This window comes from Hufsiella ginkgonis (assembly GCF_009834915.1).
In the GTDB taxonomy this organism is placed as follows: Bacteria; Bacteroidota; Bacteroidia; order Sphingobacteriales; family Sphingobacteriaceae; genus Hufsiella; species Hufsiella ginkgonis.
In genome coordinates, this window is the sequence record NZ_WVHS01000005.1 from 230,687 (window position 1) to 424,468 (window position 193,782).

The 193,782-nt window shown below is 51.1% G+C and carries 151 protein-coding genes (1 of these 151 running past the window's edge); 59 read left to right on the top strand and 92 right to left on the bottom strand.

Annotated features, from left to right (window positions below; translation table 11 throughout):
* The 3 genes in view from GS398_RS19810 to GS398_RS19820 are tightly spaced (each overlapping or abutting the next) and all read right to left on the bottom strand, a layout consistent with a single transcriptional unit that may run on beyond the window.
* Positions 1-631, bottom strand: partial view of an SGNH/GDSL hydrolase family protein gene (locus GS398_RS19810; protein ID WP_160908555.1) — the 5' portion only. Its footprint begins 86 nt before the window's first position; only the first 631 of its 717 coding nucleotides appear in the window; the start codon lies at positions 629-631; its stop codon lies beyond the left edge, outside the window.
* Positions 594-1,343: a lipoyl(octanoyl) transferase LipB gene (lipB, locus tag GS398_RS19815; protein ID WP_160908556.1), complete on the bottom strand. Its 750-nt coding sequence runs from the start codon at positions 1,341-1,343 to the stop codon at positions 594-596. The genes GS398_RS19810 and lipB overlap by 38 nt, the downstream gene beginning before the upstream one ends.
* On the bottom strand, positions 1,330-1,968 hold the full coding sequence (locus GS398_RS19820) for a 4'-phosphopantetheinyl transferase family protein (protein WP_160908557.1): 639 nt from the start codon (positions 1,966-1,968) through the stop codon (positions 1,330-1,332). Before GS398_RS19820 ends, lipB begins: the two co-directional genes overlap by 14 nt.
* Before the next feature lie 258 nt (positions 1,969-2,226).
* Between GS398_RS19820 and dcd the strand changes: the two genes are divergently transcribed.
* Genes dcd through GS398_RS19845 form a run of 5 tightly spaced genes read left to right on the top strand, consistent with a single transcriptional unit; the run spans position 2,227 to position 7,564 of the window.
* Positions 2,227-2,763 (top strand): dCTP deaminase, encoded by a 537-nt coding sequence (dcd, locus tag GS398_RS19825; protein WP_160908558.1) that lies wholly within the window; start codon positions 2,227-2,229, stop codon positions 2,761-2,763.
* A gap of 59 nt (positions 2,764-2,822) precedes the next feature.
* Positions 2,823-5,540, top strand: a complete 2,718-nt coding sequence (locus GS398_RS19830) for a carboxypeptidase regulatory-like domain-containing protein (protein WP_237488261.1) — start codon at positions 2,823-2,825, stop codon at positions 5,538-5,540.
* 8 nt (positions 5,541-5,548) lie between these two features.
* Entirely contained in the window at positions 5,549-6,322 is a 774-nt protein-coding gene (locus GS398_RS19835) for an enoyl-CoA hydratase/isomerase family protein (protein ID WP_160908559.1), read from the top strand.
* Positions 6,323-6,339: 17 nt separating this feature from the next.
* Entirely contained in the window at positions 6,340-7,215 is an 876-nt protein-coding gene (locus GS398_RS19840; RefSeq protein ID WP_160908560.1) for an SDR family oxidoreductase, read from the top strand.
* Between the two features lie 52 nt (positions 7,216-7,267).
* Positions 7,268-7,564, top strand: coding sequence for an ATP-dependent Clp protease adaptor ClpS (locus tag GS398_RS19845; RefSeq protein WP_160908561.1), 297 nt, complete (start codon positions 7,268-7,270; stop codon positions 7,562-7,564).
* Positions 7,565-7,603: 39 nt separating this feature from the next.
* Here the strand turns inward: GS398_RS19845 and ypfJ are convergent, their stop codons facing one another.
* The 8 genes from ypfJ to GS398_RS19885 all read right to left on the bottom strand — a co-directional run bounded on the left by ypfJ (position 7,604) and on the right by GS398_RS19885 (position 18,900).
* On the bottom strand, positions 7,604-8,431 hold the full coding sequence (ypfJ, locus tag GS398_RS19850; protein ID WP_160908562.1) for a KPN_02809 family neutral zinc metallopeptidase: 828 nt from the start codon (positions 8,429-8,431) through the stop codon (positions 7,604-7,606).
* Positions 8,432-8,582: 151 nt separating this feature from the next.
* Positions 8,583-9,989 carry a glucuronate isomerase gene (gene uxaC / locus GS398_RS19855; protein ID WP_160908563.1) on the bottom strand — a complete coding sequence of 469 codons (1,407 nt, stop codon included), beginning with the start codon at positions 9,987-9,989 and terminating at the stop codon, positions 8,583-8,585.
* Between the two features lie 61 nt (positions 9,990-10,050).
* Positions 10,051-11,703, bottom strand: a complete 1,653-nt coding sequence (locus tag GS398_RS19860) for a UxaA family hydrolase (RefSeq protein WP_160908564.1) — start codon at positions 11,701-11,703, stop codon at positions 10,051-10,053.
* A gap of 143 nt (positions 11,704-11,846) precedes the next feature.
* Entirely contained in the window at positions 11,847-13,358 is a 1,512-nt protein-coding gene (locus GS398_RS19865; RefSeq protein WP_160908565.1) for a tagaturonate reductase, read from the bottom strand.
* Between the two features lie 9 nt (positions 13,359-13,367).
* Positions 13,368-15,281, bottom strand: coding sequence for a glycoside hydrolase family 88/105 protein (locus GS398_RS19870; protein WP_160908566.1), 1,914 nt, complete (start codon positions 15,279-15,281; stop codon positions 13,368-13,370).
* Between the two features lie 20 nt (positions 15,282-15,301).
* Positions 15,302-16,981, bottom strand: a complete 1,680-nt coding sequence (locus GS398_RS19875) for a glycoside hydrolase family 28 protein (protein WP_160908567.1) — start codon at positions 16,979-16,981, stop codon at positions 15,302-15,304.
* Positions 16,982-17,271: 290 nt separating this feature from the next.
* A complete protein-coding gene (gene kduI, locus GS398_RS19880; RefSeq protein WP_202406147.1) occupies positions 17,272-18,102 on the bottom strand; it encodes a 5-dehydro-4-deoxy-D-glucuronate isomerase in 831 nt (276 codons plus the stop codon).
* Positions 18,103-18,132: 30 nt separating this feature from the next.
* Positions 18,133-18,900 (bottom strand): SDR family NAD(P)-dependent oxidoreductase, encoded by a 768-nt coding sequence (locus GS398_RS19885; RefSeq protein WP_160908569.1) that lies wholly within the window; start codon positions 18,898-18,900, stop codon positions 18,133-18,135.
* A 269-nt stretch (positions 18,901-19,169) separates the two neighbouring features.
* On the opposite strand from GS398_RS19885, the gene GS398_RS19890 reads away from it, so the two are divergent.
* From GS398_RS19890 to porN, 8 genes are all read left to right on the top strand, one after another.
* Positions 19,170-19,340 carry a hypothetical protein gene (locus tag GS398_RS19890; RefSeq protein ID WP_160908570.1) on the top strand — a complete coding sequence of 57 codons (171 nt, stop codon included), beginning with the start codon at positions 19,170-19,172 and terminating at the stop codon, positions 19,338-19,340.
* A gap of 433 nt (positions 19,341-19,773) precedes the next feature.
* On the top strand, positions 19,774-22,797 hold the full coding sequence (locus tag GS398_RS19895; RefSeq protein WP_160908571.1) for a glycosyltransferase family 117 protein: 3,024 nt from the start codon (positions 19,774-19,776) through the stop codon (positions 22,795-22,797).
* Between the two features lie 5 nt (positions 22,798-22,802).
* Positions 22,803-23,810 carry a DUF4271 domain-containing protein gene (locus tag GS398_RS19900; protein WP_160908572.1) on the top strand — a complete coding sequence of 336 codons (1,008 nt, stop codon included), beginning with the start codon at positions 22,803-22,805 and terminating at the stop codon, positions 23,808-23,810.
* 13 nt (positions 23,811-23,823) lie between these two features.
* On the top strand, positions 23,824-24,594 hold the full coding sequence (locus GS398_RS19905; protein WP_160908573.1) for a uroporphyrinogen-III synthase: 771 nt from the start codon (positions 23,824-23,826) through the stop codon (positions 24,592-24,594).
* Positions 24,595-24,935: 341 nt separating this feature from the next.
* Positions 24,936-26,261 (top strand): T9SS ring complex lipoprotein PorK/GldK, encoded by a 1,326-nt coding sequence (gene porK / locus GS398_RS19910; RefSeq protein WP_160908574.1) that lies wholly within the window; start codon positions 24,936-24,938, stop codon positions 26,259-26,261.
* A 45-nt stretch (positions 26,262-26,306) separates the two neighbouring features.
* Positions 26,307-27,113 carry a type IX secretion system motor protein PorL/GldL gene (porL, locus tag GS398_RS19915; protein WP_160908575.1) on the top strand — a complete coding sequence of 269 codons (807 nt, stop codon included), beginning with the start codon at positions 26,307-26,309 and terminating at the stop codon, positions 27,111-27,113.
* A gap of 43 nt (positions 27,114-27,156) precedes the next feature.
* Complete coding sequence (gene porM / locus GS398_RS19920) at positions 27,157-28,689, top strand: type IX secretion system motor protein PorM/GldM (RefSeq protein ID WP_160908576.1); 1,533 nt, start codon at positions 27,157-27,159, stop codon at positions 28,687-28,689.
* 9 nt (positions 28,690-28,698) lie between these two features.
* Positions 28,699-29,568, top strand: coding sequence for a type IX secretion system ring subunit PorN/GldN (gene porN / locus GS398_RS19925; protein WP_160908577.1), 870 nt, complete (start codon positions 28,699-28,701; stop codon positions 29,566-29,568).
* Here porN and uvrC read toward each other — a convergent pair.
* The 3 genes from uvrC to porW are packed head-to-tail and all read right to left on the bottom strand — an operon-like array spanning position 29,565 to position 36,564.
* A complete protein-coding gene (uvrC, locus tag GS398_RS19930; RefSeq protein ID WP_160908578.1) occupies positions 29,565-31,400 on the bottom strand; it encodes an excinuclease ABC subunit UvrC in 1,836 nt (611 codons plus the stop codon). The genes porN and uvrC overlap by 4 nt on opposite strands.
* A gap of 32 nt (positions 31,401-31,432) precedes the next feature.
* Positions 31,433-33,691 (bottom strand): transglycosylase domain-containing protein, encoded by a 2,259-nt coding sequence (locus tag GS398_RS19935; protein ID WP_160908579.1) that lies wholly within the window; start codon positions 33,689-33,691, stop codon positions 31,433-31,435.
* 5 nt (positions 33,692-33,696) lie between these two features.
* Positions 33,697-36,564: a type IX secretion system periplasmic lipoprotein PorW/SprE gene (porW, locus tag GS398_RS19940; protein ID WP_160908580.1), complete on the bottom strand. Its 2,868-nt coding sequence runs from the start codon at positions 36,562-36,564 to the stop codon at positions 33,697-33,699.
* 240 nt (positions 36,565-36,804) lie between these two features.
* On the opposite strand from porW, the gene GS398_RS19945 reads away from it, so the two are divergent.
* The 8 genes from GS398_RS19945 to atpG all read left to right on the top strand — a co-directional run bounded on the left by GS398_RS19945 (position 36,805) and on the right by atpG (position 42,719).
* Positions 36,805-37,032 carry an AtpZ/AtpI family protein gene (locus tag GS398_RS19945; protein ID WP_160908581.1) on the top strand — a complete coding sequence of 76 codons (228 nt, stop codon included), beginning with the start codon at positions 36,805-36,807 and terminating at the stop codon, positions 37,030-37,032.
* Entirely contained in the window at positions 37,029-37,412 is a 384-nt protein-coding gene (locus GS398_RS19950) for a hypothetical protein (protein ID WP_160908582.1), read from the top strand. Before GS398_RS19945 ends, GS398_RS19950 begins: the two co-directional genes overlap by 4 nt.
* Before the next feature lie 14 nt (positions 37,413-37,426).
* Positions 37,427-38,569: a F0F1 ATP synthase subunit A gene (gene atpB, locus GS398_RS19955; RefSeq protein WP_160908583.1), complete on the top strand. Its 1,143-nt coding sequence runs from the start codon at positions 37,427-37,429 to the stop codon at positions 38,567-38,569.
* Positions 38,570-38,615: 46 nt separating this feature from the next.
* Positions 38,616-38,834 carry an ATP synthase F0 subunit C gene (gene atpE / locus GS398_RS19960; protein ID WP_160908721.1) on the top strand — a complete coding sequence of 73 codons (219 nt, stop codon included), beginning with the start codon at positions 38,616-38,618 and terminating at the stop codon, positions 38,832-38,834.
* 69 nt (positions 38,835-38,903) lie between these two features.
* Positions 38,904-39,413 (top strand): F0F1 ATP synthase subunit B, encoded by a 510-nt coding sequence (locus tag GS398_RS19965; protein WP_160908584.1) that lies wholly within the window; start codon positions 38,904-38,906, stop codon positions 39,411-39,413.
* Between the two features lie 90 nt (positions 39,414-39,503).
* Complete coding sequence (gene atpH / locus GS398_RS19970) at positions 39,504-40,043, top strand: ATP synthase F1 subunit delta (protein ID WP_160908585.1); 540 nt, start codon at positions 39,504-39,506, stop codon at positions 40,041-40,043.
* 134 nt (positions 40,044-40,177) lie between these two features.
* Positions 40,178-41,752, top strand: coding sequence for a F0F1 ATP synthase subunit alpha (gene atpA, locus GS398_RS19975; protein ID WP_160908586.1), 1,575 nt, complete (start codon positions 40,178-40,180; stop codon positions 41,750-41,752).
* An 85-nt stretch (positions 41,753-41,837) separates the two neighbouring features.
* Complete coding sequence (gene atpG / locus GS398_RS19980) at positions 41,838-42,719, top strand: ATP synthase F1 subunit gamma (RefSeq protein ID WP_160908587.1); 882 nt, start codon at positions 41,838-41,840, stop codon at positions 42,717-42,719.
* Between the two features lie 48 nt (positions 42,720-42,767).
* Here the strand turns inward: atpG and GS398_RS19985 are convergent, their stop codons facing one another.
* Complete coding sequence (locus GS398_RS19985) at positions 42,768-43,412, bottom strand: hypothetical protein (protein WP_160908588.1); 645 nt, start codon at positions 43,410-43,412, stop codon at positions 42,768-42,770.
* A gap of 56 nt (positions 43,413-43,468) precedes the next feature.
* On the opposite strand from GS398_RS19985, the gene GS398_RS19990 reads away from it, so the two are divergent.
* From GS398_RS19990 to GS398_RS20000, 3 genes are all read left to right on the top strand, one after another.
* A complete protein-coding gene (locus tag GS398_RS19990; protein WP_160908589.1) occupies positions 43,469-44,323 on the top strand; it encodes a phosphodiester glycosidase family protein in 855 nt (284 codons plus the stop codon).
* 6 nt (positions 44,324-44,329) lie between these two features.
* Positions 44,330-45,115, top strand: a complete 786-nt coding sequence (locus GS398_RS19995) for a 5'-nucleotidase, lipoprotein e(P4) family (RefSeq protein WP_237488262.1) — start codon at positions 44,330-44,332, stop codon at positions 45,113-45,115.
* 130 nt (positions 45,116-45,245) lie between these two features.
* On the top strand, positions 45,246-45,452 hold the full coding sequence (locus tag GS398_RS20000; RefSeq protein ID WP_160908590.1) for a hypothetical protein: 207 nt from the start codon (positions 45,246-45,248) through the stop codon (positions 45,450-45,452).
* Between the two features lie 48 nt (positions 45,453-45,500).
* On the opposite strand, the gene GS398_RS20005 is transcribed toward GS398_RS20000, so the two are convergent.
* Positions 45,501-46,283: a patatin-like phospholipase family protein gene (locus GS398_RS20005; protein WP_160908591.1), complete on the bottom strand. Its 783-nt coding sequence runs from the start codon at positions 46,281-46,283 to the stop codon at positions 45,501-45,503.
* 85 nt (positions 46,284-46,368) lie between these two features.
* Entirely contained in the window at positions 46,369-47,394 is a 1,026-nt protein-coding gene (gene gldB / locus GS398_RS20010) for a gliding motility lipoprotein GldB (protein WP_160908592.1), read from the bottom strand.
* 26 nt (positions 47,395-47,420) lie between these two features.
* Here gldB and GS398_RS20015 point away from each other — a divergent pair, with 26 nt between their 5' ends.
* The 8 genes from GS398_RS20015 (at position 47,421) to GS398_RS20050 (ending at position 56,839) form a co-directional block, all read left to right on the top strand.
* Positions 47,421-48,086 carry a porin family protein gene (locus tag GS398_RS20015; protein ID WP_160908593.1) on the top strand — a complete coding sequence of 222 codons (666 nt, stop codon included), beginning with the start codon at positions 47,421-47,423 and terminating at the stop codon, positions 48,084-48,086.
* 48 nt (positions 48,087-48,134) lie between these two features.
* Positions 48,135-49,775, top strand: coding sequence for an NAD+ synthase (locus GS398_RS20020; RefSeq protein ID WP_160908594.1), 1,641 nt, complete (start codon positions 48,135-48,137; stop codon positions 49,773-49,775).
* The gene (gene hemW / locus GS398_RS20025; protein WP_202406149.1) at positions 49,756-50,913 is read left to right on the top strand and encodes a radical SAM family heme chaperone HemW; all 1,158 of its coding nucleotides are present in this window, start codon (positions 49,756-49,758) and stop codon (positions 50,911-50,913) included. Before GS398_RS20020 ends, hemW begins: the two co-directional genes overlap by 20 nt.
* 9 nt (positions 50,914-50,922) lie before the next feature.
* Positions 50,923-51,807: a carbohydrate kinase family protein gene (locus GS398_RS20030; RefSeq protein WP_160908595.1), complete on the top strand. Its 885-nt coding sequence runs from the start codon at positions 50,923-50,925 to the stop codon at positions 51,805-51,807.
* A gap of 98 nt (positions 51,808-51,905) precedes the next feature.
* On the top strand, positions 51,906-53,003 hold the full coding sequence (locus tag GS398_RS20035; protein ID WP_160908596.1) for a vWA domain-containing protein: 1,098 nt from the start codon (positions 51,906-51,908) through the stop codon (positions 53,001-53,003).
* A 148-nt stretch (positions 53,004-53,151) separates the two neighbouring features.
* Positions 53,152-54,642 (top strand): sigma 54-interacting transcriptional regulator, encoded by a 1,491-nt coding sequence (locus GS398_RS20040; RefSeq protein ID WP_160908597.1) that lies wholly within the window; start codon positions 53,152-53,154, stop codon positions 54,640-54,642.
* A gap of 23 nt (positions 54,643-54,665) precedes the next feature.
* Positions 54,666-55,922, top strand: coding sequence for a metallophosphoesterase (locus GS398_RS20045; RefSeq protein ID WP_160908598.1), 1,257 nt, complete (start codon positions 54,666-54,668; stop codon positions 55,920-55,922).
* A gap of 29 nt (positions 55,923-55,951) precedes the next feature.
* A complete protein-coding gene (locus GS398_RS20050) occupies positions 55,952-56,839 on the top strand; it encodes a UbiA prenyltransferase family protein (protein WP_160908599.1) in 888 nt (295 codons plus the stop codon).
* A 16-nt stretch (positions 56,840-56,855) separates the two neighbouring features.
* Here the strand turns inward: GS398_RS20050 and GS398_RS20055 are convergent, their stop codons facing one another.
* The 3 genes from GS398_RS20055 to GS398_RS20065 form a co-directional block, all read right to left on the bottom strand.
* Positions 56,856-57,545: a response regulator transcription factor gene (locus GS398_RS20055; RefSeq protein ID WP_160908600.1), complete on the bottom strand. Its 690-nt coding sequence runs from the start codon at positions 57,543-57,545 to the stop codon at positions 56,856-56,858.
* A 94-nt stretch (positions 57,546-57,639) separates the two neighbouring features.
* A complete protein-coding gene (locus GS398_RS20060; RefSeq protein ID WP_160908601.1) occupies positions 57,640-59,310 on the bottom strand; it encodes a sensor histidine kinase in 1,671 nt (556 codons plus the stop codon).
* 1 nt (position 59,311) lies between these two features.
* On the bottom strand, positions 59,312-61,201 hold the full coding sequence (locus GS398_RS20065) for a S9 family peptidase (RefSeq protein WP_160908602.1): 1,890 nt from the start codon (positions 61,199-61,201) through the stop codon (positions 59,312-59,314).
* 193 nt (positions 61,202-61,394) lie between these two features.
* On the opposite strand from GS398_RS20065, the gene GS398_RS20070 reads away from it, so the two are divergent.
* The 3 genes from GS398_RS20070 to rfbC are packed head-to-tail and all read left to right on the top strand — an operon-like array spanning position 61,395 to position 64,136.
* Positions 61,395-63,236 (top strand): tetratricopeptide repeat protein, encoded by a 1,842-nt coding sequence (locus GS398_RS20070; protein ID WP_160908603.1) that lies wholly within the window; start codon positions 61,395-61,397, stop codon positions 63,234-63,236.
* A gap of 47 nt (positions 63,237-63,283) precedes the next feature.
* On the top strand, positions 63,284-63,586 hold the full coding sequence (locus GS398_RS20075; protein WP_160908604.1) for a DUF4286 family protein: 303 nt from the start codon (positions 63,284-63,286) through the stop codon (positions 63,584-63,586).
* A 1-nt stretch (position 63,587) separates the two neighbouring features.
* Positions 63,588-64,136: a dTDP-4-dehydrorhamnose 3,5-epimerase gene (gene rfbC, locus GS398_RS20080; protein ID WP_160908605.1), complete on the top strand. Its 549-nt coding sequence runs from the start codon at positions 63,588-63,590 to the stop codon at positions 64,134-64,136.
* Here rfbC and GS398_RS20085 read toward each other — a convergent pair whose 3' ends face one another.
* The 20 genes from GS398_RS20085 to GS398_RS20180 form a co-directional block, all read right to left on the bottom strand.
* On the bottom strand, positions 64,137-64,973 hold the full coding sequence (locus tag GS398_RS20085; RefSeq protein ID WP_160908606.1) for an OmpA/MotB family protein: 837 nt from the start codon (positions 64,971-64,973) through the stop codon (positions 64,137-64,139).
* Positions 64,974-65,007: 34 nt separating this feature from the next.
* Complete coding sequence (locus GS398_RS20090) at positions 65,008-65,670, bottom strand: DUF2461 domain-containing protein (RefSeq protein ID WP_160908607.1); 663 nt, start codon at positions 65,668-65,670, stop codon at positions 65,008-65,010.
* Positions 65,667-66,062, bottom strand: a complete 396-nt coding sequence (locus GS398_RS20095) for a DUF983 domain-containing protein (RefSeq protein ID WP_160908608.1) — start codon at positions 66,060-66,062, stop codon at positions 65,667-65,669. The genes GS398_RS20090 and GS398_RS20095 overlap by 4 nt, the downstream gene beginning before the upstream one ends.
* A gap of 27 nt (positions 66,063-66,089) precedes the next feature.
* Complete coding sequence (locus GS398_RS20100) at positions 66,090-66,362, bottom strand: hypothetical protein (protein ID WP_160908609.1); 273 nt, start codon at positions 66,360-66,362, stop codon at positions 66,090-66,092.
* A gap of 7 nt (positions 66,363-66,369) precedes the next feature.
* The gene (locus GS398_RS20105; protein WP_160908610.1) at positions 66,370-66,942 is read right to left on the bottom strand and encodes a DUF420 domain-containing protein; all 573 of its coding nucleotides are present in this window, start codon (positions 66,940-66,942) and stop codon (positions 66,370-66,372) included.
* A gap of 23 nt (positions 66,943-66,965) precedes the next feature.
* A complete protein-coding gene (locus GS398_RS20110) occupies positions 66,966-67,670 on the bottom strand; it encodes an SCO family protein (RefSeq protein ID WP_160908611.1) in 705 nt (234 codons plus the stop codon).
* Positions 67,670-68,023 (bottom strand): cytochrome C oxidase subunit IV family protein, encoded by a 354-nt coding sequence (locus GS398_RS20115; protein WP_202406150.1) that lies wholly within the window; start codon positions 68,021-68,023, stop codon positions 67,670-67,672. The genes GS398_RS20110 and GS398_RS20115 overlap by 1 nt, the downstream gene beginning before the upstream one ends.
* Before the next feature lie 12 nt (positions 68,024-68,035).
* Positions 68,036-68,737 carry a cytochrome c oxidase subunit 3 gene (locus tag GS398_RS20120; protein ID WP_160908612.1) on the bottom strand — a complete coding sequence of 234 codons (702 nt, stop codon included), beginning with the start codon at positions 68,735-68,737 and terminating at the stop codon, positions 68,036-68,038.
* Positions 68,738-68,747: 10 nt separating this feature from the next.
* Complete coding sequence (locus GS398_RS20125; protein ID WP_160908613.1) at positions 68,748-69,329, bottom strand: cytochrome c oxidase subunit 3; 582 nt, start codon at positions 69,327-69,329, stop codon at positions 68,748-68,750.
* Positions 69,330-69,331: 2 nt separating this feature from the next.
* Positions 69,332-70,201, bottom strand: coding sequence for a heme o synthase (gene cyoE / locus GS398_RS20130; RefSeq protein WP_160908614.1), 870 nt, complete (start codon positions 70,199-70,201; stop codon positions 69,332-69,334).
* 6 nt (positions 70,202-70,207) lie between these two features.
* On the bottom strand, positions 70,208-71,284 hold the full coding sequence (locus tag GS398_RS20135) for a COX15/CtaA family protein (RefSeq protein WP_160908615.1): 1,077 nt from the start codon (positions 71,282-71,284) through the stop codon (positions 70,208-70,210).
* Positions 71,285-71,363: 79 nt separating this feature from the next.
* Positions 71,364-73,244 (bottom strand): cytochrome c oxidase subunit I, encoded by a 1,881-nt coding sequence (locus tag GS398_RS20140; protein ID WP_160908616.1) that lies wholly within the window; start codon positions 73,242-73,244, stop codon positions 71,364-71,366.
* 16 nt (positions 73,245-73,260) lie between these two features.
* Positions 73,261-74,586, bottom strand: coding sequence for a cytochrome c oxidase subunit II (locus GS398_RS20145; RefSeq protein ID WP_160908617.1), 1,326 nt, complete (start codon positions 74,584-74,586; stop codon positions 73,261-73,263).
* A gap of 44 nt (positions 74,587-74,630) precedes the next feature.
* Positions 74,631-75,902 carry a quinol:cytochrome C oxidoreductase gene (locus GS398_RS20150; RefSeq protein ID WP_160908618.1) on the bottom strand — a complete coding sequence of 424 codons (1,272 nt, stop codon included), beginning with the start codon at positions 75,900-75,902 and terminating at the stop codon, positions 74,631-74,633.
* A 17-nt stretch (positions 75,903-75,919) separates the two neighbouring features.
* Positions 75,920-76,507, bottom strand: a complete 588-nt coding sequence (locus GS398_RS20155; RefSeq protein WP_369410281.1) for a c-type cytochrome — start codon at positions 76,505-76,507, stop codon at positions 75,920-75,922.
* Entirely contained in the window at positions 76,500-77,036 is a 537-nt protein-coding gene (locus tag GS398_RS20160) for a DUF3341 domain-containing protein (protein WP_160908620.1), read from the bottom strand. Before GS398_RS20160 ends, GS398_RS20155 begins: the two co-directional genes overlap by 8 nt.
* 10 nt (positions 77,037-77,046) lie before the next feature.
* Entirely contained in the window at positions 77,047-78,513 is a 1,467-nt protein-coding gene (gene nrfD / locus GS398_RS20165; protein ID WP_160908621.1) for an NrfD/PsrC family molybdoenzyme membrane anchor subunit, read from the bottom strand.
* A 30-nt stretch (positions 78,514-78,543) separates the two neighbouring features.
* Complete coding sequence (locus tag GS398_RS20170; protein ID WP_160908622.1) at positions 78,544-81,591, bottom strand: TAT-variant-translocated molybdopterin oxidoreductase; 3,048 nt, start codon at positions 81,589-81,591, stop codon at positions 78,544-78,546.
* A gap of 43 nt (positions 81,592-81,634) precedes the next feature.
* Positions 81,635-82,888: a c-type cytochrome gene (locus GS398_RS20175; RefSeq protein ID WP_160908623.1), complete on the bottom strand. Its 1,254-nt coding sequence runs from the start codon at positions 82,886-82,888 to the stop codon at positions 81,635-81,637.
* 404 nt (positions 82,889-83,292) lie between these two features.
* Positions 83,293-84,270, bottom strand: a complete 978-nt coding sequence (locus tag GS398_RS20180; RefSeq protein ID WP_160908624.1) for a deoxyhypusine synthase family protein — start codon at positions 84,268-84,270, stop codon at positions 83,293-83,295.
* Positions 84,271-84,397: 127 nt separating this feature from the next.
* Between GS398_RS20180 and GS398_RS20185 the strand changes: the two genes are divergently transcribed.
* Both GS398_RS20185 and GS398_RS20190 read left to right on the top strand, forming a co-directional pair.
* On the top strand, positions 84,398-85,543 hold the full coding sequence (locus GS398_RS20185; RefSeq protein ID WP_160908625.1) for a BamA/TamA family outer membrane protein: 1,146 nt from the start codon (positions 84,398-84,400) through the stop codon (positions 85,541-85,543).
* A gap of 262 nt (positions 85,544-85,805) precedes the next feature.
* Positions 85,806-86,537, top strand: coding sequence for an FkbM family methyltransferase (locus GS398_RS20190; protein WP_160908626.1), 732 nt, complete (start codon positions 85,806-85,808; stop codon positions 86,535-86,537).
* Positions 86,538-86,587: 50 nt separating this feature from the next.
* On the opposite strand, the gene GS398_RS20195 is transcribed toward GS398_RS20190, so the two are convergent.
* On the bottom strand, positions 86,588-87,367 hold the full coding sequence (locus GS398_RS20195; RefSeq protein ID WP_160908627.1) for an O-methyltransferase: 780 nt from the start codon (positions 87,365-87,367) through the stop codon (positions 86,588-86,590).
* Between the two features lie 90 nt (positions 87,368-87,457).
* On the opposite strand from GS398_RS20195, the gene GS398_RS20200 reads away from it, so the two are divergent.
* Positions 87,458-88,324, top strand: coding sequence for a transglutaminase-like domain-containing protein (locus tag GS398_RS20200; protein ID WP_160908628.1), 867 nt, complete (start codon positions 87,458-87,460; stop codon positions 88,322-88,324).
* Between the two features lie 118 nt (positions 88,325-88,442).
* Here GS398_RS20200 and GS398_RS20205 read toward each other — a convergent pair whose 3' ends face one another.
* The 3 genes from GS398_RS20205 to GS398_RS20215 all read right to left on the bottom strand — a co-directional run bounded on the left by GS398_RS20205 (position 88,443) and on the right by GS398_RS20215 (position 93,176).
* Complete coding sequence (locus tag GS398_RS20205) at positions 88,443-90,116, bottom strand: sodium:solute symporter family transporter (RefSeq protein ID WP_160908629.1); 1,674 nt, start codon at positions 90,114-90,116, stop codon at positions 88,443-88,445.
* Positions 90,117-90,321: 205 nt separating this feature from the next.
* Positions 90,322-91,650: a xylose isomerase gene (gene xylA / locus GS398_RS20210; protein ID WP_160908630.1), complete on the bottom strand. Its 1,329-nt coding sequence runs from the start codon at positions 91,648-91,650 to the stop codon at positions 90,322-90,324.
* Between the two features lie 41 nt (positions 91,651-91,691).
* Positions 91,692-93,176: a xylulokinase gene (locus GS398_RS20215; protein WP_160908631.1), complete on the bottom strand. Its 1,485-nt coding sequence runs from the start codon at positions 93,174-93,176 to the stop codon at positions 91,692-91,694.
* Positions 93,177-93,384: 208 nt separating this feature from the next.
* On the opposite strand from GS398_RS20215, the gene GS398_RS20220 reads away from it, so the two are divergent.
* Positions 93,385-94,410, top strand: a complete 1,026-nt coding sequence (locus tag GS398_RS20220; protein ID WP_160908632.1) for a LacI family DNA-binding transcriptional regulator — start codon at positions 93,385-93,387, stop codon at positions 94,408-94,410.
* A 12-nt stretch (positions 94,411-94,422) separates the two neighbouring features.
* Here GS398_RS20220 and GS398_RS20225 read toward each other — a convergent pair whose 3' ends face one another.
* The 31 genes from GS398_RS20225 to GS398_RS20375 form a co-directional block, all read right to left on the bottom strand.
* Complete coding sequence (locus GS398_RS20225; RefSeq protein WP_160908633.1) at positions 94,423-95,316, bottom strand: SMP-30/gluconolactonase/LRE family protein; 894 nt, start codon at positions 95,314-95,316, stop codon at positions 94,423-94,425.
* A 50-nt stretch (positions 95,317-95,366) separates the two neighbouring features.
* Complete coding sequence (locus tag GS398_RS20230) at positions 95,367-96,740, bottom strand: putative oxidoreductase C-terminal domain-containing protein (protein WP_160908634.1); 1,374 nt, start codon at positions 96,738-96,740, stop codon at positions 95,367-95,369.
* Between the two features lie 20 nt (positions 96,741-96,760).
* Positions 96,761-97,693 (bottom strand): glycoside hydrolase family 43 protein, encoded by a 933-nt coding sequence (locus GS398_RS20235; protein ID WP_160908635.1) that lies wholly within the window; start codon positions 97,691-97,693, stop codon positions 96,761-96,763.
* A 326-nt stretch (positions 97,694-98,019) separates the two neighbouring features.
* Positions 98,020-98,508, bottom strand: a complete 489-nt coding sequence (locus GS398_RS20240) for a CHRD domain-containing protein (protein ID WP_160908636.1) — start codon at positions 98,506-98,508, stop codon at positions 98,020-98,022.
* A 78-nt stretch (positions 98,509-98,586) separates the two neighbouring features.
* Complete coding sequence (locus GS398_RS20245; protein ID WP_160908637.1) at positions 98,587-101,550, bottom strand: glycosyl hydrolase family 95 catalytic domain-containing protein; 2,964 nt, start codon at positions 101,548-101,550, stop codon at positions 98,587-98,589.
* Positions 101,551-101,681: 131 nt separating this feature from the next.
* Positions 101,682-104,000: a sialate O-acetylesterase gene (locus GS398_RS20250; protein ID WP_160908638.1), complete on the bottom strand. Its 2,319-nt coding sequence runs from the start codon at positions 103,998-104,000 to the stop codon at positions 101,682-101,684.
* 9 nt (positions 104,001-104,009) lie between these two features.
* Positions 104,010-105,296, bottom strand: coding sequence for a glycoside hydrolase family 99 protein (locus GS398_RS20255; RefSeq protein ID WP_160908639.1), 1,287 nt, complete (start codon positions 105,294-105,296; stop codon positions 104,010-104,012).
* A gap of 26 nt (positions 105,297-105,322) precedes the next feature.
* On the bottom strand, positions 105,323-106,579 hold the full coding sequence (locus GS398_RS20260; protein WP_160908640.1) for a glycoside hydrolase family 99 protein: 1,257 nt from the start codon (positions 106,577-106,579) through the stop codon (positions 105,323-105,325).
* A 149-nt stretch (positions 106,580-106,728) separates the two neighbouring features.
* On the bottom strand, positions 106,729-108,084 hold the full coding sequence (locus GS398_RS20265) for an alpha-L-fucosidase (RefSeq protein WP_160908641.1): 1,356 nt from the start codon (positions 108,082-108,084) through the stop codon (positions 106,729-106,731).
* A 225-nt stretch (positions 108,085-108,309) separates the two neighbouring features.
* Entirely contained in the window at positions 108,310-109,587 is a 1,278-nt protein-coding gene (locus tag GS398_RS20270) for an MFS transporter (protein WP_160908642.1), read from the bottom strand.
* 77 nt (positions 109,588-109,664) lie between these two features.
* Complete coding sequence (locus GS398_RS20275; RefSeq protein WP_202406151.1) at positions 109,665-111,884, bottom strand: DUF7133 domain-containing protein; 2,220 nt, start codon at positions 111,882-111,884, stop codon at positions 109,665-109,667.
* A gap of 20 nt (positions 111,885-111,904) precedes the next feature.
* Positions 111,905-112,663 (bottom strand): ThuA domain-containing protein, encoded by a 759-nt coding sequence (locus tag GS398_RS20280; protein WP_160908643.1) that lies wholly within the window; start codon positions 112,661-112,663, stop codon positions 111,905-111,907.
* A 135-nt stretch (positions 112,664-112,798) separates the two neighbouring features.
* On the bottom strand, positions 112,799-113,191 hold the full coding sequence (locus tag GS398_RS20285) for a c-type cytochrome (RefSeq protein ID WP_237488263.1): 393 nt from the start codon (positions 113,189-113,191) through the stop codon (positions 112,799-112,801).
* A 187-nt stretch (positions 113,192-113,378) separates the two neighbouring features.
* A complete protein-coding gene (locus GS398_RS20290) occupies positions 113,379-115,742 on the bottom strand; it encodes a DUF7133 domain-containing protein (protein WP_160908644.1) in 2,364 nt (787 codons plus the stop codon).
* A complete protein-coding gene (locus GS398_RS20295; RefSeq protein WP_160908645.1) occupies positions 115,739-117,049 on the bottom strand; it encodes an MFS transporter in 1,311 nt (436 codons plus the stop codon). The genes GS398_RS20290 and GS398_RS20295 overlap by 4 nt, the downstream gene beginning before the upstream one ends.
* Before the next feature lie 83 nt (positions 117,050-117,132).
* Positions 117,133-118,314 carry a Gfo/Idh/MocA family protein gene (locus GS398_RS20300; RefSeq protein WP_160908646.1) on the bottom strand — a complete coding sequence of 394 codons (1,182 nt, stop codon included), beginning with the start codon at positions 118,312-118,314 and terminating at the stop codon, positions 117,133-117,135.
* Positions 118,315-118,345: 31 nt separating this feature from the next.
* Positions 118,346-119,176, bottom strand: a complete 831-nt coding sequence (locus GS398_RS20305; protein WP_160908647.1) for a sugar phosphate isomerase/epimerase family protein — start codon at positions 119,174-119,176, stop codon at positions 118,346-118,348.
* Positions 119,177-119,220: 44 nt separating this feature from the next.
* Positions 119,221-120,717 (bottom strand): hypothetical protein, encoded by a 1,497-nt coding sequence (locus GS398_RS20310; RefSeq protein WP_160908648.1) that lies wholly within the window; start codon positions 120,715-120,717, stop codon positions 119,221-119,223.
* A gap of 17 nt (positions 120,718-120,734) precedes the next feature.
* The gene (locus GS398_RS20315; protein WP_160908649.1) at positions 120,735-122,408 is read right to left on the bottom strand and encodes a RagB/SusD family nutrient uptake outer membrane protein; all 1,674 of its coding nucleotides are present in this window, start codon (positions 122,406-122,408) and stop codon (positions 120,735-120,737) included.
* 34 nt (positions 122,409-122,442) lie between these two features.
* Entirely contained in the window at positions 122,443-125,553 is a 3,111-nt protein-coding gene (locus tag GS398_RS20320) for a SusC/RagA family TonB-linked outer membrane protein (RefSeq protein WP_160908650.1), read from the bottom strand.
* A gap of 19 nt (positions 125,554-125,572) precedes the next feature.
* The gene (locus tag GS398_RS20325) at positions 125,573-127,102 is read right to left on the bottom strand and encodes a fasciclin domain-containing protein (RefSeq protein WP_160908651.1); all 1,530 of its coding nucleotides are present in this window, start codon (positions 127,100-127,102) and stop codon (positions 125,573-125,575) included.
* A gap of 137 nt (positions 127,103-127,239) precedes the next feature.
* On the bottom strand, positions 127,240-128,859 hold the full coding sequence (locus GS398_RS20330; protein WP_160908652.1) for a fasciclin domain-containing protein: 1,620 nt from the start codon (positions 128,857-128,859) through the stop codon (positions 127,240-127,242).
* A 58-nt stretch (positions 128,860-128,917) separates the two neighbouring features.
* Positions 128,918-130,486 (bottom strand): RagB/SusD family nutrient uptake outer membrane protein, encoded by a 1,569-nt coding sequence (locus GS398_RS20335; protein ID WP_160908653.1) that lies wholly within the window; start codon positions 130,484-130,486, stop codon positions 128,918-128,920.
* Positions 130,487-130,596: 110 nt separating this feature from the next.
* On the bottom strand, positions 130,597-133,812 hold the full coding sequence (locus GS398_RS20340) for a SusC/RagA family TonB-linked outer membrane protein (RefSeq protein WP_160908654.1): 3,216 nt from the start codon (positions 133,810-133,812) through the stop codon (positions 130,597-130,599).
* A 44-nt stretch (positions 133,813-133,856) separates the two neighbouring features.
* On the bottom strand, positions 133,857-135,965 hold the full coding sequence (locus GS398_RS20345; protein WP_160908655.1) for a fasciclin domain-containing protein: 2,109 nt from the start codon (positions 135,963-135,965) through the stop codon (positions 133,857-133,859).
* Between the two features lie 368 nt (positions 135,966-136,333).
* Positions 136,334-138,598, bottom strand: a complete 2,265-nt coding sequence (locus GS398_RS20350; RefSeq protein WP_160908656.1) for a GH92 family glycosyl hydrolase — start codon at positions 138,596-138,598, stop codon at positions 136,334-136,336.
* A gap of 114 nt (positions 138,599-138,712) precedes the next feature.
* Positions 138,713-140,761, bottom strand: a complete 2,049-nt coding sequence (locus GS398_RS20355; RefSeq protein WP_160908657.1) for an alginate lyase family protein — start codon at positions 140,759-140,761, stop codon at positions 138,713-138,715.
* Between the two features lie 57 nt (positions 140,762-140,818).
* The gene (locus GS398_RS20360; protein WP_160908658.1) at positions 140,819-143,611 is read right to left on the bottom strand and encodes a carboxypeptidase-like regulatory domain-containing protein; all 2,793 of its coding nucleotides are present in this window, start codon (positions 143,609-143,611) and stop codon (positions 140,819-140,821) included.
* A 94-nt stretch (positions 143,612-143,705) separates the two neighbouring features.
* Entirely contained in the window at positions 143,706-145,115 is a 1,410-nt protein-coding gene (locus GS398_RS20365) for a GDSL-type esterase/lipase family protein (protein WP_160908659.1), read from the bottom strand.
* A gap of 12 nt (positions 145,116-145,127) precedes the next feature.
* A complete protein-coding gene (locus GS398_RS20370) occupies positions 145,128-147,794 on the bottom strand; it encodes a Kelch repeat-containing protein (RefSeq protein ID WP_160908660.1) in 2,667 nt (888 codons plus the stop codon).
* Positions 147,795-147,980: 186 nt separating this feature from the next.
* On the bottom strand, positions 147,981-148,874 hold the full coding sequence (locus GS398_RS20375; RefSeq protein WP_160908661.1) for an ROK family protein: 894 nt from the start codon (positions 148,872-148,874) through the stop codon (positions 147,981-147,983).
* Positions 148,875-149,021: 147 nt separating this feature from the next.
* Here GS398_RS20375 and GS398_RS20380 point away from each other — a divergent pair, with 147 nt between their 5' ends.
* Both GS398_RS20380 and GS398_RS20385 read left to right on the top strand, forming a co-directional pair.
* A complete protein-coding gene (locus tag GS398_RS20380) occupies positions 149,022-150,206 on the top strand; it encodes a DUF418 domain-containing protein (protein ID WP_160908662.1) in 1,185 nt (394 codons plus the stop codon).
* A gap of 565 nt (positions 150,207-150,771) precedes the next feature.
* Entirely contained in the window at positions 150,772-151,845 is a 1,074-nt protein-coding gene (locus GS398_RS20385) for a branched-chain amino acid aminotransferase (RefSeq protein ID WP_160908663.1), read from the top strand.
* Here GS398_RS20385 and GS398_RS20390 read toward each other — a convergent pair.
* The 3 genes from GS398_RS20390 to GS398_RS20400 form a co-directional block, all read right to left on the bottom strand.
* Positions 151,842-152,804 (bottom strand): M28 family peptidase, encoded by a 963-nt coding sequence (locus GS398_RS20390; protein WP_160908664.1) that lies wholly within the window; start codon positions 152,802-152,804, stop codon positions 151,842-151,844. The two genes, GS398_RS20385 and GS398_RS20390, sit on opposite strands and share 4 nt — an antisense overlap.
* 96 nt (positions 152,805-152,900) lie before the next feature.
* Entirely contained in the window at positions 152,901-153,230 is a 330-nt protein-coding gene (locus tag GS398_RS20395; RefSeq protein ID WP_160908665.1) for a hypothetical protein, read from the bottom strand.
* Between the two features lie 134 nt (positions 153,231-153,364).
* Positions 153,365-154,597, bottom strand: coding sequence for a DUF2264 domain-containing protein (locus GS398_RS20400; protein WP_160908666.1), 1,233 nt, complete (start codon positions 154,595-154,597; stop codon positions 153,365-153,367).
* A gap of 104 nt (positions 154,598-154,701) precedes the next feature.
* On the opposite strand from GS398_RS20400, the gene GS398_RS20405 reads away from it, so the two are divergent.
* Together GS398_RS20405 and GS398_RS20410 are read left to right on the top strand one after the other, a co-directional pair.
* Positions 154,702-155,517 (top strand): SDR family oxidoreductase, encoded by an 816-nt coding sequence (locus tag GS398_RS20405; protein WP_160908667.1) that lies wholly within the window; start codon positions 154,702-154,704, stop codon positions 155,515-155,517.
* 13 nt (positions 155,518-155,530) lie between these two features.
* Positions 155,531-156,229 carry a class I SAM-dependent methyltransferase gene (locus GS398_RS20410; RefSeq protein WP_160908668.1) on the top strand — a complete coding sequence of 233 codons (699 nt, stop codon included), beginning with the start codon at positions 155,531-155,533 and terminating at the stop codon, positions 156,227-156,229.
* A gap of 3 nt (positions 156,230-156,232) precedes the next feature.
* Here GS398_RS20410 and GS398_RS20415 read toward each other — a convergent pair whose 3' ends face one another.
* The 5 genes from GS398_RS20415 to GS398_RS20435 all read right to left on the bottom strand — a co-directional run bounded on the left by GS398_RS20415 (position 156,233) and on the right by GS398_RS20435 (position 161,232).
* Positions 156,233-156,817 (bottom strand): carboxymuconolactone decarboxylase family protein, encoded by a 585-nt coding sequence (locus tag GS398_RS20415; RefSeq protein WP_160908669.1) that lies wholly within the window; start codon positions 156,815-156,817, stop codon positions 156,233-156,235.
* A gap of 156 nt (positions 156,818-156,973) precedes the next feature.
* Complete coding sequence (locus GS398_RS20420; protein ID WP_160908670.1) at positions 156,974-157,519, bottom strand: peroxiredoxin; 546 nt, start codon at positions 157,517-157,519, stop codon at positions 156,974-156,976.
* A 229-nt stretch (positions 157,520-157,748) separates the two neighbouring features.
* Positions 157,749-160,214, bottom strand: coding sequence for a S9 family peptidase (locus tag GS398_RS20425; protein WP_160908671.1), 2,466 nt, complete (start codon positions 160,212-160,214; stop codon positions 157,749-157,751).
* A 37-nt stretch (positions 160,215-160,251) separates the two neighbouring features.
* Positions 160,252-160,821 carry a DNA-3-methyladenine glycosylase I gene (locus GS398_RS20430; RefSeq protein WP_160908672.1) on the bottom strand — a complete coding sequence of 190 codons (570 nt, stop codon included), beginning with the start codon at positions 160,819-160,821 and terminating at the stop codon, positions 160,252-160,254.
* Between the two features lie 81 nt (positions 160,822-160,902).
* Positions 160,903-161,232 carry a cobalamin B12-binding domain-containing protein gene (locus GS398_RS20435; RefSeq protein ID WP_160908673.1) on the bottom strand — a complete coding sequence of 110 codons (330 nt, stop codon included), beginning with the start codon at positions 161,230-161,232 and terminating at the stop codon, positions 160,903-160,905.
* 76 nt (positions 161,233-161,308) lie between these two features.
* Between GS398_RS20435 and GS398_RS20440 the strand changes: the two genes are divergently transcribed.
* A complete protein-coding gene (locus tag GS398_RS20440) occupies positions 161,309-162,175 on the top strand; it encodes a class I SAM-dependent methyltransferase (protein ID WP_160908674.1) in 867 nt (288 codons plus the stop codon).
* Positions 162,176-162,254: 79 nt separating this feature from the next.
* Here the strand turns inward: GS398_RS20440 and GS398_RS20445 are convergent, their stop codons facing one another.
* A complete protein-coding gene (locus GS398_RS20445; protein WP_160908675.1) occupies positions 162,255-165,083 on the bottom strand; it encodes an alpha-L-rhamnosidase in 2,829 nt (942 codons plus the stop codon).
* Positions 165,084-165,161: 78 nt separating this feature from the next.
* On the opposite strand from GS398_RS20445, the gene GS398_RS22900 reads away from it, so the two are divergent.
* Positions 165,162-167,036, top strand: a complete 1,875-nt coding sequence (locus GS398_RS22900) for a heparinase II/III domain-containing protein (RefSeq protein WP_160908676.1) — start codon at positions 165,162-165,164, stop codon at positions 167,034-167,036.
* Between the two features lie 66 nt (positions 167,037-167,102).
* On the opposite strand, the gene GS398_RS20455 is transcribed toward GS398_RS22900, so the two are convergent.
* Entirely contained in the window at positions 167,103-167,987 is an 885-nt protein-coding gene (locus GS398_RS20455) for a glycerophosphodiester phosphodiesterase family protein (RefSeq protein ID WP_160908677.1), read from the bottom strand.
* 241 nt (positions 167,988-168,228) lie between these two features.
* Positions 168,229-168,492: a hypothetical protein gene (locus tag GS398_RS20460; protein ID WP_160908678.1), complete on the bottom strand. Its 264-nt coding sequence runs from the start codon at positions 168,490-168,492 to the stop codon at positions 168,229-168,231.
* A 134-nt stretch (positions 168,493-168,626) separates the two neighbouring features.
* On the opposite strand from GS398_RS20460, the gene GS398_RS20465 reads away from it, so the two are divergent.
* The 4 genes from GS398_RS20465 (at position 168,627) to GS398_RS20480 (ending at position 175,270) form a co-directional block, all read left to right on the top strand.
* Positions 168,627-169,226 (top strand): TetR/AcrR family transcriptional regulator, encoded by a 600-nt coding sequence (locus GS398_RS20465; protein WP_160908679.1) that lies wholly within the window; start codon positions 168,627-168,629, stop codon positions 169,224-169,226.
* A gap of 101 nt (positions 169,227-169,327) precedes the next feature.
* On the top strand, positions 169,328-170,512 hold the full coding sequence (locus GS398_RS20470; protein ID WP_160908680.1) for an efflux RND transporter periplasmic adaptor subunit: 1,185 nt from the start codon (positions 169,328-169,330) through the stop codon (positions 170,510-170,512).
* A gap of 74 nt (positions 170,513-170,586) precedes the next feature.
* Positions 170,587-173,742: an efflux RND transporter permease subunit gene (locus tag GS398_RS20475; RefSeq protein WP_160908681.1), complete on the top strand. Its 3,156-nt coding sequence runs from the start codon at positions 170,587-170,589 to the stop codon at positions 173,740-173,742.
* A 112-nt stretch (positions 173,743-173,854) separates the two neighbouring features.
* Positions 173,855-175,270, top strand: coding sequence for an efflux transporter outer membrane subunit (locus GS398_RS20480; RefSeq protein WP_160908682.1), 1,416 nt, complete (start codon positions 173,855-173,857; stop codon positions 175,268-175,270).
* A gap of 3 nt (positions 175,271-175,273) precedes the next feature.
* On the opposite strand, the gene GS398_RS20485 is transcribed toward GS398_RS20480, so the two are convergent.
* Together GS398_RS20485 and GS398_RS20490 are read right to left on the bottom strand one after the other, a co-directional pair.
* Positions 175,274-175,726: a hypothetical protein gene (locus GS398_RS20485; protein WP_160908683.1), complete on the bottom strand. Its 453-nt coding sequence runs from the start codon at positions 175,724-175,726 to the stop codon at positions 175,274-175,276.
* 135 nt (positions 175,727-175,861) lie between these two features.
* A complete protein-coding gene (locus GS398_RS20490; RefSeq protein ID WP_160908684.1) occupies positions 175,862-176,629 on the bottom strand; it encodes a PI-PLC domain-containing protein in 768 nt (255 codons plus the stop codon).
* A gap of 247 nt (positions 176,630-176,876) precedes the next feature.
* Between GS398_RS20490 and GS398_RS20495 the strand changes: the two genes are divergently transcribed.
* Positions 176,877-177,437, top strand: coding sequence for a hypothetical protein (locus tag GS398_RS20495; protein ID WP_160908685.1), 561 nt, complete (start codon positions 176,877-176,879; stop codon positions 177,435-177,437).
* A 76-nt stretch (positions 177,438-177,513) separates the two neighbouring features.
* Positions 177,514-178,908, top strand: a complete 1,395-nt coding sequence (locus GS398_RS20500; RefSeq protein WP_160908686.1) for a Gfo/Idh/MocA family protein — start codon at positions 177,514-177,516, stop codon at positions 178,906-178,908.
* Between the two features lie 5 nt (positions 178,909-178,913).
* Here GS398_RS20500 and GS398_RS20505 read toward each other — a convergent pair whose 3' ends face one another.
* Positions 178,914-179,258 carry a hypothetical protein gene (locus tag GS398_RS20505; protein WP_160908687.1) on the bottom strand — a complete coding sequence of 115 codons (345 nt, stop codon included), beginning with the start codon at positions 179,256-179,258 and terminating at the stop codon, positions 178,914-178,916.
* A gap of 188 nt (positions 179,259-179,446) precedes the next feature.
* On the opposite strand from GS398_RS20505, the gene GS398_RS22905 reads away from it, so the two are divergent.
* Both GS398_RS22905 and GS398_RS20515 read left to right on the top strand, forming a co-directional pair.
* Positions 179,447-180,262, top strand: coding sequence for a phosphatidylinositol-specific phospholipase C/glycerophosphodiester phosphodiesterase family protein (locus tag GS398_RS22905; protein WP_202406153.1), 816 nt, complete (start codon positions 179,447-179,449; stop codon positions 180,260-180,262).
* A 71-nt stretch (positions 180,263-180,333) separates the two neighbouring features.
* Positions 180,334-181,710, top strand: coding sequence for an aspartate kinase (locus tag GS398_RS20515; RefSeq protein WP_160908688.1), 1,377 nt, complete (start codon positions 180,334-180,336; stop codon positions 181,708-181,710).
* 40 nt (positions 181,711-181,750) lie between these two features.
* Here the strand turns inward: GS398_RS20515 and GS398_RS20520 are convergent, their stop codons facing one another.
* Complete coding sequence (locus tag GS398_RS20520) at positions 181,751-182,935, bottom strand: DUF3095 family protein (RefSeq protein WP_160908689.1); 1,185 nt, start codon at positions 182,933-182,935, stop codon at positions 181,751-181,753.
* A 195-nt stretch (positions 182,936-183,130) separates the two neighbouring features.
* Here GS398_RS20520 and GS398_RS20525 point away from each other — a divergent pair, with 195 nt between their 5' ends.
* From GS398_RS20525 to GS398_RS20540, 4 genes are all read left to right on the top strand, one after another.
* Positions 183,131-183,481, top strand: coding sequence for a hypothetical protein (locus GS398_RS20525; protein WP_160908690.1), 351 nt, complete (start codon positions 183,131-183,133; stop codon positions 183,479-183,481).
* A 643-nt stretch (positions 183,482-184,124) separates the two neighbouring features.
* On the top strand, positions 184,125-184,466 hold the full coding sequence (locus tag GS398_RS20530; protein WP_160908691.1) for a hypothetical protein: 342 nt from the start codon (positions 184,125-184,127) through the stop codon (positions 184,464-184,466).
* 164 nt (positions 184,467-184,630) lie between these two features.
* A complete protein-coding gene (locus tag GS398_RS20535) occupies positions 184,631-185,062 on the top strand; it encodes a nuclear transport factor 2 family protein (RefSeq protein ID WP_160908692.1) in 432 nt (143 codons plus the stop codon).
* 120 nt (positions 185,063-185,182) lie between these two features.
* The gene (locus GS398_RS20540; protein ID WP_160908693.1) at positions 185,183-185,800 is read left to right on the top strand and encodes a DUF2652 domain-containing protein; all 618 of its coding nucleotides are present in this window, start codon (positions 185,183-185,185) and stop codon (positions 185,798-185,800) included.
* Here GS398_RS20540 and GS398_RS20545 read toward each other — a convergent pair.
* Positions 185,797-187,005, bottom strand: coding sequence for a Pycsar system effector family protein (locus tag GS398_RS20545; protein ID WP_160908694.1), 1,209 nt, complete (start codon positions 187,003-187,005; stop codon positions 185,797-185,799). The genes GS398_RS20540 and GS398_RS20545 overlap by 4 nt on opposite strands.
* Before the next feature lie 200 nt (positions 187,006-187,205).
* Between GS398_RS20545 and GS398_RS20550 the strand changes: the two genes are divergently transcribed.
* Entirely contained in the window at positions 187,206-188,117 is a 912-nt protein-coding gene (locus GS398_RS20550) for an SdiA-regulated domain-containing protein (RefSeq protein ID WP_160908695.1), read from the top strand.
* A complete protein-coding gene (locus tag GS398_RS20555) occupies positions 188,107-191,862 on the top strand; it encodes a BamA/TamA family outer membrane protein (protein WP_160908696.1) in 3,756 nt (1,251 codons plus the stop codon). Before GS398_RS20550 ends, GS398_RS20555 begins: the two co-directional genes overlap by 11 nt.
* A 113-nt stretch (positions 191,863-191,975) precedes the next feature.
* Here the strand turns inward: GS398_RS20555 and GS398_RS20560 are convergent, their stop codons facing one another.
* On the bottom strand, positions 191,976-193,598 hold the full coding sequence (locus GS398_RS20560) for a S8 family peptidase (RefSeq protein ID WP_160908697.1): 1,623 nt from the start codon (positions 193,596-193,598) through the stop codon (positions 191,976-191,978).
* Positions 193,599-193,782: the final 184 nt, after the last annotated feature.

Here is a 193,782-nt window from a genome sequence, read left to right on the forward strand (position 1 = left end):
CCAGGGTAAGGTCCGTTAAGGCTTGTTTCGATAAAAGAGTGATATCGGTATAACTGACGCCCGCCTTGAGCGTTTCCTCTTTGTTGATGGCGTTAAAAGCATCGATCTCCGCGCCGATCTTGGCCCTGTCGCGCCCTTCAGCGAAAGGCATGACGCCCCAGTCAGGGATAGAAAGCACAAACACATGTGCTTTGCTGCCATTCGCGAAACGGATGGCCGTGGCCAGCAGGTCCCTAAACTCTTCACGATAGGTTACCTGGCTGTAGCCCCGGTATTGGTTGTTCACGCCGATCAGCAGGGTCACGACGTCGAAAGTGCCGGTCTTAGCAGAACGGATGGCTGCCTGCAGTTCGTCGGTGGTCCAGCCCGTGCGCGCAATCACCTGGATATTTCCCACGGGCTTGCCTTGCTGCTTCAGGCCATCGGCCAGCTGGGCCGGGAATGCCTGCGCCGAAGGCACCGACTCACCAACGGTGTATGAATCGCCCAGTGCCAGGTAAGATAGCCCGCCGGCGGGATCGCTGGTGTTTACAGGGGACTGGTTGATCAATGTTGTCATATCCTTGTTCTTCCCGGAGCAACCGGCAAGTGTTTCAGCTGCCAGGAAGAAGATGAGCCATAGTTTCGTCATTGGGCAATACATTAACAGGTTGCATGTTAAACAATACGAAAATATGCTGCAGCAAGATTTCTTTCACCTTGTTTATACCGGGATCATGGCCCAGCTCGCGTGCCATCGACGTTACATCCTTATCATCGATCCCGCAGGGCACGATGTGTTTGAAGTAGCCGAGATCGGTGTTTACGTTAAAGGCAAACCCGTGCATGGTCACCCAGCGGCTGCAGCGCACGCCCATGGCACAGATCTTTCTTGCAGACGGTTTATCGGCATCTATCCATACGCCCGTATAACCCGGGTACCGGCCCGCCGTAATGCCAAAATCGGCGAGCGTGCGGATGATCGCCTCTTCGAGCGTACGCAGGTAGCGGTGAATATCGGTAAAAAAATTATCCAGGTCGAGAATAGGATAGCCCACTACCTGGCCAGGGCCATGGTAAGTGATATCGCCCCCCCGGTTAATCTTGTAGTAAGAAGCCCTTTTTTCGGCCAGCGCTTCCGGGGTAAGCAGTAAATTTCCCGGCTTCCCGCTTTTCCCGAGCGTATACACATGCGGATGCTCCGCAAAAACCAGGTAATTACTGGTAGGCAGGGCAATCGGCGCCGCCCGGTTGGCGATCTTTTGCTGCACCACCGCATCGAACAGCGCTTCCTGGCGATCCCATGCGGCCGCGTAATCAACCAGCCCCCAATCCGCTACCGTTACTTCCTTATTCTGTAACATAACCGATCATATAATCATGAAAACGCTCGTAGTGGATCACATAACGGCTGGCAGATCCCGGTAACACCAGCGAGGCGTTAAATGAGCCCGCATCACTGCTGGTAAAGGGATCGAGCCTGATATCTTTCAAAAACGAGATCCCGCTTTTTCCGTGTAATTTATAGATGGCTTCCTTGGCGCACCAGCAGATGTACAAATGTTCCACCTGCTTGCCGGGCTCTATAAAGGAGAGCTCCCTGCGTGTGAGGAACTTGCCCGCTACCCGCGTGATCTTGGTCTTTACCAGCTCTATATCGATCCCCACGCCCTTGTTCTCGCTGATCATCACCGCCGCATAGTCATACGAATGGCTCAGCGAGATCTGGTGCGGGAAATTAACCAGGTAAGGCTTGCCGTGCTCATCGGCCTGGCAATCGATGTACTGGCTGGTGCTCAGCATCTTGCGGAGCAGCACACGGGTACTTAGCCAATGCAGGTTACGCTTCCCGTTATTGAGCGTTTCCAGGTAGGCTTGTTCATGCGCTTTTAGCTGCAGCTGCTGATACAGTTCTTCGGCCGTCTCTTCAATTTTCCATACGGCAAATGCCGTCTTTTCATCCAGCTGCTTACGATACACCAATGCCATGCTCTCTGTTAAATGCCTGCAAAATTATCGTAAATTATTCTACTTTTAGCATGAGGGCCGGACGTTAGACGTTTTACGTTTTACGTACTTGCATAACGGCTATTATCGCCGGGTAAAAGAGCAACCGCCCAGTCTTAAAAATATTAAATTAATAACCACGTATTCATCAGTAAGCGAAAAAACAGGTATCTTACTACAACCCGTCAATTCTTCTGCCGTATGAAACGTACTACGTACAACGCCTAACGACCTATTGAAATGATCCTTTCCGACAAACGCATTCTCGAAGAAATTGATAAGGGTACCATTATCATCGAGCCGTTTAACCGCGAGTGCCTTGGCACCAACTCCTATGATGTACACCTCGGCAAATACCTGGCCACTTATAAAAGCCGCGTGCTGGATGCCAAAGCACATAACGAGATCGACCATTTCGAGATCCCCAAAGAAGGGTTCGTGCTGCAGCCCGGCACACTCTATCTCGGCGTAACACGCGAATACACCGAAACACATGCCCACGTGCCGTTCCTGGAAGGGAAATCGAGCACCGGCAGGCTAGGTATAGACATCCACGCCACGGCCGGCAAGGGCGATGTAGGGTTCTGCAACACCTGGACACTGGAGATCTCCGTTGCACAATGTGTGCGTGTGTATGCCGGCATGCCAATCGGTCAGCTGATCTATTTCGCCGTAGATGGCGAAGTGGAGGTAATGTACAATACTAAAGGCAACGCCAAGTACAGCAATAAAACCACGCGGCCCGTAGAAAGCATGATGTGGAAGAACATTTTCTAGGGGTTTCTGCGTTATAACATTGAACTATTCCTTCTTTTAAGAAGACCATATTATTTATTATGATGAAGCTAAAATATACCCTCGTGGCAGTGGTGTCGCTCTCGCTGCTTACGCTCGGGTTCGCCCTGCGCGAAGACGAGCCGCTGAAGACGCTGCTTTCCAGGCTCGAGAAATTCCGGGTAGACTTCCCGCAGGAGAAAGTGCACCTGCACCTCGATAAGCCTTACTATTCCATCGGCGACACGATCTGGTTCAAGGCCTACGTGGTTGATGCGGAAAAGAACCACATCACCGGGCTCAGCAAGATCCTCTACGTCGACCTGATCAATGATAAAGACTCGATCAAGCAGTCGCTGCGGCTGCCGCTCATAGCGGGCGGCCTGGGTTGGGGAGATTTCAGCCTCTCCGACAGCCTGCGCGAAGGCAGCTACCGCATTCGTGCATATACCACCTGGATGCGTAACTTCGGGGAAGAGTACTATTTCGACAAGACGATAAGCATTGGCAACGTGTTCTCGAACACGATTCTCACAAAGGCGGACTATACTTTCACCAAAATTGGTAACAATGAAAAAGTAGACGCTACCATCAATTATACCGACCTGGGAGGTAAGCCGGTAGCGAATAAAATCGTAACCTACGAGGTAGAGCTCGATCTCCGCAGTATTTCCCGCGGCACGGGCACCACCGATGCCAACGGCGACCTGAAAGTATCGTTCGTAAACAACCAGCCGTTCCTCCTAAAAGCCGGCAAGATCAATACTCACCTGAAAATGGACGAAAAGAACCTCGTTAATAAAACGGTACAGGTAAAGTCCACCTCTGATAAAGCGGATGTACAATTCTTCCCCGAAGGGGGACAGCTGGTGGACAGCGTGCGCTCGCGGGTTGGCTTTAAAGCGGCGGGGCCCGACGGGTTAGGCATCGTGATCGGCGGGACGATCACCGACAAAAACAACGAAACCGTGGCCGAGATCAAAACCGAACATGCCGGTATGGGGGTTTTTACACTTACCCCGGTAGCCGGTAATACCTATACCGCCAATGTCAGGTTCCCGGACGGCTCGGAAAAAAAGGTCCCCCTGCCGCGGGCCGTAAGTGAAGGATACGTGCTTAGTGTGAACACGATCGACCCCGAAAACCTGGGCGTACGCATCTCGGCCAGCCGCAGTAAGCTGGCGGAAAAAGAAGTGACGCTCGTAGCCCAAAGCAACGGCGTAGTAAAATATGTATCGAAATCCATGCTGAGTACACCGGTGCTTACCGCGAAGATCCCGAAGAGCCGGTTCCAGGCGGGGATCGTTCAGTTCACCCTGTTCTCTGCCGCCAACCTGCCGCTGGCAGAACGACTCGTATTTATCCGTGGCAACGACCAGCTCAGCATCGGCCTTGCCGCTAATAAACCCGCTTATGCACGCCGGGAAAAAGTGACCATGGACCTCGACGTAAAAGGGCCCGACGGCAAGCCCGTGATCAGCAGCTTTTCGGTGGCGGTAACCAATGCTACCCGTGTACCGGTGGAAGAGGCCAAAGAAAACACCATCTTCTCCGACCTGCTGCTTACCTCCGACATCCGCGGGTACGTCGAAGAACCCAACTATTACTTTATGGAACCGGTAGCCGAAAAAGACAAGCACCTCGATAACCTGATGCTGATCCAGGGATGGCGCCGCTTTACCTGGAAGAACATCCTGGCGAACGTGTATCCCAACATCACTTTTATGCCCGAACAGGGGATCAGCATTAGCGGCCGGGTAACCTCCACCAACGGCAAACCGCTTGCAGGCGGAAAAGTGACGGTATTCAGTACCTCCGGCGATGGCATGCTGCTGGATACCTTAACTGATGCCGAAGGAAAGTTCCACTTCAAAGACCTTGCCTTTACCGGTAAAACCAACTTCGTGATCCAGGCGCGCGACGCGAAGAACCGCAAAAATGTAGACATCGACCTCGACAGGATCCCGCCGCAGCTGGTTACTAAAAATAAAAACGCCGCTGATATCCAGGTAAATGTAACGCCGCTGATGCTCACCTACCTGAAAAGCCGGAACGATGAGTTTGCCGAAATGCGTAAAAACGGGATGCTGCGGCGCTCCATCGTGTTAAACGAGGTAAAGGTATCTGAAAAGAAAAAGCCGGTAACAAATTCCAGCAACCTCAATGGCGCGGGCAACGCCGATGCCATTATTAAAGCCGAACAGCTGCAGACCTGCCAGACGCTTGCGCAATGCCTGCAGGGACGGGTAGCGGGGCTGATCATCCAGAACGGTATCGCCTACCTTACCCGGGCGATGAACAGCTCGTTCCAGGGCCCGGTGCCTATGCAGCTGATAGTAGATGGCATATACCAGCAGCCTGATATGCTTTCGATCATCAACCCGAATGATGTGGAAACCATCGAGGTACTAAAAAGCGCGGGCAACACCGCCATTTATGGGATAAACGGCGGCGGGGGCGTACTCATTATCACTACCAAACGCGGCGGCTCAAACCTCGACTATACCAAGTTCGCACCGGGTATTACCAGCTATTCGCCGCTCGGCTATTACCTGGGCCGCGCGTTTTACTCGCCCAATTATGAGAACCCGGAGACGAACACCCGCCTTCCGGATGTGCGGTCCACCATCTATTGGAACCCGCATGTAGTGACCAACGAGGGCAAAGCGAAACTTGAATTTTACACCTCCGACGGAGCCGGCACCTATCGCACGGTAGTGGAAGGGTTAAGCCAGGATGGTAAGCTGGGCCGCAAAGTGCTCTATTACACCGTAAAATAAGCATCGCAATGAACACCATCCGGGTAACACAGCGCGACAAGGTTGCGATAGTAACATTAGACCGCGGCCGCTCCAACGCCCTAAACGCCGAAATGTGCAGCGAGCTTAACACCATCTTCAGGGCCATCGAACAGGACGACCAGGTGCTGGGCGTGATTCTCACGGGCAAAGAGAACTTCTTTTCCGCCGGGCTCGACCTGATCGAGCTTTACGATTATAACGAAGTACAGATTAAAGACTTCTGGAGCAGTTTCCTGGAGCTTACCCGCATGCTGGTTATGTTCAGGAAGCCCTTTGTAGCGGCCATTAACGGGCACGCGCCAGCCGGCGGATGTGTGCTGGCTATTTGCAGTGACTACCGCATCATGGTGGATGGCAAGTATATTATCGGGCTTAATGAAGTGCCCGTGGGGATTATCGTCCCGGAAAGCATTTTCCAGCTATATGCGTTCTGGATCGGTTCGGGGCGCGCTTCACGTTTCCTGCTCGAAGGCAAGCTGATGAAGCCGGAGGAAGCGCTGCAGGCCGGCCTCGTAGATGAGCTGGTGCCCGAAGGCACGATCCTCACTTCCGCCGAACGGCAAATGAAAAAATATATCCAGCTCAATGCCGTCACCTGGCAGCAAAGCAAAATAAATATCCGGCGGGAACTGGTCGAAAAGATCTCCGCCGATCAGTCGGCCATGCTCGATATCATGCTCAGGCAATGGTGGTCGCCTAATACCCGGTCAATCCTGCAAACCATTATCGGGAACCTTCGCCAGAAGGCGCCCGGAAGCTAACTGATAAACCACACGTTATGGAACCCATTACAGGTATGCTGCGCGACAACGCTTTGCAGGGAAGAACGATCATTATTACCGGCGGCGGCACAGGTCTCGGCAGGTCGATGGGCACTTATTTCCTTGAGTTGGGCGCCAATCTGGTGATCACCAGCCGAAAACTCGACGTGCTCGTAAAAGCGGCCGCCGAAATGGAGCAGGCAACCGGCGGAAAAGTACTTCCCCTTGCCTGTGATGTACGGGATTATGATCAGGTACAACAGGTAATCGCCAAAACGCTCGAACAATTCGGCACCATACACGCCCTGGTAAACAACGCGGCAGGTAACTTTATATCGCCTACGGAGCGGCTGTCGGCCAATGCCTTCGGCGCCATTATCGATATCGTGCTGAAAGGCACCGCCAACTGTACGCTCGCCACCGGCAAACATTGGATAGCGGCTAAACAGCCCGGGACTATCCTGAACATTATCACTACCTACGCTTTTACCGGGTCGGGGTATGTGGTACCTTCGGCCTGCGCCAAAGGCGGCGTATTGGCGTTAACCAGGTCGCTGGCCGTTGAATGGGGCAAATACGGCATCCGCACCAATGCCATCGCACCCGGCCCCTTTCCCACTAAAGGCGCATGGGAACGGCTGCTGCCCGGCGATATGGCAAAACAGTTCGACTTTAAACACCGGGTACCTCTTAAACGCACCGGCGAGCACCAGGAACTGGCCAACCTGGCGGCTTTCCTGGTATCCGACTTTTCCGGTTACGTGAACGGGGAAGTGATCACCATCGACGGTGGTGAATGGCTGCAGGGCGCAGGCCAGTTCAACGGGCTGGAAGCGATCCCCGACGAACTATGGGACGGATTGGAAAAGATGACAAGAGCCGCGAAAAGTTAACCTTTACTTTATCAACACTTTACTTTCCTGTTATTTCCCTTATTTTTGTGTTATGAACACCCGCTTTGCCGATACCCAGGTAGAAGAACAAACATTAACTATAGAAGAGATTCTTTCGGCGTTAAAAACCACCCATCGCCTTATTTTATGGAACGATGACGTGAATACTTTCGATCATGTGATCTATTGTATGGTCAAATACCTCGACTACAGCGAGAGCCAGGGTGAAAAGATCGCCTGGAAAGTACATAACGAAGGAAAGTGCGATATCCTCGAGGGATCATTTACCGAGCTGGAAGTGTACCGGAAAATCCTCCAGCAAGAGGGATTAACGGTATCGGTGGACTAACATGCCGGCATGCTAAACTGCCTGTTTTACACCCACGCGCTATTCCCTGAACGTATCCCCTTGCTTAATGTCGCCAGTTTCAAACCCCTTCCTGAACCAGTAGACGCGTTGTGCGGAAGTACCATGGGTAAACGAGTCCGGGGTTACCTGCCCGCCGGATTGTTTTTGCAGGCGATCGTCGCCGATGGCATTAGCCGCATTCAGCGCTTCTTCGATATCGCCGGCTTCGAGAATGTTCCACTTTTGCTGCGCATGATGCGCCCACACGCCGGCATAAAAATCAGCCTGCAGCTCGAGTTTCACCGAAAGCTTGTTGTACTCAGTTTCGCTTAATCGACTGCGCAGGGCGTCGACCTTGTCCGTGGTACCCATCAGGTGCTGCACGTGGTGACCCACTTCATGTGCGATCACATACGCATTGGCGAAATCGCCGCCGGCGCCAAAACGTTCAGATAGTTCGTTAAAAAAAGAATAATCGAGGTACACCTTCGAATCGGCGGGGCAATAGAACGGGCCGGTAGCGGAGCTGGCAAACCCGCAGGCCGCCTGGGTAGAATTGCGGAACAGTACCACCGTCGGCTTTTCGTACGCCGAGCCATTTTCACGGAAGATCTCTGTCCATACCTCTTCCGTGTAACCAAGCACCTGCGACACGAACTGGTATTCCTTGTCTATTACTGGGGCGCTTGCTTCAGCCTGTTCGGTGCCGGAGCCCTGTATCTGCTCCATGATCTGGCCGGGATCTTTTCCAAAGATCAATCCAAGAATGAGGGCGATCACGGCAGCGCCGCCGCCCAATGCAAATTTACCGCCCCCACCGCTCCTGCGGTCTTCAATATTGCCACTGCCGTTTCCTAACCAACGCATAGTTTACTGGTTTTATGGTGGTTCAACAGGGGAAAAGGAAACTTGTTTGGGGCGCCCAGTTATGAGTGATCAGTAATCAGTTCCTATCCCTAGTTAGCAGCGCTTACAAGGTGATAGGAACTGACTACCGGATACTGACTACTGACAACTGCTACTTCCCAAACCCAAAATAATCCTTAGCGTTATTATAGCAGATATCTTCGATGATCTTGCCAAGCCATGCGATATCTCCGGGCAATTCGCCGTTCTCTACATCCCTTCCAAAAAGATTACAAAGGATGCGGCGGAAATATTCATGCCGCGGGAAAGACAGGAAGCTCCTTGAATCCGTAAGCATCCCTACCATCCGGCTTACCAGGCCCATGTTCGAAAGTACGTTCAGCTGGCTCTCCATGCCGTCTTTCTGATCGAGGAACCACCAACCGGAGCCATACTGGATCTTGCCGGCCACGGAGCCGTCGTTGAAGTTGCCGATCATGGTAGCCATCAGCTCATTATCAGCCGGGTTGAGGTTGTATATGATGGTTTTTGCCAGCTGGTCGCTATTGTCAAGCCGGTTCAGGAATTTCGAAAGCTGGCGTGCCTGGCTAAAGTCGCCGATAGAGTCCCAGCCGGTATCAGGACCCAGCGTACGCAGCATCCTTGCATTATTGTTGCGCAGCGCACCGAGGTGATATTGCTGAACCCAGCCTTTTTCATGGTCCCAGGTAGCGAAATGGATCAGCATAGCCGACTTGAACTTCAGCACTTCGGTATATGACAGGGACTGGCCATTGCGGATCTTTGCAAAGATCTCCCGTACTTCTTCATCGGTGTAGTCTTCCGCGTAGATTTGCTCCAGCCCGTGATCGGATACTTTACAACCATTCCTGGCGAAGTAATCGTGACGCAATTTAAGCGCGTCCAGGTAGCTGTCGATGTCGGTGATGGTTACGCCGGTCACTTCGCTCACCTTATCGATATATACGTTAAGCCCGGGGAGGTCGTCTGCGTTCATCGCCTTATCGGGACGAAACGCCGGAAGTACCAGGATGTCACAGTTATCGGCCGCCACGGCCTGGTGATGTTCCAGCGTGTCGATGGGATCGTCGGTCGTACAAACGGCCTCTACGTTCATCTTGCGGAGCAGGCCGCGCACAGAATAATCGCGGGTATGCAGCCGCGACGAACACTCGTCGTACACCGCCTTTGCGTTTCTTCCCGAAAGGATATCGTTTACCCCGAAATAACGCCTCAGCTCGAGGTGCGTCCAGTGGTACAGCGGGTTACGCATGGTATAGGGAACCGTCTCCGCCCATTTCTGGAACTTCTCGAAATCGGTTTTCGAACCGGTAATATAGGCTTCGTCTACACCGTTCGTGCGCATGGCGCGCCACTTATAGTGATCGCCGGCAAGCCAAACCTGGCTCATATTTTCGAAATTGATGTCTTTTGCAATCTGCTCCGGGATCAGGTGGTTGTGGTAATCAATGATAGGCATCGACTTGGCAAAATAATGGTAAAGCCTTTCTGCTGTCGCGTTTTGCAGCAAAAAATTGTCATCTAGGAATGCTTTCATGTAATACTTTTCTTTTAATGCTGGTTGGAAGTTGGAGGTTCGAAGCCCGAATAACGTTCTGCTATAGTGAGACGCCGCGTTTCCAGGGGATAAAATCGTCCTGTCCGTGCCGTACCGAAGCCACCTGTATTTCGCCGCTGGCAACACCTATCACATAATCCAGGATCCGTTCCCCGGCCTGTTCGATGGTCTCATCGCCTTCAATGATCGATCCCGTATCCAGGTCGATGATATCGTTCATCTTGTTATATAATTTCGTATTGCTCGACAGTTTTACCACCGGTGTGATCGGGTTGCCGGTGGGTGTGCCGAGACCCGTAGTGAACAGCACCACGTTTGCGCCCGAGGCTACCTCTGCGGTAGTCGATTCCACGTCGTTCCCGGGTGTACACAACAGGTTCAAACCGGGTTTGGTTACTTTTTCGGGGTAGTCGAGGATAGCCGTTACGGGGGAGGTTCCCCCCTTTTTAGCGGCGCCGGCCGATTTAATGGCATCGGTGATCAGCCCGTCCTTGATATTTCCCGGTGAGGGGTTCATATCAAAACCCGAACCTACCGCCATTGCGCGCTCATTATACGTTTTCATGAGATACCTGAACCGGTCGGCGCTTTCGGTATCCACACAGCGGTCGCTCAGGTTTTGTTCTACGCCGCAAAGCTCGGGGAACTCGGCCAGGATCACCGATCCGCCAAGGGCGATGAGCAGATCGGACGTGTACCCGATCGCCGGGTTGGCAGAGATCCCGGAGAACCCGTCGGACCCGCCGCATTCCAGCCCGATACAGATCTTGCTCAGCGGGGCAGGTTTACGTGTATTTTCATTTGCCCGGATCAAGCCGGCAAAGGTTTGTTTAATGGCCTGGGAAAGCAGCTCGGCTTCCGTTCCTGTCTTCTGCTGATCGAGAATGTACAGCGGTTTGCTGAAAGCCGGGTCGCGTTTAGCGATCTCTTCTTCGAGTATAGATACCTGCGCGTTCTGGCAGCCAAGGCTCAGCACGGTAGCGCCCGCCACATTGGGATGCGTGATATATCCTGCCAAAAGCCCGCATAATGCCTGCGCGTCCTGGCGTGTACCGCCGCATCCGCCGGCATGGGTAAGGAACTTAATGCCATCGATATTCGGGAAAAGCCGGTCTTTGGCCGGAATGGTATCCGGGGAATCGATCTCGGTATACAGGATCTCTTCTATGCCGCTTCCTGATTTGTACATATCGATAAGCGCGCGTGCCTGGTTTTCGTATTTCTTGTTGCGGCCATAACCAAGTTGGGTCACCAGGGCTTCCTGGAGCACCTGCAGGTTACGGTTCTCACAAAACACCATCGGTATCACCAGCCAGTAATTGCCGGTCCCCACGGATCCGTCGGCACGGTGGTAGCCGTTAAAGGTGCGCCCCGCCCATTTCGATACATCGGGCATCTGCCAGCTGGTATGGCGCTCACCCGTGATAAAATCGCTGGCGGCGTGTTTGACGTTCCTGATGGATAACAAGCCACCTTCGGCGATATCCGTTTCGGATTTCCCCACCAATACGCCGTACATGATGATCTCGGTACCAGCGGGTAAGGGAACCGCCGCAAACTTATGTTTCGCTTCAACAAATTCGGGGAGAATGTATTGTTTCCCCTCGTAGCTCACTTGCTCACCTGCCTCAAGGTTAGTTAAGGCAACTATCACATTATCGTCCTTATGAACTTTTAACACTTTCTGCTTCATCTCCTTGGTTTTACTAGGCGCTTTAGGTTGGACGTTTAAAGCCTGGATGCTTACCCGTGGCACAGCTAAGCCCGCGGACTTACAACATAGAACGCCGGACGTCCCACCCTAACCAGCGCTAAATATACTGCATTCCTCACCTATTATGCTACAACCGATTTAAGGTCATTTAGCACTGATATTATCCCTTTAGTCATCATAGTTAGCATTTTACGGGTTACAGACGCTTCAAAGCCCGGCAACAACGTAAGATCGGTATCCCATAAAGCCCGGTCCGACAATACTTTCGCGGCGATCTCCCCGGGGCCGGCATGCTTCCAGGCTTGTGATAGCACGGCCGCCTGGTCGTCGGTAATGCGGTACTCCCGGCCGTTGGCCGAACCGAAGTACTGGTCGCCGTTTTCCTGTTCCGATTTCATGAACAACAGGTACGCAGCGAAGCCTGCGGCAATATGTTCGGGCACTTCTTCCGAGTGCTTGTAATGGTTAAGTAATACCGGCAGCACCCGCATTTTCAATTTTGCCGAAAACTGGGCGGTAATGGCCAGCCACAGGTGTTCGATATGGGGGTTCCTGAACCGGTCGAGCACCTTTGCGGCAAAACCCTTCGCCTCCTGTTCGTTCACCTGGTAAGGAATAGCAGGTGCGATCTCCTGCAGCATCAGGCTGGAAACGAAAGCAGCCATCGCCTCATTGTCCATGGCATTTTTCACGGTATCGAATCCCGCGAGGAAAGCGATACCACAGCTGAGGGTATGTGTGCCGTTCAGCATGCGCAGCTTCAGCTCCCGGAAGATCTCGATATCCGGCGCGATCACCACACCGGGATCGGCCTGGGAGAAGGCGAGCGTTTCGCGTACTTTTTCACCGCCTTCTATCGCCCATAGGCGATATGCCTCGGAAACGATCACGAGGTCGTCGCGGTAACCCAGCTCCCTTTCCAGCGTATCGATGGTAGCCCCGTCGGGCTTACCCGGTACGATCCTGTCTACTAAGGAATTACAAAAAACAATGTGTTTATCTAGCCATTGCATGAATCCGTCGGGGAGTCCGTTCAGTACGGCCAGCCTGGTCACAATGTCTTTCAGCTTTTTCCCGTTATCGATGATGAGCTCGGTCGGCACGATCACCATGCCGCTTTCCTCACTTCCGTGGAAGGCCTCGTAACGGGCCGCGAGGAAGGCGAGCAGCTTACCCGGGAATGAGCGCGGCGGCTGGTCACCAACGCGGTCGGTATCCAGCAACTGGATGCCTACTTCGGTGGTATTGGAGATCACCACTTTCATTTCCGGGTTTTTCGCGCAGGCCAGGATCGCTTGCCAGTCGCCCGATGCGGCAAGCACCCGGCTGATGGACGCGTTGATCATGATCTCGTCTACCTTCTCGTTGTTCTCGATACCCTTAATGGCGTGTGTAAAAAGGCCGTCCTGGTCGTCAAACCCGGACGCGCCACCGGTACCGGTCGACTTAACCACCACGATCCGGCCATTAAAGATCCCCTGGCGGTTAGCTTTATCGATAAAATAATCAGGCAAGCCTCTTAATAAAACTCCGGTGCCAAACTGCAGCACTTTTTCAGGCAGCTGGAATAACGATTCTTGCGGGACTAAATGCTGTGTTTTTACCCGTCCCAGGGACTCACGTGAAAGGATCATCTATCTCTGTTATTTTGTTTTCGGCGCCACCTGCTTCACCAGCCATTTGGCGAAGTCGTTTGCTGCCTTATAATTTTCGAAGCTTGCCGGCAGTTTCCGGCCGTCTACATATTCGTTATAGAACCAGGGATCACCGACGGCGATTACCGTACCTTTGCCATATTTTGCGGTAGCGGCAACCACATCGCCTTTATGGGTAAGCGCTGCTTTGGCGGTGCCGCTTAAGCGGAGGGAGGAAAATTCCTTGATGTACACTTTCCTGGCGGAGGTAAAGACCGGGTTACCGGCCGGGATAGCGATCGCGCCCATTTCGAACTCGCTGCCGGTCACTTTATTCTTGCTGTCTTCATTAAAGTGAATGCCGAAGGTTTCGGCCAGCTGGTTAAAATGGGTAAATTCTGCGTTGCCCGCATCATTGCCAAGCAGTACGAGCACTCCCCCTGCATTTACCCAATCGGCGATCGCTTTTGTATGTGCAGGCTCAACGAAGTTCGGCTTTGGCGATTCTTTTTCCGTGTCGGGGTCTACAATGAGGTAGATGTCGGTCCATTTCAGGTTGGCTGCATCAGGCGCATTGTGGCGGGTGAACAAGGAGGCACCTGTTTGGGTGAACGCTTGCGCCAGGAAATCATATCCATTGTTATCACGTTCTTCCCACAGGTAATGGAAAGGCTCGGAATTGCCCGTAGCCGGCTCCTTGTGTACTTCGTTGTTAAAATAAGAGTCGAGCGCTACCCGAACGCCTTTTCCTGTTTTTGGCGTGGCGGCCAGCTCCATCTCGTTGGAGGCAAGGATCAGTGCGCCCACGCCTTTTGGATCGTTGGTGATCACCTTCTCCCTCATGTAATATTCGTAGCTTCCGTCGCGGTAAGGGTTCCCGCCAAGGCCCGAAACGCTTACGGTACCTTTCAGGTTCACCTTACCGGGGCCGCGTACTTCGATAAACTCTTTGTTGATGCCCGCATATCCTTTTTGTGCGATGGGAAATGCCGATGCCGGCAGGTAGCCTTTGCGTACGCCCTTGGAAACGGTGTATACGAACATGCAGGCAGCCGACGCTTCATGGTAGTTTCCTTTGCCGGTGGGTTTATCCAGCACGTCGTACCAAAGGCCGCTTTTTACCTCCTGCACACTTTTAATGGCGGCGGTTAAACGGGTCAATATGTCGATAAGGTCTTTTCTTTTCGGATGCTCAGCGGGGAAGTAGTCGAGCACATCCACCAGCGCCATGCCGTACCAGCCCATGGCCCTGCCCCAGAAGTTGGGCGAGTTACCGGTCGTTTTATCCGCCCATTGCTGTGCTTTCGATTCATCCCAGCCATGGTACAGCAGGCCTGTTTTCGGATCGCGGGCATGCTTTTCCATGTAGATGAACTGGTTGGCGATGTCGTCAAATACGAAATCGTTTTTTGTCAGCGCGGCGTATTCCGCGTAAAAGGGCTCGCCCATATACAGGCCGTCGAGCCACATCTGGTAAGGATAGACCTTTTTATGCCAGAACCCGCCCTCGTTGGTGCGCGGCTGCTTTTTCAGTTGTTCCCAAAGGGTGTTTGCCGCTTTCAGGTACTTCTCCTGGCCGGTTACTTTATAAAGCGTGATCAGCGAGCGGCCGTTCTTTACGTTGTCGATGTTAAAATCTTCCTGTTTATAACTTGCGATATTTCCCTCTTTATCCACATAATGATCCATAGAGTGCTGGATATAACGGAAATACTCCGGGTTGGCAGTGCGTTTCCAGATGCCGTCGATCCCTTCCAGGATCACTCCCTGGTCGTACGACCATTTGACGGTTTTGCCGGGCGTAAATACCAAGGAGTCCTTCCAGATATCCATCACGGTAGCCGCCATCTTTTCCGAGAGGGATTGGGCATAAGAAAACCCGCTGCCCGTTACCAGGAGCGCGAGTGTTAATAATCTTTTCATCGGTTGGTTAATTATGGTCATTACAGGTTACCTGATTTCGCGGTGGCGCCGGAAGTATAGGTGATCTTCGATTTCGCCTGCCCGGTATCCGTGTTAATCACTTTAATATTGTCGCTTTTTTCTCCCTTCACGCTAAAAAGCAGTGCGGCGCCTTGCGGGTAACTCAGGCCGTCGATGGTAACGGTATTCGAATTAAGCAGGCTTACCACCGGCTCGGTCTCCGTAGGCGCCACCTTTACATTTTTAAGGAAAATACCTTTTGCTTCCTGGATATCGATGCCTGTTTTCGACTGGATGGTTATGTTATCGAGGTAGATATCGGAGATGCTCATTTCAGGCAGACCGCGTACAAAGATCGCTTTCTCTGCGCCGTTGCATACCACGTTACTGATGTGGAAATCCCTGAACACCGGGGTGGCCTCCGTTACCGGGAAGAGCTGCACCTTAGGAGCGTCGCGTTTTTCGCCGTTGAGGGCAACCGGGTCCTGCGCCATGTAATACATATCGAACAGGATGGCCTCTGCCGGAATGTCCCTCATGGTGATGTCTTTAATGTGAATTTTTTCCACTATCCCGCCCCTGCCGCGCGTGGTTTTAAAACGAAGGCCGATGTCTGTCCCGATAAACGCGCAGTTTGAAACAAAGATGTTCCGAGCGCCGCCCGACATTTCGCTGCCGATCACAAATCCGCCATGCGCATGGTAAACGGTACAATTACGAACGATCACATTTTCAGTAGGCATGGCACGTTTACGACCTTCTTCGTCGCGCCCGGATTTAATACAGATCCCGTCGTCGCCCACATCAAAAGAACTTCCTTCTATCAATACGTTTTTGCACGATTCCAGGTCGATCCCGTCTCCATTCTGCGCATACCATGGATTGCGAACAGTGAGGTTCCGTACGGTGAGGTCTTCGCACATGAGCGGATGCAGGCACCAGGCGGGCGAATTCTGGAAAGTCACTCCCTCGAGCAACACCTTTTTGCAGCTGGTAAGCAGCAGGAGGTTGGGACGGAGAAAATCTTTTATTGAATTGTAGAACTCCGGTGTTTTTTCCGGGGAGATCGCACCGGGATTCTTCATTTGCGAGCCCTGGAACGACTTCTGTGACGGGTACCAGGTACGCTGATCGGCGCTTACCAGGCCTCCCGAAGCTACCAGCGTTTTCCATTGCGATTCGGTAAGCTTGTCTTTCTTCACCTGCCGCCAGGCGTCACCGTTCCCGTCGATGATCCCTTTGCCGGTGATGGCGATGTTGGTTTGCCCCGTGGCCGATATGGGCGATTGATTACGCATCTGCGGCAATCCTTCCCAGTTGGCGGCCACGATAGGGTACTGATCGAAGTCTTTTGTAAACTGGAGCAAAGCGCCTTCCTTCAGGTGAAGGTTCACGTTGCTTTTGAGTACGATGGGGCCGGTAAGCCACAACCCCCGGGGAAGCACCACCACACCGCCGCCTTTTTTACTGCAATCGCTGATCGCGGAATTAATGGCGCCCGTATTGAGCGTGATCCCGTCGGCCTTTGCCCCGTATTTCAGGATGCTGAGGGTATCCTTCCTGAACAGTGTCGTTTTTACCACCGGAAGCGCTTTAAACGAATAAGTTTTAGACGCCGCAGGCTGTGCGGACACATAAAACCCGGCGCCTGTAGTACCTGTTAATAAAAATAAAATGATTGTTGTTATCCTGGATTTCATTGCCGGCAGATTATTAGAACTTAGATCAATATTGAACGTTGCGGCACGGTTAAAAGTGTCGGAATAAGCTTGTCAGCCTCGTTTGGTTAGCCATCCTGACTGGCAATTTTAAACAGTTTACGCTTAAAAAAACCGTTTTGACCCAAAAATATTCACGCAATCGTTCCCGGAAAACCTTAGCGATCCATACAGCACAAAGCGGAGAGCCGAAAGCAAAGCGACTGTTAACTTGTGTTGGCAGTCGCTTTGTGCTTTCGGCTCTCCGCTTAAACGCTTGTACCTTTTACCGGTTACCTTAAATCTTTGATCGCTACCGGGTCCATGTCAGCGTATACGAGGTTTTCCCCGCACATCGACCAGATGAAACCGTAGTTGGAAGTTCCGCCGCCGGAATGGATAGACCATGGCGGTGAGATGATCGCCTGGTTATTTTGCACCACCAGGTGGCGTGTTTCCTGCGGTTGCCCCATAAAATGGAATACCACCTGGCCCTCAGGTACATCAAAATAAAAATAAGCTTCCATGCGGCGATCGTGCACGTGCGAAGGCATGGTGTTCCAAACGCTTCCCTTACTTAAAATGGTGAGTCCCATTACCAGCTGGCAGCTTTTTGCACCCTCCAGGTGAATGTACTTGTAAATGGTACGCTCGTTAGCGGTATCGCCGCTGCCGATGGTGACAGGCAATGCCGCTTCCTTTTTGATCAGCTGATGCGGGAATTCCTTATGTGCCGGCACGGAATAGAGGTAAAACCTGGCAGGCTCACTTGCAGACACACTTTTAAAGGTAACTTTCCTGGATCCTTTCCCTGCATATACGGCATCCAGCTTATTCACTTCGTAAGTGGTGCCATCTATATTTATGGCGCCGGCGCCGCCTACGTTGATGATGCCGAGCTCGCGGCGCTCGAGGAAATACTCGGCGCGCAGGTTCTCGTAATTAGGCAATTCGAGCTCCCCAGCTACCGGCACCACACTGCCCACAATGGCGCGGTCGTAATGCGAGTACGTAAAATTGAACTGGTCATCCTGCATCAGGTCCTCGAGCAGGAAATTCGCGCGGAGATCGGCGGTATTTAGGCCACTCACCTCTTTCGGGCTCTGGGCGTAGCGTTGGTTCATTATCATATCTTTTTTGTTTTACGTGATGATCTATCTTCCCATCCACCCACCGTCTACAGTAACGATGGTGCCATTTACATAATCGGAGGCTTTAGAGGCCAGGAAAACGGTCACTCCTTTAAAGTCTTCGGGTTCGCCCCAGCGGTTTGCGGGGATGCGATCGAGGATCGACCGGCTTCTTACGGGATCGTTACGCAAGGCCTCGGTGTTATCCGTGGCGATATAACCCGGTGCGATCCCGTTCACGTTTACTCCTTTTGATGCCCATTCATTCGAAAATGCCTTGATGAGGCTGCCAATGGCGCCTTTGCTCGCGGCGTACCCAGGCACGTTGATCCCGCCCTGGAAGGTAAGCAGCGACGCCGTGAAGATGATCTTGCCGGATCCATGTTCCAGCATCCTGCCGCCAATTTCGCGGGTGATGATAAACTGGCTGTTCAGGTTGATGCCGATCACCTTATCCCAATATTCATCGCTATGTTCGGCGGCCGGCGCACGCATAATGGTACCGGCATTGTTCACCAGGATATCTATCCGCGGATTTTCGGCGAGCACCTTACCGGTAAAAGCGTTCACGGAACTCCGGTCTTCGAAATCGCATTGGTAAGCGGCAAATTTCCGTCCGGTGGCGGCTACTTCCTGTTCGGTATCACTGCCGGCGGTTAATGACGACGAAACACCTATAATGTCGGCACCCGCTTCCGCCAGGGCGATCGCCATTGCTTTGCCGATGCCCCTGCTGCACCCGGTTACCAGGGCAGTTTTACCGGTCAGATCAAATAAAGAGTTCAGGCTCATAATTACTTCGACTTTTTTGCGTGGCAAATTACAGCTTAATCCCATAAGATTAAACAGCGCAGGCGATTTAATCTATCCGGGTTTCATGACATTAAGACGACCGATATGTATACAAAAGCAGACAGATCAATTTAAGAGAAACCCGGCAAAAAAACCGAACAAGTTCAAAATCAGCCATTTTAGATACATTTTAACCAGGTCATGGCAATCGGTACAAAAATCGCAATACCGTTAACACAACAACGATATTAAACGCTAAACATACCGTCATGAAAATCACCAACGAAACTATCAGCCATACTGTTCTCAATAAATTTGATAAAGAGTTAAAAGCGATCCTGCTTCATGACCTTAAACAGTTCCGCAAATCGCAGGGCCAGTTCCTACGCAACACCAGCAGCAGCAAACAAGTTCCTGATCAGAACTTGATGGTTGCCTGATCAATCATATATATACCTTTTACAACAAGAAAAAGCCTCGTTTCCTTTGGGAGACGGGGCTTTTTTATGAGGGGAGTCGTTCTGGGATCTGATAATAAGGAATCTCCCTGAACTTTATGGATCAAGCTTAGTTTCCGGGGAGTAGATTTGGCTGTCAGCTATCAGCATTCAGCCCGTAAGTATACCTTGTAAGATAAGTAATTGACGTTGAGCTCTTCCTGAGTAGTATTCCAGGTTTGACAGTGTAATTAAAGCTGATCGCTGATAGCTGAAAGCTAATAGCTCCCAAACTTTTAAGCCTGATCCAACTTTATCTCCCGCTGGAGGGAATCCCAGAAGGGGAGGGAGTAATGGAGATCAAGCGACAAATCCGGAAAGCATTATAGGAAACTTCGTCCGCAATTTACGATCTTAGCCGTTCAAAGGCATTCGCATGAAATCTTACAATCGTTTCAACAACATCACCGGCTGGTCTGTGTTTGCACTGGCTGCTTTCGTATACCTGCGGACCATGGAGCCCACCGTCAGTTTTTGGGATTGCGGGGAGTTTATCGCTTCCGCGTTCGGGCTGCAGGCGGGGCATCAGCCGGGAGCGCCGTTATTTATGATGACCGGGAAACTATTCTCGCTGGCCGCTTCCACGCCAGAGCGGGTCGCCTTTTGGGTAAATGCCAGCTCGGCACTGGCCAGCGCGGCCACTATCCTGTTCCTGTTCTGGACCATCACGGCATTTGCCTGTAAATTACTGGTAAAGCCTGGCGAAATTCTCAGCCGTGTACAGATGATCAGCGTACTGGGTGCCGGGGCCACCGGTGCGCTTGCCTATACGTTCTCCGATTCGTTCTGGTTCTCTGCGGTAGAGGCAGAGGTATACGCTTTGTCGTCGCTCTGTACCGCCGTTGCGTTCTGGGGCATTTTAAAATGGGATGCCCGCGCAGATCAGCCGGGGGCCGACAAATGGCTTATTTTTATCGCGTACATCACCGGTCTTTCTATCGGGGTGCACCTGCTTAACCTGCTGGTGATCCCTACCATTGCACTGGTTTACTACTTCCGCAAAACAAAACGGGTCACTTTTAAGGGAACCGTCCTTGCGCTGTTTGCCGGGTTCGGCATATTTGCCTTCGTATTATATGGGGTGATCCAGTACCTGATCTGGTTCGCCTTCCGTGCCGACCTGTTCTCGGTGAATACCCTTGGCCTCGGTTTTAACGGCGGCGCGTTCTTTTTCGCCCTCGTAGTGATCTCGGCGCTTACCTGGGCCATTTTTTATTCGGTCCGGGCAAAGAAGGTGCAGCTTAACCTAGCCCTGCTCGGGATGGCTTTCCTGCTCGTAGGATATTCTTCTTACGCCATGATCGCTATCCGCTCGAATGCCAAAACAGCCATTAACATCAGTAACCCCGACAATGCCTTTTCACTGTTCGAGTACCTTGCCCGTGAGCAATACGGCCAGAACCCGCTTGTTTACGGCAATTATTTCGATTCCGAAGTTTCCGGCGTAAAAGAAGGCGGCGAGCTTTACCGGAAGGGGAAATCCCGTTACGAGTCGGCCGGTAAGAAATTTGATTATACCTACGACCGCAATACCCTGCTGCCCAGGATGTACAGCCAGAAACCCGAGCACGTGAAGTTCTACAAGAATTGGATGAACATCGGCGAAGACCGGAAAGCCAATTTTGCCGATAACGTCGGGTTCCTCGGCTCCTACCAGCTGGGGTACATGTACCTACGCTATTTCCTCTGGAACTTTTCCGGCAAACAAAACGACCTGCAGGGCCAGGGCGAGCGCGAAAATGGCAACTGGATCTCGGGCGTTAAATCGCTGGATGCCCTGCGCCTGGGAAACCAGGACAAACTTTCGCCCGCCCAAACCGCCAACCAGGGCTATAACCGTTTCTTTGCGCTTCCGCTGATGCTGGGGCTGGCAGGCGTGTTCTACCAGTTCCGCAAAAGCAGGAAAGATATCGGCGTGCTTGGCATGCTGTTCTTTTCTACCGGCATACTGATCGTGCTTTGTATCAACCAGGACCCGCTGCAGGTGCGTGAACGTGATTATGTTTACTCAGGCTCATTCTATGTCTTCGCTATCTGGATCGGGTTAGGTGTACTGGCCGTGAGAGACCTGCTTAACCGCGTAACACCTGCCATGGTGAGCACCGGCCTGGCACTCGTGATCTGTATTGCGGCGGCTCCCGCCATTATGGGAATCGGGGGCTGGGACGATCACGACCGCTCCAGCCGCTATACCGCCCGCGACCTCGCAGCCAACTACCTCAATTCCTGCGCACCAAACGCCATCCTGTTTACCAATGCCGACAATGATACCTATCCTTTATGGTATGTGCAGCAGGTGGAAGGTATACGAAAAGATGTCCGCGTAGTATGTATCCAGCTGCTGTACAACGACTCGTACATCAACCAGATGAAAAAACAACTGTTCAGCTCGGCACCTCTTCCCATCACCATGCCGGAGGAAAAATACGCGCGCGGCACCCGCGATTACCTGCCGTTTGTGGATTATGGCCTCACGGATTCCGTAGAGCTTAAAGATATGCTCGAGGTGATGCTTTCTGAAAATGATGCCGATAAGGTGGAAATGCGCGACGGCTCGAAAGAAAACTTCCTGCCCTCCAAGAAGATGAAGATCTCCGTAGATGCACAGGAGGTGATCGCCTCCAAAACCATCGACCCGGCCAGGCACGCAGGTATCGCCAAAAAGATCGAATGGAACTATAACAAGAATTTTGTGACCCGCGCCGACCTGGCCGTGCTCGATATCCTGGCCAACAACCATTGGAAGCGGCCGATCTACTTCGCGGGAAGTTCCAGCAGCGACACTTATATGGGTCTCGACCGTTATTTATACTCGGAAGGTTATGCCTATCGTCTCCTGCCTATCGAACGCGCGGCAGCGGATAACCGCGATAAAACAGATATGACCAACACCGGGGCGATGTACGAGAACATGATGCACAAATTCCGGTACTCGTTTAACCAGGCCAGTTACCTCGATCCCGAGTCGCGCCGGGTAGCCAACGGCACATGGGACGCGATGAATATCCTCGCTTCGAACCTTTACAGCGAAGGCAGGATCGCCGATTCCAAACGGGTAATGGACAAAGCCATGTCATCGCTTCCCATGAAAAATTACGGATTCGTTGATTCGGTGAATAAGTACCAGGCGGCCGCCAACCTGTACCGGCTAAAAGAGACCGGCAAGGCCAACCAACTGATGAACAGCGTAAACGAATACATTTCGGGTGAGCTGAACTACTATGCAAGCCTTGACGGCGAGGCACAACGCAGTTCGGTGGGCGAGCTGAGCCGATTGGTTTCGCTGCTCGAAGCCTGCAAAGCCCTCGCTGCCGGGCATCGGCAGCCGCAGTTGCTGAAGGATATCGACAGGGTATATAAAAAAGCGCAGGAAGGAATGGTGTTTTCCCTGCAAGTTTAATTTGAATGATAAAACGCTTTCTTCTTTTTCTCTGTATCTGTGCATGGACATTCACGGCCCGTCCGCAAACCCCGGACGCCCAGGGCGGTATCGCCGACAGCACCCGGGCGAAAAGGACCTATGCGTTCCGCGATTCGGCCTCGCTGGCGCGATGGATGGCCCGCAGGGATTCGGTAAGGGAAGCGCGGGACTCGATTAAAGCGATCAGCGATTCGCTGTCGCGGGTATGGATCGGGCGCCCGGATCCGAACCGGCCCAACCAGTTCGTAGACAGCCTGGTGGAACTGTACACGGTAAAGGACCTCGACTTCCAGGCCTGGGCGAGGAAGTTCCCGCATAAAGTGAACCGGTACGACCAGGGAAAATCTCGTCCCAAAGGAGAGCCCTGGGTGATCGGGTACATCATCCTCCTGCTGTTATTCTTCGCCATCCTTAAAAAAGCCGCGGCAAAAGAGATGGTTATTATCCTGCAATCCTTTTTCAGCAACCGCATTCTCAGCCAGATCAGTAAAGAAGCCAACCTGTTCAGCTCGTGGCCGTTCATCCTCCTTTACATCCTGTTCGGTTTCACCATCGGTATGCTGCTTTACCTTTCGGGGAGATATTTCCAGCTCGCTTATGCTTACAGCGGGATCCAGCTGCTTATCCTGCTGTCGCTATCGGTGATCGGGTTGTTTACCCTCAAGATCCTGCTGTCGCTCGTGCTCGGTTACCTCTTCGATGTGCAGCGGCTGGCGCGCGAATATGTGTCGATCCTGTACCTCACCTACTTCAACGCGGCGATTCTTTACCTGCCGCTCATCCTGGCATTCAGCCTTACGCCGGGCAGGTTCGCCCAGCTTTATATCTATATAGCTATCGCACTGCTGGTGCTGATCTTTATCTTTCAATTTCTTCGCGCAGGGATAAACATTTTATCAAATTACCGATTTCCAAAAATGTATTTATTTATCTATCTTTGCGCCCTCGAAGTTTGCCCGTTATTAATTCTAATTAAAGCACTTAGGTTTTAGGCCTCGGAATCATATGCAAGCAGTACCAGACGCAAGGAAAAGGAAAGTAAAGAGTATTTTGGTCACACTGCCCAAACCCGACACTGATAAGTCGCCGTATTTTGAGCTGGCTAAAAAGTATAACCTGAAGGTTGATTTCCGGTCGTTCATTCATGTGGAAGGCGTTTCGGCCAAGGATTTCCGGAAAGAGAAGATCAACCTGCCGGAATTTACCGCTGTGATCTTTACCAGCCGCAACGCCGTAGACCATTTTTTCAGGATCTGCGAAGAGATGCGTTTCGAAGTGCCCGCAGAGATGAAGTATTTCTGTATTTCAGAAACCATCGCGCTTTATCTCCAGAAATACATCCAGTACCGCAAACGCAAGATCTTTTTCGGCAAGCAAACCGCTTCAGACCTGGCGGAAGTGTTAAAGAAACATGCCGCCGAAAAGTTCCTCTACCCCTGCTCTGACGTAGCCGCGGAAGAAACCCAGAAATTCCTCCAGGACAACGGTTACAACTTTAAACCGGCCATCCTGTTCCGCACGGTCTGCAGCGACCTTTCCGACCTGGCGGACGTATTCTACGACATCATCGCTTTTTTCAGCCCGTCGAGCATTCAATCGCTCTATAAGAACTTCCCCGGTTTCAGCCAGAACAATACACGGATCGCCGCCTTTGGCGCCAGTACCCATAAAGCACTGGTTGAACGTGGTTTGATACTCGATATCCCAGCTCCAACGCCCATAGCACCCAGCATGACGATGGCGATCGAGCAATATATTAAACAAGCAAATAAATAATTTCACGCGCCCACAATTATCCGTTGGCTACTCACGTTATTTACCAGTCTTAACAAACTTTTTACTTAGTTTATACGTATAGTTTTAAGTACTGACAGACATAACGCGACTCGTTTAATAGCCTTATGGATAGCATGATAGGCTGTAAGCACAATTGGACGGCACAATTTATAGCCGTTCGATTCTTTTGTTTATATTCGAAAAAAATTTGATTAGTATATATTACCGGAACTTTCAGAATAAACGGATTGCCCTAATGAAACCCCGATAAGCCATTACTCACCATACATAGAATAATGGTTCATCGACGCTTCGTTGCCTTTAAAGAACAAATTATCCCAATGAAAAAATTTTACTTTATCGCTCTTTTATCTTGTGCAGCAGTATGGAGTAGCTGTGGCAGCAATGCTGGTGGGGAACTGGTAGGAGTACGCAGTAAAAAATTTAACAACCAACGTGTACCTTACGGGATGGTTTATATACCCGGCGGCTCCTTCATCATGGGACAGACCGACCAGGATATCACCTTTGCACAGATCGCACAGAACAAACAAGTAACCGTTCAGGCTTTTTATATGGATGAAACCGAGATCACCAATGCCGAATACCGGCAATTTGTGAACTGGGTACGCGATTCCATCGCATTAACAGATTACTTACAGGACCAGAACTACTATATCCAGCCGAGGAGAGGCTCCGCGGCTTCTGCTACCGGCCAGAAATACATCGACTGGAAAAAGGTGGGCAACGGCTCGAAGCTTTGGGCCGGGACGAGAGGCACTGCGGCGGCAACCTCACAGAAGCTCCAGGCGATGTACTACCAGGGCGATGACCGGATCTTCGACCGCAACGAGATCGATGTGCGCCTGCTCAAATACCAGTTCGCCATGATGCAGTATCGCCTGGCATCTAACGGCCGCTTCAATAAAGACCTTAAACGCGCCGACTTTATCCTGAGAGATACCGTAAGCGTTTACCCCGATACCCTCGTATGGCTGAACGATTTCACCTACGCACAGAACGACCCGATGGTGCAGGGCTACTTTTCACACCCGTCGTTTGACAATTACCCGGTGGTAGGTGTTGACTGGAGACAAGCCCGCGCTTTTACCGTATGGCGCACCCGCTGGTACGAAGGTTACGCACATTCGCGCAAAATGCCGGCAAACGGACGTCTTCCTTACGAATTACCCAGCGAAGCAGAATTTGAATACGCCGCAAGAGGCGGAAGGATCGGCGATGCCTACCCATGGGGCGGTCCCTATATCCGCAATGCGAAAGGCTGCTTAATGGCCAACTTTAAACCAGGAAGAGGAAACTACGTGGACGACGGCGGTGCATTTACCGTGAACGTGCGTTCCTATTTCCCCAATGATTTCGGGCTTTACAACATGGCGGGGAACGTAGCCGAATGGACGTCCTCGGCTTACGACGAGTCGTCTCCTCAATTTGTACACGACCTCAACCCCTCCTACTCATACGAAGCAAAAGCCTCTGACCCGGCTGTGCTTAAACGTAAAACCGTGAAGGGCGGATCCTGGAAAGATATCGGTTATTTCCTCCAGAATTCGGCCAGCACCTACGAATACCAGGATACCTCCAAATCGTATATCGGTTTCAGGTGCGTAACCAAATTCCCCGGCAGAGATATCCGGGATAAGAACTAATCTTTCTATTAATCAACATTTATATCTACGAACAGGACAGACGCTATGGCTGCTAAGAAAAAATTTAATGCACTGCATACCGCAATTTCATGGGGAGCGAGTATCGTAATTATCGGAGCACTTTTTAAGATCCTTCACTTAGGGGGCGTTTACAGTAACTGGGCCATCGGTATCGGGCTTGGAGTTGAAGCATTATTATTCTTTATCACCGGTTTCAATCCGCCGGCGGAAGACGTAGAGTGGGCACGCGTTTATCCTGAGCTTGACCCCAGCTTCAGCGGCGAGCTTCCTAAGGCTACGGTTCGCCAGCAGGTAAGCAGCGGGCCGTCGATCACCGCAGGTCTCGATAAGATGATGGAAGACGCCAAGATCGGCCCTGAACTGATCCAGAGCCTCGGTACCGGCCTGCGTACGTTCGGCGACAAGGTAACGGCCATCTCCAACGTGGCCGATACTTCTTGGGCAACCACCGAGTTTACCGCGAAACTTAAAACGGCTTCCGGCAGCTATGATCAGCTGAATACCGCATTCCAGAAAGCCACCGCCAACCTGACCGAAATGGCCGGCAGCGCCGGAGATACCAAAGCATACCACGAACAGGTAAACAACCTGGCAAAGAATCTCTCCGCACTCAACGCCGTATACGAGCTGGAACTGCAGGATTCGAGCGCACACCTTAAATCGATGAATAAATTCTACCAGAATCTTTCCCTCACGATGCAGAACTTTAACGAGTCGCTCGAAGATTCGAAACAATTTAAGGACGAGATCGCACGCCTGTCGAAAAACCTGTCTTCACTGAACGCGATCTATGGCAATATGCTTACCGCGATGAACCAGCCAAGAGGTTAGTTATTCTTTAAACAGACAATTACACAACTACTTAAGGTAAAACATGGCTGGAGGAAAAGAAACAACGAGGCAGAAGATGATCAACATCATGTACCTGGTATTGCTTGCAATGCTGGCACTGAATGTCTCGGATACTATTTTAAATGCCTTTAAAAGCTTAAACGATAGTTTGGATACCTCCAAAACTAACGTGAGCTCGAGTTTGAACTCACTTTTTGACTCATTCGAAAACACCAAGCTGAAAAACGAGCCAGGCAAGGCACGTCCCCTGTGGGAAAAAGCCAACAAGGCAAAGGCGATCGGCGAAGACCTGAATAACTACGTAGAAAACCTCAAAAAGGAGTTCGTAAAAGAGGGCCAGGGATACAGCGAAGAAACCGGCGACCTCGTTGAACGTGCCAACCTGGATATCTCGAGCACGGTAATGATCAACCGGAAAGAAGGCGAAAAACTGAAAAGCAAGATCAACTCAACCCGCGAACAGCTGCTTGCATTGCTTAACCCGGAACAAAGAAGCGGCCTAACCTTCTCGCTTGAAGCGAAAGACCCGGCTAAGTCCGTCGAAGGCAAGAAAAAATGGGAAGAGATTAATTTTGGTGAAGGTATTCCGCTAACGGCAGCGATGACCGCCCTGACCAAGATCCAGGCAGACGTAAAAAATGCGGAATCGGACGTAGTAAAAAGGATCTTTGGTGAAATGGATAAAGCGGTGGTGAACCTGGATAAATTCAGTGCGGTTGCCGTGGCGCCGACTTCCTACCTCATCGTAGGACAGCCTTACACGGCCGAGGTATTTTTAACCGCTTATGACTCCCGTTCGAACCCCGCCATCACCGTTAACGGGTCTTCCCTCACCGTCAAAGATGGTAAAGGAACTTATTCCGTAAGCACGGTAAAGGAAGGGATGTTTAGCTGGAAAGGTACCGTAAGGGTAAGACAAACCGACGGAACGTTTAAAACTTACGAAACTCCTGAGCAGAAATACCAGGTAGCGCGTCCTTCAGCCGTGGTATCTCCTGATGCGATGAACGTATTTTATGTTGGCGTACCTAACCCGGTATCAGTATCGGCGCCCGGGATCCCCAAGGAAAGCTTATCTGTGAATATCTCCGCCGGCGACATTAAAGGGTCCTCGGGTAAATATTCGGTAAACGTTACCAGCCCCGGCTCTAAAGTGAGCGTGATCGTTTCCGCCAATATCGGCGGGAAAGTACAGCAAATCGGCAGCTCGGAGTTCCGCGTAAAAAGAATTCCCGACCCCATTGCAAAATGGGCCGGCAAAACCGGCGGCGCAATGGCTGCCGCGGCCATCAGGTCACAAAGCAAGCTGTTCGCCGTATTGGAGAACTTCGATTTTGCCGCCAGCTTTAACGTAACCCGGTTCACCATGCTGGTAATCCCTACCCGGGGTGACGTAGTAAAGGAAACAACCAGCGGTAACACGCTTAACCCTAAAATGCAGGCAGCTCTCGCAAAAGTAACACCTGGTTTCAGGGTAATATTCGACGACATTGTGGCGGTCGGACCTGATGGTTCGCAGCGCCTGCTGAATGGCGTAATTTTAAATGCTAATTAATAAGGGCTTATGAAGAAGATCATTTTATTGGTATTTGCCGGCTTGCTAAGCACCGTTGCGCTTGCACAACAGGCAAACCTTAGCAATTCCACCAAACCGATCTTAGACACCGTTCCCCTGGATGGGGTATACCGTAAAGGCAACCTCCTCGATGCAAAGGTCACCCCTTACGCCAATATCCGGGAAGCCGATGTAATTTACCGCAAGCGGATCTGGCGCCAGATCGATCTTCGCCAGAAGATGAACCGCCCGTACGCGTCTCCAAAATCAAGACTGATCGACGTGATCATGAACGCGGTGATGAGCGGGGAGCTGACAGCCTATGCCAACCTGGACGGAAAAGATTCATTGGGAAGGGACCTCGCATTTACCCAGATCCTGACCGCAACAGAAGCTAAGGCCAAATTTGCCGATAGCGTGGTAATCCCTGAGATCGACAGCACCGGTCAGCAAATAGGCTCGCACATGGCTGCCGGTGAGTTTAACCCTGATAGTATCCTGCGTTTCCAGATTAAGGAAGACTGGCTGTTCGACAAACAGCGTTCCGTTTGGGAAAGACGCATCATCTCCATCGCCCCGATGGTGACCATCAGAGCCGCAGGACAAGACCTCGGGGAGATCGCCGCTTTCCAGATCTATTTCCCCGAAGCACGACACATCTTCGTGACCAAGGAGGTAGTGAATGCGCATAACGATGCCATCGGCCTGAGTTACGACGATATATTTGTGAAAGGGCTCTTTGACAGTTATATTGTCAAGCAGTCCAACAACGATGATCTGCGAATTAAGGATTACGCGATTGGTATCGACCGGCTTTACGAATCAGAACGGATCAAGAAAGAGCTGATGGACTGGGAGCATGACCTCTGGTCATACTAACTTGACGGCAGATCTATTGCCGGATCCGTTTTGTGCGCTGCAAAATATTCCAGCAGGGTTTTCGTCTGCCTGGTATTCAGCACCTGCATCAATTCCGGTTCCGAGGCTTCCCGGATCCGCTTTACGGATTTAAAATGCCTGAGCAGCTTTTCCGCGGAGGTCTTGCCAATACCGGCGATGCTTTCCAGCTCGGTTACCAGGGTTCCTTTATTTCTTTTCTTGCGGTGGAAAGTGATCCCGAACCGGTGCGCTTCATCCCGCAACTGCTGGATGATCTTTAATGTTTCTGATTTCTTGTCGAGGTACATGGGGTACTGGTCGCCCGGGTAAAAGATCTCTTCCAGGCGCTTGGCGATACCGATCATGGTCACCTGTGTTTCTATGCCAAGCAGCCGGAGGCTTTTTTGAGCCGAAGAGAGCTGTCCCTTTCCACCGTCTATTACGATCAGCTGCGGCAGCGGTTCGCCTTCTTCGAGCAGCCGCCGGTACCGGCGGTGGACCGCCTCTTCCATGGTGGCGAAATCGTTCGGACCTTCCACCGTTTTCACGTTGAAATGACGATAATCCTTTTTTGAGGGCCTTGCGTCCTTAAATACCACGATGGCCGACACCGGGTATTTGCCCTGGAAGTTAGAGTTATCAAAACACTCGATATGCCGCGGCAATTCCGTCATGCGCAGGTCCTTCATCATCTGTGCAAGGAGGCGCTCGGTGCGCAACTCCGGGTTCAGTTTCTCGTACTGGTCGAGCTTATCCCGCTTGAAAAAGACCACGTTCTTTTGAGAAAGTTCCAGTAATTTCTTCTTTTCTCCCTGTTTAGGTACAGTGAACCTGATTCCCGGGTCGTCGAGCTCCAGCTCAAACGGCACGATGATCTCCTTGGAGGAGCTGTTAAACCGGGTGCGGAATTCGGAGATGGCGATGGTTAACAGCTCCTCATCGGTTTCGTCCAGGCGTTTTTTGATCTCCAGTGTTTGCGTCTGGATCACGGTACCGTTCATCACCTTCAGGAAATTCACAAAGGCATAACGCTCTTCGGAGGCGATGCTGAACACATCGATGTCGGAGATGGAAGAATTCACGATGGTGGACTTGCTCTGGTAACGGTCGAGCAGGTCGTACTGCCGTTTTAAGCGGTGGGCCAGTTCAAAATTCAGTTCGGAAGAAGCCTTCTCAAGGTCGCCGCGGAGATTGCGGATCACCCCGCTGATCTTCCCGTTCAGGATATCTTTAATGTCCTCGATACTCCGGTTATAGTCGTCCTCCGGCTGGAATGCCTGGCAGGGACCCTTACAGTTCCCGATCTGGTATTCGAGGCAAACCTTGAACTTGCCGGCCGCGATATTTTCCGGCGTAAGCGGCAGGTTACAAGTACGCAGCGGGTAGATCTCCTTTACCATATCCAGGATGGTGTGCATCATGCTTATGGAGGCATACGGACCGAAATACTTCGACCCGTCTTTAATGATCTTACGCGTCCAGTAAATCCTCGGATAGCGCTCATTTTTGATCACGATCCAGGGATAGGTCTTATCATCCTTCAGCATCACGTTGTAACGTGGCTGGTGCTTTTTTATCAGGCTGTTTTCGAGCAACCAGGCATCGATCTCGGTGTCGACGATGGTAAACGTGATCTTGTTGATCTTGCTCACCAATACACGCGTTTTGGCATTTACGCGGTAGTTGTCCTTAATAAAATAACTGGTTACCCGGTTGCGAAGGTTTTTGGCTTTGCCGATATAGATCAGTTCGCCGGCGTTATCCCAATACTGGTATACACCCGGTTTATGAGGAATATTCTTAATAACAGCACGATAATCAAACTTTTCCATACCTGGCAGAAGGGCGGGAGAAAACGACGAAGTTAAAACCTTATTTTGGGATCTGCAGCTTTTACCGAATCAGCGCCACCATAGGCATCGCAGTTAAGCTCAATATTCACGCCCCCGGCAGGCGGCTCGAAATCGGTTTTAGGGATATTTAGTTTAGGATCGGCGTATACCCGCTTCATATAGCGTGCGAACACCGGCAGCGCCGATTTAGCGCCTTCTCCCTGGTCGGTAGAGGCAAAATGCACGGTACGTTCCTCGAAACCTGTCCATACGCCGGTAACCAACCTCGGGGTAATGCCGATGAACCAGCCGTCGGAGTTTTCCTGGGTAGTGCCCGTTTTTCCCCCAATGGGATTGGTCAAGCCATATTCATACTGGATCCTGCGCCCGGTACCTCTTTGTACCACGCCTTTCAGCATATCGGTCATTACATAGGCCGTAGACGGATCGAGCACCATTTTTTGCTGCGGATGCTTGCCGGTATAGATCACGTTACCTTTGCGGTCTTCTATCTTCAGCAGGTAGGTAGGCGCTGTCCAGATGCCGTGATTTACGAAAGCCGAATAAGCGCCTACCATATCGTACACGCTGGCGTCGAACACCCCGAGGCAGATCGGGTTCACTGGTTCCACGCGGCTGGTAATACCCATCTTTTCGATCAGCGTTTTAACGGCAGTGGGGCCAACCATCTTCATCATGTAAGCCGTCACATAGTTCTGGGAAAATGCCAGCGCCGTTTTAAGAGTGATAGCGCCCGGCAGCGGTTTGTATGCCTTTGGATGCCACTCCTCGCCATAACCATTGTCGAGTGTAACAGGCTCGTTCAGCACCTGGTAACAGGGCGAATAACCGTTGCTCCCGATCGCTACAGCGTACGTAAAAGGCTTAGCGGTAGAGCCAACCTGGCGGGTACCGACTTTTACCTGGTCGTACTTGAAATACTCGAAATTATTCCCGCCGACCCAGGCTTTAATGTGCCCGTTGACCGGGTCCATAGACATCAGCGAATTGCGCAGCACCAGTTTATAGTACTTGACGGAGTCCATAGGGCGCATCACGGTATCGATGTCTCCCTTCCAGCTAAAGATCTTCATCTTAACCGGCTTCCGGAATTCGGCGAAGATCGCTTCATCAGACAAGCCGGATTCCTGCAGCTCCGCATAACGTCCCGAATTGCGCACGGCCTTGAACAACATTTTCTCAAACGCGGGGTTGGTTTTAAACGGATCGCGTCCGTGCCATTGCTGGTTAAACTGCACCTGCAGGATCTTGAGGTATTCCTTCTGGGAGGTTTCCGCATACCGCTGCATATCTGCGTTGATGGTCGTGTAGATCTTCAACCCGTCGCGATCGAGGTCATAAGGCGTACCATCTGCTTTATAGATAGATTGCTCTTCGAAGATCTTCTGGATCTCCGATTTAAGTACCGCCCTGAAATAAGGCGCCAGGCCCAGGTTGGTAGTGAGCGGGCTTACTTTTACGCCCAGCGGCATCGCTTTGTATTCTGCGGCTTCGGTTTCACCGAGATAGCCTTTTTCTACCATGCGGTTCAGCACCAGGTTTCGCCTGCGGGTGGTATTCTCCGGGTACCTGACCGGCGAGAACTTGCCCGGTCCGTTCACCATCCCTACCAGTAAGGCCGCCTGGTCTGGCTTCAACTTGGAAGGCGGGACCCTGAAATAGGTCAGCGATGCCGAGTTTATCCCGAAAGTGCTGTAGGCGCCCCAGTCAACCGTGTTCAGGTACATGGTAATGATCTCTTCCTTGGTATAGGAACGCTCCAGCTTCACCGCAAGGATCCATTCCTGCAGCTTCTGGACGATGCGTTTGATCTTGCTTCCTTTTGCGCGGCCTTCTTTGGAGAACATATTAAGCGCCAGCTGCTGGGTAATGGTACTCCCCCCCTGCTGCCTGCCGATAAGCGTATAGAAAACAGACGCGAGTGTACGGCTGAAATCTATGCCCGAGTGCTCATAGAAACGTTTATCTTCCGTGGCCACTAGGGCATTGATCACGTTGGGAGAGATCTCATCGTAGGTGACCGGCGTACGGTTCTGGATATAATAAGTGCCCAGGGTTTCCCCGTCTTCCGAGATCACGGAGGAGGCGAGATTACTTTTCGGGTTTTCGAGCACGCTGGTGGATGGAAGCGCCCCGAACAGGCCCAGCCCCACACTAAAAAGCAGGATGATCCCGAACGCGACACAACCGACCACGATCTTCCAGAATCGTATGGTATAGCGCCTGATCTCTTGTTTCGTTAATTGGTTATGATGATGCCTTTGCTGCATTGCCATTATAGCTTCCTGTAAAAATCGTAGTAAGAATTGATCTCATTGCGGTTCATCAGCTTGTCGAGCTCCGCCTTGCTAATCACAAAGGTATTGTATTTTTCCGCCGGAACTTTCATGATATCCCCGATCATGGGTAAGATGCGTCGTTCATACGCCTTAACGGCCGAAAGCGTGGAGAACTTGCCAACCAATACCAGCTGGTTCTCTTTGTTCACCGGCTTAAGGTCATGCCGGACGGGCAGCGACGCGAAGTTCGACCGGTTAAACTGCCCGATCCCAAAGCGGGAAGGGCTCAGGTTCACCCGCGGGTCGGCCACGCTGATCACGAAATAATACTCGGCAGTATCCGGGAGGCTGTACAAAGGGGGAGCTGCAGGGGGCCCGGAAACAGGCGGATTATTTACCGGCGGAGCAGTGACCGGCTGCGTGATCACAGGCTGTGCGGTTATTGATGGTGTGGTTACAGGCTGCGTAACGGTTGGCTGCATGGTTGCCGGTTGTGTAGCCGGCGCCTTCTCCACAGGGTTTGCCGGCGCTTCTTTTTTCGGTTCCGCCACCGGCTCTTTACGGGGACTGGTTACAGCTACGGCGCCCACTTGTTGCGGCGCCGGTTCCGCTTTGGGCTCTATGGCAAAAACAGAGGCCGGATCGAAATCCACCAGGGCCACCGGTCGCTGCTCCAGCATCGTGCGGTTAGCGGCAATAAACTCAAGCTGCTGCTTCACCAGCGGAGTGACCATCTTATCGTCGGGGTACGTATCGGCCAGTTTCCTGAGCGAAGCCTCGAACGGATCGATCTTTTGGGTTCTGCCCGTACCCAGCGCAGCGAGATAAGCAAACTGGGAAGATAAATTTGAGCGCCCGTACCGGTCTTCCGTTTTTCCCGCAAAGTCGATAACGCCCGGGTAATTCTTTCCAAGGTACAGGTTGTAGGCGTCGGTATAGGCCTGGTTCAATGCCAGCGCGCGCTCGTCGGCTTTTTTCGAATAATCCGGGTCCAGGATGATCCTGGAATATACGCTCCCGGGAAATTTCGTAAGCAGCAGTTCCTTGTACTCCGCCGATCTTGGAGGATTAGCCGTGCTGTATAAGCGGTAAAGGTTGTAATACACCGCAGCGTTAAAGGCGTTACCCGGAAATCGTTTAGCCAGCAACTCGTATGTTTCGATGGCTGCGGCTTCGTCTTTAAGCTCGTCCTTATAAAAACCGGCGATATCATAATAGGAATTGATGATCTTCTGGTTCGACTGCTCAAGCTGTACGCCGGTAAGCGGCAGGTTATCGGTGTAGGTTTTGGTAAGTGCGGTTTCGTTGCCGGAAGCTATCTCCTCCGGCATGGCGCTCCCAGGTGTATTGGCGTCGGGATTGGTGTTCATGGCCACCGCATCTGCCGCCGTACCGCTCCCGCGGCGCCAGTTATCTTCCAGCTTGCGGTTGCCCCACCTGCGCTTAAAGTCCGAAAGGCCCTGGCTCAGCGCCATGGTATTGTTAAAATAGAACTTACTCCCGGCTGCGGCTGCTTTTCCCTGTATCTCGATGCCGTTACTTCCTCCGCCTGTATTCCCTGCCCCGGTCGGGGCTTGTTCAGCCGACCTGCTTACCTGTGCGCGAACCAGCTCGGCAATGCGCTTTTCACGTGCCTCGCCGGGCAGCTTCACCAGCATCTGCAGGGTATCCTGCACGGCGATCTCGCGAAAGCGGCCTGCCAGGAGATCGAGGTTGGCAGACTTGATCCTGATCGTCTCGTAACCCGGGTAGGTTTGCGGCAGCGCGTTCAGGGTACTGTCGTAATACGCTTTGGCATCTACGTAATCCGCGTTCCTGAAATTGAGCTCCGCCAGCCTGAGGTAGGTCAGTCCCTTTTGATTCTGGTTAGTGGTGAGCGCCCGAAGTGCGGCGTTGTATTCTTTCAGCGCATCCTCCTCGCGCCCGTTCGCCTGCAGTACGCCGGCCACCTGGTAATGGACCTGGTCTGCAAATTCTTTGTTCTTGCTGTCTTTCAGGAGTGCCCGAAGGCGGCTTACCTGCTGATCGACATTCGCGGCCTCGCCGTTCTCTACCCGTATGCGGCTCAGGCTTGCATTAAAGGCCATGTCAAAAGCGACATTGCTTTTCACAACCGCCGAGTAGTGCTCAAATGCTTCCTTTAGCCTGCCATTTCTTTCTTCGAGCTGGGCAAGCACAAACGTCCAGCGGAGCTTGTTCCTTTTACTTTTAGTAAGCCTGATCGCCTTTTGCAGGGTATCGATAGCCGTCTGCGCGTTCCCGCTCCTGATATTGAACTGGGCTTCGGTTGCATATACGTCGGCCGCGAACTTTTTCGCCCTGCCAACATACTTCAGCGCCGTATCCAGTACACCGGCAGCGGTGGTAAGGTCGTTTAACCGCATCAGCGAACGGGCTTTCCAGATCAGCGCCTGCTGGCGTATCTCCTTTTCGTCGGGATAGTTCTTGTATACATAATCAAAATACTCCACCGCGTTGAAGAAGCTTGTGCGCAGGTAGTTCACCTTCCCGGTAAGAAGCCAGGCATCATCCACGTAATTACTCCTGGTTTTTTCGCTGATGATCTTGTTCGTTTTCTGGAGAATGGAGTCGAGCAGCTTTGCTTCGGCGCGGGCGCTTTCTTCCTGGGGTTCCCGGTACACGGTAAGTACCTGGGCATAGTCGTCGGGCGTGGCGCCAAGGATGGCTGTTTCGCTTTCCTTATACAGCTCACCCGCGTTGTACAGTATATTAAAGTGCGCGGTAAGGTTCTGCATATTGGTGCTTCCGCCGGCGGCGTCTTTACGCGAACTGCAGGCCTGCAGCAACGATACGCCTGCGCAGAAAATGAGGGAATATCTTAAAATTATCGTGGTGCTTTTCAAAACTCGGTCAATCGGCTTTTACCAATAACAGCAATGCGGCTAAATTATTTTGCCTGTGCTTAAATAGTGGAGTAAATATAAGGAACATGCTGAAAGTACGTCGCAGGAGCAACGTTTTCATGTAATATGTTTTTAGCTTTGCGTACGAAAACCGGTTCGGGGGAAGTTTAAGATCGGAAGCTTCATTAAGCCCATAATCTTACGTCCCGGACCTTAAACCGCTAACCCAGAGGCCTGAACATGAACTCCGAACCCAACAACCTGGATGATGAAAAAGCATCGATGAAAAACTACGCCAGGTATTCGTCGATCGCTTTCCAGTTAGTAGCCATTATCGGCGTATTCGCCTTTGCGGGATACAAGATAGACCAGCATTACCAGCATAAGGTACAATGGGTTACGGCGATTTTCTGCGTAGCGGGTGTATGCCTGTCTATTTACCAAACCGTGAGACAACTGAGATCATGAGCACTCAGCGCTTTTTTATCCTGTTCCTTGTATTTAACCTGGTATTGGCAATTCTCCCGGCAACGGCGGGAAAATATTCCGAGTTCAGGCTTATTCCCGGCTTTTGGGGCCTCTTCGTGGTATTTGATATCCTCACGCTCAATATCTGCCTCATCGCCCGGTGGCGGATGCAGATCGGCCATAAGGCCTCGGGGCAGGTACTGCTTGGAACGATCACGGCGCGGTTCCTTTTTTGCATGGTCCTGGTGCTCATTTACGTGGTCAAAATACCCGTAAAACCGGTTCCATTTTTAGCCTGCTTCTTTTACCTCTATTTCTTTCATTTCATCTTTGAAGTTTACTGTTTGTTGCGTAACTTGCGCAACCAAAAAATTACGTAATTTCTTCGAATTAGATGGATTTGAGCCATATTTTCAATTTAAAAAAAATAGCGATCACTGCATTTTGCGCCGTTTTTCTTGTTGCCGCCCACGCGCAGGAACATGAAAATACGGATTCCGCCAGCGTTGAGCCGGTAGAAACAGAAACAGGGCACGCAGATAAAGAGGCGCCAATTTCTGAAACGATCCTGCACCACATCGCCGATTCGCACGAGTGGCATTTCTGGGGAGAAGGCGAGCATAAAGTGGCCATCCCGCTTCCCGTGATCCTTGTCACTAAAAACGGCATCGTAACATTCCTTTCGAATAAACACGACCAGGACGAGCACGGCAAAGAAGTGTTCGAAGAAAAAGGACAGCAGCTGGTAAATTTCCACGGAGGTTATTACTACCCTACGGCGGCGGCAAACCACGAAGGTGAATACGTAGTGCTTGATCAATACAAAGTTCCAACCAATGAAAAACCCCTGGACCTTTCGATCACCAAGAACGTCGCGTCCATGCTGATCTCGGTGGTGGTGATCCTTTTTGTGTTCATCAGCATTGCAAACGCATACAAAAAACGGGTGGGGAAAGCGCCGAAAGGTATGCAGTCCCTGTTCGAGCCGATCATTATTTTCGTCCGCGACGATATCGCAAAGCCACAGCTTGGTCACCGTTATAAAGGGTTTATGCCTTATTTATTAACGGTTTTCTTTTTTGTGTGGATCAACAACCTGATGGGCATTATCCCTTTCTTTCCAGGGGGCGCTAACCTTACCGGCAACATTTCGGTGACGGCGATGCTGGCGCTTTGCACCTTCATCCTTACCAACGTAAACGGTAAAAAGAACTACTGGGGCCACGTTTTCACTCCTCATGTGCCGTGGTGGCTGTACCCGCTGATGATCCCGGTAGAGATCATCGGTTTGTTTACCAAGCCAATCGCATTAATGATCCGTTTATTTGCAAACATCACCGCAGGTCACATCCTCATCCTGAGCTTATTGTCTCTAATTTTCATCCTGAAATCTGTTGCCGCGGCAGGCGTGGCAGTGCCTTTCGTATTGTTTATCAGTGTAATAGAGCTGGTAGTAGGTTTTATCCAGGCGTTCATCTTCACTATTTTATCGGCGCTGTTCATCGGGATGGCGGTTGAAGAGCATGCTGAGCATTAAGAGAATTTTTTTTGTTTAATATATATTTTTTAAAAGTCAAATTATGATCGTTGGAAGTATCGCTGGAATTGGTGCCGGATTAGCTGCAATCGGAGCTGGTATCGGTATCGGACAAATTGGTGGAAAAGCCATGGAAGGTATGGCTCGTCAGCCAGAAGCAGCCTCTAAAATCCAGACAGCTATGTTGATCGCAGCAGCATTCGTTGAAGCGGTAGCACTGTTCGGTGTGGTTGTAGCGTTCCTTGGAACAGGAAACGTAGGGTAAAATCGGAACCGGCTGCTGCGATTGGCAGCAGCCATTCCTTTTTTTGACTTAGTACAAAAAAACTAAAACATGTTATTAGCATTAAATCCATTAGTTAAACCGGATCCGGGATTATTTATCTGGGCTACCGTAGCGTTCCTGCTCCTTTTCATCCTTTTAAGAGCATTTGCCTGGAAACCGATCGTTGCAGCATTAGACGAGCGTGAGCGTAATATTGAAGACGCCCTGTCGAAAGCCGAAATGGCAAAACAGGAAATGGCAAAACTGACCAGCGAGAACGAGCAGCTGTTAAAACAGGCGCGTGCCGAGCGTGATGCCATTTTAAAAGAAGCAAAAGAGCTGAAAGACCAGATCGTAAGCGATGCCAAGAAATCCGCACAGACCGAAGGCAACAAGCTGATCGAAAAAGCGAAGCTCGAGATCAACGCACAGAAAGCGGCGGCCATGGCCGAAGTAAAAAGCCAGGTGGTTTCGTTATCGCTCGAAATTGCGGAGAAAGTACTGCGCAAGCAGTTCGAAGACCAGGGCAAGCAACAGGCACTGGTGAATGATCTTTTGAAGGAAGTAAAATTGAACTAGCTATCAGCTGTCAGCTATCAGTCCTCAGCGCCGTTAACGCGCCGGAAAGAGCTGATAGCCGACAGCTGGTAACTGATAGCTAAACAAACAATGTCAGAAATACAAGTAGCCAGCCGTTACGCCAAATCCCTGATCGATCTCGCCCAGGAGGAAAACGCTTTAGAGGCGGTACGCGGCGACATCGAGCTGTTTTTGAAGGTTTGCCGCTCGAACCGCGAGCTGCAGGCGGTGTTGAAGAACCCGATCATCAGCCCTTCAAAAAAGATCGTTATCCTGGAAGAGCTTTTCGGAAATACGGTGCATAAAGTGGTGCTCTCTTTCTTCCGTATCGTTACCTCGAAAATGCGCTCGGGAATCCTGTTCGCTACCGCGAAGGAGTTCATTAACGAGTACAACAAGCGCAAAGGCATCGTAAAGGCGTCGGTTATTTCGGCCGTTCCGCTGAGCGAAGAAAACAAACAGCAGATAACCGATACGATAAAGGCAGCCATGAACGGCGAAGTATTGCTGGAAGCGAAAGTTGACCCGAACCTGATTGGCGGATTTATCCTCAAAGTGGGCGATCGCCAGTTCGACGCCAGCATTGCCAGTAACCTGAGGAAACTGAAGAAGGAATTTGCGGAGGGGTGATCAGTTGCCTGGAAAGGCAGGAAATACTACAAGATCACAGACAGATGACCAAAGGAATGAAAGCAGTTGGAACTGATCACTCACAACCGACTACTGATAACTAAAAAGATTTAACACTATAACAACAAACTATAATGGTAGAAGTAAGACCAGATGAAGTTTCGGCAATTTTGAGACAACAATTGTCGGGCTTTAAATCAGAGGCCGAACTGGAAGAAGTAGGAACGGTGCTGCAGGTAGGCGACGGTATTGCCCGTGTTTATGGCTTAACCAAAGTTCAGTCAGGCGAACTGGTTGAATTTGCAAACGGGCTGCAGGGCATCGTATTGAACCTTGAAGAGGACAACGTGGGTGTGGTATTGCTGGGTGCTTTCGATGAGATCAAAGAGGGCGATACGGTAAAACGTACCAACAAGATCGGATCGATCAAAGTCGGCGACGGGATGCTGGGCCGCGTAGTAAACACGCTTGGTCAGCCGATCGACGGCAAAGGTCCTATCACCGGTACTACTTACGAAATGCCTTTGGAGCGTAAAGCCCCGGGTGTAATTTACCGCCAGCCGGTAAACGAGCCGCTTCAAACCGGTATCAAGGCCATCGACGCCATGATCCCCATCGGCCGCGGACAGCGCGAGCTGGTGATCGGTGACCGCCAGACTGGCAAAACCGCGGTTTGTATCGACACCATTATCAACCAGAAAGAATTTTATGAAGCAGGCCAGCCGGTGTATTGTATCTATGTAGCTATCGGTCAGAAAAACTCTACCGTAGCGAACATCGTGCGTACGCTCGAAGAGAATGGTGCGATGCCTTACTCGGTAGTTGTTGCCGCTTCCGCGGCAGATCCTGCACCTATGCAGTTCTTTGCTCCTTTCGCAGGTGCAGCTATCGGTGAGTTCTTCCGCGATACCGGTCGTCCTGCGCTGATCATTTATGATGACCTGTCGAAACAGGCGGTTGCTTACCGTGAGGTGTCCCTGCTCCTTCGTCGCCCGCCAGGCCGCGAAGCTTATCCCGGTGACGTATTCTACCTGCACAGCCGTTTGCTCGAAAGAGCTGCAAAGATCAACTCAAATGACGACATCGCGCAGGCGATGAATGACCTTCCAGATTCGATCAGGCATATCGTAAAAGGCGGCGGTTCGTTAACCGCACTTCCGATCATTGAAACACAGGCCGGTGACGTCTCTGCCTACATCCCAACCAACGTGATCTCGATCACCGATGGCCAGATCTTCCTCGAATCGAACCTGTTTAACGCAGGTGTTCGTCCCGCTATCAACGTTGGTATCTCCGTATCGCGTGTAGGTGGTAACGCGCAGATCAAGTCTATGAAGAAAGTAGCGGGTACGCTTAAGCTCGACCAGGCACAGTACCGTGAGCTTGAGGCGTTCTCGAAGTTCGGTTCAGACCTGGACGCAGCGACCAAATCGGTATTGGACAAAGGCGTTCGTAACGTAGAGATCCTTAAACAAGGACAGTTCTCGCCGGTAGCTGTTGAGAAACAGGTAGCGATCATCTACGCCGGAACTAAAGGGTTGCTGCGCAGCGTTCCGATCAACAAAGTGAAAGAATTCGAAACAGAATATATCCAGCAGCTGGAAGCCCGTTATCCCGAGGTATTGCCAGGCCTTAAAGCCGGTAAACTCGACGACACGATCACCGGCGCACTGGAAACGGTAGCGAAAGAGTTAGCAGGAAAGTATTAAGTAATCAGCTGTCAGCTCTCAGCCCTCAGCTCCTGTTAAGGCGCTTTAAGGAAGCTGATGGCTGATGGCTGACAGCTAAAAAAAAATGGCAAATTTAAAAGAAGTAAGAAACCGGATCTCATCGGTAACCTCCACACAGCAGATCACCAAAGCCATGAAAATGGTTTCGGCGGCAAAGCTCAAGAGGGCTACTAATGCGATCGTTCAATTACGTCCGTATGCTGATAAGCTGAAAAGCATTCTTGCGAATCTTTCGGCCAGCCTGGAAGAATCCAACTCCCCATTTATCGTGGAGCGGGAGCCGGTAAGGGTGCTGATCGTTGCTGTGTCTTCAAACCGCGGGCTGGCGGGCGCGTTCAACATGAACGTGATCAAGGCCACTAACGTGCTTATTTCTGAGAAGTACGCAGAGCAGCATAAAAAAGGTAACGTAAGTATCGTAGCCATCGGTAAGAAAACACAGGATTTTTACGAAAAACGCAAATACAAAGTAGTTGGTAACAACAATGAGCTATACAGTGCATTAGACTTCGAAAACACATCGAAGATCACTGAACAGATCATGAAAGGTTTCGCTGACGGCGATTACGACCGCGTAGAACTGGTGTACAACGAGTTTAAAAACGCGGCGGTACAGATCCTCAAAACAGAACAGCTGCTTCCGGTGCCCCGTGCACCTAAAGTAGCAGAAACCGCCGGTAAAACAGATTATATCCTCGAGCCTTCGCAGGAAGAGATCGTGGAGCTGCTGATCCCTAAGTCGATCAAGACGCAGTTGTACAAGGCGGTGCTCGATTCGCATGCTTCTGAACACGGCGCGCGTATGACGGCCATGGATAAAGCTACCGAGAACGCGGGCGACCTGCTTAAAGCGCTGAAACTTTCGTACAACCAGGCACGCCAGGCAGCCATTACCACGGAGCTTACAGAAATCGTGAGCGGTGCGGCAGCATTGTCGAACGGGTAAAAACGCTTAAAAACCTAATAAGAAGCCCGGCAATTTTGCCGGGTTTTTTTATTTTACGGTCGCCATCTCGCTGATGATCTTTGCCACGTGTATCCTGGGATACTCCCCGTAATGAGCATAATAACTCCCGTCTGGCTTTATAACCACAAAGCTTCCGCAGGGGAAATGATAGTTAAAGAAGAGTTTTTTTACCAGCTGTTCAGTATCAGGGTAATAGGTTTTGACCTTACGTAAGTACTTTAAGCCGTCAAATGATTCGCATATATTGAACCGCGATACGTTTTTATAACCTTTCACCAACATCTGATAGTAGTTTTCATCCCTGATGACAAAATCTTTCATACGACCAGGTTCCTCAAAATGCTTATTGCAAGGATCTACACCCGGGTAATACTCGATCAGCAGCACTTCATCCGATGGAATAACTGTTTTTGAAATCAGTTGCAAGTAATTTCTTAACATCACCAGGCTATCGGCCGGCTTAACTCCCCTGCCACTGCTGCCAAATACACGGTATTCTTTCCTGCCGTTTGCCGCCAGGTAACCTTCTATCATACCCGGCTTTCTCGCGGCAATTAAAAATTCCCCTTTCGAAACCTGCTTCCCATCCACTTCATAATATTCCGTCTCCTGCGAAAAGGCAGCACAGACCCCCGTTAACATAAAAAACATTATCACCAGCAGATTTTTCATTTTGACATTTTCAGGTAAATTACGCAATCCGTTGATTTTTTCTCTATCATTATAACATGAAACGGTTACTCGTTCTCCAGCTATGGCTGTCGTTATCGGCTTCCGTTGTTTTTGCGCAACACGATTCGCTGGCGGTAAGGAAAGCTAAATGGGAAAAGGCAAAGATCGCGCGCGGCGTTACCCTGAAACAGCATAGTTTCGCAGGAAACCTGTTCGCTTCTACCCAGTATATTTCGATCCTCGAGATAAAAAAACGTAGACATCATACATTTCAGCTTGCGTATAAACCCACCAAACTGGTAGTTACCAGCCAGTTTGGAAAGGAGGCTAACGCACTGGCGGCTTTGAACGGTTCATTCTTTGACGTAAAGAACGGAGGCTCGGTAGACTACCTCCGTGCCGGCGGCGTAATCATCAGCGAAAACCGGCCGGACAAGGACAGCACCCGGGCACACCACCAAAAAGCCGCGTTCGTACTCACGAAGGGGAAACTCAGCATCGCGGTATGGGACGGCACCCCGGATTGGGAGAAACACCTTACCGGCGACGACGTACTGCTAACCGGCCCTTTGCTGATCCGCCATAACCGGTATGCGGAATTGGATACCGCGGCATTTAACAGGCTGCGTCACCCGCGCACCGCCATCGCGTTCATCAAAAACAAGATCTTCCTGGTAGCCGTGGACGGAAGGAGCGATAATGCCGCAGGGATGAGCCTCTTCGAGCTCGCAAACGTTTTTAAATGGCTGGGCGCCTATGAGGCGATCAATCTCGACGGAGGCGGCTCGACCACTTTATGGGTGGATGGCAAAAAGCGGAAAGGGGTAGTAAATCACCCATCCGATAATAAAAAATGGGACCACGAAGGTGAAAGAAAAGTAGCCAATGCGTTACTCCTGCTAAAACGTTGATCGCTTATGATGAAAGCAGCTAAACTCATCGCGGCAGTATTGCTGCTAAGTCCTTACACATTGCAGGCCCAGGAAAAGCCCGCTTACACCCGCGACAATGTGAACGCGGTGCTCTGGCAGCAGCATTCCGGTGAATACCGTGCATTGGCATACCAGGCTTATACGCTGGCGCGCTACCGGCTCGACGAAATACTAAAGGTAAGGTCGGCAAAACCCCGTTGTGTGATCGTGGATATCGACGAAACGGTGCTCGATAACGCACCTTTCCAGGGACACGAGCTGCAAAAAGGCGTCTCTTACGATCAGAACGACTGGCTGGAATGGACCGCCAAGGCCTCGGCAGATACCGTACCCGGCGCCCTCAGCTTCCTGAAATACGCCGCCAAAAAAAATGTACAGGTATTTTATGTCACTAACCGGTTAAAAACCGAATTCGATGCTACGCTAAAGAATCTTAAGGCCCTTAACTTTCCTTTCGCCGACGAAAAACACTTACTAGTAAAAGACGCTACCTCCGATAAAGAGCCCCGCAGGAAGCTGATCGCGGAGAAATACAACATCGTGCTTCTTTGCGGCGATAACCTGAACGACTTCTCCGACCTCTTTTACCTAAAAAGCGATACCGACCGTTCTTCCGCAGTAGACCAGGCCCGCGCATGGTTCGGCAAACGTTTCATCGTCCTCCCCAACCCCATGTATGGCGATTGGGAAGCGCCTTTGTACGATTATAAAAAGGGGCTTACGGAGGATGAAAAAGCGGGGAAGAGAATAGAAGCGCTAAAGGGGTATTAAAAATTGGACGTAGCGCGTAACACGTTTAGCGCCGCTAGCTTCCACTTATGGACTTTATCCTTTGAATTTGATGGCCATACTTGGTATCTCCGGTGAAGATTAGTAATTTAGCGCACCAAATAAGATCAACATGGCAGAATACGATAACACCGAAAGCTTAAAAAATGCGAACACGACCAAACATTACGTGCTGATCACCATCGCTGTGATCGTTGGCATGGTTGGCGTTTTGCTCCGTTTTGTGAACGATTCTACGGTGATCAATTACGCATCAAACATTATCCTGGTAATCGGGGTAGTGCTTGCATTAAAAGCGGTAAAAGACATTTTAGGGTAGTTATCCCTTTATAGAAAAACGCCGTCAGTACTTAATTGGCGGCGTTTTTTATTGCGTAAGTTTTGAGGCGATCAGCTGTTTAAGGGCGGGATCATTCTTTACCTTTTTAATGGCCGCGTTATAACCGAGCCAGAAAACTTCTTCCGCCTTCTTTACATCGAAATCGCTCGTAGAGCCCAGTCCTTCCGGCTCGATCATTACGTCGCATTCCATGGCTTTTAATTTTACGTCGGCATTGGTCGTCATTACCGCCGCCCGCTCGAGCAACTTCCTGAAGTTTACGATCTTGTCTACCACCGGTAAATGATTGCAGGACGATCCAATAATAAAGTCGCAATTCTTTTGCAGGGGCTTAATGGGGAAATTATCGAATAAGCCGCCATCAACATACATCTGCCCATCCATCATTACCGGTTTAAAAACACCCGGGATGGCGCTCGATGCCTGGATAACCGGGATCAGCTTCCCCGAAGAAATATACACCAGCTTCCCCTCGCTGAAATTGGTGACCGCCACACTCAGCCTGATATTCAGCTCCTCGAATGAGTTATGCGGGATATATTCGAGAAAAAGCTTTCCGGTGTTGGTTAGCGACATTAAACCTGTTGCGCCCGGCCACGGAAGAATAAATTTAAAAAGCTTTGTTTTAAGAAATACGTCGAGGATCGTTTGCGGGCTGTTGCCGGCAGCAAACAGCGCTCCCACGATAGAGCCCGCACTGGTGCCGCTAATCATGTGAAACGTTATTCCTGCTTCCGTTAATGCCTGCAGCACGCCCAGGTGAGCTATTCCCCGGATACCTCCGCCTGAGAGGACGATGCCTGTTTTCATTTTTATTGCTTTGATTGAACGTCGTATGTTCCTATCCCCTGGTTATTAAGCGCAGCTAAGCTACGGCCACGTCCAACGTCACCTCCTACGGTTTATACTTCGATCTCCTCATGATCGACTGGTAATCAGGATCTTTCATAAGCTCCTGGATGGTCACGCCCGGGTTCTTCTCCATATACTTTTTGATGATCTGCCATCCTGTCCATACGGCGAGTTTAGGCGCTGATTCGTTATGCTCGCCGATACCGGGTGTAAAGGGCGCATCGGTAAGGTATTTCTGGATCTTCATATAATCGCTTTCGTATAAAAGCTCCGAATCGATAAAATACGCCCAAATATTCGATTCGTTTTCTTTTGCCCAATTTACCTGGCTCGCGGTGTAGCTGATCTTCAGCGAATCCTGCACATCGGGCATCACCGCATCCATCAGGTAAAGGATCTTGCCGTTATAGACCATCCGGGCAAGCAACGTCTGATCTTCGGTACGTTCAGGAAACAGGTCCTCGCGAATGAAGGTCTCCATCACCCGGGGTGTGATATTTTCCGGCGTATAGCGTCGCGACATATACGCAGGAATACTCTGGCGCAGCGCCGGGTAGAATTTCGAGTTCGCGCCGAGGAACATGTCGAGGCCGATGCCGAGGTAATCATTTCCCACCACCGTCTGTGTATAGAACCCGGAGAAAAAAGAAATCAACCGCGGGATCTTTTGCGCCGGGTAATAATAGCGGATATGTTTGAAGGCATCCGTCAGCTCCGCCTCGCGCGAAGAAAGATCCGGGTATATGCGCGCAACTTCTTCCTTTAGCGCAAAAAAGTCTTTACTGGTGAGGACCTGGCGGAGGGTTTGATAATAACCGGTGTCGGCAGTACTTCCTGCACCTAACATTTTAGTCACAAGGTCGTCGTAGAAATCGCCATACCGGGCTTTAATGGACGGAGCCGCAGCAGCAAGGGTGGCTGGCGAAAGGTTGCCCATCACCACATCGAAGCGCTCGATCTTCACCGAAAGGTCGATATGACTTACGTCTATTCTTTTACGATCGCCGCAGCCGGAGAGTAAGAAGCTTATAAAAAAAAACAGGTAAATTTGCTTGCGACTAAAAAACATGTCCCCACTTAATAATGAACGAAAATATGAATCCTATACGGAATTACCGCTTATGTCCCGCCGCGAAAAATTGTTTGATACTTGTTTTCCTGCTGCTGCCCTTACTGACGTTGGCGCAGAGGTCCCGTTCCCGCGGCAATTTCAACCTGGGGTTTACCGTTTCTCCTAACCTCGGTTGGATCAAGTTCGACGAAAATAATGGTAGTTATACAGGAAATGGCGCCGCAGTGGGCTATTCATACGGCATCCTGGGCGATTTTGGCTTTACCGACAATTACTTTTTCGGAACAGGTTTCACCATCACGACGATGGCGGCCGACGCCGATGTAGTACCGACGTCCGGGGGTGCGGCAATGCCCGCCGAAAGCATCAACTACAAATTCAAATACATCGAGATCCCTCTCACCCTGAAGCTTAAGACATCGCCGGATGGTGATGCGCGTTTCTACGGCCAGTTCGGACCAGACCTTGGGATTAAAGTATCGTCAAAACATACCGTTACCCGGTACAATATTGAGGATGATGCCAGCCTTGTAAGATTCGGTTTGCTGATCGGCGCGGGCGCCGAATGGAAATTAAAAAACTCAACGGTACTTACCGGGTTATCTTTTAATAACCCGATCAACAAGGTATTTACAGATCCTGGTGCCAGGAACTATGTGATAGCCTTAAATCTCGGGGTGTTTTTTTAATAAGATACCGCCCTGCACAACCATGCAGGATGCCTTAAATTCCTTTCTATGAAGATCGCATTGGCGCAGTTAAATTACCACATCGGTAATTTCGAATCAAATACCTCAAAAATTATCGCTGCCATTGGCAAAGCGAAAGAAATGGGCGCTGATCTCGTCGTTTTCGCCGAGCTTGCCGTTTGTGGTTATCCCCCGCGGGATTTCCTTGAGTTTTCGGAGTTTATCGAAATGTGCGGCCAGGCGGCTAAACAGATCGCGGTAGCCTGCCAGGATATCGCCTGTATTATCGGCATTCCAACGGTAAACCCCGGCCCAAAGGGCAAAGATCTTTTTAATTCTGCCCATTTTATAGAAAACGGGGAGATTAAACAAACTGTCAATAAGGCTTTGCTTCCCACTTACGACGTATTTGACGAGTACCGGTATTTTGAACCTGCCACTTCTTTTAAATGTATCGAGTTCCAGGGACATACCATCGCGCTCACTATTTGTGAGGACCTTTGGAATATTAAAGATAACCCGCTGTATGTGTCGAGCCCCATGGATATTCTCATTAATGAGGCCCCGGAGCTGATGATCAACATCGCGGCCTCCCCCTTCTCGTATAACCACGATGAAGAGCGGGTAGTGGTATTAAGTGATAACTGCCGGACCTACCAGTTGCCGATGCTTTATGTAAACCAGGTAGGATCGCAAACCGAGATCTGTTTCGATGGCGGATCGCTGGTATTCGACGCCAGCGGGGAGCTGCTGGACGAGATGAACTATTTTAGCGAAGACCTGCGTGTTTACGATTTCAGCGACGGCGCCATCCAAGGGCTTTCCCCAATCCGGCACAACGCGCAAAACGACATCGAGCAGATCCATGATGCGCTGGTATTAGGCATCCGCGATTATTTCTACAAATCCGGTTTTACCAAGGCGGTGCTCGGGCTTTCGGGAGGTATCGATTCCGCGCTGGTATGCGCCCTGGCCGCGGAAGCGCTAGGCCCGGAAAATGTGACCGGTATCCTGATGCCTTCCATGTTTTCAACCGGGCATTCCGTGGACGACGCCGTGGCCCTGGCCAGCAATATCGGGTGTAAATATGAGATCATTCCCATTAAGGAAGCCGCCGTGGCCTTCGAAAAAATGATGGCGCCGGTATTTAAGAACCTTCCTTTTAACATTGCCGAGGAGAACATCCAGGCCAGGAGCCGTGCCATCGTGGTAATGGCCTATTCCAACAAGTTTGGAAATATCCTGCTTAATACTTCTAACAAAAGTGAATGCGCGGTAGGTTATGGGACACTTTACGGGGATATGGCCGGCGCGATCGGTGTACTTGGCGACGTTTATAAAACGCAGGTTTACCAGCTTTGCGTATATATTAATCGAAATGGCGAAGTGATCCCGCAAAATACGATCAGCAAACCGCCCTCCGCAGAACTGCGCCCCGACCAAAAGGACTCCGACTCCCTGCCGGACTATGATACCCTTGATAAGATCCTCTACCAATACATCGAACTGCGGAAGAGCTCGCGCGAGATCATCGCCGCCGGCTTCGACGAGCAAACCGTTCGCCGGATCTTAAAAATGGTGAACGTAGCCGAGTTTAAGCGATACCAGACGCCCCCGATACTGCGGGTCTCTCCAAAGGCCTTTGGAATGGGCCGCAGGATGCCGATCGTTGGCAAGTACCTGTCATAATATCGACCCGGTGGCCGGTATCTATATTCATATTCCTTTCTGCAAAAAAGCCTGTCACTACTGTGATTTCCACTTCAGTACGTCGCTGACCTATAAAGCCGGGATGCTTGATGCCATCCGTAAAGAGATCGTACTGCGCAAAAGCTATCTGCGGGGCGAGGCGGTAGAGACCATCTATTTAGGTGGCGGTACTCCCTCGCTGCTCTACGCCGGTGAGCTTACACAGATCATTGACACCATCGGCAATACACATACCGTTTCGCCAACGGCCGAGATCACGATAGAAGCTAACCCCGACGACCTCGATCCCGCCCGGGTCCGGGCGCTCCGGGCAACCGACGTTAACCGGTTCAGTATCGGGATCCAGTCGTTTTTTGAAGAGGACCTGCGCTGGATGAATCGCGCCCATACTGCGCAGGAAGGGGAAGATGCCCTTAAAAGGGTGCTCGATGCGGGGTTTACCAACATTACTACCGACCTTATTTATGGTTTCCCACAATTGTCCCCGGAGAAGTGGACAGCCAACATGGAGAAAACCATCGGGTTCGGCATCCCCCACATTTCCGCTTATGCGATGACGGTGGAACCTAAAACCCCGCTGGCCTCTTTTATCACCAGGGGAAAAGAAGCGCCCATGAACGATCTACAAAGCGCCAGGCAATTCACGGAGCTAATGAACGTGCTCAGGTCGGCTGGCTTTGAGCATTACGAGATCTCTAATTTCGCGTTGCCTGGCAAACGCTCTAAACACAACTCCAATTACTGGAATGGTGTACCATACCTGGGCATCGGTCCGTCCGCTCATTCGTACAATGGCGATAGCCGGCAGTGGAACGTAGCGAACAATGCGAAGTACATGTCCTCGATCGCCGAAGGGGCGATACCCCGCGAGATCGAAGTATTAACCGTCAGCAACCGCATCAATGAATACCTGATGACGGCCCTCCGGAAAATAGAAGGCATTGATCTTGACCATGTTTCGGCCGCCTTCGGTACCCCTTACAGCAGGTTGATCGAGGCAGATCTCCGCCAGTTCACCGGTAACAATTGGATAATAAAGTCGGGGATGCGCTTTACCCTCACAGACGAGGGTAAATTATTTGCCGATCATATTGCTTCGGAGATCATGGTTGAGTAATTTACCCGGATGAACGCAATCACCTGCTTCGGCGAAATCCTTTGGGATTGTTTTGAAAACCAGGAAATACCTGGCGGCGCACCCATGAATGTGGCCCTGCACCTGCTCCGGCAGGGGAATAAAAGCACCATGATCAGCGCCGTGGGAAACGACCAGGCGGGTGAGTTATTACTCCGTTATCTTTTTGAGCAGGGCCTGTCGATCGATCACATCCAGGTGCACCCGGGAAAACCCACCGGCAAGGTAACGGTAGTGATCGATGAGCGGAAACAAGCCTCTTATACCATTCACCAGCCGGTAGCCTGGGATGAGATCCAACCGCCGGGAGACGATCTTCCACCCATGGACGCCCTGGTATTCGGTTCACTGGCGTGCAGGTCGGGGGTTTCAAGATCGACCTTATCCGGGTTGCTTCAACAACCCGGGTTAAAGGTTTTCGACATGAATATTCGTCCCCCGTACGTATCCGCCGACCTGATCGACGCCTTATTAGTGGCTTCAAATATACTGAAGATCAACGAGCACGAGCTTGCCTATTTAGAGGAGCATTACAGGCTGAAGGGATCTTCTGATAAAGAAAAACTGCAGGACCTGCAAAACAGGTTCAGTTTACAACTGATCTGTGTAACCCTTGGCGAAAAAGGTGCAGTAGTTTTATCCGGCAACGAACTTTTCAGTCACCCGGGCTATCCTGTTGAAGTAGCCGATACGGTGGGTGCAGGCGACTCCTTCCTTGCCGCGTTTATAACCGGTTTACTTAACCATGATCCTATCGGCCAGGCACTTGAGCGGGCATGCGCTACCGGCGCCTTGGTCGCTTCGCGGCATGGCGCCAACCCGGATTATACGTTGCGGGACATTGATCGGATCATTGCGGGACCAGGCAACGCCTGATACCCGACTTTATGACACTTCGTCGACCATTACTCCGCCACAACATACGCTAACACTCCCTACAAACTTTTAACTTCGAATATTCGTTAGTAAAGAGCATGAGAGGATATACTTTTTCAAATTTCAACCCAAACCACGTGCCGAAAGGCGGCTTCGAAGAGTTGTTAAAGCTTTTCCTGGAGTTGTTAAACTATACCTCCGGCGATGCGAACGAAGCCCTGGCATGGATGAACGAACTGGATAAACAGTACAAATTCACCACGAATGAATATGGAATGGGTAATTTCATCGAGGACCTGAAAAAACAAGGGTATATTGATGACAACCAGGGAGGCGGCGATTTTAAGATCACCGCCAAGACCGAGCAGGGCATCCGGCAATCGGCGCTGGAAGAGATCTTCGGCAAGCTGAAGAAATCGGGAAAGGGCAGTCACAATACCAATACTTCCGGCCTGGGAGAAGAGAAAAACGCCGACCGCCGCGAGTACCAATTTGGCGACGCTTCCGACCAGATAGACATGACGGCCTCGATCCATAATGCGCAGATCAATCACGGGATCGGCGATTTTACGATGACCGAGCGCGACCTCGAGGTGGAGGAGAAAGACTTTAAGACCCTCACCTCTACGGTACTGATGATCGACATCTCGCATTCCATGATCCTTTACGGCGAGGACCGTATCACGCCGGCAAAAAAGGTGGCCATGGCCCTTGCCGAAATGATCCGCACAAAGTATCCGAAAGACACCCTCGATATCGTGGTATTTGGCAATGATGCCTGGCCGATCTCCCTCAAAGACCTTGCCTACCTGCAGGTAGGTCCCTATCATACCAATACATACGCAGGACTCGAACTGGCCACCGACCTGCTCCGCCGCCGTAAAACAACCAACAAGCAGATCTTTATGATCACCGACGGTAAGCCCACCTGCTTAAAAGAAAACGGTAAATATTACAAAAACAGCATCGGCCTCGACCGCAAGGTGGTGAACAAAACACTAAACATGGCCGCGCAATGCAAGCGGCTTAATATCCCGATCACTACGTTCATGATCGCTAAAGACCCTTACCTCCAGCAGTTCGTGCGCCAGTTTACGGAGATAAACGGGGGGAAAGCGTTTTACAGCTCGTTAAAAGGATTGGGAGAATACATTTTTGAGGATTATATCAGGAACAGGCGGAGAACGGTGAGGTAGGATAATAGCCGACGGCTGATAGCTGACAGCTGAAGCTTGCAACGTACAATAAATCATGATTAAGACATAACGGGTTGATAAAACTGAAACAAGCTAATGGCCAATAGCCATCAGCTCTCAGCCATCGGCCGATGCTAATAGCTAAGGAATGATACTAACACTAGGTGAATTAAAAAAATCAGGTTATAAACCGAGGTCCGTAAAAGAGGAGCTTCGGGAGAACCTGATCTCTCAGTTAAAAAATAAAGAAGCGGGTTTCGAAGGGATCATAGGGTATGAAGAAACCGTGATCCCGGACCTCCAGACAGCCATTCTCTCGCGTCACAATATCCTGTTACTTGGCTTACGCGGTCAAGCAAAAACCCGGATCGCGAGGCTGATGATCAACCTGCTCGACGAATATGTGCCCTATGTTTCCGGATCGGAGCTGTTTGACGACCCGATGAACCCGATCTCCTGGTTTGCCCGGACCCGCATTGCGGAGCAGGGCGACGATACCCCGATCTCCTGGCTGCATCGCTCTGAACGGTATACCGAAAAGCTGGCCACGCCGGACGTAACCGTAGCCGACCTGATCGGTGACGTCGACCCCATCAAAGCAGCCACGCTCAAGCTTACTTACTCTGACGAACGGGTGCTGCATTTCGGGCTTATTCCACGCGCGCATCGCGGCATTTTCGTCATCAACGAACTTCCTGATCTCCAGGCGAGGATCCAGGTGGCATTATTTAATATCCTGCAGGAAAAAGACATCCAGATCAGGGGATTTAAGCTGAGACTACCGCTGGACCTGCAGTTCGTGTTTACCGCGAACCCCGAAGATTATACCAACCGCGGGTCTATCGTAACGCCGCTGAAAGACCGGATCGAAAGCCAGATCCTCACCCATTACCCGCGAACTACCGAGATCTCGCTCAAGATCACGCAGCAGGAAGCCTCACTGGCCAAATCACAGCGGGAAACCGTTGAAGCCGACGGCCTGGTAAAAGACCTGGTAGAACAGATCGCCTTTGAAGCGCGCGATTCCGAATATGTGGATAAGAAATCCGGCGTTTCGGCGCGTCTTACCATCTCGGCTTATGAAAATCTCGTGAGTAACGCCGAACGGCGGATGCTGATCAACAACGAAAAACGGACATTCGTAAGGATCTCCGATTTCCTGGGCGTGATCCCCGCCATCACCGGTAAGATCGAGCTGGTATACGAAGGTGAGCTGGAAGGTCCTGCGAAGGTGGCCAACATCCTGATCGGGAAAGCGGTAAAGAACCTGATGCTCCGTTACTTCCCGGATCCCGAGAAGTTGAAAAAATCGAAAGGTGTAAATCCCTACAGCGAAATTATTAACTGGTTCGGGGCGGGCAATACCATCGACCTGCTTGATGGGCTCACCCAGCCGGCGTATTCTGCTGCCCTGCAGTCTGTTCCGGGCTTAAAGCATGTGGTGAAGCAGTTCCATCCCCGCCTGACGGAAAACCAGCAACTGCTGCTGATGGAGTTCCTGCTGCATGGGCTGGCCGAGTTTTCACAGCTCAGCAAGTCGTACCTCGACAACGGCTTTGCGTTCAAAGACATGTTTAACAGCCTCTTTAATGCGGAGTTCGATGAAGACGACGATTACGATGACAAAGGGCGCTATTAGCCGCACTGCCTCATAATAATTAAATGGTTAACCGCCTTTACCTGCTGATAGGCATCAGCATCGCATCCCTCCTGGTAGACGTGTACCTAAGCAACGCAGTACGTACCCTGCGGCCCTCCTGGAGCGGCAGGTACCGCACATTATTCACGGCGGCGTGGTGGGGAACTTCCGCGGCCCTGGTTATAGCGGTCGGAGTGGCCTTCTTCATGAACCTGAGGCTGGGCGCCCGGTCTATCTCGCTGGTGGCTTTTTTTATCACGTTCGTAGCGAAGATCGCTTTAACCATCTTTGTACTGCTCGACGACATCCGCCGTGCGGTAATTTATCTAAAAAGAAACAGGTCGTTAAAGAAAGAAAAAGAATCAGCTACTGCACTTCCCGGCGAAAAGATCCCGCGGTCAAAGTTCCTCTTACAGGCCGGTGTGCTCGCCGCCGGCGTGCCCTTCGCTTCCCTGGGCTATGGGGTGATCTCGGGCGTGTACGATTACCGGGTACGCCGTAAAACGCTTGTATTGCCCAACCTGCCGCAGGAGTTTGACGGCATACGGCTCGGGCAGATCTCCGACATACACTCCGGCAGCTTTTATAACCGGAAAGCCGTGTTGGGCGGCGTAGAAATGCTCCTCGCTGAAAAACCTGACCTGGTATTTTTCACCGGCGACCTGGTGAACTTCGTTGCCCGCGAAATGCGCGACTACCAGGATATCTTTACAAAAGTAAAGGCGCCGCTCGGTGTATTTTCCACCCTGGGCAACCACGACTACGGAGATTACCACTACGGCTTTGGTCCTACGCCCGATAAAGCGCAGAATTTGCGTGACCTGAAAACAACCCACAAGAACATGGGCTGGCAATTGCTGATGAATGAACACAGGCGATTAAAGGTAGATGGCCGGGAAATAGGCATCCTCGGAGTCGAGAACTGGAGCGCCAACGGCTTTGTGCGGCACGGGCGCATGGACCTCGCCACGAAACATACCGGCGACCTGCCTGTAAAATTGTTACTATCGCACGATCCTTCCCACTGGCGGGCACAGGTCTTAGAACAATACCCGGATATCGACGTCATGTTTAGCGGCCATACCCATGGGATGCAGCTGGGCGTCAGGACCGAACATTTCCAGTGGAGCCCGGTAAAGTATATTTATAATGAATGGGCAGGCCTGTATCGCGAGCGGCACCAGCAACTTTACGTGAATGTTGGCTACGGTTTCCTGGGCTACCCTGGCCGGGTTGGAATATTACCCGAAATTACGATCTTTGAATTAAAGCGAAGCTAACTGTGCAGGCGGCATTCCTGTTCATCCAAATGAGAAAACTGTTCCGGCAATCACTCGATTTCCTGTTATTCAGTAACCTGTTCATCGCGTTATGCGCGGTGGCGCAAGCGTTGGTGACTTATAAGCTGCTAAACGCAGATCCCGACCAGTACGTGCTGGGGATCCTATTCTGCGCTACGCTGGCCCTGTACAACTTCAGTATCATTTTCTCGAAGCCCAAGAATCCCGGGAAGTCGCCGTTTAAACGTGCGAGGTGGTTCTTTGGGCATTACCGGCTCATGATCTCGCTCACCATCATCGTGATCGTTTCGCTGGTGCCGTTGTTTTTCTTTCTCTCGGCGCCTTCTAAATTCCTGCTGGTTTTTCTCGGTGTGGTGGCCATTGCTTATAACATCCCGCTTTTTACGCTGGGCGACCGGCAATTCTGCCTGCGTAACATTCCGGGCATTAAGCTTTTTATCATCGCACTGGTATGGTCGTTAAGCTGTGTGGTATTGCCGGTGCTAGAGCTTGAAAGTCACCACATCATTGCTATTTCCTCCCGCGACACCACGCTCCTGCTCGCAAAACGGTTCCTGTTTATCGCAGCTATCGCGGTGCCCTTCGATATCCGCGACCTGTTTCACGATCGCTTTAACGATCTCAAAACTATCCCTGTATTATTCGGGGAAAAGAAAGCTTATATATTCTGCCAGTTCCTGCTGGCCGCATATGTGGTGATGCTGTTCGTGTTTAACCCGGGATTTAATCTCAACTTCCTGGGGCTTACGCTTACCATCATCGCCGCGGGATGGCTGATCTTCCACGCAGGGGCAACAAAGGATGAGTACTATTATTTTCTTTACCTTGACGGGATCCTGGTGATGCAATACGTATTGCTGGTGCTGTGCGGGTTATTGCAGCCTTATACCTGGTAGCCGGGAAATATTTGCGTTATTCTACTACGAACTTATAGCCGACCCCGCGTACGGTTTGCAGGTATTGCGGCCGGTCAGGGTTTTCCTCGATCTTTTTACGGAGACGAACGATGTGCATATCGAGCGTACGGGTATTCACATCCGAATTATAGCCCCACACTACCATCATCAGCTCGTCGCGGTTTATCACTTTGTTGATATTCTTGAGAAAATAGAGCAGTATCCTGTTCTCGAGGATGGTCAGCTCGATCTTGCGGCCTTTCTTTAACAGGGAGTGGGTATTTGGATGATGTTCCATGTCCCCAAACTTGCTTACCTCGCTTTTCTCATTGTTGATGCTGAATTTCACCTTGTTCTCGATGATCGCCACCAGCACGTCCATGTTGAAAGGTTTGGTTACGTAATCCGAAACCCCAAAGCTGTAAGCATCGATCTTATCTACATCCTGGGCTTTCGCCGTCATCATGATCACAAGATTGGTAAAGCCTCTTTCACGGACCCCTTTGCAAACGTCGGCGCCCTGTTTGCCGGGAAGCATCCAGTCGAGCAGCACAATATCAGGGTTCTCTGCCATGATCAGCTCTTCCGCACTGTCTCCGTCACCGGCTTCCGTAACAGCGTATCCTTCGGCCTGGAGCCTGTGGGAAACCAGGAAACGAAGGTTCTCATCGTCTTCGATCAAGGCAATTTTTATTTCTTTCTTCATAGTCAGTTATCAGTTGTCAGTTGTCAGTTTCCGGTAACCAGTTGTCATTCCCTAAACGCCTTACCGGAACTGACAATTGGTTACAGGAAACTGATTACTCCTCAAATGGTAAAGATAGCGTAAATACCGAACCTGTTCCTTCTTTACTTTCTACGACAATATCACCGCCCATAAAGTTAGCCAGTTCTTTACAAAATGCCAACCCCAGACCTACACTTCCCTGCTGATTATACTGGCTTTGGATGCGATAGAATTTCCTGAAAATATTCGTGAGCTCATTTTTAGGGATCCCGATGCCCCGGTCTGTAAAAGTGAACACGATGTTTTTCCGGTCGCGGGCGATGCGGATGTTCAGCTCTTTGCGGTCGGGAGGCGAATACTTGTAGGCATTGTCGATCAGGTTGTGGAAAACGCTTCCAAGCAGAACGGGATCTGTTTTAAAATATTCTACCTCATCAATCTCGTAATCTACCAGGAAGGACGGGTACTTCAGTTGAAAGGTATCGATGATATTCTGGGTGAACACCTCGATATTGATCATCTCCTCCTTCACTTTGATCGCTTTATTTTCGATCTGCGTAAAGGAAAGCAACTTATTCATCAGGTCGTTCAGCTTATCGGCCTCTTCGTCGAGGATCTTGCCATAGTGCAGCCGTTCCCTGTCAGACAGTTGTTTGGAGCTCCGGATATTGTTGCCCGCGATCTTGATCACGCTTACCGGCGTTTTAAACTCATGGGTAAGGTTATTGATAAAATCATACTGCAGCTTAAACATCCGGCTATTGATGTTCAGGTTGCGGAAAATGAGGTATGCGATGAACACCAGCACCGCGTAGATCAGCAGGAGCGCCAGGGCGATCGGCCAGAACCGGCGATTGATCTCTTCACTCAGGAACACCTTCGAGGTGCTGAAATAGAGCTTGTAGTCGGCAAATGCCCCGGGCAACGGGATGTCGGTAGTGATCAGGTCAGGATCCGTATCCAGTGACTCGTAAACCAGCGGCCGGATACTGATCTTCTGGTAAAGTTCCGGGTGCGAGTTATGGATCTTCAGCTTAAAGGGATCGACAAAAAAGGTAAATACGTCCTGTTCGTACAGCGGCGACCGCGGCGATCGCTTTAGCATCAGGTCCTTAAAGATCTTCAGCTCCTCCCGCCGCGGGTTGCTCATGTAAGTGATCCTGTTGGGCGTGATGCTATAAAAGATGCTGAAAAGCTCATCGGGCGTAATGGTTTTGGTAGTATCGTAAGATTCGACAAACCCAAGGAACTTCACCGCGATCTTGTTAAACTCATCCGCTGTTTTCAGCGACAGGGTATTCGGCCGTGTATTTTTAAAAAGTACGACCGAGTCCGGCGGAAGGTTTTTCTTAAACTGGTACACCGCTTTCGGCGCGAACGAAATGTGGTAAACCTGGTACCCGTCCGCTATCGCGTGATTGCTGATCTGCGAGTCATAAAAGATCACCTTGTTTAAAAACGCATACTTCCTGAAAAGGGTATCCACGTATTTCACAACCGACGCTGAATCCTGGAATCCCTGGTAATAGGAGATCTCGGGAACTTTATTCTGGAAGAAGTCGTTGTACGGGCGCACGCTTTCCTCCATTACCTCGATCTTTCTCGACGAAAATTCGTTTTCTACGTGGCGGGTGGTTAATGAATAATCGATGGACAAAGCTGCCACTAACGAAACGGAGATCAGCACGAGGAAAGCCAGGATAAGGAGAAAATTCTTCCTGTAAAATGGTTTCTGGTCGTTCATTCTACTTTTTGTTCAGGTTGTCGGCAAGAAATTTCTCCAGGCTCCTGTAAAATTCCTGCCTGTTTTCCTGGTTCCTGAAATTGTGTCCTTCGTTCTCCTTCAAAATATAGGTAATAGGAACACCTCGTTTTTTAAGTTCTTTTACAAACTGGTTGGTTTCGTTTACGTTTACGCGGGGGTCCTTCGCTCCCTGCGCGATCAGCACGGGCGCCTTAAACCTGTCGGTATGGAACACCGGTGATACGGCCCTGAAATAATCTGCGTCCTTCTCCGGGCTGCCCACTTTCTCGTAGATCATCTGCAGGTACGGTTTAAAATACGGAGGCACCGCCTTTAAATGGGTAAACAGGTTGGTTAACCCCGAATAAGACACCCCGCACTTATAAAGCTCCGGGTGCGAATAGAGGCCCACCAACGCAGAATAACCGCCAAAACTATTTCCATAGATGGCAATGCGTTTAGGGTCGGCAATCTTTTGGCCGATCAGCCATTTTACGCCATCCGTCATATCATCCTGGATCCCGGTGCCCCATTTTTTAAAGCCGGCTATCCAGAACTCTTTGCCATAACCGAGCGACCCGCGGCAATTCACCTGGAACACGGCGTACCCGCGGTTTGCCAGGAACTGCACCTCCGAGTTAAATCCCCAGGAATTGCGGTACTCAGGATTGCTCCTCGGGATCACCACCACCGGCAGATCGGTTACTTTCTTTCCTTTTGGCAGGGTGAGGTAACCATTCAGCAGTAAACCGTCGCGGCTTTTAAACGAAATAGGCTTCATCTCGCAAAGCTCGCTTTCTGGCAGCAGCGCATTTACGTCGCTTAGTTTTAACAGTTTATTGTCTGCCAGCGTGTATAAATAAAAAGCACCCGGCGACCGGTCGGTAAAGGTCCTGATAATGAATTTTTTCTCTGCCGCGTCCCGGCCGTTTATCCGCACTTCGGTATTCGGCAGTTGTTTCTCGAGCTGCTGGTACACGTTCTTTACGCTGTCGTCCAGGTAGTGACGGTGCTTTTTCGAGGTCTCGTAAGTAGCGTACAATACCCGGCGCGTGGTGGTCGAGTAACCGCCTTCTATCACATCTACGTCAGGGTGACTAAAAATGATCTTCTCCTCTTTCCCCGTTTTACAGTTGAACTCCACAAGCGCCATCTTGTCGCGGTTTTGGTTAGAAAGCGCATAAATACATGTACGTTCCTTTCCGCAAAAACCTACAGGGGCAATGGTGGTTTTAAAATTGCTGGTTATCACCGGTTTAAATCCCTGGCCTTCGCTTTCGCGGAAAAGCAGCGTTTCGTTTACCCCGTCGCTGGAAAGGGCGAGACGGATCTGCCCGTCCTCATCGGCATACCATTCGGTGATATTACCCGGATTTTGCGCAGCCATCTCCAGTTTCCGTTTCGGGATATTGAGCCGGTACACATCGAAAACAGATGAGTCCCGTTTATTCAGCGCGATAATCAGCTCATTGTTTTTTAACCGGTTAGGATTGATCAGCTTGGCCTTGAACTTCCCGGGCGGAAGAAGGTCCTGCGGAGCCCCTTTTACCTTATCGACCACGAACAACCGTACGCCTTCATCGTCGGCACGGTCTTTCATGTACACCATTTCGTTGTTGTTGGCCCAGAAATAGGAGGAAATGTTGCGATCCGTTTCGTTGGTGATCCGGTTCACCTGTTTCCCGTCCACCGTTTGTACATACAGGTTGAGCCGGTTCTTATAAGGCTGCAGGTACGAGATAAAATTTCCATCCGGCGATATCAGGAACGATGTCTTCACGGGGTTAGCAAAAAACGACTCGAACGGCAGCATCTTCGCTTCTTCGCCTGTGCAGGCAACACACACACACAATATCAACCAAGCGGAAAGCCTCTTGAATTTTAACAGCATAAATATCCTTGGGTTCAAATTACGTAAATCCCTTCTTTAGGCTATAGAGCATGACGTAACAATTAGAATACAGCTTAAAGTATGATAAAAATATGATTACAAAACACCGCCGTACACAAATATTGCCGGTTATTTCGTTACTTTAAGAAAAGTAAAGATCCGGTCATCACATCACCTTTTCAGCTATTGAAGCATGACGAAACTGCAGTTCAAATTTAGCCGGCGACCCTTGCGGGCGCTGGTCTTCGCGGTAACAGCGGTACTCGCATCGCTGAACGTACATGCACAAAACACCGATGAAGCCCTGGCTGCGCAATATTACCAGAACGCTGAATATGATAAGTCAGTAGTACTGTACCGTAAACTATTTAACGACGGGAAGAACCAGGCTTTTTATGATCCTTTTTTCAACGTCATGCTGAAGCTGAGGCTGTATGATGAGGCAGGTAAAGTCGTTAAAAAACAGATCAAAAATAACCCCGGCAACTACGCTTTCTCCGTGGATTACGGGCGTTTACTGCGCGAGGGAGGGAATGAGGAAAAGGCCAATCAATGGTTTGATGACCTGATCAGCAACCTGCCAAAAAACGAAGGCGCCATTCGCGACCTGGCCAACACTTTTTACCGTGCAGACGGGTTCGACTACGCGGTGAAAGCCTTCCTCGCGGGGCGCAAATCGCTGGGCGATAACGATGCTTTCGCTTTTGAGCTGATCTCGCTCTACCGTTACCAAAAAAACAAGGTGATGCTCGTAGAGGAATACCTCAATGTGCTCGACAAAAACCCTGACGTACTCCAAACCGCCAAGAATGTGCTGGGCAACGTGTTCGACAACAACGCTGATTACGAGCTTTTAAAAAGCACCTTGCTTCGCCGGCTGCAGAAAAGCCCTCAAAATGTTGCCTATTCCGAATTGCTCACCTGGCAATACCTGCAGCAGAAGGATTTTGATATGGCACTCCGGCAGGCCATCGCGTTAGACAAACGCCTCAAAGAAACCGGCGACCGGATCTACGATCTTGCGGCGCTGCTCTTAGCCAACCAAGCCTATCCTACGGCAGCCGATGCACTGCAATACCTCATTGGCAAAGGCACCGAAAATGCCTATTACATTCCTGCCAAGGTACAATTGTTAAATACCAAGAACCAGATGCTCACTACCGGCAAATTTACCATGCCCGAGCTGCAGCAGCTGGAAAAAGAATATTTATCGTTGCTAACGGAGATCGGCCGCTCAGGAAGTACGGCATTTGCCATCCAGCAGTTGGCTAATCTTCAGGCATTTTACATGGGTAAACCCAACGAGGCACAGGAACTACTCGAAGGCCTGCTCCAAAAACCCGGGTTAACAGCCGCCGTAACCGGCCAGACCAAGCTCGATCTCGGCAACATCTATATTTTAACAGGCGAAGTGTGGGAGGCGGCTTTAATTTACGGCCAGGTAGAGAAAGATTTTCCGGGCCAGCCCATGGGCCAGGAAGCCAAATTCCGCAATGCGCGGTTGTCGTACTTCCTGGGCGATTTTAGCTGGTCAAAAGCACAGGTAGATGTATTGAAAAGCTCTACGTCGCAATTAATTGCCAACGATGCGTTAAATCTCGGACTGCTGATCACCGAGAATACCGAAACCTCTGCCGATAGCGCTGCCCTGAAAAGCTTCGCACGGGCGGATATGCTGATCTTTAAGAACCAGCTTCCCGCATCGCTGGCGGCACTTGACAGCATTAACATCAACTTTCCCAACAATAGCCTGAACGACGATATCCTGATGGCGAAAGCACGGATCTACATCAAGCAGGGAGACCTGCAAAAAGCCGTTCCCCAACTGGAAGGCATCATGAACAATTATCGCACCGATCTTTGGGCCGACGATGCCATCTTTATGCTCGCCGACCTGTATGAAACCAGGCTGAACGATCCCGAAAAAGCAAAAACCTATTTCGAGAAAATCATTACCGAATATCCTTCGAGCCTGTACGTGATCGATGCACGCAAGCGTTTCCGTGCGCTCCGCGGCGATAAACTCGGCAGCTAACGGGTACTGATCGCCATTTCTAACGCATTATTCATTATTTTGCGGGCATGTTTTTATTCAACACTACCATCATGGTTGAAGAGCCGGCGCACGAGGAGTGGCTCAGCTGGGCCCGGGCGTACCTGGTACCCGAAACCATGGATTCCGGTTGCTTTGTTTCCAGCCGGCTGCTACGTGTAGTCGATAGCCCGAATGAAGGAGTGACCTATTGCCTGCAGTACGTAGCGGATAACCGCGGGAAGATCGATGAGTTCCTCACGCGCCACGACCCGCAAATACAACGAACACATATCGCCAATTTCCCAAACAGGTTTGTATCTTTCAGCACTATTATGGAGTATATCGATTAGCATGAATTTTATAGAAACCCCTTTTGAAGGCCTCGTGGTAATAGAGCCAAAGATCTGGAAAGATGACCGCGGATATTTTTACGAAAGCTACAACCAGGAACGCTTTGAAGCCGCCGGCATCCCGGCAAATTTCGTGCAGGATAACCAATCATTTTCCCAAAAAGGCGCCTTGAGAGGGTTACATGCACAAGCGCCGCCTCATGCCCAGGGTAAATTGGTAAGGGTGATACAGGGAAGCGTAAAGGATGTGGTGGTCGATATCCGCAAGAATTCTGCTACCTATGGCAAACACTTTTCGATAACGCTCAGCGCCGAAAACTTTAAGATGCTGTGGATCCCGCCGGGTTTCATCCATGGCTTTGTAACCCTCGAAGACAATACCATCTTTTCGTATAAAGTGACCTCGTTATACAATAAAAACTCAGAGCTCGGCGGTCTCTGGAATGATCCCGACCTGGGAATTGATTGGGGCATTAGCAGCAACGAGGTGATCCTGTCTGACAAAGACAAGATCTTACCCCTGCTAAAAGACCTGCAAAGCCCTTTCTGATTACTTGATCAGGTTATACAGCTCGTCGAGCTTTGGCGAAAGCACGATCTCGATACGGCGGTTATGGCTCCTCGCTTCCGGCGTACCTGCAGCATCTACCGGCTGATACTGTCCTTTACCTGTTGCGGTTACGCGGCTGTTTTCGAGTTTCTGTTCATCCGTTAAGAAACGTACCACAGACGTTGCGCGAAGTACGCTCAGGTCCCAATTATCCTTGATCTGGCCGAGGTTTACGATCCGCTGATCGTCCGTATGTCCTTCCACGGAAATATTGATCTCCGGCTGTGTCTTCAACACGTCGGCGAGGCCTTTCAGCGCCTGCTTGCCTTTATCGTCGATCACGATACTGCCCGAGGCAAATAACAACTTGTCTGTTAACGAAACATATACCTTACCGTTCCTGATATCAACTGATAACCCGCTTTGCTGGAAACCAAGCAATGCCTTTTGCAGCTTATCGCGAAGCGCATTGGTCGCCTCGTCACGTTTACGAAGCACATCTTCAACTTCTTTCAGTCTTGCTTCGCGCTTCTTCAGGTCTTCTGACAGTTTACTGATCTCGGTCGAGCTGTTTGCACGCAAGGCAGAATAATTCGAGTTCAGGCCTGCGAGTGACGATTGCAGGTCAATAATCCTTGCATTCAGACGTGCGGTATCTGCCTGCAGCCGCCCGATCTCTTCCTCAAGGCTCGAGACCTTCACCTTTGCTGCGTCCCATCCCGCGGAAAGCGAGTCCTTCTGCGAAAGCAGCGTTTTATATTTCTTGTTAGAGAGCACTACACACGAAGAAAACGACGAAGCTGCCAGGATGGTGGTGATAAATAAAATACGTTTCATGGTGTTATCGGTTGTGGTTGTCAGTAATCAATTGTCAGTTCACCGCATTCCTCAAAAAAACCACCAGCGGGTGTAAAGTTTCGAACATATCGACAACTTGTTCCGCGGCCTGGTCGCCGGTTAACAGGCTATCGGGCAGGTTGGCGACGGCATTAAAGCTCTTAAGCTTCAGGTAATGGATCATCGGGTGATCGGCCGGATAGCCTTTCGGCATCGTCTTCAGCTGATCTTCGGCCGAAAGATCACCGGCCAGCTTTACAAAACGCTCGTTATTAAGTAGTTCCAGCAGGTCTGCACCGTTGTAATCGATCTCCTGGCGGATGGCTTTCAGCTGCTGAGTCTCAGGTTGCCATGAGCCGGCCGCTATGAATGACTCCCCGGGCTGGATGTGCAGGTAATAACCGGCGCCATCGAAATTCTTGCCCTGCCTGGAAATCCCGATGCCGAAATTATTTTTGTAAGGTGTCTTGTTCTTGCTAAAGCGGATATCGCGGTAAATCCGCATCACGCAGCTTTTAGGATCAAGGTCCGCAGGCACGGTAGCATCGAACAGGGCGATGCCACGGATAACGGATCGGGTAAACTCCAGGACATTTTCACGCGCCTTGTCGTAATCCGCTTTATGATCCTGGAACCAGTCACGGTCGTTGTGTTCGGCAATGCCTACCAGGAAAGTAAGGGTAGAAGGAAGTATCATGGCTTATCAATATCATACCCGGCGTTATAGTGCACCTTCGGCGAAAGCCAATGAAGAAGTATCACCCGGGAATACCGGAAATTAAAAGGCGCCAATACCACGCAGCCGGTCAGAATGGTAGCGAAATAAAGCCACATATCTTCGAATTCCAGCCGGTGCGTTAACACATAAGTACCCACACCCACCGTCACCATCTCGGCCACGTTTAACGCATAGCTCACGTACATCGCCGCGTAAAAATAACCCGGCTCTATCTCGAATTTTAACCCGCAATGCGGACAATGCTCGTTCATGTGCTGCTTCAGGGAATAGATCTTCCCGTAAAACATCTTTCCCCGCCTGCACCTTGGGCATTTGCATTGGGCGATGGCAGAAAGCTTTGAGGTAGGCATAGGTGTCGACGGTTATTTTTACGGTTCTTAATTCAGGTTGATCCGCTCGTCCTTTATTTCCAGGGCAATGTTGCGACGGCGGTATTTCCTGTACCATACGGTGCCGATAATGCCCACAGCCACATAGGGGGCGGCAAGCAGGTAAAGTATCGCTTTGTTGAGACCCCTGCCGTCCATATTCCCGTTCTGAACGGAGTTATCTGCTGTTAATGTACACATGGCACACTGCGCCTTTGCTTCCGGCTGACCGGAAAATAAAACTGAGATAAATACTATGGCAAAAAAGTGTTTGATTTTCATTTCGACGTTAAAAATTATAATAAGGCGATATCATCAGGTACACTACCACCCCGGTTACCGTTACATACAGCCAGATCGGGAAAGTCCACCTCACCAGCCTCTTGTGGCGTTCCACCTGCATTTGTAAACCGCGGTAAAAACTCAGTAACACTAACGGTAAAACAACTGCGGCAAGTATGATATGCGTCACGAGAATAACATAATAAATATACCTGAGGTTTCCCGCTTCTGCAACCTCTTCCGGCGAAAGAATGCCATCGCTATTCAGGTCGCCATACCGGGTCTCTGGCGCCAGGTAGTGGAACCCGATGTACGATACCAGGAACAATGCCGAAAGCACGAACGTAAGCAGGTTGATCCGCTTGTGCATGGTGATGTTCCGCCGCCTGATAAAGTATAGCGACAACAACAGGAGCACGCTGCAGGTCCCATTGATAATGGCGTTAAACTTAGGCAGGAAAAACGTAAAGGAGGGCAACCCGGCCGGGGCAGGGATCACTTTCCTGTTCAATATCACTACCACCAGGAAAACGAAAATGGAAATGGCGGCTACAATGCGGAATAAGATCTTATCATTCATTTGTTGAGTAACTGGAAGAGTCCTTATCCAGGATTCTTTACTTTTCTTAATTCTTCGACGATCAGCACTTTAATCTCATCGTTCAATTTATCTACCTGTTCTTTAATGCCTGAGTCATAGTATCCGCGAATGCGTCTCAGCGGATCTACGAGGATAAACATCGGGCTATAGATGAAGTTTCCTTGCTCTAAGGTATCGCGCAAAGCGTCGACCAGGAATCCCCTGCGGGCGATTTCGTAGATCTTATCCTGGTCCCCGGTCAGGAAACTCCATTTACCCGCCCTCGCGGAATAGGTCATCGAATACTTTTTTAACTCCGGAGGCGTATCAAACTCCGGGTCGACCGAGATGGTAAGAAACTGCATCCGCTTGTTCCGGTCGTATTCTTTTACAAGCCCCGAAAGCGCGTAGTTCATGTAAGCACAAGGCTGCCCGCCGCGGGTATAAAAAAAACTCACTACGGTGATACTGCCGGAATCCGCCGGAAATTTTGTCGGCAACCCATTCTGGTTGGTTAGTAAAAATGACGGTACCGTATGGTAGAGCGTATCCCGGATTTTCTTTCCCCGTTTCTTATGAAAGGTGCCGGCGAGTTGTTTCGGACCGAATATGGCCAGCGGATGATACCGGTTCTTGCCTTTCTCCTGGAGTAAATAATATAAAAATCCCGGTAGTGCCAGTATGACTACCAGGATCAGGATCTTTTTTACCGGAAAATTACCGCCCATTATTTCAGGTGGAACATGTGCGTATTGAGGTAAGAACCCTCAGTAAGCATCAGCACGATAAAGTAAATGATAAAAACAAAAACGACGATGATCCCTGATTTTAATGCGACTTTCTCAAACTTAAGGTGCATAAAGTATGCCACGATGTAAAATGCTTTTACCAGGGTAAGAATGATATAAGCAAAATTACCGATGCTGCGGGGAAGTATCCCTTTGGGGATCAATACAAGTGCGATGATAAACTCTACTATGGTAATTCCCAGCAGGATAAAGAAAACCTGCCAGATATTACCCTTGGTCATGGTTGCATGCTCTTCGTCGTGCCCGTGTTCTGTTGTATGTTCTGTGTTCATAGTGATCTTGAATTAAACCAGGTAGAAAAATGTAAATACGAATACCCAAACGAGGTCTACAAAGTGCCAGTAAAGGCCCACTTTTTCCACCATCAGGTAACTTCCTCTTTTTTGGAAGGTCCCTGAAAGGGTCATGATTAAGATGATGATATTGATGATCACCCCGCTGAATACGTGGAAACCATGGAAACCGGTAATGGTAAAGAACAGGTTAGCGAACTGGGTAGCGCCAACATGATTGGTGCCGAGATGGTGGATCTCTTCTGCTGAAGGAACAGCTCCCCACCAGAAACCTTCATGGTGAAGGTGTGTCCATTCAAGCGCCTGGCAGCCCAGGAACATGAAACCGCCGATAATGGTTGCTACCATCCACCAGGCAACTTCTTTTTTCGCCCCGCGGTGGCCCGCCTCCACCGCCAGGACCATGGTAACGGAGCTGGCGATCAATATAAACGTCATGATACCTACAAAGACAAGCGGGTATCCGGCATCGGCAAGGCCAGGTATCGACTGGAACACCACGTCGGGATTAGGCCATGATAATTTGCTGAAACGCTGTGCGCCGTAGTAGATCAGGAACGAAGAGAAAGTGAACGCGTCTGATACAAGAAAAAACCACATCATCAGCTTCCCGTATTCAACGGAAAAGGGCGATTTCCCCCCGCTCCAGGGCCCGGTTTTTACTTCATCTAAAGGTGATACGATAGTACTCATGTATAGTAAGTTATTGGTTCAAAAGTAAGAAAACATATAGATAAATCCATAGGATATCGATAAAATGCCAGAAGATGGAAGTGATCTCCAGCCTGAACACGTTACGTATTTGAGCGATATTACGCACCCTGCCGAGCATAGCACCAACGATAAGGCCGAGTCCGGCGAGGATATGCGCCAGGTGCGACCACACGAACACATACACGAAAGATTGCGACGCATTTTTATTAAAACTGAACATGATGCCGCGACTGGCCAGCACGTTCCATGCCTTCCACTGGATAACAAAAAATACGATGCCCAGCACGAACGTTAACGCCAGGAACAGCTGCTGGCTGCCAAAACGGAGGCCCTTACCCGCGCGTACGGCCAGGTGCATGGTAAGGCTGCTGAGTATGATCGCCGCCGTGCTGTACATAAATTCTTCCGGGAGAATGGTTTTTATACCGCGGTTGGCGCTGCCCGCGGTATAAACGATGAACCCGCTTGTTAACCCGGCGAAATAAATAAAAGACGACACCAGGAAAAGCCACATCAGGAATTTCTTGGCCTTAAGGTTCGTTTTGGTCTCTTCTATATTCAATTGTGCCATGTTTATTTACTTATAAAATCAAATAATAAGGCCAGCTGCACCAGCGGCAAATAGCCAAACGAACCGAACATTACCTTTTGTGCCGACGGAATGTCGAGATTACGGGTCAGTTTAAATCCGCACCAGCAAAAATAAAGCCCCGCGGCAAGTGAGATCCCTCCTATATAATAACCTCCAAAGCCCATAATAGTTGGTAAAAGGCTTACCGGTATTAGGACAAGGGTAGAAATAAATACAAACCAGGCACTCACGGCATCGCGCCTGGTGGTGGGCAGGAGCCTGAACCCCGCTTTTTTATAATCATCGTCCAATACCCATGCGATGCCCCAGAAATGCGGGAACTGCCATACGAACTGGATAAGGAACAGCACGATGGGGATCCAGGAGATCGACGGCCTGTCGAACGCGGCAAAATAACCGATCAGTGGCGGCAAAGCCCCTGGAAATGCCCCGATAAACACCGCGATCGGCGACTTCCGCTTCATCGGTGTATAAATAAACGCATACAAAAAGATGGAAAAAACCGAAAGCACACCGGTTAGGAAGTTAAGCTGTACCAGCATCAGCGTTCCTGCCAACCCCATGAACAGGCTGAGCACCAACGCCTGCCCGGTAGTCATCCGCCCTGCGGGAATCGGCCGCCCCATGGTACGCTTCATCAGCTTGTCCAGGTCTTTCTCGATGATCTCGTTAAATCCGTTGGCCGCGGAGGTAACCAGGAAACCGCCAACGGTTAAAATAACCCACTGACCCCAATCATACCCGCCCTGCTGCCTGCACCCGATAAGAAATGAAACCGAAGCTGAGAAAGCCACCAGAAAGGTGAGCCGCAGCTTGATCAATTCCTTAAAGTCCTTTAAAAAATCCTTCACTTCGAGTCATTTGGTTTGCACCGCCGAAATCACCGCAGAACGGGACCTCAACAGTAACATCAGGTAAAACTGTGCCGAAAACAACAACGTCGCCAGCACCAAGTGCGCCGCCTGCGCAACCGGCGGTAACGCCAGGTAAGCGAGAACGACACCGGTAACCACCTGGAGCACGATTAACATACCCGAGTAAGTTACATATCTGTATTGAAAGGCCGTTGCCGCAAATTTCTTCCGCACGATATAAAAAAGCGTAAACTGGCCGGCCGTTAGTATCAGGGCAGAATCCCGGTGAAGGTTAAATGTCGCTCCCACCTGCTGCACCCAGCTGGCGCGATTTAAACGTGCCATCGCATCAGCCACAAAATCCACCTGCTCGCGTACCCCGGTACCAAGCGTAACCTGCACCAGGGTAAGCAAACAAAGCAATAGCGCTATCAATTGCAGCCTGCTCATCTGCCCGCCGCTCAGCAGCGCCTGGTTCCTGAGCACCTGCGCCTCGAAAAGCGTATAAATGCTGATAGCCACGATACCCAGGGCCAGCAGCATATGTACCGTTACCACCCACGCCAGCAAATTGGTAGATACCACGATGGAACCCAGCCACGCCTGGAAGATTACCAGGACGATATTGAACAGGCTGGCAAAGAATATACGTTTCCGGGTGCGGAGATATACACGCGACCGGATAACACATCCCAGCAAAAATACGCCGGTGACGGCTCCCACCAACCGGTTGATGTACTCGGTCCAGGTTTTTGCGGCGTTAAAATCTTCAGGCTCGCGGATGCTTTTATCGCTCCTGATCTTTGCCGCCATCTCTCCGTAACCCAATACGTCGAGCGTTTTGGCGAATCGCTCGTTTTTCGCGACGCGTTTCTCTACGTATTTCTCTTTATACCCTTCCGGCAGCTGACTGGCAGATACCGGCGGCACGTAACTTTCGAAACATTTAGGCCAATCCGGACACCCCATACCCGACCCGGAGGTTCGCACGATCCCGCCTGCCAGGATCAACGCAAACAAAGAGAGGATGGTGATGCGGTTAACCGCTAAAAATTTTCTTTCTCCCGGAGAGAACATCATGGATAAGGGTTAAAAAAAACCGGGGTATCTGTAAGCAATTACTTACGGCAGATACCCCGGCATATTTATACGGTGCAAGTTAAACTTTTTCTGCCTGGTGGGTTTTCACCCATTCCTGCTGAATCCGTTCAGCTTCCACATTTCCTTCAAAATCATGCGGAAGGTTCGAGCTCATGGTTTCGGAGAAAGGAACGGTTTGTGGGATAAAATCTTCGTGGTGACCAGGCTTGCTGTAATCATATGGCCAGCGGTAAACGGTTGGGATCTCTCCCGGCCAGTTACCATGCAGGTGTTCAACCGGTGTGGTCCACTCCATGGTGTTAGAGCCCCAGGGATTCTGTACCGCTTTTTTACCAAAGAACATAGAATGGAAGAAGTTATAGAGGAACGCCACCTGGCCCAATGCCGCGATGATGGCTGCCCATGAAATGAACTTGTTCACAGTTAACCACTCTTTCATAAATGCGAACTCGGTGAACGCATAGTACCTTCTCGGAACGCCGTCGAGGCCCATAAAGTGCATCGGGAAGAAAACCAGGTAAGCGCCGATAAAAGTAACCCAGAAGTGCAGGTAGCCCAACTTATCGTCCATCATACGTCCGAACATTTTAGGGAACCAGTGGTAAACACCGCACAACATTCCAAAGATCGCCGCAGAGCCCATTACCAGGTGAAAGTGTGCAACAACGAAATAAGTATCGTGCAGGGGAATGTCCAGCGCCGCGTTTCCAAGGAACACACCGGTAAGACCACCGGAGATAAAGAACGAAACGAGCCCGATACCGAACAGCATGGCCGGCGTAAAGCGCAGGTTACCGCGCCAAAGCGTAGCCAGGTAGTTAAACGTTTTTACAGCCGACGGCACCGCGATAATGAGCGTAGTGATCATGAAAACCCCTCCCAGGAATGGGTTCATACCGGTTACGAACATATGGTGCCCCCAAACGATGAACGACAGGATAGCGATACCGATCAGCGAGTAAACCATCGCATGGTAACCGAAGATCGGTTTGCGCGAGTTGGTCGCGATCACTTCAGAAGTGATACCCAACGCCGGCATGATAATGATGTATACCTCGGGGTGGCCCAGGAACCAGAACAAGTGCTGGAACAGGATCGGGCTGCCGCCTTCGTTAGGCAATACCTGTCCCTGTAAAACGATGTCTGATAAGTAGAAGCTGGTACCAAAGCTGCGGTCGAAAATAAGCAGTACCACACCCGCAACCAGTACGGGGAATGACAGTACACCCAATACAGCGGTAAGGAAGAACGCCCAGATAGTAAGCGGCATCTTCCACATATCCATTCCTTTGGTGCGCATGTTTAACACGGTACTGATGTAATTCAGGGAACCGATCAGCGACGATGCGATGAACAGCACCATACTGATCAGCCACAGCGTCATCCCCAGCCCGGAGCCGGAAATCGCCGTCGGCAGGGCCGATAATGGCGGATAGATCGTCCAACCCGCACTTGCAGGGCCGCTTTCAACGAAGAAAGCGCCCACCATGATAAGGCTTGATATAAAGAACAGCCAGTAAGAAAGCATGTTCAGGAACGGCGACGCCATATCACGGGCACCCAGCTGCAGCGGGATCAGCAGGTTACTGAATGTACCGCTCAAACCGGTGGTTAGCACGAAGAACACCATGATGGTACCATGGATGGTGACGAGTGCCAGGTAAAACTCCGGTTTAATACGGCCGCCTTCGGCCCATTTGCCTAAAAACGCCTCTAATATCGGGAATGATTTTTCCGGCCAGCCTAACTGGATACGGAAAAGGATCGATAAAACCATCCCGATCACCGCCATTACGATCCCTGTTACCAGGAACTGCTTAGCGATCATCTTATGATCCTGGCTAAAAATATACTTCGTAATGAACGTTTCCTTATGATGGCCGTGATCATCGTGATGACCATGGAGTTCTAACGTAGTATGCTTTGCTGTGCTTGACATATCTCTCTTCTGTATATTATTTATTTAACGCAATCTTGTTATCCGCGGCAGCTTCATTGGCAGAAGCAGTCTGCATTTTCTTCTTTACATCATCACTGTAATATAAAGTTTGCTTGGCAAGCCATTCTTTATACTCGGCTTCGCTTACTACGATCACCTTTTTCTGCATGTTGTAGTGACCAGATCCGCAGATCTTCGCGCAAAGCAGGATGTAATCATACTCGGGCTCGTTACGTTCCGCACGTACTTGCGCAGTCGTTTTGGTCGGTGTAAACTGGAAAGAAGTGGTCATTCCCGGAACGGCGTTGATCTGCGCCTTAAAATCAGGAATGTAAAAGCTGTGCAGGATGTCTTTTGAATTAACGGTAACACGTACCGCTTTATTCACCGGGAGTACGATATCAGTGCTCATTTTATCGTCCCAGCTCTTGCTGTCGGTAAAATCGATACCCAGTCCGTTGGTAGGCGTAGTAAGCTTATAGTTACGCAAGCCCAGCAGGTTATCGTCGCCCGCATAACGGACGTTCCAGCTAAACTGCTCACCGGTAACTTCGAGGCTGATCGCTGCTTTCCGGGCATCTTCAGAAACCTCGGTAATGCTTCTCCAGGTAAAGAACCCGAATAGTACCAATCCCGCCAGTACCACGGCCGGAACGATGGTCCAGATACGCTCTACGGTATTGTTATGCGGATAGTAATAAGCTTTGCGTTTCGAAGATCCTGCGTAGATGTAAGAAAATCCGAACAGCAGGATATGGGTCAGCACAAATACGATCGTAGTGATCACCAGGGTTACGGTGAACATCAGGTCGAGCGTCTGGCCGTGTTTACTTGCCGAAGGCGTTACGCTCATCGGGCCCTGCACGGTATATGACCAGTAAGCGCCATATATACCCACTACCAGCGCGATCGCGAAGATCATACCCTGGATACGGTTCCAGTTAATTGCTGTTTTCTTGCCCTGTACCTCTTTGGTAAGCTCGTATAACCGGAGCGCTTTTCCAACAATCCCCAGGAACACACAGAACAGGAAGAACAACAGGAAGTAGTACCAGAATGCTTTGTACTCTGCCGAATGATCTGCGGGAGGTTTCGGTGCATCAGGTCCGCCGCCTGTCCATGATAACTTGGTGGTATCGATATCGGTACTTACCAGCGGCTCACCGGCGGCTACGGTCGATCCTGAATCTGCCTGCGCAACTTCTTCGGTCGTAGCGGCGGTATTAGAGGCGGCGGTCGAATCGGCCGGCTCCTGTGCCAGCGCATGCGAACCTACACTGAATGCGCAAACAAGCAGTATAACGACTAATGGCCTGATCTTAAAATAATTTCTTAAACCCATTTTCTTGACAATACGTATGTGCGTAAACTAATCTGGTTGTACAATTAAATATGATGATGCAAACTTTCCTCGAGGAAAGGGTGATTTTTCGGCACCAGCGGCCGTTTGCTCAGCGCGTTCAGCATAAAGAAGGCGAAGGTCCCGGCAAAGCCGATAGCGATCCCTATTTCGGTAATGCCAAATGTACGATGTTTTGACACTGTGCCAGGCATGATCATCATGTAGTAGTCAAGCCAGTGGCCGCAAAGCAACAGGATCGCAACGAACATCATGAGGTTTTCCTTCCGTTTGTTATCGCGCGACATCAGGATTAGTACCGGCGACAAGAAGTTGATCACGATATTCAGCCAGAACCAGGGTTTAAACTCCGGTTCCCATCTTTCGTAGAAATAAACGGTTTCTTCCGACATGTTGGCATAATAGATCAGCAGGAACTGTGCAAACCACACATACGTCCAGAAGATCGAAAAGGCAAACATAAACTTTCCAAGGTCGTGCAGGTGGCTGTCATTGGTCCAGGTAAAATACCCTGCTTTTCTTAACAGGATCAGCGTTAAAGCGATCGCGCTTAGTCCGCTCACCCACATGGCGGCAAAGTTATACCAGCCAAACATGGTAGAGAACCAATGCGCTTCCAGCGACATCACCGTATCGAACGACCAGATCGGGGTAGTAAATCCGAAGATCACCAGGAAAATACAGGCATATTTAAAGCTTTTCTGGTAGTTGTTCATCCCGCCTTCCAGGTCCTCGTTATATGAGAACCTGGTGAACAGCATCGCGAAAATGCTGTACAATCCCAGGAAGATCACCATCCTCGAAAGGAAGAAAGGCACATTGAGGAAGGATGCCTTCCCGGCGATCACCTCATCGTAATGCTCAGAAGCAGGATCCGCCAGGCCATGTGTTGCCCAATGCTTGTACAATAAAGGAGCCGACACTTTAACGCCTTCCTCTTCTATTTCATGATGTGTAAAAAGGCCGGCCGCACAGATTAAAACCAGGATGACGGCCGCGATCGGCAGCACCCTGGCAAAAGCCTGCGGAATACGCAGGATACTTGCCGACCATCCCGCCTGTGCCACATATTGAACCGCTAAGAAGAAAGTTCCGGCCGCACAAACGCAGGTGAAATAATATCCCATCAGGAGGAGATTCGCAAAAGTTCTTTCTGCATGTGTCTCCGATGTATCGATCAGGAAACCGTAGGCAATAGCCACGATACCGATCACGATGGCAATTAAGCTCCAGGTCTTTGGCTTACCTGTAAACTCGAATTGCTGTGAGAAATTATGAGTATGATTATGAGTTCCCATCGGTCTATTAGCAGTTTCTATTGTAATTTTTGTAATTCATGTACGAACTGAACGATTTTCCAGCGTTCGGTAGGCGTTAATTGGTAACGATGCGGGCCCATCATATTTACCCCGTAGGTGATCGTGTGGAAGATCTTGCCATCGGAAAGCTCATTCATACCTCCACCGCGGGAAGACTGCCCGGTAGAATAGGAAGGCGGCGCAGGGAATTTCTCCAGTTTCACGATCGATCCGTCGCCCTTGCCGGTAAGACCATGGCATTGGGTACACATTTGTGCGTACAGCATCTTGCCTTCTTCCAGGTTCGCTTTGGTAAGCGGAAGCGGGTTCTTCAGGTTCAAACCAGCTGACTGGTAACCTTCAGGAGTATTCGGGTAATCGGTTTCCGGCTCGTCGAAACCTACAGGCATGGTATGCGCCGGCGGCGTTTGAGCGGTTTGTCCGTTTGCGAAATGTTTATTAGGCTGGTCAGGGTTAAAAGCCAGCGGATCGTACATATTTCGGGCATACTCCCAACCGGTGCTTTTTTTATCAGAGCAGGAGGATACAACGGCAGCTGCAGCCACAGTTAAAAAAATGACCCCGGTTATTCTGAGTTTATTCATAGCTAACATATTTTCTATCGTTGTGCAATACTTCTACAGCACCCGCCTCTTTTAACAGGTCATCAATTTTATCGTGGTAAGGATTGGTTCTGGCATCGATGGCGATCACAAAACGATCATCTGTGGCGCGGAAGTCCATCACACGTGGTGCACGTCCCGGGAACAGGTGATTCTTAAAAAAGTAGGTGATGATCATTCCGAAGGAAGCAAAAAGCACCGTTAATTCGAACATGATCGGCACGAAATCCGGCATAGCGAACGAAGGCTTACCGCCGATATTCATAGGCCAGTCATAAACCAGCATGTAATAGATCATGGAAAATGCCGTACAGGTACCGGTAAGACCGAAGCAAAAAGCAGCGATCGGCAAACGCGAGCGTTTGTAACCCAGCTTATCCTCGATCCCATGGATGGGCATAGGGGTAAATACATCGTAAATGGTGATGTTGTTCTCCTGCAGCCTGTCGATCCCGTGCATCATATCATCAGGATCCTCGAAATGGCCTAGTATATATTTTGTGTTGCTCATTGTCTCTGGATTAAACGGTTTCCGATGCCGGTACGCTATCGTATTTGGTCAACGACTCTTTGTAGTACTGTGCCTGTACCGGGTCTACTTTACCTTCGGCCATCAGCTTTTTCTTCGCCTGGTGGCTTGCGCTCTTCAGCAGCAGTTTCACTTCCGCCATTGCGATAGCGGGCAGCACTCTTAAAAAGAGCAGGAACAAGGTAAAGAACACGCCGATCGACCCGATGAACACGCAAACGTCAATGATGGTCGGGTGGAACATTACCCAGCTTGAAGGGATATAGTCGCGGTGCAGCGAGGTAACGATAATTACGAAACGCTCGAACCACATACCGATGTTTACCACGATAGAGAGCACCCACGACCAGAAGATGCTGGTACGGATCTTCTTGAACCAGAACAGCTGCGGAGAGATCACGTTACAGGTCATCATGCTCCAGTATGCCCACCAATAGGGTCCGCTTACGCGGTTAAGGAACGCATATTGCTCGTATTCCGCACCTGAGTACCAGGCGATAAAAAGCTCCGTCAAATAAGCTACACCTACGATAGAGCCTGTGAGGATGATGATCTTGTTCATCGCCTCGATGTGGAACATGGTGATGTAGTTCTCAAATCCAAGGACCTTCCTGGCGATAAGCAACAGCGTCTGTACCATCGCGAAACCTGAGAAGATCGCCCCGGCCACGAAATAAGGCGGGAAGATGGTGGTATGCCATCCCGGCTCGAGCGAGGTAGCGAAGTCCATGGATACGATGGTGTGTACCGAAAGTACCAGCGGTGTAGAAACACCTGCCAGGATCAGCGAAACCGCCTCGAAACGCTGCCAGGTTTTAACTGAGCCATTCCATCCGAAAGAAAGTACCGAGTAAACGCGGCGGCGGGTGCCTTTCGCCCTGTCGCGGATAGAAGCGATATCGGGCAATAAACCGGTGTACCAGAATACCAGCGATACGGAGAAGTAAGTAGAGATGGCGAATACGTCCCAGATCAGCGGCGAGTTAAAGTTCACCCACAACGACCCGAACTGGTTTGGTAGCGGCAAACAGAAATAAGCGAGCCACGGACGCCCCATATGCGATACTACGTAAGTGGCGGCGCAGATTACGGCGAAGATCGTCATCGCCTCCGCAGACCGGTTAATGGAGTTACGCCAGTTCTGGCGGAAGAGGAGCAGTACGGCGGAGATCAGCGTACCCGCGTGACCAATACCTACCCACCAAACGAAGCCGGTGATATCCCACGCCCAGCCTACTGTTTTGTTAAGCCCCCAGGCGCCGATCCCGGTCCAGAAAGTATAGCTTACCGCTACCACCCACAGCAAGGCGCCGAGTGCCGCAACGGTAAAGCCGATCCACCAGGCCTTGTTGGGTTTATTTTCTACAGGGATCAACACTTCATTGGTAACGCGGGCGTAGGTAATGTTATCGCCGGTTACTAAGGGTTCCCTGATAATTGATTCGTGATGAGATGACATAGTTCCTTCTAAATTCTGATATGCAATTTATTAAGCTTCCGTTGTTGCTGCCGCTGGTGTGTTCCTTACCTTAACCTGGTAGCCGATGCCTGGCTGAACGTCGATTTCTTCGAGCACATAATAAGTACGCTCGCTTTTCAGGGCTTTGGCAACCTCAGATCCAGGATCATTTACATCTCCGAAAATGATGGCGTTTGAAGTACATGCCTGCTGGCAAGCCATCTTGATGTCGCCATCTTTAACCGGGCGTTTCTCGATCTTCGCCTGGAGCTTGCCGCCCTGGATCCGCTGGATACACATGGTACATTTTTCCATTACCCCCCTGAAACGGGTAGTAACGTCAGGGTTAAGCACCAACTGGGTGAACTCTTCCTGCAGGTAGTTCTCGAAACGGGAGTCATTCCAGTAGTTGAACCAGTTGAAGCGGCGAACTTTGTACGGGCAGTTATTTGCGCAGTAACGTGTACCTACGCAACGGTTATAGGCCATGTGGTTCAACCCTTCGGTTGAGTGCACTGTTGCCAATACCGGGCAAACGGTTTCGCAGGGCGCATGGTCGCAATGCTGGCAAAGCATAGGCTGGTGTACTACCGACACGTTGTCCATGTTGTTAGGTGCGTCTTTATTCTCCTGCAGCTCGCCGATCTCGTTCTCCTCGGTTACCGATTTACCTTCTTCGTTGAAGCTATAGTAACGGTCTATACGGATCCAGTGCATTTCCCTGCGGCGGCGGACTTCGTCCTTACCCACTACCGGGATATTATTTTCTACGTTACAAGCCACGATACATGAACCGCAACCGGTACAGGCGTTCAGGTCGATCGCCATTACCCAGTTATGACCCGGCATTTCGCGTTTGTACCAGAGGTCGTATTTTTTATGACCGCCATGCTTGCCTGAACCTGCATGCGGATCTTTTGCATATTCCGCGAAGGTGGTTTCACGAATCACGTTGCGTCCTTCGTAAGAATGGTGCGTTTGTGTTTGCGCAAGTTCTTCCCTGCCGCCCGCTTTTTCGATGGTTACGGTACCATTAAACTGGACGGTACCATTCTGTACGGTTGCGAAAGGATAAGCGTTCTTGCCTACGCCGTTCCCAACCTTACCGGCTGCGGTGCGGCCGTAGCCAACGGCGATAGAGATAGTTCCCTGCGCCTGCCCGGGCTGAAACAATACCGGGAGTGTTACGCTGTACCCGTTGGCGCCTTTTACGGTTACCAGGTCAAATTCTTCGAGGTCCAGTTTCTCGCCGAATTTAGGGGCGATGGCCACGAAATTGTCCCAGGTGACTTTCGAAACAGGGTCGGGAAGCTCCTGCAGGAATGCGTTGTTGGCATGTTTACCATCGCGCAACGGTACGTTCTGGTATACCTGCAGCTCTATATCTTTCGCCAGCGCCCTACCCTGGTTCATGATGGTAGGGATCACGTTGCCCAGCGATAAACTGAAGGTGTAAGTACCTACCGGCTTTTCGCCGGTGTATACGAAACCGGTCTGCAGCACGCTCTTCCAGGTTTTTCCTGTAGCGGCGAGTACGGTTTTTTCCCAGTTGTTACGAACGTACTGGTAGTAATCGGTTACGGCGTTGTCAGACCAGGTAAGCAGGCTCACTTCCGCCTGGCGGCTGTTGTGAACCGGGTTAATAGCCGGCTGGATCACGGTGTAATATCCCTCGAACGCGTTCTGGTCGCCCCATGCCTCGAGGTAGTTATGATTAATGGCTACTACATTACAAAGTGCGGCTGTTTCATCGGCCCTTTCGGCGAAGGAAACACGCAGGCCTACTTTTGCGAGTGCGTCCGTAAATGCTTTTGCGTTAAAATAATCGTAAGCGGGGTTGCTGTCGAGGAAAAAGATAGCGCCTACTTCGCTACGGTTCATTTCGCTGATCAGCTCGGCGAACTCCGCATCGTTACCGGTGTACTGGTATGACGGATTGTCGAGGTCGATGGTAGTACCGTAGCTTCCCAGTACCGAGTTGATGGCGTTTACCAGGATCTGTACCGAAACATCGTTAGAGCCCGAAACTACCAGCGCTTTTCCTTTCGCCTGCAGCAGTTCTTTTGCAGCAAGCTTCACCACGTTAGCGGCAGCCTTGTTCGCGGTCAGCAAAGGAGTACCCGGGGTACCTGTCAATTCCTGGTACAGGGCGATGATCGCCTGTCCTTCTTCAGACGGTTTTACAGGAACACGCGAATCGGCATTGGTACCGGTCATGCTCATGCCTGTTTCCAGCTGGATATGGCGCGACATTTTCTTTCTTTCGAGCGAAGCCGCGTTCCTGTTGCTTACATATTGTTTTGAAAACTCTTCCGGGGTGATCCAGGTCCCGAGGAAATCGGCGCCAAAGCTTACGATCACGTCCGCCTTGTCAAAACGGTACCGCGGAAGCACCGATTTACCGAAGCTGTTTTCGTTGGCTTTGATGATACCGGTATAAGAAATGGCATCATTGATCACCACTTTAGTGGAAGGATATTGCGCGGTAAAGTCAGCGATCACCGATTTAGTGGAAGGACTGTTGATAGTAGCGGAAACGATCCTGATCTTCTTACCGGAGGCCTGAACTTTATTAAGCTCGCCTTTTACGAAGGCGTCGATCTCGCTCCAGGAAGCCTTGCTGCCGTTCTTGGTTGGATCTTTTAATTTAGAAGCATCGTACAGGTCGAGCACCGACGCCTGGGTAGTGGCATCTGTTCCGCCATTGCCCAGCAAACCTGCAGGGTTGCCTTCGATCTTGATGGGGCGGCCTTCACGCGTTTTTACCAGGATGCTTTGCCCGTTAAAGCTGGAAACATAGTAGTTAGGGATCCCTGGTACTACCTCTTCCGGTTTAACCAGGTAAGGGATCGACTTTACCACCGGTACCGGCTGGCAGGCAGCCAGTGTTACGGCCCCCAGCCCGAAACCCATCGCCTTCAAAAAGTCGCGGCGCGGCGTTACGGTATTTAATCCCGCTTCATTTAGCACTTCTTCAATCGGAAGGGATTCAGCGAATTCATTCTTGTTGTTCTCAACAAATTCGGGCGTCTTCTGAAGCTCTTCTATCCCTTTCCAGTATTTTTTATTGCTTTCCATTTAAGCTATATAAACTGTATGCTATCGTTTCTTGTAATTACTCTTAATAGTGACATTTACCGCACTCGGTACCGCCGAATACTGCGGCAGTCATCTTCTCGCCTTTCTTGATCTTCTCGTGGGCGGCGATCATGCGGTCGTAGTATGCATTGCCTTTGCTGTTCACCTCGGTTTCACGGTGACAGTTGATACACCATTTCATGGTAAGCGGGGAGTACTGGTACAGTTCGTCCATGGTTTGAACCGGCCCGTGACATTTCTGGCACCGTACGCCGCCCACAACTACGTGCTGTGAGTGGTTAAAGTATGCCAGGTCCGGCAGGTTGTGTACACGTACCCACTCGATCGGTTTCTTATTAGGGCCATACTCGCGGGTATCCGGGTTGTAATCCAGTGCGGTGTAGATCTTAGCGATCTCCGGCGACACCTGGCCACCGTAGTTATCAGCTGCCGTTACGTAGTTGTGGCAGTTCATACAAACGTTCAGCGAAGGGATGGATGCGTTTTTCGATTTATAAGCGCCCGAGTGGCAATAACGGCAATCGATCTTGTTAATACCGGCATGCAGCTGGTGCGAGAACTTGATGGGCTGTGTTGGCTGGTAACCGGTATGTACGCCGGTGTTCCACATACCTACCGTACCGATAGACACCAGGATGATAATAATGATGATCCCGGTAAAGAACACGAATTTCTTGTTCTTAAAGAGCTTTTTGAATTTCGCGCCGCGGTCAACGGTTACTTCTTCAGGGATCTCTACGCCGTTGTTCTTCATCACCAGGCGCTCGAGGGTACCGGTAACACGGTTAAGCAGCATGATCACGATGAAGGCAACGATGATCACCAGCACCAGGCCGCCGATCATCAGGTCGCTGATCTCTTCTTTGGCTTCCGTAACTACAGGTCCTTTCTTACCGGTAGCCGGTGGCGCAGCGATGTAAGCAAGTATATTATCGATATCTCCGTCCGAAAGATCAGGGAACGGCGTCATAGTGATCGGCTTGAACTGGTCATAGATCGCAATGGCTTCAGGGTCCTTCTCATCGAAGATCATCGCCTGCGAATTCTTGATCCACTTGTGCAGCCATTCTTTTTTGTGCCTGTCGTTAACGCCTGCCAGCGCTGGTCCAACCGACTTGGCATCCAGTTTATGACATGCGGTACACCTCGACTTAAAGATCGCCGCACCCGCCGCAGCATCCTGGGCCTTGGTGGCGGCGCTTAATGCCAGGGTCAGTAAAACGGTTACCAGGAAAGATTTTGCAACACTTCTTAAAAACAATGAGATATTTCTCATATCAAGTATTTATGATAAATTTTTGAATGTGAATTCTTTTTCGAAATTGTCGTTTAAATGATTTTATTCCACATTTTCAGTGGACAAAAGTATAATTTATTCAGCTATGGATGACAATGCAATGACCGTTAATAATAATTTATAATCGTTCTAAATTATCAATTTTATAGCGAAAACAGCGTCAAAAAGGCCTTTTTTAGACCCGAACCCGGGCTGTCCTGATGCATCCTGTTTGCAATTTTCGAAACCTTTTCTTAACATAATTCGTGAGCTGAAATACATGGAGAAAACCTGTCTTCCCGTCCTTGCAAAAAGACTTTGCGCCCTTTGTGTGAGCCATACGCGGGCGACGGTTCACACAAAGGGCGCAAAGAACACACCAGGGGACGCCGGGTGATAATCTGCTACTGGCCTAATACCCATGCAAATATTAGCGGCGCCACGATGGTGGCGTCAGATTCCACGATAAATTTCGGGGTATGGATATCCAATTTCCCCCAGGTGATCTTTTCATTGGGAACCGCGCCCGAATAAGATCCGTAAGAGGTGGTGGAGTCCGAGATCTGGCAGAAATACGACCAGAAGGGGATGTTTTCCATTTCCATATCCTGGTAAAGCATCGGTACTACGCAGATCGGGAAATCTCCGGCGATACCGCCGCCGATCTGGAAGAAACCCACCCCTTTTCCGCCGGAGTTTTTTACGTACCAGTCTGCTAACCAGGCCATATACTCGATACCGCTTTTCATCGTGGTGGCTTTGATCCGGCCTTTGATCACGTACGAGGCAAAGATATTGCCCATGGTAGAATCCTCCCATCCAGGAACGATGATCGGCAGGTTCCGTTCCGCGGCGGCCAGCATCCAGGAATTTTTCGGATCTATTTCGTAATACTGTTCCAGATCGCCGCTCAGTAATATTTTGTACATGTATTCATGCGGGAAATAACGCTCGCCTTTATCATCGGCATCCTGCCAGATTTTGTGGATGTGCTTCTGAAGCCGGCGAAAAGCTTCCTCTTCGGGTATGCAGGTATCGGTTACCCGGTTGTAGTGGTTTTCCAGGAGGTCCCACTCATCCTGCGGGCTCAGGTCGCGGTAGTTGGGCACGCGCTTGTAATGCGAATGCGCCACCAGGTTCATGATATCCTCCTCCAGGTTGGCCCCGGTGCAGGAAATAATGTCCACCTTTCCCTGCCTGATCATTTCCGCCAGGGAAATGCCCAACTCGGCGGTGCTCATGGCGCCTGCGAGCGTGATCATCATTTTCCCGCCTTCCAGCAGGTGAGTTTCGTAGCCCTTGGCAGCATCTACCAGCGCCGCAGCGTTAAAATGCAGGTAGTTACGTTCGATAAACTGGGAGATCGGTCCTTTGTTAGTCATCACTTTTCAATTTTAGTGGGGCAAAAGTAAGGTTTTAGGAAATGAAAACAGTGAATGATTACCGGGAAGCGCCTATGAAGCATTCTTTTACCGATATTCCTCGTTCATTATTTAGCTTTGCCTCTTCATGAGAAGAGCCATCCTGATAATATTCATTGCGCTGGAATCGTTTACGCCAAACCGATCTTTTTCGCAGAAAAAACTCATTAAAAAGTTTTTCTCCGGCAAGCAGGACAGCACCCGGGCGGGCAGCTTCCTGGCGCTTCCTTCGCTGAGCTACGCACAGGAAACGGGGCTCGAATTCGGCGCCGCCGCGGTTTACGCATTCCACACAGACCGGCAGGACCTGCTTACCCGGAGCTCTTCCATCAATGTGATCGCCACGTTCACCACCAAAAAACAGTCGAACTTTAAGGTCCAGGCCGATATATGGTCGCCGGGAAACCGCTGGCACCGGCTTACGGAAATAAGGTACAAGAACTTCCCTTTTAACTTTTACGGCATCGGCCCCAACACCGCAGAGGCCGACAAAGACGTGGTCGTGCAAAAATTGTTCAGGATTAACCAGGAGGTGGAACGGCGTTTCGGCCGGCGTTACTACGCGGGCATCACGCTTCTCTTCGATCAATACCTCTTTCGTGATAAGCAGCCCGGCGGGATATTTTCGACCGGTACGCGGGTGCGCGATCCCGACGGCGGCAAAGTGCTGTTCGCCGGCATCTCGCAGGTGTTCGACAACCGGAACTCGAATACCTACACCACCACCGGTAACAGCATCAAAATTAACCTAGCCTTTGCACCCGATCTTTTCGGCGGCGAAAACTATACCGGCGGATTGCTCAGGTTCGACACGAGGAGTTTCCTCCCGATTAACAAAAAGAAAAACATCGTGGCCGGGCTAAACGTAGTTGGCCAGTCGATACGAAGCGGCCGCACCCCGTTCTACCTGCTGCCCCAACTGGGAAACGACCAGGTGATGCGCGGCTATTATACCGGCCGCTACCGCGATAAGAACCTGCTGGCGGCACAGGTGGAACTGCGCTACCGGTTTATTCCGCGGCTGGGTGTTGCCGCCTTTGCCGGGGCAGGAAAAGTAAAAAGCGGCAGCGAACAACCGCTTGACGGCTTTAAACCGTCTTTCGGCGCCGGCGGCCGCTACTTTTTCGACATAAATCGGGGGCTTAGTGTCCGGTTCGATTATGGCATCGGGGAAAAACGACCGGGAGAGCATCGGCAACAGGGATTTTATATCAGCCTTGGCGAAGCCTTCTGACTTCCTATTGATCACCGTATTTATCAGCTGGTTTTTCAGGTCCGGCTAAAGAGTATTGGTTCTTTTTACCGGGTTTACCCTATCCTGTACATCAACGCGCACATCGCAAAAGCGGTGAGTATATTCAGCTTCCGATCACCCCGGCATTCTCTAACACAATGCTTTCTCTACGCCTGAGGCGCGTTTTTATAACTAAAATGACGGGCTTTTACGTATATACTTTTAACTTAGGCACCTCACACCCAAATGGGCAACCTCCTTCATGAAGAATAGAATTAGGAGTTTCTTACAGAAAATCCTTGGCTTTGACAATTATCTGTACTGGTTTGCCCGTTTCAGGATCTTTCTTCTTAAAAGAAATAAGTACGAAAATGGGTTCGTGACCTTCATGAACATGATCCGGCCGGGCGGCATCATTCTGGATATCGGCTCGAATATCGGAATCACCTCGTTGCCCCTGGCAGAAAGGTTCCCGGAATCAGACATCCACTCTTTTGAGCCCATTCCGGCCAATAACCAGGCTTTTAAGAGGGTCATGCGCCACTTTAAGCCTCGGAACGTGCACCTGCACGAAATTGCCGTGGGCGAACACGACGGCCAGCTAAAACTGGTACTGCCTATTATGGACGGCGCCAGGATGCAGGGATTGAGCCACGCCTATATCGAGGGTAAGGATGGCGACTGGAACCAAGGTGAAATGTATGTGGCGCCCATGAAAAAGCTGGATAACATGCCTATCTTCAGGCAGGAGAAACCGGTGAACGGCATCAAAATAGACGTCGAGAATTTCGAATACTATGTATTTAAAGGCGCCCGGGAACTGCTTACCCGCCATAGACCGGTGATCTATTGCGAACTCTGGGCCAACGAGCGGCGCACATCTACCATCGAGCTGCTGGAAGAACTGGGTTACCAGGCTAAGATCTACACGAACGGGCGCCTGGAGGATTACAACGGTCAACAGGAAAACAACTTTATTTTCGTAGCGCACTAATACCCGCCGGCAAGCTCATACGGGTGCGCGCATCCACCTGTCGCGGTATCTCAGAACCTGATCTTAAAATCCTCCTTGCTGCGTCCTTTTTTAAAGAACACCAGGCCGATCCAGAACAGATCGATGGTAATGGTTACGTTGGGGTGCGATTTGATGTGCTGCCATGCTTCTTTCATGCCTTCGCTCCAGTAAATGTCGTCGAATATAAGTAGCGAGCCTTCATGTACTTTAGCGAGGCATAAGTCGAAATAATCGATCGTGGCCTGCTTGCGGTGGTTGCCGTCAATAAAAACGAAATCCAGCTTTGGCTCCGCAGCGGCGATAGCCGGGAAAAGCGCGTCGAAGTTACCGGTCCTCAGGTCGATATTCGTACAGCCGAGCTTCTCCAGGTTCCCGCGGGCGATGCGCGAGGTTTCGGGGCACCCTTCTACCGAGATCACGCTGCCGTGTTCCAGTGCCCTGGAAAGGTAGGCCGTGGTGATCCCCAGGCAGGTTCCAAGCTCGATGGCCGTAGCCGCCTGCGATGCGCGCGCCAGCCGGTAGATCAGCTGTGCCAGCCGGGGCGGTTTTAACGCATTCCGCGCAAGCGTACTGATCTTCTTCCGCTTGCTACCGTTTAGCTGCGAGCCGGCGCCAAGGTCGGTAATGGTGATCTCGCGGTGGTCCTGGTACAAGGCTTTGCGTAATCGTTCGATGTCCAGGTATTCCATACGCGCGCGCTCATCGTAGATCACTTCATCGAGGAGGCGGTAAACAAAGGGCGAATGCGTGCCGTGACGCGTATTCGCCCGCAGGCGATGAGAAAGGTAATCGAAGGCAAATCTTAACATGGCAGCTCGCAGAACATTCCTGCGAAATGATCTGTTGACAAAAATAGTATCTTTATCTTAACGTTATATCTAAAAAAGCCGCAGAAAAGCATGGTTAACCACCGCGAAATCGCTTCACTGATCAAATTACTGGATGATCCCGACCAGGAAATATCGGGGCACGTGGAGGAAAAGCTGCTCAGTTACGGCAATGACGTGATCGAGTACCTGGAAGACGCCTGGGAGCAATCTTTCGATGCCATTTTACAGGAGAGAATAGAGGACCTCGTACACCGGATCCAATACCAGAACATGAAAACCGAATTGGAACTCTGGTACCTCAGCGGCGCGTTTGACCTGCTGCAGGGCGTGATCATCGTTAACAAGTACCAGTATCCCGACCTCGACGACATAAAGATCATCGGCCAGATCGAAGAGATCAAGCGCGAAGTATGGCTGCAGCTGCTGTATGACATGAGCGCAGTGGAAAAGATCAAGCTTATCAACCACGTGCTGTATACTATTTACGGTTTTTCGGGCAATACCACCAATCACCAGGACCCGCAAAACTCTTATATCAGCCAGGTGCTGGAAACCAAAAAGGGTAACCAGATCCTGCTGGCGATTATCTACTCGGTGATCGCGCAAAAGCTCGACATCCCCGTTTACGGCGTTAATTTGCCCCAGCACTTTATCCTGGCTTACGTAGACGAAAGCCAGGAAAGCGATTTTGAAAGCGGCATTCTCTTTTACATTAACGCCTTTAACAAAGGTTTCATTTTCGGAAGAAGAGATGTCGACTCTTTCCTGAAACAACTGAACGTGAAGCCCGACAAGCAATTTTACGAACCGTGCACCAACGTCGATATCGTAAAACGGATCATCCGAAACCTGGTAAGCGCCTACGAGAAAATGGGCTCGGCAACGAAAGTAGAGGAACTGACGGGGTTGTTGGGAATCTTTAGTAGTGACCAGTGATCAGTTGCCGGTAGTCAGTTACCGGTAGTCAGCATGTAAAGTATTATTAAAACGGCGGCAGCCCCTAAATAAGAGCTGCCGCCGTTTCATTATTTCGCACAAACTATCAGCTTACAGCTTACCAAAACTTCACATACAACGCCGTAATGATCAGCAGCGTGACCACGATGAGGGCAACGTGAGCCGGGGCGATCTTGAACATCTTGGTATCGAGGGCAAATGCTTTCGCGTTCACCTTTGGCCCGGCGAGGCTCACCGCCACCATAACGATCATGGTGAACATAAATGAAAGTCCCATGGCGATGAGGAAAGGGATCTGGTAAGCCTTATCCGTGGAGTTATAGTAAGCGGTATAGAAGAAGGTATCGTTACCAAACACAGCCGGCGCATACTCGTTCAGGAACCAGCAGGCCAGTAAACCCGTGATCAGTCCGCATACCGCCGCAGCGCCGGTTGTCCGTTTCCAGAACATACCGAGAAGGAACATCGCGAACACGCCCGGGCTGATAAAGCCGGTATATTTCTGGATAAAAGTAAACCCGCCCGCGCTTCCGATACCGAGAAGATCTTCCCAGGTAAACGCGATGGCCGCCGCCATAGCTACCAGTACCACGATCCTTCCGATCCATACCATCTGCACTTCGGTAGAATCTTTTTTGATATACTTTTTATAAATATCGAGGGTAAAAATCGTCGAAATACTGTTTGCTTTTCCTGCCAGCGACGCTACGATGGCCGCGGTTAACGCCGCGATCGAAAGTCCCTTTAAACCGGTTGGCAGGAACCCGAGCACTGCCGAATAGGCGCCATCCATGTTCTTCAGGCCAGGCAGATCGCCACGCTGGAAAAGCACATAAGCCGCAATACCCGGTACCATCACGATGATAGGCATCATCAGCTTCAATAAGCCCGCAAACAGGATCCCGGTGCGGGCGGTCTGCAGGTCGGCACCAAGCGCACGCTGCGTAATATACTGGTTACAACCCCAGTAGTTCAGGTTTACGATCCACTGGCCCGCCACGTACATGAGGATGCCGGGAAGGATCAGGTATTTATTAATGTCGTTTTGCGAGGTAGACGCATTCGGCTTTTCCAGGATCATGTGGAAATGGTCCGGCGCCGATTTCATCATTTCTTTAAAGCCGGCGACGGCGCCGTTATCATATCCCACCACGTTTAAAGCCACATAGGTAGTTACCAACCCGCCGAAGATCAGTACCGCCACCTGTATCACATCGGTAAACCCGATCACTTCCATCCCGCCAAGGGTAATGATCACGGCAAAAACCGCCAACGCGATCATCACTACGTGCAGGTATTCCTGGCCGGGTAACAAGCCGTTAATGGCTACGGCGCCCAGGTACAGGATAGACGTAAGATTCACAAATACATAAAGAAACAGCCAGAAAATAGCCATGATCAACGCCACCGTTTCATTGTACCGCGTTTTAAGGAACTGCGGCATGGTGTAAATCTTATTCTTGAGGTAAATCGGGATAAACCAGACCGCAATGATGATAAGCGCAATTGCCGCCAGCCACTCATATGCCGCCACGGCTACCCCTACAAAAAAACCGTTCCCGCTCATGCCGATGAATTGCTCGGCGGAGATATTGGAAGCGATCAATGAAGCACCGATCGCCCACCAGGTCAGTGTGCCTTTTGCTAAGAAAAAATCCTGCGTATCCTTGTTAACTTTCCGGTCTTTCCGGTAAATGTAGATCCCGTAGCTCGCTACAATGACAAAGTAAATGATGAAGACGACGTAGTCGATTCCTGCTAATTGGCCCATGAATATCAGTTTAGGTTTATATTGCTAACCAACAAATATATATTTTCTTTTCAAAATGTTATTTTGATTTAATTGTCCTGCTGACACTTTTTAGAAAAAAGCGAAAGCTTAAAGCGGAGCGCTCATGCGTTGCGCATAACCTCTTTGCCACTTCAGCTATACATGCCGCAAGTCGCTTTCCGCTTAAGCTTTCCGCTTAATACTATTATATATAACGGTTTACGATATTCTCCAGCAGCTCCTGTTTACCGCTTTTCACGGCCGGCTCGCCATTGGCTACCGCGAAGTCGCGAAGGTCTTCGAGCGAAAGCGCGCCTTCCTCGAAAGATTTCCCTTTACCGCTGTCGAAAGAAGCGTAGCGCTCTTGGCGGATCTTCTTATAATCAGAGCGTTGGAGAATGGCGTCGGCTGTGATAAAAGCACGGGCGAACGCGTCCATCCCGCCGATATGCGCCAGGAACAGATCTTCGGGATCTGTAGAGTTCCTGCGGATCTTGGCGTCGAAGTTCACACCGCCGCCCTTCAGGCCGCCGGCTTCGATAAACACCAGCATCGATTCGGTAAGCTCGTTCAGGTCGTAAGGGAACTGGTCGGTGTCCCAGCCATTCTGCACGTCGCCGCGGTTGGCGTCAATCGACCCAAGTAACCCCGCGTCGCCGGCTACCTGAAGCTCGTGCTGGAAGGTGTGCCCGGCCAATGTAGCGTGGTTCACTTCTATGTTGATCTTAAAATCGTCCATCAGGCCGTATTGCCTCAGGAAGCTGATCACGGTAGCGCAGTCATAGTCGTATTGGTGCTTGGTAGGCTCGCAGGGTTTCGGCTCGATAAAGAAGGTCCCTTTGAAGCCGTTTTTGCGCGCATAATCTTTCGCAACGTGGAGAAAACGGGCCAGATGTTCCTGCTCACGTTTCATGTCGGTATTTAGCAGCGACATATACCCTTCCCGGCCTCCCCAGAACACATAATTCTCTCCGCCAAGGGCGATGGTGGCGTCCAGCGCTGCCTTAACCTGGGCCGCACCATGGCTAAGTACGTGGAAATCAGGATTGGTTGCGGCACCGTTCATGTAGCGGCGGTGCGAAAACAGGTTTGCCGTTCCCCAAAGCAGCTTTACGCCGCTATCGGCCTGTTTTTGTTTGGCGTACGCTACAAGCTCCTGCAGGCGGCGTTCGTTCTCCACGATGTCGTTACCATAATCCACGAGATCCACATCGTGAAAACAATAGTACGGCAGGTTCAATTTGGTAAGAAACTCGAAAGCTGCGTCCATTTTATCCTTCGCACGGGCAACCGGGTCGCTTTGTTCATCCCAGGGAAACAGGTGGGTAGGCTCGCCGAAAGGATCAGCGCCGCTTCCGCAGAACGAGTGCCAGTAAGCTCCCGCGAAGCGAAAGTGTTCCTTTAACGTTTTTCCGGCCACTACTTTATTTTCGTCGTACCACCTAAATGCCAGCGGATTATCGGATTCCGTTCCTTCGAATTTTACCTGGCCGATGCCTTTAAAATACTCCTTACTGCCTAAGAGAACTGCCATATTGCTTACTTAATTTATAAATGATGAATAAAAGTTAATTATTACGAGATAGCTAGCTGACGTTCCAGCAGCGTTTTCCACTCCTGGTAAGCGGCTTCATAAAGTTCTGTAGCATGCGGTTGCACCAGGCTAAGCGGTTTGCTGTTGCTAAACGCTTCTTCCGGCGATGCATAGATCCCTGCCCCGATCCCGGCGCCCAATGCAGCGCCGATACTGCCATCGCAGGGATAAAGCTCTACGGGCACGTTGGTGGCGTTCACAAATGCCTCGGTAAACAGGTCGCTCAGGAACAGGTTGGCACGCCCCGCGCGGATCACATTGGGAACCATGCCGTTTTCGCGCATAATATCGAGGCCGTAACGGAAAGCGAACGCAATCCCCTCCTGTACCGCCCGGAACATGTGCGCACGGGTATGCAAATTGAGGTCTATGTGCTGGAAATGTACGCCTACGATCTTGTTGTTCAGCATGCGCTCGGCGCCATTGCCAAAGGGAAGCACCCGCAAGCCGTCGCTGCCAGGGGCAACCTGTTTGCCGATGCCGTTCATTTCCTCATAACCGGTATCAGAAGCGAAGAGGTTCTTTGTCCACCTGTTTAATATCCCGGTTCCGTTTATACATAACAGCACGCCCAGGCGATCGGCGCCAACGGCATGATTTACGTGTGCGAAAGTATTGATGCGCGACTGCTGGTCGTACGTGAGGTGGTCGCTTACCCCATAAATTACGCCTGATGTGCCCGCCGTTGCCGCTACTTCGCCGGGCTTAAGCACATTTAAAGAGAGTGCATTGTTGGGTTGATCGCCGGCTTTATAGGTAACGGGAATCGCTGCAGTTAGCCCGAGAAGACCGGCTACTGCGTTGGTGAGTTTTCCGTGCTCCGCAAAAACCGGACGTATGGCGGGGATCACCTCCCGGTTAAAACCGTACTGGCTGATCACGTCAGCGGAAATCCCGTTTTCTTTAAAATCCCAGAAAACCCCCTCAGAGAGCGCGGAGATACTGGTAGTCACTTCGCCGGTAAGCTTCATGGCGATAAAGTCCCCGGGAAGCATAATGGTGCTTGTTTTCGTATAATGCTCCGGTTCATTGGCTTTTACCCATGCAAACTTGGAGGCGGTGAAATTGCCGGGCGAATTGAGCAGGTGCGACAAGCATTTTTCGTGGCCAATGGCATCAAAAGCTTCGTTCCCCGTTTCTACCGCGCGGCTGTCGCACCAGATGATGGAGTTCCGGATCACGTTGCCTTCGCCGTCTGCCATTACCAAACCGTGCATCTGGTAGGCGATGCCAATGGCCCTGATCTCCTTCGGATCATAGGTCCTGGCGGCATTTGCGCGTGCGATGGCCTGTTTTACGTGGTCCCACCACATGTCGGGCGATTGTTCCGCCCAACCGGGTTTTACAGAAATGATCTCCGATTCGATGTCGGGATACCGTGCGCTCCCTACGCATTGCTGGGTAGCCGCCTCGATCACTGACACTTTTACCGCGGACGTACCGATATCAATTCCTAACAAATACATGGGACCAGCAGAATGGTTAGTTAAAATGCAAACGTTTGCATAAAAGTATATTTAAATTTATATCTATCAAATTTTTCATTTAAATAATTTGCATTTAACGTCGATGAAGCTCCGTATGATGCAAGCTGCGTTATTCCTATAGGGTTTTTGGATTGGCACATGGAGGTTTCTAAAAAAAGTGATAGCTTCAACGAAATTTAACCAAATCTTGAAAAAAAAAACCACCATACATGACATTGCTAAGGAATTAAAAACCAATATTTCCACTGTATCGAGGGCGTTAAACGACCATCCGGCCATCAGTACCATTACCAAGGAGGCGGTAAAGGAGATGGCCCAGAAATTAAATTACCGGCAAAACAAGATCGCTTCGTCGCTGAGATCGGGGCGCACGCACACCATCGGGGTGATCATTCCGAGCGCGGAGCTCCATTTCTTCGGATCGGTGGTACATGCCATCGAACAGGCCATGAACCGCAATGGCTACACGGTACTGCTGTACCAATCGAACGAATCTTTTGAACAGGAGGTGAAGGGAATAGAAACCTTCCTGCAGCTGCATGTCGACGGGATCATCGCTTCCATCGCACTCGGCACCAAGGACTTCGATCACTTCAAAGAGATTAAGAAACGCAACATCCCGCTCATCCTGTTCGACCGTACCAATGACACGCTTGAGGTGCCTTCCGTATTTATCGACGACTACAAGGGCGGCTACATCGCCACCGAACACCTTATCCGGCAGGGTTACCATCGCATCGCGCATATTAATTCGCGGCAGCAGATCAAGATCTTCAATGACCGGCTGCGCGGTTACCGCGACGCGCTGAGCGACTACGGACTACCCTACGAGGAGCGACTGGTAGAATTCGGCGATGTTTCTATCGAATCCGGTAAAATATGTACTGAAAAGCTGCTGTCGCAATCCGGGCGCCCCGATGCCATTTTCGCGGTAGAAGACTTTACGGCCATGGGTGCCATCCAGCAGTTAAAAACCAGGGGGATCGCGGTTCCTGCCGAATTCGGGGTGATCGGCTTTGCAAACGAGGGCTTTAGTCCTTATATCACGCCCTCGCTGTCAACCATCGATCAGCAAACCCGCATCATGGGAAAAACTGCCGCCGGCTTATTCCTCGATTCGATCGGCAAAGGAGAAGAACCGGTCGGCACGAGCCAGATCGTGCTCGACCCGGTATTGGTGGTGAGGGAATCGACGGGGCGTCAGGGGGTTTGACGCTGAAGGTTACTACTCCACTCCCGTCACTGCCATCTGGATCGTGTATACCGATTCGGAGGCGGTAATAAACAATACGTCCCTGTTTTTGCCGCTGAAACATACGTTAGCTGTCCATTTTGCCGGCACCGGGACGTTCTGGAGCATTTTACCCTCTTTATCGTAGATCGTCACCCCTTTTCCGCAGAGATAAATATTGCCGCGGCTATCGAGCGTCATTCCATCAGAGCCTTTGGCAATCAGCAGGGTCTTGCCCGTTAAGGTGCCGTCTTTGTTTATTTCAAAGCGGTAGGTTTTGTCGCCGCCGATATCGGCCACGTACAGGTATTTACCATCCGGGGTACCTACGATTCCGTTGGGGCGGTTAAAGCCGTCGGCGGCTACTTCGGCCTTTTTTTTCCCTTTCCGAAGCACATATACCTTCATCTCTTTAATCTCCTGCCCTTTGCGTGTCCAATAGTTGCGTGCATAGAACGGGTCGGTGAAGTAAATGTCGCCGTTCTTATTTAACCAAAGGTCATTCGGGCCGTTCAGCAGCTTGCCTTCGAAGTCGCGGAGCAATACCGTTACTTCCTTTTGGGGAGAGATCCGCCAGAGCTCATTTTTTTCATCCGCACAGGAAAGGATATTTCCCTTCTTGTCGATATAGAGACCGTTGGAGCGGCCCGCATTATCCATAAAAAGCGTCAGCCGGCCATCCGTACCGTATTTCCAGATCTTGTTGTTCGGCTGATCGGTGAAATATACGTTCCCGCGCTTATCGGGTGCGGGCCCCTCTGTAAAGCTGAACTGCGACGATATTAACTGTAACGCGGCCCCTTTTGCAGTAAGGCTGTCTGTTTGTGCCATTACGTTTTCGTTATACATAGCTGTTGCAGCAAGGCAAATCAAGAGGATCTTTTTCATTTGACGGGTGTTTAGGACAGGAGGTTAAGGTTTGAGCCTTGAGCAACTTCCTATTTCGTTTTTTTAGCCACTTCCAACCCCTGTGTAGTGGTATAGTACTTAGTGAGCATATTGGGTACTTCCCAGGCAGGAATGCTGCCATTCTTCAGGTAGTCGAGGAACTTCCCGGTCACCCGGGCAAAATGAGATTCATGGCCTTCCTTATACTTTTCCGGGATCACTACTTCCCAGCCGTTAGCCTGCTTTTTGAGCGTGATACCGGGGTACCTGGCTTCTACGGTTTTAAATTGCTCCTGTACCAGTTTCTCATCCGGCAGCGTACCTGCATTTTCGAGATACAGCGCTGGTTTATAGCCTTGCTCTTTTCCCTGCCTGATGGCCAGGTTCAGCTTGCTGCCACGCATCACCGAAAAATGGGTATCGCCACCCCCTTCAGGCGCCTTATACGCCCAGGTTACCGATACTTTTGCATGTACGCCCTTTAGGGTGTAGTTGATCTCGCCGTTGCTGTAGATAGCGAGCGTACTATCGTTCGACTTTTCTTTATTAAGATATTCCGGGAACGCGCTCAACTTGGTTATGGCGCTGAACTGGCTCAGCGTCATCGGGGTGGTCCAGCGTTTTGCGGAATTGATGGTTACATCTTTAGTGTAATCGAGCGCTTGGTCGGGGAAGCATTCCCATTGCACGAGGTCGACCAGGTGCGTGGTCACATCCACAATCCCTTCGCCCTGCTGCGAAACGTCCATAAACCAGCCTGGCCGCGTGAGCACGCTTCCTGAAACGTATTTATAAAAATGATGCACGCTTTCCTTTGTGATGGCAGGATTCTCCGGGGTACCTTTTTCGAGGGTTCCGAATAACCCGGGCAGCATGGAAAGCTCGCGCTGCAGGATGGTAGTGATCTCATAACGTTCGGTCATGATGTCGTACAGCAATACGTTTTTCGCTTTGGCCGTACTAAAAGCGCTTTTCAGCACTTCGAAATCACCCGAAGTGATCACCATCGGCTTATCTGCCAGCACGTTAAAGCCTGCTTCGAGCGATTTATTGATGTATTCCGTCTTCTTCTGGTTATTTCCCGAAAGCACCACTACGTTCCCTTTTTTCTCTGCGATCATCTTCCCGAAGAAATCGGGACCGGTATACACCTCCTCTTTCCAGTGTGTGGGCGATTCGGCGCGGGTGTTATACCCTTTTACGCGGTCGAGGTGAAAGTTCAGGTCATCGCCACCCGGCGAGTATACGTGCACCACCGAATCTACGCCGGGATACATCGACTTCTGGACCAGTGCCGCATGAAAATGCCCGGGATCGAGCGTAATGAGCTGTACGTTGCTCTTTTCTTCCGCCGTGCGGGAATTGTTGGTGCAGGAGGCCATAAATAATAGCGCCAGGTAGCCGGCATGTTTTATTTTTTGCATGACAAGGAGGATAATTATTGCTATTTAAGTTTAGCGAATTCTTTGGCAGTTACTTTAAAAACCGACCCGTGCCGAATACCGGCGGGCAGGGTGATCTTATCCGAAATATCCGTCCAGTTTTTCAGGTCGGTGGACGTTATCGCGCCGTATTTATGCTGTGTATATTTATCGAAGTAAACGATCCACTGGTTACCGATCTTCAGGGTGGTTGGTCCTTCAGCCCAGTAATTGCCGGTGATCGGTGCGCTGGCTGCCGAATACGGGCCTGCCAGTTTACCGGCAAATGCGATCTTCAGGTTCTTTTGCGGCGGCTCACGTGTTTCGTCTTTCAGGAACATCACAAACTGTTTCCCATCCTTTACGATGGTGGCATCGATCGAGTTAAAGCCGGGATCGTAAAGTACCCGGGTATCGCTAAACTGTTTAAAATCTTTGGTAGTTACATAATAGATCCGGTGATTGTAACCGTTATCCGCTTTAGAGGCCGTTTCGTTAAAGCGGCCCGGGATGGTGGTAGCCCAGTAAATAAGATATTCTTTCGTTTTAGGATCGACCGTGATCTCGGGCGCCCAGGAATTACGCGCACCCTCTTCTTTGCCCATTACAGGGATAAATTGCTGCTCCGACCAATGGATAAGGTCTTTCGAACTGACATGGCCGATGCCCTTTTCGGTCCAGCTTACGGTCCACACCAGGTGAAACAAACCATCAACACCTCGGATAATGCAGGGATCGCGCATCAGCTTGTCCTTACTAAGTACCGGGCGGAGAAACGAGCTATCGCCCTTTAACGATTTCCAGGCATAGCCGTCCGTGCTGTAGGCCAGGTGAAGGCCGTCTTCGCCGTTACCTTTAAAATAGCTGAACAAATAAATCTCTTTGGGAAGCTTTTCCTGCGCCAGTGCCGAAAATGTAATGAATAACGATAGCAATAAACAGGTAAAGCGATTCATAATGGTGTTTGAAAACGATGCAATATAGGAAATTAAGAGAAACCGATGGAGTAATCATTTCGCTCAAAGGGCGCAAATACACGCAAAGATTGGCACAGAAGGTCGCCTGGCGTAGCCCGCTTTACGCCCTGGTGTGAGCCTGCTTCATCAAATAAGCACACTGGAAGGTGAAAGGTAATTGGGGGGGGCCTGGTCGCTCCAATAATATTTTGGCTAAAGCAGAAAGCACGGGCGGATTAATTGACAAAAACCAGCAAGCTCCGCCACTACCATCAAAAAAAAACGGGGCCTTCCGGTCCCGTTTCCCTTATCAAACAACAGCCCTGTTACTGAAACTTAATATTCCCCCTGATCTCCCCTGCCGGGATGGTGGTACTGTGTACGTTCAAATACCATTTACCGCCCAGGAACTGTGCTTCTTCTGCGACAGTGAGGGCACGGGTGGTGCCGGTAATACCGCCGGAGCTGGTGGTGGCGAAACCGGTGATCCCGATAATTACCGGTGAGCTTTTGGTGTCTGAGCCGTCTTCCGCTCCATGGAAGTGCATGTTGGCGGTGCTTGCAGTGGCCGAGCCCAGCTGCCAGCTTAGCGTATAATTAATGGTTTTCGCTTTGGTATCGTACATGATGTGGGCTGAACCGGTGCCCGTGCTGGCATTGGCAGGCACTTCCTGTGCGCCCGACAAGGTAACGTCTACCATTTTATATTGCCCGGCAGTATCCTCGTCGTCTTTACTGCAGCTTTGCAAAGTGATCGCAAAAATTCCTGTCAAAAGGATCACAGCAAGGATCCTGCTCTTAAATATAGCTTTCATAATTAATAGTTTTCCAGGAGATACGGGAGCGAGCACGGGGAAGGTTGCCCGGGCAGCGTTTTTTGCCAGCCCTTTACACTATTTCACCGGTACAACCTGGTACACCCTGCCTGCAATCGTCGGGAATGAAACGACACCGTTTAGCGCACTCGTTTTAACCAACCGGCCATTGCTGGTGATTTTAACCGGGACCCCGGGTTTAAGCTTGCAGGAATTTCCATACCTGGACTGGATGACAGCGCTTTGCAATTGTTTATCCCGCCAGGTAACCCCTACTTCGAAGCCTCCCCTCGCCACAATGCCGCTGACGCTGCCTGCGGGCCAGGCCGAAGGCAGTGCCGGCAGCAGGTCGATCGATCCGTTCTGGCTCTGCATCAGCATTTCGTTCACGCCCGAGGTAAACCCGAAGTTGCCATCGATCTGGAATGGCGGGTGCGCGTCGAACAGGTTGGGGAACAACCCGCCGCCATCGCCTCTTGCCGGGTCTTTTGATCCCGGCTCGCCAAGCAGGTTACTCAGGATCAGGTAAGCGTGATCGCCATCCAGGAAACGTGCCCAGAAATTGATCTTCCAGGCCAGCGACCACCCTGTGGCTCCGTCGCCGCGCAGCAGCAGCGATTGCCGGGCAGCCTTAAACAGTTCCGGGGTAGCCGGGGTAACCTGGTTAGAAGGGAACACCGTGTATAAGTGAGAAACATGCCGGTTATGGTCATTGGGGCTATCCTTATCTTCGAGCCACTCCTGCAACTGCCCCAACCGACCGATCTGCAGCGGTGCCAGCCGTGCCTGCGCAGCTTTGACCTTCGCCTGGAGAGGGGCATCCACCCCAAGGATTATCGCGGAGGCGAGCACCTGTGCAAAAACGTCGCGGGTGATAGACATGTCCATGGTAGCGCCCACGGTAATACCGCCATTCTCCGGGGAGTACGAGGGGGATATCACGAGCCATTTATGCACCGGTTCCTCCGCCAGGATACCCAGCAGGAACTCTGCGGATCCTTTCATGGCGGGATAATACTTTCGCAGGAACGCCTTGTCGCCGGTAAACAGGTAATGTTCCCATAAATGCGTAGAAAGCCAGGCGCCTCCCATGGGCCACATGCCCGAAGAGCCGTCGATAGGCGCCACATCGCGCCATAGGTTTACGTTGTGGTGGGCCGTCCAGCCCGGCGCGCCGTACATCTGGCTGGCTGCTTTCATACCGCTTTCGCTGAGGTCTTTCATCAGGTTAAAAAGGGGTTCGCCACATTCGGAAAGGTTGGCCGTTTCAGACAGCCAGTAGTTCATCTCGGTATTAATGTTAATGGTATAGCGGCTTCCCCACGGTGGGGTTTGTTTATCGTTCCAAAGCCCCTGCAGCGTGGCAGCTTGTCCGCCCGGGCGACTGCAGGCAATGAGCAGGTATCGCCCATATTGATACAGGAGCGATGACAAACCCGGATCGCCTCCCTCCTGGAAACGCCTTACGCGCTCATCGGTCGGCCTGAGCCTGCCAGGCCCTGATCCCAGGTCAATGGAAACACGGTTATATAAGCGCTGGTGATCAGCCACATGTGCTGCTTTCAACTGTGAATAAGTTTTCCTGCCTGCCGCATCTATCTGCCTGTCGGCGATGGCATCTTCGTCCGCCGAAAGATCTTTCCAGTTCACATAGTTCGTTGCCGCGGTTAAGGTAAGCACAACGGTATCCGCCCCGGCGACCACCAGGCCCGCATCGCTTACGTTTACTGATCCGCCCCTTGCGGCAGCCCGCAGATGAGAGGAAAATTCGATCCTGCCTTTCATCCCGCCTTCGCCATCGCCGCCAGTACCGCGCATCACCAGGGTGCCGTCGCCGGCAGTTACCTGCGTTTTTTGCAGCGAGTTAAGCGAAGCGGTGAAAGAGACACCGCCCGGCCTGGTGCTCCAGATGCGCATCACCAGCACATTATCAGGCGCGCTTACAAAGGTTTCCCGCACATACGAGGTCCCGTTAATTGTAAAAGCGGTAGTGGTGAGGCCTGTGCTAAGATCGAGTTTTCGCAGGTACCCGATCACCTCTCCCGGCGGCAGTACAGACCTGATCCATAAGTTTCCCAGTGTCTGGTACTGCGGCTGGTGCAGCGGGATGGCCATGGCCGAGTCTTTCCAGAGCTTTTCCGCCTCCGCGGATTTATGGTCCATCAGCAAGGCACGGATCTTTTTCATCGCGCTGCCGGCGGAAGGATTGACCGGGTCGTTCGGTCCGCCAGCCCAGATGGTCCCTTCATTCAGCTGCACCTGCTCTTCGTCTGCGCCCCCGTACACCATCGCGCCCAGGCGACCGTTCCCGATGGGCAATGCCTGCACCCACTCCCAGGCAGGATGGTTATACCAAAGGTTCATGGGGTCGCCCGGCGATGCGCCATACCGGTATATTCGCGCAGGTTTCAGCCCGGTACCGCCATTGCTTTTATTCGGAAGAACGGCACTGGCCGGCAATATGGCCGGAAAATCCCATTGCGAGACCCTGCCGGGTAAGTCCTTCGGTTCTTTTAACCCGGCCGTTACATCAGCTTCCCCGAAAGCACGGTTGTAGATCACGATCCTGGTGACGACGCCTTTAAAGCGATGTTCGCCGGCAAGATCGCCGCCCACCCGCAACGGACCTCCTTCTTTACTAAAAGAAACCATAGCCGCCACCGGTGTGGCAGCGGCCAGCGTACCGTTAATATAGAGAGACTGGACCTTTTTTCCGCGATCGATCACGCACGTTACCATCAGTGGTTCATTCCCGGTAGGCAGCTTGCCTTCGCTTACATCGCCGCCCGTATTTAAGAAACGGAGGGTACCCTTACCCGTTTCGAGGCGGTAGGCTGAGCGGCTGTCGCCAATCAGCTTGTTAAACACCTGCGCGCCCTCGGGGCAGGCGGGATCAACTGTTATCCATGCCTGGATGGTAAGGTTGTTATTTTGCGGGTTATAATCTGCTTCGTATACCGGCGTTTGGGCGTTAAATACGGTCTGGGATCTTGTTGCCACGGAAATGGCGGCTGCAAACAGCAACAGGAGGTATTTCTTCATAATTGGCTACAAATTACCTTTGCGTTCTTTGCGAAGCTCTTTGCGGTATTTGCGCAAAATAAAGCGCACTATTTACGCAAAGGGCGCAGTGGTTTATGCAAAGGGCACAAAGGGATGAAATGATTGATCACTTATTTTTTCTGCGCGAACAGCCAATCCCACACTTCCGGCTTTCCATAGGCAGGATCCCAGGCCCCGTGCCCCACTCCCGGCAGCTCCGTATAGATCGGGTCGCCCCCCGCAGCCTTCAGCGCCGCTGTCATATCGCGCGACCGTTTAGGTAATACCGTTACGTCCTTATCGCCATGAAATATCCAAAGCGGCGTTTTTGCCAACTTAGGCGCAAAGGCCAGGTCGCCGCCGCCGCAAACGGGTATGGCAGCCGCAAAAAAACCGTCCTTACGCTGCAGGAGTTCCCACGTGGCAAAACCGCCCATCGAAAGGCCGGTGATGTAGATGCGGCGTTTATCTATCTTATTCTCTTTGATCACCTGGTCGATCACTTTCATGGCCAATGCTAACGGCCAGGCGGGGGTTGCGCTCATGGTATGCCCCGGGGCGCCGAAAGGGGTGTTTACCCATACATCGTCGCGCACATTCATCGCCGATGGCTGGTCCGGGCATTGAGGCGCCAGCACATAACAGGGGTACTTTTCCCAGAAGGGCGTTGGACGGAAGCGAAAAAACTGGTAGCGGTTATCGGTACCGCGCTCCCCGTAGCCGTGCATAAAGATCACGATCGGGTAATTCTTGCCCTTATCGATCACCGCCGGTTTATGAAGCCGGTATGGCAGCGTATGGCCGTCTTGCTGGTACGAGTGAAAGGCAAAATCCTTAAATGGCAGTTCCCACTGCTCAAATGGGATGGCCTGGAAATCGTCGGTGCGGAACGGCCCCGCAAGGAGGCCTTCTTTATTTGCCAGGGTACCCGGGGGATTGTCGGCCCAATTATATCTTACGGCTACAGGCCTGGTTACCCCGGGGCTCGACACGATGACCTTGCTACCCCGGATCACCGCATTTGCCCATACGAATTTCTCGTCCGCAGCGGCAATTCCAAAGCCTTTCAGCTCCTGCCCGTTGGCCGTCAGTCCCGAGCCGGTATTGGAAAATGTCAGCTCGATGGTATTACCGGCAATCCTCATCGACCGGTACACCGGCCCTGAATACACCAGCTGCTGGCCGTATGCTACCTTGCGCGCGGCCAGTGCGAGACGTATACCCACATCTTTCTTATTCGTTGGGTGGATATCTGCGGCATCGCCGATATCGGTGATCACCGCCATGCCGGTAGCAGGCAGCGACAGGGTTTTTAACTGCGCCTCGCGCACCCATGCCCAGTTTCCTTCGGCAGGCGCGGTAGCCGGTTTCCGGAAATTAGCCAGCTGGACAAACAGGAAGGGGAAATCGCCCTGTTTCCATTGTGCCCGCCAGTCGCTGATCATCCGCGGGAAAAGCGTTCTATATTCTACCGCCTGCGCGAGCTTGTCGCCGTTGCTCTCGCCCTGGTACCAGATCACTCCCTTAATGCCATAAGGCACCAGGGGCGCCACCATAGCGTTGTATAAATTAGCGGGGGCGCCGAAACCACCATCCGGCGCATTTATCCCCGCTGGTTTTGGTCCCTGAGGGTCCAAATTCCATTTCTTTATCGCTTGCTGGTAAGCTGCCAACTTTGCAGGGTACTCAGCTGTTGCCGTTTCGTAATTCTTTACCAGCGCCTGGTGTGCGTTTACGTAGGTGGTAAATGCCGGCAGTTGCTTTAAACCGGGCAGGCTGGTCCATGCCTGTGCAGGGGTGCCGCCTTTGTAAGTGGCGATCATACCTACCGGGACCCGCAGGTTATTGCGCAGTTCCTTGGCGAAGTAATACCCTACGGCCGAAAAGCCGTGCCACGCCCATTGCGGATCGGCCATGGCTTCGGGCGTGCACACGATCCATTTCCCGTTGCGGGAACCGGCCGCCACCGGCGCAATGTCTTTTTGGGGCTCCAGCGACGAAGCGAACGGAACGAAGAACAGGTGAAGCAAGTCATCTTTGGCGTTCGGGATCCCGGCGGCGCCGCTTTTCTCCGTCTGGATACCAAATTCCATGTTCGACTGCCCGGAGGCGAGCCATACATCGCCCACCAGTACATCACTAAACGTGATAGCGCCCGCGGCCGACCTGATGGTCATACCATACGGACCGCCTGCCGGGTATACATCCAGTTTCAGCGACCAGTTGCCGGCGGCATCAGCGGTGGCGTTAAATACCTTCGACATAAACTCCACGGTGACCGTTTCGCCCGGATCCGCCCAACCCCATACCGGCACTTTCACGCCGCGCTGGATTACCATGTGCTCGCCGATAATTGCCGGGAGCCTGATCTTAGCCAATGCCGGATTAATCACACCGAAGCAGATCAATGCCAAACTGGCAACCTGGATATACAATGATCTTTTAAACATATCGTCAACCTATTTCCTCTGGGGCATTTTGCTGCTGAAAGGAACTTCCTTCCGCAGCATTTTCCCGGCTTCTCCTGTTAACCACAGGTAATGATCAGACGGCTTACCATCCATGCCGATGAACTGAACATCGCCTACGTTTACCGGGGGCCGGTCTGTGGTTTTAAAGATAGCCGTTGCCTCATTTACCTCATCAAACATCGCTACGTACACCATCTGCGCACCTGCCTGGATGGTGGTGCTTACCTGTTGCCAGTAAAAGCGTCCTCCCTGCCGGGGAATGGATCCGGAAGGTTTCACATCGTCCGGGAACTCATACGTGCTCAGGTTATGCCAGCTAAAGCCGGGGGTGATACAAGGTACATAATCGAGGTTATTTTTCCTGCACCAGTCCATATCGCCTGCCAGGAGGTCGCGGTAGCGGTCCATATCATTGTGCAGCAGCGGCGTGAATCGCTGAACGGTCCATGGAAGCACGATATCGGCTTTCCGGAGAATGGTATGCAGGTACGGGTCTTTAATGCAGTCGGCATTCAGGTCGCGCCAGAAAGCCGGTACACCAAGCATCACAGCACAACCGCCGTATTGAGGATCGTTTTTAAGAAAGTTGATCAGCTTCTCGAGACCGATGTTGCGGATATTGTACGGCCTGTCGGGAAAACCGATACCCCAGATGGCCACCACCGGTTTATTGCCCTGGCAGAGATACGTTTTATTACCGGGGCGGTTGGTTACTTTCAACTCGTCGACGAGGTATTTCCAGTCTTCGATGATGGCCGAGCAATCCTCTCCCGCAGCGCGCAGTCCCGAAAGGTCGTACATGACCGCGATGGCGCGGCTATTGTTCGCCGAAGCCTCCAACGCATGCTGCAGCACCACACTGGAGCGTTTACGCGACTCGGGCGTACGTACCCCGCTAAAGAAACGCTGCATAAATACGCCGTCGACGCCGTAATCTTTCATCCACTTAAAGTGCAGATCGACCGTGCTTTTATCGTAAGAGCTGAATAACCTGGCGGCGCTGCCATCGGCGAGCTTAAACGGTGTAGGGTATGTTTTTTCGTATTCCGATACATCTGGCCATAGGTCAATGCCTACCTTTTTCTCGCTGGCAAAGTAATGGCTGAAACCGGAATTGGACCCATCGCCTTCCGCGCGGAACCAGCCCTGGTAGCCGGCCATCACGAGGCCTTTATAGGAAGGGAACAGGGAGGTTTTTGCATGCCGCGTTTGTGCATGCCCGGTAAATAGGGCAAAGAACAACAAGTACAGGGCAAGTGAACGTTTGGTTAACATAGTTTGGTCTCCTGGTTTAGGCAAGGTTATTTCTTTGGCATCGTAGCCGTAAATGGTACTTCTTTACGCAGCATCCTTGCGGCGTAGCCGGCCAGGAACAGGTAGTGGTCTGGTGGCACATCGTCTTCAAACGTCACAAAACTGCTGGCGCCTGCGGGTGGGTTCTTCGAGATCTTGAAGATGGCGGTACCTTCGTCAATTTCGTCGAACATGGCTACGTAGATCATTTCGGCGCCCAGGCTAATGCAGCCCGCCACTTGCTGCCAGAAGAAATTTCCGCGGTTACGCGGTGTTTGGTTAAAGGGGCTCGCCGGCTTCATGTTATGCCAGCTAAAGCCCGGGAATACCACCGGCACATAATCCACTTTATTAAGCTTACACCATTCCAGGTCTGCTTTTATGCCCGCCTGGAAACGGGGGTAGCTGCGCTCATTGTACCTGCCTACCAACCAGGGGTGTATAATGTCGGCATGCTTGCAAACTTCCAGTAACTCAGGGTCTGATATTGCGTCGGCATTCAGCTCGCGCCAATGCGTGGGTACGCCCAGCAGGATGGCACAGTTGCCGTATACCGGATCGTGCTGCAAAAAGTCGATGATCTTTTTGATAGTTACAAGCGTGTATCGCCTCCCATCGTTAAACCCTACGCCCCACAAAGCTACAAGCGGTTTCCCGTTGTGGTACAGGTAGGTTTGGTTGGGCCTGCCGGTAAGTTTCAGGCTGTCGACAAGATTTTTCCAGTCGTTTATCACCACTTCTTCATCGCCTTCGCGCATCCCCGAGAAATCATACATTACCGAGATGGCGCGTTTGTTGGTTTGTGCGGCATCGAGCGCATTGCCGAGTACCCGGGTGATGTGAAAACGTGATTTTCTTTCCTTCAGGTTAGAAACGAATCGCTGCATAAATACCCCGTCGATGCCGTAATCCTTCATCCACTTAAAGTGTAGATCGGTAGTTGAGCGGTCGTGGGAGCTGAAAACGGAGGCCTGCCTGCCTTCTTTATCAAGAAAGGGCGTTTGGTACGTTTTAGCGTATTCAGACACGTCGGGCCACATGTCTACTTTCGTGAAACCGGGCTCGAACTTTCCGCCGAGGGCGAAGTGGGTCCATCCCCGGTTAGCGCCATCGGTGGGGGTGTTAAACCAGCCCTGGTAGCCGGCCATTACCAGGCCCTTGTAGCTTTTGTAAAGGGAAGTACGGGCGTGCTTACTTTGTGAAAACGAGGGTGCGGCGAAAAAGAGGAACGAAAGAAAAAAAAGCTTCGTGATAGGTCTCGACATTGGTTTGGGCACGGTTAAGTACGGTCAAAACTACCAGGCGCAATTAATAATTGATTAATAAAAGGCTAATTTTTGGGGTATAGTTACGTGTGGGTATATTTTTTGGAAATATGTGGTTTTTCTTTTCGCGCAAAAATGATGCACCCCGTCTATTCCTTCCCCGAAGCTTTATAAAACCCGATAGCGGCTAACTGCACCGGTTGCTTCGCTTTTAGCACGGTGAACCGCACCCGGGTGGTCTTTACCAACGGAAACCGCAGCAGCCGCTTATACCCGATGGTGGTAAACTGCTCGATCTTTTGCCAGGCGGCACCGTCCCAATATTCGAGCAGCGCCTCTTCATTGCGCTGCCCATCGGCGATATTTTCTTGGAACATGGCCCTGTCAAAAGAAACCGGCTGCTTAAAATCGATGGTAATGGGTTCTTTATCGTTTAGCGTTACATAGGTGCCGAGCTGTTCGTCCACCAGTTTCTTATCGGCTTTGCCGGAAGCGAGGTTCAGCTTAAACGTTTCGTCCAGGATGTTCCTGAAATCGACCAGGCTCTTTACATCCTGCGCGCCGAGCAGCCCTTTGGGATTGGGCGGAATGTTTAGCAAAAGCAGGCTGTTGCGCCCCACCGACCTATAATAAAGGTCTGCCAGCGCCTGTCCTGTTCTTACGGTCGAATCTTCCTTTGCGTGGTAGAACCAGCCTTTGCGGATAGATACATCCGCCTCTGCGGCCACCCAGTCAGTACCATTGGGGTCGCCTTCATTCAGGTATTTTTCCTGGCCGGCTTTGCCGATGCCCACGGAGGAGGCGTTGATGGTCGACCAGCAGGTAAGCCCGGCAAATCCCTTTTCATTACCTACCCAACGCACGTCGGGGCCGGCGTCAGAAAACAGTACCGCCTTTGGCTGCAGCTCCCGCACCATTTGCCAGTAGCCTTTAAAGTCGTATTCCATGTCTTTGGCGTCCTTGCCTTTTGCACCGTCGAACCACACTTCGTACACCTCGCCATAGTTGGTAAGTAGCTCGCGCAGCTGGTTCTTGTAATAGGCGTTGTAAGCAGCGGTGCCATAACTGGGCTCGTGGCGGTCCCAGGGCGACAGGTAGAAGCCGAACTTTACGCCATATTCACGGCAGGCGTCGGCTATTTCGCGTACCACATCGCCTTTGCCGTTCTTCCACGGACTACTTTTTACGGAGTGCGACGTGTATTTAGAAGGCCATAAACAAAAACCGTCGTGGTGTTTGGCTGTGATGATCACCTGCCTGAAGCCTGTTTCTTTCAGGATCCTGACGATCTTTTTGGCATCGAAATCCACCGGGTTAAAAATCGACGGGCTTTCGGTACCATCGCCCCATTCTTTATCGGTAAAGGTGTTCACGGTGAAGTGAAGGAACGCGGTGGTCTCCATCTGCTGCCATTCCAGCTGGCGCGGAGCGGGTTTTGGCAGGGGTTGGGCCGCGCACGTATAAAAGCTTACCGCTAAAAGTAAAAGGCTGAGCTGTTTCTTCATTGTTTAGTTATTAGTCCGGCATTGTTAAATTGCCGAAGCGGTCTTTTACCGCCGGGCAGCCAGATTCGCGGGAACTTGCCGCCGGCGTGACCCTCTTCCGGGAGCGTTTCACCGGGCAGGCCGGCGGTCGGGCAACCGTCCCCATAAAAAAAGAACACATCAGCCCCGGCTGGACTGATGTGTATTTGCCGTTTCAGGCAGTAGCTGATCCACAACCGGTTAATATTATGCGTGGGTGAGCTTTTCAGGTTTCCTCGACCGCATGAAAAATACCAATCCCGCAAAGGCGATGATCAGGATAATGGGCAGTGTAAGTGTAAAGTTCAGTACTTCCGGGCCGGCCAGGGTATTTGCAGAAGCTAATGCATTGGCTTGTTCCGTACCTGGAGCGGCTGCCTGGTATTCTGCCAGTGAAGCACCCGCAGGCAGGTGTTTTAAGATCAATTCGTCATAACGGCTACCCATAAAAATGGTGTACAGCGACACGGCAAACATGCCGGCCCCACCCATCAGGTTGATGCCTAATGCACCCGATTTAGGAATATTGGTTGCCACGAAGCCAAGCATAGTTGGCCAGAAGTAACATACGCCGATACCAAACACCAGGGCGCCGATATAGAGCATACTGCCTGTTGAATGCCCCAGCAGGTACAACCCGAGAGCGGCGAAAACCGCCGAAAAAAGCAGTACCCCCTGCGGCGCAAGCCGGTGAACTACCGGTCCGGCAAATGCCCGCCCCACCACCATGATACCGGTAGTAAGCGTTAACAGTATTACTGCGTTCGAGATCACGTTCGAAAGCAGCAACCCGATCCATTGCCCGGTAAACAGCTCGGTAATGGCGGTAAGGAACATGCAAACAAACATAAAAATGAACAATGGCGAAACCACCGCTTTATACATATCGCCGGTTGAAACACCGGAAGCCACACGCTCCGTAACCGGGAACTCGAGTTTAGAGAACAGGTAACCGTAAATAAGGGTAGGGATCAGCATCAGGCCCACCTGCACTTGCCACATATCTCCATAGCCGATTTCGTTAAACAGCATCACCACGAGTGTACCGATCACGATACCCCCGGGGAACCATAGGTGGAAATAGTTAAGACGGGTGGTTTTATCATTTGGATATAGCGACGCGACCAGCGGGTTACAGGCCGCTTCCACCGTACCGTTGGCAATACCAACCAGCAAGGTAGAGAAGAAGAGGGTCCAGTAACCGGTGGCGAAGATGGTCAATGCAATGCCAAGTAAATGGAAAACGAACGCCATTACCAATAAGCGCTTCATCCCGATGATGTCGACGATGAAACCGCCGATAACCACGGCCAGGGGGAATCCCCAGAACGCCGTTGCGGTGATGGTGCTTAACTCTGAGGCATTTAGCTGGAACTCTGCCCCCAGCCGGCCCATTATACCGGCACGGATCCCGAAGGAAAGAGAAGTAACTAATAACGCCAGGCAACTCGCCCAGAAAAGCTTAGAAGTTTGAATGTTAGGCATAAGATTGGTTGAAATAAGTTGGGAACAAGATATTAATATTTACGTAAGTAGCAAAGTAACGTTATACGTAAAACCGCCTACTTCTTAATCGCGTCCAGCTCCGCCATCGTCCAGGGAGTTGTTCTGCTTGCGGTGGCGTCGCGCACCTTTTTTACATCGGCCGGTTTTACGGTAGGTGCTTTATTGCCCATGTCGTTGCGTACGTAGCTGAGTACGGAGGCAATATATTCATCGTCGTTACCACCCAATGCCGGCATAATGCTGGGGTACGTTTTTCCGTTCACCGGGCCGGTAAGGCCGTGAAGCACAATGCGGAGCAGTTTCTCCGGGTCGCCGTTAACGTCTTTCGAACCGGCCAGCGGCGGGGCCGGCATGTCTTTTCCGCCAATGGCGATGCCCTTGCCGTCTTCGCCGTGGCAGCTCGCACACAGCGATTTAAAGATCACCGCGCCGTTCGCTACCAGTTTGCGGTCGGTCTCCGCCATCAGGCGTGCATTTCTTTCGGCGAGCTCTTTGGCCGCAATACCGTCGGTATATTTTTTCTGCGATTCTACCAGCAACTGGTTGGTTGGATTGGCGGCCAGCAGGTCTTTAATGATCTTCCGGGCTTTTTCCGACTTGCTGAAACGCATGGTAAGTAATAGCTGGAAACGGACATCGGGACTTGGATCATCCTTCAGGGGCTCCAGCAGGCCGATCAGTCCTTCGTCGCCTTTGCGTACCGGCTCATCGCAGATCCATACCGCAGTTTTGCGCACCTGTGAATCGGCGTCTTTCAAACCGGCGGTGAGCGTTTCGCGGTCGAGCGCATTAAGACCGTTTAGTGTCCACAGCGCATGGATGCGGGCAAGATGGTTGGGGGAGGTCATGGCCATCGTTTTCAGTGCGGGAGCCACCGATTTGTCGGCGCGTACCACCATTAGTTTCTGTGCGGTTTCGCGCCACCAGGCATTGGCGTGGGTTAAATAGGGAACCAGCTGGGCGGTAGGAAGGCTCAGCATCCGCGGAACGGTTTTGTCGCGTTTCATACCATCGTATACCACGCGGTAAATACGGCCGCGACCGATATTCTTGTCGAGGTTCCTGGCGGTGATCTGCGGACGCAGGTAACTTCCCACTTTGGTCCAGGCGCTTTCCTGGATAATGCCGCGGTACATATCCAGCAGGTACAGGCAACCATCAGGGCCGGTAGCGCTGTTCACCGGGCGGAAGTTCATGTCTGACGAGGCGATGAATTCTTCCTTGTTATACGCATTTACTAACGTGATCTTGCCATTGGTATTGATCACCTTCGCACGGCGGATGAGGCGGCCTACAGGTTCACAGATAATGAGATCGCCTTTGAGATCTGCCGGGAGCGTGTTCCCGCGATAAACCGACTGGCCGGTACAGGCGGTAAAATGATTGAGCGTACTATCCGGACGAAGACGGCCCTTGCCTCCCTGCACGTCGGGCGTAGAGATGATGGGCCAAACTGCCTGGAACTCCTGGTCGAACTGGTCCTTAAAATCCAGGCGGCCGTAACCGGGGTTCTGCTGGAAATTAAGCGCGGGCGTTTCCGCACCTGCGGCTGAGAAATACAGGCGGCCGTAATCGTCGTTTGCCAATCCCCATTGCCCTCCGGGACCTTCATGCAGAAACTCCGATTTGATCATGCCATTTTCGTACGCGTAACGCATATTTTCCACTGTCACGTACATCTTGTTATCGAGGTTCCAAACCAGGCCGCTTTTCTGGTGCTCGAGGTTTCCCTTGCTGATCACGTCGTTGCGGTACACCATTTTTTTCTCATCGGCTACGCCATCGCCGTTGGTGTCGCGGTAACTGAATATGTGGTTCGAGTTGGTTTCGTTCACCAGCAGGCGATCGTCGAGTGCGAGGATCATGCGCGGCAGCACCAGGCTATCGATAAATACGATGGCTTTATCCATTTTCCCATCGCCATTGGTGTCTTCCAGGCGCTTCACCGTGCAAATGGGGTTCATTTCGCCCGTCCCGTCTGCGTCCTGCATGTAGGTATTCATTTCTGCCACGAACATCCGGCCGTTGCCATCCCAAACCATGGCTACCGGTTCGTGGATCATGGGTTCTGCGGCCACCAACTGCAGGTGATAGCCTTTTTGGAGGTGTATGGTTTTCATACTTTCCTCCGGGGAAAGGTAGGCCGGAGACGGGTTAAGATCGACGATGATCTTGCCTGCCGCATCGCGCTTAAGCGCCGTTTGCGCTACTTTACAGGCATAAACCGCCAGGGATAGGCATAGGAGACCCATTACCCGTTTCATGTTCCTTTTCATTATATGTGATTTAAATTAGTCTATTTCTTTTTTCCGAGGGCGTATTTAATTCCGCCAAGAAGGTGCTGCAGGTATAAGGGCTCGGCAAAGGATTCGTCGGTATGGCCAAGCTCGGTGTAAAAGGCACGACCGCCATCGTATTCGTGGTACCAGGCCATGGGGTGGTTACCCATTTTGTCCTTACCGGCATCGTAGGTAGTTTCGTCGATGGCAAGCACCACGTGCAGGTCTTTGGCCATCCATTTGTAGTTGTACCATTCGTCTTTGCGCTTCCATTCTGCGGGAAGGTGTTTGGTAGAGATGTGCTTGCCGTCCACCACTTTAATGGTAGCCATCTGCTGCGCAGGATGCGAGGCGAAGTACCCGCCCACCAGGTTGCCGTACCACTGCCATTTGTATTCGCAGTCGGTAGCCGCGTGTACGCCCACAAAGTTGCCGCCGCTGCGGATGTAGTTTTCGAACGCAGCCTGTTGTTCGTCGTTCAGGATATCGCCGGTAGTGCTCAAAAAGATCACCGCTTTATATTGTTTCAGGTTGCCGGTATTGATGTTCTTCGCGTCGGTGGTGGTATCTACCTCAAACTTGTTCTCAGCGCCCAGCTTCCGGATCGCTATCACCCCGGGCTTAATGGAATTGTGGTGGAAGCCGGCTGTCTTACAGAAGACGAGCACTTTCGGGTTCTTCCTGGCAAACCCGGTACCGGCGGTAAAAACAACGATAACCGCAACGGCCAGCAGCCAATGCAATCGTTTGCACAAATTGGGTGTAAGAAGCTTCATGGTTTATTTAGGGGTTATGTTGGTTATGTTAAAGGAACGATTCCGTTACCGGACGTTTGACGTTATACGTTTCTATCCCGCGGTTAATGCGGGCGCAGCCAGGCTACCATAGGTATAACGTCAAACAATCCGCGGCTACTTCAGCGACAAAATATACTTCACCATCTTGGTAGCGTCGGCCTGCGTGATCTGTGGGTGAGCAGCCATAGGGATCTGGCCCCATACGCCGCTTCCGCCGGCAAGGATCTTTTTAGCAAGTATGGTGTAGTTGGCGGCGGTAGCAGGATATTTCTTTGCTACATCTTTATAAGCCGGTCCTACAAGTTTCACATCCACTTTATGGCACGCGAAGCAGTCTGATTTCATCATCAGGGCTTCACCTTCTTTAATATCTGCTGCGGTGGCTGCCTGGGTTGCAGGCTTCTTTACAGGTATTACTTTCTTTTTAGGAGTTTGCGCAAAGCTTCCGGCCACGGGAATAGTAATTAAGGCGATCATTACGGCGCGGAGGATCAGAATTCTCTTCATCAATGTTAGTTTTATACTTTTTGAAAAGTATGTGTGTTTATAATTTCGTTGTGAATCTAGATTTAAAATCTTAAAAATAACTTAATAAATCATTAATTCAATATGAGGCCTGTTGTAACAATTTAGTTTACCAATTGAAAAAGCACTGACAGTCAATAAGTTAACGATTTCGTAAAAATATTATTCTTTATTGATTAGTAAGCTCTTTCATGGTGAACGCCTTTTCCCGGCCTTTCAGCCTGGTGCGGGCGTCGGCTACATCTTTGGCGGTTATGCGGCTGGCATTGTTCTGCCACGATCGGCGGATATAGCTCAGCAGCTGTGCGATGTCCTGGTCCGAAAACTCTTTATTGTTGCCAATCCCGGGCATATCCGCCGTGATCTCGGGCGCCTGGTACAGGTGGCTGTTTACCATAACAGGGCCGGTTAACCCGAACAATACGATGGAGAGCAGCTTATCTTTATCGCCATTCACCCATTCTGATTTGTTCAGCGGCGGAGCCAGCGACTTAATTCCGTTCGCATCGGCCCCATGACAGGTCTGGCAGGTCGAGCTAAAGATCGCCGCCCCGCGGGGGAACTCCTTTTGCAGCAATACCGGGTCGTGGTTACGCCTGGCGTTTTCGATGCTGCGCATCAGGCGGCCCAGGTGTGCATAAAAGATACCCGTGGTATCGGGCACCACCCTGGTCATCTCCCGGCGAAAGGCTGCTTCCCTGTCCTGTAAATTACTGATCACGGCATCGGCCACGAACCCGTTTGCGGGATAGCTTTTCACGAGGGTCTGCAGCAGTTTATCTGCTGCAACTTGATTAAACGGCCTGATCGCGTTGCATGCAAAGGCAATATAGGGTGCGGTATTTACCTCCTTTTTAAGTTCCAGCTTTTGCAGCGCGGCGAGATACAGGGGCGCCGATATTTTAGTAACTACCGAAGGGATCACGCTCAATGCCTGCATTTGTACCGGCCATTCCGGCGAATTTAAGGCCGTCAGCACTTCCGCCGTACGGAGCGCGTGCAGCCCTTCCAGTGTCCACAACGCGTGCATTACCCTGAACTGGTTGTCGTTGCTTTTAAGCGCCTCGCGAAGTGCAGGTATAGCCAGGGGCGATTTGCCATCTACCAGCATTTGCTGCGCGCGGTCGCGGACCCAGCCGTTGGCATCGCCCAGGAGCGCCACCAATTGCTTCGGATCTGCCGGCATCTGCCGCATGACTGCATTTTTTCCTTCGGGAACCACTTTATAGATACGTCCGCACGACAGCGGAACGGACAAATTTCGCTTTGCGATCTCTTTTTTAATATACGGGCTCAGGTAAGTTTTATGCTGGATGATACCGCGGTACATATCCACCACGTATAATGCGCCGTCGGGAGCGTCGTACAGGCTAACGGGGCGAAACCGTTCGTCCTTACTGGCTATGAATTCCCGGCCATTATACGCTTGTGTTCCCTTAATGGTATAACCGTCGTTGGTTAGTATATTCCGCTTGATGAGGTTGGCAGACGGCTCGGCTACAAAGGTGTTCCATTCATAGGCGGGGCCGAATAAGCCGCCGCGGTAAACAAGCGGTCCGCAGGCAGCCGTAAAGTTCACCAGGCGAAGGCTGTCGTCGAGCACGCCGGGCAGGTAGCCACGGTTTACGCCGGTAGTTGGGCGCGCCGGGTACACCCGGTTATCGCGTACGACGTTTTCATCGAAGCCCTGCAGGTCGGTAAAGTTCTTGTTGCCCGAGCCCAGCCCGGGTGAGAAGTAGTCGCCGCGCAAATTCGTCGAGTTATCGTTCGAATAGAGCCGCCCGTAATTATCCTGCGAAATACCCCATTGGCCGCGGAAGTGCGTACGCTCCATTACCCAGCGATCGCCGTATTTCCGGTACCGCTTGGTGGATTTAGCGTTATAGATCCAGTTATCGAGCGCGCGGTACAAGCCGTTCGGCTGATGCTCTACGTTACCTTCCTCGGTATAGAGCGGATCTACCAGCACGCGTTTACCGGCTTTATCGCCGTTAAGCGGGTAATACCATAAATAAGGCGGCTCCGCCACCAGCACGCCTTTCCCTATGAGACAGATCGCCCTTGGCAAACGCAGCGAATCGATCACCACTTTACGCTTGTCGGCTACCCCGTCCTTATCGGCATCTTCGAGGATCACCACTTTGCCGCTCGGCTGATCTTCGCCGGTGCCGAGGGTATCGGGCATGTAACCCGTCATTTCGATCACCCACATGCGGCTGCTGGCATCGAACGTCATGGCTACCGGGGTGCTCACAATGGGTTCCGACGCCACCAGCTTCACTTCGAAGCCTGGTTCTATTTTAATTTTAGCCATACTTTCCGCGGGGGTAAGTACGGCGGCGCTGCCGACATCCACCGTATCGGCATATTTAACCGGTTTGGCAGCCGCTGCGGCCTGCGCTACCGGAACAACAGCCGGCGTTGCGGGCGCCGCGACCGTGGCGGCAGGTTTCACTGTGTGACATTGGTGCAGCGTAAAAATGGTAAGGCCCGTAGCTGCATACACCAGGCTCTTTTTGGATAACAATTTCATACCGAACGCATATTTTTAGTCAGCAGGTGAATAATTCCCCACGCTACCAAATAAGTAAGACCGCAGATAATAAACAAAATATTATAACCTGCCCCGATGTTTCCCAGGGCTTTGTAATAATCCAGTAACCATCCCACCAGGAGCGGGAAAAACGTAGAGCCGATCGATCCGGCCATCCCGCCGACCCCCACCACAGAGCTCACCGCCTTTTTAGGAACGATATCCGAAACGATGGTAAAAATATTCGAGCTCCACGCCTGGTGCGCCGCAGCGGCAATGCTGATGATCAGTACCGCCGTCCACACATCGCTGGCGTACCGTGCCAATATAATGGGCGTTACCGCGAAGGCCGCCACCAGCAACGCGGTTTTCCTGGCCCGGAGCGCTACCCATCCTTTTTTTATAAGGAACGACGAAAGGTAACCTCCCGCGATACTGCCAACGGTGGTTGCGCCATATACCACCATGAGCTGCAGGCTCGGTTTTTTAAGATCGAGGCTAAATGTGGTAGAAAAATACGAAGGCAGCCAGAACAGGAAAAACCACCATACGGGGTCTGTTAACACCTTGCCGATAATAAATACCCAGGTTTGCTTTAACTTGATGAGTACGCCCCAGCTAAGCGAGGTGTTGTCGTCAGCAACTACCGGCTCCGGGTCGTGGTGGATGTAATTAAACTCTTCCTTGCTGATCTTCTTATGCTTTGAAGGGACCTCGTAAAACAGCCACCAGCAAATAAGCCAGATAAAACCCAGCGCACCGGTGATCAGGAACGCTTCTTTCCACCCGTATAAACCCATGATCCACGGCACCATAACGGGCGCCACCACCGCTCCGATGCTCGTGCCCGAGTTAAAAATGCCGGTAGCCAGCGCGCGTTCCTTTTTCGGGAACCATTCCGCTACCGCTTTTACCGCGGCCGGGAAGTTACCCGCCTCGCTAACGCCGAGCAGCGATCTCACCACGCCAAAGCCGAACGTACTTTTTACCGCAGCGTGTAATATAGCGGCGATGCTCCACACTACCACAGAAACGGTATAGCCTACTTTCGAGCCGATCTTATCAATGATATTGCCAAAGATGAAATAGCCTATCGCATAGCTCGCCGCGAAGGCCATTACGATATTGGCATAGTCCAGCTCGGTCCAGTTAAACTCTTTTTCGAGTGTCGGCTTCAGCAGGCCGATCACCTGCCGGTCGATATAATTGATAGTAGTGGCCAGGAAAAGGAGGCCGCAAACTACCCAACGGTAATTGGTTGAGGGGGGCGAGGGGTTGGCGACGGGACGTTGGAGGTTTGGATACATAATTTACGTGATCGGTCTCGGATTTATCCCGGGTCCCAGGTTAGTTATGAATACGAATGTAGAAAATTGTACAGGAGAAGTTTTTATAGTATCGGAACCGTTACTTCCGCGCCCTTGCGCGCTGCGGAAACGTAACCGGCATAAATGGTAGAGATCACGTCTGCGGCCAGCTGGCCGTTACTTTCCACCGGTTCGCCAAAAGCTGCCGAGCGGTAGAACGCATCCATCTCGTGCTGGTAGCCGGCAAACCAGCCTTCATCGGGCGAAATGGACGACCAGCCTTGCTTGGTTTCGGTTTTTTCGACCACGTACACGTCCCGGAAGTGTTTCCCGTCAGGGGTGTACGACTGCATGGACGTATTGGGGTTTACCTGGCAGATGGTGCGGTGATTGCTGGTGTTTACTTCCAGCCAGTTATGTACGCCGCCCATCACCAGCTCGCTGGCAAATACATCGGCGATGGTACCGTCTTCGAACACCACGTGCAGGAGCGCAAAATCTTCGGTATCCTTATAAGTAGTTTTCAGGTAGCCCTCATCCTGGTAGGCCGGCATGCGCGTAATGGCATGCGTGCGCGCCGAAATGGTTTTGGGACGGATAGGGTTGCCGGTGCGTGTGCGTCCTTCCACGTGCTTCAGGTAAATGGCTGCCGCCAGGGGATGACAGCCCTTCCCGATCATAGACCCGCCACCGGAGAGCTTCCATTGCCCGTAAGCCAGCGAGTGCGAACCTGAATGCGACTGCTCGCCATGCATCCAGAGCACCTGCGCACCGGTTTTTTGCAGGATCTCGCGCTCCTTTTGAATGGCCGGCGCATAGATCCAGTTCTCTGCGTACATGATCAGCCCTTCGCTTGCCTTTTCTGCTTCGAGCATGTTGCGGATACTGGTGAGCGTAGCCTCCAGGCCCTCTTCGCGGGAGAACGTATCGCCGTTGAACGCTTCGGTGCCATCCCCAAAATAGCCGGTAAAGGGTTTTTCTACAATTACATGCTTGTTCTTCCTGAGGGCCGCTACCACGATCGGTTCGTGCGTCACCGGCGGCGTACACACATGGATCACATCCGATGCGTCGATCAGCTCCTCCAGCGATTCAAAGGCCTTGAGGTTCCGTTGGGAGGTAAATTCACGCAGGTTGTCCGCCGAAGGCGAATAAGCACCCGCTACTTCGACCTTTACGCTGAAAACCCGCTGCAAGGCATCGTAATGGAACCTGGCCGCAAAACCCGACCCGACAAAACCGGCAAGGAGTAGTTGTTTGTTCATCTTTATAACGGTTATACGCAGGACGTAATTGCTACTTCGAAAGCTGCTTCATATACGCCAAACTGACCGGCACCTGCTCTTCCGATTTTTTGCTTTCGTCTTCAATATAGAGGAATTTTACGGAAGACTTCTGCACGGCGCGGAGCAGTTCGTGGATGTTGATCTGTCCCTGGCCCATAGGAACGTTCTCTGAGCTGCCTTTTGCACGGTCTTTCAGGTGCATCAGCTTAAAACGTTCCGGGTACTTTTTAAGGTACGCCACCGGGTCGTAGCCAGGCACGAACACCCAGAGGATATCCATCTCGAAGGAAACATATTTAGGATTTGTTTTTTCGACCAGGTAATCGAACAGGGTACTTCCCGGGAGCAGGTCGCCGGCAGGCTCGAACTCCGGGCCGTGGTTATGGTAGCAGAACGTGAGGCCATTTTCGGCCAGGATCTTACCGAACGCGTTAAAATCGGCCACCGCCTGCTGCATGATCGGGCCGTCGATCTTATCCTTATGCGGGATAGAGGCTATGCGTACGAACTGTGCACCAAGCGTTTTGGCTGTTTTGATCACGTTCTCAGGCTTTTTCATATCGCCGTAGCCGACGCCCAGCGAGGTGCAGCGGATACCGCGGGCATCCAGCAGGGCACGAAGCGCTTCGGGCGTTTGCCCGAATAAACCGGAAAACTCCATGTTGGTAATGCCCATGGCTTTGATACGGTCGAGCGTACCGGGCACGTCTTTGGCCAGGGCGTCGCGGAAAGTGTAGGAAACCGCACCGGGGGTTTCTTTAAGAAGCGCGGAAAAACGTTGGGCGAACGAGGCGCTTGCAACGAGGAGGAAAAGGATGGTCAGGTTACGTGTTTTTCTCATGTGTATGGTTGAGTACCCGGGCGCGGGCCCGGGGTGTAATTTACTTATTTCTGCTGGATCTTGATCGTGCAGTATAGCACGAAATCGCCGCTGCTGGGAGCATCAACAGGGGCTGTTGCATTTGTCAGGGTATTAAAATAGGTATTTGCCGTTGTTTTTATCAGCCCTTTTCGTCCGTCGCTCATCACAAAGCCATATACCTCGTTAAAGCTGAGCGGCCCTATCGCCGTTTTGCCTTCGGCCTGGATACCGGCAGTTAATGCCGCGAACTCGTTATCGTGCGTTAAGGTGCCGAAATACTCAGGCGTAACCCTGTTAGGCCCGGAAATATTATCGAGGCGCTTAAAGTAAACCGTTCTGAGCGGCACACCCGATGCCTGCGCCATTGCGGCCATTTTGTTCACGGTTTCTCTCATTTGCACCACTTTAATGTCGCTCAACTGGTTGTTACCTGATGCGCTGAACTGGTTGCCTGCAAGGTCGCCGGTTTTATTTACAAAGGTGGCATTGGCATAGTTAACCGCAGGATTGGTGGTAACCACCGTCCAGGTCATGTTGGCGCCACTGGTGGTTAAATTTAAGCCGAGAGCGGTGTATGCCGCTTTATTGGCGTTCACGAAATTGGTTGCGGTGGTGTTAAGGTTGGTGGTAAAAGTTACCGGCCTGGTTAAGCCTGCCGCTGTAATTTCGCCGCTGCCGCTGGTTCCTACCAGCTGCATCACTATGGTGGCAGAGCCCGGGTAAGTATGCGTGAGCACGGGTATATTGCTGGGCGACACCAGGTAAAACTGGCCGACCGTAAGCGCCGGGCTTGTACTGGCGAACCTCGGTCTGAAACCCACGAAGTCGATCTTATCTACATTGGCGTACACATCTTCGGGCACCCAGCCGAGATCCATAAACAGCTCCGTAGAATAGAACGGCGCACGCCGGTTGCTCAGGCGTACGTTGGCTTCTCCCCTGATACCGCTTACGATGTTAAAGTTGTCCTGTGTACCGATACCGCGCTGCACCTTATAAGCGAACGGCAGGTCGAGCACCCGGAGCGGCTTCCCGCTGGTACTGCCTGCTTTTATTACGGTGAAACTATGGGAGATGATGCCCACGTAATTATCTTCATTCTGGAAATTGAACGAAAGTGTTACGTTCGATGCCGCAGGTACCAGGGGATCTATGCGGTAGGAATAGTACACCGTAACGTTCTTTAAACTGGTAGTGAACTTCCCGGTAGCGTCAATGGCATTTTCGGGCTCCGTTTTCAGGACTTTCGACAGTTGGGAAACCGCATCAGACGAAGAGCTGACGAAGAACTTCGTTAGCGGCTTCTCCGTCGTTACGGTAAACTTGTAAACCACATCGCTGGCTTGTTCGTAGTCTTTCAGCGGCCCGACGATCACGGAGGTTCCGCCCACCGTTACGGTATCCTTTGCCACATCCATAACCACCAGGGGTTTGGTTATTTCGGCAGTATCATTTTCCTTGGTGCAGGCGTACAGCAACGCTCCCGACAGGATGAAGATGAGATATGATAGTTTTTTCATTTCTTTCGTGCTATTGATTAATTCTTTTTATAAACAGGGAGGTACCAGTTTGCCGGATTCATTAAACGGGCCCTTACCTCGGCTTGCCTGGAGGCCGGATATTTTTTAGCTACCGCATCGGCAAGCAACGCAGGATCGTTGGCCTGTTTGGCGATCCGTACCAGGTCGAACCACCGGCGGCCTTCGAATGCGCATTCCATGGCGCTTTCCTGGATCAGGAACCTGGCCACCTGTTTCTTTGCAGGCTCGGGACTGCTGAAATCGATTTTAAACGGCGCCACGCCGACCCTGTAGCGCGTACTTTTGTATACGTAAGCGTTGTATGAACCTCCGTTCATGGTAAGCAACGCCTGGCTGGGCACGCCCATGTTGTTCATGATCTCGCAGGCCAGGAGGTACATCGGCCCGTCACGGTAAACGTTAAAGAAAGCATCATTGTCGGCGTATTTGTCATTGATCAGCGGGTTTTTAGGAACTCCCCTGCTTTTCATCAGGAACTTAAACATCAGGGTATCGCGCCCGTCCACGAAATAAGAGCCTTTTTCGCCGCGGATGTAATCGCCATACCCGCCAATTATCGGGTTCCCGTCCGGGTCGAGCACTTCCAGCGGACCGTTACCGGCGTTATACGATTCGTTGATATAATATCCCAAGGCCGGTGTGATCTGGTATTGCTGAAGCATCATCGGGGCGGAGGTCCAGTTCTTAATGGCGATCGAACTTGGTTTTAAAGCGTACTGACCGCCGTACTTGTTATTGGTCCACTTCATCAGGCTGTTTGTCTGGTTCTTGGTAGCGTCAAAATTGATCGCCATCACTACCTGCCGCTGATATTGGTTACCGTCGCGCCGGCTCTGCCCGCTATCCCAGTTCACCCATTGTCCCTGGAACATCCCGAACACGTTCAGTGCGTCGCCACCACTCGATGGGTAAACCCCAAAAGGCTCTATTACACTGATGATCTCCCAGGCTTTGTTATAATTGCCATCGTACAGGTACAGTTCAGCCAGTAAGCACCGCCCGCTCAGGTCGCGGAACTGGCCGATGGTAAGCTGGAAATCGTTCCCGGTACCGAGGAAATCGGAATTGATCGTAAGGATGGTGCTGAAGTTATCTTCAGCGTCCTTCAGGATCTTTTTAATGATCGTGGCGCTCTTTTCCGGCGCCAGGTTGCTAACCTGTTCCGCTTTGGTAACGGTACCGGTAACATAAGGTACGTCACCCCAGATCTTTACCAGCTGCAGGTACGTCCATGCCCTTACGTAGTACACTTCGGCACGGTTGGAAAGGTATACCGCCCTGTTATAATTTACCGGGTCGGCACGAAGGATCTGGTCGAGCCCGTCGAGAGCCCGGTTACAGGCTAGGATCAGCCTGTAAAATTTGGTGTAATCGGCATAAGGATTCGACGCGGTTACCCGGTTCTCGGCGAACTCGGTGATATATTTGTCGGCCCCGCGGGCGGCAACCGCCAGGTCGCCCTGGGCCTCGCCTGCAAGAAAGATCTGGTCAACGAGCGGCAGCATTTGCGCATACAGGCCGTTAACGGTGGTAATGGCGTCGGCTGCGGTCTTAAAGGTATTTTCCTCCTGCACATATCCTTCGGGCTCTACGGTGAGGTACTTTTTACAGGAAACGGAAAGGACCATCACCGTACTCAGAAAAAGCATGTAGTAAAGTCTTCTTTTCATCTTATTAAGATTTTAAGTGTTAATCGGTTAGTTGTTATAGCCCCAGCTTAAGGCCAAGCATGAAAGTCCTTGATTGCGGCACATTGCCAAAATCATAGCCCCTGGAAAACGAATTCTGTCCCACGGTTACTTCAGGATCCCAACCCATATAGTTGGTAACCGAAAATAGGTTGTAGCCGGTAAAATAGAGTTGCGCCCCGCGCAGGTAACGGATCTGCTTTTCTTTAAACGTATAACCCAGCGTGAGGGAGCGCATTTTTAAGTACGACCCGTCTTCTATATAATGGGTAGAGGCACGCCTGTTCCGCAGCGGGTCGCCATAGGAGGTTGCCGCAACATCCGTTCTGTCGCCCTGCGCCCGCCAGGCGTTCAATACACGCACGGATTGGTTCTCATAAGCCATCCCGTTCTCCAATTTTGCCCGAAGCACGTTCAGCACGTCGTTTCCATAAGAATAACCGAAACCGGCATTCAGGTCGAACCCATGCCAGGCGAGGTTGGCGTTAAGGCCGCCAAATAATTCGGGGTTCGAATTCCCGATAACGGTCATATCCGCATCGTTCAGGATCTTATCGTTGTTCAGGTCGGCGAAATACATATCGCCTGCTTTATAAGGCGCGCCGAGCTCGTTCAGCATACCCGAAGCGTTCGCCTCTGCCGTGGTGGCAAACACGCCCAGGTACCTGTAGCCATAGATCATCCCGGCAGGTTGTCCTACTTTTGCGATAGAAGTATAACCGTTTGTACCATCAGTTAGCGAGGCGTTGTCAGGCAGGCTTACGATGTTGGTTTTGTACCTGGCCGCGGTAGCGCCGACATTCCATATAAAACTGCCGGCATGTCCCCTGGCATTCACGCCCAGTTCGAAGCCATGGTTGCTGATAGTTCCCTCATTGGTCCAGTAAAACGACTGGCCGTTCGCTCCCGCGATGCCTTTAGGGACCAGCAGGTTCCCGGTACGGGTGTTAAAATAATCCGCCCGGAAGCTTAACCCATTTTTCAACACCGACAGATCGGTACCAAGATTAAAGGATCTGGTGGTTTCCCACTGCAGCGTGCTGTTACCAATTGAGTACAATGACAGCCCGGTGTAGGGCCCGTTAAATACTTTCCCAAAAAGAGAATACTGCGCGTTTAATGGGATATCCTGGTTTGCGGTAACCCCGTAAGAGGTGCGAAGGTTAAATTCGCTTAAGAATTTCAAGCCAGCCATCCATGGTTCCGATTTCACCTTCCAGGTTAAGCCGGTATAAGGTAGTAAGGCAAACGGCACATTGCCGATATGGATCCCGGAGGCGGCGTCTTTCCCGAATTTCGAGGAGCCGTCCAGTCTTGCGCCGATCTTAAAGAAGAATTTCTCGCGGAAGGTATATTCGCCGTTCACGAAGGCCGACAGGTTGTTATATTTTTCCTCGATACCCCTGGCATTTACCCGGGTACCGTCGCCCAATCCCTGGAAGGCATCGTCTGTAGAATGGCGCGAAAACCCGTAAGCGCCGGAATACTGCGCCATCTCGAGGTTATACCCGCCAAACACCAGCATCCTGTTGGTAGTGTTCAGTTCTTTTTCATAAGTAAGGGTATGTTCGAAAATAAGCGCCTGGCGGTTCGTGATCTGTTCCTCGGAGGTGCGGTCGAAACGAATATCGAGATTCGATGGCACGATGGCGTTAGACGGCGTAAAACGATCTTCCTGCAGGCTCCGGCGGTCGAGCGTTACGCTCAATTTCGACCGCAGGTCCGGCGAAAAATTGTATTGCCCGTATACGCTGGAAAAAATCCAGTAGTTGTTCACCTTATTGGTTACGTCGTTAACTACGGCGATCGGGTTACTCAGGTTTTCGTAAGATGGCAGGGAGTAAAAACTGCTGTAAACGCCCGGGCTGGTTTGTACGAACGGCGACAGGATCGCAGGCTTAACAAGGCCCAGGTACAATGGATTTACCCGTTCTTCGTAACCCTGGTCCATGAGGCTCTTGTTGTTCTTGTTGAAGGAGACACGCGTGCCGGCGGAAAAGTTCTTGAGGATCTTAAAATCCAGGTTGAACCTGGAGGTCAGGTTAGCCGCGGAGGTACCCTTAACCGTTCCCGCGAGACCTGTGTATCCTACATTAAATGAATATTTCGATGTCGCGTCCCCGCCTCTCAGGCTCAAGTGAAAATCGTGGTTCATGGCATTCCTGGTTACTTCCTTCTGCCAGTTAGTGTTATTGGTATAAGGCAGGTAAGCCGCGCTGCCGGGGTCCATTCCAAAAAACGGGAACGTAGCGGCGATCTTTTGCTGATCGAGGCCCTGGCTGTATACTTTGCCCGATAAATAAGGCAGGTATTCGGCGGAATTCATCATGGGCAATTCCTTAAAGCGGTTAGATAAAGAACTTTGATAGGATACATCCAGGAAAGTTTTACCGTTGGTACCGCCTTTGGTGGTGATAGCGATCACGCCGTTTGCCGCCCGCGAACCATAGATACCTGCGGCGGAGGCATCTTTCATAACCGTTACCGACTCGATATCTTTAACATTAATATCTGAAAGATAATTGTACACGTTTCCGCGTGCCAGCGAATTGTCAAGCACTACCCCGTTCACCATCACCCCGTCTACCAGTAACAGCGGTTCGTTGGTTGTGTACAGCGACCGTACGCCGCGCATGTTGAATTTCATTCCTTCTCCGGGTACGCCGGAATAAGCGTTGGCCTCAAGACCCGGAACAGCCGCCTGCAGCATTTGCGGAATATCCCGGTAGCGGTCATTCGTATTCTGTACCACCGTATAAGCGCCGTTCAGGTTCCGGGTATTCGCGGTGTAATAAGGGAGCCTGACGATCGATTCACCGGTATTGATCCCCTCGGGAACCAGTACAACGGCTACCTGGTCCCGTCCGTTCAACGGCACCTCTATGGCCTGGTAACCCGGGTAGGAGACCACCAATACGGCATATAGCGACTTCGCTTCGGCCGTAAACTTGCCGTCATCTGCCGTGCTCGCACTGCGCAGGGTGCCTTTCACGCTGATAAGCGCGCCTTTTACGGGTTTGGAGGTCATATAATCGACTACCGTACCCTGTACCTTTAACCATTCCTGGGCATATATCGCCTGCGACAATAAGGAGAGTAAGATCAGGGAGTAAAAAAATCTTAACATATCATTTAATTTAAATGGGTTAAAGCGCATCGACGGGGATAAGCCTGATAGTGTTCATATTTATTTTGTACTGGTTGGACGACTGCGGGCTGAAGGAAGCGCAAACGATGGCGAGTTTGACGGGTCCGTTAGCCGCAACGCTGATGTTTCCCAGCTCTACATCGATGCTGATGTTCGACTGGATGGTATATAGCCCCGAAAGGTTGATCCCCTGCTTTAGCGCCTGCGTGCCGTAAAAGGTATTGATCACGCTTCCGCCGGCGTTGATGGGCACGGTGCGCAGCACCACCTTGTAAAGTCCGCTGGTAACCAGCGGGATGGTGTATTCGATCTTACCGCCGAAATTGCCGAAATCGAACTGGCTGAACCGGTCGAAAACATCGTTCACCCCAGCGTTGGTAAAGGCATTGGTTGTTTTTGCGCCCAGTGTAGGCGTAAAGGGATAGATGAGCGGAAACCTCGGATCATACATAAAAGTTTTGCGGTAAACCGAACCGGGCAGGGTTACATCATTAATTAAATAGTACTTGCCGTTACTCGCAGTACCGGAAGACTGCACCTGGGCAGATGAAACCGTAAACTGGTTACCGCTTCTGCTGGTGAATGAGGCCGTTCCGGAGACCGGCGAGGTGAGCAATCCTTTGAAGGCGATGTTGCGGAAGAGGTAATCCAGTACAATGAGCGAGTCGCCGCGGTATTCGGCGTTCTGGCGGAAGTAATAATCGCCAACCGTCACTTCCGGATGTGCGCCGGTGATCCGGGGAATGACCCACGCCTGGTTGTTAAGCCTGGCGGCGAGCATACGGTCCCATACTTTAAGTATGACTTCGTTGGTAGGGATGAAGAAGGTGGACTCTTCGCTCTCGTCGAGCATCTTCGTCAAGTTCACGTATTCCGAGTTCTCGAGGTACTTGTAGGGTGTTTTGTAGATGGGCACACCTACCGAATCATACTTGAGAATAATGTTATTCACCGGGTCGAACGTCCTGGTGTAGCTGGCTTGTATGTAACTGTAAAACAGCGAGGTATTGGGATTCCCGGCGATCACGTCATACAACGTAGGAGAAGCCGTGATCGCCGCGGCGGCTTTAAATGCCAACCCGTTAACGGCTTGCGTCCCGGCGCCGGTTATGGCAATGTTATTGGCAGTGATGTTGCCCCCGGCCTCTGCAAACCGCACGTATTTACCAGAAAGTGCAGGGATACGCATCCCGTTAAGGGTTTCTCTCCGCATGGCGGAAGGGAAAATGTGCATCCCGATCAGTTTCCTGAGGGCGGGCGTCCTGGCGCTGGTATCGATACCTGTAAAGCCGCCGTTCCTGACGGCAAACACCGTAAACAAGTCTTTTCGCGAAAGCACGGAATCATAGCCTGTCTTTTTTAACAAGCCCACGAACTGGGTAAGCTCGGGATCGGTCTTCAGGAGATCAAGCAAGGTCCCTGAAGCCAGGTAGGCGGGCTTTTCGTCGTAAAGGTCCCATTTCTTATTACATGACCATAGGGCCAGGAAGGAAAACAGGGCCAGAACCGTTAATTTAATAGTCTTCATTTAGCTGGTTTTTTCATTTAAATAATTTGTTCTTTAACGGCAGTGAAGCGATCATAAGCTGTTATTCATCTCTTCTAAGCGGCAGCTTATAACGGTTTCGTTTCCTTAATTTTGTTTGAAGGTGGTTATCGTCATGATCAGTTTACGGGCACCAGCTCAACACTATACCACCAGATCTGGGTATTGGTTCCTGCGAGCCCGTCAATACGAAGTACGTGGCTGCTGGTCTGGTTAAGCGTTACCTTGCCTATATATCTTCTAAACTGGAAATCGCCATACTGAGTCGTCACACCCGGGGGCGTTGGGCCGACCGTGGATCCGCCAATGGCGTCGTTGCTGTCGGTAAGGTTGAGGGTTACTACGTCGCCCAGTTGCTGGCCATCCCATTTAAACGAGGCATAGGAAGCGTTTGCGGGGTTGTTGCGCCGGTAACCGCTGTAATTTACGATCACGTTATACGTCCCTTTAAACACCAGCGGTGTGGTTACCTCGTAATAATAGCCTTGTGTAGCGCCGGTAAGATAAACGGCATAATCACCCGCCCATTCGGCCCTTGCAGGCACGGACGGGGTACCTACCGGGTATCCCCATTTGAGCCACCAAATGATGGATTGCCCGGCAGGATCTGCGCCCAGCTTAGGGAACTCGGTAATGAAATTACTGAGCAGGCCGGTTTTAAGCTTAAGGGAACGATCTTCCAGCGATCCGGCGAACGGCTGTATTACGGTTACCGGCCGTACTTTATACAGGCTCATCACCGAAGTGATAGAATGCAGCACGCCATTCTGCGTAATGTTATTGCTGTTAGCGAGGTCGATGCCCACCTGTACGTCGGCGCCGGTTACTTCATCCGCGTGTTTATTGATCGAGATCCCCTTGCTGCTGCCAAAGATCAGGTAATTGCCGGCACTGAAGCTTTCCTTATAGGTGTCGCTAAACTCAGAGACAAAATACTTCTGGTTCAGCGCGTGGAAACGCACGAAGAGGTTAAGCGAATCAGCAAGACTGGTGTAATTTTTTGTGGTTTTATAGGTGTTCGAATATTTTTTTGCGAGATCGTCGAACGAATTGATCCCTGCTTTTTTCAGCACGTCATTTGTTTCCAGGAAAATGGTGCGCCATTTTACCACCGGTTTGCCGTAACGTACGTCGGCAGGATCGGTATCGATCTTTTTGAGAATATCGTCGGCGTTGCCGGTTTTCTCGAAAGCTTCTAGCATGATCGAATACCTCGCCTGCGATTTCAGCCAGCCGTACAGGGTTACCGCGGGTGGGTCGAGCACGTCATTTACTTCGTGGATGAAGCCGTTGCTGTTCAGTACGTCTAACGTGCCCAGCGTTACCGCGTCGTTCAACTTGGTTTGGGCGATGCCCGCAGAAATATCGAACTTAATAAAGTTGCCGTTAATGGTTGAAGTAGGCAGCGTGCCCATTACAAAATTGGCAGAACCGTACTGCTCGTTATAGATATGGTACTGGAGCAGGTTTTTCAGGGTATCGGGTTTCAGCTCAGACACATCGGCTACGTTTTTACGCTTCAGGTATTTCTTGAACGCTTCGTCGTTGGGAGCGAATAAGGTCATCGAGCCATAAATGCTGAGCGGTTCCGAGAGCCTGGTAATCTCCAGCGCTTTCACCAGGATCGAGTATTTCGGGTTTTCTTTCAGGTAATTGAGGATCGTTTTACTGTTCTTTTCGAGCGTTTGACCCGTATCCAGCCTGTATTCTTCGCATGAAATAAACAGTATTACTGCCATGCTAAGCAAAAAGGCTTTAATTATGTTAACTGGCTTCATCATTGTTCAGTGTGTTTAATTATTTATAATATGGGTTTTGAACAAGCGCCGTATTGTTGGTAAGCTCATCGGTATTAAATGGCAGGTACCAGCTTTCGGGGTTGCTTATTCTCGGGCTGATCTTTAACTGGTCGGTACCGCTCAGCGAGTTCAGGATGGTTTGCACCAGGAAATCTTTACGGGCGAACTTATCGCGGGAAGCAAAACGCACCAGGTCGAACCAGCGCTTACCTTCGCCTATGAACTCGCGTCCGCGTTCATCTAACAGCAACTGGTCCATCTCTTCCGTAGAAGTAGTGGAGGCTTCGGGAAAGAGGCTTTTCAGCGGGTAAACGCGCTGCCGCAGGTCATTGATCAGCTCGCAGCCTTCTTTAAGTTTTGCTGCGTCATTGGGATAGCGGTGAGCCAGGGCTTCCGCTTCCATCAGGTAAACTTCGGCGAGGCGGTAATAGATCCAGCGCGAATTGTTATTCTGGTATTTCTGCAGCAGCCGGGTAGTGGAATTAAACCCGGTATTGGCATTTACCGTGCCGGCGCGGACATCCACCAGCGGTGTGATCTGGAACAACAGGTCGGCTCTCGGGGAAACCACCCATAACTGGTTTGATCCTTTGAACCATCCTTCCATGCTGCTCGACTGGTTATTCAGCGTATTGTTGGTGAACTGTTCGAAAATAGACTCCGGCGTGTTCCCGGTATTGAATATGCTGGTGTACAGGCTCAGTGGTAAAATAAAATAACGGCCCGATTCTCTTACCGCTTTGCAGTTCTCGATCACTTTATCATACATCGCGTTGGCTGAAGCGGAATTGTCTGCCAGGGCTGCCTGCCACAGGTACACATCGGCGAGGGTGGTCATGGCGGTATATTTAGTGGCTCTCACCCTTGGGTATAAAGCGCTTTCGTACCACTCGGGCAACGTCTCTTTGGCCTTTACCAGGTCTTTTACGATCTGGTCGAGGATCTCTTTACCGGCCGCTTTAGGAACATTGAACTCCTGGTCGTCCTTCTCGTAAGGGTCGAGCACCAGGGGAACATCCCTGAAAGCCCTCGTTAACCAGAAATAGCAGAACGCCCGCGCAAAATATGCCTCTCCAACCAGCTGGTCCGATTCTGCCTGGGTGAAGTTAGGATCCTTTGCCACCACGTCGGGAACATGTTTAATGGCCAGGTTAGCCTGGTTAATGATCTTATAAAAAGCGCCGTACCGGGTGGTGGCGTCGCCGGGAGCTACGAGGTAACTATCTACGTTCTCCTTGGTAAGCTGCGCCGCAGGCATCTTGGTGGGGTTGGTAGCCAGGATCTCGCCCCGTACCTCGCCCCAGTAAATGTAGGCTTCCTGCGGGGTCAGGAAGGTGTTCGACAGGTTATTGGCATTGGTAGCGCCTATTGCCCAGTTAATATTGGTGCAGCTTAAATTGGCGTAGATTCCCGCAATGGCGCCTACGGCCTGGCTTTCGGTCCGCCAGAAGTCGCCGGAGATGATCACACCCTGGGGCTCGGCATCTACCAGCTTATCGCAGGAGGTGGTCCCCAGGCAAAAGACCAGCAACGCGGCTGAAAATATCTGTAAGTTTCTTGTTTTCATTTGAATAATTTGTTTTTAATGGCAATGAAGCTGCGATAAGCTTTTATCATCTTGTTTTGCGGCGGCAGCTTATCGGGGTTCATATAATCGGTTGAGTTTCAAAATGCCTCTTAAAAAGCTATGCGCATCCCCAGGTTGTAAGTGATCGGGTTAGGTGTATAGGCATTGTCGACACCGAATACAAATGGATCGTTACGGTTATTTATGCTCGGATCCATTCCCGAGTAATGCGTAAGTGTGAAAACATTGCTGATGGTAAAGGAAAAATCAGCCTGTTTTACCCGCAGCTTCTGTAACTGGTTGGCCGGCATTTTATACGACAGGATCAGCTGGTTACACTTCAGGAAGGAGGCATCTTCTATATAGCGGTCGCTGCCTACAAAATTATGTCCGCCGCCATACAATGCTCTCGGCATATCGGTTACATCTCCTTGTTTTCTCCAGCGGCTCAGTACGGCGGTGCTTTGGTTGTAATTGTCGTACATGCTGGTGGTGGTCATGCGGGCATAGTTTTGCAGGTCAAATCCCTGCTGGAAGTTGAACACGCCAAAAATCTCCCAACGCCTGTTGTAATTAAGACGCAGCATAAACCCGCCAAAAAACTTAGGGGTGGCGTTCCCGATGGCGGTTACGTCCTGTCGGTTGATCACACCATCGTGGTTAAGGTCCGCGTAGCGCGCATCTCCGCCGGTAAAGGCTTCGCCGGTGGAGGTTAACCAGCGCACGGGGATCTTCTGCCCGTTAAAATCGGTAATAAAGTTTCCGCTGGCGTCTTTGGCGAAGGCGTCTTCATCCCTGGAGTAAACGCCTTCATATTTTAAGCCGTAAAAGGTGCCGAGCGGGTTACCTACGCTTACCAGCGACATGAAGCTCCTGTTGTCGAAAACGTTATTCCTGATAACCGGCAGGTTATTAGGCAGCGAGAGTATCTTGGTCTGCGTAGTCGAGATGTTGAAGGAAGTGGTCATCCGCCATTTTTTGGTAGATACCGGTATCCCGCTTACTTCGCCCTCCCATATGTTAGCGCCCAGATCGCCGTAATTGGCGGCGGAGGTTTGGAAACCGGTAGTGGTAGGCAGGTTCCGGGTGAGGATCATGTCCTTGGTTTTGCTTTTGCTGAAGTCCGTTACGAAGCTTAAGCGCCCTTTAAACAGGGAGAGGTTCATCCCTACGTTGGTAGAGATCGCCTTTTCCCAACGCAGATCAGACAGCTCCATATTAAGCGGGCTCACGCCTTGGATATCAGCGAAAGGAGAGGCGGCGGTGAAAGCCAGGTCGGTATACCTTACCACGTTGGTGCTTGGCGCGCGGCCGGTGATACCCCAGCTGAAACGAAACTTGAGATCGTCGAGCCATTTGTATTTTCCCTTAATAAACGGCTCGGAGGAGGGTCTCCAGAAAGCAGAAACCGCCGGGAAGGTACCGAAGCGGTGATTACTTCCGAATATAGAATTGCCCTGCCGGGTAAGCACCCCCTGCACGGAATAGCGGTCGTCGAAAATATAGGCCAGCTGCCCGGTAAGCACCAGGTCGCGGGATAAGATCACCGACGACCTCATCGACGTGTTCACATCGGTAGCATATGGCGACGTTAAGAACTCCGAAGGGGTATTAGATCCATCGAAACTTAATCCTTTGGTATTTTCATTGGTATACCTGGTGAAGACACCTCCCTGCAGGCTTTGTTTATTTCCCAGGCCCTGTACCGTATAGATAAAGTCGTTTTTAACGAAGAGTTTCGAGTAATTCTGGGGAACGAAGTTAGAGGCGTTCTCAGAGCCGTTGGCCAGCAGGCGAAAGTTGTTCACCCGGTAAAATTCTACGCCCGAAGCGCTGAGCGGTAAAAACCTGTCTACCCTGCTGCCTTCGTAGGCATTGTTGATGTTACTGTTGAACTGGAAACCCTTGAACGGGCTAAACCGGACATTCACGGTAGCGTCCAAACGGTTCGACCGGGTGGTATTGAGGCTGTTGTTGATAACCGCCACCGGGTTTCGCACGCCGTTCTGGTAAGTACCATTAGCCGGGTTAAAGTAGGTGGAGAGGTTGTTGCCGAACTCGTCCTGTGTAAAAATCGGGAGCACCGGCGCTTTGTTGAGCGCAATGATGCCTAAGTTATTATCGTAGCTGGCTTTCCTCTGCTGGTCTGAATAAGCAAAGTCACTCGCGAACTTCAGCTTATCCGATATTTTGTAGTCGAAATTGAAGCGACCATTCATCTTTTTTAATTCGGAACCGATAATCGGCCCTTTGTCGTCGAGAAAGCCGACGCTTATCACATACTTAGCGGCTTCACCACCGCCCGAGATCTGTGCGGAATAATCCTGTTTAAACCCGTTTTCATTGATCTGGTCGAGCCAGGAGGTATTGTTATTGTAATTCTCGTAATCGATCGCGCCCTTCTCGAGGAAGAGGTATCGTACTTCGTTACTTGTAAGATCAATGCCGGTAGTGCCGTAACGGTTCTGGTAAGCCTCCAGCATCATGGTTTTATACTGGTCGCCATTTAACATCGGCAACGGAGTTTGAGGAAGCTTGACCATGAGGTTGGTGCTAACGGTGATCGTGGGCTTCAGGTTCGATCCGCGTTTGGTACGAATGGCGATGACCCCGTTGGCACCATCGGAACCATACAACGCAGTTGCGGCGGCATCTTTCAGGATATCGATCGTGGCTATATCGGCTACAGAAATGCTTAGCAGTGCGCTGAGGCCTTCGGTTGTATTGATGTCGGCGCCCTCAGGGGTAGTAAACGGAATATCGTCTACTACGATGAGGGGCTTAGAACCGAGGCCAAGCGAAGCGGCCCCCCGGATCTGGATGGACGAGCCCGAGCCGGGATCGCCGGAGTTCATAGAGATCAGCAGCCCCGAAACTTTTCCTTCCAGCACCTGGTCTACCGAGGTCGCCGGGATATCTTCCAGGTCCTTCATATCGATGGAAGAGATCGCTGCGGTTTGATCACGCTTATCGATATCCAGGAAGCCTCCTGAGTTACCCAGTTTTTTCTGGCGGGTAGTGATAGCGATATCAGAGAGGGTAGTGGCGTCATCCGCCATGGTCACGTTAATAACGGCGGCACCCTTAATGGCCCTGGAGAGTGTACGGAGACCGATCTGGCTAAAACGAAGAGAATCTGCCTGGTCTGCCACTTTGATCTGGTACTCGCCGGCCTCGTTCGTCACCACCCCGTTCACCAGCCGACCGTCCTTGTTCCTCTCCGTCACGGTCACCCCCGGTAAGGGTAAACCTGTCGCTTTTTCGGTCACTTTCCCTCTTACCACCGAAGAAACGGACTGGGCGTACGATTGCACTGATGTACACATCAATACGATCATTAATAAAAAATAAGCTCTTTTCAGCATTGTTATTAGAATTGTGAGGTAAAGGCATTATTTATAACATGGATCACCCCGTCTTTAGCGAACTTATTCTGGGGGTATAATGCCGGCTGTGTTTTGTCTACGGTAGCCACCTCGCCGGCCCTGCTGGTCACCTGTAACGTGGTGCCGTTGTAGCTCACGGTAAGGGGATAATAGGTAAGCGGCGTAGCGGTAAGCACTTTCCTGGAAGGGAAGGTACCGGTGGTTTTTCCGTCGGTAAAGATCTGTGTATCGGTGGCGAAAAAAGAGGATACGTAATTATACAACTGAAGCCTGATGGCGTCGGTCAGCGTAGTATTTGGTGTAACAGCTCCTGTTTTTGGCAGCTTACCGGCATTTTGCGCGGCTGTGATGGCTTCATTCGAGGGTACGAACAGGGTAAATTTCCGGTTCTGGGTCGAAGCGGTGATGGGAGCCAGCGGAAGTGTCGTCGAGGCCGTATTCGCGAAATCGGCCACGTTGATGCCGGAGGCGACCATGAGCTCTTTAAATTTCCGGTATTGCGGATTGGTCTGCAGGGCTGCGTTCGGGTCGGAGGTTGCGCCGTTGATCTGCTCGTACAACGTACCAGGGTAGTAGATGATCTTATTGATCCCCTGGAAAAATCCGTTCGACTGGCTAACGTTGGGGTTAACCACCGAAACCAGGCTATCGCGTTCCGTACCGCTGATCTTGCCGTTCACGATACTGATAAAGGTGCCATTCTGCGTAGGATAAAACTTTTCTACAGGGCTATTCATATCGCTGATGCTTAACGATGTATTCATAATGATATGGTTACCTAGCAAAGTGGTAAGCTCCGAGATCGCCACCGGCGTTTCAAGCCCGTTGGGTTTCCGGAAAAAGCCCGGGGCTCCCGCGATCGGCTTCTCTATCCAATAAATTCCCCGTGCCGCAAATGCCGCATTGGTTGGGGCAAGAAGGGTGAACTTCGCATCGCCGCTGCTCAGCAGGCCCAGCAGGTTGGTCCGGATCAACGCCTCAGCCAAATACCAGTATTGGGGCGAAAAGAATGATGGTCCTGGCACTGTGGTGAACGATTTCGGCTCAATTACTTTGTTAAGCGTATAAAGAATGCCGTTACTGGTCATCTTAATGCCTTTGATATCGCTCCGCGCGAGTGTGATCTTATCGCCCAGTTCGCTTACCGACTGCCCCTTATCGATTTTTGAAGGCCAATCCATGGTACTTGCAAGGTGGCCCTTGTAAAGTAACTGCAGCGTATGAGTGGGTATTGAGTCTTCTATACCGTAAAAATTCGGCATCAGCCTGGTTTCGTAGTAATTTTTAAATGCCGTTTTTGAAGGAATGAACCCTGTTAACGATAATGATTTGGTACCCGATAACGGGTTCTCGTTGTCGAGATTGGCATCTGTGGTGTAGGTACGGTTGAACAGCGAGTCCACGAGCCCGTCGCCATTTACATCGCCATTATTGCCCTGGGCCCTTGTACCTGCCTGGTTGTAGGTATAGCTCAAAAAGCGGCGTTTCATGATCCGGTTATAGTCCTCGTATTCCGCGTTATTTTCGAGCTCCTGTGCGATGTTATTCACCAATTCGAGCACGCGGTCTATCACATGTATCACGCCATTTCCCGAGGCTATGTCTTTCTGAACGACCGAACTGCTCATTACGTTCATTTGCGTCTGGGCGTTCACTGCAGAGCCCGTGCCGTACACGTCTGTATAATCCTGCGATGTAACCCCATAGTAACTGAAAAACCTGGGGGTGTAAACCTGGATCATTTTACTGGGATAATAAACTCCTTTTTTTGCCGCCGCATCATAGTAGGACGCTACCGCGCGTGTTTCATACTTATAGATGTCTACATTGATGGTAGGATCTGAAGAAGGCTTGATGAAATTCCCCTGGAACAGCATCCATTTAAGGATATGGTATTTCACCATCTGCGTAAGCTCCTTTACCGGGATGTCGTCAATCTTCTTATATTTCGCATGTGCGGTGAAATACTTGGTAAAAGCATCGTTGCTGGGCGCCATCACCGTAAAAAGCCCTGACGAATTTAATTCGTCTTTCAAACCGGGCACTTTGTCTATCGCAGACACAAACGTCGACAGGGTCGGTTCACTGGCCAATTGATCGTAGATTTCACCAGCCTGCCCCTCAGGGGCGTCATAAAGTTTTCCGTACTGTTTCTTGCAACTACTGCTTCCGATTACACAAAGCAGGGTCAATAGAAGTATTCGTATCCTCATAATTTAATGGTTAGTTGAGTGTGTGTTAATAAGTGGGGGAAGGCGGTCGGCCCCCTTTGCGCTGCAGGCAGCGACCGGAGTTGGCCTCATTGAAGAGCGTACTTGTGTTACATATTGATGGGTTTATTGCGGTTAGTATTGCATGCAAATCACGGATCCGTCGTTAATAAAACATTAATATTCGCTTAATTAAGGCTATTAACGACGGAATTTTCAATTTTCGCAGCAATCGTTCATCGGGTAAATAATTACGGACGGGCGCCGTAATATTTATTTTCCGTTCCCCATGATTTATTGGGTTTAGGGCCCATTTGCAGCTCGAGCTTACCACCCGACATCAGTTGCTGATGCGTGAACCAGGCGGAGTTCAGCACCTCCCCGTTCAATTTTGCGCTTTGGATATATTTATTCACCGTAGAGGCGTTTTTGGCGATGAGCGTAAATTTTTTGCCATTATTAAGGTCAACCGATACCTTTTTAAATACCGGGCTGCCGATAGTATAAATCGGCATCCCGGGAGTTACCGGGTAAAAGCCCATTGACGAGAATACCACGAAAGCCGTCATGCCGCCACCATCCTCGTCACCCGGGATTCCCCAGATGTTATCCTTGAACCAGGCATCCAGTAAAAAGCGAACATGTTTTTGCGTCTTCCATGGCGATTCGGTAAAATTATAGAGGTAGGGTATATGAAAGCTCGGTTCGTTTCCCATAGAATACTGCCCTACTAAACCGGTAGCGTCGGGTAATTTAGCCCAGAACTCGTATTTGCTGCGGCCGAGGTCTTCGCGGAAGAGCTGGTCCAGCTTCTTCTCGAAGTTCTGGCTTCCGCCCATCAGGCCGATGAGCCCCGGCACGTCGTGCTGTACCTGCCATAAATAGGTCCAGCCGTTATTTTCGTCGTAATAATCCCGGGCGCCCATACCTCCGTCGAACTTAGGATCGATGTTAAGCCAGTTACCCCGCTCATCTTTGGGGATAAATAGTTGTTTTGCGGGGTTCCACAGATTTTTGTAATACCCGGCGCGCGCGCCGAAGGTGGCCTGGTCGGCGGTTTTCGACAATTCTTTGGCCAGCTCGCCCAATGCCCAGTCGTCGTAACTATGTCCAAGGGTGACTGCCACCGCCTGTCTTTTCTCAAAGCTATGCACCATCGTATCGGTTTCGGTTTCGCCGGGCTTTAATGCAGGGAAATACCCATACTTATAGTAGAAATCGTCGAGCGGCCCTTTAGGGCCATTCTTCCAGGGGAGCATAGTAGCGGCTGTGGCATTTTTATACAGGCCCTCGTACGCCTTCGCAACGTCGTAGTCGCGGATACCTTTCCTGTACGCATCCAGGAACATAATAGTAGAATGAAACCCGTTCATGCAAGGATTATCGCCAAACAATACCGGGAACGTGGGCATCCAGCCGCTTTGAGCATACATGTTCACATATGAATTTAACATGTCGTTTTCCTGGGCGGGGTTAAGGATCGTCCTGAGCGGGTGATGTGCCAGGTAGGTGTCCCACGTCCAGTCGTCTACGTAGAACGGCCGCTGGCTGTCGTGAATCTTATTATCAAAACCGCTGTAGTACTTGCCATCTTCGGTAATGTCCACCATGCGCTCATAGCACCGGTAAAGGGCCGTGTAAAACGATCGCTTCTGTGCCGTCGTACCGCCTTTTACGTCGATCTGGTTAATCACTTTATCCCAGCTGCTTTCAGCGTCCTTCTTCAGCTTTGCGAAGTCGGTTTTGCCCAGCTCATCCGCGTAATTCTTTTTGGCCTGCGCGGCGCTGATGTAGGAAATGGCATACCTGAACTCGATCGTTCCGGGCCCCTCCTTGGGAAAGGTGATCCATGCCTGGCTATTCGTGCCCGCTACTGAACGGTTACCGGCGGCAAGCTGGTTGTTCGACCCGGTTCCCACGGAGCCGGCGGCGTTAAATGTACCGTACAGATATACTTTAATATTGCCATGATAGGTTTCAATACCGATTATTTCGGTATCGGAAATGAAATCAAACCCGCTCCGCCCCCTGTTGTATACCCCGAACAAGATGCTTTTAGCGGTATTTGCCGGAAATTCGAACCGGTAGAATCCGGCCTTTTTGCCGGGGGTGAACGAAACGGTGATATCATCATCTACCAGGTAAGTGGAGAAATACCAGGGGCGTGTAACTTCCAGGTCGTGGTCGAAGGTTTGCCGCTCGCTCCATGCCGGCGCTGTTACCGCCTTGGTGGTGGGTTTGACCGCGAAAACTTCGCCCAACCGGTGCGACACGATATTGAGCGGAAAGCTGGTGATCTGGTCGCTCATGTAATCAGCACGCATGGGGAACATCCTGATCACCTGGTTAGGAAGCTGTACGGTAGGACGTGTCGGCTGCAAAAGCTGGGGCGCGTTCCCGATGGTGGGATCAACATACTTAAGATTTCCGCGGCCCTCATTATCTTGCGCGAAAGTGTCTCCTGCAAAGCAGCAAGAAAATGCAACAGCGAGCAAAGCCGTATTCAAACGATTCATCTTTAAATTATGGTGGATTGGGTTAAGTTGTTCTGTTAGTTGCTGCAAATGACGCATAGCCGATTAAAAAGATATTAATATTTGCTTAATAAGTTTATCCTGCCTTGATTATCGTCAATTTTTTCCGTTATCGGCCGTCCGGTTATTGTTAACCGTATTTCCCGCTGTCTTTCCCTGGAAGATACCATATTGCCCGTTATGCCAGGAGAGATTACCGCTGATCTCCGACCGCGTAGTCCCCTCCATCAGGGATTCGAGGGAAATTCCGTTCACATCATTGCCTTCGGCCAGGTTACCGGATATCAGCACCCCCGTGCTTTCGGTACACCGGATGCCTGAAAGCTTGTTGCGCGCCAGTTCATTACCGGTGATCTTTACGTCGCGCGAAAAGGACAGCTCGATCCCATTCCCCCACGGAGAAGAATCGAAGCGACTGTCCGAAACGGTGCATCCGGCGCTCCGCGTCAACAGTAAATTATGGTGAAAGCCCGCGCCCGGTACCACGCTCGACCCATTATCGCTAAAATCGCACTGGCTGATGATCACCTGCCATGCTCCGCGTATGGCAACTCCATTCTTGGTGAAATTCTGTACGGTTAGGTTTTCCAGGCGGATATTGGTCATTTGTTCGGCTTTTTCTCCCGCAAAGGCGATGCCTTCTCTCCCGGGCGCACTCATGTAGGAACGGGTCCGGCGGCTGGCGTTCGGGTCAGTTTCGTCGGCCGTGCTTACGGCACCCTCCAAAAGTAGATCGCGGATCGTTACATCATGCATACCGGCTTCCGCATTGACGATCGTTTTGCCGTTCACGGCCGGGGAAAGAAAGAGGACCGTTTCCCTCCCCTGCCCGCACAGGGTAACGCCACTGGGGATCCGCAGCGCCGCCTTTAACAGGAAAATCCCTTTATCTAAGATCACCCAACCGCCTTTCCCGGCCATGGCATCCAGCGCGGGCTGGATCGAATCCGCGAAAGCGACCATTACCCGTTTAGCCGGAAATTTTGAGGGATCGGGTTTTTGCGCACCCGCTATCGAAACAATGGGGAATATCCGGAGCGGTAACGCCGTTCCTGCTGAGGTTTTCGAAACAGGGGGTGCAGGCGCGCGCAGGCCCGTAAGCAGTTCCACGGTTGAGTTGGGACGCTGCTTTTTGGTGACCATTGCCGTGTAAGGCATCCCGATACCGGCAGTCCTGTAATGGTCGTACACGTTTTCGTACATATCACGGAGTTTCCCGCGTTCGCGTGCAGATAGCTTTCCATATACGGGGATGTCGTCATTTCCCGACAGGTATTTTGAGCTGTATTCAAATCCCAGGGCAAGCCTGTTGCCAGCCACGGAATAAAGGTCGAGCCCTTGCGTCCAGGCTACCTGCGCCGTTTTACCCAGGTAGCCGATGCCCATTTGTACATGGTCCCAATCGCGCGTCGTTTCCTGGATCTGGCCGTTCGGGTAAATATATTTGGTGATCCCCGAATTTCCCGGGCCACGGTAATAACGCTCGATGGCGGAATTAAATATTTGGTGGTCATCCGTGAACACCCCGATGCACAGGAGGGTGTTCATCATTGTTCCGTCCCAGTTCCCGTTAGCTTCGCTGAAAAAATCCTTAATGGTTGGATAAAACACCGTAAGTACCATGCGTTTAAACTGCTGCATGTCTTTTTCCTGCCAGCCGGCGTTGGAATACCTCAGCAGTTCGGCTGCATTCAGGAACAGCGAACCGCTCATTCCCACGTTAAGCTTGGCATTGTTGTCGTCGAAATCCCATAACACGGGCGACCATGCGTTTAAAATTTCGATGGCTTTCCCTGCATAGTCTTTCTTCCCGGTGATATACCATAACAAGGCATTATTGTAGGATTGCTGGGCACTGGAAGAGAACTCTTTGCCGCCGCTGCTGTTAGCGCCGAACGCGCCTACGGAAATATGCGCGCGGGGCTCGGGAATGAACGAAGCGGGCGTATTTTCTTTAAGTTTCTCAAAAGCGGCCTTCCAGGGCTGTTCGCCGGCCAATACTTTTTGCTTCATAAACTCGAGATCGCGCTTAGCCTGGTCCATGCCGGGGTGTACGAACGGTTTAGTATGATACACGGTCGGCTGGGCAAATCCCAGGGTGAGGATAAATAATAAGGGAACGGTAAAAAGGATTTTTCTCAACATGTTCATTGTACTATTTCGATATTCTGTTATTAAATTTAAAGGCTGAAAATTATATCGCTATTTTATTTTGATCACCAGTTTTTTATAACCGGAAAGCCCCTTAAGGTTGGTGCCCTGCACGATCACCGTATAAGTTCCCGGTCTGTCTGCGGAATAGAATGAAGTATACGCATCGCCCGTTTTTGAGGTCGCCAGTTGTGGTTGCCAGAAAATCGTCGACCGGAGGTCAGGAGCCGCTCCCGCCACATGGCCTGCCTTGTACTTCGGACTGTAAAACTCCCTGGGCCAGTTGATGGGTACGGGTTTGTAGAAGGCGATATTGGGTGTAGCGTTATAAAAAAGCCCATTCCCGGACCTGGTGGAAATTTCGATATACGCCGAGGTACCTAGCGTTTGCTGCAGCGTACTGTCTGACAGCATATTATCATAACCCGTTACATTTTTCTGGCTGGTCATAACTTCTATGCCGGTTACGTCTTTCAGCTTAATGCCGGCAAACACCTGTAACAGGTAATCGTAAAAGTTAGGTTGCGAAATAGTATCGTAAAACTTTGAAACTGCCGTGCCGTCCACTACAAAATGAACCTGTTTACCACCTATCCGGAACTCTTCGTTCATACGGTTCTGCGGTAAATTCATTTTACCGACCGCAACATACAGGCCTTTTACGCTCTTCAACATAAAATCGACCAGCGACATGCTTTTACCCGTTTCAACCTGCGCCTCGTCAATTACCTGGTCTGCTTCTCCCCGTCCGTTAAGGTTTTGTGAATTTCTAACCCCTTTTTTTGCGGTGATCGCTACATCTTCGAGCAAGTTGTTCCCGCTGAAGGAAAATTTCTGCCGTTTTAGCCGGATATCGTTCTTAACAAAATTCAACACGGTGCTATCCGTTGTATTTACATACCAGGGCATGGTTGTAAAGCTGGTTAAGGCAGGCACCGCAGCCGGCGCAAACTCGTCTACCTTAACCGCCAGGTTACCTTTCCGCCCTTTGGCATTCCGGGCCTGGATAAAAAATGAGATCGTATCGATTTTAGGAAAGTTCTTAAATTTGAATCGCCCGCCGGCATCGCTCACCGTATCCATCATCATTTTCACCTTCCCGCTTCCCATCGCAAAAACGGCGTTACCGGGTACCGGCTTTCCCGAAAGATTGGTCACCGTGCCGTTCAGTACAAATTCCGGCTCTGCCTTAAACAACGGCGTGGAAGCAGGCGCAAGCATCTCCGCCCAACGATAGCTGGTCCATCCCTGGGTTAACAATAACAGGTCCAGGTTCTTTGCCGCATCGGGCGCGCCGCTGGTGTAATAGCCCGGGCTCTCGATCGTTCCTTTTAAGCCCGAGGCCAGCAGCATGTTCGATACCAGGTTATTCTCCATACTGTCCAGCTTCACCTGGCTATCGTCTGTTACCGAAACCGACAGGCTTACATTTGAGACCGCGTCGCCCGACTTGTTTTTAACGCCGATCGCTAAAGCGATACTGTCTCGCGTACCGTAGATCTCTTTCGAAGGGACAACCGTAACGGACAGGTTGTCTTGTTGGTCCACAAAGATCATCCGCTCGCTTACCGGTTGGTACTGGCTGTTAAAAACCGTGAAATGCACAATTCCCGAGGGAAAGATACTCCTGGCCAGCATTGCGTTTACCCTCGGGCCATGGGCAACGAACGCGGCTTCACAATAAGGCACATTGTTTACCAGTCCCGATAAGTGCCAGGTTTTCCCGTCTACCAGGTTCTCGCTGAAAGTAAGGGTGACCCGGATCGAATCGCTTTCCGGCGCATTAACTACCCTCAGGTTAATCCCGGAGGCCTCTACTCTTGGCAAAACCACCGTTTGTATGGCGCCGTCTTTGCCTGTTATCTTCGCCGAATAAGTCTCTCCAGGCGCCGGAACCAGGTTAAAAACGCCCATTCCTTTATAGGCAGATTTAAAAGTTGCGACCTCGTTGTTTTTGCTATCGAATATTTTGCCTGTAACTTCGGTCCCCGAGCCATTTTCTGCCAACGCCTTAAACGCCACCCTCGAAAGCAAACCGGCTACCAGGTGCCCCCCTTCGGGCATAAACTGGAGATCGACGGGTTGTGCTTTATCAGCGATTAACGGGATCGTAGCCTTCCTGCCTGCAGCTTTGTCTTCTATGGTAAGATTAAGCCCTTTTCCCGGCTTTTGAGAAAGGTTGACGGAGGCCTTAAAACTTCCGTCGGCAGCGGTCTCTACGTTTGCCTTCGCGAAAACCGTTTCCCCGTCCTGTACGCTCCAGGCCAGGTTTTTAAGGCCATAGCCCTGGTTATTCACCTCGCTTAACCGGAGATTTAAGTTTAACACCTGTTTACCTGCCGGATCACCTATTGTATGGGCCTGTTTTATCAGCCATCCCGATCTTTTAAGGTTAGTGATGTAGATGTGCCGGGTGAAAAAGCTTTCCGTTCCGAAATTCTGCATCCAGTTCGTATAGGCACGAAGCGTATAATCGCCTTCCCCGAAAGTGTTTTCATCAAGTGCCAGCTGGCCCCAGGAAAGGCCCGCCTGCGATGCGACTGAAATGCGCTTAACAACCTTATTATTCTGAATGAGCTCGACATAAATCAGCCCGCTCCTTTCCGTAAAGGCGTTATTAAACCCGTTGTACAGGTATGCCTTAAACCAGATGGTATCGGTCGCCGAATAATAAGGCTTATCGGTATGCAGGAATAGTTTTTCGAACGGGAACAAACGATTATAATCCACTATTTTTTGTGAGATACCGGGTGTGGACGATGATCTCACCTGGGCAAACGCCCGGAACGTGGCCGCAAATAATATCCCCACGAGAAGAACACCGCAACGGACCTTCCAACCCATAATATACCAGTTTATAATTATGGCTTAAAGAACGACGATGGGATTAAAAAATGGTTAATAAAAGATTAACCGCTATAAACGGGTGCGTTAATTATTAAAAAACCGCATTCCATATAAAATCGACGATCACCGCCGGGTTAGGCAAACTATGCGGATGATGTTTAAACCCGGGTTTGTGCAACACGGTAATATTTCCCTTCAGGGCTTTCACTTTGTATTCGAAAAGGCCTGTATTGGTAACGGGGTCCACATCCTCGTCATCGTCGGCAACCAGCACCAGGATGGGATATTTACCACGCACAATGGCCCTCACCTTGTCCGTAGGATTTCCTTTAAAGAACGGGAGCTGTTCCCCGGTCAGGTTATAGTCGGCTTTGAAGTCGTTTACCAGGCTTCCGTACTTTGCCGGGTCTTTGAGCACGCTCATGGCCCATACAGACATATTGAGCAGCGGATTATCCACATAGACCGCCGCAACCTTATTGGGGTTTTCTGCCGCCCAGTTAAATACATACATTCCGCCGCGGCTCATGCCTTCGAGCACCGCTTTTTTGCTGAGGCCTGCACCATGCATCAGCGTGTAAAACTGGTCCCACAGGGAATTGGAGGTTTTGTTGCCCAACAATTCAGCCACATCACAGTACACCACATGAAAGCCGCGCTCGAGCAGTGCGATGTCCGTTTGCGGCTCATGCCCCCAGAAACGTGCGCGCCAGATCCAGGGATGGCCTGCGGCCGACCATTTCGGCTTTACCACCTTGCAGTTGCGGTTGTTCATCACGAAATCTGCACAGGCATAGCCATAAAACGAACTGGTTGGCGACTTGCCCAGTTTCGCGAAAATATCGAAGGCGGTATCTCTCTCCTGGGACACAAGCTGGTAAAGGCGACGGGCCATGATACCGGCGCCTGTCGTGTCCGGATGCAGCTTATCGGGGAACAATACGGGCTTATCGACCAGCAGCTGGTGCATATCAATCACTTCTGCGTTGTCGGCATAGGCCGTCCTTTGCAATGCGGGGATGATCTTTTTCACGATCACCTGGTCCCAGATCTGGGTGGTATCTGTAACGAACGAAACCTCCGGCAGCAGCACCACTACCCGCGGATGTGAAGGCAGTGCGCGGAAGGCCCGTATAAAATCATGCGAATCACGTTCGAGGTCGGCGAAATAAGGACGGTTAACCAGTTTGGCGTCATTACCGCCCAGGTCGATAAAAACGATATCGGGGTTGCTTGCCAGGGCAAGCTGGTACTCTTTGGTGTCCCAATAAGGTTTATTGCCTTTGCGCAGCAGGGTACAGCCGCTTACGCCGAAGTTATGTACCTGGTAACCGGCGCCCAGCAAACGCTGAAGCTGTGCTGGGTAGGCTTGCTGTTCGCGGCTTGGGAGACCGGAACCATAGGTGATGCTCGCCCCGATAAACGTAATGTTGGTTACTGCGAGACAGTTGCTCCCCAAGCACCATACCAGGAAAAAAGAAACGACAGACGATAGTTTCATAATTCTTTAGGTTTACTCTAATATCGCATGAAAATCTCTCCCAAATTCCTCCCCATAAATTGCCTTGTATTCTTTCTTAAAATTCTCGAACGTGGTTTTTGCCAGGGAGTGCTTACCGAGGTGGACCAGCGCCTTGCATTTAAGGATCATGGCCTCTTCGTTCACCGAGTCGAAATAGAAAACGTAGCTGGCGATCTTGATCAGGAACTCGGGGTCTTCAGCAATATCCGCAGAATGTGCATAATGCAGGTACGTATCGATCACTTCGTTGCTGATATCTGATTTAAAGGCGTCGAGCCACTCGTAATCGAGGTTCGAGAGAAAGCTTCCGCGCTGGATGATCTCCGCCAGCTCTTTGACCTTCTGCTTATTAAGCTTTCGCTTATCCTTTACGATAGAAAGATAGTTATAGTAATCTACAGATACCTGGTCATAATTGAGGTTGATCTTCCAGTAGCCCGTTTCTTTGGAAACTTCGCAATCCTGCAGTTTCTCGAGAATTGCCTTCAGCTTTGCAATGTTTACTGAACGGTTGTTACGCGCGCTTTCGGCGGTCTTGTCGAACCATAATAATTCCTTCAGCTTTTCGGAACTGATGCCCCGCTCCCAGCGGATGGTATAAAGCAGGATGACCAGGAACAGCTCCTTAATAAGCGGTGTAAAGTATTTCGTGATGTCGTTGCCGCCGGTATCGAACAGCTGCAGGTCGCCAAAAAGAAAAATGGCACTCCTGGTGCCTTTCGGATTTTCTTCGTCCGTTACCGTGATCAAAAGCGCCGCCTCTTCCGGTTCCGGCTCCCGGGGGAGTTCTGTTACCCCTGCCGGGATGGCTACGGCGCTCAGCTCACTGCCCGGCGGCGGCTGCGGCAAACTCCCTTTTTGTTCCGCCATAGCCGATTTTTTGGAAGTTATCCGCCGGAAGGCGAACCAAGTGCCGCCGGCCAGCACCACGCCTGCAACGATCACCAGGAGAAGGAAGGGTCCCTTTATCCCCCCGGGACCGGCAATGCCGGCGTTGATCATCTCCAGCGGCGGGCCTGATAGTGCGTATACCGAAATACGTGTTTGATTATTGTCGGTAAGGAACAGCGTAACCGCGATAAAATTGCCGCTCACCGGGCTGTAATACAGGTCCGAGAACGAATTAATATCATGAAACTCATACGGAAGGGTACCGCCGACCGGGTGAAAACCGGCGGAATCCAGTGAGCCGCGGATCAGCTGCAGCGTTGAATTATACTTATGTTTCGGGAATATAAGGCCGTAGTAAGAACGTGTTTTTTCATCAACCACCAGCGAATTAGCCATCACGAAATCCTCCCCGGGAATCTTAAGGTCGTAGATCTTTTTGATGCTTTTCTTTCTCCGGTCGAAATAAATCAGGTCGTACAGGTTTTTGGGGTTAATGATCTGCTGACCAGAGGTGCTGCCATAACCACCCAGCAGGTAGGCGCCATCCGCGGTTTCGCCCAGTGCGGCGAGGTAGCGGGGCGTAAAAAAGTCGCCGGTGGTTTTCACCTCCGACCAGGTTTTGGTAGGCAGGTGATATCGCCGGATGGCATTCTTATAAATAAAATGCCCGTACCCGCATAAAATGTAGATCGCGCTGTCGGCGGCTGAATAAAACTTGTTGTAATGCCAGTTGTCGGTAATAGGCACGGGAGCCTTGAAGTTGCTGTCCCAGGTACTGGTTTTTGTGTCGAAAGCGGCAACCGCGTTTTGGTCGAGGTACAGGTTAAACAACTTATCTCCACCGGTGTCGTAGAGCGACTGGTTCCCGCGCAGCAGGTTCAGCACTCCCGAAGCATATCGTATCTTTTTAACGCTTCCCCGGCTCACGTTAAACTGAAGCAACGAATCGGGTCCGACCACGGTAAGCAGCTCATTGTTCCGGTCGAACGCGGTACTTACCGGGCCATCTACCACGATCTTTTTCAGGAGCCGCCACTCGTAATGCATCTTGCGGATCCACATCGGGTTGGTCACCTCGCCATTCCGTTCGTTAACCACCTCTCTTACTACCTTCCCATCCTGTTCGTCCAGGGGCCAGTCATAGGTGATCTCACTCCCTTCGGTGATCCGGATGTTCCTGATCTTCATCGGCGGTACGTCGGTAGTCTTAAAATCCCCGTAATTGTTGGCGCCAAACAAGATCTTATAACAATTCCCGCGGGTAATGCTGATCTTCTGTGAATGCTTTTTACCGTTATCCAGGCTATAGCTTAAGGTTTTCCGTTCAAAATCAAACAGGATATGGATCCTGTTCCATTTTTTGGAGAACACTTCTTTATCGATGTTAAAGGTGAGCCGGGAAGGGTTGTCGCCCACCACGAACTTAAAATGGTCTTTGGTCGATTCCCACGGGCGGTTGTCCCAGATGAGGTCGATATTGCGCTTGTCGTTATCGATCATGCGAAAGATGTACCCAAAATATTCCTGCTGGTTGGCAACAAAATCAAAATCAAAAGAGAGCTCGAAGTTTTCTTTAAAGCAGAGCGTAGCGCCCGGGCTCAGGTCGAGCTCGGTCCTGGCATCCTGCACCGCTTCGTAGCTCGAAAACGCGAGACCGTATGATTGCGCGACCGCTGGCAGGCCTCTCCCGAAACCGGTAAAAAAACATCCGCATAAAAATATCCGGGCAACTGATTTTACGAAAGTATTTAAAACAGGTAGTCCCATCCTCACTTTAATACGCTGGAAATAATTGCATTATGAAATTCAACGGCTTATAATCATGCTAAATATACCTTAAAATTACCAAGTACCGGTTAGCACTTGTCGCCTTTCACCAGGCACGAAGTTATTTAACCTCGCGGAGCGGACAAATAAATATGCTGATTGTTACCAACTTTTAACGCCCTTTCGTCAGGAGAGTTCCGGTCCGGCCGTTAACACATTTGCCCATAAACTGCCGGCGCCGATAATCGCGGCATTCTCTCCCAGGGTGCCCCGCAATACCGGCACGGTAACCTCCCTGTCGGCCAGCATGGCGATGGTTTGGCCGATGAACAGGTCGAACGCTTTTGAAATATTTCCGCCGATCACCACCACTTCCGGGTTCTCCATCTTAATGAACTCTATGAGAAAAAGTCCCAGGTTTGTGCCGAATTCCTTAAATACCTCGTTGGCGTCTGCATTGTTTTCCGTGTACCATACGAGGTCTTTTACATTCTTCACGTCGATGCCCGAGCGCTCTTTAAACCGTTTAATAAACCAGCGGGTAGACAGGTAGTCTTCTACGATACTATCGTGAAACGGGAAGCACCACAGCTCCGCATCGTAGGTGTAAGAAAAGTTGTATTTGGCAGATCCGAGACCGGTACCCAGCGTAAGCCCGATCACGTTCTGGTAATGCTGGGCTGCTCCGCCGTACAATTCGCCCTTGAGAAAACAACTGGCATCGTTCATCATCAGGATATCGGCAGTGTCGATCCCGAGCCTTGCGGCAAGCAACTGTTTAACGTTAAGCCCGTAAAAAGCGTCGTACTTATTCTGGCCCACCATCATGCTGATGCCTTCCTCGTAGTCGAACGGGCCCGGCATGGCCATTCCGAGACGCAGTTTCCCGGCAGGCACGAAGGAGGCGGAGCGCCTGATCACGTTTGTCCACGTGCTAAGGATCTGTTCAAGGTTTCCCTGGGTATCGAGGTGCTCCCGAACGATGGAACGTTCTATGATCTGTTTCGATTCGAGGTCTACTACGCCTGCCGTAATATGCGACCCGCCAATGTCTATTCCGATAGTAATTGAGGTGCTCATGGTTTATGTTAATACTCAAACCTCTTTTTTTGACTTAATAAAAGTTTAATAAATCATTAACGCAGGCGCCTGTTTTGCATTTTATCGTCAATTATTCACATAGTTTTTAAATACCTTTAATTGCCTTAAATAAACTACTTCCAAAGCATGCCGCAACCAGCCGCTTTTACCCCCATCCAGCGTTACCAGCGCATTTCCATTATCGATATCCTGCGGGGCTGGGCGCTCCTGGGCGTGGTACTGATGAACTACATCGACTACTACTACATGGGCCTGGATTTTTCTAAAGTAAAAATGGACGCTGTGGCCAATGTGCTGCAAGGGATAAGCAGCCTGGTATTCCAGGCCAAATCATGGACCATGTTAAGCTTCCTGTTTGGTTATGGATTTGCAGTGCTTATGCAAAATGTCGCCAATAAGGGCATCAACCCGTACACATTCTTTTCAAAGCGCATGTTCTGGCTTTTCGTACTGGCCATTATCAACAGCAGTTTCTTCTGGGGCGATATTTTGAAGGATTACGCGGTAATGGGCATGGTGCTCCTGCTTTTTTACCGGTCATCGGCCAAAACGGCCTTTATCATCAGCCTGGTATTGCTGGTAAGCATTCCTGCCGTACAGGCATATGTTAACACCCTGCAGCAATCGGGCGGTATGGAACTGATGAAACCTGATTTTCCCCTGTATAAAAGCGGTAACATCCTTAAGGTATTGTGGTTCGGCCTGCTGGGGACCTACAAAACCGAAATCCTGAGCATGGGTTACCTCGTTACCGTGCACGTGGTAATGCTCACCTGCTTTTTCCTGGGACTGGCAGCGCAAAAAACCGGCTTTTTTACCCGCCTCGCCGAAAACAGGAAGTACCTCAAGCGCATATTCTTGATCAGCCTTGGGGCCGCACTGGCCATTATAGGCCTCTTTATAACCATGAACATGCTCAAGATAAAAGACCCTTTTAAATATTACAATCCCTGGTACTTGTTCGTGCTTAGCTCTATGGTATTTTTCATGTCGGCCATCTGCCGTTTATACCTTGCCGGGAAATTAAAGGCCTTATTTTATTCCCTGGAGATGATCGGCAAAATGACGCTCACGAATTATATGGTGCAGAATTTTCTTGGCATCTTCCTTTTCTCAGGAGTTGGCTTCAGCTTATCGCTCGGCCATAAAGTCCATTTTGGATATTACCTGCTCATGGCGCTGGTGATCTACATCATCCAGGTATATTTTAGTAAATGGTGGCTGTCTAAATATAACTACGGACCTGTCGAATGGCTCTGGCGGCAGTTGAGTTATGGAAAGAAGCTTCCGCTAAAAAAAGCGTCAGATTAGAGGCAACCATTCTTCCCTGCAGAAGTGCTCGTTACTTAACTCGCCACCTGGCGCCCGCACGGCGAAAACGTGGTATACGACATTCCTTTTCGCACCTACTATAATGGCGCGCCTGTACGGTTCGGTACCTGGGTAGCGATCACCACCTCCGCCTGTTTAACCGCAACCATACACGATGAACAGAATCCCTGGTACATGAGCGCCTTATCACCCGGTAAAAAGCGTAAGGGAGTACCGCTCCAAATCCGTTAGGCAGCCTGTTGCTGACGCCCTACCTGGTTACCAAAAGCCGAGCAAATATGGGTGGCTTGCATAATGTATGTCGTATTCCTCGTCGGTACCAGGCAATTGCGCCGGGAGTAACTACCGGAAGGCGGGCGCCTGCCGCAAGGGGCCTGTAGATCCTTACCAGCCGTTTAGTGCCGGTTTGGCGGCGTTTCATTAAATTGACCAGGATGCCAGGCCCTTATACCGGCCATAAATATCTCGCAGACAAAAAATCCACCACCGCGAAATACAACCACCCAAAAAAATCCCTTAATTTGTAATTCCAATACCATTCGCTATGTTAAACGCAACCGACACCCTCGAAATCAAAATCACCCGCTCCGCGACACCGCGGTTAGCGACCACCGATTTTAGCAACCTCGCCTTCGGAAAAACTTTTTCCGACCACATGTTCGTCTGCGATTACATCGAAGGAGAATGGACCAACTTCCAGATCCTCCCTTACGGCGAGCTCCCATTCAGCCCCGCAATTTCCGCGCTGCACTATGGCCAGGCATTTTTCGAAGGCCTTAAGGCATACAATCATCCGAACGGGAAAGTCGGGATCTTCCGTCCTTATAAAAATGCCGAGCGCTCCAACCGTTCCGCCGAGCGGCTCAGCATGCCAACGCTCCCCGAAGAGATCTTCGTACAAGCCATTGCGCAACTAGTTGACCTGGACCGCGAATGGATCCCCAGCCAGCCTCACCATTCGCTGTACATCCGCCCGGTGATGTTCGCCACCGATGCGGCGCTCGGCGTACAGCCTTCCTCGACTTATAAATTCGTGGTATTAACCGGACCCACCGGCCCATACTTCTCCAAAAACCTCAAGGTAAAGATCGAAACCACGTTTTCGCGCGCAAGCGAGGGCGGCTTCGGCTTTGCCAAGGCAGCAGGCAACTACGCCGGCTCCCTGCTTCCGGCACGCGAAGCGGTAAAAGAAGGCTACGATCAGCTGATATGGACCGATGCCAAAAACCATGAATTCGTAGAGGAGCTCGGCGCCGCCAACGTTATGTTCGTGATCAACGGGAAACTGGTGACCCCCTCTACCAGGGATACCATCTTAAAAGGAATTACCCGCGACAGCGTACTCACCATGGCCCGCAGCTGGGGCGTTGAAGTGGAAGAAAGACGCATTTCAGTTGCCGAAGTCATTGCCTGCATCGCCGATGGCAGCCTTACCGAAGCTTTTGGCGTAGGCACCGCCGCTACCATCGCACATATCGCCGAAATAGGGCACGAAGGCACCGTATATACCCTGCCGGATGTTGCCGGGAGGGAGATCTCCAACAGGATCCTTAAAACGCTGAATGAAATCCGCTCCGGCCTGGCGCCCGACGAGTTTGGATGGAATTACTTGATTTAATCGATCTGCTTCACGTTAGGCCTTTCCGGGAAATTGATGTCCACTTCGATCACGGTGCGCAACACCAGGTTAACCGCGTGGTAATAAAATGCGTGCGAGATGTTGCTGAAATCGTCGGCAGGCTTGTGGTAGTTTTTATGCTCGGGAACACCGAAATACAAATACGGGATCTTATTTGCATGGAATGCCGCGTGATCGCTCCGGTAAGTACGGTCGTCGGGGCTGTGCTCCCTGTCGTAGGCAAAGCCGAGCCTGATGCCATCACCCGGTGTATGAACCTTTTCCACCGGGGGTTTTAGCCAGGGGTAATACGAAGGGCCGCCAACATACAGGTGGTTTTTAGTACTGGTGCCCATCATATCCATGTTTATATTGAGTACTATATTTTTTAACGGCAACGGCGGCTTTGCCAGGAACGCCAACGATCCGCGCATCACAAGCTCTTCGGCATCAAACGCTGCAAAAACAAGCGTATGCTGCGGCGGATGATCAGCAAAATACCTGGCGATGGCCAGCATGGCGCAGGTACCCGAGCCATTATCGTCGGCCCCGTTATATATCTCGTTGCCTACAATGCCAAGATGGTCAAAATGCGCAGAGATCACGATAGCCGTCGTATCCCTGCCCGGTATATACCCGATGATGTTGGCCCCGTAAATTTGTTTATAGTTGCTCAGCACGCTATCGTGAACCGATGCGTTGATCTTTTCCGTAATGATAGTGAACAACATTTTGTACTGCGGGGTATATTCTTTCAGCCCGATTTCCGCAAAGCGGTTGGAAAGAAAATACTGGGCGAGCCGGCCGCCATAAGTTCCCGGTTTTCTCCCCTGGTAGGCATCAGACGAAAGCTCTTTCAGGTCGGTTAGTAACCGGATGCTGTCTACCGCCTGCGCAAACGACTTAAACTGGATAAATAAGCAGGCCAGGAGCAGCCATTTATGAGTGGTTTTACGCATTCCCTAAGATAAAAAAAGGCCACCTTCCGGAAGCCTTTTTCATAGAAATTGTTTGGTAAGAATCGGGTCGGTTGTGCAGTATTTTCCTCCGGTCAGTTAATTGATCACGGCTTCCTGCAGCAAACTGTCGTCGGGGTTTCCCCAAACAAATTCGGGAAGAGCAAATGTGAGTGTAGGGCTCACTATGTCGATCTCTTCCAGATCGATTTCATCCGGGGCGCCCCAGTTGAATGACGGCAGGGAAAGAGCGGCTTTGCGGTCCATCTTTGACAGCTCCTGCTGATCCAACCCGTCCGGGTTTCCCCAGACAAATTCAGGCGCGGAAAGTGAACGTTCGGCTGCATTGCTTTTCTTGTCATCAGCAGCAAAAGCGCTGGTTGAAAGGATAAGAAAGAGGGCAGTTATAAGGATGTAAGTAGTTTTCATGACGTGGTTCGTTACCGTTTGATGATTCAAAAGTATAGCGAAACCAGGCTCAGGCCAACGGAAGGTTGGTGAACTGCAGACGGGAAGCGGTGAAATCGGGAAATTTACCGGTGAAATGGGTGCGCGTCTAACCGCTAACGTGTTTCCGTCATCGCATGGTCGATATCCACCTCTTCCCCTTTCCAGGCCCGGCGGGCGGTCCAATCAGCGTCGGGTGCGATCCAGAACGCATCCGTAGCCGGTAAGCCAAGTACCAGGAAAGCCTGCGAACAGAGATACAGGCTGCCGGTAGAAATATAGTTTTCCCCCAGGTTAGGCTGCGAACCGTAAAAACCGATCCTCAGCCAGCCCGCAGCGTCAAAGGTACCGGGCGCTTCTATTTGCCGCTTAATCACGGTATATAAGGCGAACCGCACCTGTTGCGGGGTTATGTTCGCGGGAAGCGCCTTCATCAATGCCATTTTCGAAAGGACCTGGAAAGCGCCGAAACGGTAAGCGATGGATCGCCCGATAAGGGGGTAAGTACCTTCCGGCGAAATTAACCGTTCCTGGATAGCGGCATAACGGCGTGCACGTTCCGTAATAAGGTCGTAGGTGCGTTTGGCATCGGGCGTGGTATTCCGGGTTTCCTCCAGCACTTCAACCAGCATCGGCTGGATCACGAAACTGTTATAGTAATCCCAATGAAAATTCGGTCCGTCGCCATATACGCCATCGCCTTTGTACCATTGCAGGTGCGACTTAATGGCATAATCGATGCGCATCTTATCGCCCGAATGGTCGAAATGCTCCAAGGCCGCCTCCACGGTAGCGGCAAACAGCAGCCAGTTATTGTATCCCGGCGTAATTACCCTTGATGATTTAAGCGCGGCGACCAGGTTTTTACGGCTGACATCGTCGAGATTGCCCCACAACTGCTTAGGCGCACGCAGCAATGCCTGGCAAAGGAAGGCGGCATCTACTAGCGGCTGCCCCCCGCGGTTAAAGTTCATAAAGTCGGGCGATGCCGGATCGGTCGCATTCTTGATACCGACTACCGCGAGGTCGATGTACTTCTTGCGGAGCTTGCCTTCCGCCGTATCGTCAGGACCGAGTTCGAGCCAGGGCGCCATTCCCGCCAGGAGCCGTCCGAATCCTTCGAGGTGCGTAACCGTTGCACGATCTTTGGGGTCCCTGGCTTCCACGGGCATCGTCTTTTTTAGCTCGTTGCGGCTGAGGGCGACAAGCAGCGGATCGGCTATCCGGGTTAACGTTTTTATACAATATTCTCGTTCCGCTTTGCCTTCCGGCGAAGGAGACTGTGCGCCTGCAATTTGCACCTGCCCGGATAGGCACAGGGCCGCAATTATATAAACGATCACTTTCATACGATACCTTAACTAATTAGGTTGATACTTAACCGGAAATTACGACTTTTGGGCTCCCGGTTATCATTGGTTAATTTTTAAATATACAAGGTAAAAACACATTTATGGCTGATATTTTCTCTTTAAAGAACAAAGTAATAATAGTAACCGGGGGTACCGGCATCCTGGGTAATTCGTTTATACAGGCCATCGCCGCCGCGGGCGGGATCGTAGGGATCCTGGGACGTAACCGCGACGTGGCCGAAGAACGCGCCCGCCTCGTGAACGAAAATGGCGGCCAGGCCGTGGCACTGATCGCCGATGTAACCAACGAGGCCGAACTGCAGGCAGCCAACGAACTGGTGTGGGAACGCTACGGCAGGATCGACGGGCTGATAAATGGCGCCGGCGGTAATCGTCCCGGCGGGATCCTCCCTCCAGGCGAAGATATCTTTAAACTGAGCATGGACGGAATGAAAGAGGTGCTCGACCTGAACCTTTGGGGAACAGTACTGCCCACCCAGGTATTTGGCCAAAGTATCCGGAAAACGGGAAGCGGAAGCATCGTGAACATTTCCTCCATGAGCTCGCAGTCGGCCATTACCCGCGTACTGGGATACAGCATGGGCAAAGCAGCGATCGACTGCTATACCCGCTGGTTCGCCACCGAGCTTGCCAACAGGTATGGCGATGCCATCCGTATGAACGCCATTGCTCCTGGATTTTTTCTCACCGAACAGAACCGCGCACTGCTTACCCAACCAGATGGCGGTTTTACCGAACGCGGTAACCTGATCGTACAGAACACGCCGTTTAAACGCCTGGGCGACCCGGAAGAACTGGTCGGCGCACTAGTGTGGCTGCTAAGCGACGCCTCAAAATTCGTGACCGGCTCCGTGATCGCCATAGATGGCGGGTTCTCCGTATTCAGCGGTGTTTAAGCTCTCTTAACACATGGCAGGAAGCGATCCCATCGGAAGGGCCATCCACGATTTTCACTTTACAGGTGAAGCCGCAACGCTCTGGATCCTGAACCATTATGGCGAACCGGAGGAAATGGATACAGCGATCTATTTCAGGGCGCCGCCGGACATGCCGGAACTGGAATGGGACGCCATCGGGGCTTGTCGCGGTCATGTGCTCGATATCGGCGCGGGTGCGGGCAGCCATAGCCTCGCGCTGCAGGACGCCGGGATGAGGGTTACCGCCCTGGAGATCAGCGGGCCAGCCTGTGAAGTAATGCGACACCGCGGCATCAGGGACGTGATCCAACATGATATTTTCGCGTTCGCCGGGCAACGGTTCAACACGCTGCTGCTGCTTATGAACGGCATCGGCCTGTGCGGCAGCCTGGAAGGCCTGCGCCGTTTTCTCGACCACGCGCGCACCCTCTTATCACCCGGAGGAAAGCTCCTGTTCGATTCGTCGGATATTGCCTATTTATATGAAGGCGATCTTCCTATAGATAAATATTATGGGGAGATCGCCTACCGATACAGGTATAAAGAAGAGCTTTCGGACTGGTTCAGCTGGCTCTACGTCGACCGGGAAACCTTAAAAAAAGTAGCCAACGAGGCAGGCTGGGAAGTAGAGGTGACCGCGGAGAATGACGAGGATGGCTATTTAGCTACGCTGCTATTAGCTGACAGCTGACAACTAATAAATCACCTTCCCTGTAGCCGTAATGATCGAGGCGATCCGTACGGCATCAAAGATCCGCTCTTCGGTAGTACCTAATTTGATCAACGAATCTTCGTGGGCGTTCACACACATTTCGCAGCCGTTTACCGCCGAAATAGCAAGGCTCAGCAGTTCGAAAAACTCCTTGCCCGTTACCGGTTTCGCCATGATCTGCATGCGGATCCTGGCCGGGATCCGGCCGTATTTTTCTTTCTGCGTGAAATGCCGGAAGCGGTAAAACACGTTATTAGACGATAACAGCGATGCGCAGGCTACGGCCTCGGCGATCTCGGCGGTTGTGGCACCTGCCGTAGCGGCAAATTTGGTATAAAAATCAGTGAGCAGCTTGTTCACGTTGTTGACGGCGATGCTTACACCGATCAGGCCAATCTCTTTAGCCGATAAATGCTCAGAAGCCAACGTACTGTTAAGGTTAAGTTTCAGGTCGCGCAGGTAACGCGATTCGCCGGTTTCGAGCAGGCTGAGGCTCGCGTTGCGGTAATTGATATCGGTATCGAAACCGGAAAGAATTTCGTTGATTACTTCGGTAGATTCGTTCATGGGGGGATGGAGAATAGGAAAACAGAGAGTAGGAAATGGGGAATAGGAAATGGAGAATAGAGAATAGAGAATAGGAAATCGGGAGCGCAAAGTCTCTATTCTCTGTTTCCTATTCTCTATTCTCTATTCCTGTTCCCTGCTCCCAACAAGGTTTCGTTATACAGTCAGCGTTTCCTGTCCCTTTTCCCAGTTGCATGGGCAAAGTTCGTCGGTCTGCAGACCATCGAGTACACGCAGCACTTCTTTTACGTTACGGCCCACATTCAGGTCGTTTACAGAGACCCAGCGGATGATGCCTTGCGGATCGACGATAAACGTGGCACGGTAAGCGATCTTTTCTTTTGGCTCGAGGATGCCAAGTTCTTCCGCTAACGATTTCGATGTGTCGGCAAGCATAGGGAATTTAAGATCGCGCAGGTCTTCGTGGTCTCTTCTCCACGCGGCGTGTACGAATTCAGAATCGGTTGAAGCACCGATCAGGCGGGTGTCGCGGTCGCGGAACTCGCCATAAGCCTTGTTGAATTCTGCAATTTCGGTAGGGCAAACGAAAGTAAAGTCTTTTGGCCACCAAAACATCACGGTCCATACGTTGTCATCGTTCACCAGGTACCCGGAGGTAAGTGTCTCAAACTCTTTGCCTTTCTCGATGCTCACCACTGCGGTTTTCTCAAATGAAGGGAATTTCTGTCCTATCGTTAACATAATTTTAAAATTTTAGTATCAGCATTTAAATTTTGGCAAAGGTACACCTAAATGATTAGCAGCGCAATAACGGGCAAGGTTAATCTGATACTTTTTATTGATGAGATGATAGATGGAAACTATAACATAATCATAAATATTTTACAGCTATTGAAGTGTGTAACGTAACGGCACAAGATCTCCGCGGTTGTATGCGTCTGCTTACAATCGGGCCGGTCTCGTACCGGCGCTACTTCTTCAGGGTTTCTTCAAATAGCTTATAGATCCTCTTGTACTCGTCTGTCCAGCTCGACGGCTCGGTGAACCCATGATCTTCCACCGGGTAAACCGCCAGCTCCCAGTTATCTTTCTTAAGCTCGATCAGCTTCTGCGAGAGACGCACCACATCCTGGAAATTCACGTTTACGTCCACCATCCCGTGGCACATCAGCAAGCGTCCTTTCAAGCCGTCGGCGAAGTTGATGGGCGAGCTCTGCTGGTAAGCTTTCTCGTCATTATAGGGCTCGTTGAGAATATTGGCCGTATACCCGTGGTTGTAATGTGCCCAATCCGTAACAGATCGCAGGCCTGCGCCTGATGCAAAAACATCGGGTTCGGTGAAAAGCGCCATCAGGGTAATAAATCCGCCATACGAACCGCCGTAGAGCCCTACATGTTTGGGGTTTACACCATATTTTTCCACCAGGAGCTTCACGCCGTCCACCTGGTCGGTAAGGTCTTTTCCGCCCATGTGGCGATAGATACCGGTACGGTGATCGCGGCCGTAGCCCGAGCTTCCGGTATAATCGATATCGAGTACGGTATACCCGTTATCGGCCAGGAAATTATTGAACATGTACTCCCTGAAATACTGGCTCCACCAATAATGCACATTTTGAAGATAACCTGCACCATGTACGAACACTACCGCAGGCCTGGCCGGATCGGGAGTTTTAGGTTGATAGAGGCGTGCATACACATCGGCTCCGTAGCGGTTTTTAAACGAGATCATCTCCGGGTCGCGCCACGCATACGACCGGAATTCCCCGGTGGTGGAATTGGTCACCTGTACGGCGGCAGCGCCGGGCTTATTTTCCTGTACGTACAGCTCCCAGGGCTTGTTGGAATAGGAATAACGGATAGCCAGCCACTTTTCATCGGGAGAAAGCGACACCTCGTTGCCGCCCTTCATGGTGGTAAGCTGCACGGGCGTGCCACCCGTAACCGGCACCTTGTAATAATGCGTAATGCCTGGGTGCTGTATATTGGCGGTGAAATAGAAATGTTTTTTATCATTTGATAACCGCAGCGACTGCACTTCCCATTTCCCGCTGGTAACGGCTACTTTCTTGTTGGTAACTACGTCGGCCAGGTAAACGTGCGAATAACCGGTCGCCTCGCTCTGGAAAAAGAAATGCTGGTTATCTGTCCACCCCGCGGTACCGCCGCCGAACTGGCCGCTGATACCGGGGCCGCCGATCCAGGCTTCGTCGCGCTGCCGGTCGATCAGGCTCAATTTGCCGGTTACCGGGTCCAGCTTCATGATCCAACGGTCTTTGTTATCCTGTGCGCCTATGATCACTACGGCATAATTGCCGTCGGGACTCCACACGGGTCCGTTGATCACTACCGCCCGGTCTGCATTGAGCGATTTGCGGTCTTCCAGCTGTTTGGGGTAATCTTTTACATAATCCGGTAGGTCCTTAATCCCGGGAATATCTTTTAGCACCAGTGAATAAACGGTATCGCGCAGCGTGTCATATACATACGATTCGTAAGTTGGCTGCGGCGTGCCCACTTTAGCGCGCGAAGGAAGGTCCTCGGTATAGCCGGATGCCGTAACATAGCTTGGCACGACGGTAGACTTTCCACCCTCAGGCATCCTGGTAAGCCGGTAGGTAATAAACCGGTTATTGCCGCTCAATGTCACCTGGCTTACGGTACGGTCGCCCAGGGCGATTTCCTTAGGCCTTTTAACAACCGGCAGGCTTCTTCTTTCAGCGGCAGCCGTTTTAGCGTCCTTGTCTTTTTCCCTGATCACCTCAAATAATCCTAACTGTTCGTTCCGCAGCCAGGTATCCTGTTTATTGCCTCCTGACTGTGCCTGGCCGGCAGCACCGCCTCCTTGCCTGCCGCCAAAGCCGCCACCGCCAAAACCACCGCCCTGGCCCCTGCCCGCACCGGCAACCGGTGCAGGTGCTGCACCGGCAGCCTGGCGGGTAAAGTTGGTATACTGCACCAGCTCTCCGCCGGTTAAATTCATGGAAAACAGGTTATCGCCCTTCATAAACAGCACCTTGGTTTCGTCGAAGCTGAATCTTGGGTTACTTTCCTGCTCTACGGTATTGCTTAGCTGGCGCGAAACACCGGCAATTACGTCTACGATAAAAAGATCGCCGTTACGCTCGTAGAGCTTCTGGGTCAGTTTTTTGTTAAATACGCCCGCGGCCGGCAGCACGGCGTTGCGTTCGGCGTCGCTTACTTTTACGGGTTTTAGCACAGACGGCGTAATGGCGTAAAGCGGCGCCCTGTCGGCATTCTCCGGGTTCCAGCTAAAATAGAGCTTCTTGCTATCATCGGTCCAGCGGACGTTATCGGGCGAGGTGCCCATCCATACAGGATCACGCATGATCTTTTCAACCGTTAATTTGTCGAGGGTTTGCGACCGGGCAATGCCGGCAGATACCACTAATAAGATGAGTAAAAGTTTCTTCATTATCGGGAAGTTAATCGAACGGACAATATAATAGTTTCTACCTGAAACTGCACGCCTGCACATGATCGTTCACCATACCGGTAGCCTGCATGTGTGCATAACAAATGGTGGTGCCAAAAAACTTGAAACCACGTTTCTTCATGTCTTTAGAGATGGCGTCGGAAATCTCTGTGCTGGGCCTGATCCCGCCACGGTCCTCAGGCGGCGTGGTGATCGGCTTATTGCCGGGCATAAAAGAGTACAGGTACTTATCGAACGACCCGAATTCGCGCTGCACCTGCAGGAACAGCTTCGCGTTGCTGATGGCTGCCATGATCTTTAGCTTATTGCGGATAATACCTGCATCGTTCATGAGGCGTTCCTGGTCGTGTTCGTCGAAGTTGGCAATTTTCACGGCATCGAAACCGGCAAAGGCCTTGCGGTAGTTCGCGCGGCGGCGAAGGATGGTGATCCAGCTCAGGCCAGCCTGTGCCGCTTCGAGCACCAGGAACTCGAAAAGCACCTTATCGTCATGTGTCTCCCGGCCCCATTCTTCGTCATGGTACTTCATATAAAGCGGGTCCGTACCACACCAACGGCAACGGGTAATTTCAGTATTTGCTTCCATCCGGTAAATATAGGCAACCAATCCAATCCCTGTCTCCGTATCCCATTGTAAAACCCTCCACTTTACAACCCGATGCACGGATCAGCGAAAGCGACGCATGGCGTTGGCAGCCCATTTATCCTTGATGTATTTCACATCCGTGTACACGTTCTCTGCCGACTTGGCTTTCCACCGGGCTTCGTAAACAGGCACGACCTGGTGATGGGATAAAACCCGTTCAGTTGGAAAATACCCGCCCCACACCATAAACGTCCCCGGGAAGTGCCGCTTAACGGCTTTCGACAACTCCACCGCCTGCCTGAGCTGCGGCCCTGGCATCATGGTAAAGCCCAGGTATTTGAACTCGCCGGTACGGAGATAGCTTTCGATCTTATGCCAGGGATCGGCTTCGCAGTTGCCGTCAACTATCACCCAGTCATACTTACCGTTTATCGATCATTTAATACCTGAGACAACCTTTCGAAAATTTGCCGCGTAATAATTAAGTATGAGAGCGATAAACTTTAACCACGGAGAACAAAAGGGTATTACATTACGGGCCACCGAAATCTTTCAGTCGCTAAGAAGACTAGCTGAGCTCCTGGCGTTTTACCTCCGTTTTCTGTGGTTAAATTTTAAAACCCAACGGGGCTTTGTAAAGCCGGGCGCTGCAGTGGTTGAAAAAAGTGCCGGGGAGGCTTACGACCTCTGGTCGGAAAGCTACGACTTCCAGTCCGGTAACCTCATGCTCGACCTCGACGAAAAACTATCATCGGGGTTCATCAGCCGCGTCGATCTTACCGGTAAGCATGTAGCCGACATCGGTTGCGGCACCGGGCGGCACTGGCCGAAGCTGTTCGAGCGAATGCCCCGGTCTGTTACCGGCTTCGATGTTTCTCCGGGCATGCTGGAAAAACTTAAAAATAAGTTCCCCCTGGCGAAAGTTCGTCACATAGAAAACGACCTGCTGCTCGACACGCCTGACGGGTCCTTTGATGTGATCGTATCCACACTTACCATGGCGCATATCCCCGGCATAGAGGCCGCGCTGGGCGCCTGGTGCCGCATTGCAAAGCCTGATGCCGAGATCGTGATCACCGACTTTCACCCGGAGATCCTGGAAAACGGCGGCAAACGTACGTTCAGTCACAGGCAAACTACCATTGCCGTACAGAATTATGTACATCCCGTGCCGAGGATTGCGGAGATCCTGCAGGAACACGGCTTCCGGCTGGCCGAATGGAAGGAAATAACCATCGACGAGTCTATGAAACACTATTACGCCCGCCGGCATGCGTTGCCGGTATATGAAAAATACAAGGGCCGTGCGGTGATCTATGGCCTCCATTTTAAACGCGGTCATGGTACTGAATAACCTCGTTACCGCCAACTCCGGCGAACCCGTGAATATGAAACTACCATTGATACGTCTGCCGGTAGCTGATAGGTTGCCCTCAACGCACTTCGAACCGGTATTTCCCGGAACCGAGCTCCAATACCAGGTATTGGCCTTGTATACCGCTTACCCTCATGTCGCGGTTATTTACTACCGGTTTGCCGCTCTCTGTCACATTTTCGGCAGCCGGGGCGGGAATGAACACGGTGGCCCGGGTGTTAACGGGTATCACAACCTCTATCAGCAGCCTGTTACCCGACTTCTGCCAGGCTGAAACGATCTCTCCGTTGATAGAATGGTAGCTGGCCCGCACCTTGCCGATCTCCGCAGGGGCGATCTCAGGCCGGACCACGAAAGTGCGATACCCGGGTGCCGCCAGGCGGATGCCGGCCATATTGCCGAATAGCCACTCGTTCACCGATCCGAAGGCATAATGGTTAAAGGAGTTCATACCCCCGTTATTTTCGAATCCTGTTCCTTTAATGTAACTGTTCCAACGTTCCCAGATAGTATTGGCGCCGTTTATCACTTCAAATCCCCAGGAAGGGTATTCGGTGCTGAGCAGCAGCCGGTACGCCACATCGCTATGGCCGGTGGCCGAAAGCGCGGGCAGCAGCGGTTTAACACCCAGGAAACCGGTGCTGAGTTTCCCGCCATTTTCTCTGACCAGGCCGGCAAGCTGATTTCCGGCGTATTCATTCCCGGCACCATCCAGCACGCCGGTATAGATGGCGTTGGCGTACGCGGTTTGCGTATGGCCGTCGAAACCCATCGCCCCGTCTACATACCCGTTTCCATCGCCGTAAGCTGCTGCGTTGGTTTTAAATCTTCCTGCCGGGTCTGTATAATGCTCCTTAAACCGTGCAGCTACCAGGGAGAACACCTGGTGGTAACGCGCGGCCTCGCTGTCAAGCCCCGTTCCGCGGGCCATTTCGGCCATCATGGCGGCACATTGCGCGAAATAGAGGGTAGCCAGCAGGTCGGGAGGTGTTTTTTTACCTACCGAAAGCCAGTCGCCAAATCCGCCTTTCGGAGAAATATCTTCGAAACTGGCTTCAGGGAAATAGTATCGCCCCTTACTCTTATCCTCCAGGAACTGCATATATTTCGCCATGTTGGGCCAGAACTGCCGGACCATTTTCGTATCGCCATACGTTTTATACATATGATACATACAAATAATCCCGGCCTCCGACCAGCCGGGCGAGTACTGATCCGTAGCCCTTACCTGGGGCGCCGGTGCATAGATCGGGTACGTATTATCGTCGCGCTGCGCATCGTTGAGATCCACCAGCCATTTATTGTAAAATGCTGCGATGTCGTTATTAAAGGTCGCCGACTGGATGTATACCTGTGCATCACCGGTCCACCCCAACCGCTCATCCCGTTGCGGGCAATCAGTGGGGATATCGAAATAATTCGATCGCTGCGTCCATACGATGTTGTGGTACAGCTGGTTTACCAGGGCGTTGTCGGTTACCAGCGACCCGGCCACCGGCGTATCCGAGCCCATAACCAGGCCCGTGATCACATCCAACCCCGGCGTTCTCTTTAAACCTGTTACTTCTACGTACTGGAAGCCATGGTAAGTGAAAGCGGGCACCCAGGTCTCGCCCGCCGGATCGCCCTTAAGAATATACGTATCCATAGCCCTTGCCATGCGAAGGTTCCCGGTCATGAGCCCGCCTTCCGGGAAAAGCACTTCCCCGTAACGGAGCGAGATGGTATCGCCGGCGCGTCCCTTTACCTTTAAGCGGATGCTGCCTGCAAAGTTCTGCCCGAGGTCGATGATATATTTTCCACCGGGCCGCGCAGTTACCTTCTTCGCACGAAGCGCTTCCAGGATCCGCACGGGGTTGCCGGGGTAAACCTCCAGCTTACGCGAAGGAAGGTCCGGGTAAACCCCGGCGGCTTTCCAGCCTTTCGCGGGATAACCGGGCTTGTCCCACCCCGGGAATTCGAGCTGTGCGTTATAGGTTTCCCCGTTCAGGATATCGGCTTCCACCACGGGGCCGTAATTGGTTTTCCAGGTTCCGTCGGTTCCCACCATGGAGGTCCGCCCATCGGTATATACTATTTCCAGCTGTGCTTTCAGCAGGGGAACCCTGCCGTAAAAGTTTCGCTTAACAGGATTGTTTACCAGGAGAGCGTACCCGAGGTAACCGGCATACCATCCGTCAGCAACGATGGCGGAGAGGGTGGAAACAGCCGCCAGCATCGCCGTGACATCATATACCTGGTAATAAACGCGTTTGTGGTAGTCTGTCCACCCCGGTGTGAAGTAGTCGGCACCCACGCGTTTACCGTTCAGGCGTACCTCGTAAAGTCCCAGCGACGTGATATACAACCGCGCGCGCTTTACCGTTCCTTTCAACGTTATCTCTTTGCGGAAATAAGGCGCCGGTGGCAGGTGATATACTTTGCCCCTGCCCAGCGAATCCAGGTCATTGCCGATCCAGCTTGCCTGCCAGTCGCTGCCTTTAAGTAAACCCATTTCCCACCGGGCTATCGGGCTCCAGGGACCGGCAACACCATTTTTGTCCCAGCTGCGCACCTTCCAGTAACATACCTGGCGGGATGCCAGCGGTTTTCCACCATACTCCAGCTGGTTGGTTATGGTAGTTTTAACCATACCGGGATCCCAGAGATCGGCCTTGCCCGGTGCCAGCAGTGCCGGTGAACTGGCAACCACCACCTGGTAAGCAGACTGCCATTGGTTTCTTAACTCCGACCGCAGCTCCCAGCTCAACCGCGGCCGCGTGGCATCGGTTACCGGGTCGATCTTATATTCCGTACGGAGATAAACGGCGCGCAGCGCCGGTTGCCGCGCAAACAGCCCGGGGATTATACACAACAACAGCAACCACAGAAACGACAGCTTTTTCATGCCAGGGAATACGATAATTGAGTTTAGTAAACATATCATTTATATCTTGCCTGTAAAACCGGTTAAAAGCCCTTCCCAGTGAAAAAGCTATCGCATGTACTTGTCATCATCGGCCTCATTTTCGCCTGCAAGGGCTTAATGGCACAAAATCGCCCGGAAACGGTCGGTCAACCGGTAACCCCGCACCCGCGGTTGCTGCTCGGCGCCGGGGAAGAAGAAAGCATCCGTAAGACCATCGGGTCCGATCCCGCCTGGAATAAGCTGCATCAATCCATCATCCGCGATTGCGATGCCATGCTCGCCATGCCGCCCGTTGAGCATGTGAAGATCGGCCGGCGGCTGCTCGACAAGTCGCGCGAATGCCTTCGCCGTGTATTTTACCTGTCATATGCTTACCGCATGACGAACGACGCGAAGTACCTCCAGCGGGCTGAGCGCGAAATGCTCGCCGTAGCCGCTTTTAGCGACTGGAACCCTACCCATTTCCTGGACGTCGCAGAAATGACCATGGCCATGTCGATCGGTTACGACTGGCTGTACCGCGATCTCCGCGAAAACTCGCGTACGCTCATCCGCGAAGCGATCATCGGCAAAGGCATTGAGCGCTCAAAAGAGCCGCAGTATAATTACTGGCTGAAGGTGAATAACAACTGGAACCAGGTGTGTAACGCAGGAATGGCTTTTGGCGCAATAGCTACTTACGAAGATAATCCTGTCCTGTCGCAAGAAATTATTTCGAGGGCCATTACTTCTGTAGAGATCCCTATGAATGAATACGAGCCCGACGGCGCTTACAACGAAGGATACGGCTATTGGGCCTACGGAACTTCGTTTAACGTAATGCTGATCAGTGCGCTCCAAACCGCCTATCGCAACACGTTCGGCCTGTCGGAGAAAAAAGGCTTCCTCAAAACCGCCGTTTACCTGCAGCACATGACCGGCGTCACCGGCAAACCATTTAATTATTTTGATTCAGGGAACGGCGCCGGCCTCAACCCCGCCATGTTCTGGTTCTCCGAAAAACTGGCAGATCCGTCGCTGCTCTGGGTGGAAAAAAGCTACTTCAACCAACAAAAAATATCCGGCGACCGGCTGCTTCCGGCTACGCTTATCTGGGGTAAAAACCTGTCGTTCAATAAAATAACCCAACCAAAAGAGACCACTTACCTGGGCATCAGCGCCAACCCGGTAATGATGATGCGTACGTCCTGGAGCGACCCCAAAGGGTTATATCTTGCCGTGAAAGGCGGCTCTCCCTCGTTAAACCACGGGCACATGGACGCCGGCAGTTTCGTGTTCGATGCCGGCGGCGTGCGCTGGGCCTCCGACCTGGGCATGCAATCTTACGAATCCCTGGAATCAAAGGGCTTTTCTTCGCTGTTTGATATGAAGCAAAGCTCGCAACGCTGGACGGTCTTCCGCCTGAATAACTTCGCACACAACACCCTCACCATCGACGGACAACTGCAGCAGGTAGCGGGTAAGGCGCCCGTGATCAGTCATTCTGAAAAACCTTCCTTTATGAACGCCGTGATCGATCTCACTTCCATTTACCAAGGTGTTACGAAACTCCATCGTGGTGTTGCCATCGCAGACGAAAAGTATGCCGTGGTGCGGGATGAGATCACCACCGGTGAAAAGGAGGTCATCCTCCGCTGGTCTATGGTTACTACCGCGAAAGTCATCATCGCCGGGAACAATAAAGCCACGCTGCGGCAGGGCGATGACGTGCTGGAACTGACCGTCCAGGGAAGCGGCGATATCCGGTTCAAATCCTGGTCTGCAGAGCCCGCTACCAGCTACGACGCACCCAATCCCGGTGTCATCCTCGTTGGCTTCGAAGTACGTATCCCCGCAGCAACCGCCGAGGCAATTAACGTGCTGCTGGTACCGAAGGGAGCGGTTAAGAAACCTGTGAGAAAGGTACAGTCGCTAACGGAGTGGGGACGTTAGGCGCCGGCATCCGCGCGCATAGCTGCGCCAGTTAAAAGCGGTATAGGAAACGTAGCGATGGCTTTTTTATAACAGGTTAGGATAATCGGAGATGATACCGTCAACGCCAAGTGCTTTTAATGCGTCTATTTCTTCTGTTGTATTTACCGTCCAGGGTACCACTTTAATGCCTTTGGCATGCGCTTCCTTTACCATTTCTGCGGTAACAAGCTTATAAGCGGGACTATACACGAACGGTATAAAGCCCAGTTCGGCGATATTCTCAGCAAACGTCTTTTTATTATTTTCCACAAGGTAAGAGGCACGCATATGCGGGTATTTTTTGCGCAGCACCTGCAGCGTGCGTTTGTCGAACGACTGCACCACTACCCAGGGCGCGATCTTCTTTTCCTCCACCACATCCATCAGCAACTTCACAAAACGGTCGGGCACGGGATTGTTAATGTTGTCCTCTTTCTCGCTGCTCTTGGTCTCGATATTATAAAAGGGCTGCTTTTTGCCGGTTTTGTGTATATACGCCTGCACCTGTTCAACCAGGTCGGAAAGCAGCGGCATCGAAACCTTCATCTTTTTCTGTTGCGGGAACTTGTCATAAAACCTGGAACCTACATCAAATTTCGCGATGTCGGCAAAGTTCATTTTATAGAACGCGTAGTTGGCTGCCTCACTTTTCGGGATCTCTTTCCCATCCGCGGTAAGCGAAAACAACGGGTTAACGTAATCATCGTGGGAAATGATCACTTTCCCGTCGCCGGTGATGTGGATGTCCATTTCGAGCGTGGTAACACCCAGGTCGATCGCGTTTAACATGGCGGGGATGGTGTTCTCGGGCATCAGGCCGCGCCCGCCGCGGTGGGCCTCGGTATCGAACGCAGGGAACGGCTGGTTAACAGAAGACACTCTTGTTTTGCAGGCGGAGAGGGCGAAGAGGAGGAGGAGGAGCTTTTTCACTTCCGGATGTGTATAACCCTGTTTCAATCAAAGAAACAGGCGAGGTAGTTGTTTATGGAATTAGCGTACGCCCTGTGGCGCCGGCAGCAGCAATAACCGACCGCGCCTGCGCGTCCCCGGGCCGCTTTTCATCGTAAATATTTTCCTTATAATAAGTCGCCGTATTTAGTATTTAAATGTAGCGCAAGTTTTAAATTTTATGTTACCAGATTGTTAAGGTCGTATATTATTTAAGTGACATTTAACGTTGACTTGTCACCCCGGCCTTTTGCGAAAGCTGGCTTCCGCTTATTCGTCGGTAAACCCGGTGACTGACGCATATGGACGGCATCGTGGTGAACTCACCAGCTTCGACCTTCGCGACAGCATCGCCCGGAACGTGAGCTTGCTGGCGCCACAGGCCTACCGAGGGCGACGAGATGGCCCCGGCCTGGTCCTTTGCCGCGATATGTTCAGGCTGAATGATGGCGGGATCCGGCTGGAATCCACCGCAAGGAGGGTGCACCTTCGTGTTCGAAGTACGCGCCGCCCGATAGTCTTTTGTCATCTTCGCATCATAACCGCACCTTATTCCTTATTTCTCTTGCATGATAAAACAAAACACCCTTACATTTGCTAACACTGTTAGGTTATTTAACAATGGGCATTACAGACAGACGGCTGCGGCAGAAGGAGGAGGTTAGGCAAAACATTATTTGTACCGCGTGGCAGATGGTGATGAAGGACGGGTGGCATGCACTATCTATCCGCAAGATTGCCGACGCCATTGAATACAGCGTGCCCGTTATCTACGATCATTTCGAAAACAAGGAGGCCATCCTGCTTGAATTCAGCAAGGAGGGTTTCCGGATACTCTCCGCCAAGATCATAGAGGCGAGAGACAAGTTCCAGGATCCGGCCGAACAGATCCGCTCTATGGCAGACGCCTATTGGGATTTCGCCCTCAATAACCTGGAGCATTACCAGCTGATGTTCGGTATCGGAATGGCCTGTTGCGAGATCTCCAAATCGATGCCCGAGCAGGAAAACTTCCGGAGGCTCGTTTCCGAGCCGATGGAAGAACTGGCGAAAAAGAACCAGCGCGGTGATGTGAACATCTGCCTCAAATACCACACGTTCTGGTCGGTGATGCATGGGCTCATCTCCATCAAAATAGTGGGAAACTCGGCGTACGATACCGAACTAAACAAGCTGGTACTCGACGACGCCATCAGCGGCTTTATTAAAAACCTTAGTTAAGGTTTTTTTTTGGCCACTTAGCCTAACATCGTTAGGAAAAATAACATTGTATAAACATTCAGGATATACCCGGTACCATTAACTCTTAACAACGAATCATCATGAAAACAACCAGGAAGAATACACTTTCGACCCGCCACGGCGGGCTATTAATACTGGCGGCTGCGTGGCTGCTTATTTACAGCGGCTGCGCGCCTTCGGCCGGTCAAAATGCAGCCCCGCCTGCCGGGGAAGAATTGCCGGTAATTACGGTTTCCTCGCGCCCGGTAACTACCTATACAGAATTTAACGCATCGCTGCAGGGCAGCCGCGATATCGAGATCCGTCCGCAGGTAGATGGTTACCTGCAAGCCATCTTCGTAGACGAGGGCGCTTATGTACACCGCGGTCAATCACTTTTCCGCATAGACCCCGCCAGCTACCAGGAACAGCTTAACACGGCAAACTCCCTGCTGCTTTCCGCTAAAGCGGCATTAGAAAATGCCTCTATAAACGTAGAAAAGCTTACTCCGCTGGTACAAAACAAAGTAGTATCGGAGGTTCAGCTGCGGCTCGCGCAGTCGGCCTACGAATCGGCGAAAGCGAATGTGGCCCAGGCGACCGCACAGGTACAGGCGGCCCGGATCAACGTAGGCTATACCGTGGTTACCGCACCGGTGGATGGGTATGTAGGCAGGATCCCTTTTAAAACCGGCAGCCTTGTAGGCAAAACACAGGCAGAAGCGCTTACCGTGCTTTCGGAAAACAAGGAAATGCACGCGTACTTCAGCATGAGCGAAGTGGATTTCCTGCGGTTTAAAGAAGACTTCCCGGGCGCAGACGTACCTGAAAAGATCGCCAGGCTACCCCAGGTAGAGCTGCTGCTGGCCGATAACAGCATCTACGCCGTAAAAGGTAAAGTAGAGCTCACCGAAGGACAGTTCGGCAAAACCAACGGCACCATCAGTTTCAGGGCAACGTTCCCGAATGCGGGCGGATTACTGCGCTCCGGCAATACGGGAAAGATACGGATCCCGAGCCAGGTTACCGGCGCACTGCTGGTGCCGCAGGAAGCCACCTACGAGCTGCAGGACAAAATATTCGTTTACGCGCTGACCGACAGCAACAAAGTACTGGGCAAACCGCTCACCATCACCGGCACTACCGGGAACTACTACCTGGTTTCCGGCGGACTAAAAGCTGGTGAGAAGATCGTTTACCAGGGGATCAGCCGCTTACACGACGGTACCGTGATCAGGCCGCAGACCATTTCTGCCGACAGCCTGTTCCGGGTAGCTTCGTTGTAGCCGGCCGTACGTCCAACCAACCCTCACTTTTTTCACTGCCCCGCAACATGTACCAGGGGCATTATGCCACAACTATGTTCAAAATTTTCATCGAACGACCGGTACTATCTACCGTAGTCTCCATTATCCTTACCCTGCTTGGCGTACTTTCCCTGTATACCCTGCCCATTACGCTGTTCCCGGACATTGCGCCGCCCACCATCCAGGTTACGGCCACGTATCCCGGCGCCAATGCCGAAGTGGTGGCGCGCGCCGTGGCCACTCCCATCGAGGAAGCGGTAAACGGGGTGGAGAACATGACTTACATGACCTCTACCACCAGTAACGACGGTACCATGACCCTCAACGTTTTCTTTAAATTGGGCACCAACCCCGACCTCGCGGCGGTAAACGTCCAGAGCCGGGTGTCGAAAGCGGTAAGCCAGCTTCCCCAGGAAGTGGTACAGGCAGGTATCTCTACACAGAAACAGCAAAACAGCATGATCATGGTGCCGCTGATCTACAGCACAGACAGTACCTATGATGAGACCTTCCTGCAGAACTATGCCAAGATCAATATCATCCCCGAGATCCAGCGCGTACCGGGTGTGGGACAGGCAACGATCTTTGGCGCACGTGATTACTCGATGCGGATCTGGCTTAAACCCGACCGCCTGACTGCCGAAAACCTTTCCGCGCAAAACGTGCTCGATGCCATCCGGGAACAAAACATCGAAGCGGCACCCGGCAGGTTCGGGCAAAGCAGCACCCAGGCTTTTGAATATGTACTAAAGTACGCCGGCAAGTTTTCTAAGAACACGGGGTATGAAGAGATCATTCTCAAAGCCAATCCAGATGGGTCGATGATCCGGCTCAAAGATGTGGCACGTGTCGAATTCGGTTCGTACACGTACAGCGCCAACACCAGGATCATGGGCCACCAGGGAACCGGGCTCGCCGTATTCCAGACAGCCGGCTCCAATGCCAACGACATCCTCACCGAGGTGGACAAAGTGATGCAGAAAGCCGCAAAATCTTTCCCCAAAGGCATCACTTACTTTAACATGTATAGCTCGAAGGAGTTCCTCGACGCCTCCATCAGCCAGGTAAAACATACGCTGGTGGAAGCATTCATCCTCGTATTTATCGTGGTGTTCATCTTCCTTCAGGATTTCAGGTCGACACTTATTCCCGCTATTGCGGTGCCGGTAGCCATTATCGGTACCTTCTTTTTTATGCAGTTATTCGGCTTCACCATTAACCTGCTTACGCTTTTCGCCATGGTACTGGCCATCGGGATCGTGGTAGACGACGCCATCGTGGTGGTAGAGGCGGTACACACCAAAATGGATGAAACGGGGCTGCCGGCACGGGCTGCCACCATACAGTCGATGAACGAAATCTCGGGCGCTATCATCTCTATTACCCTCGTGATGGTGGCCGTGTTTATCCCGGTAGGTTTTATGCAGGGACCTGTGGGTGTATTTTACAAGCAATTTGCGTTTACGCTGGCTATCGCGATCCTTATCTCGGCGGTGAACGCATTGACGTTAAGTCCCGCACTTTCCGCGTTATTTCTTAAAAATTCACACCACGATGAAGCCGGCCAGCCGGTTAAAAAAGGCTTTGGCGGCAGGTTCTTCGCGGCATTTAATGCAGGCTTTAAATCGACCACAGACCGGTATATTTCCAGCCTCAATTTCCTGATCAGGAAAAAATGGGTGGCGCTTAGCGCCCTGGCGGTGATCACGCTGGCCACTGTCTGGATCATGCGCGGTACGCCAACCGGGTTTATTCCTACAGAAGACCAGGGCTTCGTGGTGTACTCGGTTAATCTCCCCCCGGGAGCGTCGCTTAACCGCACCCAGAAAGTGATGGACAAGATCGATAAGCTGCTCGACGAGGTGGAAGCGGTAGAACGGCACGGCGCCGTAACCGGCTTAAATATCGTGGCTAACGCCAACAGTTCCGCCTATGCGGTGGGATTTATACGGATGAAACCCTATGGTAAACGCGGGCCGGTAAATAAGCTCGACGAGCTGATCGGCGTATTGAACCAGAAATTCAGCGTGGTAAAGGAAGCCAGTATCTTTATGTTCGTGTACCCTACCGTGCAGGGTTTCGGCAACACCAGCGGCTTCGAGCTTATTTTACAGGATCGCACCAGCGGCCCGCTCGATAAAATGAACGGCACCGCCAACGGGTTCATCGGCGAACTGATGAAACGCAAGGAGATCATGTACGCGTTCACCACGTTTAATACCAGCAACCCGCAATACATGCTCGACATCGATTACGGTCGCGCACGGCAGATGGGGGTATCCATTACCGAGCTGATGCAAACGCTGCAGGTATATTACGGAAGCTCATTCGCCTCCGACTTTAACCGGTTTGGCAAATATTACCGCGTAATTGTACAGGCAGACATCCCCTACCGGGACAATGCGGCATCCATTAACAATGTATTTGTGAAAAATAACCTCGGGGAGATGGTGCCCGCCAATGCCCTGGTGTCGCTCCGGAAGGTGTACGGCCCGGAAACCGTTACCCGCAACAACCTCTTTAACGCGGTAGCCATCAACGGGTTGCCAAATCCCGGGTACACTACCGGCGATGCCATTAAAGCGGTACAGGAAGTGGCCGAAAAATACCTCCCGAAAGGCTATGCCTACGAATGGAGCGGGATGACGCGCGAAGAGCAAAGCTCCGGCTCGCAGCTCACCCTGGTATTCATCCTCAGCCTTGTGTTCGTGTATTTCCTGCTTTCGGCACAATATGAGAGTTATGTGCTGCCCTTCGCCGTGATCCTTTCCGTACCAACCGGGATCTTCGGGGTTTTCGCCTTCATCGGGCTCTCCGGTATCGAGAACAACATTTATGTGCAGGTGGGGCTCATCATGCTGGTAGGCTTGCTTGCCAAAAACGCGATCCTGATCATCGAATACGCCGTACAGCGCCGGCGGGCGGGCATGGACCTCGTTACGGCAGCCATCGAAGCCGCACGGTTAAGGCTCCGCCCTATCCTGATGACATCGTTCGCCTTCATCGCGGGACTGCTTCCGCTGGTGCGGGCCACGGGCGCCTCCGCGTTGGGTAACCGTTCTATCGGAACAGGCGCCGTAGGCGGGATGCTCACCGGCGTAATTCTCGGGGTATTTGTGATCCCTGTCCTGTTCGTGATCTTTCAATACCTGCAGGAGAAAATCACCGGAACACCTAAGCTGGTTGAACGTGAGACGCCGGATATTTAATAACGTCCGGCAAATACTTTGTCCTATGATTTATCCTTTTATCACGAGCTGCCGCCACGTCAAACTTAAAACGTCAAACGTCAAATCTACACGCATGTTTACGACAAACCACATGAAAAATCACTTCATTATCTGGAGCACGCTGCTCCTCATTGCCATCCTCGCCAGCGCTTGTAAAGTTGGCAAAGACTATGAGCGGCCTGAGGTAAGCCTTCCTGACAATTTCAGAAATGTATCGTTTGCAGATACGAGCAGCATCGCCTCGCTGCCCTGGAAAACATTTTTAACCGACACCGCCTTACAGAACCTTGTTAATAAAGGCATTCAATACAACTATAACCTGCAAATGGCGGTTAACCGGATCGGCATTGCCGAAGCTGCGTTAAAGCAGGCAAAAGCGGCCGGCCTTCCCCAGGTGAACTTGCTTGTTTCGGGGCAGTACAACCGCCCCTCCAACAATAGCCTGAGCGGCCTGAGTACCAGCAGTTTCCTGGGCAGCAGCCACATCGAAAACTACAATGCCGGCCTTAGTGTTGCCTGGGAGGCCGACACCTGGGGAAAGATCCGCCGAGGTAAAGAAGCGGCGCTGGCCACTTACCTGCAGACTTACGAGGCTACCAGGGCGGTACAAACGCAACTGGTGGCCGACATTGCCCGCGGATATTTTAACACCCTGTTACTTGCCGGGCAACTTGGCATCGCCCGGCAAGCCCTGCGTCTGAGCGACAGCGTACTGCAAATGACCACCTTGCTTAAAGAGGCCGGCGAAACCAACTCGCTGGCCGTACAGCAGGCCGATGTTCAAAAGCAAACCACCGCCCTGCTCATCCCTCAACTGGAAGAAAGTCTCGCGCTGCAGGAAAATGCGCTGCAGGTACTTACCGGGCAGCTGCCCGCGCCGTTAAAGTTATCGGCCACCCTGGGCGATGTTACCGTACCTGTTTCCCTGCCTCCCGGGGTACCATCGGCATTACTCAGCAGGAGACCCGACATTCGCGCAGCAGAACTTGCACTCACCGCCGCCAATGCGCGTGCCGGCGTGGCCCAGGGAAACCTGTATCCTGTGCTGAACATCACCGCCGCGGGCGGTATCGAAAGTTTTAAGGCCAGTAACTGGTTTAATATCCCCGGCTCACTTTTCGGCATTGCCGGAGGAACGCTGCTTACGCCCGTTTTTAACCGACGCGAGCTGAAAACCCGTTACGAGATCGCCAAAAAAGAAAGAGAACAGGCGGTGCTGCAATTCCGGGAAACGGTTCTGAATGCGGTAGGGGAGGTTTCTGATGCACTGGTGCGGCATGAGAAACTGGCACAGCAACAGGAGATCGCAGTAAAACGCGCCGCGCTGCTAAAAACGGCCGTGGCCAATGCGAAGCTGCTGTACCAAAGTGATATGGCCAACTACCTGGAAGTGATCAGCGCACAAACCAACGCCCTGCAGGCTGAGCTTTCGCTGGCCGACATCTGCCGCGCACAACGCGATAATATGGTGGAACTGTACCGGTCGCTGGGTGGCGGCTGGAAATAATGATCAAAGGAAGTAGCGGTACCGTTTACCGGCCCGCTCTGCCTTAATCTGTTCTTTTTTCAACATGGAAGAGAGCACCACGGTGAGTACATTATTCAGTTTTACCGGGTCGGCAGCCGGCTTAAGATCATGTAGAAATTTGAAAATATCGTCTTTACAGGCCGGCCCGGTCTTTGACAATGCAAACATCACTTTTTCCGTCACTTTTAGTTTATCACTAAAATCAAGAGGAACTGTTAGAGCGGGCGTCTTTTTTATTGACCTGACCACCGGGCCGCCTATCCGGTCTTCAACTACTTGTGCAAGTTGCGTTAATTCGCCCTTCCCGGGCAAGCTTTCTTCCGCTATACTGGTTAATACATCTAATACGAGTCGAAACCGGGCTAATTCGGCATTGAGTGAGGCTATTCTTTCTTCCAACAGGTCAACGATATCTTTATCAGTAATTTTGGACATAACTAAAAAAATGAGGGTATAGCAAATATAGGTTGATTTTTGCTAACTAACCTGCGTAGTCATGTTTTCGGACCGTAATTTCTCCGAAGTCCAAAATAAATATGATAGGGATACCCAATTATATCCTCCGGCGGTCTACCTGGTTTTTATGAAGTCTTTCAATTCGCTGATTTTGTCGGTACTCAGGATATCCGCCCCGAGCTCCATTAATTTGGACCATACGGCCGGGTTGTCCTGGGCTCCCCAAAAACGGATCTTCCTGCCGGAACTGTGCACCGAATTGATCACCGCTTTTAGTAGTTTTTCATCCTGCGCAGGCAGTAAGCCTATCCCCTTCCACTTAGAATACGTGGCAAAATTGAGACTTACCTGCGCCACCCGGCTCCATTGTAAAGGATTATGGGGAAGCTGCAAGTCATCGTCAAAGAAAATATAAGAAGGATATTGCGGGTACGACGCAGGCACCGGACGCGTACCCGTGATCACGATGGTTAACGGTGCGTTGTTCCTTCCATCGAAAATGATCTTTTCCAACGGTTTCAGCTCCTTTATCAACACCGCAAGCGAAGAAGCATACCCCTCTTTAACATCGATCAGGAGACTAAGTGGGCGCGGATGGACGGTAAGTTCCTTTAACGCAGGGACCAGGTAAAGCGCCGACAATGTTCTGCCGGGATCCAGCCCCGTGGTATCATGCGACACCAGCAATTTGCCATTTCGCAAAAAGACATCGGCTTCGATATAACCCACGCCCGCGTTAAAGGCATCGTAAAATGCTCCCGGACGCGAATAATCGTTATGCGAATGAATGCTTGCGGGCACATAAGATACGCCTGGGGTAACCTGTCCCAGGCCTGTTTTGCTGCTGATCGCCAAAAAAAGAAGCAGGAGTGTTTTCCTCATAATATTAAAGTTTCAAGGATTCTTACCGCTTCTGCGGTATTATTCCTGGTGGAGGTATAATCTTACCGCACGCGCGCGTTCCGGTTATCCATGTTTCCGGCAAACATACGGATAAATGGGATCATGGCATTTGGTTGCTGGGGAGCAGAAAGCGAAGAGAGACAAAGGAGATATTGCAAATTAGTTAAGTTTATGGTAGTCTTAAATAAACAGATTCGGTATATTTATTAATGAAAAAACCCGCTTAATGAAAAAACTCGCCGCCGCCTCCCTCCTTACCCTGTTGTTATTAAAAACCGGCCCCGCTTTCGCCCAGGAGCATCCCAGGGTTCCCGGGTTCCTGCTTTTTGCCGGCGGCAGTTTTATCGACGACGAGGTGTTAAAGCCGGGCTTCGACGCGGGGATCGGTTATGAATGGCCGGTTTCGTCTTCCTTCACCTTAGGCGCCAACTTCCTCTACCAGCGCCATGAGCGTAAGGATATCGAGCAGGCATACAAGCCGTATTCGTTGCGATTCGCACTTAAATACTTCCCCTATAAATTACTGAATAAAATTGTAAGCACCGCCAGGTTTCCGGCAGATCTTTATTTCAAATCCGAGGGCGGTATCAGCCGCGATAAGGTCGAGAAGTACCGCAGCACGAACCTTTACAGCGCAGGCATCGGCTACCAATTTCATACACAGGGCAACAACATGATCACGGTAGACGTAGGTGTTAACGAGATCAACATGCAACGGTTGAATAATACCGACGTTGCCGCATCCGGGGCAATTGTAAATGTGTCTTATTTTCTTGGGAAAAAGTAAGGGCCGCCGGTGCTGCAGATCAGCAATCAACCTGAAATTAAACATGTCTACTAATAATGTATAAACGACTTATCTTATGAACCGCAGAAGTTTGATCAAAAAGTTAGGCGTCACCCTCGGCGCCACGATCGTAAGTTCGGATACCATCGCCAAAATTGCCGGTAACACGTATTCGTACAGCATTCCGCCCAACCCGGCGCATAAGCCGTTCGCGAAACCGGTAACGGCCATTACCCTGGGCGCCGGCAACCGCGGAAACGTATACGGCGGCTTCGCGGCACAATTCCCCGACCAGCTCGATATCATCGGGGTAGCGGAACCGGTGCCCTTCCGCAACGACCGGTACGCGGGAATCCATAAAATTGTCGCCGGGAACCGCTTCAATACGTGGGAGGATGTGTTTAAACGGCCTAAGTTCGCCGATGCGGTGATTATTTCCATGCCCGATAACCTCCACTACGAACCCTGCATGAAAGCGCTGGAAATGGGTTATGACATTCTGCTCGAAAAGCCCATCGCACCTACAGAAAAGGAATGCCGCAACATACTTGCCATGGCTAAAAAAACCGGTCGGATCGTGGCGGTTTGCCACGTTCTGCGATATGCGCCCTATTTCGTAAAAATGAAAGAGCTGATCGCGGCGGGCGCCATCGGCCAGGTAATGAGCGTCCAACACCTCGAGCCCATCGAGCATACCCATATGGCCCACTCGTATGTGCGCGGCAACTGGCACAATTCCAAAGAGACCACGCCCATCCTGCTCGCAAAATCCTGTCACGATCTCGACATCATAAAATGGGTGATCGATAAACCCAGCCGTGAGATCGTTGCGATGGGCGACCTGAAATGGTTCAGGAAAGAAAACGCACCGGAAGGCAGTACCGACCGTTGTACCAGCGGGTGCAGGGTGGAGCGCGAGTGCCCTTACTCCGCCATCCGCGAATATGTGGAACGCGGTGGCCGTAACAAGGTGCTCGATATCCCGGACAATGCCACGGCCGAAGAGAAAAAAGCACTAATCATAGAACGGCTGCACACCACCAACTATGGCCGCTGCGTGTACCGTATGGACAATGACCAGCCCGACCATTACATCACCAGCATCCGCTTTGCGGACAACGTTACGGCCAACTTCTCTATGGAAGCCTTTACCTCGTATGCCGGAAGGCGCACCCGGGTGTTCGGCGCCATGGGTGATATGGCGGGTGATATGACCGAACTGGTGATCACGGATTTCAGGACCGGCAAACAACAGAAACTGAAGCCGGTAGCCGAAGATGTTGAAGGCTACAAGAATAGCGGTCACGGGGGCGGGGACTGGCTGCTGGCCCGCGATTTTGTACAGGCCGTGGCACACCAGGATCCCAAAATGTTAACCTCTACGATAGATGAGTCTATCGAAAGCCACCTGATGGGGTTCATGGCGGAAAAGAGCAGGAAGACGAAAAAGGTGACGGAGGTCGTGGTATAAACTTACTACACTTCGGGTGCTGCTGCCGCGTCTTCCTGCTTCACTTTGGGTTTCTTTACTGACACCGTTCTTGAAGCCGATGGCTTGGGTGAATTTTTTATGGCTGCCCTGTTTTTTGTAACAATAGGCGCTGCCCCAACGTTTTCGGCAGAAATAGCCACCGTTTTTGTCGACTTAACACTCCTGGCGAACTTCTTCGCCAATTTCGCGCTGCTTTTACTGATTGTTTTGGCTATCTTTTTCGAATCCAGTCCCAGGCTTGCAGCCACTTCGGCCACACTTGCGATGAGTGCCAGCTTAATCTGTTTACGGGTATCAGCGGAGCTTGCTTTAGATCGATCTTTCTTCATAAATATACTTATGAGACAAATGTATCGCGTATTTATATTAACTCAATATTATCATTATGTTAATTTCAACTCAAATAATGCCTGGATGCTGCGGTTAACGACATATTAAACCTGACGATTATTTGAACATTTCTTAAGAAACGCTTGATTTATGCTTAATGCACAGGACATAAGTAAACGTTATCCTTGTGAATCACAGCATCCTGACTATGCAACTACAATCGCTCGATCCCGTTCGCCAGCAACATTTTTTTCTCCCGAATGCGTACTCGCACAACGATTACTGGAACAAGCGCCCATTGGCCGATGCGCTTGAAAACGGTTTCCTGTACGTGGAAGCCGATATTTTCCTCCTGTCGGGCCAGTTGATCGTTGCCCATGTTAACCCGTTCTGGAAAAAGAACCGCACGCTCGAAGAGCTCTATTTTGCACCGATCGCGCGGTACCTTGCCACTCCCGGCTGCACCATCGACCGCGATCACCCCGTTACCTTAATGATCGATATCAAGACCGGGGCTGCCAGGACCTATAAAGCCCTGCTTCCGCTGCTGGAAAAATATCGCCACATCCTTACCGTTTGCGAGAACGGCAGGATTAGCCGCAATGCCGTTACGGTAGTGCTTACCGGCAACAAACCCACCGGCATACTCAGTGAAGAAGTTTGTCGCCTGGCATTCATAGACGCCGACCTGAAGTCGATCAAAAAGCGCCCTCTTAACCATGCTATTTCGCCCATGGCCAGCTGCCGGTATTCCCGTTTGCTGAAATGGAGCGGTAAAGGCCCGATACCCGAAGCTGAGCGTACCAGGCTAAAGCTATATATCCAAATGGCACATTTCCAGGGAAAAAAAGTACGGCTCTGGGCTTCGCCCGAAAATGAGGCGGTATGGAAAGAACTGCTCGCCTGCGGCGTAGACCTGATTAACACTGACCGGCTGGTAGCATTGAAAAATTTTCTCGTAGCCGAACAACGAACCCTCTACCCCGGTAAACTGTACGTTTAAGATCACCGGATGGCGGTAACGGGCGTGCGGGGTTTCTAATCTCCCCCGGCATCCCTATATTTACCGCCATTATGCTTACTGTTGAAAAGATCGGCGGCACCTCCATGAGCGCCCTCGATACGGTTATCGAAAACATCATCTTATACAACCGTTCCGGCAACGAGCTGTATAACCGCGTATTTGTAGTATCCGCTTTTTCGGGCGTAACCAACCTGCTGCTCGAAAACAAGAAAACGGGTGAACCTGGTGTATACCATCGCCTGGCAAAGCAACAGGATTTTCATAAACCGCTCAAAAGCCTGGTAGGCAAGCTGAAAACCATCAATAAGAAATATGCGCCGCTGGGCCTTAACCTCGCCGAAGCGGATACCTGCATCGAAACCCATGTGGCCGAAGCGCAAACCTACCTGGAGAACCTTGCAGGTATCCTGGCATCGGGCTATGTAGCTACCGAGGGCATTTTGCAGGCCGCGCGTGAGATCCTGGCCTCTATAGGCGAGAGCCATTCGGCCTTCGTTCTCACGCATATCCTGCAGCACAAAGGGATTAACGCCACCCTGGTAGATCTTAGCGGGTTTGGTGATATCCGCCCGTTCACCATCGATCAGCGTATCAAACATGCCTTTAAGCACATAAACCTGGCGAGTACCATCTGCATTGTAACCGGTTATGCCAAAGGTACCGAAGGGATCATGCGCGAGTTTGACCGTGGCTACTCGGAAGTTACGTTCAGTAAGATCGCTACCGTGCTTAAGCCGCACGAAGCCATCATTCATAAAGAATACCACTTGTCAACCGCCGATCCGGCACTGGTGGGGGAGGAGAATTGCAATCCCGTGGGATTTACCAACTACGACATTGCCGACCAGCTGGCCGACGTAGGCATGGAAGCCATTCACCCAAAAGCCTCCAAACCACTGGAGATGAGCGGTATAAATCTGCGTATCAAAAACACCTTCGACCCGGCGCATTCCGGTACGCTCATCACCCGCGAGTTTATCAGCCCTGCCAAACGGGTAGAAGTGATCACCGGTACTGATAAGCTGCTGCTGGTAGATATTTACGATCCGCTAATGGTGGGTAACGTAGGCAGCGACTTGCAGATCATGCAGGTTTTCGCTAAGCATCACATCAGCTACACGTTTAAAGCAACCAGTGCCAATAGCATCACCATTGTAATATGGGAACGCGACTTTGCCAAAAAACTGGTAAGCGACCTCGCTGCCTATTTCGAAAAGATCACCGTCGAGAAAGTGGCCATGGTTTGTTTACTCGGCTCGAACATGGACGAACCCGGTCTGCTTGCTAAAGCTGCGGGTGCCCTCACGGATGCCGGCGTAAATATTGTGGGCGCGGGTTTCGCCCTGCGCAAAGTGAACTTCCAGTTCCTGGTAGCCCGCGAGGATTTCGAGAAAGCGGTGATCGGGTTAAATAAAGTGGTGGGATAAACGGCTGAAGAGCGGCATTGCGCACCGGCATCGTACCGGCTCATCGGTGGTAGCCAAAGGTGTCGGAAGTATCGGTCAATTTACGTTTTAGCATGCCCGCCGCCATGGTATACCCGCCGTCACTGCCATCCACAAAGTGGATATGCCCGTCTTCGAGATCGCGTACATAGCACGACATCACAGAGTCGCGGCTGACGTGCAGGCCATACAGGATCTCGCCGGTGCTTTCCAGTTTGCCCAGCGCCTGCTGCAGTTCTTGCTGCTGTTGCATCGTACCGGAGATCACGGTATTAATGCGACCATCCATCACCAGCGTGTCCGACATTTCTACCAGGCGGTTAAGGTAATTCCGGCCCTTCGCGGTGCGGAAATAGATCCCGGCAAATAACATCCTGAGCCAGTTCTTGAACAGCCCAACATACCGGATCCTGCCCAGCTGCAGGCGCATTTCGTCGCTTAACCGGTTAAAAGTGGTTTTCATGCGCAGCTTCGCCACCGATATCGGCTGCCGCTTTTGCGGGTTACCATAGATCCTGTCCAGCAGGCCGATCACTTTCCGGAAAGCGGCAGCCTGGTCCTTTCCGTTGGTAGCTACTACCAGCAACGTAACCACTTCCTGTGTACCCGCGGGCGGCGGGATCCGGTCCCAGCGGCATTGCATCCCTTCCAGGTCAAGCTCGCCATCCTGCGGAAGGTGATCCGCGACAGCCTTATCTGCATCTTTAACAAGCTTCTCGCTGTATGTGAGGCCGTCACCCAGGATCACCGGGATCGGGAATTTTTCCGTCAGGCTGAATTTGGCGATCGTTAACCTATGTCCTTCGTGATAGAGTCGCTCCACCGGAACACTCCCCACCCTCAGGTCGAGCTGAAAGTTGCCCAACGTATTTTCTTTGTGGAGAATAAGCGCACGCATCACCGGCTGCAGCAGGCTCGGGGGTATCAGCATCGTAGCACCGTCTCCGCCGAAGAAAAAAGGGATGGTGATCTTTGCCCGGTAGGCGATGTTCAACGCGGTCACGATGCTGCCTGTGGCAACAAGGTTGATGGTTTCGTGTAATCCGCTCAGCACCGCGGGTGTCGAATTTTTTACATCCGTGATCACCACGAACCAATCGGCCGGCACCTCCACGAACAGCCCCGGAACACCCAACAGATCGTACATGCTGCTGACGGAAGCCGGCAGGTCCGTATAAAAATGATCGCTTGTGCGGGACTGGGTCATTTATCAATGGGTTGCGATCGGTTCTCTCGCGCTTTTAATATACGCTTAAACTGAAAACAAAGTACGATTTCCTTCATTCACCGCCCGTTTTTCATCATTCACCGGCACACTTCCACTGCCTGCCAGCTTGTTATAGGCGAAAATGGCTTACTGCGATACTTTTGATTCAACAAACGACAACAAAAACTCAACGTCATGAAAACAACATACTTTTTTACCACAGCATTATTAATACTGGTTGCCACCACCGGCTTCGCCGATGATAAAAATAAAGAGTCGAAGAAAGCCAGGAACGAAAAGGCCACTGAAAAATCAGTTACAAAATTCACCTCTTTTAAAGCGCCTGAATTTAACTGGGGAAGCCCTGAAGACGCAACGATCGCCATCGAAAACATCCACGCGGCAAAAATGGCCTTCGCATTGCCTAAATTTGTTTGGGGAGAGGATACCGAAGTAACCGTCGAAGAAAAAACAGCGGAGATCAAATTACCAGCTTTCGTTTGGGGAAACCCCGAAGAGGTTGAAATGCCTGATCCTTTAAAATAGCCTGCTTCCGGTCCGTATATAAATACCCCGATTCCAGCCTATATACGGCTCGCCGGTTTTAGTTTTTTGAAGCCCGCCTTTCACACCCTTCTCATCCGCTGCATCTCTCCTGCCGAAAAGGTGTTTTTTGAAAGGAAACGCCTTTTCCCGCTTTTGGCTTTCCTGCTGCTATCTGCAAATATTTTTGCAGGTTGATACCAGCAGGAATTTTTTACGTCTATCCCCAGGATCAGTACGGGCTCTTTGCGAATACGCGTATACGTCTCAATATACCGGTCTCATCCCGGTGATCAGAATTAACCATAAACCGCATTACCCAGCCACCAACTGTTATAACAAAACGTACGGCGGGTTGAAGAAGGTCAGCTACTGCAATTTACCGGGTGACCTGCACGATAATACGGAAAGCATGAATTCCCTGCAAATCCGCCCCGGGTATAAAGCCCGAAATACCTGTATATCGGTGGCGGCGCATTCATAGCCGGGGAATCGTCGCCTGGTATCCCAGGACCGGAGTTACAACTTCACCGCCAATTTTCCGCCGTTCACCGCCCCTGTTCCGCTGCCCGCCAGTTTGCTGTAGGCCGGCCCGGCTTTCCGCTATACTTTTGATTCAACAAACAACAACATAAAACAATTAGTCATGAAAACGACACATATTCTTACCACAGCTTTATTAGTAATGGTTGCTGCCAGCGGTTTTGCTGATGATAAAAATAAGTCTTCAAAAGAAACAGGTAACACTCCGTTATCCGCTAAGTCACCCGTAAAATTCAAGCCTTTTAAAGCGCCTGAATTTAACTGGGGCAACCCCGAAGAGGTGGCTAAAAACGTGGAGAACACACCGGTAACTAAACTGCGCTTCCCGCTTCCTGAATTCGCTTCAGGAGAAAACACCGAAGCAACCGTAGAAGAAAACGTTACGAAAATAAAATTGCCGGCTTTCGTTTGGGGAAACCCCGGTGAAGTTCAGGAGCCGAAATAACGGGATTTTGCGACAGCGTACATTACTCCCTTCAAACGTTAAATTAATGTTAAAAGTAAAGTATTTCATAAAAATCCTGTAACGCTTCGAAACCTGGTCTCGTCTTATTATCAAACAACATCAAATATCAACAACAAACAATAACCAACTTAATCAACAACATCATGAAAACTCTAAAAATAACTTTCCTGGTAGCCTGCGCAATGTTCACCGCATTGTTTACACAAGCCGGCACTATCAAAACGGCAAACGATAAACTGAGCATGGACTATGCGATCGTAGCGTATGTCGACGCTTTCAGCCATGGCAAAAATGAAAACCTGGCTTCGGTATTAGACAAAGATGCCAAGATGACGGTACAACGCGGTAAAAGCATCCTCACTTACAACAAGGCTAACATCCTCCAGATCGCCAAATATACCGAGGGTACCGAGCAAAACTGCAAAACCAGCTATTCGGTGATCGAAAACCTGCCAGGCCAGGTGATCGTGAAAGTGAACCTTGATTACGAAAAATTCAGCCAGGTAAATTACGTAACCATGTTACAAACAGATAAAGGCTGGAAAATCACCAACGTATCCAGCGTGTATAATTAATTAGTTTTAGTGTTAATAGAGAGAAAAGAGCCTGCTTGCTTCGGTAAGCGGGCCTTTTTTTTAAAGCATCAGTGCAAACCTTTCCCTATCGGTTACTGTATTTCAAGTATCTTTAGTACCATGAATCAATGTGATGACCTGTTGCCGGCATTTTTTTGTGTTCCGGACATTACCGGATTTACCAGGCTCATCGCTACCGCGGATATCGAATTCAGCAAAGAGATCATTCCCGGCTTACTACGCAGGCTGGTGGACTCCAACATCCTGAAAATGAATGTAGGCGAGATCGAGGGCGATGCCATCTTTTTTTACCGCACCGGGAGATTACCTGCCGCGGCGCGCGTAATTAAACAATGTCACCTGTTCTTTAGCACGTTCGAAACATACATCGCTACTTATAAGAAAAGTCACCCGGAACATTACGAAAAGCACCTGGCCGATGGGCAGCTGGGTTTGAAAGTGATCATCCACTATGGATGCGCATGCCCGGCGAACATCAAAGGCCGCACCAAGCTAATTGGCAAAGACGTGATCATTGCGCACCGGTTGCTAAAAAATAGCCTCGACGAAAATGAATACATCCTCTTTACGGAAGACTACGTGCGGCGCGTACGGCGCAATTATGGCGGAGTGATCTTTGCCGAAGACTGGCGCTCGGGCTCAGAAACTTACGAATATATCGGCGAGGTGAAGTACAACTACCTTACGCCCGATGAATTCGGGCGTGCCGAAGATTAAGCCACCTCGTAAGAGATCAGCATAATAACCACGAAACCGATCCCCGTTACCACCAATCCGCCCATAAAAATATTGTACGACCAGGAAAGCAGCCGGTATTTTTTAACAAGCACCGAGCCGAGGTGGTAAATGTCGACCGACATGCTATCATACAGCGCCTCGTTCTGCTCTTTCAGCAGGTTTATCTGGTCCACGAATTCCTGCAGTTTCAGCTGTGCGAAGTTACCGAAGAACAACACGCTGCTTTGCTTATTGGCAAGCTCAAATTTCTCTTTTGAGGTGATATTCGGCCGTGCCGAAAGGATGGCGAATACTACCGCCGTGAGACTGCTCAGCAACAGGATGGCCATCGGGAACACGAACCTGACGCTGCCAAGCTCTCCCTGGCTGGAAAAAGTGAACCCGGTGCCAAACAGCGTGATGATCAGTGATACGATAATGGTATTAATACTGATCATAATATTTGCTTTATTGTCGGCAAGTGAGCTCAGGTCGATGTGATACTGGTACACGGACCGGTACAAAGTTTCGATTCCCCTGCCCAGCTTTGGCGGCTTATTAAGCCCGCTCTTTTCAAGCTTCAGCTGGTTCTTCTCCCCGGCCTCTTTCACCTCTTCCAGGGTGGCGCGCTGCTTTCGGATATTATCTTCGCGTTGCTCGCCATAGAGTGTAAGCGCTTCTTCCGTTTTAAAAGTGATGCTGAGCAGGAAATTAAGCTGCTCCTGCTCCCATTCCACCGCCGAATAACGTTTCCCCAACAGGCGTTCCCATTCTATGCGAAGCAGCTCCGCCCGCCGGGTGAACTTCTTTTTGCCAATGCTGATGTAATCTGCATCATGCAATATTTCTTGTAAGGTACCATCAGGAACCGAATCGAACCGCGTCGATAAAATAAGACTTTCTATTTCGGCAATGTCTTCCAGCTTATATTCGCCGTCTAGGTAATCCTTCATGATGGCTGCGCTGTGCGCTTCATGCCCTTCATAGCTGCGCGTATAACCGGTGTCGTGAAACCATGCCGCCAGCAGGAGCACCTCCAGGTCGCGGCTGCTCAGGTCATAAGCTGCAGCCAGTTCCTTGCACGCTTTTACTGTTTGCAGCGTGTGCGGGTAGTTGTGGTATACGTGGTCACCGGAAAGCTTCTCCTTAAAAAGGTCGAAAACATATACCGAAGCGTTCTTAATAATGGGGTTCGTATTTTTCATTTGTCGCTGTTAGCTGCCTGGCAGCTTAATTACATTAATAAAAGTGCACCAGGCCAGATCAGTGCAGTTACCGCACCTTCCCGGTACTGATCAATACATAATAAACGACGATTAACAAGCCGTTAGCCGCCGGCTATAGCTTTTTAACCAAAACTATGCTGCCTCTATTTGGTTTATACATAGCCCGTTAAAATCAAACTATGAACAGAGTTTTATCTTTTTTGTTAGTCGTGCTCGGTATTTCTCTCGTATGCGGATGCATACGTAAAAAAAAGGATGACAGTAAACACGAAAAGAGCCACAAAAACGAAGATAAAAAAGAATTGGTGAACACCATTTTTACGATGCCCAAAGAGTTGAAAGAAATTTCGGGAATCGTGTTCGAAGACAGCACCGTGGTACTTGCCATTAATGATGAAGAAGGTTACCTGTACCGTTACGACATCCGGAAAGAAGCGATCGTTTCCAGGCTCAAATTCGCAGGGCCTGCTGATTACGAAGATGTTGCGCTGGTTGGCAGCGACGTGTATATCGTAACCAGCAAGGGAAGTCTTTACCACATTAAAGATTACCGTTCCAAAGCCTTTAAAGTTTACAAGTTCAATACCCCGTTAAAAGAAAAGAACAATATCGAAGGCCTGGCTTACGACAAAAGGAATAACCGTTTACTGCTCGCGTCGAAAGACGAAGGCATGGATAACGACAAAGACAAAGAAGTATTTGCTTTTAGCCTGGCAACGCGCACCTTAAATACCAAACCCGTATATTCTATCAGGCTCGCCGATATAGAGGCTTTTTTTAAGGGTGATGCCATCGAAGAAACCTCCAAGAAATTTCTGAAAGCCATTGGAAACCAAAACCTGAGCGAAGTGGTACGGCCATCCGCCATTGCGGTTCACCCGGGAACGGGCAACTTGTACGTATTATCGTCCATAAACAATTTTATCGCCATTATTAACCCACAGGGGAAGATGATCGACGCCATACAACTGAAAGGGAAAGAGTTTTCTCAACCGGAAGGGCTCGCATTTTCGCCGGCAGGCAAGCTATATGTATCTAACGAAGGAAAGAACTGGAGCGGGAATATCATTCAACTAGATTATGAAGATTAATTCATTGATAACAGGCTTCGGCGTGTTTTCGTTATTATTCCTGGCAAGCTCCTGCAGTACCCGGAAACCCTGGTACGAGAAAAGTCAGCGATCATGGGCAACGGCAGGCTCACCCGACAGCCTTAAGCTCCTGTATTCCGTTTTCCTGGTGGGAGATGTGGGCAACCCCGACAAAAACCGGCAGGAACCAACCCTTAAACTGCTGCAAAACCAGGTAAATCACCGCAACGAAGCGGCCATCGCCCGTGCAGATACCGCCAATACCACCCGCGAAGAAGATGCGGTGATCTTCCTGGGCGACAATATTTACGAAAGCGGCCTTCCGGAACCTGACGCCGTAGACCGCAAGGAAAAAGAACGCCGCATTATCGAGCAGATGAACGTGGTGAAGGGATTTAGAGGCCGCGCCATATTTGTGCCCGGCAACCACGATTGGCATGAAATGGGACCGAAAGGTCTCGAAACGGTGAATCGCGAAGAACGGTTTGTAGAAGAGTACCTAAAGGCTGGCGATGTGTTCCTTCCCAGCAACGGCTGCGGAGGCCCGGTAGAGATCCGGATGAACAACGACCTGGTGATCATCGCCATCGATACCCAATGGTGGCTGCATAAATACGAGAAGCCGCTGGCGCCTGATAACGGCTGCAGCGTGTCAAGCCGCCCTGAGCTTATCAGCCAGGTTAAAGATATCATCCTGCGAAATAAAGGCAAAAATATCCTCATCGCGCAGCACCACCCGCTGTTTAGCAACGGTACACATGGCGGGCATTTTACCCTGAAGGATTATTTTTTCCCCCTCACCCTGTTGAGAGACAACGCCTATATTCCCCTTCCGCTGATCGGCTCCATTTATCCGCTGCTAAGGCAATACGGTATCGCCCGGCAGGACCTTTCCAATAAAGATTACCAGCAGCTGAAGCGCGGTTTGTTATCCATTCTTGAAGATGAAAAGAATGTGGTACTTGCCACCGGGCACGAGCATGCGCTCCAGTTTAATAAGTACAAAGACCTGAACCACATTATCAGCGGCGCCGGAAGTAAATCCAACAGGTTGATCAAAGGCAACGGTGCCTCATTTACGCATGGAACCAAAGGATTCGCACGTGTAAACTATTATGATAACGGGCAATGTTGGGTGGAATTCTGGGAACCCGAAGGAGATGGCGCGAAAGGGAAGCTCATGTACCGTACGCCTTTATACGCCATTCCGCCCAAAGGGATTGTAGAAGCGCGGGAAGAGAAGCTGATGAATTATAAGGACAGCACAAAAGTACTGGCAGCGGGCGACTCCTACCGGGCCGGTAAGTTCCAGCGGCAGCTATACGGCGAACACTACCGTGAATCGTGGGCAACGCCGGTAAAGGTAAAATACCTGGACCCGTCGGTGTTTGCCGGGGGACTTACTCCCGTTAAAATGGGCGGCGGCCACCAGACCACTTCGCTGCAGCTGCAGGGTAAAGACGGCAACCTCTACCAGTTCAGGCTGATCGATAAGGATCCTTCGCGCTTGCTCCCCGAGGGTTTCCTGAAAACCTTTGCCGAAGATTTTGTGCAGGACCAGATCTCCTCCGCCCATCCATACGGGGCGATGGCAGTGCCCGACATGGCGAAAGCGATCGGGATCTATTACGCCAGTCCGCAATTAGTATACATGCCTAACAGCAGCCTGCTGGGGCCGTATATACAGCAGGTGGGCGGTAAAATGGGCTATATAGAGGCACGGCCTGACGAAGATGTGTCAGACTTCAAATCCTTTGGCAACGCAGCCAACGCCATCAGCACCAAAAAGCTGTACGAAAAGTTGCGGGATGATAATGACAACGAAGTGGACCAGAAGATGTTCCTTAAAGCCCGCCTGTTCGATATCCTGATCGGCGACTGGGACCGCCACGAAGACCAATGGCGCTGGGCGGAATTCAAAAAGGAAAAGGGATCGGTGTACCGGCCTATCCCGCGCGACCGTGACCAGGCTTTCGCCAAATATGATGGGTTGCTTCCATCTATCGCAAGTAAAGCGATCCCGGATCTGCAGTCGTTCACCTACGATATTAACAATGCCGTACAACTGTCTATTGCGGCACGTAACCTTGACCGAAATTTCCTGAATAAGCTCTCGGCAGACGATTTTCTGAAGGCCGCTGACGAGATTTCGGCCAAACTGACCGATGCCGTGATCACTTCATCGGTAAAAAAGATGCCTCCTGAAGCCTTCGCGCAGTCGGGCGAAGAGATCATTGCCAAGTTAAAATCGCGCCGCGGGCAACTATCGACGGCTGCGGTTAAATATTACGAAGCGCTTTCGAAGGTGGTTACCGTGGCCGGCACCGATAAAAAGGAATTCTTTAAGATCGAGCAGTTGCCCGAAAGCACCAAAGTGCAGATATTCAAGATAGACAGTAATGAAAAGGTATCGAACAAGATATTCGAACGTACCTTTCACAGCAACGAAACAAAGGAGATCAACCTCTTCGCCCTTGCGGGAAAAGACAGCCTGACAGTTACAGACCGGGATGCCGCCCGCGCCATTAAAGTACGCTTTGTGGGCGGCGATGGCAAGGATGACATAAACACCAGCGCCACGAGCCAACATGTAATTGTTTACGACAACAAAGAGGGCAACCACATCAATGCCGGGAAAAGGACTACGCTGAGGTTGTCTAAAGACGATTCCGCCAACTTTTACGACCCGGATGCCTTCGAATACGACAAAAAAGGCCCGATACCTTACGGGGATTTTAATGGCGACGATGGCCTTTTCGTAGGACTTGGCTATGGGATCAAGAAATATGGCTTCCGCAAAGATCCTTACGCGTATGAAACCGATCTCGCGGGCGCCTACGCACCCAAATCGGGTGCTTACCTGTTCAGGTACCGCGGCACTTTTTATTCGGTGCTCGGAAAAAACAATGATATCATAGCCACCGCCAAATACAACAGCCCTAAATACACCATTAACTATTACGGGGAAGGCAACTCTACCGAAAACATCGACAACGATAACCTTTTTTATCGTTTAAGAACACAAAACCTCAGCGCTTCGCTCCTCTTCCAGCATCGCTTTACGAAAGCTTTTAAAATGGGAATCGGTCCCGGGTTTGAATATTATAAGGTAACGCGTCCCGAGAAAAGGTTTGTAAACACCGCCGCCTTTCCCGAAAAAGAACAGGTGGAAGTTCCCGCCCGGTTTGGAACGGTAAGGTCTTACCTGGACATCGACTTTGTCGACAATCCGGTCTTCCCCGGTTCGGGAGTGAAGTTCCGTACGGAAGCAAACTACTTTAATGAATCCGGCGGAACTAATTTTAACTCGCTGCAGCTCAAAACCATCGGCTCATTTTACGCGACCCCCAACTTTAGCTTCCCTGTAACCCTGGCATTGCGAGCTGGAGCCGCTAAAAACTATGGCGATTATAAATTCTACCAAACTAATTCCCTGGGCAGTAACTCCTACCTCAGGGGATACAGGAACAACCGTTTCAGCGGTCGGAGCTATGTTTTCCAAAACACGGAGCTGCGCTTTAAGCTTACTGACCTGCGGAACTATATCTTTACCGGCAACCTGGGCGTGTTCGGTTTTTATGACTCGGGCCGGGTTTATTCCGCCAGCGCCGAATCAGGAAACTGGCATCATGGTTATGGCCCCGGCGTATGGATCAACTTCTACAACAAGTTCCTGGTAACTACCGCTTACGGTATTTCGGGGGAAGGTAAGTACTTCACATTTACGGCAGGAATGCCATTTTAGGATCTTTCAATCCGCTGCATCCCCGTGTGAGTTCTCCATGTGCGCTGTGTTATAAGACATTTTTTCAACATAGCGCGCAAGGAGAACTCACATAGGCACACGACCGATTACTACTACTCTATTACGGCCGCCGACGATGCGTCGGCCTTGGTACTTGCCGCCAGTTGCAGCGCATTATAGGCATTTACCACACCGCCCGATAAACAAACCTCCGAAAAGTCGAGTTTACCCGCATTCTTCACTTTCACTTTATGGTCCACCTTAGTTACCGAGCGCATAATAATATCCTTTACCTGTATGGCTGAAAGCGCCGGGTAATAAGAGCGGATCAATGCCGCCAACCCGGCTACCACCGGTGAAGCCATACTTGTACCATCGTGTTCTTTATATAAGGAGTTGGGAATGGTGGAGTTGATCTTTACCCCGGGTGCGAATACGTCCACCGATTTTTTTCCGTAATTGGAAAAGTCGGCTACCAGGTCTTCGTCGTTCTTCCAGCCTGATGCGCCAACTTCAATCCAGGGTGCAACGCTGCCCATGGTAACGCCCACGGAGTCGCCATAGTTGCGGTTAGGGAAATTAGGGATCTTGTCCGTATTCTCTCCATCGTTTCCGGCTGCGTGGATCAGCAGCACGTCCTTAGCTGCGGCATACCTGATCGCAGAATCGACCAGGCCCTTAAAGGGAGAAAATGATTTTCCAAAGCTCATGTTAATTACTTTGGCGCCGTTATCAGCCGCATAGCGGATGGCGTTAGCTACATCCTTATCACGTTCGTCGCCATCGGGTACGGTGCGCACCGACATGATACGAACATTATCCGCTACCCCTTTTACACCGACGTTATTATCGCGCACCGCGCCAATGATGCCGGCTACGTGGCTGCCATGATCGGCGTCGGGACCAGCCACATCGCCATTGCCGTAATACTTCTCTTTATTATTTTCGTAATTATCGCCTACGATGCTGCGCGGATCGAAGTCGAGGTTCAGGTGATAGCTGATCTGCGTATCGTAATACTTGAGGCCTTCGTTCATGTCTTCGTCGAACGCTTTATAATCCGGATCTTTTTTCAGGGCGGCCTTAATCACCTTGATGGTTTTCGACTCCATGTCGTTAGCAGGCTTATATTTGTCCAAATCTTCCATGGTAAGTACCGGCCTGGCGATCTTGCGGGTGATGCTATCCGTATACCGCTTAAGTGTATGGTAATACTCCTGGCCATACTGCGCATTCTGCAGCTTATTCATGTACTCGGTCATAAATATGCGGTACCGCAAAAACTGCTTGCGTTCTTCGGCGCTTAGCGGGGTAGTGGGGAGCACCGATTCAAATTTCGGCTTGTAGATACGCACCTGCCGGGCGATCTCGAGATTATCCCATTGTACGTTGCCTTTGGCAGAGCCGATAAAATTCCAGCCATGTACATCATCGGCATAACCGTTTTTATCATCGTCTTTCCCGTTCCCGGGGATTTCCTTAGGATTTGTCCAGATCACGGCCTTCAGGTCCGGGTGATCGGTTTGTACGCCGCCATCTATCACGGCAACGGTTACGGGCTGGCTCTTCTTTCCTTTCAGCAGGCTATAGGCCTTCTCGGTACTGATGCCAAATACACCATCCGACTGCAAGTCGAGATTTTGCCAGTTGGGCACCGGTTTCTCTTTTGGCTGTGCCACAGAGCACAACGGCAGCAGTGCTACAGCGATCAGGCTGGTTAATTTATTCACTCTCATATCTTAATCTTTTACAGAAGAACTAACGAAAAAAACCGACGTGCGATTTCTGTTAATTCCCAAAATCTAAATTATTACATCAGTATGAAAATCAAATGAAATACTGAGGATAAGCAAAGGTAGAAACGGTTAGGTATAAAGCAAGAAAACCCTCGTGCAATGCACGAAGGTTTTCAATAAAAGT

Coding starts and splice junctions, on each gene's coding strand:
- GS398_RS20390 (WP_160908664.1), bottom strand. CDS start 152,804: ATGCGTAAAACCACTCATAAATGGCTGCTCCTGGCCTGCTTATTTATC.
- GS398_RS20560 (WP_160908697.1), bottom strand. CDS start 193,598: ATGAGAGTGAATAAATTAACCAGCCTGATCGCTGTAGCACTGCTGCCG.
- GS398_RS20300 (WP_160908646.1), bottom strand. CDS start 118,314: ATGAACAAACAACTACTCCTTGCCGGTTTTGTCGGGTCGGGTTTTGCG.
- GS398_RS20365 (WP_160908659.1), bottom strand. CDS start 145,115: ATGAAACTATCGTCTGTCGTTTCTTTTTTCCTGGTATGGTGCTTGGGG.
- GS398_RS20305 (WP_160908647.1), bottom strand. CDS start 119,176: ATGAGAAAAACACGTAACCTGACCATCCTTTTCCTCCTCGTTGCAAGC.
- porM (WP_160908576.1), top strand. CDS start 27,157: ATGGCTGGAGGAAAAGAAACAACGAGGCAGAAGATGATCAACATCATG.
- GS398_RS20380 (WP_160908662.1), top strand. CDS start 149,022: ATGCCGCAACCAGCCGCTTTTACCCCCATCCAGCGTTACCAGCGCATT.
- GS398_RS20540 (WP_160908693.1), top strand. CDS start 185,183: ATGAATCAATGTGATGACCTGTTGCCGGCATTTTTTTGTGTTCCGGAC.
- GS398_RS20145 (WP_160908617.1), bottom strand. CDS start 74,586: ATGGGTTTAAGAAATTATTTTAAGATCAGGCCATTAGTCGTTATACTG.
- GS398_RS20310 (WP_160908648.1), bottom strand. CDS start 120,717: ATGAAAAAACTATCATATCTCATCTTCATCCTGTCGGGAGCGTTGCTG.
- GS398_RS20260 (WP_160908640.1), bottom strand. CDS start 106,579: ATGTCGAGACCTATCACGAAGCTTTTTTTTCTTTCGTTCCTCTTTTTC.
- GS398_RS20175 (WP_160908623.1), bottom strand. CDS start 82,888: ATGAGAAATATCTCATTGTTTTTAAGAAGTGTTGCAAAATCTTTCCTG.
- GS398_RS20415 (WP_160908669.1), bottom strand. CDS start 156,817: ATGAACGAATCTACCGAAGTAATCAACGAAATTCTTTCCGGTTTCGAT.
- GS398_RS20060 (WP_160908601.1), bottom strand. CDS start 59,310: ATGAACGACCAGAAACCATTTTACAGGAAGAATTTTCTCCTTATCCTG.
- GS398_RS20035 (WP_160908596.1), top strand. CDS start 51,906: ATGAGAGGATATACTTTTTCAAATTTCAACCCAAACCACGTGCCGAAA.
- GS398_RS20340 (WP_160908654.1), bottom strand. CDS start 133,812: ATGTGTACATCAGTGCAATCGTACGCCCAGTCCGTTTCTTCGGTGGTA.
- GS398_RS20250 (WP_160908638.1), bottom strand. CDS start 104,000: ATGTTTAAAAGATCATTGTATATCCAGGTTGCCAGTTTGGCATTGATC.
- GS398_RS20000 (WP_160908590.1), top strand. CDS start 45,246: ATGGCAGAATACGATAACACCGAAAGCTTAAAAAATGCGAACACGACC.
- GS398_RS20005 (WP_160908591.1), bottom strand. CDS start 46,283: ATGAAAACAGGCATCGTCCTCTCAGGCGGAGGTATCCGGGGAATAGCT.
- GS398_RS19820 (WP_160908557.1), bottom strand. CDS start 1,968: ATGGCATTGGTGTATCGTAAGCAGCTGGATGAAAAGACGGCATTTGCC.
- GS398_RS20375 (WP_160908661.1), bottom strand. CDS start 148,874: ATGAGCACCTCAATTACTATCGGAATAGACATTGGCGGGTCGCATATT.
- atpG (WP_160908587.1), top strand. CDS start 41,838: ATGGCAAATTTAAAAGAAGTAAGAAACCGGATCTCATCGGTAACCTCC.
- GS398_RS19885 (WP_160908569.1), bottom strand. CDS start 18,900: ATGAGCCTGAACTCTTTATTTGATCTGACCGGTAAAACTGCCCTGGTA.
- GS398_RS20295 (WP_160908645.1), bottom strand. CDS start 117,049: ATGTATCCAAACCTCCAACGTCCCGTCGCCAACCCCTCGCCCCCCTCA.
- GS398_RS20235 (WP_160908635.1), bottom strand. CDS start 97,693: ATGAATCGCTTTACCTGTTTATTGCTATCGTTATTCATTACATTTTCG.
- GS398_RS20360 (WP_160908658.1), bottom strand. CDS start 143,611: ATGGGTTGGAAGGTCCGTTGCGGTGTTCTTCTCGTGGGGATATTATTT.
- GS398_RS20065 (WP_160908602.1), bottom strand. CDS start 61,201: ATGCTGTTAAAATTCAAGAGGCTTTCCGCTTGGTTGATATTGTGTGTG.
- GS398_RS20270 (WP_160908642.1), bottom strand. CDS start 109,587: ATGCCTAACATTCAAACTTCTAAGCTTTTCTGGGCGAGTTGCCTGGCG.
- GS398_RS19845 (WP_160908561.1), top strand. CDS start 7,268: ATGAACACCCGCTTTGCCGATACCCAGGTAGAAGAACAAACATTAACT.
- GS398_RS19895 (WP_160908571.1), top strand. CDS start 19,774: ATGAAATCTTACAATCGTTTCAACAACATCACCGGCTGGTCTGTGTTT.
- GS398_RS20475 (WP_160908681.1), top strand. CDS start 170,587: ATGTTCAAAATTTTCATCGAACGACCGGTACTATCTACCGTAGTCTCC.
- GS398_RS20520 (WP_160908689.1), bottom strand. CDS start 182,935: ATGACCCAGTCCCGCACAAGCGATCATTTTTATACGGACCTGCCGGCT.
- GS398_RS20265 (WP_160908641.1), bottom strand. CDS start 108,084: ATGAAGAAACAGCTCAGCCTTTTACTTTTAGCGGTAAGCTTTTATACG.
- GS398_RS20255 (WP_160908639.1), bottom strand. CDS start 105,296: ATGTTAACCAAACGTTCACTTGCCCTGTACTTGTTGTTCTTTGCCCTA.
- GS398_RS19830 (WP_237488261.1), top strand. CDS start 2,823: ATGATGAAGCTAAAATATACCCTCGTGGCAGTGGTGTCGCTCTCGCTG.
- GS398_RS20105 (WP_160908610.1), bottom strand. CDS start 66,942: ATGAATGATAAGATCTTATTCCGCATTGTAGCCGCCATTTCCATTTTC.
- GS398_RS19835 (WP_160908559.1), top strand. CDS start 5,549: ATGAACACCATCCGGGTAACACAGCGCGACAAGGTTGCGATAGTAACA.
- GS398_RS20385 (WP_160908663.1), top strand. CDS start 150,772: ATGTTAAACGCAACCGACACCCTCGAAATCAAAATCACCCGCTCCGCG.
- GS398_RS20230 (WP_160908634.1), bottom strand. CDS start 96,740: ATGCAAAAAATAAAACATGCCGGCTACCTGGCGCTATTATTTATGGCC.
- GS398_RS20285 (WP_237488263.1), bottom strand. CDS start 113,191: ATGAAGAGAATTCTGATCCTCCGCGCCGTAATGATCGCCTTAATTACT.
- GS398_RS19945 (WP_160908581.1), top strand. CDS start 36,805: ATGAACTCCGAACCCAACAACCTGGATGATGAAAAAGCATCGATGAAA.
- GS398_RS19890 (WP_160908570.1), top strand. CDS start 19,170: ATGAAAATCACCAACGAAACTATCAGCCATACTGTTCTCAATAAATTT.
- GS398_RS20225 (WP_160908633.1), bottom strand. CDS start 95,316: ATGAAAAAGATCCTCTTGATTTGCCTTGCTGCAACAGCTATGTATAAC.
- GS398_RS20430 (WP_160908672.1), bottom strand. CDS start 160,821: ATGGAAGCAAATACTGAAATTACCCGTTGCCGTTGGTGTGGTACGGAC.
- porL (WP_160908575.1), top strand. CDS start 26,307: ATGGCTGCTAAGAAAAAATTTAATGCACTGCATACCGCAATTTCATGG.
- GS398_RS20555 (WP_160908696.1), top strand. CDS start 188,107: ATGAAGATTAATTCATTGATAACAGGCTTCGGCGTGTTTTCGTTATTA.
- kduI (WP_202406147.1), bottom strand. CDS start 18,102: ATGAACCAACGCTACGCCCAGAGCCCGAAAGAGGTGAGTGGCCTAAAT.
- GS398_RS20550 (WP_160908695.1), top strand. CDS start 187,206: ATGAACAGAGTTTTATCTTTTTTGTTAGTCGTGCTCGGTATTTCTCTC.
- GS398_RS20350 (WP_160908656.1), bottom strand. CDS start 138,598: ATGAATCGTTTGAATACGGCTTTGCTCGCTGTTGCATTTTCTTGCTGC.
- GS398_RS20245 (WP_160908637.1), bottom strand. CDS start 101,550: ATGAAGAAATACCTCCTGTTGCTGTTTGCAGCCGCCATTTCCGTGGCA.
- GS398_RS19900 (WP_160908572.1), top strand. CDS start 22,803: ATGATAAAACGCTTTCTTCTTTTTCTCTGTATCTGTGCATGGACATTC.
- GS398_RS20410 (WP_160908668.1), top strand. CDS start 155,531: ATGGCAGGAAGCGATCCCATCGGAAGGGCCATCCACGATTTTCACTTT.
- GS398_RS20190 (WP_160908626.1), top strand. CDS start 85,806: ATGAAGAATAGAATTAGGAGTTTCTTACAGAAAATCCTTGGCTTTGAC.
- GS398_RS20240 (WP_160908636.1), bottom strand. CDS start 98,508: ATGAAAGCTATATTTAAGAGCAGGATCCTTGCTGTGATCCTTTTGACA.
- GS398_RS20535 (WP_160908692.1), top strand. CDS start 184,631: ATGAAAACTCTAAAAATAACTTTCCTGGTAGCCTGCGCAATGTTCACC.
- uvrC (WP_160908578.1), bottom strand. CDS start 31,400: ATGGAAAAGTTTGATTATCGTGCTGTTATTAAGAATATTCCTCATAAA.
- GS398_RS20495 (WP_160908685.1), top strand. CDS start 176,877: ATGAAAAAACTCGCCGCCGCCTCCCTCCTTACCCTGTTGTTATTAAAA.
- GS398_RS20355 (WP_160908657.1), bottom strand. CDS start 140,761: ATGTTGAGAAAAATCCTTTTTACCGTTCCCTTATTATTTATCCTCACC.
- GS398_RS20135 (WP_160908615.1), bottom strand. CDS start 71,284: ATGATGTTCTCTCCGGGAGAAAGAAAATTTTTAGCGGTTAACCGCATC.
- GS398_RS19840 (WP_160908560.1), top strand. CDS start 6,340: ATGGAACCCATTACAGGTATGCTGCGCGACAACGCTTTGCAGGGAAGA.
- GS398_RS20090 (WP_160908607.1), bottom strand. CDS start 65,670: ATGATACTTCCTTCTACCCTTACTTTCCTGGTAGGCATTGCCGAACAC.
- GS398_RS20180 (WP_160908624.1), bottom strand. CDS start 84,270: ATGACTAACAAAGGACCGATCTCCCAGTTTATCGAACGTAACTACCTG.
- GS398_RS20405 (WP_160908667.1), top strand. CDS start 154,702: ATGGCTGATATTTTCTCTTTAAAGAACAAAGTAATAATAGTAACCGGG.
- GS398_RS19990 (WP_160908589.1), top strand. CDS start 43,469: ATGAAACGGTTACTCGTTCTCCAGCTATGGCTGTCGTTATCGGCTTCC.
- GS398_RS20075 (WP_160908604.1), top strand. CDS start 63,284: ATGTTTTTATTCAACACTACCATCATGGTTGAAGAGCCGGCGCACGAG.
- GS398_RS20155 (WP_369410281.1), bottom strand. CDS start 76,507: ATGAATAAACTCAGAATAACCGGGGTCATTTTTTTAACTGTGGCTGCA.
- GS398_RS19950 (WP_160908582.1), top strand. CDS start 37,029: ATGAGCACTCAGCGCTTTTTTATCCTGTTCCTTGTATTTAACCTGGTA.
- GS398_RS20315 (WP_160908649.1), bottom strand. CDS start 122,408: ATGAAAAGAAGACTTTACTACATGCTTTTTCTGAGTACGGTGATGGTC.
- lipB (WP_160908556.1), bottom strand. CDS start 1,343: ATGTTACAGAATAAGGAAGTAACGGTAGCGGATTGGGGGCTGGTTGAT.
- GS398_RS19965 (WP_160908584.1), top strand. CDS start 38,904: ATGTTATTAGCATTAAATCCATTAGTTAAACCGGATCCGGGATTATTT.
- GS398_RS20200 (WP_160908628.1), top strand. CDS start 87,458: ATGGTTAACCACCGCGAAATCGCTTCACTGATCAAATTACTGGATGAT.
- GS398_RS20205 (WP_160908629.1), bottom strand. CDS start 90,116: ATGGGCCAATTAGCAGGAATCGACTACGTCGTCTTCATCATTTACTTT.
- GS398_RS20465 (WP_160908679.1), top strand. CDS start 168,627: ATGGGCATTACAGACAGACGGCTGCGGCAGAAGGAGGAGGTTAGGCAA.
- GS398_RS20100 (WP_160908609.1), bottom strand. CDS start 66,362: ATGAAAATCAAACACTTTTTTGCCATAGTATTTATCTCAGTTTTATTT.
- nrfD (WP_160908621.1), bottom strand. CDS start 78,513: ATGTCATCTCATCACGAATCAATTATCAGGGAACCCTTAGTAACCGGC.
- GS398_RS20195 (WP_160908627.1), bottom strand. CDS start 87,367: ATGTTAAGATTTGCCTTCGATTACCTTTCTCATCGCCTGCGGGCGAAT.
- GS398_RS20170 (WP_160908622.1), bottom strand. CDS start 81,591: ATGGAAAGCAATAAAAAATACTGGAAAGGGATAGAAGAGCTTCAGAAG.
- GS398_RS20320 (WP_160908650.1), bottom strand. CDS start 125,553: ATGTTAAGATTTTTTTACTCCCTGATCTTACTCTCCTTATTGTCGCAG.
- GS398_RS20085 (WP_160908606.1), bottom strand. CDS start 64,973: ATGAAACGTATTTTATTTATCACCACCATCCTGGCAGCTTCGTCGTTT.
- atpA (WP_160908586.1), top strand. CDS start 40,178: ATGGTAGAAGTAAGACCAGATGAAGTTTCGGCAATTTTGAGACAACAA.
- GS398_RS19935 (WP_160908579.1), bottom strand. CDS start 33,691: ATGCAGCAAAGGCATCATCATAACCAATTAACGAAACAAGAGATCAGG.
- GS398_RS20330 (WP_160908652.1), bottom strand. CDS start 128,859: ATGGCAGTAATACTGTTTATTTCATGCGAAGAATACAGGCTGGATACG.
- GS398_RS20140 (WP_160908616.1), bottom strand. CDS start 73,244: ATGTCAAGCACAGCAAAGCATACTACGTTAGAACTCCATGGTCATCAC.
- GS398_RS20440 (WP_160908674.1), top strand. CDS start 161,309: ATGAGAGCGATAAACTTTAACCACGGAGAACAAAAGGGTATTACATTA.
- ypfJ (WP_160908562.1), bottom strand. CDS start 8,431: ATGCGTTGGTTAGGAAACGGCAGTGGCAATATTGAAGACCGCAGGAGC.
- dcd (WP_160908558.1), top strand. CDS start 2,227: ATGATCCTTTCCGACAAACGCATTCTCGAAGAAATTGATAAGGGTACC.
- atpH (WP_160908585.1), top strand. CDS start 39,504: ATGTCAGAAATACAAGTAGCCAGCCGTTACGCCAAATCCCTGATCGAT.
- uxaC (WP_160908563.1), bottom strand. CDS start 9,989: ATGAAAGCATTCCTAGATGACAATTTTTTGCTGCAAAACGCGACAGCA.
- GS398_RS20045 (WP_160908598.1), top strand. CDS start 54,666: ATGGTTAACCGCCTTTACCTGCTGATAGGCATCAGCATCGCATCCCTC.
- GS398_RS20030 (WP_160908595.1), top strand. CDS start 50,923: ATGAACGCAATCACCTGCTTCGGCGAAATCCTTTGGGATTGTTTTGAA.
- GS398_RS20015 (WP_160908593.1), top strand. CDS start 47,421: ATGAATCCTATACGGAATTACCGCTTATGTCCCGCCGCGAAAAATTGT.
- GS398_RS20505 (WP_160908687.1), bottom strand. CDS start 179,258: ATGAAGAAAGATCGATCTAAAGCAAGCTCCGCTGATACCCGTAAACAG.
- GS398_RS20400 (WP_160908666.1), bottom strand. CDS start 154,597: ATGAAAGTGATCGTTTATATAATTGCGGCCCTGTGCCTATCCGGGCAG.
- GS398_RS19875 (WP_160908567.1), bottom strand. CDS start 16,981: ATGAAATCCAGGATAACAACAATCATTTTATTTTTATTAACAGGTACT.
- GS398_RS20445 (WP_160908675.1), bottom strand. CDS start 165,083: ATGAAAAAGCTGTCGTTTCTGTGGTTGCTGTTGTTGTGTATAATCCCC.
- GS398_RS20150 (WP_160908618.1), bottom strand. CDS start 75,902: ATGGGAACTCATAATCATACTCATAATTTCTCACAGCAATTCGAGTTT.
- GS398_RS19905 (WP_160908573.1), top strand. CDS start 23,824: ATGCAAGCAGTACCAGACGCAAGGAAAAGGAAAGTAAAGAGTATTTTG.
- GS398_RS20325 (WP_160908651.1), bottom strand. CDS start 127,102: ATGAAGACTATTAAATTAACGGTTCTGGCCCTGTTTTCCTTCCTGGCC.
- GS398_RS20280 (WP_160908643.1), bottom strand. CDS start 112,663: ATGAAGCTTCTTACACCCAATTTGTGCAAACGATTGCATTGGCTGCTG.
- GS398_RS20370 (WP_160908660.1), bottom strand. CDS start 147,794: ATGGGACTACCTGTTTTAAATACTTTCGTAAAATCAGTTGCCCGGATA.
- GS398_RS20120 (WP_160908612.1), bottom strand. CDS start 68,737: ATGAGTACTATCGTATCACCTTTAGATGAAGTAAAAACCGGGCCCTGG.
- GS398_RS20160 (WP_160908620.1), bottom strand. CDS start 77,036: ATGAGCAACACAAAATATATACTAGGCCATTTCGAGGATCCTGATGAT.
- GS398_RS20485 (WP_160908683.1), bottom strand. CDS start 175,726: ATGTCCAAAATTACTGATAAAGATATCGTTGACCTGTTGGAAGAAAGA.
- GS398_RS20545 (WP_160908694.1), bottom strand. CDS start 187,005: ATGAAAAATACGAACCCCATTATTAAGAACGCTTCGGTATATGTTTTC.
- GS398_RS20395 (WP_160908665.1), bottom strand. CDS start 153,230: ATGAAAACTACTTACATCCTTATAACTGCCCTCTTTCTTATCCTTTCA.
- rfbC (WP_160908605.1), top strand. CDS start 63,588: ATGAATTTTATAGAAACCCCTTTTGAAGGCCTCGTGGTAATAGAGCCA.
- GS398_RS20110 (WP_160908611.1), bottom strand. CDS start 67,670: ATGGGCGGTAATTTTCCGGTAAAAAAGATCCTGATCCTGGTAGTCATA.
- GS398_RS20335 (WP_160908653.1), bottom strand. CDS start 130,486: ATGAAAACAAGAAACTTACAGATATTTTCAGCCGCGTTGCTGGTCTTT.
- GS398_RS20530 (WP_160908691.1), top strand. CDS start 184,125: ATGAAAACGACACATATTCTTACCACAGCTTTATTAGTAATGGTTGCT.
- GS398_RS20420 (WP_160908670.1), bottom strand. CDS start 157,519: ATGTTAACGATAGGACAGAAATTCCCTTCATTTGAGAAAACCGCAGTG.
- GS398_RS20185 (WP_160908625.1), top strand. CDS start 84,398: ATGAGAAGAGCCATCCTGATAATATTCATTGCGCTGGAATCGTTTACG.
- GS398_RS20125 (WP_160908613.1), bottom strand. CDS start 69,329: ATGGCACAATTGAATATAGAAGAGACCAAAACGAACCTTAAGGCCAAG.
- GS398_RS20115 (WP_202406150.1), bottom strand. CDS start 68,023: ATGAACACAGAACATACAACAGAACACGGGCACGACGAAGAGCATGCA.
- GS398_RS20525 (WP_160908690.1), top strand. CDS start 183,131: ATGAAAACAACATACTTTTTTACCACAGCATTATTAATACTGGTTGCC.
- GS398_RS19995 (WP_237488262.1), top strand. CDS start 44,330: ATGATGAAAGCAGCTAAACTCATCGCGGCAGTATTGCTGCTAAGTCCT.
- GS398_RS20215 (WP_160908631.1), bottom strand. CDS start 93,176: ATGTATTTGTTAGGAATTGATATCGGTACGTCCGCGGTAAAAGTGTCA.
- GS398_RS19870 (WP_160908566.1), bottom strand. CDS start 15,281: ATGAAAAGATTATTAACACTCGCGCTCCTGGTAACGGGCAGCGGGTTT.
- GS398_RS20470 (WP_160908680.1), top strand. CDS start 169,328: ATGAAAACAACCAGGAAGAATACACTTTCGACCCGCCACGGCGGGCTA.
- GS398_RS19860 (WP_160908564.1), bottom strand. CDS start 11,703: ATGAAGCAGAAAGTGTTAAAAGTTCATAAGGACGATAATGTGATAGTT.
- GS398_RS19865 (WP_160908565.1), bottom strand. CDS start 13,358: ATGATCCTTTCACGTGAGTCCCTGGGACGGGTAAAAACACAGCATTTA.
- GS398_RS20515 (WP_160908688.1), top strand. CDS start 180,334: ATGCTTACTGTTGAAAAGATCGGCGGCACCTCCATGAGCGCCCTCGAT.
- GS398_RS20480 (WP_160908682.1), top strand. CDS start 173,855: ATGAAAAATCACTTCATTATCTGGAGCACGCTGCTCCTCATTGCCATC.
- GS398_RS20055 (WP_160908600.1), bottom strand. CDS start 57,545: ATGAAGAAAGAAATAAAAATTGCCTTGATCGAAGACGATGAGAACCTT.
- GS398_RS20290 (WP_160908644.1), bottom strand. CDS start 115,742: ATGAAATTGTTATCCAAAAAGAGCCTGGTGTATGCAGCTACGGGCCTT.
- GS398_RS20050 (WP_160908599.1), top strand. CDS start 55,952: ATGAGAAAACTGTTCCGGCAATCACTCGATTTCCTGTTATTCAGTAAC.
- GS398_RS19985 (WP_160908588.1), bottom strand. CDS start 43,412: ATGAAAAATCTGCTGGTGATAATGTTTTTTATGTTAACGGGGGTCTGT.
- GS398_RS20020 (WP_160908594.1), top strand. CDS start 48,135: ATGAAGATCGCATTGGCGCAGTTAAATTACCACATCGGTAATTTCGAA.
- GS398_RS20095 (WP_160908608.1), bottom strand. CDS start 66,062: ATGCCTACCTCAAAGCTTTCTGCCATCGCCCAATGCAAATGCCCAAGG.
- porN (WP_160908577.1), top strand. CDS start 28,699: ATGAAGAAGATCATTTTATTGGTATTTGCCGGCTTGCTAAGCACCGTT.
- GS398_RS20425 (WP_160908671.1), bottom strand. CDS start 160,214: ATGAAGAAACTTTTACTCATCTTATTAGTGGTATCTGCCGGCATTGCC.
- xylA (WP_160908630.1), bottom strand. CDS start 91,650: ATGGCAGTTCTCTTAGGCAGTAAGGAGTATTTTAAAGGCATCGGCCAG.
- GS398_RS20275 (WP_202406151.1), bottom strand. CDS start 111,884: ATGAAAAGGAACATGAAACGGGTAATGGGTCTCCTATGCCTATCCCTG.
- GS398_RS20040 (WP_160908597.1), top strand. CDS start 53,152: ATGATACTAACACTAGGTGAATTAAAAAAATCAGGTTATAAACCGAGG.
- atpB (WP_160908583.1), top strand. CDS start 37,427: ATGGATTTGAGCCATATTTTCAATTTAAAAAAAATAGCGATCACTGCA.
- gldB (WP_160908592.1), bottom strand. CDS start 47,394: ATGTTTTTTAGTCGCAAGCAAATTTACCTGTTTTTTTTTATAAGCTTC.
- GS398_RS20490 (WP_160908684.1), bottom strand. CDS start 176,629: ATGAGGAAAACACTCCTGCTTCTTTTTTTGGCGATCAGCAGCAAAACA.
- GS398_RS20070 (WP_160908603.1), top strand. CDS start 61,395: ATGACGAAACTGCAGTTCAAATTTAGCCGGCGACCCTTGCGGGCGCTG.
- GS398_RS20500 (WP_160908686.1), top strand. CDS start 177,514: ATGAACCGCAGAAGTTTGATCAAAAAGTTAGGCGTCACCCTCGGCGCC.
- porK (WP_160908574.1), top strand. CDS start 24,936: ATGAAAAAATTTTACTTTATCGCTCTTTTATCTTGTGCAGCAGTATGG.